At 68.9% G+C, this 209,992-nt stretch carries 201 protein-coding genes, 1 pseudogene and 1 riboswitch; of the genes and pseudogenes, 98 read left to right on the forward strand and 104 right to left on the reverse strand.

Annotated elements, in window-relative coordinates; all coding sequences use genetic code 11:
• Positions 1-239: 239 nt before the first annotated feature.
• From ACIRGA_RS08655 to ACIRGA_RS08665, 3 genes are read right to left on the reverse strand one after another with little or no spacing between them, the layout of a single operon-like run.
• Positions 240-1,679, reverse strand: a complete 1,440-nt coding sequence (locus ACIRGA_RS08655) for an alpha/beta hydrolase (protein WP_400938236.1) — start codon at positions 1,677-1,679, stop codon at positions 240-242.
• Positions 1,676-2,395, reverse strand: a complete 720-nt coding sequence (locus tag ACIRGA_RS08660; RefSeq protein WP_400938239.1) for an ABC transporter permease — start codon at positions 2,393-2,395, stop codon at positions 1,676-1,678. The genes ACIRGA_RS08655 and ACIRGA_RS08660 overlap by 4 nt, the downstream gene beginning before the upstream one ends.
• A gap of 13 nt (positions 2,396-2,408) precedes the next feature.
• Positions 2,409-3,290 carry an ABC transporter ATP-binding protein gene (locus ACIRGA_RS08665; RefSeq protein WP_400938242.1) on the reverse strand — a complete coding sequence of 294 codons (882 nt, stop codon included), beginning with the start codon at positions 3,288-3,290 and terminating at the stop codon, positions 2,409-2,411.
• A gap of 119 nt (positions 3,291-3,409) precedes the next feature.
• Between ACIRGA_RS08665 and ACIRGA_RS08670 the strand changes: the two genes are divergently transcribed.
• Positions 3,410-4,513, forward strand: a complete 1,104-nt coding sequence (locus ACIRGA_RS08670) for a sensor histidine kinase (RefSeq protein ID WP_400938686.1) — start codon at positions 3,410-3,412, stop codon at positions 4,511-4,513.
• Entirely contained in the window at positions 4,510-5,112 is a 603-nt protein-coding gene (locus tag ACIRGA_RS08675) for a response regulator (RefSeq protein WP_400938245.1), read from the forward strand. Before ACIRGA_RS08670 ends, ACIRGA_RS08675 begins: the two co-directional genes overlap by 4 nt.
• Here ACIRGA_RS08675 and ACIRGA_RS08680 read toward each other — a convergent pair.
• Entirely contained in the window at positions 5,109-5,678 is a 570-nt protein-coding gene (locus ACIRGA_RS08680; protein ID WP_400938247.1) for a helix-turn-helix domain-containing protein, read from the reverse strand. The genes ACIRGA_RS08675 and ACIRGA_RS08680 overlap by 4 nt on opposite strands.
• A 67-nt stretch (positions 5,679-5,745) precedes the next feature.
• On the opposite strand from ACIRGA_RS08680, the gene ACIRGA_RS08685 reads away from it, so the two are divergent.
• From ACIRGA_RS08685 to ACIRGA_RS08700, 4 genes are read left to right on the forward strand one after another with little or no spacing between them, the layout of a single operon-like run.
• Entirely contained in the window at positions 5,746-6,339 is a 594-nt protein-coding gene (locus tag ACIRGA_RS08685; protein ID WP_400938250.1) for a class I SAM-dependent methyltransferase, read from the forward strand.
• Positions 6,336-6,800: a DinB family protein gene (locus tag ACIRGA_RS08690; protein WP_400938252.1), complete on the forward strand. Its 465-nt coding sequence runs from the start codon at positions 6,336-6,338 to the stop codon at positions 6,798-6,800. Before ACIRGA_RS08685 ends, ACIRGA_RS08690 begins: the two co-directional genes overlap by 4 nt.
• Before the next feature lie 13 nt (positions 6,801-6,813).
• The gene (locus ACIRGA_RS08695) at positions 6,814-7,752 is read left to right on the forward strand and encodes an alpha/beta fold hydrolase (RefSeq protein WP_400938254.1); all 939 of its coding nucleotides are present in this window, start codon (positions 6,814-6,816) and stop codon (positions 7,750-7,752) included.
• A 46-nt stretch (positions 7,753-7,798) separates the two neighbouring features.
• Positions 7,799-8,278, forward strand: coding sequence for a DinB family protein (locus ACIRGA_RS08700; RefSeq protein ID WP_400938257.1), 480 nt, complete (start codon positions 7,799-7,801; stop codon positions 8,276-8,278).
• Positions 8,279-8,328: 50 nt separating this feature from the next.
• On the opposite strand, the gene ACIRGA_RS08705 is transcribed toward ACIRGA_RS08700, so the two are convergent.
• The 3 genes from ACIRGA_RS08705 to ACIRGA_RS08715 all read right to left on the reverse strand — a co-directional run bounded on the left by ACIRGA_RS08705 (position 8,329) and on the right by ACIRGA_RS08715 (position 10,880).
• Positions 8,329-9,486 carry a S1 family peptidase gene (locus tag ACIRGA_RS08705; RefSeq protein ID WP_400938259.1) on the reverse strand — a complete coding sequence of 386 codons (1,158 nt, stop codon included), beginning with the start codon at positions 9,484-9,486 and terminating at the stop codon, positions 8,329-8,331.
• A 224-nt stretch (positions 9,487-9,710) separates the two neighbouring features.
• Positions 9,711-10,403, reverse strand: coding sequence for a TioE family transcriptional regulator (locus ACIRGA_RS08710; RefSeq protein WP_400938262.1), 693 nt, complete (start codon positions 10,401-10,403; stop codon positions 9,711-9,713).
• Between the two features lie 18 nt (positions 10,404-10,421).
• On the reverse strand, positions 10,422-10,880 hold the full coding sequence (locus ACIRGA_RS08715; RefSeq protein WP_400938265.1) for a DUF6194 family protein: 459 nt from the start codon (positions 10,878-10,880) through the stop codon (positions 10,422-10,424).
• 62 nt (positions 10,881-10,942) lie between these two features.
• On the opposite strand from ACIRGA_RS08715, the gene ACIRGA_RS08720 reads away from it, so the two are divergent.
• Complete coding sequence (locus tag ACIRGA_RS08720; protein WP_400938267.1) at positions 10,943-11,683, forward strand: MerR family transcriptional regulator; 741 nt, start codon at positions 10,943-10,945, stop codon at positions 11,681-11,683.
• Here the strand turns inward: ACIRGA_RS08720 and ACIRGA_RS08725 are convergent.
• Positions 11,642-11,896: a hypothetical protein gene (locus tag ACIRGA_RS08725; RefSeq protein ID WP_400938270.1), complete on the reverse strand. Its 255-nt coding sequence runs from the start codon at positions 11,894-11,896 to the stop codon at positions 11,642-11,644. The two genes, ACIRGA_RS08720 and ACIRGA_RS08725, sit on opposite strands and share 42 nt — an antisense overlap.
• A gap of 114 nt (positions 11,897-12,010) precedes the next feature.
• Here ACIRGA_RS08725 and ACIRGA_RS08730 point away from each other — a divergent pair, with 114 nt between their 5' ends.
• From ACIRGA_RS08730 to ACIRGA_RS08750, 5 genes are all read left to right on the forward strand, one after another.
• Positions 12,011-12,814, forward strand: coding sequence for a class I SAM-dependent methyltransferase (locus ACIRGA_RS08730; protein ID WP_400938273.1), 804 nt, complete (start codon positions 12,011-12,013; stop codon positions 12,812-12,814).
• A gap of 79 nt (positions 12,815-12,893) precedes the next feature.
• A complete protein-coding gene (locus ACIRGA_RS08735; RefSeq protein WP_400938276.1) occupies positions 12,894-14,873 on the forward strand; it encodes an amino acid transporter in 1,980 nt (659 codons plus the stop codon).
• A 61-nt stretch (positions 14,874-14,934) separates the two neighbouring features.
• Positions 14,935-16,497 (forward strand): adenylate/guanylate cyclase domain-containing protein, encoded by a 1,563-nt coding sequence (locus tag ACIRGA_RS08740; RefSeq protein ID WP_400938278.1) that lies wholly within the window; start codon positions 14,935-14,937, stop codon positions 16,495-16,497.
• Between the two features lie 179 nt (positions 16,498-16,676).
• Positions 16,677-17,345, forward strand: a complete 669-nt coding sequence (locus ACIRGA_RS08745; protein WP_400938280.1) for a papain-like cysteine protease family protein — start codon at positions 16,677-16,679, stop codon at positions 17,343-17,345.
• A gap of 9 nt (positions 17,346-17,354) precedes the next feature.
• Positions 17,355-18,128, forward strand: a complete 774-nt coding sequence (locus ACIRGA_RS08750) for a hypothetical protein (RefSeq protein ID WP_400938282.1) — start codon at positions 17,355-17,357, stop codon at positions 18,126-18,128.
• On the opposite strand, the gene ACIRGA_RS08755 is transcribed toward ACIRGA_RS08750, so the two are convergent.
• Complete coding sequence (locus ACIRGA_RS08755) at positions 18,115-19,089, reverse strand: helix-turn-helix domain-containing protein (RefSeq protein WP_400938285.1); 975 nt, start codon at positions 19,087-19,089, stop codon at positions 18,115-18,117. The two genes, ACIRGA_RS08750 and ACIRGA_RS08755, sit on opposite strands and share 14 nt — an antisense overlap.
• Positions 19,090-19,114: 25 nt before the next feature.
• A complete protein-coding gene (locus ACIRGA_RS08760) occupies positions 19,115-20,302 on the reverse strand; it encodes a cytochrome P450 (protein WP_400938287.1) in 1,188 nt (395 codons plus the stop codon).
• A gap of 49 nt (positions 20,303-20,351) precedes the next feature.
• Between ACIRGA_RS08760 and ACIRGA_RS08765 the strand changes: the two genes are divergently transcribed.
• The 9 genes from ACIRGA_RS08765 (at position 20,352) to ACIRGA_RS08805 (ending at position 27,157) form a co-directional block, all read left to right on the forward strand.
• Positions 20,352-20,489 carry a hypothetical protein gene (locus ACIRGA_RS08765; RefSeq protein ID WP_400938290.1) on the forward strand — a complete coding sequence of 46 codons (138 nt, stop codon included), beginning with the start codon at positions 20,352-20,354 and terminating at the stop codon, positions 20,487-20,489.
• A complete protein-coding gene (locus ACIRGA_RS08770) occupies positions 20,483-20,788 on the forward strand; it encodes a M20/M25/M40 family metallo-hydrolase (protein ID WP_400938293.1) in 306 nt (101 codons plus the stop codon). Before ACIRGA_RS08765 ends, ACIRGA_RS08770 begins: the two co-directional genes overlap by 7 nt.
• A gap of 56 nt (positions 20,789-20,844) precedes the next feature.
• Positions 20,845-21,117, forward strand: a complete 273-nt coding sequence (locus ACIRGA_RS08775; RefSeq protein WP_400938296.1) for a hypothetical protein — start codon at positions 20,845-20,847, stop codon at positions 21,115-21,117.
• A 42-nt stretch (positions 21,118-21,159) separates the two neighbouring features.
• Complete coding sequence (gene glmS, locus ACIRGA_RS08780) at positions 21,160-22,980, forward strand: glutamine--fructose-6-phosphate transaminase (isomerizing) (RefSeq protein WP_400938299.1); 1,821 nt, start codon at positions 21,160-21,162, stop codon at positions 22,978-22,980.
• Positions 22,981-23,007: 27 nt separating this feature from the next.
• Positions 23,008-23,364, forward strand: coding sequence for a YciI family protein (locus ACIRGA_RS08785; protein WP_400938301.1), 357 nt, complete (start codon positions 23,008-23,010; stop codon positions 23,362-23,364).
• Positions 23,364-24,545 carry an RNA polymerase sigma factor gene (locus tag ACIRGA_RS08790; protein ID WP_400938304.1) on the forward strand — a complete coding sequence of 394 codons (1,182 nt, stop codon included), beginning with the start codon at positions 23,364-23,366 and terminating at the stop codon, positions 24,543-24,545. Before ACIRGA_RS08785 ends, ACIRGA_RS08790 begins: the two co-directional genes overlap by 1 nt.
• A 130-nt stretch (positions 24,546-24,675) precedes the next feature.
• Positions 24,676-25,437 (forward strand): DeoR/GlpR family DNA-binding transcription regulator, encoded by a 762-nt coding sequence (locus tag ACIRGA_RS08795; protein WP_400938307.1) that lies wholly within the window; start codon positions 24,676-24,678, stop codon positions 25,435-25,437.
• The gene (locus ACIRGA_RS08800; protein WP_400938310.1) at positions 25,434-26,327 is read left to right on the forward strand and encodes a carbohydrate ABC transporter permease; all 894 of its coding nucleotides are present in this window, start codon (positions 25,434-25,436) and stop codon (positions 26,325-26,327) included. Before ACIRGA_RS08795 ends, ACIRGA_RS08800 begins: the two co-directional genes overlap by 4 nt.
• Complete coding sequence (locus ACIRGA_RS08805) at positions 26,324-27,157, forward strand: carbohydrate ABC transporter permease (RefSeq protein ID WP_400938313.1); 834 nt, start codon at positions 26,324-26,326, stop codon at positions 27,155-27,157. Before ACIRGA_RS08800 ends, ACIRGA_RS08805 begins: the two co-directional genes overlap by 4 nt.
• 119 nt (positions 27,158-27,276) lie before the next feature.
• Here ACIRGA_RS08805 and ACIRGA_RS08810 read toward each other — a convergent pair whose 3' ends face one another.
• The 5 genes from ACIRGA_RS08810 to ACIRGA_RS08830 form a co-directional block, all read right to left on the reverse strand.
• A complete protein-coding gene (locus ACIRGA_RS08810; RefSeq protein ID WP_400938315.1) occupies positions 27,277-28,515 on the reverse strand; it encodes a DUF222 domain-containing protein in 1,239 nt (412 codons plus the stop codon).
• A 571-nt stretch (positions 28,516-29,086) separates the two neighbouring features.
• Positions 29,087-30,436 (reverse strand): GH1 family beta-glucosidase, encoded by a 1,350-nt coding sequence (locus ACIRGA_RS08815; protein ID WP_400938317.1) that lies wholly within the window; start codon positions 30,434-30,436, stop codon positions 29,087-29,089.
• Between the two features lie 11 nt (positions 30,437-30,447).
• The gene (locus ACIRGA_RS08820; protein ID WP_400938319.1) at positions 30,448-31,707 is read right to left on the reverse strand and encodes an ABC transporter substrate-binding protein; all 1,260 of its coding nucleotides are present in this window, start codon (positions 31,705-31,707) and stop codon (positions 30,448-30,450) included.
• Positions 31,708-31,733: 26 nt separating this feature from the next.
• Positions 31,734-35,375 carry a BTAD domain-containing putative transcriptional regulator gene (locus tag ACIRGA_RS08825; RefSeq protein ID WP_400938688.1) on the reverse strand — a complete coding sequence of 1,214 codons (3,642 nt, stop codon included), beginning with the start codon at positions 35,373-35,375 and terminating at the stop codon, positions 31,734-31,736.
• Between the two features lie 60 nt (positions 35,376-35,435).
• A complete protein-coding gene (locus ACIRGA_RS08830) occupies positions 35,436-37,499 on the reverse strand; it encodes a BTAD domain-containing putative transcriptional regulator (protein WP_400938321.1) in 2,064 nt (687 codons plus the stop codon).
• 275 nt (positions 37,500-37,774) lie between these two features.
• Here ACIRGA_RS08830 and ACIRGA_RS08835 point away from each other — a divergent pair, with 275 nt between their 5' ends.
• Positions 37,775-38,026, forward strand: coding sequence for a hypothetical protein (locus ACIRGA_RS08835; RefSeq protein WP_400938324.1), 252 nt, complete (start codon positions 37,775-37,777; stop codon positions 38,024-38,026).
• An 86-nt stretch (positions 38,027-38,112) separates the two neighbouring features.
• On the forward strand, positions 38,113-38,748 hold the full coding sequence (locus ACIRGA_RS08840) for a response regulator transcription factor (protein WP_400938326.1): 636 nt from the start codon (positions 38,113-38,115) through the stop codon (positions 38,746-38,748).
• Between the two features lie 14 nt (positions 38,749-38,762).
• Here ACIRGA_RS08840 and ACIRGA_RS08845 read toward each other — a convergent pair whose 3' ends face one another.
• The 7 genes from ACIRGA_RS08845 to ACIRGA_RS08875 all read right to left on the reverse strand — a co-directional run bounded on the left by ACIRGA_RS08845 (position 38,763) and on the right by ACIRGA_RS08875 (position 47,613).
• Positions 38,763-39,800 carry a hypothetical protein gene (locus ACIRGA_RS08845; RefSeq protein ID WP_400938328.1) on the reverse strand — a complete coding sequence of 346 codons (1,038 nt, stop codon included), beginning with the start codon at positions 39,798-39,800 and terminating at the stop codon, positions 38,763-38,765.
• A gap of 87 nt (positions 39,801-39,887) precedes the next feature.
• Positions 39,888-40,415, reverse strand: a complete 528-nt coding sequence (locus ACIRGA_RS08850) for an EF-hand domain-containing protein (RefSeq protein WP_400938330.1) — start codon at positions 40,413-40,415, stop codon at positions 39,888-39,890.
• Positions 40,416-40,459: 44 nt separating this feature from the next.
• Positions 40,460-41,032, reverse strand: coding sequence for an HPP family protein (locus tag ACIRGA_RS08855; protein ID WP_400938333.1), 573 nt, complete (start codon positions 41,030-41,032; stop codon positions 40,460-40,462).
• Complete coding sequence (gene narI / locus ACIRGA_RS08860) at positions 41,029-41,754, reverse strand: respiratory nitrate reductase subunit gamma (protein ID WP_400938335.1); 726 nt, start codon at positions 41,752-41,754, stop codon at positions 41,029-41,031. The genes ACIRGA_RS08855 and narI overlap by 4 nt, the downstream gene beginning before the upstream one ends.
• On the reverse strand, positions 41,751-42,362 hold the full coding sequence (gene narJ / locus ACIRGA_RS08865; RefSeq protein WP_400938337.1) for a nitrate reductase molybdenum cofactor assembly chaperone: 612 nt from the start codon (positions 42,360-42,362) through the stop codon (positions 41,751-41,753). Before narJ ends, narI begins: the two co-directional genes overlap by 4 nt.
• Positions 42,359-43,924, reverse strand: a complete 1,566-nt coding sequence (gene narH, locus ACIRGA_RS08870; RefSeq protein ID WP_400938339.1) for a nitrate reductase subunit beta — start codon at positions 43,922-43,924, stop codon at positions 42,359-42,361. The genes narJ and narH overlap by 4 nt, the downstream gene beginning before the upstream one ends.
• Positions 43,924-47,613 carry a nitrate reductase subunit alpha gene (locus tag ACIRGA_RS08875; RefSeq protein ID WP_400938340.1) on the reverse strand — a complete coding sequence of 1,230 codons (3,690 nt, stop codon included), beginning with the start codon at positions 47,611-47,613 and terminating at the stop codon, positions 43,924-43,926. Before ACIRGA_RS08875 ends, narH begins: the two co-directional genes overlap by 1 nt.
• A 422-nt stretch (positions 47,614-48,035) precedes the next feature.
• Here ACIRGA_RS08875 and ACIRGA_RS08880 point away from each other — a divergent pair, with 422 nt between their 5' ends.
• A complete protein-coding gene (locus tag ACIRGA_RS08880) occupies positions 48,036-48,701 on the forward strand; it encodes a pentapeptide repeat-containing protein (RefSeq protein ID WP_400938341.1) in 666 nt (221 codons plus the stop codon).
• Here ACIRGA_RS08880 and ACIRGA_RS08885 read toward each other — a convergent pair.
• On the reverse strand, positions 48,686-49,021 hold the full coding sequence (locus tag ACIRGA_RS08885) for a cupin domain-containing protein (RefSeq protein ID WP_400938342.1): 336 nt from the start codon (positions 49,019-49,021) through the stop codon (positions 48,686-48,688). The genes ACIRGA_RS08880 and ACIRGA_RS08885 overlap by 16 nt on opposite strands.
• A gap of 71 nt (positions 49,022-49,092) precedes the next feature.
• Here ACIRGA_RS08885 and ACIRGA_RS08890 point away from each other — a divergent pair, with 71 nt between their 5' ends.
• Entirely contained in the window at positions 49,093-50,037 is a 945-nt protein-coding gene (locus tag ACIRGA_RS08890; protein WP_400938345.1) for a helix-turn-helix domain-containing protein, read from the forward strand.
• Between the two features lie 45 nt (positions 50,038-50,082).
• Positions 50,083-50,415, forward strand: a complete 333-nt coding sequence (locus ACIRGA_RS08895; RefSeq protein ID WP_016335567.1) for a helix-turn-helix domain-containing protein — start codon at positions 50,083-50,085, stop codon at positions 50,413-50,415.
• On the opposite strand, the gene ACIRGA_RS08900 is transcribed toward ACIRGA_RS08895, so the two are convergent.
• Together ACIRGA_RS08900 and ACIRGA_RS08905 are read right to left on the reverse strand one after the other, a co-directional pair.
• The gene (locus tag ACIRGA_RS08900) at positions 50,412-51,002 is read right to left on the reverse strand and encodes a ClpP family protease (protein WP_400938347.1); all 591 of its coding nucleotides are present in this window, start codon (positions 51,000-51,002) and stop codon (positions 50,412-50,414) included. The two genes, ACIRGA_RS08895 and ACIRGA_RS08900, sit on opposite strands and share 4 nt — an antisense overlap.
• On the reverse strand, positions 50,999-51,625 hold the full coding sequence (locus ACIRGA_RS08905; RefSeq protein WP_400938349.1) for a ClpP family protease: 627 nt from the start codon (positions 51,623-51,625) through the stop codon (positions 50,999-51,001). Before ACIRGA_RS08905 ends, ACIRGA_RS08900 begins: the two co-directional genes overlap by 4 nt.
• A gap of 116 nt (positions 51,626-51,741) precedes the next feature.
• Between ACIRGA_RS08905 and ACIRGA_RS08910 the strand changes: the two genes are divergently transcribed.
• Positions 51,742-53,301 carry a helix-turn-helix domain-containing protein gene (locus ACIRGA_RS08910; RefSeq protein ID WP_400938351.1) on the forward strand — a complete coding sequence of 520 codons (1,560 nt, stop codon included), beginning with the start codon at positions 51,742-51,744 and terminating at the stop codon, positions 53,299-53,301.
• Here the strand turns inward: ACIRGA_RS08910 and ACIRGA_RS08915 are convergent.
• The 3 genes from ACIRGA_RS08915 to ACIRGA_RS08925 are packed head-to-tail and all read right to left on the reverse strand — an operon-like array spanning position 53,289 to position 55,881.
• Positions 53,289-54,158, reverse strand: coding sequence for a polysaccharide deacetylase (locus ACIRGA_RS08915; RefSeq protein WP_400938354.1), 870 nt, complete (start codon positions 54,156-54,158; stop codon positions 53,289-53,291). The genes ACIRGA_RS08910 and ACIRGA_RS08915 overlap by 13 nt on opposite strands.
• The gene (locus tag ACIRGA_RS08920) at positions 54,155-55,267 is read right to left on the reverse strand and encodes a tRNA-dihydrouridine synthase (protein WP_400938357.1); all 1,113 of its coding nucleotides are present in this window, start codon (positions 55,265-55,267) and stop codon (positions 54,155-54,157) included. Before ACIRGA_RS08920 ends, ACIRGA_RS08915 begins: the two co-directional genes overlap by 4 nt.
• A complete protein-coding gene (locus ACIRGA_RS08925) occupies positions 55,264-55,881 on the reverse strand; it encodes a DUF1989 domain-containing protein (RefSeq protein WP_400938360.1) in 618 nt (205 codons plus the stop codon). Before ACIRGA_RS08925 ends, ACIRGA_RS08920 begins: the two co-directional genes overlap by 4 nt.
• 151 nt (positions 55,882-56,032) lie before the next feature.
• On the opposite strand from ACIRGA_RS08925, the gene ACIRGA_RS08930 reads away from it, so the two are divergent.
• The 3 genes from ACIRGA_RS08930 to fahA all read left to right on the forward strand — a co-directional run bounded on the left by ACIRGA_RS08930 (position 56,033) and on the right by fahA (position 58,667).
• Complete coding sequence (locus tag ACIRGA_RS08930; protein WP_400938363.1) at positions 56,033-56,566, forward strand: MarR family winged helix-turn-helix transcriptional regulator; 534 nt, start codon at positions 56,033-56,035, stop codon at positions 56,564-56,566.
• 80 nt (positions 56,567-56,646) lie between these two features.
• Positions 56,647-57,489: a hypothetical protein gene (locus tag ACIRGA_RS08935; protein WP_400938366.1), complete on the forward strand. Its 843-nt coding sequence runs from the start codon at positions 56,647-56,649 to the stop codon at positions 57,487-57,489.
• Positions 57,486-58,667, forward strand: coding sequence for a fumarylacetoacetase (gene fahA / locus ACIRGA_RS08940; protein ID WP_400938368.1), 1,182 nt, complete (start codon positions 57,486-57,488; stop codon positions 58,665-58,667). The genes ACIRGA_RS08935 and fahA overlap by 4 nt, the downstream gene beginning before the upstream one ends.
• Here fahA and ACIRGA_RS08945 read toward each other — a convergent pair.
• From ACIRGA_RS08945 to ACIRGA_RS08970, 6 genes are all read right to left on the reverse strand, one after another.
• Positions 58,661-59,968 carry an ABC transporter substrate-binding protein gene (locus ACIRGA_RS08945; RefSeq protein ID WP_400938371.1) on the reverse strand — a complete coding sequence of 436 codons (1,308 nt, stop codon included), beginning with the start codon at positions 59,966-59,968 and terminating at the stop codon, positions 58,661-58,663. The two genes, fahA and ACIRGA_RS08945, sit on opposite strands and share 7 nt — an antisense overlap.
• On the reverse strand, positions 59,965-60,966 hold the full coding sequence (locus ACIRGA_RS08950; RefSeq protein WP_400938374.1) for a branched-chain amino acid ABC transporter permease: 1,002 nt from the start codon (positions 60,964-60,966) through the stop codon (positions 59,965-59,967). Before ACIRGA_RS08950 ends, ACIRGA_RS08945 begins: the two co-directional genes overlap by 4 nt.
• 1 nt (position 60,967) lies before the next feature.
• Positions 60,968-61,846, reverse strand: a complete 879-nt coding sequence (locus ACIRGA_RS08955; RefSeq protein WP_400938377.1) for a branched-chain amino acid ABC transporter permease — start codon at positions 61,844-61,846, stop codon at positions 60,968-60,970.
• Positions 61,847-61,857: 11 nt separating this feature from the next.
• A complete protein-coding gene (locus ACIRGA_RS08960) occupies positions 61,858-62,562 on the reverse strand; it encodes an ABC transporter ATP-binding protein (RefSeq protein WP_400938379.1) in 705 nt (234 codons plus the stop codon).
• The gene (locus tag ACIRGA_RS08965) at positions 62,549-63,298 is read right to left on the reverse strand and encodes an ABC transporter ATP-binding protein (protein ID WP_400938691.1); all 750 of its coding nucleotides are present in this window, start codon (positions 63,296-63,298) and stop codon (positions 62,549-62,551) included. Before ACIRGA_RS08965 ends, ACIRGA_RS08960 begins: the two co-directional genes overlap by 14 nt.
• An 80-nt stretch (positions 63,299-63,378) precedes the next feature.
• Positions 63,379-64,236, reverse strand: a complete 858-nt coding sequence (locus ACIRGA_RS08970) for a serine aminopeptidase domain-containing protein (protein ID WP_350593000.1) — start codon at positions 64,234-64,236, stop codon at positions 63,379-63,381.
• Between the two features lie 140 nt (positions 64,237-64,376).
• Between ACIRGA_RS08970 and ACIRGA_RS08975 the strand changes: the two genes are divergently transcribed.
• Together ACIRGA_RS08975 and ACIRGA_RS08980 are read left to right on the forward strand one after the other, a co-directional pair.
• On the forward strand, positions 64,377-64,973 hold the full coding sequence (locus tag ACIRGA_RS08975) for a QsdR family transcriptional regulator (protein WP_400938381.1): 597 nt from the start codon (positions 64,377-64,379) through the stop codon (positions 64,971-64,973).
• 48 nt (positions 64,974-65,021) lie between these two features.
• On the forward strand, positions 65,022-67,388 hold the full coding sequence (locus ACIRGA_RS08980) for a LuxR C-terminal-related transcriptional regulator (RefSeq protein ID WP_400938383.1): 2,367 nt from the start codon (positions 65,022-65,024) through the stop codon (positions 67,386-67,388).
• A gap of 96 nt (positions 67,389-67,484) precedes the next feature.
• On the opposite strand, the gene ACIRGA_RS08985 is transcribed toward ACIRGA_RS08980, so the two are convergent.
• Positions 67,485-68,492: a prenyltransferase/squalene oxidase repeat-containing protein gene (locus ACIRGA_RS08985; RefSeq protein ID WP_400938386.1), complete on the reverse strand. Its 1,008-nt coding sequence runs from the start codon at positions 68,490-68,492 to the stop codon at positions 67,485-67,487.
• 187 nt (positions 68,493-68,679) lie between these two features.
• Positions 68,680-68,746, forward strand: a riboswitch (cobalamin riboswitch).
• Positions 68,747-68,835: 89 nt separating this feature from the next.
• Between ACIRGA_RS08985 and ACIRGA_RS08990 the strand changes: the two genes are divergently transcribed.
• The 9 genes from ACIRGA_RS08990 (at position 68,836) to ACIRGA_RS09030 (ending at position 78,055) form a co-directional block, all read left to right on the forward strand.
• Complete coding sequence (locus ACIRGA_RS08990; RefSeq protein WP_400938388.1) at positions 68,836-71,271, forward strand: hypothetical protein; 2,436 nt, start codon at positions 68,836-68,838, stop codon at positions 71,269-71,271.
• A gap of 11 nt (positions 71,272-71,282) precedes the next feature.
• The gene (locus ACIRGA_RS08995; protein ID WP_400938391.1) at positions 71,283-71,843 is read left to right on the forward strand and encodes a flagellar hook-length control protein FliK; all 561 of its coding nucleotides are present in this window, start codon (positions 71,283-71,285) and stop codon (positions 71,841-71,843) included.
• A complete protein-coding gene (locus ACIRGA_RS09000) occupies positions 71,840-72,760 on the forward strand; it encodes an ABC transporter substrate-binding protein (protein WP_400938393.1) in 921 nt (306 codons plus the stop codon). The genes ACIRGA_RS08995 and ACIRGA_RS09000 overlap by 4 nt, the downstream gene beginning before the upstream one ends.
• Positions 72,760-73,869: an energy-coupling factor transporter transmembrane component T gene (locus tag ACIRGA_RS09005; RefSeq protein ID WP_400938395.1), complete on the forward strand. Its 1,110-nt coding sequence runs from the start codon at positions 72,760-72,762 to the stop codon at positions 73,867-73,869. Before ACIRGA_RS09000 ends, ACIRGA_RS09005 begins: the two co-directional genes overlap by 1 nt.
• Positions 73,866-75,461: an ABC transporter ATP-binding protein gene (locus tag ACIRGA_RS09010; protein ID WP_400938397.1), complete on the forward strand. Its 1,596-nt coding sequence runs from the start codon at positions 73,866-73,868 to the stop codon at positions 75,459-75,461. The genes ACIRGA_RS09005 and ACIRGA_RS09010 overlap by 4 nt, the downstream gene beginning before the upstream one ends.
• Positions 75,458-76,270 (forward strand): ECF transporter S component, encoded by an 813-nt coding sequence (locus ACIRGA_RS09015; protein ID WP_400938400.1) that lies wholly within the window; start codon positions 75,458-75,460, stop codon positions 76,268-76,270. Before ACIRGA_RS09010 ends, ACIRGA_RS09015 begins: the two co-directional genes overlap by 4 nt.
• 50 nt (positions 76,271-76,320) lie before the next feature.
• Positions 76,321-76,953 carry a TetR/AcrR family transcriptional regulator gene (locus tag ACIRGA_RS09020; protein ID WP_400938403.1) on the forward strand — a complete coding sequence of 211 codons (633 nt, stop codon included), beginning with the start codon at positions 76,321-76,323 and terminating at the stop codon, positions 76,951-76,953.
• A 101-nt stretch (positions 76,954-77,054) separates the two neighbouring features.
• Complete coding sequence (locus ACIRGA_RS09025; protein ID WP_400938694.1) at positions 77,055-77,633, forward strand: hypothetical protein; 579 nt, start codon at positions 77,055-77,057, stop codon at positions 77,631-77,633.
• A 104-nt stretch (positions 77,634-77,737) separates the two neighbouring features.
• Positions 77,738-78,055, forward strand: coding sequence for a hypothetical protein (locus ACIRGA_RS09030; RefSeq protein ID WP_400938405.1), 318 nt, complete (start codon positions 77,738-77,740; stop codon positions 78,053-78,055).
• A 60-nt stretch (positions 78,056-78,115) separates the two neighbouring features.
• Here ACIRGA_RS09030 and ACIRGA_RS09035 read toward each other — a convergent pair whose 3' ends face one another.
• Positions 78,116-78,541 carry a hypothetical protein gene (locus ACIRGA_RS09035; protein ID WP_400938407.1) on the reverse strand — a complete coding sequence of 142 codons (426 nt, stop codon included), beginning with the start codon at positions 78,539-78,541 and terminating at the stop codon, positions 78,116-78,118.
• A gap of 48 nt (positions 78,542-78,589) precedes the next feature.
• Here ACIRGA_RS09035 and ACIRGA_RS09040 point away from each other — a divergent pair, with 48 nt between their 5' ends.
• Positions 78,590-79,546, forward strand: coding sequence for an ArsR/SmtB family transcription factor (locus tag ACIRGA_RS09040; protein WP_400938410.1), 957 nt, complete (start codon positions 78,590-78,592; stop codon positions 79,544-79,546).
• Positions 79,547-79,738: 192 nt separating this feature from the next.
• Positions 79,739-79,972, forward strand: coding sequence for a hypothetical protein (locus ACIRGA_RS09045; RefSeq protein ID WP_400938412.1), 234 nt, complete (start codon positions 79,739-79,741; stop codon positions 79,970-79,972).
• Here ACIRGA_RS09045 and ACIRGA_RS09050 read toward each other — a convergent pair.
• The gene (locus ACIRGA_RS09050) at positions 79,969-80,190 is read right to left on the reverse strand and encodes a hypothetical protein (RefSeq protein WP_400938414.1); all 222 of its coding nucleotides are present in this window, start codon (positions 80,188-80,190) and stop codon (positions 79,969-79,971) included. The two genes, ACIRGA_RS09045 and ACIRGA_RS09050, sit on opposite strands and share 4 nt — an antisense overlap.
• A 231-nt stretch (positions 80,191-80,421) precedes the next feature.
• Between ACIRGA_RS09050 and ACIRGA_RS09055 the strand changes: the two genes are divergently transcribed.
• Together ACIRGA_RS09055 and ACIRGA_RS09060 are read left to right on the forward strand one after the other, a co-directional pair.
• Positions 80,422-81,255, forward strand: a complete 834-nt coding sequence (locus tag ACIRGA_RS09055) for a hypothetical protein (RefSeq protein WP_400938417.1) — start codon at positions 80,422-80,424, stop codon at positions 81,253-81,255.
• A 15-nt stretch (positions 81,256-81,270) separates the two neighbouring features.
• A complete protein-coding gene (locus ACIRGA_RS09060) occupies positions 81,271-81,972 on the forward strand; it encodes a hypothetical protein (protein ID WP_400938419.1) in 702 nt (233 codons plus the stop codon).
• A gap of 460 nt (positions 81,973-82,432) precedes the next feature.
• Here the strand turns inward: ACIRGA_RS09060 and ACIRGA_RS09065 are convergent, their stop codons facing one another.
• Positions 82,433-84,088, reverse strand: a complete 1,656-nt coding sequence (locus ACIRGA_RS09065; protein WP_400938421.1) for a glutamate--tRNA ligase — start codon at positions 84,086-84,088, stop codon at positions 82,433-82,435.
• 171 nt (positions 84,089-84,259) lie between these two features.
• Here ACIRGA_RS09065 and ACIRGA_RS09070 point away from each other — a divergent pair, with 171 nt between their 5' ends.
• The 4 genes from ACIRGA_RS09070 to ACIRGA_RS09085 all read left to right on the forward strand — a co-directional run bounded on the left by ACIRGA_RS09070 (position 84,260) and on the right by ACIRGA_RS09085 (position 88,105).
• Entirely contained in the window at positions 84,260-85,498 is a 1,239-nt protein-coding gene (locus ACIRGA_RS09070) for a hypothetical protein (RefSeq protein ID WP_400938423.1), read from the forward strand.
• Positions 85,495-87,021: a substrate-binding domain-containing protein gene (locus tag ACIRGA_RS09075; protein WP_400938425.1), complete on the forward strand. Its 1,527-nt coding sequence runs from the start codon at positions 85,495-85,497 to the stop codon at positions 87,019-87,021. The genes ACIRGA_RS09070 and ACIRGA_RS09075 overlap by 4 nt, the downstream gene beginning before the upstream one ends.
• Complete coding sequence (locus tag ACIRGA_RS09080) at positions 87,008-87,781, forward strand: hypothetical protein (protein ID WP_400938428.1); 774 nt, start codon at positions 87,008-87,010, stop codon at positions 87,779-87,781. Before ACIRGA_RS09075 ends, ACIRGA_RS09080 begins: the two co-directional genes overlap by 14 nt.
• Positions 87,782-87,928: 147 nt before the next feature.
• Positions 87,929-88,105 carry a hypothetical protein gene (locus ACIRGA_RS09085; RefSeq protein ID WP_400938430.1) on the forward strand — a complete coding sequence of 59 codons (177 nt, stop codon included), beginning with the start codon at positions 87,929-87,931 and terminating at the stop codon, positions 88,103-88,105.
• On the opposite strand, the gene ACIRGA_RS09090 is transcribed toward ACIRGA_RS09085, so the two are convergent.
• Entirely contained in the window at positions 88,052-88,993 is a 942-nt protein-coding gene (locus ACIRGA_RS09090; protein ID WP_400938432.1) for an MBL fold metallo-hydrolase, read from the reverse strand. The genes ACIRGA_RS09085 and ACIRGA_RS09090 overlap by 54 nt on opposite strands.
• A gap of 82 nt (positions 88,994-89,075) precedes the next feature.
• On the opposite strand from ACIRGA_RS09090, the gene ACIRGA_RS09095 reads away from it, so the two are divergent.
• Together ACIRGA_RS09095 and ACIRGA_RS09100 are read left to right on the forward strand one after the other, a co-directional pair.
• Positions 89,076-89,933, forward strand: coding sequence for a LysR substrate-binding domain-containing protein (locus ACIRGA_RS09095; protein ID WP_400938435.1), 858 nt, complete (start codon positions 89,076-89,078; stop codon positions 89,931-89,933).
• 28 nt (positions 89,934-89,961) lie between these two features.
• Positions 89,962-90,381 (forward strand): hypothetical protein, encoded by a 420-nt coding sequence (locus tag ACIRGA_RS09100; RefSeq protein ID WP_400938438.1) that lies wholly within the window; start codon positions 89,962-89,964, stop codon positions 90,379-90,381.
• A 12-nt stretch (positions 90,382-90,393) separates the two neighbouring features.
• Here ACIRGA_RS09100 and ACIRGA_RS09105 read toward each other — a convergent pair whose 3' ends face one another.
• Positions 90,394-91,299, reverse strand: a complete 906-nt coding sequence (locus ACIRGA_RS09105) for a glutaminase (RefSeq protein ID WP_400938440.1) — start codon at positions 91,297-91,299, stop codon at positions 90,394-90,396.
• A 172-nt stretch (positions 91,300-91,471) separates the two neighbouring features.
• Here ACIRGA_RS09105 and ACIRGA_RS09110 point away from each other — a divergent pair, with 172 nt between their 5' ends.
• Complete coding sequence (locus tag ACIRGA_RS09110) at positions 91,472-92,860, forward strand: amino acid permease (RefSeq protein WP_400938442.1); 1,389 nt, start codon at positions 91,472-91,474, stop codon at positions 92,858-92,860.
• Positions 92,861-92,920: 60 nt separating this feature from the next.
• Here ACIRGA_RS09110 and ACIRGA_RS09115 read toward each other — a convergent pair whose 3' ends face one another.
• Together ACIRGA_RS09115 and ACIRGA_RS09120 are read right to left on the reverse strand one after the other, a co-directional pair.
• Entirely contained in the window at positions 92,921-94,405 is a 1,485-nt protein-coding gene (locus tag ACIRGA_RS09115) for a CoA-acylating methylmalonate-semialdehyde dehydrogenase (RefSeq protein ID WP_400938445.1), read from the reverse strand.
• 20 nt (positions 94,406-94,425) lie between these two features.
• Positions 94,426-95,295 carry an aldolase gene (locus ACIRGA_RS09120; RefSeq protein WP_400938448.1) on the reverse strand — a complete coding sequence of 290 codons (870 nt, stop codon included), beginning with the start codon at positions 95,293-95,295 and terminating at the stop codon, positions 94,426-94,428.
• A 109-nt stretch (positions 95,296-95,404) separates the two neighbouring features.
• Between ACIRGA_RS09120 and ACIRGA_RS09125 the strand changes: the two genes are divergently transcribed.
• Complete coding sequence (locus tag ACIRGA_RS09125) at positions 95,405-96,154, forward strand: GntR family transcriptional regulator (RefSeq protein ID WP_400938450.1); 750 nt, start codon at positions 95,405-95,407, stop codon at positions 96,152-96,154.
• Here ACIRGA_RS09125 and ACIRGA_RS09130 read toward each other — a convergent pair.
• The 4 genes from ACIRGA_RS09130 to ACIRGA_RS09145 form a co-directional block, all read right to left on the reverse strand.
• Entirely contained in the window at positions 96,134-97,579 is a 1,446-nt protein-coding gene (locus ACIRGA_RS09130; protein ID WP_400938453.1) for an APC family permease, read from the reverse strand. The genes ACIRGA_RS09125 and ACIRGA_RS09130 overlap by 21 nt on opposite strands.
• A gap of 94 nt (positions 97,580-97,673) precedes the next feature.
• Positions 97,674-98,963 (reverse strand): APC family permease, encoded by a 1,290-nt coding sequence (locus ACIRGA_RS09135; RefSeq protein WP_400938455.1) that lies wholly within the window; start codon positions 98,961-98,963, stop codon positions 97,674-97,676.
• A 30-nt stretch (positions 98,964-98,993) separates the two neighbouring features.
• The gene (locus ACIRGA_RS09140) at positions 98,994-99,446 is read right to left on the reverse strand and encodes a MoaF C-terminal domain-containing protein (RefSeq protein ID WP_400938457.1); all 453 of its coding nucleotides are present in this window, start codon (positions 99,444-99,446) and stop codon (positions 98,994-98,996) included.
• Between the two features lie 99 nt (positions 99,447-99,545).
• Complete coding sequence (locus ACIRGA_RS09145) at positions 99,546-100,019, reverse strand: carboxymuconolactone decarboxylase family protein (RefSeq protein ID WP_400938460.1); 474 nt, start codon at positions 100,017-100,019, stop codon at positions 99,546-99,548.
• 263 nt (positions 100,020-100,282) lie between these two features.
• Between ACIRGA_RS09145 and ACIRGA_RS09150 the strand changes: the two genes are divergently transcribed.
• The 10 genes from ACIRGA_RS09150 to ACIRGA_RS09195 all read left to right on the forward strand — a co-directional run bounded on the left by ACIRGA_RS09150 (position 100,283) and on the right by ACIRGA_RS09195 (position 113,498).
• Entirely contained in the window at positions 100,283-101,164 is an 882-nt protein-coding gene (locus ACIRGA_RS09150) for an SIS domain-containing protein (RefSeq protein ID WP_400938463.1), read from the forward strand.
• A 9-nt stretch (positions 101,165-101,173) separates the two neighbouring features.
• The gene (locus ACIRGA_RS09155; RefSeq protein ID WP_400938465.1) at positions 101,174-102,064 is read left to right on the forward strand and encodes a 1-phosphofructokinase family hexose kinase; all 891 of its coding nucleotides are present in this window, start codon (positions 101,174-101,176) and stop codon (positions 102,062-102,064) included.
• A 10-nt stretch (positions 102,065-102,074) separates the two neighbouring features.
• Positions 102,075-102,956, forward strand: a complete 882-nt coding sequence (locus tag ACIRGA_RS09160; RefSeq protein ID WP_400938468.1) for a ketose-bisphosphate aldolase — start codon at positions 102,075-102,077, stop codon at positions 102,954-102,956.
• 81 nt (positions 102,957-103,037) lie between these two features.
• Entirely contained in the window at positions 103,038-104,429 is a 1,392-nt protein-coding gene (locus tag ACIRGA_RS09165) for an ABC transporter substrate-binding protein (RefSeq protein ID WP_400938470.1), read from the forward strand.
• Positions 104,429-105,388: a carbohydrate ABC transporter permease gene (locus ACIRGA_RS09170; RefSeq protein ID WP_400938473.1), complete on the forward strand. Its 960-nt coding sequence runs from the start codon at positions 104,429-104,431 to the stop codon at positions 105,386-105,388. Before ACIRGA_RS09165 ends, ACIRGA_RS09170 begins: the two co-directional genes overlap by 1 nt.
• Positions 105,389-105,398: 10 nt before the next feature.
• Positions 105,399-106,328: a carbohydrate ABC transporter permease gene (locus tag ACIRGA_RS09175; RefSeq protein ID WP_400938476.1), complete on the forward strand. Its 930-nt coding sequence runs from the start codon at positions 105,399-105,401 to the stop codon at positions 106,326-106,328.
• Between the two features lie 6 nt (positions 106,329-106,334).
• Positions 106,335-107,402: an ABC transporter ATP-binding protein gene (locus ACIRGA_RS09180; protein WP_400938479.1), complete on the forward strand. Its 1,068-nt coding sequence runs from the start codon at positions 106,335-106,337 to the stop codon at positions 107,400-107,402.
• Positions 107,399-109,255 (forward strand): DUF5107 domain-containing protein, encoded by a 1,857-nt coding sequence (locus tag ACIRGA_RS09185; protein ID WP_400938482.1) that lies wholly within the window; start codon positions 107,399-107,401, stop codon positions 109,253-109,255. Before ACIRGA_RS09180 ends, ACIRGA_RS09185 begins: the two co-directional genes overlap by 4 nt.
• A gap of 127 nt (positions 109,256-109,382) precedes the next feature.
• Positions 109,383-110,168, forward strand: a complete 786-nt coding sequence (locus ACIRGA_RS09190) for a DeoR/GlpR family DNA-binding transcription regulator (RefSeq protein WP_034316006.1) — start codon at positions 109,383-109,385, stop codon at positions 110,166-110,168.
• A gap of 195 nt (positions 110,169-110,363) precedes the next feature.
• Positions 110,364-113,498, forward strand: a complete 3,135-nt coding sequence (locus ACIRGA_RS09195) for a TIM-barrel domain-containing protein (RefSeq protein ID WP_400938485.1) — start codon at positions 110,364-110,366, stop codon at positions 113,496-113,498.
• Between the two features lie 54 nt (positions 113,499-113,552).
• On the opposite strand, the gene ACIRGA_RS09200 is transcribed toward ACIRGA_RS09195, so the two are convergent.
• Together ACIRGA_RS09200 and ACIRGA_RS09205 are read right to left on the reverse strand one after the other, a co-directional pair.
• Positions 113,553-114,107: a hypothetical protein gene (locus ACIRGA_RS09200; RefSeq protein ID WP_400938487.1), complete on the reverse strand. Its 555-nt coding sequence runs from the start codon at positions 114,105-114,107 to the stop codon at positions 113,553-113,555.
• Positions 114,108-114,127: 20 nt separating this feature from the next.
• Positions 114,128-114,769, reverse strand: a complete 642-nt coding sequence (locus tag ACIRGA_RS09205; protein WP_400938490.1) for an FMN-dependent NADH-azoreductase — start codon at positions 114,767-114,769, stop codon at positions 114,128-114,130.
• Positions 114,770-114,851: 82 nt separating this feature from the next.
• Between ACIRGA_RS09205 and ACIRGA_RS09210 the strand changes: the two genes are divergently transcribed.
• The 3 genes from ACIRGA_RS09210 to ACIRGA_RS09220 are packed head-to-tail and all read left to right on the forward strand — an operon-like array spanning position 114,852 to position 116,402.
• Positions 114,852-115,331: a MarR family winged helix-turn-helix transcriptional regulator gene (locus ACIRGA_RS09210; RefSeq protein ID WP_400938492.1), complete on the forward strand. Its 480-nt coding sequence runs from the start codon at positions 114,852-114,854 to the stop codon at positions 115,329-115,331.
• 43 nt (positions 115,332-115,374) lie between these two features.
• Positions 115,375-115,872, forward strand: a complete 498-nt coding sequence (locus ACIRGA_RS09215; protein WP_400938494.1) for an ATP-binding protein — start codon at positions 115,375-115,377, stop codon at positions 115,870-115,872.
• Positions 115,869-116,402 carry a hypothetical protein gene (locus ACIRGA_RS09220; protein WP_400938496.1) on the forward strand — a complete coding sequence of 178 codons (534 nt, stop codon included), beginning with the start codon at positions 115,869-115,871 and terminating at the stop codon, positions 116,400-116,402. The genes ACIRGA_RS09215 and ACIRGA_RS09220 overlap by 4 nt, the downstream gene beginning before the upstream one ends.
• Before the next feature lie 46 nt (positions 116,403-116,448).
• Here the strand turns inward: ACIRGA_RS09220 and ACIRGA_RS09225 are convergent, their stop codons facing one another.
• The 5 genes from ACIRGA_RS09225 to ACIRGA_RS09245 form a co-directional block, all read right to left on the reverse strand.
• Positions 116,449-117,162 (reverse strand): ABC transporter ATP-binding protein, encoded by a 714-nt coding sequence (locus ACIRGA_RS09225; protein WP_016335497.1) that lies wholly within the window; start codon positions 117,160-117,162, stop codon positions 116,449-116,451.
• On the reverse strand, positions 117,152-117,925 hold the full coding sequence (locus tag ACIRGA_RS09230; RefSeq protein ID WP_400938499.1) for an ABC transporter ATP-binding protein: 774 nt from the start codon (positions 117,923-117,925) through the stop codon (positions 117,152-117,154). Before ACIRGA_RS09230 ends, ACIRGA_RS09225 begins: the two co-directional genes overlap by 11 nt.
• Positions 117,922-119,052: a branched-chain amino acid ABC transporter permease gene (locus ACIRGA_RS09235; RefSeq protein WP_400938501.1), complete on the reverse strand. Its 1,131-nt coding sequence runs from the start codon at positions 119,050-119,052 to the stop codon at positions 117,922-117,924. The genes ACIRGA_RS09230 and ACIRGA_RS09235 overlap by 4 nt, the downstream gene beginning before the upstream one ends.
• A complete protein-coding gene (locus ACIRGA_RS09240) occupies positions 119,049-120,020 on the reverse strand; it encodes a branched-chain amino acid ABC transporter permease (RefSeq protein WP_400938503.1) in 972 nt (323 codons plus the stop codon). The genes ACIRGA_RS09235 and ACIRGA_RS09240 overlap by 4 nt, the downstream gene beginning before the upstream one ends.
• Before the next feature lie 111 nt (positions 120,021-120,131).
• Positions 120,132-121,286: a branched-chain amino acid ABC transporter substrate-binding protein gene (locus tag ACIRGA_RS09245; RefSeq protein ID WP_400938505.1), complete on the reverse strand. Its 1,155-nt coding sequence runs from the start codon at positions 121,284-121,286 to the stop codon at positions 120,132-120,134.
• Between the two features lie 437 nt (positions 121,287-121,723).
• On the opposite strand from ACIRGA_RS09245, the gene ACIRGA_RS09250 reads away from it, so the two are divergent.
• Positions 121,724-122,536, forward strand: a complete 813-nt coding sequence (locus ACIRGA_RS09250) for an alpha/beta hydrolase family protein (protein ID WP_400938507.1) — start codon at positions 121,724-121,726, stop codon at positions 122,534-122,536.
• On the opposite strand, the gene ACIRGA_RS09255 is transcribed toward ACIRGA_RS09250, so the two are convergent.
• Positions 122,502-123,470 (reverse strand): LysR family transcriptional regulator, encoded by a 969-nt coding sequence (locus ACIRGA_RS09255; protein ID WP_400938509.1) that lies wholly within the window; start codon positions 123,468-123,470, stop codon positions 122,502-122,504. The two genes, ACIRGA_RS09250 and ACIRGA_RS09255, sit on opposite strands and share 35 nt — an antisense overlap.
• Before the next feature lie 346 nt (positions 123,471-123,816).
• Positions 123,817-124,245 carry a PaaI family thioesterase gene (locus ACIRGA_RS09260; RefSeq protein ID WP_400938511.1) on the reverse strand — a complete coding sequence of 143 codons (429 nt, stop codon included), beginning with the start codon at positions 124,243-124,245 and terminating at the stop codon, positions 123,817-123,819.
• A 222-nt stretch (positions 124,246-124,467) separates the two neighbouring features.
• On the opposite strand from ACIRGA_RS09260, the gene polA reads away from it, so the two are divergent.
• Entirely contained in the window at positions 124,468-127,209 is a 2,742-nt protein-coding gene (polA, locus tag ACIRGA_RS09265; protein ID WP_400938513.1) for a DNA polymerase I, read from the forward strand.
• 98 nt (positions 127,210-127,307) lie between these two features.
• Here the strand turns inward: polA and ACIRGA_RS09270 are convergent, their stop codons facing one another.
• The 6 genes from ACIRGA_RS09270 to ACIRGA_RS09295 all read right to left on the reverse strand — a co-directional run bounded on the left by ACIRGA_RS09270 (position 127,308) and on the right by ACIRGA_RS09295 (position 133,321).
• Positions 127,308-127,886 carry a TetR/AcrR family transcriptional regulator gene (locus tag ACIRGA_RS09270; protein WP_400938515.1) on the reverse strand — a complete coding sequence of 193 codons (579 nt, stop codon included), beginning with the start codon at positions 127,884-127,886 and terminating at the stop codon, positions 127,308-127,310.
• Positions 127,883-129,778, reverse strand: a complete 1,896-nt coding sequence (locus ACIRGA_RS09275; protein ID WP_400938518.1) for a YhgE/Pip family protein — start codon at positions 129,776-129,778, stop codon at positions 127,883-127,885. Before ACIRGA_RS09275 ends, ACIRGA_RS09270 begins: the two co-directional genes overlap by 4 nt.
• A complete protein-coding gene (locus tag ACIRGA_RS09280) occupies positions 129,775-130,470 on the reverse strand; it encodes an ABC transporter ATP-binding protein (RefSeq protein WP_400938521.1) in 696 nt (231 codons plus the stop codon). Before ACIRGA_RS09280 ends, ACIRGA_RS09275 begins: the two co-directional genes overlap by 4 nt.
• Positions 130,471-130,608: 138 nt before the next feature.
• Positions 130,609-131,538, reverse strand: coding sequence for a GNAT family N-acetyltransferase (locus ACIRGA_RS09285; protein ID WP_400938696.1), 930 nt, complete (start codon positions 131,536-131,538; stop codon positions 130,609-130,611).
• Positions 131,539-131,570: 32 nt separating this feature from the next.
• Complete coding sequence (locus ACIRGA_RS09290; protein ID WP_400938523.1) at positions 131,571-132,473, reverse strand: GNAT family N-acetyltransferase; 903 nt, start codon at positions 132,471-132,473, stop codon at positions 131,571-131,573.
• Positions 132,470-133,321, reverse strand: coding sequence for a class I SAM-dependent methyltransferase (locus ACIRGA_RS09295; RefSeq protein ID WP_400938525.1), 852 nt, complete (start codon positions 133,319-133,321; stop codon positions 132,470-132,472). Before ACIRGA_RS09295 ends, ACIRGA_RS09290 begins: the two co-directional genes overlap by 4 nt.
• Positions 133,322-133,625: 304 nt before the next feature.
• On the opposite strand from ACIRGA_RS09295, the gene rpsA reads away from it, so the two are divergent.
• Positions 133,626-135,125, forward strand: coding sequence for a 30S ribosomal protein S1 (rpsA, locus tag ACIRGA_RS09300; RefSeq protein ID WP_400938528.1), 1,500 nt, complete (start codon positions 133,626-133,628; stop codon positions 135,123-135,125).
• A 152-nt stretch (positions 135,126-135,277) separates the two neighbouring features.
• Here the strand turns inward: rpsA and ACIRGA_RS09305 are convergent, their stop codons facing one another.
• Positions 135,278-135,502 (reverse strand): hypothetical protein, encoded by a 225-nt coding sequence (locus tag ACIRGA_RS09305; RefSeq protein ID WP_037345494.1) that lies wholly within the window; start codon positions 135,500-135,502, stop codon positions 135,278-135,280.
• A gap of 206 nt (positions 135,503-135,708) precedes the next feature.
• Here ACIRGA_RS09305 and ACIRGA_RS09310 point away from each other — a divergent pair, with 206 nt between their 5' ends.
• From ACIRGA_RS09310 to coaE, 3 genes are read left to right on the forward strand one after another with little or no spacing between them, the layout of a single operon-like run.
• Positions 135,709-137,211: an FAD-dependent monooxygenase gene (locus ACIRGA_RS09310; RefSeq protein WP_400938532.1), complete on the forward strand. Its 1,503-nt coding sequence runs from the start codon at positions 135,709-135,711 to the stop codon at positions 137,209-137,211.
• Positions 137,181-137,777: a TetR/AcrR family transcriptional regulator gene (locus tag ACIRGA_RS09315; protein WP_400938535.1), complete on the forward strand. Its 597-nt coding sequence runs from the start codon at positions 137,181-137,183 to the stop codon at positions 137,775-137,777. The genes ACIRGA_RS09310 and ACIRGA_RS09315 overlap by 31 nt, the downstream gene beginning before the upstream one ends.
• A 5-nt stretch (positions 137,778-137,782) precedes the next feature.
• A complete protein-coding gene (gene coaE, locus ACIRGA_RS09320; RefSeq protein WP_400938538.1) occupies positions 137,783-138,967 on the forward strand; it encodes a dephospho-CoA kinase in 1,185 nt (394 codons plus the stop codon).
• Positions 138,968-138,970: 3 nt separating this feature from the next.
• Here coaE and ACIRGA_RS09325 read toward each other — a convergent pair whose 3' ends face one another.
• The 5 genes from ACIRGA_RS09325 to ACIRGA_RS09345 form a co-directional block, all read right to left on the reverse strand.
• On the reverse strand, positions 138,971-139,597 hold the full coding sequence (locus ACIRGA_RS09325) for a response regulator (RefSeq protein ID WP_400938540.1): 627 nt from the start codon (positions 139,595-139,597) through the stop codon (positions 138,971-138,973).
• Positions 139,594-140,868 (reverse strand): sensor histidine kinase, encoded by a 1,275-nt coding sequence (locus ACIRGA_RS09330; protein ID WP_400938543.1) that lies wholly within the window; start codon positions 140,866-140,868, stop codon positions 139,594-139,596. Before ACIRGA_RS09330 ends, ACIRGA_RS09325 begins: the two co-directional genes overlap by 4 nt.
• Positions 140,865-142,385: an ArnT family glycosyltransferase gene (locus ACIRGA_RS09335; RefSeq protein ID WP_400938545.1), complete on the reverse strand. Its 1,521-nt coding sequence runs from the start codon at positions 142,383-142,385 to the stop codon at positions 140,865-140,867. Before ACIRGA_RS09335 ends, ACIRGA_RS09330 begins: the two co-directional genes overlap by 4 nt.
• An 89-nt stretch (positions 142,386-142,474) precedes the next feature.
• Positions 142,475-144,007 carry an ArnT family glycosyltransferase gene (locus ACIRGA_RS09340; RefSeq protein ID WP_400938548.1) on the reverse strand — a complete coding sequence of 511 codons (1,533 nt, stop codon included), beginning with the start codon at positions 144,005-144,007 and terminating at the stop codon, positions 142,475-142,477.
• A 137-nt stretch (positions 144,008-144,144) separates the two neighbouring features.
• Positions 144,145-144,660, reverse strand: a complete 516-nt coding sequence (locus ACIRGA_RS09345; protein ID WP_400938551.1) for a DUF402 domain-containing protein — start codon at positions 144,658-144,660, stop codon at positions 144,145-144,147.
• A 143-nt stretch (positions 144,661-144,803) separates the two neighbouring features.
• Here ACIRGA_RS09345 and ACIRGA_RS09350 point away from each other — a divergent pair, with 143 nt between their 5' ends.
• Together ACIRGA_RS09350 and uvrB are read left to right on the forward strand one after the other, a co-directional pair.
• Complete coding sequence (locus ACIRGA_RS09350; protein WP_400938553.1) at positions 144,804-146,093, forward strand: DUF5685 family protein; 1,290 nt, start codon at positions 144,804-144,806, stop codon at positions 146,091-146,093.
• 54 nt (positions 146,094-146,147) lie between these two features.
• Complete coding sequence (gene uvrB / locus ACIRGA_RS09355) at positions 146,148-148,304, forward strand: excinuclease ABC subunit UvrB (protein ID WP_400938555.1); 2,157 nt, start codon at positions 146,148-146,150, stop codon at positions 148,302-148,304.
• A gap of 75 nt (positions 148,305-148,379) precedes the next feature.
• Here the strand turns inward: uvrB and ACIRGA_RS09360 are convergent, their stop codons facing one another.
• The 5 genes from ACIRGA_RS09360 to ACIRGA_RS09380 form a co-directional block, all read right to left on the reverse strand.
• Entirely contained in the window at positions 148,380-149,789 is a 1,410-nt protein-coding gene (locus ACIRGA_RS09360) for a S28 family serine protease (protein WP_400938559.1), read from the reverse strand.
• Positions 149,790-149,879: 90 nt separating this feature from the next.
• On the reverse strand, positions 149,880-150,650 hold the full coding sequence (locus tag ACIRGA_RS09365) for an enoyl-CoA hydratase/isomerase family protein (protein WP_400938561.1): 771 nt from the start codon (positions 150,648-150,650) through the stop codon (positions 149,880-149,882).
• Between the two features lie 43 nt (positions 150,651-150,693).
• A complete protein-coding gene (locus tag ACIRGA_RS09370) occupies positions 150,694-151,116 on the reverse strand; it encodes a hypothetical protein (RefSeq protein ID WP_400938564.1) in 423 nt (140 codons plus the stop codon).
• 257 nt (positions 151,117-151,373) lie between these two features.
• Positions 151,374-152,333 (reverse strand): ABC transporter permease, encoded by a 960-nt coding sequence (locus tag ACIRGA_RS09375; protein WP_400938566.1) that lies wholly within the window; start codon positions 152,331-152,333, stop codon positions 151,374-151,376.
• Positions 152,326-155,223 carry an alpha/beta fold hydrolase gene (locus ACIRGA_RS09380; protein WP_400938568.1) on the reverse strand — a complete coding sequence of 966 codons (2,898 nt, stop codon included), beginning with the start codon at positions 155,221-155,223 and terminating at the stop codon, positions 152,326-152,328. Before ACIRGA_RS09380 ends, ACIRGA_RS09375 begins: the two co-directional genes overlap by 8 nt.
• A 320-nt stretch (positions 155,224-155,543) precedes the next feature.
• Between ACIRGA_RS09380 and ACIRGA_RS09385 the strand changes: the two genes are divergently transcribed.
• Both ACIRGA_RS09385 and ACIRGA_RS09390 read left to right on the forward strand, forming a co-directional pair.
• Positions 155,544-156,518, forward strand: a complete 975-nt coding sequence (locus tag ACIRGA_RS09385) for a TerC family protein (protein WP_400938570.1) — start codon at positions 155,544-155,546, stop codon at positions 156,516-156,518.
• Between the two features lie 30 nt (positions 156,519-156,548).
• Entirely contained in the window at positions 156,549-158,513 is a 1,965-nt protein-coding gene (locus ACIRGA_RS09390) for a S9 family peptidase (RefSeq protein ID WP_400938572.1), read from the forward strand.
• 49 nt (positions 158,514-158,562) lie between these two features.
• On the opposite strand, the gene ACIRGA_RS09395 is transcribed toward ACIRGA_RS09390, so the two are convergent.
• The 3 genes from ACIRGA_RS09395 to ACIRGA_RS09405 form a co-directional block, all read right to left on the reverse strand.
• Positions 158,563-159,219: an RES family NAD+ phosphorylase gene (locus tag ACIRGA_RS09395; RefSeq protein WP_007028108.1), complete on the reverse strand. Its 657-nt coding sequence runs from the start codon at positions 159,217-159,219 to the stop codon at positions 158,563-158,565.
• A gap of 96 nt (positions 159,220-159,315) precedes the next feature.
• The gene (locus tag ACIRGA_RS09400) at positions 159,316-159,897 is read right to left on the reverse strand and encodes a hypothetical protein (RefSeq protein ID WP_016335460.1); all 582 of its coding nucleotides are present in this window, start codon (positions 159,895-159,897) and stop codon (positions 159,316-159,318) included.
• A 344-nt stretch (positions 159,898-160,241) separates the two neighbouring features.
• Entirely contained in the window at positions 160,242-161,222 is a 981-nt protein-coding gene (locus ACIRGA_RS09405; protein ID WP_400938575.1) for a LacI family DNA-binding transcriptional regulator, read from the reverse strand.
• Between the two features lie 114 nt (positions 161,223-161,336).
• On the opposite strand from ACIRGA_RS09405, the gene ACIRGA_RS09410 reads away from it, so the two are divergent.
• Entirely contained in the window at positions 161,337-162,860 is a 1,524-nt protein-coding gene (locus ACIRGA_RS09410; RefSeq protein ID WP_400938578.1) for an FGGY-family carbohydrate kinase, read from the forward strand.
• Here the strand turns inward: ACIRGA_RS09410 and ACIRGA_RS09415 are convergent.
• Positions 162,791-163,477: a helix-turn-helix domain-containing protein gene (locus tag ACIRGA_RS09415; RefSeq protein ID WP_400938581.1), complete on the reverse strand. Its 687-nt coding sequence runs from the start codon at positions 163,475-163,477 to the stop codon at positions 162,791-162,793. The genes ACIRGA_RS09410 and ACIRGA_RS09415 overlap by 70 nt on opposite strands.
• A 30-nt stretch (positions 163,478-163,507) precedes the next feature.
• Here ACIRGA_RS09415 and ACIRGA_RS09420 point away from each other — a divergent pair, with 30 nt between their 5' ends.
• The 3 genes from ACIRGA_RS09420 to ACIRGA_RS09430 all read left to right on the forward strand — a co-directional run bounded on the left by ACIRGA_RS09420 (position 163,508) and on the right by ACIRGA_RS09430 (position 165,739).
• Positions 163,508-163,912 carry an NUDIX domain-containing protein gene (locus ACIRGA_RS09420; RefSeq protein WP_400938583.1) on the forward strand — a complete coding sequence of 135 codons (405 nt, stop codon included), beginning with the start codon at positions 163,508-163,510 and terminating at the stop codon, positions 163,910-163,912.
• 491 nt (positions 163,913-164,403) lie between these two features.
• Positions 164,404-164,949: an MmpS family transport accessory protein gene (locus tag ACIRGA_RS09425; protein ID WP_400938586.1), complete on the forward strand. Its 546-nt coding sequence runs from the start codon at positions 164,404-164,406 to the stop codon at positions 164,947-164,949.
• 22 nt (positions 164,950-164,971) lie between these two features.
• A complete protein-coding gene (locus ACIRGA_RS09430) occupies positions 164,972-165,739 on the forward strand; it encodes an ABC transporter permease (RefSeq protein ID WP_400938589.1) in 768 nt (255 codons plus the stop codon).
• Here ACIRGA_RS09430 and ACIRGA_RS09435 read toward each other — a convergent pair.
• From ACIRGA_RS09435 to ACIRGA_RS09480, 10 genes are all read right to left on the reverse strand, one after another.
• Complete coding sequence (locus ACIRGA_RS09435; protein ID WP_400938592.1) at positions 165,702-166,388, reverse strand: histidine phosphatase family protein; 687 nt, start codon at positions 166,386-166,388, stop codon at positions 165,702-165,704. The genes ACIRGA_RS09430 and ACIRGA_RS09435 overlap by 38 nt on opposite strands.
• Positions 166,389-166,406: 18 nt before the next feature.
• On the reverse strand, positions 166,407-168,275 hold the full coding sequence (locus ACIRGA_RS09440; protein ID WP_400938699.1) for a Na+/H+ antiporter: 1,869 nt from the start codon (positions 168,273-168,275) through the stop codon (positions 166,407-166,409).
• 40 nt (positions 168,276-168,315) lie between these two features.
• Entirely contained in the window at positions 168,316-168,711 is a 396-nt protein-coding gene (locus tag ACIRGA_RS09445) for a VOC family protein (protein ID WP_400938594.1), read from the reverse strand.
• Positions 168,712-168,716: 5 nt separating this feature from the next.
• On the reverse strand, positions 168,717-169,121 hold the full coding sequence (locus ACIRGA_RS09450; protein ID WP_198935874.1) for a helix-turn-helix transcriptional regulator: 405 nt from the start codon (positions 169,119-169,121) through the stop codon (positions 168,717-168,719).
• A 117-nt stretch (positions 169,122-169,238) separates the two neighbouring features.
• Complete coding sequence (locus ACIRGA_RS09455) at positions 169,239-172,331, reverse strand: glycosyl hydrolase 2 galactose-binding domain-containing protein (protein ID WP_400938597.1); 3,093 nt, start codon at positions 172,329-172,331, stop codon at positions 169,239-169,241.
• Positions 172,332-173,013: 682 nt separating this feature from the next.
• Positions 173,014-173,400: a YchJ family protein gene (locus ACIRGA_RS09460; protein WP_400938702.1), complete on the reverse strand. Its 387-nt coding sequence runs from the start codon at positions 173,398-173,400 to the stop codon at positions 173,014-173,016.
• Between the two features lie 19 nt (positions 173,401-173,419).
• Positions 173,420-173,797, reverse strand: coding sequence for a DUF1801 domain-containing protein (locus ACIRGA_RS09465; RefSeq protein ID WP_400938599.1), 378 nt, complete (start codon positions 173,795-173,797; stop codon positions 173,420-173,422).
• 73 nt (positions 173,798-173,870) lie between these two features.
• The gene (locus ACIRGA_RS09470; RefSeq protein ID WP_400938602.1) at positions 173,871-174,074 is read right to left on the reverse strand and encodes a DNA-binding protein; all 204 of its coding nucleotides are present in this window, start codon (positions 174,072-174,074) and stop codon (positions 173,871-173,873) included.
• Positions 174,075-174,131: 57 nt separating this feature from the next.
• The gene (locus ACIRGA_RS09475; RefSeq protein ID WP_400938605.1) at positions 174,132-174,761 is read right to left on the reverse strand and encodes a hypothetical protein; all 630 of its coding nucleotides are present in this window, start codon (positions 174,759-174,761) and stop codon (positions 174,132-174,134) included.
• A 335-nt stretch (positions 174,762-175,096) separates the two neighbouring features.
• On the reverse strand, positions 175,097-176,350 hold the full coding sequence (locus ACIRGA_RS09480) for a DUF222 domain-containing protein (RefSeq protein WP_400938608.1): 1,254 nt from the start codon (positions 176,348-176,350) through the stop codon (positions 175,097-175,099).
• Between the two features lie 189 nt (positions 176,351-176,539).
• Between ACIRGA_RS09480 and ACIRGA_RS09485 the strand changes: the two genes are divergently transcribed.
• Both ACIRGA_RS09485 and ACIRGA_RS09490 read left to right on the forward strand, forming a co-directional pair.
• A complete protein-coding gene (locus tag ACIRGA_RS09485) occupies positions 176,540-176,836 on the forward strand; it encodes an antibiotic biosynthesis monooxygenase family protein (RefSeq protein ID WP_400938611.1) in 297 nt (98 codons plus the stop codon).
• A gap of 86 nt (positions 176,837-176,922) precedes the next feature.
• Entirely contained in the window at positions 176,923-177,720 is a 798-nt protein-coding gene (locus ACIRGA_RS09490; RefSeq protein ID WP_400938614.1) for a DUF1684 domain-containing protein, read from the forward strand.
• Here ACIRGA_RS09490 and ACIRGA_RS09495 read toward each other — a convergent pair.
• From ACIRGA_RS09495 to ACIRGA_RS09535, 9 genes and pseudogenes are all read right to left on the reverse strand, one after another.
• Positions 177,702-178,697 (reverse strand): BtrH N-terminal domain-containing protein, encoded by a 996-nt coding sequence (locus ACIRGA_RS09495; RefSeq protein ID WP_400938616.1) that lies wholly within the window; start codon positions 178,695-178,697, stop codon positions 177,702-177,704. The two genes, ACIRGA_RS09490 and ACIRGA_RS09495, sit on opposite strands and share 19 nt — an antisense overlap.
• The gene (locus tag ACIRGA_RS09500) at positions 178,694-179,497 is read right to left on the reverse strand and encodes a MerR family transcriptional regulator (protein ID WP_400938619.1); all 804 of its coding nucleotides are present in this window, start codon (positions 179,495-179,497) and stop codon (positions 178,694-178,696) included. Before ACIRGA_RS09500 ends, ACIRGA_RS09495 begins: the two co-directional genes overlap by 4 nt.
• Before the next feature lie 46 nt (positions 179,498-179,543).
• The gene (locus ACIRGA_RS09505) at positions 179,544-182,450 is read right to left on the reverse strand and encodes an alpha-L-fucosidase (protein WP_400938622.1); all 2,907 of its coding nucleotides are present in this window, start codon (positions 182,448-182,450) and stop codon (positions 179,544-179,546) included.
• 159 nt (positions 182,451-182,609) lie between these two features.
• Entirely contained in the window at positions 182,610-183,296 is a 687-nt protein-coding gene (locus ACIRGA_RS09510; protein WP_360123521.1) for a hypothetical protein, read from the reverse strand.
• A 37-nt stretch (positions 183,297-183,333) separates the two neighbouring features.
• The gene (locus ACIRGA_RS09515; protein ID WP_400938625.1) at positions 183,334-184,059 is read right to left on the reverse strand and encodes a HEAT repeat domain-containing protein; all 726 of its coding nucleotides are present in this window, start codon (positions 184,057-184,059) and stop codon (positions 183,334-183,336) included.
• A gap of 190 nt (positions 184,060-184,249) precedes the next feature.
• A complete protein-coding gene (locus tag ACIRGA_RS09520; protein ID WP_400938628.1) occupies positions 184,250-184,744 on the reverse strand; it encodes a hypothetical protein in 495 nt (164 codons plus the stop codon).
• A gap of 78 nt (positions 184,745-184,822) precedes the next feature.
• Positions 184,823-185,188, reverse strand: a complete 366-nt coding sequence (locus ACIRGA_RS09525) for a DUF6734 family protein (RefSeq protein ID WP_400938631.1) — start codon at positions 185,186-185,188, stop codon at positions 184,823-184,825.
• 206 nt (positions 185,189-185,394) lie between these two features.
• Positions 185,395-185,529: pseudogene (locus ACIRGA_RS09530) on the reverse strand (hypothetical protein); the annotation flags it as partial.
• A gap of 3 nt (positions 185,530-185,532) precedes the next feature.
• Positions 185,533-185,721, reverse strand: a complete 189-nt coding sequence (locus ACIRGA_RS09535) for a hypothetical protein (protein ID WP_400938634.1) — start codon at positions 185,719-185,721, stop codon at positions 185,533-185,535.
• A gap of 143 nt (positions 185,722-185,864) precedes the next feature.
• On the opposite strand from ACIRGA_RS09535, the gene ACIRGA_RS09540 reads away from it, so the two are divergent.
• The 3 genes from ACIRGA_RS09540 (at position 185,865) to ACIRGA_RS09550 (ending at position 188,199) form a co-directional block, all read left to right on the forward strand.
• Positions 185,865-186,455, forward strand: a complete 591-nt coding sequence (locus ACIRGA_RS09540; protein WP_400938636.1) for a hypothetical protein — start codon at positions 185,865-185,867, stop codon at positions 186,453-186,455.
• Between the two features lie 18 nt (positions 186,456-186,473).
• On the forward strand, positions 186,474-186,803 hold the full coding sequence (locus ACIRGA_RS09545) for a hypothetical protein (protein WP_400938639.1): 330 nt from the start codon (positions 186,474-186,476) through the stop codon (positions 186,801-186,803).
• A gap of 130 nt (positions 186,804-186,933) precedes the next feature.
• Positions 186,934-188,199 carry an ATP-binding protein gene (locus ACIRGA_RS09550; protein WP_400938641.1) on the forward strand — a complete coding sequence of 422 codons (1,266 nt, stop codon included), beginning with the start codon at positions 186,934-186,936 and terminating at the stop codon, positions 188,197-188,199.
• A gap of 56 nt (positions 188,200-188,255) precedes the next feature.
• Here the strand turns inward: ACIRGA_RS09550 and ACIRGA_RS09555 are convergent, their stop codons facing one another.
• Both ACIRGA_RS09555 and ACIRGA_RS09560 read right to left on the reverse strand, forming a co-directional pair.
• On the reverse strand, positions 188,256-188,750 hold the full coding sequence (locus ACIRGA_RS09555; protein WP_400938643.1) for a hypothetical protein: 495 nt from the start codon (positions 188,748-188,750) through the stop codon (positions 188,256-188,258).
• A gap of 173 nt (positions 188,751-188,923) precedes the next feature.
• The gene (locus ACIRGA_RS09560; protein WP_400938646.1) at positions 188,924-189,601 is read right to left on the reverse strand and encodes an MBL fold metallo-hydrolase; all 678 of its coding nucleotides are present in this window, start codon (positions 189,599-189,601) and stop codon (positions 188,924-188,926) included.
• Between the two features lie 107 nt (positions 189,602-189,708).
• On the opposite strand from ACIRGA_RS09560, the gene ACIRGA_RS09565 reads away from it, so the two are divergent.
• Positions 189,709-190,932 (forward strand): acyltransferase family protein, encoded by a 1,224-nt coding sequence (locus ACIRGA_RS09565; protein WP_400938649.1) that lies wholly within the window; start codon positions 189,709-189,711, stop codon positions 190,930-190,932.
• 77 nt (positions 190,933-191,009) lie between these two features.
• Positions 191,010-193,865 (forward strand): excinuclease ABC subunit UvrA, encoded by a 2,856-nt coding sequence (uvrA, locus tag ACIRGA_RS09570; protein WP_063273341.1) that lies wholly within the window; start codon positions 191,010-191,012, stop codon positions 193,863-193,865.
• A gap of 534 nt (positions 193,866-194,399) precedes the next feature.
• On the opposite strand, the gene ACIRGA_RS09575 is transcribed toward uvrA, so the two are convergent.
• A complete protein-coding gene (locus ACIRGA_RS09575) occupies positions 194,400-195,026 on the reverse strand; it encodes a fibronectin type III domain-containing protein (protein ID WP_400938653.1) in 627 nt (208 codons plus the stop codon).
• A gap of 274 nt (positions 195,027-195,300) precedes the next feature.
• Here ACIRGA_RS09575 and ACIRGA_RS09580 point away from each other — a divergent pair, with 274 nt between their 5' ends.
• From ACIRGA_RS09580 to ACIRGA_RS09595, 4 genes are read left to right on the forward strand one after another with little or no spacing between them, the layout of a single operon-like run.
• Positions 195,301-195,852, forward strand: coding sequence for a sigma-70 family RNA polymerase sigma factor (locus tag ACIRGA_RS09580; protein ID WP_199746609.1), 552 nt, complete (start codon positions 195,301-195,303; stop codon positions 195,850-195,852).
• On the forward strand, positions 195,849-196,559 hold the full coding sequence (locus tag ACIRGA_RS09585; RefSeq protein WP_400938655.1) for an anti-sigma factor family protein: 711 nt from the start codon (positions 195,849-195,851) through the stop codon (positions 196,557-196,559). The genes ACIRGA_RS09580 and ACIRGA_RS09585 overlap by 4 nt, the downstream gene beginning before the upstream one ends.
• The gene (locus ACIRGA_RS09590) at positions 196,556-197,029 is read left to right on the forward strand and encodes an SRPBCC family protein (RefSeq protein ID WP_400938657.1); all 474 of its coding nucleotides are present in this window, start codon (positions 196,556-196,558) and stop codon (positions 197,027-197,029) included. The genes ACIRGA_RS09585 and ACIRGA_RS09590 overlap by 4 nt, the downstream gene beginning before the upstream one ends.
• A 9-nt stretch (positions 197,030-197,038) precedes the next feature.
• Entirely contained in the window at positions 197,039-197,743 is a 705-nt protein-coding gene (locus ACIRGA_RS09595) for a carbon-nitrogen hydrolase family protein (protein ID WP_400938659.1), read from the forward strand.
• Here ACIRGA_RS09595 and ACIRGA_RS09600 read toward each other — a convergent pair.
• Complete coding sequence (locus ACIRGA_RS09600; protein WP_400938662.1) at positions 197,722-199,131, reverse strand: MFS transporter; 1,410 nt, start codon at positions 199,129-199,131, stop codon at positions 197,722-197,724. The two genes, ACIRGA_RS09595 and ACIRGA_RS09600, sit on opposite strands and share 22 nt — an antisense overlap.
• Positions 199,132-199,229: 98 nt before the next feature.
• Here ACIRGA_RS09600 and ACIRGA_RS09605 point away from each other — a divergent pair, with 98 nt between their 5' ends.
• Positions 199,230-199,631 carry a helix-turn-helix domain-containing protein gene (locus ACIRGA_RS09605; RefSeq protein WP_007028064.1) on the forward strand — a complete coding sequence of 134 codons (402 nt, stop codon included), beginning with the start codon at positions 199,230-199,232 and terminating at the stop codon, positions 199,629-199,631.
• Here the strand turns inward: ACIRGA_RS09605 and ACIRGA_RS09610 are convergent.
• Together ACIRGA_RS09610 and ACIRGA_RS09615 are read right to left on the reverse strand one after the other, a co-directional pair.
• On the reverse strand, positions 199,621-200,202 hold the full coding sequence (locus ACIRGA_RS09610; RefSeq protein ID WP_400938664.1) for a DUF6000 family protein: 582 nt from the start codon (positions 200,200-200,202) through the stop codon (positions 199,621-199,623). The two genes, ACIRGA_RS09605 and ACIRGA_RS09610, sit on opposite strands and share 11 nt — an antisense overlap.
• Positions 200,203-200,281: 79 nt before the next feature.
• Positions 200,282-201,604: a cation:dicarboxylate symporter family transporter gene (locus ACIRGA_RS09615; protein WP_400938705.1), complete on the reverse strand. Its 1,323-nt coding sequence runs from the start codon at positions 201,602-201,604 to the stop codon at positions 200,282-200,284.
• 205 nt (positions 201,605-201,809) lie between these two features.
• Here ACIRGA_RS09615 and ACIRGA_RS09620 point away from each other — a divergent pair, with 205 nt between their 5' ends.
• The 5 genes from ACIRGA_RS09620 to ACIRGA_RS09640 all read left to right on the forward strand — a co-directional run bounded on the left by ACIRGA_RS09620 (position 201,810) and on the right by ACIRGA_RS09640 (position 206,152).
• Positions 201,810-203,414, forward strand: coding sequence for an ATP-binding protein (locus ACIRGA_RS09620; RefSeq protein WP_400938667.1), 1,605 nt, complete (start codon positions 201,810-201,812; stop codon positions 203,412-203,414).
• Complete coding sequence (locus tag ACIRGA_RS09625; protein WP_400938669.1) at positions 203,411-204,079, forward strand: response regulator; 669 nt, start codon at positions 203,411-203,413, stop codon at positions 204,077-204,079. The genes ACIRGA_RS09620 and ACIRGA_RS09625 overlap by 4 nt, the downstream gene beginning before the upstream one ends.
• A gap of 36 nt (positions 204,080-204,115) precedes the next feature.
• Positions 204,116-204,481, forward strand: a complete 366-nt coding sequence (locus tag ACIRGA_RS09630) for a MerR family transcriptional regulator (protein ID WP_400938672.1) — start codon at positions 204,116-204,118, stop codon at positions 204,479-204,481.
• 18 nt (positions 204,482-204,499) lie between these two features.
• Positions 204,500-205,450, forward strand: coding sequence for an alcohol dehydrogenase catalytic domain-containing protein (locus ACIRGA_RS09635; RefSeq protein WP_400938674.1), 951 nt, complete (start codon positions 204,500-204,502; stop codon positions 205,448-205,450).
• Between the two features lie 153 nt (positions 205,451-205,603).
• Positions 205,604-206,152 carry a snapalysin family zinc-dependent metalloprotease gene (locus ACIRGA_RS09640; RefSeq protein ID WP_400938676.1) on the forward strand — a complete coding sequence of 183 codons (549 nt, stop codon included), beginning with the start codon at positions 205,604-205,606 and terminating at the stop codon, positions 206,150-206,152.
• Positions 206,153-206,218: 66 nt separating this feature from the next.
• Here the strand turns inward: ACIRGA_RS09640 and ACIRGA_RS09645 are convergent, their stop codons facing one another.
• Entirely contained in the window at positions 206,219-207,472 is a 1,254-nt protein-coding gene (locus ACIRGA_RS09645; RefSeq protein ID WP_400938678.1) for a choice-of-anchor Q domain-containing protein, read from the reverse strand.
• A gap of 67 nt (positions 207,473-207,539) precedes the next feature.
• Here ACIRGA_RS09645 and ACIRGA_RS09650 point away from each other — a divergent pair, with 67 nt between their 5' ends.
• The gene (locus ACIRGA_RS09650; protein WP_400938679.1) at positions 207,540-208,628 is read left to right on the forward strand and encodes a DUF5005 domain-containing protein; all 1,089 of its coding nucleotides are present in this window, start codon (positions 207,540-207,542) and stop codon (positions 208,626-208,628) included.
• A 7-nt stretch (positions 208,629-208,635) separates the two neighbouring features.
• On the opposite strand, the gene ACIRGA_RS09655 is transcribed toward ACIRGA_RS09650, so the two are convergent.
• Both ACIRGA_RS09655 and ACIRGA_RS09660 read right to left on the reverse strand, forming a co-directional pair.
• Positions 208,636-209,241 carry an SMI1/KNR4 family protein gene (locus ACIRGA_RS09655; RefSeq protein WP_400938681.1) on the reverse strand — a complete coding sequence of 202 codons (606 nt, stop codon included), beginning with the start codon at positions 209,239-209,241 and terminating at the stop codon, positions 208,636-208,638.
• On the reverse strand, positions 209,238-209,840 hold the full coding sequence (locus ACIRGA_RS09660; RefSeq protein WP_400938684.1) for a hypothetical protein: 603 nt from the start codon (positions 209,838-209,840) through the stop codon (positions 209,238-209,240). The genes ACIRGA_RS09655 and ACIRGA_RS09660 overlap by 4 nt, the downstream gene beginning before the upstream one ends.
• Between the last annotated feature and the right edge of the window lie 152 nt (positions 209,841-209,992).

Raw genomic sequence — 209,992 nt, forward strand, 5'->3', positions numbered from 1 at the left:
AACTGCTCCGGATACTTCGACGAACGTGACACGGGGACATCCTTCCCCAGACCACTGTCTGGGATCAGGGTGTCCGGTCCACAGGGGCAACCTCATACCAGGGAGTTCGCGTTGCCAAGAAAAGCAGCCGTCGTGGTGGCATTGCTCGTCGCCGGTGCGTTGATGCCGGCCAGTCCCGCAGCCGCGGTCTCGCCGATCTCCTGGCACGGTGCCCTGACATCGCCGCTCGTCACTCCGGATCAGCAGGCGAAATCGTGCCGCGGTCGCGTCCCGCCGACCAGGAAGTCCGTCGCGAGGTCGTTCGCGCATTTGTTGTCCTTGAACAGGTACGCCAGATGACCGCCTTGGTCGACGGTGACCATCCTGGCGCGGTCGCCGAAGGCCTCCCGCAGCTTCCGCGCCCCCGCCAGCGGCGTCGCCGGGTCGCGGAGGTTCTGCACGATCAGCACGTTCGACGGGCCACGATCGGTGATCTTCACCGGCGGCTCGATCGGCTCGGACGGCCAGAACGCGCACGGCGTGATGTTCGCGGCCGCCGCGCCGAACAGCGGGTGCCGGAACCGGTCGATCGCGACGTTGCGCCGGTACGTGCCGACGTCCTCCGGCCAGTCGGAGTCGTTGCAGATCACGTGCAGCTGGCTCGCGATGTAGTTGTCCGACGGATACCCGGCGCCGAACAGCGTCGGCACGGGTTTCCCGGTGTCCAGCGCGTGCCAAGTCTCGGCCAGATGCGGCAGGCTCTTGTCGTAGTAGAGATCGGCGAACGTGACGTGACGGAACACCTGGCCGTTGTAGCCGTCCGGGCTCGGTGTCTTGTCCAGCCGCGCGGCCAGTTCGAAGTACTTCGCGGTCACCTGCGCCGGCGTCCGGCCCAGGCCGTACTCAGGCTTCGAAGCGGCGAATTTCGTGAAGTCCGGGAAGCGGTCTTCGACGCCTTGGCCGAACAGTCGCGCGAAGGAGGCGTCCCAGCCGCCGGGGCCGGTCGCGCTGTCGATCAGGAACCGGTCGCTGCGCTCGGGGAACAGCGAGGTGTACACCGAGCCGAGGTAGGTGCCGTACGAGATGCCGAAGTAGTTCACCTTCCGTTCGCCGAGCGCCTCGCGCACCCGGTCCAGGTCGCGGGCGGTGTTGGCGGTGGTCATGTACGGCAGGAGCGGCGCGGTGGCCGAGGAACCGCATTTCGCGGCGACACCAGCCACTCGCTGGGCCTCGGTCGTGACGTCGGCCGAGTCCCGGGCGTACCTCGGGATGTTGGTCGGCTGGTCCTCGAGGGACAGTCCGCAGGTCACCGGGGTGCTGTTGTGGACCCCGCGCGGGTCCATGCCGATCACGTCGTAGGCGTCCAGCACCTCCTGCGGGATGTTCAGCTTCTTGAGCGTGGCCGGGTAGGCCAGCCCTTCGCCGCCGGGGCCGCCGGTATTGGTCAGCAGCACGCCGCGGCGCTTCTCCGGTTTGGTACTCGCCAGACGGGAGATCGCGATCTCGATGGTCTTCCCGCCGGGGTTCCGGTAGTCCAGCGGGACCTTGACGGTGCCGCATTCCAGGCCGAGGCCCGCCGCCTCTTCGGGACACGGCCCCCATTCCGGCGAAGGTGCCGCCGAGGCGACCGCCGGGGTCGCCGCGGTCACCAGGACGGCGACGAGAACCGGAATAAACTTCCCTCCACTTGGGACGGTCATCGGCGCGGCTCCCAACGGAAGAGCCGGGAAGCCAGGACGACGGCGACGACGACCCACGCCAGGGTCGGCGCGAGCAGGAGCAGCGAATCGGTGATGGCCACGCCGCCGTTCCAGGCGTTGACGGCGAGTTCGGTCGCCGAGCCTCCCGGCAGCAGCCGCTTGAGCAGGGGCAGCTCGTCGGTACCGGAGATCCCGACCCAGCTGGCCACGGCGATCACCCCGAGACTGACCGGCAGGGTGGTGACCTGGGCGTGTTCCGGGGAGTTGGTCAGGCCCGCGGTGGCCAGGCCGAGGCCGATCATCATGGCGACGCTGGCGAGCACCGCCACCACCAGCAGGCCGACGTCGGCGGGCGAGCCGGCGACCACGCCCAGCACGGTCATGATCACGGCCACCTGGACGAGCGAGATGACGGTGACCGGCAGCACCAGCCCGGTCAGGATGGACGCGTCACCGGCCGCTGTGGAGCGCAGCCGTTTGAGGAACAGGTTCTGCCGCCGCGAAGCCAGCGTGGTCACCGAGCTGGTGTAGAGACCGAACGCGCACACGGTGAACATCACGATGGCCGCGATGTAACCGAGGCTGCCGATCTTGGTGAAGACCTCGTGCTGGTAGACGAAGAACGCGGAGATGGCGAGGGGCATCACGAAGCTGGTGATCAGGACCGACCGGTTGCGGAAGATCTGGATCAGTTCGCTTTGGGCTATCGAGAGCATGGCACTGAGTCCTTCAGTCGTTTTCGATGGCACGGAAGACGTCGTCGAGCCGGGTCGGTCCGGCTTCGAGATCCGGTAGCTCGATGGCGTGGTCCTGTGCCCACCGGAGCAGGATGTGCAGGTCCTTCTGCAGCCCGAAGGTCTCGATGACGAACTTCCCGTCGTGTTCGCGCTTGCCCTGCACGGGCAGCGCCGGAGCCGAGGGCGGCAGGGAGAACCGGATCACCGACGGCAGCGTCCGCGTCAGTTCGGCGACCGTGCCCTCCCGGTGGAACGTCCCCCGGTGCATCAGCCCGATGCGGTCGGCGCGCTGCTGCGCCTCTTCCAGGTAATGCGTGGTGAGCACGATGGTCGAGCCGTCCTCGCGCAGGTTGTCGACCGCGTCCCACAGCGCGTCGCGCGACTGGATGTCCAGACCGGTGGTCGGCTCGTCCAGGAACACCAGCCGTGGCGAGCCGTACACCGCGGTCGCGAAATCGAGCCGCCGCTTCTCGCCGCCGGAAAGCTGGGACACCTTCGTGTTCGCTTTGCGGGTCAGGTCCACGATGCCGAGCACTCGTTCGAGCCGGTCCGTGCGCCGGGTCAGGGCCCCGATCAGGCGGATCGATTCCTTCACCGTCAGATCCGGTGAGAAACCGCTCTCCTGCAACATGATGCCCATCTCGGGGCGGATGGCGGCGCGGTCCCGCGGGCTCTTGCCGAGCACCCGGACGGTGCCCGACGTCGGATCGCGGTGCCCTTCCAGGGTTTCCAAGGTCGAGGTCTTCCCGGCCCCGTTCGTGCCCAGCAGGGCGTAGAACTCGCCGCGCCGGACCTGAAAGGACAGATCCTTCACGGCGTGGAAGTCGCCGTATTTCAGATTCAGCCGGTCCACGTCGATCGCTGTCGAAGTCATACCTCGATTTCAACCGCTCGGACCCGGTCCGGGCAGTGTGGCCACGTCACGAGCAAACCATGACGTGGTGTCACTGTTGTCCACGGCGGCGGAGGGCCGATACTGGACTCATGTCTGATGTGGACACCGAGCCGGCGAAGGGAAAACTGCGCCGGCTCAACCTCACGATGTTCTTTCCGCTGCTGGTGGTCGGCGGAATCGTCGTGGTGGTCTCCGACGCGCGGACCTGGTGGCACGCGGTCGTCCTGGGCGTAGGCGTGGTGGCGGCCATGGTCGCCTTCGTACGGTGGGCGGCGGGTGAGGTCCTGCGGGTCGCGGTCCCGTGCCTGGTCGTCACGGCGGCCGTGTGGCCGTTCTCGGTGCTGGTGGTCGGCGGGAGCTCGGCGTTCTTCGGCGTTTTCCTCGTGGGATCGCTGGTCGTGCCGCACTTGCCGCGCCACCGGGTCGCGGCGGCCGTCGCGCTCACCGGGTACATCGCGGGGGTGGGCGCGTTGAGACTCCTGGTCTCCCAGGAGGACGTCTCCGGTGATCTGGTGAGCTTCGTGTTCGTTCCCGCCGCGATCACCGCCGTCGTGCTCGGCCTGATGTTCCCCAACAAGCGGTTCTACGACGTCGTCAAGGAACTCGAGGAGTCGCGCGAGCGGGAAGCGGAACTGGCCGTGATCAGGGAACGCGTCCGGTTCGCGAGCGATCTGCACGACATCCAGGGCCATACGCTGCACGTGGTGAAGCTCAAGACCGCGCTCGCCAGGAAGCTGGTGGACCTCGACGCCGATCGGGCCAAACAGGAGCTGGGGGAGATCCACGCGCTCGTGGCCGACACGATCACCCAGACGAAGGAACTCGCCTACGCCCAGCGCCGGCTCAATCTTTCCGCCGAGCTGGAGAACGCGAGGAACCTTTTCGAGGCCGCGGGGATCCGCGTGCGCGTCGACCGGGAGGCGGACGTCGATCCGGCGGCGGGCAGGCTGCTCGGCCAGGTCCTGCGCGAGACCACGACCAACATCCTGCGCCACGCGCAGGCGACCCGCGTGCGGATCACCTTGTCGGAATGGAGCATCAGTATCGTCAACGACGGCGCCCAGCGAACGCCGCTGCCCGAACTCCGCGGGCTGGCCGCGCTCGGACAACGTGTCGCCGCGGACGGCGGTGAACTGACGGTGGAGCAGGAAGACGGGCAGTTCGTGACGGCCGCTTCCTTCCCGGCCCAGGAGGAACGATGACCACGGTGGTGCTCGCCGACGACGAAGCCCTGCTGCGCAAGGCGATGGCCGCGTTGCTCCCGCTCGAAGGCGAGATCACCGTGCTGGCCGAGGCGGAGAACGGTGAGGAAGCCGTCGAGGCCACCTTGCGGCACGAGCCCGACGTGCTCGTCATCGACCTCGAGATGCCCGGCGTGGACGGGCTCGGCGCGGTCGCGGAGATCCGGCGCACCAGGCCGGACCAGATCGTCCTCATGCTGACCCGGCACGCGAAACCCGGCGTGCTCCGCAAGGCCCTGAAACTCGGTGTCCAGGGCTTCGTGAGCAAGTCCGCCGAACCGTCGCACATCACGTTCGTCATCGCCGCCCTGCACGAGGGCAAACGCTGGATCGACCCGGACGTCTCCGCGCTCGCCGTCGTCGACGACTGTCCCCTCACCGAGCGGGAGCTGGAGGTGCTGCGGGTGACCGGCGAGGGCTATTCCGTCGCCGAGATCGCCGGCCGGCTCCACCTCGCGCAGGGCACCGTGCGCAACTATCTCTCGAACGCCATGCAGAAGACCCAGACGCAGACCCGGCACCAGGCCGCCAGGTACGCGCGCGAACACGATTGGCTTTAACGCGCCCGGATATGGGCGCGCTCACCCTGCGGTCCGAACAGGACAAGGGTTTCGACGGCGTGCCCGTCGGCCGAGCCGAGCCAATGCGGTAGCGCGGTGTCGAATTCGGCCGCCTCGCCCGGCGGCAGGACCAGGTCACGGTCGCCGACCACCAGCCGCAACCGTCCATTAAGGACATACACCCATTCGTAGCCGCCATGGGTCTGCGGCGTGGGCTCGGCCGGTGCGTCCCGGCTGGGGATCAGCATCTTGAACGCCTGCACCCCGCCTGCTCGCTTGGTGAGCGGCAGGAACGTCATGCCGTGGCGGTGGATCGGCTGGAGGTGGATCCGCGGATCGCCGGTCCGGGGTGCGCCGACGAGATCGTCGAGCGGCACGCCGTGCACGCGGGCCAGGGGGAGCAGCAGTTCGAGCGTCGGGCGCCGCCCGCCGCTTTCCAGTCGCGACAACGTGCTTTCCGAGATCCCGGTCGCCGCCGACAGCTCCGCCAGGGTCAGGCCGCGGTGTTTGCGCAGCGCGCGCAAGCGGGGGCCGACCGCGTCGAGCACCCCGTCCGTCTCGTCCATGCCCTCGATCTTGCCAGGTCGGCAAGTTTTCGTGCCAATCCGGCGGGCCGAGGCGAAGGTGGTGACCATGAGCGCCACGAAATTCTGGGATGACCTCTACGAACGCCGGCCGGCCGGAACGCCGAAGGTGAACGCGAGACTGGCCGAGATCGCGGGCCCGCTGACCCCGGGCACCGCGCTCGACCTCGGCTGCGGAGGCGGTGGAGACGCGCTCTGGCTGGCCGCACGAGGCTGGCGGGTGACCGCTGTCGACCTCTCCGGAGCGGCCGTGCGCTCGCTCCAGCGGCGCGGCGACCCGGTCACGGCACTCCGCGTCGACCTCGCCGAAGACTTCCCCGAGGGCACCTTCGACCTGGTGTCCGCGCAGTACTTCCACACGCCGTTCGCACTGGACCGGGCCCGGGTGCTGCGGACCGCCGCGGGCTCGGTGAATCCCGGCGGACGGCTGGTCGTCGTCGACCACGGTTCCGCCGCGCCGTGGTCGTGGGATCAGGACGCCGAGTTCGCCACTCCCGGAGAGGTGGCGGCCGAACTGGACCTCGACCCGGCGGACTGGTCGATCGACCGCGCGGAGGCGGCCGAACGCCTGGCCACCGGCCCGGGCGGCCGGACGGCGACGGTCGTCGACCACATCCTGATTCTCCGGCGGGCCGGGCGATGAGCCGGAAACGCGACGCCGGACCGCCGTCGACCGGGGCCGGGGAAAAGGACGTGCTCCTCGGGTTCCTCGACTATCTCCGCACCGCCGTGCTGGCCAAGGCCGAAGGCGTGCCGGAGGACCTGGCCCGTGCTCCCGGCGTTTCGTCCGGCACGAATCTGCTGGGCCTGGTCAAACACCTGACCCACGTCGAGCGTCATTGGCTGCTCGGCCACCGCGTCACCGACTGGAAAGCGACGTTCCATCCGGGCCCTGACGACACGACGGCGTCGATTCTGGCCGCCTACCGGGAAACCATCGCCGAGGCGAACGATGAGATCGCCTCCTGGGACGACCTCGCCGCGACGGGGCCTCGCCGGGGATCGCGGCGCTGGACGCTGACCCACCTGATCGAAGAGACCGCGCGACACGCGGGACACGCCGACATCCTGCGCGAACTGATCGATGGCGCCACCGGGCGCTGAAACGGAGATCTCCATGTTCCACCGAGCCGCCGCGTTCGTCGCGGCCCTCGTCCTGCTGACGGCCTGCGGTTCACCCCCGGCCGCCGCCCCGCCGCCCGACGGGTTCCGGCACGAGTTCGCCGACGTCGACGGGGTGAAGATGCATTACGTCACCGGTGGCAAGGGAGCGCCGCTCGTCCTGCTGCACGGCTGGCCGCAGACCTGGTACGGCTGGCACCGGGTCATGCCCGCGCTGGCCGAACACTTCACGGTGTACGCCCTCGATCTGCCCGGTCTCGGCGACAGCGCCGGCTCGCCGCCCAGCTACGACAAGGCGACCCTCGCCCGCTACGTGCACGGCCTCGTCGCCGGGCGGCTCGGCCTGCGTGACGCCCGGATCGCCGGCCATGACCTCGGCGCCGCCGTCGCCTTCCAGTACGCCGCGCAATTCCCCGGCGACCTCACCAAACTCGCGTACCTCGATCTGCCGCTGCCGGGCCCGGCGCTCGACGCGACCGCCTACCGGAACCTGAGCTGGCATATCGCGTTCCACTCGCAGAAGACGGTCCCCGAAGCCGTCGTCGGCGACGACGTCCGCGAGTACCTGTCCCTGTTCTATCCCCAGGTCGCCTACTCGGGAACGGCTTTCGGCGGTCCTGGCGCGCCGTCGCCCTTCGACGACGCGGAGATCGACGAGTACGCCCGCACCTACACCAGGCCCGAGGTCCTGCACGGAGGCTTCGAGCTCTACCGGACGCTCGGGCAGGACGTGACCGCGAACGCCGGCGCGAAGCCGATCACCACCCCGACCCTGCTGATGACCGCCCAAGGACTGCTGGAACCTCAGAAGGCGACGCTGGCGCCTCGCGTCGCCAACCTGGCCCGTGCCGTCGAGGTGCCGAGGGCGGGACATTGGCTCGCCGAGGAGAATCCGGAGTTCGTGAGCGCCGAACTGGTCGGCTTCCTGAAGTAGAACAACGTGGTTGCCCGGGATCGGCGATCTTTGCGATGCTTCGCCCATGTCCACGATGGAAGTCCTCAATCACCCGTTCCGTGAGCAGTTCGAGGTCTTCCTCGACGAGCACCGTCGTGTTCTCGACGAGTCCTTGGAAGGGCTGACCGAGGAACAGGCCCGCCGGTCGCTCGTCCCCTCCCGGACGACCCTGCTCGGCCTGGTGAAGCACGCGACCTTCGTGGAAAAGGTGTGGTTCGTCGAAGCCGTCACCTGCCGCCCGCGGACCGAGATCGGTCTCCCCGAGACGCCCGACGAATCGTTCGTCCTCACGGAAGAGGACACGATCGCCTCCGTGCGGCAGGGGTATCGCGAAGCCTGCGAGGCGTCACGCAAGGCGGCGGCCGCCCTCGATCTGGACGACCTGCTCCACGGGAACCGGCGCGGCCCGCTCCCGCTGCGCTGGGTGTACCTGCACCTGCTGCGGGAGCTCGCCCAGCACGGCGGCCACGCGGACATCCTGCGCGAGCAGATCCTGAGTTCCTAGCAACGCGCGATGACGGGGAGCGGCGGCTCCCCGTCATCGTCGTTCTCCGGTCAGGAACGGGTCAGCGTGACCCCGTACTTGTTCGCCGCGTCCACGACGGGCTGGTAGTAGGAGTACGAGCCGGTGGCGTTGGAGCCCTGGTTCCAGCCGCAGTCGTGGCCGTCGGAGGGGCCGCCGGAGGTCATGCCCTGCGCGGTGTTGCCCGCGATGTAGGCGCCGCCGCTGTCGCCGCCCTCGGTGCAGACGGTCGACTTCGCCAGCCCGGTGGTGGCGACGCTTTCGCCGCTGTAGCGGACGGTCTGGTTGTACGCGGTGATCTTGCCGCAGGTCCAGCCGGTGGTGTTGCCCGCCTTGCACAGCGTGGTGCCGACCGGCGCCTTCGAGCTGCCGGTGATCCGGACCGTGGTGCCCTTGCGGGTGTCCACGTAGCCGCGGCCGGTGTCCTCGGCGTCGATGTCCATCAGGCCCATGTCGACCGAGGGGAACTGGGTGGCGACGCCGCGGCCGATGTGGACGCCGTTGCGGTTGAGGATGTCCGGGTTGCCTTCGACGCAGTGCCCGGCGGTGAGCAGCACGTTGTTGCCGCTGCTGGTGGTGCCGGGGAAGCCCAGCGAGCAGTTGGTGCCGGGGTCGAGGTCCATGATCTGGCCGGGGATGACGTCGGCCTGCGTGGTGTTCCCGTTGGCGACACCGGTCTGGACCGCGACGCCCGGCAGCGCGGTGAGCCGGCGCACGAGGGCGCTGTCGGCACCCGGCTGCACGGTGACGACGACCTGGTCGGCCGCGAGTTCCGGACCCCAGGACTGCACCTGGGCGACGTCCTTGCCGATCACCGTGCCGACCTTGGCGGACAGGGCGTTCAGCGCGTTCTCGCCGCGGGCGCCGGTGCGCGGGGTCAGCCCGGCGGAGCGGAGTTCCTTGGCGGAGCCGGAATCGGCGTTCACGACGAGGGCTCCGGCGTTGTCGAAGTACGCGCCGTCGGTGTGGAGACCGCGTGTTCTGACGCTCTCCAGCGATGCGATCAGGTTCTTCTCATGGTCCAGCTTCTGGGCGGCCTGAAGCGGGCTGACCTTGAGCTGGGCGGCGAGCGTCTCGAGCATCGTCTGGTCGTAGGCGGTGACCGGCGCGGCGGTCGCCGGGACGGCGAGCGCGCCTATTCCGGCACAGACGCTGAACAGGGTGAGCATGACGGGTCCGCGAATTCGCATGCGAATTTCCTTCGATAAGGAGGGAACGACGAACCGCCGGAATATGTTCGGAAAGCGCAGGGGGGACCGGGCGGTTCATCTCGACGTCACGGACAGTACGAGCGCCCGTACGGCATGCCATAGCGCCGAAAGTAGGATCCGTGATCCCGGACCTACTTTCGTATGCGGAAAACGCGAATTGCCTGCCCAATCAATTGCGCGGAAGTGTCATTGTCCCGAAAGTGTCAGCGGTCGAGGTAGCTGTTCAACGCGGCGGCGCCGGAGAGCAGGGCGCGGCCCCTCGCCGAGAGCCGCGAGTGCCAGTCGCTCAGTGTCGACTCGAGCGGCACGACACCCCCGGCCTCGCGGACCTGTTCGAGCAGCGGCGCGATCCGCTCCAGGAGGTAGCCGCCCCGCCTGAGCTGATGGGTCAGTTTCGCGTCGCGCACGTCGGCCGCGTTGTAGACGCGGTAGCCCGTCCTCGGGTCGCGTCCGGGGCGGAGCAGGCCCGCCCGTTCCCATTCGCGCAGGGTGGCGGGCCGGACGCCGAGTTTCCGGGACAGCGGGCCGACGAACATCTCACCGCGCTCCTGCGGCACGGGTTCGAGATCGCGGAGCGCGGCCGTGACGGCCTGGAGGGTGCGGCGGTCGTCGAGCAGTTGCGCGTGGCTTTCGTCGATGAGCCGGAGAGCGTCCTCGAGCGCGCCCTGATTGACCGCCCGCATGATGGACGCCGCCGTCGCGTGGCCGTGCCCGGGCACGAGGGCCAGAAAGGCGCGCAGGGCTCGCGCGTGCAGTGGCGTATAGGTGCGATAGCCCTGCGGGCCGCGTTCGGCGGCGGGGAGGATGCCGTCCGCCTCGTAATTGCGGACCGCCTGTGCGGACAGGCCGTGCTCGCGCGCGAGGTCGACCGGCCTGAGTCGCTCACGGGTTGCCACCGGTCCACGATATTCGGTCTACCGATCGCGCGAGGAATCCGCCCGCCGTTCGTAACGGGCGCGAGCCAGGCGATAGGCCGTTTCGAGCAGCTCGCGTGTCGCCGTTCCGGTGTTCGCCGCCGGGTTCACCACCGCCAGCCAGCCCGCGGTCCCGTAGACGGGATGGGCGATCAGGGTGTCGGTGGCGGCGGGGTCATCGGGGGTCTGGCCGAGACGGCGGGCGAGCTCCTTCTTGCCGGCGTGGATGTTCACGCGGAACGTGTCCGGTCGGTCCAGCCGTGAGGTCTCGTCGCCGGGGTAGTTCTTGGTCACGATCGTCGCGAAGGGCTGGACGTTCGTGGGGACGACGCCGTCGGGGGAGTAGTAGAAGAACGCGTCGCCCCAGCTGAGTTCCGGCCATTCGTCGCCCGGCCCGGGGGTGAGGGTCAGGACGCCGTCGAGGCCCGAGACGAGGCCGATGATCTCTTCGATGGTCATGTGCTCAAGCGTGGCATTAAAGTGCTTATGGAGGGTTCAGGCACGTTTTCGACGGAGTGAAGGTGTCAAGTCTCAAATCGATGCGCACGGCGGAGGTCGCGCGCCGGGCGGGATGCTCCGTCCAGCAGGTGCGCAACCTCGAACGCGACGGCGTGCTCCCGACGGCGTCACGGACGGCTTCGGGCTACCGGAGCTACGACGAGATCCACCTCCGGTCCGCGCTGGCGTACCGCGCGCTCGCCGCCGCGGTGGGACCGGTCGAGGCCAAGAAGATCGTCCGTGCCCTGCATCGGGATCCGCTCCCCGAGGTCCTCGCGCTCCTCGACGCGGCCCACGCCGGGCTCGACGCCGAACGCGCGGATCTCCGGGACGCCAGGGAAGCCGTCCGGGTGATCTCCCGGGAACCGATGGAAGACGTGCGTGGCTCGGACTCGATGAGCGTCTCCGAACTCGCTTCGGCGCTCGGCGTGCGCCCGTCGACGCTGCGGCACTGGGACACGGAACGGCTCGTCGTCCCCGGCCGCGATCAGCGGGGATCGCGGCGGTACACGCCGTCGCAGGTGCGGGACGCGCGGATCGTGCATCAGCTGCGGCTGGCGGGCTACCGCGTCGAGCCCTTGCGCGCGCTGATGCCGGAACTGCGGCGATCCCGGCGGCTGGAGGACGTCGCTTCCGCGCTTTCCGCCAGGGACGCGGGGATCACGGCCCGTTCGCGGGCGCTTTTCGACGGCACCGCCGCGCTTTCCCGCCTCGTGAGTCTCTCAGCGTTTGCAGCGCCAGAAGACCGTAGCGTCGTAGGGTGAAATGACGAGCTTGAAGTATTCCTCGCAGTCGGTGAACCCGGCCCGTTCGGCCTGACTCTTGGCGTCTTGGCGGGCGTAGAAGAGGGCGAGGCCGAAGTCGCTCGATCCGTGGCCGACGAACTCCCTGGTCTCCAGCGTGGTCGCGGAAGCCGGAGTGGCGATCGAGCCCAGGACGGCGGCCGCGCCGAGCAGTGCGAGCAGAGTTTTCCGCATACCGACCACGCTAGGGCCGGAACCGCCGCGATTCGCCCGCTGGATGGGCGTTCCCGCGGCCTCCGTCCGTCGCAAGCGGGTTCGCGCGGGGTGCGAAACGGATATCGTCGCGGCATGTCTTCTCGCAAAGTGGGAACCCAGCGCGCCTTCGACGCGGCCGCCGCCGATTTCGCCGCGCTCGGGCGGCATCTGTGGGAGCCGATCGGCGCGGCCACGGTGGCGGCCGCCGGACTCCGCGAAGGTGACCGTGTGCTCGACGCCTGCTGCGGCACCGGGGCTTCGGCGATTCCGGCGGCGCGCGCGGTGGGTCCCGGGGGTGTGGTGGACGCGATCGACCTCTCGGGTCCGATGATCGGCGAGTTGCGGCGGCTTTCGGCCGATCTGCCGCAGTTGCGCGCGCACGAGGCCGACGCGACGGCGTGGGACACCGGCGGCTACGACGTCGTGCTGTCCGCGCTCGGCATCTTCTTCTTTCCCGACATGACGGACGGCACCGACCGGCTGATCGCCAGGGCGCGGTCCGGTGGCCGGGCCGTGTTCACGATCTGGCGAGGCGGGGCCATGGTGGCCGCGGGCCGCCATCTCGGCGGCGCGGTGGCCGCGGTGACCGATTCCGCGCCGCCGCCGGGGCGTGAACCCGGGCTGCTCGATCGCATCGACCAGGCGGACGCTTACGCCGCTTGGCTTTCCGAGCGGAATCTGTCCGATGTGGACGTCGTGGTCGACGAGCTGCGGCTGGCCATGACGCCGGAGATCGCCTGGCTGGTCGTCATCGGCTCCGGTTTCCGGGGACTGCTCGCCGACCTCGAGCCCGGCGTCGTCGAGCAGGTGCGCGAGCGCTATCTCGATTCCTTGCGTGCCGAGGGTGTGACCGAACTGGACGCCACCACGCTGATCGGCTCCGGCACCGTCCGCTGACGGCCCGGCGTGCCGGATCGGCTCCACCGAACGGGTCGGGCATGCTGTGCGCGCACACGAAACGTCGGGGAGGCACGGAATGACCGAGGTACCGGAATTCGCCGTTCCGGATCGGGTGGACAGCCCGGTCCGGCAGGCGGCTCCGACCGGCAAGGCCGGCCGGTGGCTGATGGAGCACCGGGTCCAGCCGGTGGGTCCGGAAAGCCATGAGGAGCACACGACACCGCAGTCGTGGTGGAAGGTCATGTGTCTCACCGGCGTCGACTATTTCTCCACGCTGTCGTATTTGCCCGGTATCGCCGCGCTGGCGGCGGGTGCGCTGTCACCGCTGGCGACGTTGCTGATCGTCGCGCTCACCCTGCTCGGCATGCTGCCGATGTACCGGCGGGTGGCGAAGGAGAGCCCGCACGGCCAGGGTTCGGTCGCGATGCTGGAGAACCTGCTGCCGTTCTGGCGCGGGAAGCTCTTCGTCTTGGTATTGCTGGGTTTCGTCGCGACGTCGTGGATCATCACGATCACGCTTTCCTCGGCCGACGCCACGGTGCACGCGCTGGAGAACCCGATCGCCCCGTCGTTCCTGCACGGGCACGAGGTGCTGATCACGGTGATCCTGCTGCTGATCCTCGGCGGGGTGTTCCTGCTCGGGTTCAGTGAGGCGGTCGGGGTCGCGATCCCGCTGGTCGCGATCTTCCTGGTGCTCAACGCGGTGGTCGTGGTCGCCGGGATCGGCGAGGTGGTCACCGAGCCCGGCGCGTTCGACCGCTGGCTGGACGCGCTCACCTCCGGGGGAGGCGGATTCGGCGGTGTCATCGGCCCGGCGATCCTGGCGTTTCCCTTGCTGGTGCTCGGTTTGTCGGGTTTCGAGACCGGCGTGAGCATGATGCCGCTCGTCGCGGCCAAGGGCGAGAACGCCGAACAGAAACTGGCGAGCCGGATCCGCAACACCCGCAAGCTGCTCACCGCCGCCGCGCTGATCATGTCGGTGTACCTGATCGCGACCAGTTTCGTCACCACGGTCCTGATCCCGGCCGACGCGTTCAAACCGGGTGGCGAGGCGAACGGCCGGGCGCTGGCGTACCTCGCGCATGAATTGCTCGGCGAATGGGTCGGCACCGCGTACGACATCAGCAGCATCCTGATCCTGTGGTTCGCCGGGGCGTCGGCGATGGCCGGGCTGATCAACATCGTGCCGCGCTACCTGCCCGCCTACGGGATGGCGCCGGACTGGGCCCGCGCGGTCCGTCCGGTGGTGCTGGTCTACACCGCGATCTGTGTCCTGGTCACGATCATCTTCAACGCCGACGTCAACGCGCAGGCCGGGGCGTACGCCACCGGGATCCTCGCGATGATGGTGTCCGCGTCGGTCGCCGTGGCCATCTCGGCGGCGAAGAAGCGTCAGCGCAAGGCCGCGATCGCGTTCGCCGTGCTGACGCTGATCCTGATCTACGCGTTGGTGGAGAACGTCATCGAGAAGCCCGACGGGCTCACGATCTCCGCGTTCTTCATCCTCGGGATCATCGTCGTATCCCTGATCTCGCGAGTCACCCGCACCACGGAACTGCGGGTCGAGCACATCGAATTCGACGAGCCCGCCCGCCGGTTCGTCACCGATTCGATCGCCCACGACGGCGCGCTGACCATCATCGCGAACCGCCGTCAGGCCGGGGACGCCGAGGAATACCAGGCGAAGGAAGCCGAACAGCGCGGCCTGAACCCGGTGCCGGGCGCCGCCGACGTCCTGTTCCTCGAAATCGACGTCATCGACCCGTCCGGGTTCAGCGACGTGCTGAAGGTCCGCGGCGTCGAGGTCGAGGGTTTCCGTGTCCTGCGCGTGGAAAGCCCCGCCGCGCCGAACGCCATCGCGGCCGTCCTGCTCGCGCTGCGCGACGCCACCGGTGTGCGGCCGCAGTGCCATTTCGAATGGAGCGAGGGCAATCCGCTCGGGCATCTGTTCCGCTACCTGATCCTCGGCCGCGGCGACACCGCCCCGGTGGTCCGCGAGATCATCCGGACGAGCGAACGTGATCCGGCGCTGCGGCCGGGAATCCACGTCGGCTGACGGCCCGCCGGCGTTTCGGTGTACATTCGTTCACTCAAACCGGGTGAACGGTGGGACACGGGTGCGATCAGACAACGACTCCTCTGTTCGGGGCCGCGGGCAAGGGCCGTTCGGCTCCTGGCTGCTCGGCCCGCTCGACCAGGACTCGGCCGTGCTGCGCCGTCGCGTCCAGGGGCTGCTCACCGGGACACTGATCGCGACCAACGTCATCGGCGCGCTGGTCGTGGTCGGGCTGGCGGCGCTGCTGATGCCCGCTCCCGGGATGTCCGGTGACCTCATCCGGGTGACCGCGATCGCGGTGCCGGTCTACGTGGTCTCCGCCGTGGTGGTGGGCGCGCTGTGGGGCACCCGCGGCGCGCTGCGGACCTTGCGGTGGGCGGCCGAGGGCCGGACGCCGACCGACGAGGAGCGCGCGGCGTGCCTCCGGGTCCCGTTGCGCCTGACGCTGGTGCAGGCGGTGTTGTGGGGTATCGCGACCGTGGTGTTCGGCGTGCTGGCCGCCTTGGTGCAGCCGAGGGTCGTGCTCACCGAGCTGCTCGTCGTCGCGTTCGCGGGGGTGGTCGTCTGCGCGATCGCCTATCTGGCGGGCGAGTTCATCCTGCGGCCGTACGCGGCGCTGGCGTTGTCCGGCACCTTGCCGGCGCGGCCGCTCAGCGGCGGCGTCAATCTGCGGATGCTGCTGTTCTGGTGCCTCGGCACCGGCGTGCCGGTGGCCGGGCTGGTGGTCACGGCGGTGCTGGCGTGGGTGCGCGGCGACGTGTCGGCGACGAAGCTCGCCATCTCGGTGATCGCCCTCGGGCTGGTGGTACTGGTCTTCGGCCTGCTGGTGACGGTGTTCACCGCCCGCGCCGTGGTGAACCCGATCCGGTCGGTGCAGCACGCGCTGGGCCGCGTCCGGGCCGGTGACTTCGCCGTCGAGATCCCGGTCTACGACGGCACCGAACTCGGTCTGCTGCAGGCGGGGTTCAACGGGATGGCCGCCGGTCTCGCCGAACGCGAACGTTTGCGGGACCTGTTCGGCAGGCATGTCGGCGAGGACGTCGCGAGCGAGGCGATGCGGACCTCCGCCGAACTCGGTGGCACGGTGCGGACGGTGTCGGTGTTGTTCGTCGATCTGATCGGCTCGACCGCGCTGGCCGCGAGCCGCCCGCCCGAGGAGGTCGTCGGCCTGCTCAACCGGTTCTTCGCGGTGGTGGTCGACGAGGTCGACCGCAACCACGGGCTGGTCAACAAGTTCGTCGGCGACGCCGCGCTCGCGATCTTCGGCGCGCCGGTGCGGCTGGAGGAGCACGCGACCCTCGCGCTGGACGCGGGCCGGGCGATCGCGCGACGGCTGGCGGCAGAGGTCCCGGAATGCCCGGCCGGGATCGGCGTGGCGACGGGTGAGGTGGTCGCGGGGAACGTCGGCGACCCGCGGCGGTTCGAGTACACGGTGATCGGCGATCCGGTCAACGAAGCCGCCAGGCTCACCGAACTGGCGAAGAACGTCGAAGCCCGGCTGCTCGCTTCGTGGACGGCGATCGAGTCGGCCGCCGAAGCCGAGGCCGCTCAGTGGAAGGCGACGGAGGACGTCACCTTGCGGGGCCGGACCAGGCCCACCACACTCGCGACACCGAAGTCCTGACCCGTGGCGGATTCACAGGCTCTGTGAAGGCGCCGTGAATCTTGCGCAGCGGCTCGTACTCCGCCGGTCCCGGCCCTGTGAACGATCACAGAAGCTCCTTCGCGCCCGGTGAGGGCGTTGTTCCCGAAGCCGGTGCGGCGCACGGTGATCTCCCCATCCCCGTGTCAAAGGAGACATCTGTGAAGAGCCTTTCGAGGGCCGCGCTGGCGACCGGAGCCGCCGTCTTCGCGCTGAGCATGCTGCCCGCCACCGCGCTGGCGCAGTCCGGCGACGGGGACCGGCCCAGCGGCCTGGTCAAGACCCAGACCCACACGCAAGTGCGGGAGATCGCGCCGGTGGCCGGGACCGCGATGACGGTCGCCGCCACGTCCGCGTCCAAGCAGCTGAACTACACCCAGCAGGTGCAGCAGTACAACCAATGGTGCTGGGCCGCGGACGGTTCGAGCATCGAGCGGTCGCAGGGCGGCACCGCCACCCAGGCCCAGTTCTGCGCCGCGGGCAAGGGAACCTCGGCCGGGTACTGCCCGAACCAGGCCGCCCAGATCTCCGAAATCGTCCGCGGTTTCCGCGGCACCGGCTTCTCCGCGCAGGACGCGGGCGGCCCCATCGGCTTCAACTCGGTCGTCAGCCAGGTCGACGCCGGGATCCTGAACCTGACGGGGATCTACTGGACCTCCGGCGGTGGCCACGCCGAGGTGATCTACGGCTACGACTCGACGAACCAGTCGATCATGGTCGGCGACCCGTGGCCGACCTACCAGCGCTACCAGACCTGGAACTACAACCAGTACCGCAGCAACGGCCAGTTCCGCTGGAACGACACCATCGTCAACATCCGGAAGGGCTGAGACGCGGTCATGAACACGATCTGCCGGAAGTTCTCCGGTTGTCTCGCGGTGGCCGTCGCGACGCTGCTGCCCGCCGCACTGCCCGCCTCGGCGAGCGTGGGCGTCGTCCCGCCCTCGGACGGCGATCTCGCGGCGGCCGTGCGGGTCGCCGGGCAGCCGGACGCGATCGGTCTCGCGAGATCGAACTTCCGGCAGGTCGACCACGTCGAACCACAACAGATCACCATGGGGGACAAGGGAATCCCGGTCTTCACCCTCAATCCCGACTTCGTCAGGGGCGTCGAGGGGGCACCGGCGGGCGTGCTCAGGTCCGTCGCCGTGACGGCCACCGCGGATTCCGGTCAGAAGGCCACGCTGCAGGCGATGCCGGAGGGCCCGGGGAAGTGGGTCGCGGCGAGCGTGTTCTCCGGCAACGACGAAGAGACCCTGAGCGCGAAGTTGAAGCCCGGTTCGGTCCTGCTCAACGAACCCCAGATCAACGGCTGGTACGAACTGGGGCCCGACGGCGTGGTGCTCCTGCAGGCGAGCCTGCCGCAGTCGCCGGTGGGGAAGTTCGTCCCGCTTTCCGACTATCAGCGGGAAGTACACGGCCGCTACGCCGACAAGCTGCCGGGATCGGCCTATCAGCGTGACCGCGGGATCGGGTTCGCCCAGGCGGCACCCCCGCCCGTCGACACCGGGATTCCCGTCGCGATCGTGGCAGGCCTGATCACCGCCGGGGTCGCCGGGCTGGGTGTCGTGCTGTTCGCGGTGTGGCGGAAACGCCGTCTCACTCCCAGATGAGGTCGATCCCCGCTATCCCGACGTCGAGATCCTCGAAGTAGGCACTGACCGTCGCACCCGGCCCGGGATGCAGCGGTTCGCTGACCAGGGGAGCGAGTTCTTCGCGCTCTCGCACGGTTTTGACGCAGCGCGCGGGGATCGCGCCGTCGTCGAAACGCATGCGGAGCAGGTACGCCGACATGCGCGACCGGACCGTCCGGTGGAAGCAGGTCGAACGGACCGACGCGGCCAGCCGCAAAGTGAACGCGAAGGTATGTGTCTCCCCTTCGGCCAGGCCGCGGTCGAAGAGGAGCTCGAACACCATCCCAGGCGACGAGGCGCTTCGGCGCACCCTGCCTCTTCGGCAGCCGTCGGTGGCGAAGACCGTCGTGGCCTCCATGTCCGTGCCTGGCTCGTCTTGATGTGTGACCACGAAACCGTCCGCGCCGGGCTCCCGCGCCCGCACCACCATGGTCGAGGTGATCTCCGAGATCCGTCCTTCACCGGTCATGGTCAGCACGTCGACGACGGTCACGACGTCGAGCTTCGCGTTGCCGACCGCGCCGGGTGTTTCGCTGAGTTCGTCCAGCAGCGAGCAGGTTTCGGCCCAGCTCTGCCGCAGTTCGGCCACCGAGGGCCTGCGATCGTCGCCCGGTGATCGCCGCTGCGGGCCGATCAGGACGATCAGGCTGTCCGGCGGCAGGCCCAGTACCGCTTCGAGCGCGCGGACGACGTCGAGCGAGCGCGGTGTCGACGGATGCCGGAGCCCGCGCTGCCAATAGCTCAAGGTCGACTCGGCCACGGATACGCCGCGTGCCGCCAGATGCGCGCGGATCCGGGACAGGGAAAGGCCGCGGTGCTCCACCGCCTCGGAAAGCGCGCGATGGAACGGGCCGGATCTGACCTCGCGTTCCTGGTACATGGGCACCCCCACCGACACCGGGTTGGCGCAAAGCATGCGCAGTCCGGCGCCGGTCGGCAACCGTCAAAGGTCGAAAACCGGACTTTCAGGCGAATTCGAGCCGCAGGCTTTCGAGGCCGCGCAGGGTCACCTGCTTCACCCAGACCGGATCGGCGGTCCGGTGGAAGGCCCGGCCGGCGCCGAGCAGCGCCTCGAACAGGGTCCGGCCCTCCAGTCGCGCCAGCGGGGCGCCGAGACAGAAATGGATGCCCTGACCCAGCGCGAGATGCCTCGGCGACGGGCGATCCACGTCGAAACGGTCCGGGTTCTCGTACGCGCGCGGGTCGCGGTTGGCCGCTCCCAGCAGCACGACCGCTTCCGCGCCTTCGCCGACGAACTCGTCGCCGACGGTCGCGTCCCGCAGGGCGAGCCGCGTGGTCAGCTGGACGGGGGAGTCGTACCGGAGCATCTCCTCGACCGCGTTCGGGATCTTCGACCGGTCCTCGGCCAGTTTCCGGTGCTGCTCCGGATGGTTCAGCAGCGCGAGGACCCCGTTGCCGATCAGGTTGGTCGTCGTCTCGTGCCCGGCGACCAGCAGGAGCATCGCGGTGATCACCAGTTCGCCCTCGCTGAGCCGGTCGCCCTCGTCGGACACCGACACCAGATCGGAGAACAGGTCGCCGGTCGGCCGCTTCCGCCGTTCCTTCGCCAGCTCGCGGAAGTAGACGACGAACTCGCGCCGGGCCGCGACGGCCGCGGCGACGGTCTCTTTCGTCATCAGGAAGAACGGGTCGAGCGCGCGCCCCATGGCGTGCGACCACCCTTCGAAGCGCCCGCGGTCGGCCAGGGGAACCCCGAGCAGCTCGCTGATGACGACGACCGGCAACGGCTTCGCGATCTCGGTCATCAGGTCGAATTCGCCCATGTCGAGCGCTTTCGACACGAGCTCCTTCGCCAGTTCCTCGATCCTCGGGGCGAGCTGCTCGACCATCCTCGGCGTGAACGCCTTGGAGACCAGCCGCCGCAGCCGCGTGTGATCGGGCGGGTCGAGCCCGAGGAACGACCGGATCACCCGGCCCTGCTCGTCCACCGGCTCGTTCTCGTGCGTATCCGGCGGCACTTCGGGCTCCCCGTGGCCGAACGCGGGGTTCTTGAGCAGGGAGGAAGCTTCCTCGAATCCGCTCACCACGAAGAACCCGTCGGCGGCGGCGAAGATCGGGCCCCGCTCGAAGACCTGGCGGTAGAACGGGTACGGATCGGTCCTGGTCTCCGGCGTGAGCAGGTTCTCGAGCATCACCCGATCCTATGCGCGGCGGCGTCTGCGCATAGGCGAAAGTGTTCACATGACAGCCGACGCGATGATCGAAGACCTCAGGACGCTCGTCGAGATCGAGTCGCCTTCGGGGGACCGGCGACCCTGGTCGAGAGCGCGGCGGGACCGCACGTCCGGTGGTCCGGCGGCGGTGAGCCCCGGGTGCTGATCCTGGGGCACCACGACACGGTGTTCCCGATCGGCACCCTGGCGCGCCGCCCGTTGCCTGAATCGGCCGCCGCGGACCTGTTCGCCGTCGCGGAACGGCTACTGCCGGGAGTCGCCGGGGTGGCCGTCGGCGGCGGGAGTGACGGGAACCTCACCGCCGCGATCGGCGTCCCGACCCTCGACGGGCTCGGCGCCGTCGGCGGTGGCGCGCACGCCGATCACGAGTACCTGCTGGTCGAGTCGATGGTGGAACGGGCTGAGCTGGCCGCCGGGCTGGTGAACGCGATCAGAGACCGCTGATCGCCAGTTCTTGCCCGATTTCGGGCAAGAACTGGCATTTCGGAAGCCGGATGTGCATGATGAGCTCCGTGGAGGACGCGGACATCGTCGAGCAGGTGGCCTTGTCGACAGGACTGTCGACGGCCATCGCCGCCCGTGTCGTCGAGGACGTCCTGGCGTTCTACCGGCAGCCCGCCGAGCAGTACGTCCGGTCGCGGCACGCCCAGTTGCAGGGCGAGGGCAGGAAGAACCCCGAGATCTTCCCCCGGATCGCCGACGAACTGAGCCGTCGTCTCGTCGCCCCTCCCGACCTGTCCGAGCGGCAGCTGCGCCGCATCGTCTACGGCTGACGGAACACGCCCGTCCGTTTTCTTTTGTGAGGTTGACTCGTCATGTGCGGAATCGTCGGCTACATCGGCGGCCAGAACGCCGCCCCGATCCTGATCGAGGGGCTGACGCGGCTGGAGTACCGCGGCTACGACTCGGCCGGGATCTCCGTCCTCGGTGGTAAGGGCGCCCAGGTGCACCGCATCGTGGGACGGGTGCGGAATCTGACGGCGGCCCTGCCCAAGCGGCTCGCGGGCAAGGTCGGCATCGGGCACACGAGGTGGGCCACGCACGGTCCCGCGACGGAGGCGAACGCCCATCCGCACGTTTCCGAAGACGGCCGGATCTCCGTGGTGCACAACGGGATCATCGACAACGCCGACGCGCTGCGCGAGCAGCTCACCCAGGCGGGCGTGACGCTGACGTCCGAGACCGACACCGAGGTGCTCGCCCATCTGATCGCGCGTTCGGGGGCGAAGACGCTGGAAGACGCGGTCGTCGAGGCCGTTTCCCGGGTCACCGGCACCTACGCGATCGCCGTGACCGACACCGAGCACCCCGACCGCGTCGTGGTCGCGCGGAACGGTTCGCCGCTGATCATCGGCGTCGGCGACCGGGAGATGTTCGTCGCCAGCGATCTGTCCGCGCTGGTCCGGCACACCTCGCAGGTGGTGCACCTCGACGACGGCGAGTTCGCCAGCGTCTCGGCCACCGGCTACCGCACCTTCACCGTCGACGAGAGCGACACCGGCAAGGCCGCGACCGCGATCGACATCCAGGCCGACGACCTCGATCTCGGCGGTCACCGGCACTACATGTACAAGGAGATCCAGGAGCAGCCGGAATGCCTGGAGCGGATGATCCGGGGCCGTCTCGACGACCGGTTCGGAGTGTCCCGTTTGGACGGTCTGAACCTGACTCCCCGTGATCTGCGCGGTTTCGCGCGGGTGAAGATCCTCGGCTGCGGCTCGGCGTACTACGCGGGCCAGATCGGCGCCACCATGATCGAGGACCTGGCTCGGGTCCCGGCCGACGCGGAGGCCGCGTCCGAGTTCCGCTACCGCAACCCGATCATCGAAGCGGACACCCTCTACATCGCGGTCAGCCAGTCCGGCGAGACCGCGGACACCGCGTTCGCCGTCGAAGAGGTCAAGCGCAAGGGTGGCCGGGTGGTCGGCCTCGTGAACGTCGTCGGCTCGACGATCGCGCGGGCCTGCGACGGCGGCCTGTACCTGCACGCCGGCCCGGAGATCGCGGTCGCTTCGACCAAGGCGCTCACCAACATGGCCGTCGGCTTCGCGATGATCGCGCTGGCCCTCGGCCGCGTCCGTGACCTGTCCAACGCGGACGGGCAGCGCATCGTCGCGGCGCTGCGGGCGTTGCCGAAGCAGGTCGCGGCCATCGTCGAGGCCGAGTCCCAGATCGCCGAGCATGCGAAGATCTGCGCGGACGCGCGCAGCCTGTTCTTCATCGGCCGGGTCCGGGGCTTCCCGGTGGCGCGGGAGGGCGCGCAGAAGTTCAAGGAGATCTCGTACCGGCACGCCGAGGCCTACCAGACCTCGGAGCTCAAGCACGGCCCGCTCGCGCTGATCGACGAGGAGCTGCCGACGGTCGCGATCGTGCCGTCAGACGACCTCGCCGACCGCAACCTGGCCGCGATGCAGCAGATCAAGGCGCGCAAGGGCCAGGTACTGGCGATCACCCACGACGACGTCGACTTCGGTGATCTCGACGTGCCGCGGTTCGTGGTCCCGCGGTCGGAGCCGGAACTCGACCCGATCCTGCTCACGATCCCGCTGCAGCTGCTGGCCTACCACGCCGCGCTGATCCTCGGCCACGACATCGACAAACCGCGTAACCTCGCGAAGTCCGTCACCGTGGAATGATCTCCTGAGCCGTCGAAGGGGTCCGTAATGAGGCAGTACCTGCTGGCCGTCCAGCTCGACGAAAGCGCGCGGGACGCGCCGGAGGACGAGGTCCGGGCGATGATGGCGAGGACGGGCAAGGTCACCGACGAGATGAAGGCCGCCGGTTCGTGGGTCTTCGTCGGCGGGCTCGAACACTCCGACGTCTCCACGGTCGTCCGGCCCGCCGGTGGGACGACCATGATCACCGACGGTCCCTTCGCCGAGACGAAGGAACAGCTCGGCGGGTTCTGGGTGATCCGGGTCGAGGACCTCGACCAGGCGCTGGCCTGGGCCGAGAAGTGCGCGCTGGCCTGCGGGCAGCCGATCGAGGTCCGGCCGTTCGGCGACCCGCCGGCCCGGTGATGGATTTCGACGGGATCTACCGGGCGGAGTACGGCCGGTGCGTGGCCACCCTGACGCGCCTCCTCGGCGACATCTCGCTCGCCGAGGAGGCCGTTCAGGACGCTTTCGCGACGGCGGTCGAGAAGTGGGAGAAAACACCGCCCAACCCGGGCGCGTGGATCGTGACGACCGCGCGCAACCGCGCGATCGACCGCCTGCGCCGGGAATCCACCCGGGAGGCACGGCACGCCCAGACGCTGCTCCTGCGCGGATCGGACGAGCCGCGGGAGGTGGGGCCGGTACGCGACGACCAGCTCCGCATGATCTTCACTTGCTGCCATCCGGCGCTTTCCCCGCCCGCGCGGACCGCGCTCACCCTGCGCCTGCTGGGCGGGCTGGAGGTGGGGGAGATCGCGCGGGCGTACCTCGTCCCGGAAACGACCGTCTCTCAGCGGATCGTCCGCGCGAAGAAGAAGATCCGCGACGCGGGCATCCCGTACCGGGTGCCGGGGGACGGTGAACTTCCCGAGCGGCTGGACTCCGTCCTCACCGTGCTCTACCTGGTGTTCAACGAGGGGTACACGTCCACGTCCGGTGAGCTGCTGCGGACGGACCTCTGTCTGGAGGCGATCCGCCTCGTGCGGGCGCTCGCCGAGCTGATGCCCGACGAGCCGGAGGTGACCGGGCTGCTGGCGTTGCTCCTGCTCACCGAAGCCCGGCGGCCGGCGCGAGTGGGGCCTTCCGGTGAGCTGGTGGTGCTCGCGGAGCAGGACCGGTCCTTGTGGAATCGGGGACTGATCGCCGAGGGCCATGAGCTGGTGCGGCGATGCCTGCGCCGCGACCGGCCGGGCCCGTACCAGGTACAGGCCGCGATCAACGCCGTGCACACGGACGGCGAGTCGACCGACTGGAAACAGGTGCTGGCGCTCTACGACCAGCTGTGGCGGCTCGCCCCGTCGCCGATCGTCGCGCTCAACCGCGCGGTCGCCGTCGCCGAGGTGCACGGCCCGGCGGCGGCGCTGGCCGGTATCGAGGAGCTGGATCTGCCGGGCTATCACCATCTGCCCGCCACGCGGGCGAATCTGCTGGCCCGCCTCGGCCGGACCGCGGAAGCCGTCGCCGCCTACGACGAGGCGATCACCTTGGCCACCAACGACACCGAACGGGCCTTCCTGCGGTCCAAACGGGCAGTCCTGTCGTAGTTTCGGGCAGTGGTCGCCGAAAGCGGCCCGCGCTGTGTCCTCAATGGACAGAGGGGCTCCGTTGTCGGCCCGGCGGGAAACCAACTATTGTCGCCATGACCGCTCATCCGCCAGGGCAGGAGGTGAGGCGTTGTACGCCGAAGAACGGCAGCGCGCCATCCTCAAGCAGGCCCGGCGGAACGGCCGTGTCGACGTGGCGACGCTCGCGGCGGCTTTCGAGATCACCAGCGAGACGGTCCGCCGCGACCTGACCGCGCTGGAACGCAGCGGAGTGGTGCGCCGGGTGCACGGCGGCGCGATCCCGGTCGAACGGCCGGGTATCGAGCCGGGGCTCGACGCCCGCGACGCGGTGATGACCGCGGAGAAGGACCGCATCGCCGCCGCGGCGCTGGAGCAGATCCCCGACCGGGGCGCGATCCTGCTGGACGCGGGCACCACGGTGGGCCGGCTGGCGAACCTCATACCCTCAGATCGTGAACTGACCGTGGTCACTCCTTCGCTGCCGAACGCGTGCGCGCTCGCCAACCGGCCCGGTGTCACGCTGATGCTGGTCGGCGGGAGGCTGCGCGGCCACGCGATGGCGTCGGTCGACGGCTGGGCGCTCGACGCCCTCAAGGACACCTACGTCGACGTCGCTTTCCTCGGTACCAACGGCCTTTCCGTCGAGCGCGGGCTCACCACCCCGGACACCGCCGACGCGATGGTGAAGCGCGCGGCCATCGCGTCCGCGCGGCGGACGGTGTTGCTGGCCGATCACACCAAGATCGGCGACGATCACTTCGCCCGGTTCGGGGACCTCTGCGACGTGGACACCCTGATCACCGACTGTGGTGTCGAAGCTCGGGAGGTCGACGAGATCAGCCGGGCGGGCGTCAAGGTGATCATCGCTTGAAGCGTACGGGCGAGCGGCTCGCCGGATATCTGATGACAGCGCCGTTCTACGTCCTCTTCGGCGTGTTCGGGCTTTTCCCGCTGCTCTACACCGCCTGGGTGGCGCTGCACCACTGGCATCTGGTCAACGGTGACACCGGGTTCGCCGGGCTGGGCAATTTCGCCGCCCTGCTCCAGGATCCGCATTTCTACAACGCGCTCTTCAACACCGTCAGCATCTTCGTCCTTTCCACGGTCCCGCAACTGCTGGCCGCGCTCGGGCTCGCCGCCCTCCTCGACCGTCCCTTGCGGGCGCGGACCCTGTGGCGGGCCAGTGTGCTGTTGCCCAACGTCGTGTCGGTGGTCGCGGTGGCGCTGGTGTTCAGCCAGCTGTTCGCGGAGGACTACGGCGTCGTCAACTGGGTGCTGGGCCTGGTGGGGCTCGATCCGGTGGACTGGCGGTCGGACCGGTTCGCGTCGCATGTCGCGGTGAGCGCGATGGTGATGTGGCGCTGGACCGGCTACAACGCGCTGCTCTACCTCGCGGCCATGCAGTCCGTGCCGCAGGAGCGTTACGACGCCGCGATGCTCGACGGCGCCTCGCGCTGGCGGACCTTCTGGTCGATCACGGTGCCCGCGATCCGCCCGACCATCGCCTTCACCGTCGTCGTCTCGACCATCGGCGGATTGCAGCTGTTCGCCGAGCCACAGCTGTTCGACGACACCGGCGTCAACGGGACGGGCGGCGCCGACCGGCAGTTCCAGACGCTGGCCATGTACTTGTACGAAAAGGGGTTCGGCGAGTTCGACGCCGGATACGCGGCGGCCATCGCGTGGTTGCTGTTCCTGTTCTCGGCCGTGTTCGCGCTGGTCAACTTCTCGCTGGTGCGCCGGATGCGGGGCGGTGAATGACCGTGGCGGCGAGAGAACGGACCGGTTTCGTCGTCTACGGGCTGCTGCTCGCGGTCGTCGTCGCGTCGATCTTCCCGCTGTACTGGTCTTTCGTGGTGTCCTCGAAGGACAATTCCGCCCTCGGGGAGACCACTCCGCCGCTGCTGCCCGGCGGCAACCTGATCGAGAACGTGGAACGGGTCTTCGGGACCGTCGACTTCTGGCTGGCGATGCAGAACTCGCTGATCGTCGCCGGCACGGTGACCGTGTCGAACGTGCTGCTCTCCAGCATGGCCGGCTTCGCCTTCGCGCGGCTGCGGTTCCCCGGTCGCGACTCGCTCTTCCTGGTCGTCATCGGCACCGCCATGGTGCCCGCACAGCTCGGCGTCATCCCGCTGTACCTGGTGGTCGGCGAACTCGGCTGGTACGGACGGCTGGAGGCGGTGATCGTGCCCGGGCTGGTCGGCGCGTTCAGCGTGTTCTGGATGCGGCAGGCGTGCGAGGAGGCGATCCCGGGCGAACTGCTCGACGCCGGCCGCGTCGACGGCTGCTCGACGGCGCGGCTGTTCTGGAACGTCGCCCTGCCCGCCGTCCGCCCCCAGGCCGCCGTGCTCGCGATGCTGACGTTCATGACCGCGTGGAACGACTTCTTCTGGCCCCTGATCGTGCTCGACCCCAACGCGCACCCGACCGTCCAGGTGGCTTTGTCGCGGCTGGCCAGTGGGTACTTCACCGATTACTCGCTGATGCTCACTGCCGCGACGATCGGTGTGCTGCCCGTGATCGTGCTGTTCATCCTGCTGGCTCGGAAGGTGGTCGACGGCGTGATGCGGGGTGCGCCTCGGGCCTGAGTGGGTTGCGGCGCGAAGGACGATGAGCGGACTCCAACCTCGATCAGGGCATGGCCGTTTTTCGGCAACGGCCGGCGCCGATCAGGGATACGGCGCCGTTGCCGTTTTTCGGCGACGGCTCAGAACGGTGGTGGTTCCTCGGTGCGGGGTTCGTGCAGTGGCGGTGGTGTGCTGTCGTAGGCCTGCCCCGTGGGCGTGGTGATCGTGAGGGTGCCATCGGCAGTGAGCCGGTAGTGCCAGCCGGGTTCGTCTTTCAGCCGGTGGTCGCGGCGGCACAGATCGACCAGTTCGGTATCGGCGGTGTGGCCGCCGTGTTGCCAGGGCAGCGCATGATCGAGATCGCAGGCTTGGGCGACACGGTGGCAGCCAGGTCTTCGGCATTCGCGGTCACGGACCCGGACGAATTCGTCGAGACCGGCGGTGGGGCGATACCGGTCCCGGCCCAGGTCGAGGACCTGCCCGGACAGCGGGTCGGTGATGATGCGCCGCAGGACTGTGTTCGGCCCGGATGCGATGTGCCGGGCCAGCGGAGCCGGGATGTGGCCGTGCCCGGCTAGTTCGGCGGGGTCGTCGTTCAGCCCGAGATACGTGTGCAGGTCCATGTACAAGAACACTTCGGACCGTTCACTTTTCCCACCCTGACCGCCCAGCAGGAGATCCAACGCGACGTCGGCACGCAACTGATCCAGGGTCCGGGTCTCCCCACCGGCCCGCAGCGCCCGTGCGTCACGATCGATCCGGGTGTAGGCGGCGGCGACCTTCTCCACCGGGCCGTCTTCGACCTCGATCGACGCCACCCCGGTCTCGCCCTGTCGCAGTGACAATCGGCGCCCGGCGCGGTGTCGTTCCGCGCGTCGGGCGGCGCCGTCGCGGTCGGCGATCATCGCCGCGTGGTTCGCCGCTTTCCGGATCTGGTCGGCGTTCCTGCCCGATAGCCGGTCTTCCAGTACCGCGTCCACCGCGCGGGCGTCGTCGTCGGAGAGCCAGGCGGTGGCGGTGGCGACTTTCATCGCCCCGTAACCACCCACCTGTCCGCGGTCCAACAGCCCGAGAGTGCGGGGCAGCCGGGTGGTCAACGCCTGGGCGGCGGAGACCAGCCCGGCCGCGTGACCGTCCACAACGGACAGAGCGAGCGCCACCTCCTGCACCACACTGCCAGCACCGTCACGGTGACGGCTCAGCTGCGACAGAGCACGGAACCGCACCGCCTCCAACCGCGCGATCCCCTCCGACGCCGCAACCGCCGCGGCGACGGCATCGTTGTCCCCCAACGAATCCAGCGAAGCATTGACCTCCTGAAACACATCGGACTCGGTGATTTCCTTGAGTAGCGCCACAGTGGCGTTGAGAGTGTCCACAACACAGAACGTACAACCGACCACCGACAGTTTTGGTTCGCCGGGGATCGTCGTCGATATTCGGCAACGGGCGTAGCGGTGCACTCTATCTGGTCCGCTGTCCAGGGCTGGCCTTCTGTAAGGGAAAACGATCCCGCGGGCAAAGTGCCGTGCGACTGTTGGCGATCGCGCGGCCGGAAGAGGGCTTGGGTGGGCAACAACTTTCCCTGAGTCGATCTGTCGGAGCCGCTGGTTTGGTTCACTGGGGATCGTCGTCGATATTCGGCAACGGGCGCAGCGGCGCACTCTATCTGGTCCGCTGTCCAGGGCTGGCCTTCTGTAAGGGAAACGTCCCGCCTGGGCAAGGGTGTCGTGCGATGGCTGGTGATTGTGCGGCCGGAAGCGGCCGACAGTTTGGTTGGCCGGGATCGTCGTCGATATTCGGCAACGAGCGCAGCGGCACCGTCAATCCGGTCCGCTGTCCAGGGCTGGCCTTCGGTAAGGGGAAACGATCCCGCGGGCAAAGTGCCGTGCGACTGTTGGCGATCGTGCGGCCGGAAACGGCCTTGGGTGGGCAACTCACCCAAGGGAGCTAAAGACCGTTACGTGCCACCACGTCCGCGTAGAACCGGGCACTGTCCTTGACTACCCGCTCCTGAGTCTCGAAGTCGACGTGCACAAGGCCGAACCGTTGCGTGTACCCCATGGCCCACTCGAAATTGTCGAGCAGTGACCAGGCCATGTAGCCGCGGACGTCGGCGCCGCGTTCGATCGCGTCGTGCACGGCGGCGAGGTGCTCGGCGAAGTACCGCACGCGTTTCTCGTCGTGTACGCGCCCATCGACGACCTCGTCTTCGAACGCGGCACCGTTCTCGGCGATCACGAGCGGCAGGCCGGGGCAGTGTTCGTGCAGCCACAGCAACAGATCGGTGAACGACGAGGGCCGCTGCTCCCAGCCGAGGGAGGTCAGTTCGCCGCGGGGCGGCTGGACGTCCATCCCGCGCAGGCCCGGCAGAGGGCAGTTGCTGTCGGCCTCGGGGTCTTCCAGCGGGACCGCGCGGGCGGGCGCGTAGTAGTTGACGCCCAGGACGTCCAGTGGCTGCGCGATGATCTCCAGATCGCCGTCGGCGATCGCCGGTTCCAGGGTGCCGAGATGCGCCAGATCCGTCAGCAGCTCTGCCGGATAGCCGCGGCCGAGCAGCGGATCGAGGAAGAACCTGTTGTGCAGGAAGTCGAATTTGCGCGCGGCCTCGCGGTGTGCGGCGTCGTCCACATCGGTCAGGACCGGGGCGAAGTTGAGCACGATGGACACTTCCTGCTCGCCGCCGTTCGCCCGCAACGCCTGTGCGGCCTTGCCGTGCGCGAGCAGGAGATTGTGCCCGGCGACCAGCGCGGCGCCCTCATCACGGATGCCCGGCGCGTGATCGCCGTTGCCGTAGCCGATGAAGGCGGCGCAGAACGGCTCGTTGATCGTGGTCCACTGCCGCACCCGGTCGCCGAGTTCTTTGTGGACGGTCAACGCGTAGCCGGCGAAAAGGTCCGCTAGAGCACGGTTCGGCCAGCCGCCTTCCGCTTGCAGTGCCTCGGGGAGATCCCAGTGGTAGAGCGTCACCATCGGGGTGATCCCGTGCTCCAGCAACGTGTCGACGAGGCGATCGTAGAAGGCGAGGCCGCGTGGCTCGACGGTGCGGCCGTCCGGCATGACCCGCGACCATGCGACGGAGAACCGGTAGTACGGTATGCCGAGTTCGCTCAGCAGGCCGATGTCCTCGCGGTAACGCCGGTAGTGGTCGCAAGCCGGGTCACCGGTGGCCAGGCCGGGCCGTGCGGTGAAGGTGTCCCAAATGGACGGTCCGCGGCCGTCCGCCGTCGTCGAGCCCTCGATCTGATACGCCGCCGTGGCCGTTCCCCACCGGAACCCGGCCGGAAACCCGCGTGTCACGCCGTCCCCGCTCAATTGGCGGCCGCGGCGCGGCCTTCGGTCGCGGCCTGGTTCCAGGCCTCGTCGAGAGCCTGCTTGCCCTCTTCGACGCGGCCGAGGGCGTGCCCGTACACCGGCCGCACCTCGCCGTCGCGCAGTCCGCGGTAGTTCGGCCGCAAGGCCTCGGCGGAGGCGGCGAAGATCTTGCCGATCGGCGCGCCGCTGAAGTACTGGCTGGTGTGGGAAAGCACGGCGTCGTCCTGGTAGGCGCCCAGCGCGCTCGGCAGCAGCCCGCTCTCCAGGAAGATCCGTTTCTGCTGTTCGGGCGCGGTGAGCCAGACGGCGAGGTCGTAGGCCTCCTTGCGATGCGCGCCCTGCTTCGGGACGGTCAGGAACGAGCCGCCCCAGTTGCCCGCCTTACCCGGAACCGAGGTCACGTCCCATTTGCCCGCGAGCTCCGGCCCGCCCGCCTCCTCGATCTGGGTGAGCATCCAAGCGGGACAGGTGATGGCGGCGAACCGGCTCTGCTTGATCGCCACCGTCCACGGCTGGGTGAAGGTGGTGACCGCCGCCGTCTCCTTCTTCAGCCCCATCCCGCCCGCGAGCTCGAAGGCTTTGCGCACGTTGGGGTTCGTGTCGGCGATGAACTTGTCGTCCTTGGAGAAATAGTTCTCCTGCGCCTGGTTGAGCATCGCGGTGTAGACGGTGCCCGCCGAGTCGGCGAACTTGACGTCGTCCGGCGCCTTGGCGCTGAACCGCTCACCGGTTTCGGCGAACTTCTCCCACGTCGGCCACAACGCGGCCACCTGGTCGCGGTCGGCCGGCAGGCCGGCGTTCGCGAACAGGTCACGGCGGTAGCAGAGGGCGAGGCTGCCCATGTCGGTGCCGAGGCCCATCACGAACTTCCCGCCCTCGGCGGTGCCCTGGTCCCATTTCCACGCGGGCCAGTGTTCGCGGAGCCCCTGCGCGCCGAACTCGGACAGATCGGTGAACTTGTCCGTCGACTGGCGGAACTTGGGGAGGTACTGCTCTTCGATCGCCACCACGTCCGCGCTGCCGCGCCCGGCGCCGAGCCCGGTGGCGAGCTGCCGGTGATGCGTCTCGAAGTCGGCCACCCGGCCTTCGACGGTGATGCCCGGATGGGCCTTTTCGTAGTCGTCGAAGAGTTTTTCGTACCCGAACTCGCCGAAGGTGGCGACGGTGAGTTTGATCGGGCCGCCGGCTTCCGGCGTGCCGGAACAGCCGGTGAGCAGCAGCACGAGGGCCGTCAAGCCGGCCAGCATGCGGGTCATGGTTCTCCTAAGTCGTCCGAACGCGGTCAGGCGAGTCTTCTCGGCAGCCGGTCGCCCACGGTCAGCCGGGAATCGGCGTGCAGTTTGGTCAGCACCCTGGACACCAGCGACTGCACCGTCCTCCTGGGCAGGCTCAGTTCCGCGGCGATCTCCGGGTTGGACAGTTTCGCCGCCACCAGCCGCGCGACCCGCAGTTCCAGCGGCGACAGCGCGCCGCTGTGCCGGGGCCCCCGCTCGGCGCGGCTCAGCACGCCGTGGCGGCGCAGCCTGCTTTCCGCCCGGCGGATGCTCCAGGTGGCGCCGACCTGCCCGAGTACCTCGCACGCCTCGGTGAGCGAGCGGGTGGCCGCTTCGAGGTAACCGGCGCGGCCGAGCAGTTCGGCGGCGTCCTCCAGGGCGGCCGCGAGTTCGATGGGGCGCTGGACCTCGCGATAGTGATCGGCCGCGGCACGCATGCCTTCGGGGTCGCCGTCGATCAGCGCCCGGCACCGCAGGGCGGCGACGGTGGCCCTGGCGGGCACGGTCTCCTGGCTCGCCTCTTCGGCGCAGACGGCGAGAGCTTCCTGTGCGACGGCATCGTTTCCGGCGGCGATCGCCACGCGGACGACGTCGGGAAGCCATTGGTGGCGCAGCATCATCCGGGCGTAGTCGGGGCGCAGCACCGGCGCGAACAACCGCAGCGCGTCGTCGAGTTCGCCGCGTTGCTCGGCGGCCATCGCCAACGCCGCCAGGTAGAAGTCGCAGCTCTCGCGTTCGGACGAGTTCGACGGGGAGTGCGCCTCGGCCGCTTCCAGATGAGCGCGGACGGAGACGCGTTCGTCGCGATGGCCCGCGATGAGGGCGGCGACCCCGTGCAGCAGCAGGGCGGCGGCGCCCGGCTCGCGGACGCCGTAGAAGGTGATCGCCGGGCCGTCCTCGGTGACCGAGTCCAGTTCGGCCAGCGCCTCGTCCCAGCGGCCGGTCCAGTAGTAGTGCACGGCCGCCGACACCTGCGGACCGGTCGGCAGGCCGTGCCGTGCCGCGGTCTCGTATCCGGCGTGCAGCGTGGCGTCGGCCTCGCCTAGCCGGTCGAGGTTCTGCAGGGTGAAGAGGCGGTTGTCGAGCAGGTCGAACCGCAGCGTCGCCAGGTCGGCCTCGTCGCCGGTGGTCTCGAGCGCGGCGTCGATCGCGGTGAGCGCCCGGTCGTGCTCGCGGCGGATCGAGTGCACGAGCCACAACGTCTGCTGCGCGTGCGCGGCGGGATAACGCTCACCCGCTTCGACGGCTTCGGCGTGCAGGCCCCGCGCGATCCGTTCGGTCTCGCCGAGATCGTCGAGGGTGCCGCGCCGGAAGTTGGCGAGCAGCGTCCGGGTGCTGGTGCGCCACAGTTCCGGCATCGACGGGTCGTCCGCGGTGTCTTCGAGCGCCTCGATCGCGCCGGGCGTGTCGCCCCGGCGGTAGCGCAGCGCGGCGAGGAAGTGCCGCATCTGCGCCAGATCCGCCTTGTCGGTGACGGTTTTCACCGCCTGCTCGGCTTCGGCCTCGGGAGCCTGTTCGAGCCGGAACAGCACGCGCACCAGCGCGGCGATCAGCGTCTTCCGTTGCTCGGGGGTGGGCACCGTGCTGTCGAGCGCGTCGCGGAGCAGATCGGCCGCGATATGCGGGGCGCGGTTGGACACCGCGACGTGGTTGGCGGTGAGCCAGCCCGCCAGCCACGGGTCGAACGGCACCGGCCCGGCCGCCAGCTGCTCGGCGACCCGTTTGACCGGCGCGCCCGCCCGCGCGAGCGCTTCGGCGGCGCGCCGGTGCAGCGCGGCGCGGGCCGGTTCGGCGATGCCGCCGTAGAGCGCCTGCCGCTGGAACGGATGGTGGAAGGCGAGTTTGTCGCCGGCGTACTCGATGACGCCCGCGGTGGTGGCGGGCTCCAGCTCCTGCAGCACCTCGAGCGGGCTCTTGCCGGCCAGCGTCGCCAGATCCTCGACGGCGAACTCCGCGCCCAGCAGTGAGGCGGTGCGCAGGATCCCGGTGGTGGCCGGGTCGAGCGTCTCCAGCGTCCTGGCCACCGCCGCCAGCAGCGACCGCGGCGCGTTCTCGGTGCCGTCCAGCGTCACCTCGGCCACGCCCGCCTTGATCCGCAACGAGCCCGTCCGGACCAGGTCGTGCGCGACTTCCCTGGCGTAGAGCGGGTTTCCGGCCGCGCGCCGGACCAGCGGGCGCAGGCTCGGCCCGAGCTTCGCCTCGAGGATCGTCTCGAACACGGCGGCGATGTCGTCGTCGGTCAGCACCTCGACCGGCATGATCTCGCCGTCCCTCGCTTCGACCCCGCGACGCAGCTGGGCAAGGTCCCGGCGGCCGTGCCCGGTGCGTGTGGCGGCGACCAGCAGCAACGGAAGCTGGCGGGTGGCGGCGGCCAGCCGTTGCCACAGCAGCACACTGGCCTCGTCGGCCCAGTGGAGGTCGTCGATCACCAGCACCAGCGGGCCCGCCGCGCAGGTCTCGTCGACCAGTGTGAGCAGTTTGTCCACAGTGGACAAGATCGGGTCGGCGGGGCCCCAGTCCCCGTGCGCGGGTTCGGCGTGCAGCTCGCCTGCCAGCTTGGCCTTGGCCGGATCCGCCGCGCCGTGGTGCACGCCGAGGCATTCCATGATCACCTGCAGCGGAAACCGTTGGCGCAGCTCGTCGGCCGCGGTCCAGGCGAGCTGGCAGCCGCGCGCGGCGGCACCCGCCAGCCCGGCGATCAACAGCTCCGATTTGCCGATCCCCGGTTCGCCTTCGAGCCAGACCGGGCGGCCGCGGCCGGCGAGCACGTCGGTGACGAAGCCGTCCAGCCGCTCGACCTGCCGGGCACGGCCGGGCAGGTGGCATGGGCCGCCGCGTTCGATCGCCTTGGCCACCGGCGGCGGCACGACGCGGACCGGAACCGGTCCGGTGACGGGTTTTTCGCTGCCGTCGAGGATGCGCTGGTGCAGCTCCCGCAGCGGGGCACCGGGTTCGACGCCGAGTTCGTCGCGGAGGATTCGCCTGGCTTCGCGGTACGCGCCGAGCGCTTCGATCTGGCGGCCGCTGGCGTGCAGGGCGCGCATGAGCGTCTCGTGCAGTGACTCGCGCAACGGGTGCCGCTGCACCAGCGCGGTCAGCTCGGCCACCACTTCACGGTGGTCGCCGATGCCGAGCAGGGCCGTGGCGCGCAGTTCGGTGGCGGTCAGCTGGAGTTCGGCGAGCCGGACGCGTTCCGCTTCGGCGAACGGGCCGGGCACACCGGAGTAGGCCTCGCCGCGCCAGAGATCGAGCGCGGAGGTGAGCCGCGCGGCCGCGCCCCGCTGATCGGCGTGTACCGCTTTGGCGGCCGCGACGTCCTTTTCGAACCGGTGGACATCGAGGGCCTCCCCGTCCAAGCGCAGCGAGTAACTCGATCCGGACGAACTCAGGATCTCGTGCGCGTCACCGCCCGCCTTGCGGATCGCCCCGCGCAGACCGGAGACGTAGGTGTGGACACTGCCGGTGGCGCTGGCCGGCGCCGACCCGCCCCAGACGCCCGAGATCAGCTCGCCGAGGGAGATCGACTGGCCGCGGCGCGCCGCCAGGGTGGCGAAGACCGCGCGCTGGCGGGCGGGCCCGAGCTTCAGCTCGACGTCTTCGAGCCAGGCACGGGGCGGCCCGAGCAGCTCGACGCGCAGCCCGTTCGTCACACCGGCTCCATTTCTCGTCATGCACCGAAAGTGGCCGGATCACTACTGTGTCCCCGCAGTTTAGGACGTCCTTCGCGCGGTCGGGTTGCGTACCCGGGCGAGTGCGTGCAGCGGCGCGCACCAGGGCTGCGCGGACCAGGAGGGCGTGGCGTCCGTTTCGGGCAGCAGCAGCGCGGCGAGCTCGCCCGCGAGGCTCTGATGCTGCTCCTCGGTGAGATTCCGTTGGTGGGAAAGCAAATGGAGCAGTTCGATCGCCGGGCCGGTGGACAGCGCGCGGACATTGTCGAGCACCCATCGCGGGATCCAGTGCGCCGTCAGTTCGTCGCCTGCCTGCAGCAGCTGCTCGGCGACGCGGTCCGCGGGCGCGCCGGAGCCCGCCATGGTCGCGGCGATCTCCTGGTGCAGCACGGCGCGGATGGCGGGCGGGGTGTTCGCGACGAACACCGCGCGGACGAGCGGGACGCGGAACCGCAGACGGTCTCCCTCGGCTTGCAGCACGTGCGCGGCGAGCGCCTCCTCGACCGCTCCGACGAGCGATGCCCGTTCGCGCCCGGTGACATCCGTCAGGTCGGCGATGGTGAACGACGAGCCGAGCAACGCGGCGGAATTCAGGGTTCGCTTGCCCGGCACGGAAAGCGTGGCGAGGTGATCCTCCACCACGGTGGCGAGCGTGCTGTGCGGGGAGGTGTCCGGCTCGTGGCCGTCGGCGAATTCGGCGAACAGCTCGCACAGATAGCGGGCGTTTCCCGCCGTGTACTCGGCGGCGAACTCGAGGAAGTCCGCACCTGGATCCCTGGCCAGGGTCTCCGCGGCGAGGGCGGCGACGGCCGGGCCGTCGAACGGCGGCAGCGCGACGATGTCGCCGTCGAGCCGCGAGCGGAGGTCGTCGAGCGTGGGGCGCCGGGGGAGCGGGCGTGCCGAGCCGATCAGCAGAAGCGGCAGGCGCGCGGTGAATCCCTGAAGCCGCTGCCAGGCGAGCAGGCTTTCCTCGTCGGCCCAGTGCAGATCCTCGAAGACGAGCACCAAGGGCCCGTCTTCGCACAGCCCGGTGACCGTTTTGCCGAGATCGTCGAGCGCCTCACCGCCGAGGCAGTCGGCGATGAGGCTCAGCGGGATCGCGCCGCTCAGTTCGTCGGCTTCGACCCAGCGCGTACGGCTTCTCGCCGTGGCCAGGGCCTCGGCCAGGAACGCGCTCTTGCCGCTGCCCGCTTCGCCGTCCAGCCAGACGGTGGAGCCGCGGCCTTCGTCCAGCAGGGCGGTCAGGTTCCGTCGCAGCCGGCCGAACTCGAACTCCCGGCCGACGAAAGCGGACGGTCGTGCGGGCGCGGTTCGCGTCCGGCGGTGCCGGTCCGGCTGATCCCGGTGGTGCAGCGCCGGATCGTCGTCCAGGACCTGTTGCCGCAGGGCCAGCAGTTCCGGGCCGGGTTCGAGACCGGACCGCTCGATGATCGTCTCGCGGGCCCGGTCGAACGCGGCCAGGGCCTCGGCCTGCCTCCCGGACCGGAACAAGGCGGTGATCAGCATGCGGTGCAGGCCTTCGCGCAGCGGATGGCGCTCGACCAGCACGGCGAGCTCGTCCACGAGTTCGCGGTGGCCGCCGAGCCGCAGCGCGACCTCGGCCTGGCGTTCGAGCGCGCTCATCCGCAGTTCGTTCAGGCGGGCACGCTGGGTCTCGGCGAACGGGCCGGGGATCCCGTCGAGCGCGGAACCCCGCCACTGCCCGAGCGCGGACCGCAGCGACTCCAGCTCCCGCCGGTGCGCGCCGGCGAGCCGGTGCGCGCGGGCACGGTCCAGCTCGGCCTCGAAGACGTGGACGTCGACCTGCTGTTTCGGCAGGTCGAGGCGGTAGCCGGCGCGGCTGGCGACGAGCGGTTCGCCGACCGGCTCCAGCGCGCGGCGCAACGCGGAGACGTAGGTGTACACGATGCCGGTGGCGCTGTCCGGGGGCCGCTCGCCCCAGACGGCGTCGATGATTTCCCGGCGGGAGACGAACTGGCCGGCGTGCAGCGCGAGCGTGGCGAACACCGCCTGCCGCTGGGCAGGACCCAGCGCGATCTCGCCGTCGCCGTGGCGGGCGGGGGAACCGCCCAGCAGCCGGACCGTCAGCGAGGAAACCTCGTCCATGACCTGCCGCCTGTGCGTCCGACCGCCGAAAAGAGTGTCCCGCTCGGCGAAAATCCTAGTGGCGCCGATGTGGGTTTCGCAATCAATCGGACACCCACCGTGTGGGTTTCGGCCGTTCATCCCGGATCATCCCGATTCACGGCCGGCCGGATGTCCGTTCATGTGGGTTTCGGGGCCCGTTCAGCCGAGGGGCGACCGGGCAATGCCGGGCGTTCTCAGGGGCAGAGTGTCCTCCGGCGCTGGTCATGGCATGCGCGGCTGTGCATGCTGTGACAGTGAGCCAGGATCAGGAACACTTCGCCGGTGATGTCCTGCTCAGCCTCGCCCGGAACGGCAGGCTGGTACTCGACGCCGATGAGGCCGAAGCCCGCGTCGACGAGCTTCGGCGGACGCTGGCGTACGGCTACGCCCTCCTCGCCGACCCCGGCTACACCGGCCCCGAGGGCAGGCTCCGCGAGATCCTGGACGAGCTCCCCAAGTACGTCGAGGCGTTTCAGCAGGCCACGAAGTCCTTCACGCCTCGTTGAGGTCTCGTGGAGACTTCGTGAAGAGCTCCTTCGCAGACTGTGTCCCATCCATCCGACTGGGGCCGCGGACAAGCGGAGGGGACGAAGTGGACACGGAAACCCGACAGATCACCGTGGCGGTGCACGCGCCCGATCCGATCACCACGGCGGGCCTGGCCAGCCAGCTGAGCACGCAGCAGGGGATCGACATCCGGGACTGGGAGCGGCGCGCCGAGACCGACGTGCTGGTGTTCGCCGCCGAATGGCTGACGCCGGAGATCGTGCTCTGGCTGCGACGGCTCGCCGCCGAGGACGGCAAACCGGTGGTGCTCGTGGTGAGCCAGATCAGCGAGGCGGAGCTCGTGCCCGCCATCGAATGCCGGGTGGTGGCGGTCCTGCCGCGGTCGGCCACGACCGGCGAGCGGCTGGCGCACGCGGTCCGCGCGGCGGCCACCGGTGGCGGGGTGCTCCCGCCGAGCCTGCTGGGCGAACTGCTCAAGCACGTCGAACGGCTGCAACGCGAGGTGCTCGACCCGATGGGCGTCAACACCGCGGGCCTCACCACACGGGAGATCGACGTGCTGCGGCTGATGGCCGAGGGCAAGGACACCGTCGAGATCGCCGGTGAGCTCAGCTACTCGGAGCGCAGCGTGAAGCACATCATCCAGGGCATCACCGGACGGCTGAAGCTGAAGAACCGGCCGCACGCCGTCGCGTACGCCGTGCGGGCCGGGGTCATCTAGCCCGCCCGCTCAGCTCAGGCGCGGTGCCGCACCAGGCGTTCGGCCGCGACGGCCAGTTCGAGCGGCTGGTCGCGTTCGCGGGCCAGCCACAGGCATTCGCCGTCGGGCTCCCGGCCGAGACAGGCCCGGACCAGATGGCGATTCAGCAGCACCCGTCCGGTCGGCATCGCGGAAGCGAGTTCCTCCAGCGCGTCGAGTGCCCGCCTCGCCCCCGCTCGGTCATTCTTCCGCAACGAGAGTTCGGCGAGATCGGCCCAGGCGATCTCCGTGCCGACGGCGAGTCCGCCGGTGGCGGCGCGCAGGAGTCCGGCGGCGCGGTCGGTCTCGCCCGAGGCCAGCTCGACCCGGGCTTCGGCGATGTCGAGCAGATGCGCCAGCATCGGTGCCGTGGAGCGGGCAGCGGCCAGTAGTTCCTGTGCCGCGGTGAGCCTTCCCTGCGACACCAGGAGCGAAACGGTCGACAGGTGCATCGCGGCGAAGCCGATGTCGTAACCGCGCTGCGAACGGTCGGCCATGCTCCGGTGCGCGAGGTCGATCGCGCGAGCGGGTTGGCCGCGCATGGCCGCGAGCATCGAACGTTCGCTGTCCCGCAGCCCGGTCTCGGGGAAGTCTTCGTCGGCGAGCAGCTTCTCCGCGCGTGCCCGTTCTCCCAGCACGAGCAACGCCGCGACATACGACGTGATCTGGTCGTCCCGGTGCCGCCGGGCCGCCCTCAATGGCCACCGCTCGCGCTCGGTCAGGTTCGCGCCGAACCGTGCCGGGCGGCCGGCCCACAGCTCGGCCAGACCGCCGAAAAGCTCGCCCAGCATCGCGGAAACCGTCGATTCCGTGCGCCAGGAATCGTTCTCCGCCAGCAGATCCGCCGCTTCCGCCCACCGATCCAGCAGACAACGGGCGATCGCGCTCGAGGCCACCGACCAGTCCGGCGGGTTCGCGGCGATCCTCGTCAGCGCGGCCGTGTCGCCGGAGTCGTAGAGCGCGCGGACGGCGACCGACTGGGCTTCCTGCGCGGCGTCGGCGGGGAGCCTGCCGGGGAATTCCTCGTCGTCCACGCGTGCCATCCTGAGCGGTCAGGACGTTCGCGACGGGCTGGACGGCCGGGTCTGGCCCGTATGGCCGCGGGATCCGCCCGAAAGCCGTCAGACCGCCAGCGGGCCGAAGACGAGGGTGCCCGGCGCCTCCGCGTCGTCACCCGCCCAGAACTCCAGCCACAGCGCGGCGAACTCGTCGCGGGACAGCATCCCGTCGCCATCGGAGTCCAGCAGCGGGAAGGTGGCGTCGGTGTCGGTGGGGCATCCGTTCCACACCTCGATCAACTGGTGGTACTCCGCCGCGGAGATCAGGCCGTCGCGGTTCTCGTCGATCGCTTCGAACATCGCGTCGGCGGTGGCGGTCACGGCTTCGGGGGTCTCCGGGAGCTTGTCGACCACCAGCAGGACCTCGTCGAGGGAGACCTTGTCGTCGCGGTTCAGGTCCGAGGCCGCCAGCAACGTCGTCCACCAGCTCAGCATGATGCCGGTCAGCTGCCGCTCGTCACCCGGGCCGCGCCGCCGCGCCCAGCGTTCGGCCAGGGCCCGGAAGTCCCGCTCCACCAGGAAACCGTCGCCGTCGACGTCCATCGCGGCGAAAACGCCCGAGACCTTGCGCCGTTGCAAGTCGCTTGCCATGGTGCGGAACGATAGGACGGACGCCGCAGCGGCACATCTGCCATTCAGGGCCACGGCGATCCACGATCGGGGGACGGCTGTTCACTCTTCAGGGAGAGGTCGGCCACCTTGGCGGGTGCGGGCGAGCGCCACCAGGGATAGGCCACCCCGGACAGTTTGTTGACCAGTATCGCCAGCAGCGCGATGAGGACCACGCCCACCAGCACCGCGACGATCTGCGGAGCGGTGTGCAGGAGGCCGAGCGCGATGATCAAGGTGGTCGCCCCGGCCGGCGGATGGGGGATCTCCAGCGCGGCCATCGCGGCACAGGTGAGCCCCAGCGCGATCGCGGCCGCCCCGATCCTGGGCCAGGAGGGATGTGTCAGGTCCGGGGCGGCGGAGAGCAGCCCGGTGACCGCGAGGCCGGTGAGTCCCGCCAAGACACCGGCCAGATGGCCGAGCACCGTGTTTCGCGGGCTCGCGCCGGGCGCGTGCGGGGTCGCGAACACCAGGAACGCGGTCGGCCCGAGTGACGGGAACAGCAGGGGAGCGCCGGACAGGATCGCGCAGAGCCCGATGACCACGATGCAGCCGAACGAACTCAGTGCGACGTAGGCGGTGCGGCGGATCCTGGTCATTCCCAGCCACGGCGCGGTTCGCGGGTGCCGACACCGCCGGGGGCGCGGCGCCGGTAGACCACGTACGGGCGGAGCAGGTACCGCACCGGCGCGCTGAAAGCGTGCACCAGACGGGAAAACGGCCACAGCGCGAACAACACCATGCCCAGCGCGACATGCATCCGGTAGTCCAGCGGTGCCGACGCCATCAGCTCCGGCTGAGGATCGAGGAGCAGGATGCCGCGGAACCACGGCGCGACCGTCTCGCGGTAGTCGTAGCCGCCGCGGATGCCGTTGTCGACCACGGTGGTCGCCAGTCCGGCGAGCATCACCAGCACGAGCACCACGTACATGTACCGATCGCTGACCGAGGTGGCGCCGCGCACCGCCGGCACCCGGATCCGCCGCCACAGCAGCAGACCGAGCCCGCCGACGGCGACCAGTCCGGCGAGGGTGCCCATGCCGAGCGAAATCAGGTGATAGCCGTGTTCGTCGAGTCCGGCGAACTCGGTGACACCCTTCGGCACGAGCAGGCCGAGCACGTGGCCGCCGATCACCATCAGCAGTCCGATGTGGAACACCGGGCTGGCCACCCGCAGGAGCTTGGCCTCGTGGAGCTGGCTCGACCGGGTGGTCCAGCCGAATTTGTCGTGCCGGTAGCGCCAGATCGTGCCGAAGACCAGCAACGCGATCGACAGGTAGGGCGCGGCGCCCCACAACAGCAGGTCCAGTCCGGAACTCATCGGCCACCTCCGGCGCCGGTGGGGAACGGGTCGAGGCCGACCAGCTCGGCCGGGGGTTCGGCGGGCGGCGGCGCGGGGACGGCGGGCAGCGTGGCCAGCACCGCCGCAACGGCGTCGCGATACGGAGTGTCCATAATGGACATGTTGCGGTGCAGGAGTTCCAGCGCGGGATGGAAACGGGTGAGCACCTGACCGGCGGCGCCGGGCGCCGCCGCGGCGGCGAACTCCAGGATCACGGGCAGGAAATCCGGCAGCTCGTTCTCCGCGGGCGCGAACCCGTGCGTGCGGTAGAACCGGCGCAGGGCGGCCAGTGTCTCGCCGCGGCGGCGGGTGTCGCCGTCGAGAAACCAGCTCAAATGCAGGGTCCGCCGCGGTTTCCGGTCGAAGACCTCGATGTAATGCGACGCCAGCTCGCCGGGATCGCCCTGTTCGAGATAGGCCACCGTGCGGGAGAGTTCGGCGTGGCCGGGGCCGGTGGTCTCGTCGAGACAGGCGCGCAGCAGACCGAGTTTGCCCAGGACGGCTTCGTCGGGATACTGCAGGCACCAGCCGGCGATCTGGCGCACGGCCGCGTGATCCCGCGAGGCACGGGGACGGAGGAGCTTCACGGGTTCTGCCCTCGCAGGGTCGGGAACAGCGCGTCCGGCCGGGCGCCGTCGTCCCAGCTGACCAAGTCCACTGTGGACTCGCCGCCGCCCATGCCCGGACCGCCGTCGCCGTCGAGGCTGCACCGGGTGGCGATGCCCTCCAGATCGTGGGCCTGCCCGACGCCCGCGGTGGGGATGACATAGCGCTCGTCGTACTTGGCCAGCGCGAGCAGCCGGTGCATGGCGAAGATCTGCTCGCCGGTGAGGCCGACGGAGGCCGGGATGTCCTCGTCGGTCTCCTGGCCGAGGTTTACCGCACGCATGTACGACCGCATCGCCGCCAGCCGCCGCAGGGAACGCCGGACCGGCGCGGTGTCCCCGGCGGTGAACAGTTCGGCCAGGTACTCGACCGGGATGCGCAGGGCGTCGATGGCACCGAACAGGTTGTCGCGGTGCTCGCCGTCGTGGCCGCTGCCGCTGACCGCGTCGACCACCGGCGACAGCGGCGGGATGTACCAGACCATCGGCATCGTGCGGTACTCCGGATGCAGCGGCAGCGCCAGCCGGTAGTCGTGGATCAGCTGGTACACCGGGGAACGCCGGGCCGCGGTGAGCCAGTCGTGCGGGACGCCCGCCGCCTCGGCGGCCCGGATCACCGCGGGATCGTGCGGATCGAGCAGGAGATCGAGCTGCGCGGGGTACAGGTCGTGCTCGTCCGCGACGGACGCGGCCGCGGTGACCTTGTCGGCGTCGTAGAGCAGGACTCCGATGTAGCGCAGCCGTCCGACGCAGGTTTCCGCGCACACCGTCGGCTGCCCGGCCTCCACCCTGGGATAGCAGAAGGTGCACTTCTCGGCCTTGCCGGTCTTGTGGTTGAAGTACACCTTCTTGTACGGGCAGCCGGTGACGCACATCCGCCAGCCGCGGCACTGGTCCTGGTCGACCAGCACGATCCCGTCCTCCTCGCGTTTGTACATCGCGCCGGACGGGCAACTGGCCACACAGGACGGATTGAGACAGTGTTCGCAGATCCTCGGCAGGTAGAACATAAAGCTCTGCTCGAACTCGAATTTGATCCGGATCCCGAGTTCGTCACGCAGCTTTTCCGCGATCGGGTCCTTGACGCCGTGTTCGGTCGACCCGCCGAGGTCGTCGTCCCAGTTCGGCCCCCAGGACGGCTGCGTGGGCTCGCCGGTGATGGCCGACCGGGGCGCGGCGGTGGGCACGTCGTCACCCAGCGGCGCCTCGATCAGGGTGGCGTAGTCGTAGGTCCACGGCTCGTAATAGTCGGAGATCTCCGGCAGCTCCGGGTTGGCGAACAGTTTCGCGAGCTTGGTCAGCCGCCCGCCCGCTCGCAGCCGCAGCCTGCCTTTCGCCGTCCGCTCCCAGCCGCCCTTCCAGCGCTCCTGATCCTCGTAGCGGCGCGGATATCCTTGCCCCGGCCGGGTTTCCACGTTGTTGAACCAGGCGTATTCGGTGCCCGCCCGGTTCGTCCATGCCTGTTTGCAGGTCACCGAACAGGTGTGGCAGCCGATGCACTTGTCGAGGTTCATCACCATGGCCAGCTGTGCCATGACCCGCATCAGTAACGCACCTCCTGGGAACGGCGGCGGATCACGGTGACCTCGTCGCGCTGGTTGCCGGTGGGGCCCAGATAGTTGAAGCCGAAGGAGAGCTGGGCGTAGCCGCCGATGAGATGGGTGGGTTTGAGCAGCAGCCGGGTCAGCGAGTTGTGCGTGCCGCCGCGTTTCCCGGTGGCCTCGCTGCGCGGTACGTTCACGGCCCGATCCTGGGCGTGGTAAAGGAAAACGGTGCCCGCCGGCATCCGGTGGGAGACGATCGCGCGGGCCACCACGACGCCGTTGCGGTTGACCGCCTCGATCCAGTCGTTGTCCTTGGCCCCGATGGCCTCCGCGTCCGCCGGGCTCATCCAGATCCCCTGCCCGCCGCGGGACAGCGTGAGCATGTGCAGGTTGTCCTGGTACGTCGAATGGATCGACCATTTGCTGTGCGGGGTCAGATAGCGCACGGTGACTTCGGCGGCGTCACCCGATCCGCCGGAGAGATGCTGTGAGCCCAGCGGAGGCCGGTAGACCGGCAGTGCCTCGCCGAGTTCGTGCATCCAGTCGTGGTCCAGGAAGAAATGCTGACGGCCGGTCAGGGTATGCCACGGTTTCCCGTGTTCGACGTTGATCACGAACGCCGAATAGCGTCGTCCGCCGCTCTCGCTGCCGGACCATTCCGGGCTGGTGATCACCGCCGCCGGGCGCGACCGGGTGTCGGCGAACGTGATCTTCTTGCCTTCGTGTTCGGCGGAAAGATGCGCCAGTTCGGTGCCGACGCGCTTCTCGAGCTCGCGGAAGCCCTGGGTGGCCAGCCGTCCGTTGGTGGTGCCCGAAAGCGCGAGCACGGCGTCCGCGGCCTTGATGTCGGTGTCGATCAGCGCCTGCCCCTGCGCGGCGCCTGTCGTCGCGACGCCGTTCTTCGCGCGCAGCCAGTTCACTTCCTCGCCGACGTCGTAGGTGAGGCCCTTGCTGGTGGCGCCCAGCTTCTCCAGCAGCGGCCCGAGCGCGCCCAGTTTCGCCGCCACGGCGGGATAGTCACGTTCGACGACGGTCAGCCGCGGCATCGTGACACCCGGGATCGGTTCGACGTCGCCGTCACGCCAGTCTCGGACGACCCCGCCCGGCTGCGCCGTTTCGCCGGGGGTGTCGTGCGTCATCGGGGTGGCGACGAGGTCGTTGCGTACGCCGAGATGCTTCTCGGCGAGCCGGCTGAACCGTTTCGCGATGGTGTGGAACGCCTCGAAGTCGGTGCGGGTCTGCCACGGCGGATCGACGGCGGCGTTGAACGAATGCACGAAGGGATGCATGTCCGTCGACGAGAGGTCGTGCTTTTCGTACCAGGTCGCGGCGGGCAGCACGAGATCCGCGAACAGGGTCGTGCTGGTCATCCGGTAATCGATTGCCAGCATAAGATCCAATTTGCCGACTGGGGTGGTGTCGTGCCATTTCACGGATTTCGGCCGCGCGTCCGGCGGGGCCTCGTCGCCACGCAGGTTCGCGTCGGTGCCGAGCAGATGGCGCAGGAAGTATTCGTGCCCCTTGGCCGACGAGCCGAGCAGGTTGGACCGCCACACCGTGAGCACGCGGGGCCAGTTCTCCGGCGCGTCCGGATCCTCGGCGGCGAACCCCAGCTTCCCTTCGCGGAGCTGGGCGGTGACGTGGCGGACGGGGTCGAGCCCGGCTTCCTCGGCTTCGTCCACGAGGTCGAGCGGGTTGCGGTCGAAAGTGGGGAAGGACGGCATCCAGCCCAGCCGCGCCGACTGCGCGAGCGTGTCCGCGGCGCTGGTCCCGGCGAGTTTCCCCGGCGCCAGCGGGGAAACCAGTTCGTCGTTGCGCAACGCGTCGTAGCGCCATTGGCCGGTGTGCAGGTACCAATAGGCGGTCCCGATCATCTGGCGCGCGGGCCGCACCCAGTCCATCGCGCCAGCCAGGGTCTGGTGCCCGGTCAGCGGCCGCACCTTCTCCTGCCCGACGTAGTGCGCCCAGCCGCCGCCGTTGCGGCCCTGGCAGCCGGTCATCGTGAGCAGCGCCAGGAAGGACCGGTAGATGGTGTCGGAGTGGAACCAGTGGTTCGTGCCCGCGCCCATCAGGATCATGCACCGGCCCCGGGAGGCCTCCGCGGTTTCGGCGAACTCCCTGGCGATGCGGGTGACCCGCTCGGCCGGGACCGAGGTGATCTCCTGCTGCCACGCCGGGGTGCACGGCTCCGCCGGGTCGTCGTAGCCGGCGGGCCACCGGCCGGGCAGATCACCGCGCCGCACGCCGTACTGCGCCATCAGCAGGTCGAACACCGTGGTGACCAGCCGCCCGCCCTGTTCCACGGCGGGCACCCCGCGCCACAGGACGCCGTCGGTGTCGAATCGCGGGAGGAGCACCTCGACGCCCTGGTGACCGGGATCGGCGAGCAGGCTCAGCCGGGGCACGACGTCGCCGAGATCGAGGTTCCAGCGGCCCTGGTCGTGTTCGTTCCAGCGGAAGCCGACGGAACCGTTGGGCACGACCGGTTCCCCGGTGCGGTCGTCGACCAGCACGGTCTTCCAGTCCGGCTCGGCGCCGGTGTCGCCCAGGTCGGCGGCGGTGAGGAACTTCGACGGGACGTACGCGCCGTCCCGTTCGGTCAGCGTGACCAGGAAGGGCAGGTCGGTGAAGCGGCGGACGTAGTCGGTGAAGTACGGCACCTGCCGTTCGGCGAAGAACTCGGTGAGGACGACGTGTCCCATGGCCATCGCCAGCGCGGCGTCGGTGCCGGGATGCGGGGCCAGCCATTCGTCGGCGAACTTGGTGTTGTCGGCGTAGTCGGGGGAGACCACGACGACCTTTTGGCCGCGATACCGCGCTTCGGCCATCCAGTGCGCGTCCGGTGTCCTGGTCACGGGGACGTTGGAGCCCCACATCATCAGGTACGCGGCGTCCCACCAATCCGCGGATTCCGGCACGTCGGTCTGGTCGCCGAACACCTGCGGCGAGGCCACCGGCAGATCGGCGTACCAGTCGTAGAACGAAAGCATCGGAGCGCCGATCAGCGCCATGAACCGGGAGCCGATCGCGTGCGAGACCATGGACATCGCCGGGATCGGCGAAAAGCCGGCGACCCGGTCCGGGCCGTACCGGGAGATGGCGTGCACATGGGCGGCGGCGGCGATTTCCGCGGCTTCGTCCCAGCTCACCCGGACCAATCCGCCCTTTCCCCTGGCGCGTTGATAAGAAAGCCTCTTCATCGGGTCGTCCATCACCGAAGCCCAGGCGACGACGGGATCGCCGTGCTGTTTCAGCGCGTCCCGGTACATTTCCACCAGTACGCCTCGCGCGTACGGAAAACGCACTCTGGTCGGCGAATAGGAATACCAGGAAAAGGAGGCGCCGCGTGGGCAGCCGCGTGGTTCGTACTCCGGTTTGTCGGGGCCGACGGAGGGATAGTCGGGGTCCTGGCTCTCCCAGGTGATGATCCCGTCCGAGACGTAGACGTTCCAGCGGCAGGAACCCGTGCAGTTCACGCCGTGCGTCGACGGGACCACCTTGTCGTGGCTCCAGCGATCGCGATAGAACACGTCGCCTTCCCGGCCGCCGGTGAGGTGGACGGAACGCAGATCCGCGGAACTCTCCGCGCGGGTGAGATAACGGCCGAGGCGCAGCAGGGCGGTGGTCGCCGCGCCTTCGCTGTGGTGGTTTTCGGAACCGTTTCCGTTGGCTTTTCGTGGCGAGCGCACGCTCGCGACCTCCCGACTCAAGTCGTGAATGAGGCAGACAGCGCGAACAGGACGAGCCGAGTCTGTCCGGGGAACAAGGCGATGTTAGCGGCATCGCTCACCGGTTGTCCTTTGGCGAAGGTGATCATGACTGTTGATCACTCGAAAAGACCAGCAAGTCAAGGTGTTGGTAATGGCGGGGTAAGTGCCGGTAGAAATCCGATTATTCCGGTCGGTCGGGCGATCGAAATATGCGTTGCCGCGAATTGCCGGAATCGGACGCCGTGCCGGATGCGGATTCGACGCCGGGCGAACCGGAAAACGCCGGAACAAGTAACGACGTACCCTGAACAGGGCCGAAAGTATGTATAACGTCTTACCCGCCACGCGGGCGGCGAGAGATGAGTACGCCGCTGTCGGGGCCCTCAGGTACGGTCCCGCTCGTGGACTTCCGGGATTTCGACGGCATCAAGGTGCGGCGGCCTTCGGTCGAGCGCGACGACCTCGAAAGCGAACCCGCCGTGTTCAACGGCGATTTCGACTTCGACTCCGTCCAGCTCGACGGTGGTGAGCAGGACGGCGCCCGCGGTGGCGGCGAGATCGCGCGTTCCCTCGTCTCGGACGTGAGCCTGGCGAACGCCCGGCTCGACCGGTTGACGCTCTCCGACGTGGTCCTCGAAGGCGTCGACCTGTCCAACGCGGCGATCCGCGAACTGTCGGCCCGCCGGGTCGAAATCCTGCGCTGCCGGGCGATCGGGCTCGGGGTGGCGATCACCTCCGCCACCGATCTGTACGTCGAGAACTCGCGGTTCGACTACGCCTCGGTGACGGTCGAGCGGGTGAAGGGCTCGGTCGTGTTCTCCGGATGTTCGTTCCGGGAGACCGTGTTCTCCGGCGACCTGTCCCGGCTGACCTTCGTGGACTGCGAGTTCATCGAAACGGAATTCGCGGCGACCGCGGCGGTCGGCTGCGATCTCCGCGGCTCGCGCCTGTCCGGCGTCCGCGGTCTGCTGACCTTGCGCGGCGCGAAGATCACCGCCGAGCAGGCCGTCTCGATCGCGGGGATCCTCGCGACCGAGAGCGGCTTGTCGGTTCAGCCCTCGGGGTAGAAGACGAAGAGCGTGCACCCGGTCGCCGACGCGGGCACGTGCCATGAACCGGCCGGAGCGTGCAGGAAGGTTCCGGCCGGATAGTCGCGCGCGCCGTCGTTGAAGGTGCCGGAGACGACGAACACCTCTTCGGGGCCCGGTTCGTGGACGTCGCGGTGCGGCCACGAGGTGCCGGGATCCATTTCCAGCAGATTCGCGTGCGCGCCGCCCGCTCCTGTCCACAGTGGACGGAGGCGGATTCCGGGGAAGAGCTCGCGCGTGGGGGATTCCTTGACAGAGACGGAAGTGTAGCCCTCTTGGGCGAGGATCTCGGAGTGCATGAACCCATGCTGCCGTGGCCTCCGGGCCGCCGGACAGTGTCAGGGAAGACACCATGGGGTACTTTCCTGCCATGCATCGCGTGAGGGCACTGGTGCGGCCGGTGCAGTCGACGTTCGAACTCGGGATCGCCGCCGAGGTCTTCGGCACGGAGCGGGCCGGGGTGCCGCGGTACTACGAATTCGACGTCTGCACGGAGAAACCCGGCCCGGTGCCGACCACGGCCGGGTACGCGATGTCCGTGACGCGGGGCCTTTCCGCGCTGGCGGACGCCGACACCGTGCTCATCCCCGGCTGGTCCCCGGTCGAGGCACCGCTGACCGCCCCCGTGCGCCGGGCGCTCCTGCGCGCGCACGCCAGGGGAGCGCGGCTCGTCACCATCTGTTCCGGTGTCTTCGCGCTGGCCCGCACCGGGCTGCTGGACGGCAGGTCGGCGACCACGCACTGGGCGCGCGCGGCTCAGCTCCAGGAGGAGTTCCCGCTGATACGGGTGGAGCCGGACGTGCTCTACGTGGACCACGGCGACGTCGCAACGAGCGCAGGGGCGGGCGCGGGGATCGACCTCTGCCTGCACCTCGTCCGGCGTGACCACGGCGCCGCGCATGCCGCCCTCGTCGCCCGGCACATGGTCATGCCGCCGCATCGCGACGGCGGTCAGGCACAGTTCGTCCCGGCCCCGCCGCCCGGCGACGAGCTGGACGGTCTCCTCGAATGGGCGGGCACCCGCCTCGGGACGCCGTTGTCGGTGGGCGATCTCGCCGCGCACCTCAACGTCTCGCCGCGCACGCTGGCCCGGCGCTTCGCCGATCAGCTCGGCACCACGCCGGGGGCATGGCTGCTGACGCGCAGGGTGACCGAGGCGCGCACCCTGCTCGAGGAGACCGGCCTGGCGGTGGAGGTGATCGCGGCCCGCGTCGGACTGACGTCGGCCGTGAACCTCCGCCGCCGCTTCCGCGATCAGGTCGGCACGACGCCGGGTGCGTACCGGCGCGCGTTCCGGGGCACTGTTTCGCCTTGAGCGGAACGGCGCGCGCGGGCCCCGGCCCGGTGTCACGATGACCGTATGGCGGACATCCTCCCTTTCCAGCAGAAGCGTCCCGAACCGGAACCGCTGTGGCGTGACGTGCTGGGCCGGAGCCTGCGCGCCGCGAGGGAGGAGCAGGGCGGCCGCCTCGTCGACGTCGCGGAACGCGCCGGGATCTCGCCGCAGTACCTCTCCGAGATCGAGCGCGGCCGCAAGGAGCCGTCGAGCGAGATGATCGCCGCGGTCACCGGCGCGCTCGGGCTCGACCTCGCGGAGCTGCTCTTCGGTATCGCGGGCACGATCAGCCGGGGCGGCAGCACGGGCCTCGCGGTCGGCCGCCGCCCGCGAGGGCCGGTGCTGATGGCCGCTTAAACGCGTTCGTCGAGGACACGGTCCGCGAGCCCGTAGGCGACGGCGCCCGCCGCGTCGAACACGCGGTCCCGGTCCGTGTCGTGGCGCAGGTCCGAGACGGCGCGGCCGGTGTGGGCGGAAAGGATCTCCTCCAGCTGCGTCCGCACCCGCACGACCTCGTCGGCCTGCAGGATGAGGTCCGGGATGGTGCCGCGACCCTGCGCCGCGGGCTGGTGCAGCACCACCCGTGTGTGCGGCAGCACGAACCGGTGCCCGGCCTCGCCGGCGGCCAGCAGGATCGCGCCCGCCGCGACGGCCTGGCCGACGCAGGTCGTCGCCACCGGCGCCTTGATGAAGCGCATCGTGTCGTACAGCGCGAGCATCGCCGAGGGGTCGCCGCCCTCGGTGTTGATGTAGAGGTTGATCTCCTGCTCGGGATTGTCCGCCTCCAGGTACAGCAGCTGCGTGATCAGGGCGTTCGCCACGCCCGAGTCGATCGCGGTCCCGAGGTAGATGATCCGTTCCGACAGCAGATGCGAGTAGACGTCCATGATCCGCTCGCCGCCGGGGCTGCGGGAGATGACGTTGGGGATGGTGTAGGTGCTCATGCGCCCGCACCCCTTTCCGTGCCGAGGCCGAGTTTGTGGGTGCGGACGGGGACGAGCTGGTCGAGGCTTTCGACGATGTGGTCGATGAAGCCGTACTCGCGGGCCTGCTCGGTGGTGAACCAGCGATCGTGGAGGGAATCGGCGAAGATCCGGTCGATGGGCTGCCCGGTGTCGTCGGCGATGAGCCCGAGCACCGTGTCCCGCGTGTAGCGCAGATCGTCCGCCTGCACCTCCACCTCGACGGCCGAGCCGCCGATACCCGCCGAGCCCTGGTGCATCAGGATCCGCGCGTGCGGCAGGGCGAAGCGTTTGCCCGGGGTGCCCGCGGAGAGCAGGAATTGCCCGGCGCTGCACGCCAGCCCCAGCGCGAGGGTGGCGACGTCGCACGGCACGAGCCGCATCACGTCGCGGATCGCCAGCATCGAGGGGACCGAACCACCGGGCGAATGGATCCACAACGCGATGTCCTTGCGTGGATCCTCACTCGCCAGCGACAGCAGCTGGGTGGTGAGGACCGTCCCGTTGTCGTCGTCGAGCGCGCCGTCGAGGACCAGCACGCGCTGGCTGAAGAACCGTTCCCGTTGCCGTTGGTCGAAGAGTGGCTGCTTCTCGTAGTCGGTCATGCCCCGACCATGCCGCCGGAGCCCGGCCGCCCGCCGGTTTCTCTGCTGTGAGCGGATCAGCCCACAGCAGGGCGTTCATCCATAAAGGACGTACGTGGCCGGATATATTCACCGTCATGCTGACCCTGGCGGCCCTGGTCGACGACCCGGCACTCGAACTGCGGGTGGTCGTCCCCGGCCGCGACGGGGCGCTGACCGAGCAGGTGCTGTGGGTGCACAACACCGAGCTCCCCGATCCCGGGCCGTACGTGCGCGAGCACGAGGTCGTGCTGACCAACGGCCTGTGGCTGGACAGGGTGGATCCGGCGGACTTCGTCGCGCGAGTGGCCGGCGCCGGAGCGGCGGGGATCATCTTCGGCCTGCGCGTCGAGCGACAAGATACCCCGCCGGGGCTCGCCGACGCCTGCCGGGAAGCCGGGTTGCCGCTGCTGGAGATCTCGGTGGCGGTGCCGTTCACGGCGGTCACCCGCGCCGCGGCCGCGATCCAGGCCACGGACCGGCAGAACGCGCTGATGTCGTTGGTGCGCCGAGGGGACGAGCTGACCTCGGCGCTGTCGAGGGGCGCGGGCGCGTCCGGGGTGCTCGCGGTCCTCCGCCGGGAACACGAGCTCCCGCTGGCGGTCGTGGACAGGATGGGCCGCGAGCTGGCGTCCGACGGCGCCGAGCTGGACGCCGGGCAGACGCGTGCCGCAGCGGAGGCGCTGGCCGGTCATCCGCCGCCGCTGGAAGCGGATCTCGGCGCGGGGACGCGGGCGGCGTTGTTCCCGGTCGGCGCGATCGGCGACGCGGACGCGGCGTTGCTGTGCCTGCGTCCCGTGGCCGAGCTGACGCGCGAGGAGCGGGACGCGCTGGAGCAGACCGCCCGCTACCTCAGCCTCGAAGTGGCCCGGCACCAGGCGGTGCAGGCGATCGAGATGCGGTTCGCCGTCGAGCTGCTGGACATGGTGCTCTCCGGTGCACAGCGCGCCGCGGAAGTGCCCGGCAGGCTGCGGGCGTTCGGAGTCGATCCGGACGGGCCCCTGTCCGTGATCGCGCTGGCGTTCGCGGGGGAAGAAGCCGCGACGCGGGCGGGGATGGCGGAAGCCGTGACGGACTTCCTGCTGGCGGACGGGCTGCCCGCGGTCGTGGCGGCGGGCAGCCGGGACGTCGTCGCGGTCCTGCCGTTCCGTTCGGGAAGGCAGTCGCCCGCCGCCTTCGCGCCACGGCTGGCGGCGGCGGTGTCGCACCGGCTCTCCGGCGGGCGAGTGGTCGTCGGGCTCGCCGATCCCGTCTCCGGCGCGGCCGAACTGCGGGTGCCGCTGTCACGCAGCCGCGAAGCCTGCCGCGTGCTCCGGGGCAGGCGCGGCGGGCCGGTCGCGGCGAGTTTCGCCGAGCTGGGCAGCTATCGGCTGCTGCTGGAGTCGCACGACGAGCAGTGGCGGCACACCTTCGCCGACGCCCTGCTCGGCCCGCTGCGCGAGCACGACCGCGTCCGCGACGGCGACCTGGAGACGACCCTGCGGGCGTTCCTCGACCACGACGGCCAGTGGGCGGCCACCGCCGCGGCGCTGTACGTGCACGTCAACACCTTGCGCAACCGGCTGGCCAAGGTCACCGAGCTGACCGGCCGCGATGTCGGGCGGACCGCCGACCGGGTCGACCTGTTCCTGGCCTTGGAGGCGGCTCAGTCCGGATAGACCGCCGGGTCGATTTCGAGGCGCCGCAACGGTTCCGCGGGCAAGGCCGGATCGGCCAGCGCCGCGGCGGCCACGTCCCGGCACCGGGCGAACCGGACGTCGCCGAGGCCGAGCCCGAACTCGATGAGCGAACGCACGGCCTCCAGCCGACCCGGCCTGCCGGAAAGGAACGGGTGCAGGCACAGGTTGAACAGGCATCGATAGCGGCGCATCGCGTCCAGCTCGGCGCGCCACATCTCCAGCACCTGTACCGGCGAGGTGATCACCGAACCGATCTGCGGCGCGGGAAGGAACGCGTACTGCTCCCAGTCGTCGAGCGACCAGTGCACCGGCAGCTCGGCGATCCGGCCCGCCCCGGTCTCGATCAGGTACGGACGGTCGTCGGCCATCAAGGACGAGTCGTAGCTCAACCCGTGTTCGGCCACCAGCGCGGGAGTGTCCCAAGTGGACTCCCAGCCCGCCGCGCGATGCCCGCTGATCTCGATGCCCTGGCTCGCGAAGACCGCCATGCCCCGTTCGAAATCGGCCCGCTGTTCGGCGGCGGTCATCGTCGTCGGCGGCCGGTGGCTATAGGAGTGGTGGGCCACCTCGTGTCCCCGTTCCACGATGGCGGCGGCGAGGCCGGGCCGCTGTTGGGCGACCCAGCCCGGCACGAAGAACGTCGCGGGCACGGCCAGTTCGTCGAGCAGGTCGAGGATGCGCGGCACCCCGACCCGGGGCCCGTACGCCTGATGGGACATGGTCGACAGGTGTTCGGCGTAGCCCCGTCCTCGCGCGAGGATCGGGGACTCGGCGTCCACGTCGAAGGTCAGGGTCGCCACCGCGGCCGCGCCGCCGTGCCAGCTTGCTTCGGTCACGCCTGCCGACTCTCCCGCCAACGGCGCGCGTTCGCCACCGTGACGGTCGGGGAGACCATCGCCCGGTCGAACTCGGCCAGGGGTTCCGCCGCGGCGACGCGGGCGGGCAGGTCGGGGTTGGCCAGCGCGCCGTGCCCGAGCGACAGCAGGTCGGCGTGCCCGCCGGTGAGCACCTCGTGCGCCTGCGCGAGATCGTGCATCCCGCCGTTGGCGATCACCGGCAGGCCGGTGATCCGCCGGGCGAGCGCGGTGATCGTGCCGCCGTCGGCCAGCTTCGCCGTTTCGAGCCAGTTCCGGCCTTCGCTGGCGATGTGCAAATACTGCGCGCCCGCCTCGGCGACCGCGGCGAAGATCACCTCGGCGTCGTCGCGGCCGCCGGGCCAGCGATAGGTGAAGTCGTTGACCTTCGTCTGCGACAGCCGGACGCCGGTCATCAGCTCCGGCACGGCCTCGGCGACGGCGGTCACGACGCGGGCGGTCAGCCTGATCCGGTTCTTGACCGGTCCGCCGTAGGAGTCGGTGCGGTGGTTGGTGTAGTCGGTGAGGAACTGGTCGAGCAGGTAGCCGTTGGCCGCGTGCACCTCGACGCCGTCGAACCCGGCTTGACGGGCACGCACGGCCGCGGCGGCGAAACCGTCGATGACGTCGTCGATCTCGGCGATGGTCAGTTCGCGGGGGACCGGCCACGGCCCGGAACCGCCGTACGCGCGCATCATCTCCCCGCGCGGCTGGATGGCCGAAGGGCCGACGGTGTTCGGATGGCCCTGTGAGATCGCCCCGGCGTGCATGAGCTGGGCGATCATCCGGCCGCCCGCCGCGCGGACTCCGGCGGTGACCACCCGCCAGCCCGCGACGTGCTCGTCCCGCGCGAGGCCCGGCTGGTTGAGGTAGCCCTGGCTGGCCGCGGTGTCGGTGTAGGTGCCCTCGCTGAACACCAGGCCGAAGCCGCCGCGGGCGAATTCGGCGTAGTAGTCGGCCATCTCGCCGGTCGGGGTGCCGTCGGGCGCCGCGGAGACGCGGGACATGGGGGCGACGGCGTAGCGGTTGCGCAGCGCGAGGCCGCCGAGGGCGATCGGGGCGAGCGCGGGGTGTTCGACGGTGGTGGTCATGACCGGGTTCCTCCATTGTGGACGGTTTCGATGGCGAGTGGGGAGAGTCCGGCTTCGCTGATCCGGACGAGGTCCTGCGGGCACGCGGAGACCACGACGACGCAGTCCATCTCGGCCCGCAGGGTCACCGCGTCGCCGGGCCGCGAGATCGCGGTGAGCCAGTTCAGGCGTCCGCCTTCGCCGACCGGGACGCGCATGAAGACGTTGATCGGCTGTGGCGTCGGGCCGGTGAAGCCGAGGCCTTCGTCTGCCAGTGCCTCACGCAGGTTGGCGGCGCAGGAGCGGTGCCCCGGCGCCCCCAGCGCGGTGTACCGGGCCGGGTCGCACGCCGGGATGAGCATGTCGTGTTCGCCGGGCGAGGTGTCTCCGGCCAGCGTCAGGATCGGGCGGCGCAGGTCGGTCAGGAAGGACTCGCCGACGGCGGGGAACAGCCTGTCGACGCCGGCGCGGGTATGCGCCGCGCTGTGGTGCTCGGTCAGTTCGGTACCGCCGCCGTCCCGGAACGCGAACACGTCACCGACCTGGCCACCGTCGACGTCGATCACCCGGACCAGATCCCCTGCGGCCACGCGGACGGCCTTGGCGGTCCCTGGTGGCACTTCCGTTCTGCTCATGCCCCCAGCAAACCGGTGCGGACGGTCGGCTCGCCATGGAGAAACCTCCATTATCAAGCTTGCGGACTGGGCAAACCTCCAATCACGCAGGTCCCGGGTTGAGATAGTTTCGACTTTGACCATTTTCGCGAAGCCGGGTTAGTGTTCCGAGATGGAAGACGTGGATGCGGCCGGGCTGGACTTCTGGTCGTTCGTGGCGCTGGCGAACCGGCGGCTCGCGCACGAGTACGGCTTCCGTCACCAATTGGCGACCGAGGTCCTCCTGACCCTCAATCGTGCCTCCGACCTGGTGACTTACGACCTCGAAGCCGCCGTGCACCGGCCGCGCGGGCGGTCTTGGTCGGCGTTCCGCCTGCTGTTCGTGGTCTGGCTCGCCGGACCGCTCGAACCGACCAGTGCCGCCAGGCTGACCGGGATGAGCCGGGCCGCGGTGTCGAATCTGGTCAAGACGCTGGTCGCGGAGGGGCTGCTCGACCGAGTCCCGGACGAACGGGACGGCCGTTCGGTGCGGCTGTCGCTGACCGAGGCCGGGCAAGAGGAGATGGTCTCGGTCTTCCGCGAGCACAACGAGCGCGAATTCGGCTGGACGAACGCGTTGACCGAGACCGAACAGCGCATCCTCGTGATGCTGCTGGGCAAGCTGATCACCAGCCGCGCCGAGTTCGGCACCCGGAGCCGCAAGTAGGCCTTCCCGTCGCCAGGAGGACCGGACTACGCTGCCCGAGGGGTAGTAAAAGTGTGAACTAAATCGGCGAGGAGGAGACCATGGTGGACGGCGGACGGATTCCCGCGCTCTTCGCCGGGCTGTGCGACGACGCCGCGGTGTTCCCGCCGGGGCTGGCCCCGCTGCCGGACGCCGTCGCGGCGCACGACGAGCACGTCTCCGCCTGGTACGCCGGCCTGGTCGGGCCGCTCGTCATCGCCGCCACCGCGCTCGGCGACCTCGCCGAAGTGCTGGATGCCCGGGAGGTCCCGCTGCCGGTCTCGGTGACCCTGCCCGGCGGACCCGCGCAGCTCGACGGCGTGCTCGACGCCATCGCCAAGCTCCCGGTGAAACTCGACGCGCTCGAGATCACCGTCCCGGAGGGGATGGGCCCGGACGAACTGCTCGCCGCGCTTTCCCGCGCCACCGCGCCGGTCTTCGTCGAGATCCCGCGTGACGAGCGGCGTATCCCGCTGCTGACCGCCCTTTCCGGCACCGGTCATCACGCGAAGTTCCGCACTGGCGGCGTCCGGGCAGACCTGTATCCCGGTGAAGCGGAACTCGCCGCCGCGGTCCGTGCGGCCGTCGAAGCGGGTGTTCCGTTCAAGGCCACCGCGGGGTTGCACCACGCCCTTCGCAACACCGATCCGGAGACCGGCTTCGAACAGCACGGTTTCCTCAACCTGATGCTCGCGACCGACGCCGTCCTCACCGGCGGCGACGCCGAAGCCGTTCTCGCCGAACGAGACGGCGACGTCATCGCCGGGCGGCTTCGGGCGCTGGGCACGGATCGCGTCGCCGCCCTCCGCGCGGCTTTCACGTCGTTCGGCACCTGCAGCATCACCGACCCCCTGACCGAACTGGCCGGACTCGGCCTGCTCGAGGCGCCCCGAGGAGAGGCATGACCACGATCGACATCCCCGCAGGCTCGCTGTTCGGGGTCGACAACCTGCCGTACGGCGTGTTCTCCGTCGACGGTGATTCCCCGCGCGTCGGCGTGCGTGTCGGCGATTCCGTCGTCGACCTGGCCGCGGCGCTCGGCGACGACGTGTTCGCCGCGCCGACGCTGAACCCGTTCATGGCGCAGGGATACGACAGCTGGGTGGCGGTCCGCGAGCGGATCCGCGACCTGGTCGCCGGCGAGGTTCCCGACGGCGCGGTCCACGCGATCGAACGGGTGACCCTGCACCTGCCGATCGAGGTCGCGGACTACGTCGACTTCTACGCCTCGGAACACCACGCCTCGAACGTCGGCAGGCTGTTCCGCCCCGACGCGGAACCGTTGCTGCCCAACTGGAAGCACCTCCCGGTCGGCTACCACGGGCGGTCCGGCACGGTCCTGGTCTCCGGTACGGACATCGTGCGCCCGAGCGGTCAGCGCAAGGCCCCGGCCGACGCGTCGCCGGTGTTCGGGCCGAGCGCGCGGCTGGACATCGAGGCGGAGATGGGGTTCATCGTCGGCACCGGAACGCCGCTGAACACCCCGATCACGCCGGATGCCTTCCCCCGCCACGTTTTCGGCGCGGTCCTGCTCAACGACTGGTCGGCCCGCGACATCCAGGCGTGGGAATACGTCCCGCTGGGCCCGCACCTCGGCAAGAGCTTCGCGACCTCGATCTCCCCTTGGGTGGTGCCGATCCTGGCGCTGGAGGCCGCGCGGATCCCGCTGCCTGGCCAGACGGATCCGGAGCCGCTGCCGTACCTGCGGGAGAGCGACCCGTGGGGGCTCGACATCGATCTGGCCATCGAGTGGAACGGTGAGGAGGTCAGCCGCCCGCCGTTCCGCGAGATGTACTGGTCGCCCGCTCAGATGCTCGCGCACCTGACGGTCAACGGCGCGTCGTCGCGCACGGGTGATCTGTACGGCTCCGGCACGATCTCCGGACCGGAGAAGCGCCAACGCGGCGCGTTCCTCGAATTGTCCTGGGGCGGCAAGGAACCGCTCACGGTCAAGGGCGAGGAACGCACCTTCCTGCAGGACGGCGACGAGGTCGTGATCACCGGCACCGCGCCCGGCGCGAACGGCTCGCGGATCGGGTTCGGCGAGGTGCGGGGACGCGTTCTGCCGGCGAACACTCACTGACCCGGGATCCCGTTGGGCGGCGGCGCGTCGTTCGCCGCCGAGTCGTTCGCCTCGATGACGGCATCGCCCAGGCCGGTCACCAAAACCGGAGTCAGGTCCTTGCCGACACCTCCCTTGAGCTCGACCACGGACATCCCGGAGATGCCCAGGTGGTTGTCCCCCGAGTAGCGGAACGGCGCGAGACCCGGTCCCTCGAACGACTTCCCGGACTGCTGGAGCACCTCGACGATCCGTTCCCGCGTCAGGTCCTTTCCGGCCGCCTGCAACGCTTGGACGAACGTGTACGCCTGCGCCATGCCGTAGATCCGGTAGTTCGTCAGGTCGCCGCCCTTGCCGTGCGCCTTCCAGACGTTCTGCCACAGCTTCGTCCACGCGTTGTCCGGCGCGTCGACACCGGGCAGGTACTCGGTGGTGACCACGCCGTCGATGAGCGACGCGCCGTTGGTCACCTTGCCTTCGGAGAACCGCGCGAGCAGCGAACCGACGAGCGCGGGGTCGGAGCCGACGTTGCTGTAGAACCATTTCGGCTTGAAACCGATCTTCAGCGACGCCAGCTGCGAAAGCGCGGTGTACGACGGAACGGTGAAGCCCAGCACCAGATCCACGCCCGCGGCCTTGAGTTTCGCGATCTGTGGCGCGATGTCGGTGTTGCCCGGCGAGTACTTCGCGACCTCCACGATCTGCTGGCCGAGGTAGCGCCGCGTGCCTTTCTCGCCGTCGCGGCCGAAGTCGTCGTCCTGGAGGAACAGACCGACCTTGGCGTTCGGCAGGTTCTTGCGCACCCAGTCGCCGATGATCTTGCCTTCGATCTCGTAGTCCGGCTGCCAGCCGAAGGTGAACGGCGCCTTCTTCGGATCGTCGCCCCAGCGCAGCGAACCCGACGACACGAACAGGTCCGGCACCTTGGAGTTGTTCAGGAAGTCGACGACCGCGCTGTGCGTCGGCGTGCCGAGGCCGCCGACCATCGCGAAGATCTCTTCCTTGAGCACCAGTTCGTTGGTGACCGCGCTGGTGGTGGTCGGGTTGTAGCCGTCGTCCTTCACCACGAACTCGATCTTGCGGCCGTTGACTCCGCCGTTCGCGTTCACGTAGTCGTAGTAGGCCTGATGACCGCTCGGGATCTCGCTATAGCCCGGCGCGGCGACGCCGGTCAGCGGGAAATGCGCGCCGATCTTGATGGTCGTGTCGGTGACGCCGACCGTCGAGCCCTTCTGTTCGCCCTCGGGTCTGCCGCCCGCGCCGCAGGCGGCGGTGACCGTGACGGCCAGGAAGACGGCCACGGCCCTGGTCCAGCGTTTCATGAAGTTCTCCTCCGGTGGATGAGTTTCCGCAGCCCGCCGGCGAGACCGGCGGGAGCGAGCAGCACGATCAGGACGGTGACCAGGCCGTAGATCAACGGCGCCAGATGCGCGGCCTGCACGTCCGACAGGCCGAGATCCGTCCCCGCGCCGGTCACCAGCGGCGGCAGGAAGGTCAGCAGCGCGGCCCCGGCGAGCGCTCCGGTGAGGCTCCCGAGACCGCCGAGCACCACCGCGGACACCAGCAGCAGCGACAGCGTCAGCGCGAAACCGCTCGGCGCCGCCAGCCGCGCCGACAACGCCATGAACGCTCCGGCCAGCCCCGCGCAGCCCGCGCTGACCACGAACGCCCGCACCCGCGTGCGGCCGAGGTCGATCCCGGCCAGCTCCGCGGCCACGTCCTCGTCCCGTACCGCCCGCCAGTCGCGTCCGACGCGGCCGCGGGACAAATTCGCCAGCAGGACGAAGACGATGATCACCGCGAGCCACGAAAGGTAAGCGAGGTAACGGATCGACGTGAGGTCCTGGCCGGTGACGAAGTACGCGGCGTCCGCCAGCCAGGCGGGTATCTCCGGCATCCGTACGGGCAAGCCCTGCTCGCCGCCGAGCACTTCGCCGAAGAACAAAGGGATCCCGGGAACGGCGACGGCGAGCGCGAGCGTCGCCCCGGCGAGATATGGCCCGTGCAGCCTCGCCGCGGCGACTCCCACGAGCGCCCCGACGGCCAGCGTGATCAGCATCGCCAGGAGCAGGATCACCGGCAGCGGAAGGAAATCCGTCTTCAGCAGGAGCGCCGTCGAGTAGGCGCCGACGGCCATCAAGGCGCCATGCCCGAGGGAGAGCTGCCCGTTGAGTCCTGTCAGGACGGTCAGACCACCCGCCGCGATCGCGAAATACGCCATCGTGGTGAACTGTGCGGTGAGGAACGGCCCGGAATTCTCCAGGACGAGTACGACGACGACCAGCGCGGCGAGCGCGGCCGGCAGATGACGGCGCACCACGTCAGACCCTCCGTTCGCGGACGCTCGTGAACAGGCCGCCGGGTTTGAGCAGCAGTACCGCCATGAGCAGCGCCAGCGCGGCGAGGGGCACCAGTTCCGCGCCGATGTAGCCGCTGACCAAGCTCAGCGACAGGCCGAGGACGACGCCGCCGACGACCGCGCCGACCGGGCTGTCCAGCCCGCCGAGCACCGCGGCGACGAAGCCGTACACCACCACACCGTCCATATAGGACGGATGGACGAGCCCGCCGCCGGCGATCAGCAGACCCGACAGCGAACCGGCGAGCGCGGCCAGCGCCCAGCCGAGGGTGAGCATCCGCCCGACCCGCACACCGAGCAGGCGGGCGACGTCCCGGTCGAAGGCCGCGGCCCGCATCCGCAGGCCGAGATCGGTGCCGCGGAACAACACCACGAGCCCGATCAGCACCACGCCGACGGCGGCGACGGTGAACACGCCGAACCCGGTCAGCGCGATCGTCGTGCCGCCGACCTGGAAGCCGGTGAGCCCGAACGGCGCCGGGAACGACCGGTACCGCGAGCCGAACACCAGCGCCGCCAGCGCGTGCAGCACGATGAACAACCCGAGGGTCAGGATTACGGCGTTGATCTCGGGTTTCCCGGACACGAACCGGATCACGAACCGTTCCACCAGCGCGCCGAGCACCAGTCCCGAAAGCAGGGCGACGGCGAAACCCGCCCAGTACGACCAGCCCGCGTCGATCAGGACGAGCGCGACGTAGGTGGTGATCATCGCCATCGGCGCCTGCGCGAAGTTCACGATCCGCGTGGCCCGCCAGATGAGCACCAGGGCCAGCGCGAACGCGGCGTAGACCACGCCCAGCGTCAGGCCGGTGAGCGCGGTGGTCAGCAGTTGCTGCACAGGGCTCCCTTTCAGAATCCGAGGTAGGCGTGCCGGAGGGCGTCGTCCGCGACGAGCGCGGCCGCGTCCCGCCGGACGACGACCCGCCCGAGGTTGAGCACGACGCCGTGATCGGCGATGGACAGCGCGCTGCGCGCGTTCTGCTCGACCAGCACGACGGCCAGGCCTTCGTCGTGCACGAGACCGCGCAGCAGCCCGAAGATCCTCGCCACGATGCGGGGCGCGAGCCCCAGGGACGGTTCGTCGAGTAGGAGCACCTTCGGCCGGGAGAGCAGCGCGCGGCCGATGACCAGCATCTGCCGTTCCCCGCCGGAAAGGACGTGCGCGAGACCGTTCTTGCGGTCGGCGAGCACGGGGAAGAGGTCGTAGATCCGGCGGAGGTCGGCGGTCGTCGCCCGGCCGCGTGCCCCGAGCGCGCCGAGCCGCAGGTTCTCCTCGACGGTCAGTTCGGCCAGTACGCCGCGGCCTTCGGGAACATGTGCGAGACCCAGCGCCGGTAGGTCCTCTGTGGACACTCGGCGCAAATCCCTGCCCCCGAGCGAGACGTGGCCTCCTGTGGGCCGGACGAGCCCGGAGATGGTGCGCAACAACGTCGTCTTGCCCGCGCCGTTCGCGCCGAGCACCGCGGTGATCTCGCCTTCGGCGGCCGAAAGGCTCACGGAATCGAGTGCGCGCACCGGGCCGTAGCTCGCCGAAAGGTTCTCAACGGTCAGCACCGGCCACCTCCTCGCCGAGGTAGGCCGCCTGGACCGCCGGATCCGCGCGGATCTCGTCCGGGGTGCCGTGCGCGATGACCCTGCCGAAGTCCAGCACCACGATCTCGTCGCAGACCCCCATCACCAGATCCATATGGTGCTCGACGAGCAGCACCGACATGCGTTCGGTCAAGCCGCGGACCAGCTCGCCGACCTCGTCGATCTCGGCCGAGGACAGGCCGCCGGCCGGTTCGTCGAGCAACAGCAGGTCGGGCTCGCTCACCAGCGCTCGCGCCAAAGCGACCCTTTTCCTTATCGGGTAAGGAAGACTGGGAGGATACCGATGGGCGACGTCGGCGATGCCGAAGTCCTCCAGCTGCGTCATCGCTCGTTGCGTCAAGGCCTTCTCGTCCTTCGTCAGCCCCAGCAACGAGGACCAGAAGCCGGATTTCGCGTGCCTGCCCGCGCCCACGAGGACGTTCTCCAGCACGGTCATCCGGTCGAACAGGCCGAGCTCCTGCAGGCCGCGGGCGATGCCGAGGCCGGCGAGGTGATGCGGGCGCAGCCGCCGTAGTTCCGTGCCGCGCCAGGTCAGCCCGCCGGTGTCCGGGCGGACGAAACCGCACGCGACGTTGAAGAGCGTGGTCTTGCCCGCCCCGTTCGGGCCGATCACGCCGAGCACCCGGCCCGGGGCGACGGTCAGGGAGACGTCCGACAACGCGACGAGACCACCGAAGGTCACCGATACGCCGGACATCTCGAAGGTCGACAAGGTCACGCAAGAACTCCCAACGGCGGAAGGGGGCCCCGGCGCGGGTGCGCCGGGGCCGGTGACGCTCAGGCGTGCGGACACGTGTCCCGGTAGTCGCTGATCGTGCGGTCGTCCGGGGCGGGGCAGAGGAACTGCTCGTAGCGGGTGTCGTTGTCCACGAACCGTTTCAACCACGAGATCGTGTACTTGGCCATGGTCGTGTTCGCCGTGTTGGGGAAGAAGTGGCTCGCGTTGTCCAGTTCCATGTACGCCTTCTCCGCCGACGCGGGAATGCTGGTGTAGAACGGGATCGAGTGCGAGGCCACCGGCGCGACCGTGTCGGACTCACCGCCGATGATGAACGTCGGCACCTTCAGCGAGGACCACGACTTCTGCGTGTTCCACGGGGCGAGCGGCACCGCGGCCTGTAGCGACGGCCGGTCCTGCGCCGCTTCGAGCGAACCGCCGCCACCCATGGAGTGGCCGGCCACCGCGAGGCGGGTGGTGTCGATGCGGGACCGGACGGTGCTGCGCTGGGTCAGGTAATCGAGGGCGGCCAGCAGTTGGTCGCCGCGGCTGTCGGGCTGGTCGTAGATCGTGTTGGTGTCGATCGTGAACACGACGAATCCCTGCGACGCCAGCCGCGGGCCGATCCACGCGATGCTCGACTGGGTCGCGGTGAACCCGGGTGAGATGGCGACCGCGCCGAACGTGCCCTGCGCGGTGCTGGTGGGGTAGTAGATGGTTCCGCCGCCGAAGCCGGTGACGGCCAGGCTCGACACGGAGGTCTGCGACACCGCGAACGAACCGCGGGAGGCTTCGATGCTGCTTTCGGTCGGGTCGGGTCCTCGTTCGTAGGGGTTCTCGGCGGCGTAGGCCGTCGGAGCGACAGTGAGTGCCGCGACGGTGGCCAGTCCACAAAGGATCCGGGTCGTACTACGCATGGTGCCGTCTCCGTTCGCCGTTGAACACAGTCCGTGGTGATGGACTGTGACAAACGGGCGGAGGCGCCTGCATCGGTGAAATCGCCAGTCTTGCTCCGCGGTCGCCCTCGCCGGTCCGGGCGCCCGTACGATCGGCGATCGTGAATCCCTCAGCCGAGGACATAGTCCGCGTGGCGGCACGGTGGATCGATCGCGGCGTCCGCGTCGACACCTCCGCCTTCGCCCACGATCTGGGCATCTCGCGTAGCACCCTGTTCCGTCGCGTCGGAAACCGGGAAGACCTGCTCGGTGATGCCCTCTACTACCTGTCCGAGCGCACCCTGACGGCCGCCGCGCGCACCTGGGAGCGCGAAGAGGGCGACGTGGTGCGCAACGCGGCCGGCGAACTGCGCTGTCTTTCGATCATGCGCGAGTACCGGTCCGTGCTGGCGGCGAGCACGGGGTTCCGGCGTTTCCTCGACGACGAGCCGGTGCTGGCGATCAGGCTGCTCACCGACCCGGACGGACGTGTCCAGCCGAGGGTGATCGCCGCGCATGTCGAGCTCCTGCGCCGCGACGTCGAGGACGGTGGCTTCGTGCCCGCGGTCGGCCTGGACAGCCTCTGTTACGCCATCGTGCGGCTGGGGGAGGCCTTCCTGTACTCGGATGTCCTGGCCTCCCGGACCCCCGATCTCGAAGCGGCGTCGACGCTGCTCGGAGCGCTCGTGGAAGGACGGGTGCCGAGCAAAACCTTGTGAAACACTTGCGCCTGGTGTTTCATCGAGAAGGATCTCGAGGAGGCGCCGATGCCTGTGTACCCGCTGCGGGGGAGGGACGACCTCTTCGGCGGGCTGCGGTCGGTGGCCGGGCGCGCCGTGCTGGTCCGCGGCACGGAAGGCCTCGGCAAATCGGCCCTACTCACCGCGCTGCGCGCCACTCTCGGCGTCCGGGTCGTCGGTGTGCGGGGCCTGCGAGCCGAAAGCGCGTTGCCGTACGGCGCCCTGCATCGGATGTTCGGAGCGTCGGTCTCCAGCGGGGCGGAGGCACGAGACCGGCTCGGCGCCGCCTCGGCTCCGACGCTCTGCTGGGTCGACGACGCGCACTGGGTCGACCCGGAGTCCTTGGCGGCGTTGGGTTTCGCCGCCCGACGCTTGGCGGGCGCGCCGGTCGGGATGGTGCTCGCGTCGCGATCCGGATCGGACGAGTTCGACTCCGTCGAGCTGCCACCGTTGAGCGATTCCGCCGCCGATCAGGTCCTGCGCGACCGTGGGGTGCCCGCCGGGGTGCGCCCGCAGCTGGTCGAGCTGGGCGAAGGGAATCCCGCCGATCTGGTCGCGCTGGCGGCTTCGCTGACGCCCGCGCAGGCGGCCGGGCGCGAGCCGGTTTCGCCGATCCTGCGGGATCGCCTGCCTCGGTACGCGGCCGAGATCGAGGCGATGCGGCTCGACGAGCGTCTCCGGTTTCTCGCCGGCTGCATGGACTTTTCCGCGAGGAAGGCGACCTGGTACGCGGCGGCGTCCCCGGCCGACCGCCGGGCCGCGCACGCGCGCCTGGCCTCCGTCGAGGAGGGGCCGGACGCGCTCTGGCATCGCGCGATGGCGACGGCCACGCCGTCCGAGCCGCTCGCGGACGCGCTCGCCGCGGCACCCGCGGTGGATCACGCGGCCGCGGCGCGGCACCTGGAACGCGCCGCCGCCCTGACCGCCGATCCGGCCACGCGGGCGAACCGGCTACTGGCCGCGGCGGACGCGGCCTGGCAAGCGGGAAGACCGGGGTGGGCCCGGCTGCTGCTGTCCAAAGTGGACGCCGAACCGGGCGCGGTGGCGTTGCTGCACGGGGAGATCGAGCTGCGTGACGGCGATCCCGCCGTCGCCACCCACGAACTCGGCACGGCGGCGGAACTGCTGCCCGATCCGGCCGCCGCGCTCCTGCTGGCGGGCGAGGCGCGGCGGCTCGGCGGCGACCTGAGCGGCTACCGTGCCCTCGCCCGGACGGTCCCGGCGGACGACGGGCTGGTGTCCGCCCATTTCCACGGTCTGACCTCGGTTTACGCCGGACGTCACGAAGACGCCGTCGCTCCGCTGAAGGATGCCGTCGCCAAGGGGATGGCCGACACCGACGTCGCCGGAGCCGTTTGGGCCGCCGAAGCGGCCTTCGCTCGCGGGCATGCCGAACAGGCGCACGAGTACGCGGCGGCGGCGGTGAGCCGCGCGCGGCTCGGCAAACGGCACGCGGAACTGCCGTGGGCGCTGATCTACCTCGCGCTTTCGGCTATCGCGCTCGACCGGATCCCGTGTGCGCGGGCGGCGTCCCGCGACGGCCTGCGCGCGCCGCACAACCTGCGGATGGAACACCTCACGCTGCTGGGGCTGGCCGCCGCGCTCCTCGGTGACCGCGCACCGGAGCTGGACGAGGCGACCGAGGGCATCGCCGAACGCGGTCTCGGCAGGCCCGCCGCCGTCGCCGCGTGGGCGAACGCCTGTCTGGACCTCGCCGAAGACCGGCCCGACGACGCGCTGAGCAGGCTCGAAGATCTCGCCTCGGGCGTCTCCGGCGACCAGCCGGTGATCCGCGTGCTGGCCACTCCGCAACTCGTCGAGGCCGCTGTGAGTTCCGGCCGCCCCGAGCGGGCCCTGGCCGCGCTGGAGGTGTTCGACCGCTGGACCCTGGCCGGCGCGGAACCCTGCTGGCTCGCGTTGAGCCACCGCTGTCACGCGCTGACCGCGCCGGATCCCGACGTCGCGGAGCACCGTTTCCGGCTGGCCATCGAGGCGCACCGGCGGGCGGGCGGCGCGGTGGAACTCGCCAGGACCCGGTTCGCCTACGCCACCCTGCTCCGGCGGCATCGCCGGACCCGCGACGCCCGCGACCAGTTCCGCGATGCCCTGCGCGGCTTCGAAAACGTCGGCGCGACCCGGTTCGCCGAACGGGCCCGCGCCGGGCTGCGCGCGACCGGCGAGACCGTCGACGCGCCGCACCGATCGCTCGCCGGCCTCACCCCGCAACAGGACGCCATCACCCGCCTGGTGGCGGCGGGGGAGACGAACAAGGAGATCGCGCGGCGGCTGGTGATCAGCCACCGGACGGTGGATCACCACCTGCGGAACATCTTCACCGCGCTGGGCGTGCGGTCGCGCGTGGAGCTCGCGCGCCGCGTCGCCGCCGGCGAATGACGAACTCGCGTGATCGAAGGCGTAACTCGCGTGATCAGAGGCGTAACACACGAGTTACGCCTCCAATCACGCGAGTTTCGTCTCTGATCACGTGAGTTACGGGCAGGCGAGGACCGGCGCCTGCGGGCGGCCACCGCCGTGCAGGTCGCTCAGGGGAATCCTGGCCAGGCCGAGTATCGCCTGCGCGGTCGCGCGCGGAGCGGTCGACGGGTTCAGGCCGGTGGTGTCGTAGGCGATCGCGCCGCGGTCCGCCTCGGCGCCGGCACAGCCGGACTGCAGTGACCGCAGGAATTCCCGCGCCTTGATCGCGGCGGCGGGACGGTGCCCGGCCAGCGCTTCCGCGGCGAGGCCGGTGCTGTTGGCGTTCGGCGCGTTCGTACCGAAACCGAAGCCGCCGTTCGGGTGCTGCTTCGTGACCAGCCAGGAGGTGCCCTCGCCGGCGTTCACCGGGTCACCGGTGGCGCGCAAGGCCTGCACGACCGTCGCGGTCGCGTCGACGTCGCTCGTGCACGTCGCTTCGCCGAAGTTCAGCGGGAAACCGCCGTCCGGACACTGGGTGCCCGCGAGGAACGTCACGGCCGGCGCGGGGGCACCGCCGGGCGTGCGCTCCAGCGCCAGGAGCGCGAGCGACTGCGAAAGGGCGTTGGAGTAGTCGCCGTATTCGGACCGGTCCGAGAACCTGCCGGACGGCGTGAGCAGCGAGAGCAGACCCGCCTTCAGGTCGACGCCGCCGAACGACGCCGGGTTCTTCCCCCGGATCTGCGCGGCGAGCAGCAGCTTGGCGTGCGCGCCCGCGTAGGACTCGGTGCCGCCGCCGACGTAGCCGGTGGTGATCTCCGGCTTCGCCAGCCAGTCGATCGCCTTGCCCGCGTTCGTGTCCGACGCCCCCGCCGCGGCGAACGCGAAGATCGCGTCGATCGTCAGGCCCTGGTCCGGGAACTTCTGGCCGCCGAAGTCGGCCTCGAACCTTTCCCCGTCGGTCATCTGCCTGGCGAGCCAGCCCGCGGCCGCGTCCGCCTTGTCCCGGGTGGCCGCGTTCGCCGCCGGAGCGGCGATCAGCCCGATGCCGCACAGCATGGCGACGGCGAAAACCCAACGTCTCATGAGAACCCTTTCCCCCAACGACCGCGATGAACGAACCGAAGAGTCTCACCCCGGCCGAGCGCCGGGATACCGCCGGGCGCGAAGAGCCGGTGTGATCCTGACGACCGACCTGGTCAGCGGTGCCTGCCGGAGGTGATCGGGTGTTAACCTCGGCTGGTTCGACAACTGAACACCGCCGCCCGTGACGGGGAAGCCGGTCGAAATCCGGCGCTGTCGCGCAACCGTAGGCCCTTCGCGGGGCGAGCCGGGATACCGAACGGGCGGACGAACGAACCACTGTCGCGATAAACAGGGGTGACCGCGGCGTCTCGCGCTGTCCTCCGCCATGCCGCAAGGAGGAGTCATGCGCCGCGGGTACCTGGCCGCATCGGCGTTCGCCGTCAGCGTCGCCGTGATCGCCGCGCTGCTCAGCGGGACGGCGACGGCCGCGAACGATCCCGGCGCCGCGAAGGCGAGTTCCCGCTGGCTCGCGACGAAACTCAAGCCGGACGGCACACTCGAGAACCCCAATGGCGGCTCACTGCCCGACCACGGCCTGATGCTCGACGTGCTCTTCGCGATGTACGCCGCGGGCGAAGGCGCGCGGGCCGAGCCGATCGTGAAGTTCCTCGACGAGCAGGGCCACGCCACCGACTACTTCACCTGGGACGGGCTCGCTCCCGGCGCCGGATACGACAAGATCATCGTCGGCGGCGCCGCGGCGAAGACGCTGGTCGCCGCCCAGGTCTCCGGCCGGAACCCCCGGAACTTCGACGGCTACGACCTGGTCGCCGAGACGCAGGGCGCGATCATGCGCAAGGGGCCGGACAAGGGCCGGATCAGCGATTACGCCAAGGATCCCGCTCTCGCCGACGCGGTGAGCAACAACGCGAACATGTTCGGCCAGGCGCTCGGTGTGATCGGCCTCGCCGCGGCGGGCGTGAACGACCGGCTCGCCCTCGACAAGCTGCTGTCCCAGCAGTGTTCCGAGGGTTACTTCCGCGTCCTTTTCGCCTATATCCCGACGAAGGAGACCGGCGACCACGTCACCCCGGACGGCCGCAAGGTCTCGACGTGCGACGAGGGCAAGCCGCTCGATCTCTCCCCGACCGACGGCGACGCCACCGGCCTCGCCCTCTCGGCGATGCTGGCCGCGAAGAAGGCGGGCGCGGCCGGTCTCGACGCCCCGATCGCGAAGACCGTCTCCTGGCTCAAGGCGAACCAGAGCCCCGGCGGCGGTTGGGGCGGCGGCGTCGGCACCGAAGCGCCGAACACCAACAGCACCGGCCTGATCCTCCAAGCGCTCGCCGACGCGGGCGGCGCGGACGCGGCGGTGGACAAGGGGCTGCGGTACCTCGGATCCGCGCAGGCGAACGCCGCGGCCGACTCCGGGAACAAGCTCGCGGGCGAGCTCGGCGCGATCGCCTACGACCCGGCTTCCTACGCGGCCGCGCGTTCATCGGGCATCAATGGGCTCGACACCTGGATCCGCGCGAGCGCCCAGGCCTCGCTCGGGTTGTCCCAGATCGGCTTCTACTCGCTCGCGAAGGGCAAGGTTCCGCCGCCGGCCATCGACGTCCCGGAAAACCCGGCTCCCGTGACGACCACGACCACCATCGCGCCGCCCATGCCCAAGAAGCCCGGCACGCCCAGGGCGTCGGCTAGCGTCCGGATGCGGACACCGGCGATCACCACCCCGGACACGGCGACACCGGCTTCCCGGCTCGGCGCCTACTTGGCGAACCGGCTAGTCGGCGGCGACCATGTCGAGGTCACCGAGGACGGCAAGACCTACGTCGACTACGACGCCACCGCCGATCTCGTGCTGGCCTTGCGGGCGCTGGACCAGCAGCCGGACTCGGTCGCCCGCGCCTCGCAGTTCCTGCTGAAGCCCGAAGCTGTGAAGGCTTATGGCCACGGCGCACCGTACGAACAGGGCGAGGCGTCGTACGCCGGACCGCTCGCGAAGCTCGTGCTCGTCGCCGAATTCGCGAAGGCGGACGTCGCCGGGCAGCTGCGCGCCGATCTGGTGAAACTGCGCGGTGCCGACGGCGAGTTCACCGACACCGGATCGTTCGCCGACGCCGACGAGACGGTCGAGCGGCACGCTTGGGCGGTGCTCGCGACCGCCGCCGATCCCGGTCCCGCGGTCGAACTGCTCCTGTCCCGCCAGTGCGCGGACGGAACCTTCCCGAAGCACCTCGACACGGCGGAGTGCGGTTCCGGCGACCTCGCCGCGACAGCCGCCGCGGTCACCGCGCTGGCCGCCCGTCCGCACACCGATGCCGCGCCGACCGCCAGGCGGCCGGACGGCTGGACCGAGCGGCGCGTGTCGGCGTTCGTCTCCGCGGTGGGGGCGCTCGGCGTCCGGCCCGACGGCCACGGGATGGTGACCGGAGAGGGCGGTGAGGCGGACGCCGCGCTCAGCGCCGCCGTCGCCGCCGCGCGGCAGACCGCCGGCCTCGACGCGAGCGGAACCGCGCGATCGCTGGGCGGACTCGTCCAAGCCGATGGCGGATTCGCCAAGGGAGCCGACGGTCAGACCGATTTTTCGACCAGTTTGGCCGCCGCGCAAGGGGTCGCGGGCCGCTCTTGGCTCACCGCCGCGGATTCGCCGCTGTCACCCGCTGTCCGCCTTCCGCTGTCGGAGGCACGTTCCGCCGACACCCAGGCGCTCGCGGCGGCCCAGTCCGACGCCCAGCCGGCCTGGGTCATCTGGGGACTCGTCGGGCTGGCCGTGCTGCTCCTGCTCACCGTGCTCGCGCTCGTCTTCGTACTTCGCCGTTTCACCAAGAAATAGGGGGTAACACCATGAAAAGAGTGCTCGCCGTCACGTCCGTCCTCATCGGACTGATCGGGCTGTCCGCCGCACCCGCGAACGCGGTCGACACCACCAAGGGCTACGACGGGATCTGCACCGGCGCCGACGCGCGTACCGGGGTCACGGTGGTGGTCGACTTCCAGGAACTGGCCGCGCCGAGGATCACCCGCTGCTCGCCCAACGCCGCGCCGGGCACCGCCCGCACCGGTATCAAGGCGTTGCAGGACGCGGGGATCGCGGTCGCGGGAACCGCGCGTTGGGGGCTCGCCTTCGTCTGCCGTCTGGAAGGCCGCCCGTCCGCGACGGAGACCCTCCCGCTGTCGACCAACCCGAACTACAAGGAAGCGTGCGTCACCACCCCGCCCGCGGGCGCGTACTGGGGTTACTGGCACGCCGACGGCTCCGGTACCACCTGGACCTACAGCAGCACGGGCGCCCTCAACCGCAACGTCGTCCCGGGTGGTTTCGAGGGCTGGTCGTTCTCGCTGAACAAGTCGGCGACGACCAACCCGCCGCCCGGCGTCACGCCGAGGAACCCGGCCATCCCGTGAGGAAGGTCTTCGGGGTGGTGGCGGCGGTCTTCCTGATCGCCGCCACGGCGCCGTCCGCGTACGCCGTCGACCAGGGCAAGGGATATCCGGGGTTCTGCAAGGACGCCACCGGCGTCACCGTGGTGGTGGACTTCCAGCAGCTCGGCGGCACGGCCATCGTGCGTTGCAATCCCCAGGCCACGCGCGGCACCGGGCTGGACGCGATCAAGGGCGCCGGTTTCCAGATCGCCGGGGTCCAGCGCTGGGGTGAGTCGTTCGTCTGCCGGGTCGAGAACCGCCCGTCCGCGACCGAGAACGTCCCGATGAAAGGCCGCGAGAACTACCGGGAGCAGTGCGTCGACACGCCTCCGGCTCAGGCCTATTGGTCCTACTGGCACGCCTCGAACAACTGCGCTTGGGACTACAGCCAGTGGGGCGTCAAGAACCGTGACTTCATCCCGGGCGGGTTCGAGGGCTGGTCGTTCTCCCTGAACGCCACCGCCCAGAGCAACCCGGTCCCGCGGGTCTCCGCCGTGCGGCCCGGCACGGAGAGCCAACCGTGTGTGCCGCGCGAGGAGGCGAAGCCGGCCACCGGCGACCCCGGCGAGCGGCAGCAGCGACCGCCGGCGGGGGACGGTCCACAGCAGACGGTGGGCGCGGAACCCGGTGCCGGAGAGGTTCCGGCCGCGGGTCCGAGTTCCGGCACGCTACCGCCGCCCAAGCCGCGTCCGAGCGCATCGGCGCGGCCGAAGGCGCAGGACCCGTCGTCGAACGTCGCGTTCACCGGCGGTGAGAACGCCGAAGACGTCAACGCGGTGATCGAACGCGAGTCCGGAGCGGGCGGCTGGGCGCCCTGGGCGGCGGTTGCTGCGGTGCTCGCGCTGTGTGTGGCGGGATTCCTGATGGCACGCAGACGCAAACGCGCGCAAGGAGTTTGATGACGTCCTACTTCCTGCCGCGCGATCTGCACCCGGCCGCGTGGTGGGTGTGGGCGCTGGGGCTCGCCGTCGCGGCGACCCGCACGACGAACCCGTGGCTGCTGCTGACCATCGTGGCCGTCGCCGGGTACGTCGTCGTGGCCCGCCGCGGTGAGGCGCCGTGGGCGCTGGCGTTCCGGCTCTATCTGTACCTGGGCGCGTTCATCGTCGCGATCCGTGTGTTCTTCCGCGTCGTGTTCGGTGGTGCCGAAGGATCCACGATCATCCTGCGGCTGCCCGAGATCCCGTTGCCGGAATGGGCGGCGGGGATCCGGCTCTTCGGCGACGTCTCCGCGGAATCGTTGCTGGGCGGGCTCTACGACGGGATGCGGCTGGCGACGATGGTGATCTGCCTCGGCGCGGCCAACGCGCTCGCGAACCCGAAACGGCTGCTCAAGGCGATGCCGCCGGCGCTGTACGAGGTGGGCACGGCGGTGATCGTCGCGCTGTCGGTGTTCCCGCAGCTCGCCGAGAGCGTGCTGCGGGTGCGGCGGGCCCGCAGGCTGCGCGGCGGCTCGGGAAAGAAGAAAGTGAAGGCGCTGCACACCATCCTCATCCCGGTGCTGGAGGACGCGCTTTCCCGCTCGCTGCAGCTCGCCGCTTCGATGGACTCACGCGGCTACGGCCGCGCGGGTCTGGTCGAAGCGCGGACCAGGCTGATCACGGGAACGCTGATGATCGTCGGCCTGATCGGCGTCTGCGTCGGCGTTTACGCCACTTTGGACGGTTCGACGCCGCGATATCTGGCCGCGCCGGTGCTTTCCGTGGGGGTCGTGATCGGGCTGATCGGGTTCTGGTCGGCGGGCAAGCGCGTCCAGCGCACGCGCTACCGGCCGGATCGCTGGCATCCGCCGGAAATCGTCGTCGCCGTCAGCGGGATCGCCGTCGCGGCCATCCTGTTCACGACGTCGGAGGTGAACCCGGTGAACGTGAACCCGTCGCTGATCGGCCTGTCCTGGCCGTCGCTGTCGTGGGTGCCGTTGCTCGGCGTACTGATCGGCGTGCTGCCCGCTTTCCTGACCCCGGTCCCCGAGCCTCCTTACGCCACACTAGAAGAAGCGCACACATGATCGAACTGGACCACGTTTCCTTCACCTATCACGGCCGCGCCGAACCGGTGCTGTCCGACGTGACGCTGTCCATCGGTGAAGGCGAGCTCGTGTTGTTCGCGGGCCGGACGGGAGCGGGCAAGTCGACACTGCTCGGCACGATCAACGGTCTCGTCCCGCATTTCACCGGCGGTCACCTCGAAGGCACGGTCTCCGTCGACGGCGTGACGACACGGTCCCGGCCGCCGCGCGAGTTCGCGCATCTGGTCGGCGTCGTCGGCCAAGACCCGCTCGCGGGCTTCGTCACCGACACGGTCGAGGACGAACTCGCGTACGGCATGGAGCAGCTCGGCTTGAGCCCGCAAGTGATGCGCCGCCGGGTGGAGGAGACCCTCGATCTCCTGGGCATCGCGGAACTGCGCAGGCGGGCGCTGCGGACGTTGTCCGGCGGGCAGCAGCAGCGGGTGGCGATCGGTTCGGTGCTGACCACGCATCCGAAGGTCCTCGTGCTGGACGAACCGACGTCCGCGCTGGATCCGACCGCGGCCGAGGAGGTGCTCGCGACGCTGGCCAGGCTGGTGGAAGACCTCGGCACGACGGTGCTGATGGCCGAGCACCGGATGGAACGCGTGATCCCGTTCGCGGACCGGATGATCCACGTCCCGGGCACCGGGGGAGTGATCGACGGGACGCCGCCGGAAGTGCTGAAGGACATGCCCATCGCGCCGCCGATCGTCCACTTGGGACGGTTGGCCGCCTGGGATCCGCTGCCGATGTCGGTGCGTGACGCCCGGCGGCGTGCTTCGTCGCTGGTCCTGGGGACTCCGCCCGCGCGAAACACACCCGTGGGCGAGGAGCTGCTGGCCGCGTCCGGGGTCGTCGTGCGGTACGGGCCGAAGGTCGCGGTGCGCGAGGTCGACCTGACCCTGCGCGCCGGCGAGGTGCTGGCGATGATGGGGCGCAACGGTTCCGGCAAGTCGTCACTGCTGTGGGCGGTGCAGGGCTCCGGCCCTCGGCAGGGCGGCAAGGTCACCGTCGAGGGCAAGGATCCGAAGACGCTCACCAGTGCCGCGGCACGCGCGCTCGTCGGCATGGTGCCGCAGACCGCGAGCGACCTGCTGTACCTGCAGACCGTCGCCGCCGAATGCGAAGCCGCCGACGCGGAATCGGGTGCGGAGCCGGGACATTGCCGCGAACTGCTCGACAGGCTCGCTCCGGGTATCGATCCCGCGTCGCATCCCCGCGATCTTTCGGAGGGACAACGTCTCGCGCTCGTACTCGCGGTCCAACTGTCGGCCGCGCCGCGGATCATGCTGCTGGACGAACCGACCCGTGGCCTCGACTACACCGCGAAGGCGGCGCTGGCACGGATGATCGCTTCGCTGACGGCCGAGGGCAAGGCGATCGTCGTGGCCACCCACGACGTCGAGTTCGTCGCGACGATCGCGCATCGGGTGATCGTGATGGCGGAAGGTGAGGTCGTCTCGGACGGCCCGACCGGCGAGGTGCTCGGCGGCTCCCCGGCGTTCGCCACACAGATCGCGAAGATCCTCGGAGAACCCTGGCTCACCGTCGAAGAGGTCCGCTCGGCGCTGCCACAGGAAGTCCCATGACGGCCCCGGCGGTGCGACTCGGCCCCCGCTCGGCGACGGTGCTCGGCCTCGCGTCGCTGGCGGGGCTGATGATGTTCGTCTGGCCGCTCCTGGTCCGCGTCGAGCCGCAGTCGATGCAGCACGGCCCGGACGCGCCGTTCGTGTTCATCGGGATCCTGCCGATCCTGATCGTCATCGTGCTGGCCGAGATGTCCGAAGGGGGCATGGATTCGAAGGCCCTCGCGATGCTCGGCGTGCTTTCCGCGGTGAACGCCGCCCTGCGGCCCCTCGGGGCGGGGACCGCGGGCATCGAGACCGTGTTCTTCCTGCTGGTGCTGGCCGGGCGGGTGCTCGGTCCCGGCTTCGGTTTCGTGCTCGGCTGCACGTCGATGTTCGCTTCGGCGCTGCTGACCGCCGGAGTCGGGCCGTGGCTGCCGTTCCAGATGATGTGCTCGGCGTGGATCGGGATGGGCGCCGGGCTGCTGCCCCGCCGTGTCACCGGCAAGGCGGAGATCGCGATGCTGGTGGCGTACGGGATCTTCGTCGCGTACGTCTTCGGGTTCCTGATGAACCTGTGGTTCTGGCCGTTCATCACCGACGCCGAAGTGCCGTACCACGACGGGCACATCTCCTACGTGCCCGGCGCCCCGCTGCTGGAGAATCTGCACCGGTTCGCCGTGTTCACCCTGCTGACCTCGACGGCGGGCTGGGACACCGGCCGCGCGATCACCAACTCGGTGGCGATCCTGGTGCTGGGGCCCGCCGTGCTCGCCACATTGCGCCGGGCTTCGCGAAAGGCTTCCTTCGGGGCGCTTCCTTCGTTCACGTGAGGGTCAATAGGGAAAGTGATAGCCTCTAACTGAACGGAAGGGAGCGGCCGGTGGAGACCTCGCGTGAGCGTTACCGGGCCCAGGTGCGCGCGGAGATCAAGCGGCACGCGTGGGAGCAGCTGGCCACGACCGGGGTGTCCGCGCTGTCCCTCAACGCGATCGCCAAACAGGTGGGCATGAGCGGCCCTGCCCTGTACCGGTACTTCCCGAGTCGTGACGACCTGATCACGGACCTGATCCGGGACGCCTACCGAAGCCTCGCCGACGCCGTCCAGGCTGCTGCCGGCGTGGCCGAAGTCGCCTACGCGATCAGGGAATGGGCGCTGGCGGATCCGCAGCGCTACCTGCTCGTCTACGGAACGCCGATCCCCGGCTACCGTGCGCCCGGCGACACCACGGAGATCTCGAACGAGATCATGGCCGTGCTGATCGACGTGCACGCGGCGGAGCCGGACGACGGGCGGGTGACGGCGTTCGACGGTCATCTCGAGGAGCATCGCGAGTGGGCGGGCGGGAAGCCGGTGCCCGCCGCGGTCCTCCGTCGCGCCGTGATCTTCTGGACCCGTATTCACGGCGTCCTGTCGCTCGAACTCGCCGGGCACTTCGCCGGCATGGGGTTCGACCCCGCACTGCTTTTCGCCGCCGAGGTCGACTCCTTGTCCATAAAGGACAGTTCCCGCTGAGCGGGGCATCACCGCCGCTTTCACCGCTGTGGGGCGGTTTTCGGTGATCGCTGTGCTAGCTTCCGGGAATGCGCGGAGGATCCAGGATTCGTACGCTCGCGGTGCTCTCGTCGGTGCTCCTGGCTTCGCTGATCGGCCCCGGTGCCGTCGCGAACGCGTCCGGCGGGCACGGCTGCGAATGCGCCACCCCGTCGATCGACCGGTTGCAGCAGTGGCTCGCCTCCGGTGAGGGCACCACGCTGCCGCCATCCGGCAGCCTGCTCGTCCGCGAACGCGGCGGTTACGCGGCCAAGGTGTCCTTCCTCAACGCCGAATGGCACGTGGTCGTCGTCTGGCTGGGGAACCGGTTCGAAGCGCAGGCCGATCTCTCGAAATCCGCCGGTTTCTGGATGACCTACAGCGCGACCGACGATCTCTACGTCCAGCTGCGTCCCGCCTCGCATTGGAGCGGCGGGGACAAGTGGCTCACGAAGGTGCCGTCGACCGGCGGGAAGATCGTGAAGAAGTTCTTCAGCTTCAAGCCTGAAGCCTGGACGACCTTGCCCGAGCTGGGTACGCCCGGCTACTCGTTCGCCTCGGCGCTCACCGAGGCGCGCGGCCTGGTCTTCGTCGGCAAGACCCCGAACAAGCTCGACTTCCGCGGCCTCTCGATCGACCGCTACCGGCCGCCCTGTCTCTGAACGCTCACTCCTTCGGAGCGGCGGCTGTCGCGCACTGTGCCCGTTTTGTCCTGTACGGTGAACTTTCAGCCGCTTTCGCACGACCGATCCGAGGAGTACCCCTGATGAGCCTGTTCGACTCGCTGAAGGAAAAGGCCGCCGAACTTCTGGGCGGGGCGGGCGACAAGGTCAGCGAGCTGACCGGCGTCGACCTTTCCGGCGCCGCCGACCAGGTCACCCAGGCGACCGGTGGGCTGGCCGAGACCGGCCAGGGGCTGGCCGAAACCGGCCAGGGGCTCGCCGAGAGCGCCACCACCGCGGGCCAGGACGCCGTCGATTCGGCCACCGCCGCCGGTCAGGGCGTCGTCGACTCCACCGGTGCGCTCGGCGACGTGGCCACCGGGCTGGCGGGCGACGTGATCGACCCGAACGCCAGGGGCTGACCGCCCCCGGTGCCCGGTGCCCGCGAAACCTCGCGGACACCGGGCACCGTCATGTTCGCCTCAGGTGAGCGGGTTGTCCTTGTAGGTGCTCCGGAAGCAGCCTGCCCCATCGACGCAGCTCACCACGCGCACGGCTTTGACGTAGTACCCGGCGTCATAGGTGAGATCGCTCCACGAAGCCGTGCTTCCGCAACCGCCGCCGTTCTCGCGGTGCGTGGTCTGGTAGACCTGCCCGCTCGTCCGTTTCACCTCGAAGAAGATGAAGACCTTGTGCGCGTCGCATTTGGTGTCCCGCACCGCGACGTTGGCGGTCTTGAACCCGCTCTTGGTCCACACCCAGTTGGCGGAGCCGAAAACCCCGGTGCCCGACGCGTAGGCCTCACCGGAAGCCGCCGAAGCGACTCCCGTGAATCCCAGTAGCGCCACCGAAGCGGCGGCCGTCACGGCACCCATCCGCCGTAGATTCCTGCCGAAGAAACCCCTCATGAACCCCTCCTTGTGGTACATAAATGACGACTCCGTGGGGGAGGCGTCATGCTTCGTATTCACTTCACCGACCAGGACCTCGCACGCGTCCGCGTCGCCGGCGCACCGGACCCGTTGTGGGAAACGGTGCTGGCCATGCAGAAACTCGTCCTGGACGGAATCCCGGTGTTCGCGCACTGGCGTCGCCGCGTGCGGCGCGAGATGGGCGAACAGGGTTCCCGAGGGGCGCTGCGGTTCCTCCTGGCGCTCGCCCCGCCCACCCGGTACTTCCCGGATTTCCTCACTCCACCCGAATCGGCGGGCGGATTCGCCGCCGGACTGGACGCCCTGATGGGCACTCCGGTGCGGCGGCTCGGTCACGAAGTCGCTTTACTGGAACGGGATCGGCGGCTTCCGCGCTGGACGGGCGGAATCGTCGCCGGCGACCCCGCCGCGCTCCGCCAAGTCACGGACGCGCTCCGCCTCGCGCACGACACGCTGGTCGCGCCCCACTGGACGGCGGTGCGGAACCGGGTCGACACCGACCGCGCGCTGCGTTCCCGCCAGGCCGGTGAAGGCGGTGCGATCGGCCTCCTCGACTCGCTCCGCCCGATCTTCCACTGGGAGGCGCCGCTGCTGACCGCCCGGTACCCCGTCGACCGCGATCTGCACCTGCGTGGGCGCGGGCTCCGGCTCGTCCCGTCCTACTTCTGCTGGGGCACCCCGGTCGCACTCGCGGACGAGAACCTGGATCCGGTCGTCGTCTTCCCGGTGTCGCACGAACACGAAGCCGCGCCGGTCTCCCGGGATTTGGCCGGCCTGCTCGGTCGTACCCGGGCGGCGGTGCTGCACGCCGTCGCGGGCTGTTTCCACAGTGGTGAACTGGCCGACAGGCTGGGCATCTCCGCCACCGCTGTTTCGCGCCACACCACGGTCCTTCGCGAGGCCGGCCTGATCACCAGTTCGCGTGATGGCGCGATGGTGGTCCACAGCCTGACCCCGCTGGGTGCCGCTCTCCTCGGCTGAATTCGCATGCTCTCCCCCTCGTGTACCCGGCAAAGCCTGCCTGATGCGGGCGAGGGAGACGACACTTTTGCGGCCACGCGCAAAAGACCTGGTAGCGCCTCCGTCGGACGGGTGCCGGGAAAAATGAGGCCCATCCGGATGCCGTTCGCCGCTAATCTGAGCGAAACCGACTTATCTGCGGGGGAGCGGACCATGGTCGTGATCTGGATAGTCCTCGGAATTCTGGCGCTGGTGATCGGCGTCGCCGTCGTCACCGATCTGCGCGATCGAGGGCGGGGCGGGACACGCAAGATCATGTTGCCGGGCTGGGCCTCGCGGCGTGCCGATTACACGGAAAACGACCTCGTCCACGGGCGCTGGGTGGAAAAGCCGCCGCGTGAGCAGGACGAGGAACTCCAGCGCCGGTACAAGTCCGGCGACGACTAGACGGGCTTGGTCCAGCACCAGGCCGCGTGCAATGCGGCGATCAGCGCCTCGTCGTCGGCGAAGGTGGGTTCTTCCCCGACCGGTACCCAAGTGCGGCCGACGATTTCGCCTTCGTCGCGCCGGATCATGGAGATTCCCGGGTAGCACAAAGCCGCGCCGCCGTCGCCGGCCACGCGGCGGGGCTCCCAGCGCAGCTGGACAACGCGATCAGCGCTCATCGACCACAACTTTCCCTACTCGCGTGCCGGGTAAGTCGTCTGTCGAGGCTTGCGCGTTTCATGCCCGCCTTGTGACGTGCGCCCTCCCCGCTGCGGATTCCCGTGCCGGATTCGATTCTTTTCGTGAATTCCGTGAAAGGAATAGCGTCGCGCCGACGTGGTGGCCCCGATCACAATCGATTCTCCGATCGTGGGAACATGAGGACCTGGCTGCCGGATCCCGGAGGGTGAATGCTCCGCAGAATGCGTCGCTGGCTCGAATTGCTCAGTCTCGGCGGGTTGGCGGTGGCCGGCTTCGCGGTCGGGATCACGGAACAGCTCGGCTTGCTCGACAAGGTCGCGCCGAAGGGCGTCACCACCCTGACCCTGATCATGGTCAGCGGGGTGGTCGTGGTGCTGCTCATCGAGCTGACCCCGTTGCGCGCGCTGGAAGACATCCGCGATCGTCTCGCCGGCCTCGACATCGACACCATCGCGGCGAGCCTCCGCCGGTCGCACTACGGCGGCGTGGTCGAGGTGCACAAGCGCTTTCCGGACGACGAGTTCGCCGCGCACGTCGCGAAGGCCAAACAGGTGACGATCCTGAACACCTGGATCCCCAACCTGCAACGCCTGGAAAAGGATCTGGAAGCCGCGATCGTCGATCGGCGTGCCCAAGTGCGCATCATGCTGCTGCACCCGAACTCGATGCTGGTGGGGCTGCGGGAGGCGGCACTGGGCCGGAGTGACGACGCGGGCAGCCCCTTCGTGAGCACGAGGATCGCGGAGTGCCTGGAGATACTCTCCCGGCTGCACCGGCGGCTGGCGAGGCGTCAGGGCAACCTGAAGGTGCGGGTGTTGAACTCGCAGGCCTCGGTTTCGGTGTACCAGGCCGACGGGCGCTACCTGGTCAGCATGTTCCTGCACGGCCAGTTGGCGATCGATTCACCGCAGTTCGAGATCGAGGGCACGCACGACGCCGTGCTCGGCGAACAGATCCAGCGCGAGCTCGACACGTTGTGGGACATCGGCCGCGACGTCGACCTCGCCGGCTGGAAGCGAAGCATCGACATGATCCGTTTCTGAGCAAGAGGTGTACTGATGCGCGAACTCGACGAGTTCGAAGACGGTTTGATCGAGCGGTTCCGGAGCCACCCGGTGCTGCGTGGCGTCACCGATCTCTCGCGGGAGGACCTTCAGACGGTCCTAGTGCAGCGTCGGTTCCTGTCGCTGGCCTTCACCATGGCCTACGACCTGGCGATCGACCTGCTCACCGACGAGCAGTCGAAACGGATCGCCCGCGTCATCATCCGCGAGGAGTACCCGGACAACACCTCGCCCGGCAGCACACCTTCGCACCGCGAGGATCTGATGGCGGACATCCTCGCCCTGGGCGTCCCGCGCGAAGTGCTCGTGCGGTCACGGAAGTCACTCGCCACGTCGGCCTGCCTCGACACCACCATGGAGCTGATCGCCTCGGCGGGCGACTCGCAGCACGCCGACGTCGAACTCCTGACCATCCTGCGGTTCTGGGGCGAGGTGCTGGTCTCGGTCGAGTACGGCGAACTCTGGCGCCGGATCGGGCCGGTGCTCGGCGACAGGTCCGTCTTCTACCACCCGCACCACGTGCACGACGCGAAGTCCCGCCCCCTCGCCGCCGCGTCCCCTCTTTCGCTGACGCATTCCGACCAGCTCGGACTGCGGCTCGTGCAGCTGATCGACTCCGGCGAGGCGCGGGAGCGGTTCCGGGAGACCGAAGAGGCGGTCGTCGCCGTCAAGCTGGCGTTCTACGACCAGTTCTAGAGCCTCGTGAGCGGCGGGACGGTCAGGGCCATGGGTTGGCCAGGCCTTCGCGGACTCCACGATCGCCACCGCGGCCTCAGCAATACCACGGCCTTCACACCTTCCAGGGGCGAGCAAGCGCGGCGGTGGCCTGGAGGGTCACTGGTCGTGAGTGGCGTTTCGGGTTATTGAGGGGTAAGTCAAACGTGGCGTGGGCCCTCTTCGCTGACGCCTAATCGCCGCTGATTGTCCACAAGGGACACTCTTCGACTGCGCGGCGTCCGTTTTATATCCATTTGTACGATCCTGACCGAGGTCGTGAGTGGCAATGAGGGTTAGAACCCCACTTGCCACTCACGACCCTCGTGCGACATCGTGCATACTACCTAAATCGGACACTTGCGGCTCGAAAAGTGTCCTTTGTGGACATTCGTGGCGCGGTCGACCCTCGTCGGTCAGCGCGGACCCAGGGTGTAACGAGTCACTCGCCGATGAGACCGGAGAACCGGCCCAGCGTCTCCTCGCGCCCCAGCGCCTGGGTGATCGAGTGCAGGTCCGGGCTCCGGGTCGAGCCCGTGATCGCGATCCGGATGATCTGCGAAGCCTCCCGAATGGAACCCGGGAAGCCTTCGGGGTTCTTCTTGAACTCCTTGGCGTTCTTCGCGAAGCCGTGCTTCGCCGCCACCTCGCGGATCTGCTGGAACCACTCCTGGCCGTCGTCGAGCTGCTGGTAGTTCTCGACGAAGTCCTGGGCCACGGCCTGGACGACCTCGCGGGCGACGCCGAGGGCGGTGATCCGCTCGTCGTCGGGGCTCGCGACGGCCGCGTGCAGCTGCGGGAAGAAGAAGCCGTAGACGGCGCGGAACTCGCTCCACTTCTTCAGGTCCTTGCGCGGGTTCTCGGCGCCGTCACGCTCGACGGCGAGCGCGCGGAGCGCGAGGTCCGGCTCGGCGTCGAGGACGGTCTTCAGCTCGGGGTCGAACCGCTCCGCCCAGCCGCGGACCTCTTCGAGGATCTCGGCGCCGGACAGCGTGGCGATGTGGTCCGCCGAGATGTCGTCGAGTTTGACCAGGTCGACCAGCGGGCCGGCGACACCGCATTCGTCGAGGTTGATCGGCTCGGCCAGGGCCTCTTCGAGCGGCATCTCGGCGAGACGGCCGTTGGCGAGGCCGCGCAGGTAGTAGAGGACGGCCTTGGTCGGGTAGCCGGACTCGATGTAGAAGTCGACGCTCGCTTCCGGGTCCTTGCGCTTCGACAGCTTGCGCTTGCTGCCGCCTTCCTGCTTCATCAGCGGCGCGATGTGCGCGTACGTGATCGGCTCGAAGCCGAGCGCGTCGAACAGCTGCTGGTGCACCGGCACCGACGAGATCCACTCGTCGCCGCGGATGACCAGGTCGACCCGCATGAGGTGGTCGTCGACGGCGTGCGCGAAGTGGTAGGTCGGCAGCCGGGGGCTCTGGTCGGAGCTCTTGAGGATGACGACGTCGTTGCGGTTGGCCTCGGCCTCCAGCGGGCCGCGGATGGCGTCGGTGAACCGGGCGCGGGCACCGGTGTCGTCCGGCGCGCGGAACCGTACGACGTACGGGTCCCCGGCGTCGAGCTTGGCCTGGACGTCGGCGGGGTCGGCGTCGCGCCAGATGGCCCACGAGCCGTAGTAGCCGGTCGGCAGCTTCGTCGCCTGCTGCCGGGCGGTGATCGCCGCCAGCTCGTCCTTCGTGGCGAAGTCGAGGTACGCGCGGCCGGAGCGGAGCAGGTGGCGGACGTAGGTCAGGTAGATCTGCTCGCGCTCGGACTGCTGGTACGGGCCGTAGTCGCCGCCGCGGTGGATGTCCTCGTCGGCGGCGAGGCCGAAGTAGGCGAAGCCGCGCTCGAACTGGTCGATGGCGCCTTCGACCTCGCGGGAGCGGTCGGTGTCCTCGACCCGGACGAGGTAGCGGCCGCCGCTGCGGCGGGCGACGTCCTGGTCGATGGTGGCGACGTAGACGCCGCCGATGTGGACGAACCCGGTCGGCGAGGGGCCGAAGCGGGTGACCCTGGCGCCCTCGGGGAGCTCGCGGGCGGGGTAACGCTGTTCCCAGTGCTCGGGCTCGGGCAGGTCGGCGGGGAAGAGGGCGTCGATGACTGCTCGGTCCAGCATGGCGGTTCAGATCTCCCGGCGTCGTGGTGCATGGCGGTTTTCGCCACCGAAGAGCCTAACCGTCCGGCCTCCCGGCCTGGTGAGGGTGGGTCCCGAAGCCGGATCGAGACGTGCTTTTCCGTCGGTGCACCCCGGTAAAATGGCCTTGCCGGACATTCGGGGAGGAAATCGGTGACCACCGATAGCTCGCTTCGTGAAGAACCCCAGCTGACCATCCGACCAAAGCCCTCGGCGTTCTTTCTGCGCCGTCGATTTCTCCGCACTTTCGGGCCCGCGCTGGCCCTGGCCGTGACCGGCCTGGTCGCCCTGCTCGTGAGCGGGACGGTCGTGGTGCCGTTCCAGCAGACGCTGGTCCTGCGCGGCAAGATGGGGTCCAAATCGGATCTCTTCGAGGATGCGCGGATCCAGGAAATCCTGATGCGCCACCATATCCGCGTCCACGTGACCAGGGCGGGATCACGCGATGTCGCCACCCACGACCTCAGCCAGTACGACTTCGTGTTCATGTCGGGCGAGCCCGCCGCCAGTCTCGTCCGGCGGTCCAGGGCGAACGAGTGGACGGGCACCGCGCGGCAGCCGTTCACCAGCCCGATCGTCCTCGCCACCTATCGCCGCTACGCGGAAACGCTGGCGAGCAACAAGATCGCCACGAAACCGGCGGGTGAGCAGGATCCGCTGTACTACACGCTGGACACCGGGAAGTTCATCGAGACCCTGAAGAAGGGGCAGACCTGGGACTCGCTCGGCATCGCCCGTTTCGGCGCGGCGAACGGGAACAGGGTGCTCGCCCAGACCTCGAACATCTGCGACTCCAATTCGGGCGCGACGTACCTGATCCTGCTGGCGTTCCTGGAGAACGGCCGCCAGGTCCCGGTCGTCGACCCGCGGCCGCCGGGCGCGCCCGCGGGGCCGCCGAACCTCTCGGCCGCGAAAGAACTGGCCGGCCGGGTCAAACCGCTGGTCGCCGCGCAGGGTTTCCCGTCGGCGGATCTGTCGGAGTCCTACGCGAACCTCGCCGAGGGCGACAAGCCGATCGTCGTCATCTACGAGCACCAGTACCTCGCCATGCAGCTGCGCGCCAAGGCGCAGAGCGGACGGCCGGACCGCGACCGGGTCCTGCTGTACCCGAAGGACGACATCCTGACGAAACCGCAGTTCCTCGCGCTGAAACCGGAAGCGGAACGGCTCGGCGAGCTGATCACCTTCGATCCGGATCTGCAGCGCCGCGCGATGGAGCTCGGCTTCGGCGTCGCGACCCCGGCGGGCAGCACGAAAAGCGCGCGGCTGTACGACTTCCTGCGCGAACAGGGGCTGCCGGCCCCGGAGATCTCCGCCGACGACAGCACCACGCCGTTGCCGGACAGTCCGGTCCTGGAAGAGATGATCAAAACCGTCGGGGACTGCCCGTGAGGCGGCTCTTCGCGATCCTGTGCTGTCTGCTCCTGGTGGCCACCGCCTGTACGGGCGGCGGGCAGAAGGTGAAACTGCGCGTGCTGGCCAGTTCGGAGCTCGCTGATCTCGGACCGATTCTCGACGACCTTCGCGAGGAAACGGGAATCGAACTGGAAATGGATTTCCAGGGAACCGTCGACGCGAGCGCCTCCCTCACGCCGGGGCAAGCGACGCACGATCTCGCCTGGCTTTCCACCGACCGGTATTTCCAGCTCAAACACCGGCAGGCCGCGGAGAAGGGGGAACGGCCGCTCGCGACCAAGACCATGGTGTCGCCGGTCATCGTCGGGATCACCCCGGCGAAGGCGGCGGAGCTGCGCCGCGGCAAGCCGGACGGGAAGCTCTCGTGGGCGGATCTGGCCGACGCGGCGGCGGGCGGCGGCTTCCGGTTCGCGATGGCGGATCCGGCCAAGTCGACCAGCGGGCTCACATCACTCGTCGGGGTGGCGACAGCCGCTGCGGGCACTGGAGCGGCACTGCGCCTCCAGGACGTGAAATGCGACAAGCTCCAGGGTTTCCGCACCGGGCACACACTGACGGCGGACACTTCGGCCGCCGTGGCCGATCGGTTCGCCGAGCGCCAGGACGTGGACGCCATCATCGGATACGAGTCCACTTTGCTCTCCCTCAACGCGAGCGGCAGGCTCAAGACGCCGTTGGAACTGGTCTACCCGCGCGACGGCATCGTCCAGTCCGACTACCCGCTCCTGCTGCTCGACCCGGCAAAACGGGAGGTGTACGACAAGGTCGTCTCCTGGCTCAGAAGCCCGGCGGCACAGAAGAAACTGATGGAGCGGACCCTCCGCAGGCCGATCACCGGCGAAGTGGGGCTCGATCCGAGGCTGCCGGCCTCGATCGGGAACTCGCTGTACTTCCCGGACGAACAGGCCGTTGTGGACAAACTCCTCGCCGACTACGCCGATCGGACACCCGGGCGCGTGATCTTCGTGCTGGACTTCTCCGGTTCGATGAAGGGGCCGAGGATCGCCGCGCTCCGGGCGACCTTCGCGGGGCTGAGCGGCGGCCCGGGCGGAGGGTTCGATCGCTTCTACCGCGGCGAGCGGGTCACGGTCCTCCGGTTCGGCGGGAAAATACTGGGGGACAAGGAGTTCACGATCAACGGCCCGCAGGATCTCGACGGGCTGCGGGCGTTCGTCGCCGCCGACGAGTTCGACGGGAACACCGCGATCTGGGCGGCGCTCGGTGAGGCGTACGCGAAGGCCGGCGCCGATCGCCGTGCCGAACCCGGGCGGGCCGTCTCGATCGTGCTGATGACCGACGGGGAGAGCAACACCGGCCCCGGTATCGAGGAATTCCTGCGCGCGCCAAGGGATTCCGGCGTGCACACGTACACCATCCGGTTCGGCGAGGCGAATCCCGCCGAACTGGATCGCGCGGCCGTGGCCACCGGTGGCCGGATGGTCGACGCGAACGCGACATCCCTGCTCGACGCCTTCAAGGAGATCCGTGGCTGCCGATAATCTGTGGTGGGACGTCTGGGGACTGTGGCTCGCGGTCTGGGTGCTGACCGTGGTCGCCTTCCTCGTCGCGATCGTCGTTTTCGTGAAGCACTGGCGCCGCGCGCGATCCGACGGCGATCAGGGCATGATCCGGGGCATCGGCTTCTACCTGCACACGAAATCCGTGATGGGTCTCTACCAGCTGCATCGCTACAACGAGGCGCTGGAACAGGAGGTCGAGAAACGGAAGAGCCGGGGCTGGCGGTTCTGGGGTTCGGGCGGATTCGGCCCGCTGAAAGGGGAATCGGAGCGCACCGACACCGACGAGGAGTTCCGGCGGTACATCCGCAAGGCCGAGCCGATCACGGTGATCGGCATCGTGACGAAGGTACTGGAGAAGCACCACGACATCATCTACGTCGATCTGGCGAAGCAGGAATTGGTCCACAACCGGGCGCTGGTGAAGGAACTCGGCTGGGCCGACGGTCCTGAGAGCACCCGGCAGCTCAAGACCCGGCTGCGCGGCGTCGAGGCGTTCGTCTCCGTGAAGGGCCTGTTCCGTAAGCGTTCCCAGACTGACACCGAGACGGTTTTCGTCGCACCGTACGGAAACCCGGACGATCCGGAGCGGAGCAGGCGGATCAGGTTCACCTGTGTGACCAGCGATCTGCGAGACTCCGCGCCCGCCGGCGCGTTCCGGGCGCGATGTCTCGGCAAGGTCGAGGACTGGGACCCCGAAACCGGCGAACTCGTCGTCCATCCGATCGCCATCTTCAAATAGCCGGGCTGCTCCACTCGCGTCGTCCGGTTGACACGAGTGGAGCAGTCGAAAGCCACACGTCGTCCGTGGCGCTTCACACTGTCGGCACCCGGGGGCGAACCTGCACGATTTCGGTATCCAACACCGCAGGTTCGAGGGAGATCTTCCATGAAGACCACCGTTTCCGACGATATCCGCAGCTTCTTCGCCGCCTCGGGCATCGATGTCAGCGCGGCCGTGCAGGCCGACGTCGACGTCGTGATCGACCAGTTCGACAACTGGAAGAACTCGTCAAGCGGAAGCACTCCCGGCTGCTTCACCGGTGCCTGCTGCCTCATGGCCTGAATGGTCGGCACAGAAGCAGCCGACGCCCTTCGCGATCCAGTCCTGGCCTTCCCATTCGGGGTGACGTTCGATCATCAACGCTTCGACTTCGGCGGCGATGGTCTCTTCGGGAAGAGCCGAGTCGCGGCGCTTCCAGGTCTCGTCGCGCAGCAGTTCGAGGTACTCGCGGACGTCGGTCAGGATCCGGCGTCCGGAGACGTCGCCGTGGCCAGGGACGACGAGGTCCGGTCCGGCGGCGGCCAGCCGTCCCAGCACTTCGATCCACCGCCGTCCCGAGACATCGGTGTCGTACGGCGGGAACCACGGGAAGATCGAGAACTGCCCTGTCTCGACCAGATCCCCGGTGAACAGCACCCCCGCGTCGGGCACGGTCACCACCTGGTCGCCCTTGCTGTGGGCGCGTCCGGTGGCTTCCAGGCGCACGACCCGCCCGCCGAGGTCGAGGTCGTACACGTCGTCGTAGACCACGTCGGGGGTGATCAGTTCGACGCCGTCCAGTGCCCGTGCGACCGGGGCGCCGAGGCCGCGGAACATCTCGAGGTAGCCCGGTCCTTTGTGGACCAGGTCCGCGGCTTGGGCGCCGTTGACGAGGTAGGTCGCCTCCTCCGCGAAGACCTGCGCGCCGAACGCGTGCTCGGGGTGGAAATGCGTCGTGGTCAGGTACAGCCTGCGGCCACGGGCGTGTTCGGCCGCGAAGGCGAGCACCTTCTCGGCGTTGCGAGGACCGAGCCCCGTGTCGACGACGAGCACCGAATGCGAGCCGCCGATGACGCCGATGTTGGGGACGAGGTCGACGCCGAGGTTCGGGATCACCACGAGGTCGCGGGCGATCTCCCGGGCTTGGCCGGGGTCGACGGCGGGTTCGTGGGTGAGGGGTTCGAAGGGCATGGCCCCACTTTCGCGCCGGTCTCCGATCGCCGTCCAAGTCCGATCTCCACTTTCCGATACCTGATGGGTATTATCGCTGGTGATGGAGCTTCGTCTGTTGCGTTACTTCGTGGCCGTCGCCGAGGAGCGGCACTTCGGCCGGGCCGCCGCGCGGCTGCACATGACCCAGCCGCCGCTGAGCCGGGCCATCCGGCAGCTGGAGAACGACCTGGGGGTCGTCCTGTTGCTCCGGTCGGCCGCCGGCGTCGAGCCCACCGCCGCCGGGACCACCCTGTACGCCGAGGCCCGCACCCTGCTGGACCAGGCCGAACGCGCCCGTGCGCGGGTGGTGGAGGCGGCGGGCCCCGCGACACTCACCGTCGGCACCCTGGCCGACGGAGCGGGGGAGGTGGGCACCCGGCCGGCCGCGGCGTTCCGGCGACGGCATCCCGAGGTCTCGATCCGCTTCCGCGAGGCGGATTTCACCGATCCCACCACCGGCCTGCGCGCCGGGCTGGCCGACGTCGCGCTGACCCGGTCGCCGTTCGACGAAACCGGCATCACCGTGCGGGTCCTGCGTTCGGATCCGGTCGGGCTGGTGCTGCGCTCCGGCGACCCGCTCGCCGGCCGCGCGACGCTGAGACTGGCCGACGTCGCCGATCGGCCGTGGTTCCAGCTGCCGGAGGGCACGGATCCACTGTGGCGCGAGTACTGGAACGGGGCGACGCCCGTCGGCCAGCGGCCTCCCGGGCCGGTGGTGCGCACGGTGGGCGAATGCCTTCAGGCCGTCCTGTGGAACGGCTCGGCCGGCATCGCGCCGCTCGGGCACGCCCTGCCCGACGGGCTCACCTGGGTGTCGCTGGCCGACATGCCCCCGAGCCCGCTGGTCGTCGCGTGGATGACCGAGCGGGAGAACCCGCTGATCCGCTCGTTCGCGCGGATCGCGGCGGGCGGGGTGTAGAACCACCGGCTCCGGGGCATTCACCGGCATGCCGGACTCATCCTCGGAACCCGACGACGCGACGATCGACGCCGTCGGGAAACTGGTCTTCGCCGTCGAAACGGTCGAACAGGCGCGTGGCCACCTGTACGCCTTCCACCACCTCACGGGAACCGCGGATTTCGCGCTCGGCGAGGCCGTCGAAGCCCTCCGGAAGGCCGGGCACGCCGAGTGGGCGGAGCGGATCCAGACCGAACTGGTCGGGCTCAACGTGCTGCCGGAGCGGTGGACGTTCCAGGTGATCGAGGAGTACGACGAGGGCTACTACGCGGCCTACCGCGACATGGAGCGCGACGTCACCGCTGACCTGACCGGCGGTCGGCGGCACCTGCACGAAGAACGGATCAAGCGTCGACGGCGTACCGAGGGACGGCCGGGACACGAAATGGGGCGGCCGTCGAGCAGCTGAGCCGTCAGGCTCTCAGAAGATCGACCAGCCGGTCAGGGTGGTGAACCGGTCCAGCGCCGCGACGCCCGCGACCGAGTTGCCGCGCGGGTCCAGGCCGGGGCTCCAGACGCAGATCGCGCACCGGCCGGGGACGATCGCGACGATGCCGCCGCCGACCCCGCTCTTGCCGGGAAGTCCGACGCGGTAAGCGAATTCACCCGCCGCGTCGTAGGTGCCGCAGGTCAGCATCACCGCGTTGACCCGCTTGGCCGCGCTCTGCCCGAGCAGCCGGGTGCCGTCGTTGCGCACGCCGTGGCGGGCGAGGAACACCGCCGCCCGCGCGACGTCGCCACAGTTCATCGCGATCGAACACTGGCGCACGTACTGGTCGAGGACGGCGGGCACCGGATGACGCATGTTCCGGTACGACGCCATGAAATACGCGAGCGCGCGATTGCGGTCGGCGTGCCCGGCCTCCGACGCGGCGACTTCGGCGTCGATTCCGATGTCCGCGCGCCCGCTTTCCTCGCGAAGGAACCGAAGCAGTGTTTCCGCCGCGTCGCCGTGGTGCGCCAATTCGTCGGTCACCACCAGCGCCCCGGCGTTGATGAAGGGATTGCGGGGGATTCCGTCCTCGTTCTCCAGCTGGACCAGCGAGTTGAACGGGTTTCCGGACGGTTCGCGGCCCACCCGTTCCCACACCCCGTCGCCGTGGGAGAGCGCGAGCGCCAAGGTGAAGACCTTCGACATGCTCTGGATGGAGAACGGCACTTCCCAGTCGCCGACCCCGTGCAGCCCACCGTCCACATCGGCCACCGCCATGCCGAACCGCCCGGGCTCGACCCTGGCCAGGGCGGGGATGTAATCCGCGACGGAGCCGCGGCCGATCTCCGGCGCGACGTCGTCGGCGATCCGGTCCAGCAGCGCTGCGAGGTCCACGGCCGTAGCGTAGAAGTGCTCCTTCGCGCGCGAAAGATCGGGGTTCGCGGGTGAACTTGTCAAATCGAAAAGGGAAATTCCCGTAAAACCGCCAGAGTGATGTCCCGCACACCTTAAGTCTTCCTTAGCAAGGTTGGGTGACGTGCCGCACACGCTCTAGCGTCTGGCAACCATGGATTCCTCGCTGCTCACCGAAAAAGGTGAAAGCTACTCAAAAGCACTGGGCAACCGCCAAGTGCAGATGATCGCCATCGGCGGCGCGATCGGCGTCGGGCTGTTCCTCGGTGCCGGTGGCAAGCTCCACCAGGTCGGGCCGTCGCTGGTCCTGTCGTACGCGCTCTGCGGTATCGCCGCGTACTTCGTGATGCGCGCCCTCGGTGAGCTCGTGCTGCACGAGCCGTCCTCCGGCAGTTTCGTCACCTACGCGCGCAAGTTCATCGGGCCGTGGGCGGGTTTCGCCTCCGGCTGGATGTACTGGGTGAACTGGGCGATGACCGGCATCGCGGAGATCACCGCGGTGGCGATCTACGTGCACAAGTGGCTGCCCGACGTGCCACAGTGGATCACCGCGCTGGTCGCGCTCGGCGTACTGCTGGCGGTGAACCTGCTGTCGGTGAAACTGTTCGGCGAGCTGGAATTCTGGTTCTCGGTGGTCAAGGTGCTGGCCATCGTGGTCTTCCTGGTGACCGCGCTCGGGCTGGTGCTCACCGGCGCCGACATCGGCGGCACCACCGCGGGCGTGCACAACCTGACCGCCCACAATGGCTTCTTCCCGGCGGGCGTCGGCATCGCGCTGATGACGCTGCAGGCGGTCATCTTCGCGTACTCGGCGATCGAGGTCGTCGGCATCGCCGCCGGCGAGACCAAGGACGCGCGCAAGGTGCTGCCGAAGGCGATCAACGGCGTGGTCTGGCGGATCGGCGTGTTCTACGTGGGATCCGTGCTGCTGCTGGCGATGCTGCTGCCGTGGCCGTTCTACAACGGCGGCGAGAGCCCGTTCGTCACCGTGTTCACCCGCCTCGGCATCCCGGGGATCGGCGACGTGATGAACGCGGTCGTGCTCACCGCCGCGCTGTCGAGCTGCAACTCCGGCCTCTACTCGACCGGCCGCATCCTGCGCGCGCTCGCGGACAAGGGTGAGGCGCCGAAGTTCGTCGGCCGGATGAGCAGCCGTCACGTGCCCTACGGCGGCATCCTGTTCACCTCCGGCGCCTACGTGCTGGGCGTGGTGCTCAACTACCTGGTGCCGAAGGACGCCTTCGACATCGCGATCGCCATCGCCTCGCTCGGCGTGATCACCACCTGGGCGACGCTGATCTTCTGTCAGATGCGGATGCGCCAGGCGGCGCTGCGCGGGGAGCTGGAACGGCCGTCCTACCGGATGCCGTGGGCGCCCTACAGCGGCTGGGCGACGCTGGGCTTCCTCGCGCTGGTGGTGGTCCTGATGGGCTTCTCCGACGGCGCCGAGAAGATCGCGTTCTACTCGATCCCGGTGCTGGTCGTGGTGCTGGCGGTCGGCTGGCGGATCGTCGGGAAACGGCAACGGCAAGAAGTGCGCTGACCCCCCCCCGCGTTTCGTCCTCTGAATGCGGTACCGCATCCAGAGGACGAAATGCGGTCGTCAGCTGGAGGTCGGGAAGTGGAAACCGGCGGAGGAGTGCGGCCACCGCGTCGTGACGACCTTCGCCCGTGTGTAGAACCGGACGCCCGCCGGACCGTGGATCGGGCTGTCCCCGATGAGGGAGTCCTTCCACCCGCCGAAGGAGTAGTACGACATCGGCACCGGGATGGGCACGTTCACGCCGATCATCCCGACCTTCACCTCCCGCTGGAACCGCCGCGCGGCCTCGCCGCTGCCGGTGAAGACCGCGGTCCCGTTGCCGTACGGGTTCGCGTTGATCAGCGCGATCGCTTCGTCCAGTGTGGACACCCGCACGATCCCGAGTACCGGCCCGAAGATCTCGTCGCGGTACGCGGCCATTTCGGTGGTCACATGGTCCAAAAGGGACGGTCCGACGAAGAATCCCTCTTCGTGCCCGGCGACTCGCAGGTCCCGGCCGTCGACGACCACGGTCGCGCCCTGCTCCGCCCCGAGGGCGACGGAGTCGATCACCCGCCGCCGCGCGGCGTCCGTGACCACCGGGCCCATGTCGTTGCCCGCGTCCTGGCCGGGGCCGACCTTGATCTCGGCGGCCTTGCGCTTCAGGATCTCGATCAGCCCGTCGCCGGCCGAACCCACGGCGACACCGATGGAGATCGCCATGCAGCGCTGCCCGGCGGAGCCGAACGCGGCAGCCGTGAGATGGTTCGCGGCGTAATCCAGATCGGCGTCGGGTAGCACGACGGCGTGATTCTTGGCCCCGCCCAGCGCCTGCACGCGTTTGCCGGTGGCCGTCGCGCGTTCGTGGACGTACTTGGCGATCGGGGTCGACCCGACGAACGACACGGCGGCGATATCGGGATGCTCCAGAATGGCGTCGACCGCGACCTTGTCCCCGTTCACCACGTTGAACACGCCGTCGGGCAGCCCCGCCTCGGCGTACAGTTCGGCGACCAGCCGGGAGGCGGACGGGACCCGCTCGCTGGGCTTGAGGACGAACGTGTTGCCCGCCGCGATGGCGATCGGGTGCATCCACAACGGCACCATGATCGGGAAGTTGAACGGCGTGATCCCGGCGACGACCCCGAGCGGCTGCCGGAAGTCGTGCACGTCCACGTCCCGCGAGACCTGGTCGGAGAACCCGCCTTTGAGCGCGTCGGCGATCCCGCAGGCGTACTCGACGATCTCGCGGCCGCGGACGATCTCGCCGCGCGCGTCGTCGATCACCTTGCCGTGCTCGGAGGAGATGATCCGGGCGAGCTCGTCCTCGTGCTTCACCAACAGCTCGCGGAAGGCGAACATCACCTTCGTCCGCTGTGACAGCGACGAATCGCCCCACGCTTCGAACGCCTTGGCCGCGGCAGCCACCGCCGTGTCCACATCGGACGGTTCCGCGAGGAGCACCTCCGCCCGCGCGTGCCCCACGGCCGGGTCGTACACCGGGGCCGTGCGAGTGGAGCCCGCGGTGGTCGCGGCGCCGTTGATCCAGTGGTCGATGGTCTTCACGCGTTGTCCTCCACAGGTGTTCACAGCAGTCCGACGGCCGTGTCGACGGCCTTGGCGACGTCACCGTCGTGCGGGTAGAGCAGGGAGCGGCCGACCACGAGGCCTTGCACGGTCGGCAACGCGAGCGCCCGCTGCCAGGCGGCGAACGCGGCGTCGGGATCCTTGACCTCGCCGCCCAGCAGGACGGCGGGCAAGGTCGAGGCGGCCAGCACGCGCTCCATGTCCTTCACCACCGGGAGCTTCAGCCAGGTGTAGGCCGACGTGCGGCCGAGGGCGGAGGCGATGGTGATCGAGCGGATCACGGCGTCGGGGGAGAGGTCGTTGCGGAGGCGTCCGTCGACCCAGTCCGAGAGGAACGGCTCGACCATCGCGATCAGTTTGCGGTCGGCGAGGTCGTCGACCGCCTTCGCGGTGTTCTCGAGAACGCTCGGTGTCGCCGGATCGGTCAGGCAGATCCTGGTGAGCGTCTTGCCGCCGTCGAACCGCATCCGCTCGATCGTTTCGGCGTCGTAGCAGGCGAACCGGTCGTCGATCTCGAAACTCGATCCCGCCAGGCCGGTGCGGTTCATCGAGCCGATGACGGTCTTGCCGTCGAGGGCGCCGAGGAGCAGCAGATCGTCGATGATGTCCGGGGTCGCCAGCACGCCGGTGACCCCGGGGCGCTCCAGCGCCAGGCCGAGACGGTCGAGCAATTCGCCGCGATCGGCCATCGCGAGCGGATCGGAGCCGACGCCGTTGGCGCCGCGCGCCGGATGGTCCGCGGCGATGATCATCGTGCGGCCCTTGTCGTTGAAGGGCGACTTCGCCCGGACGCGGGTGGCGGCGGCGACCGCGACGGCCCCCGGATCCCGCACCCTCGCGGTGACGATCCGGCGCACTGTGTCCGACACCTTCATACCTCCCGGCTCGCGTGGTCTCTCGACCTTCGCAAGCGTCCGGAGACCTTGTCAAGACATATGGACATAAGGTCATAGTGGCTCGTCGCGGTAGGCTCCGCGCATGAAACCCTGGGCGCCCGGCGAGATCGTGGTGGATCCGAACGGCCCGGAACCGCTGTACTCGCAGGTGGCCCGCCAGATCGGCGCCGCCATCGAGGACGGCAGGCTGCCGAACGGCGCCAGGCTGGACAACGAGCTGGATCTGGCGGCGCGGCTGCACCTGTCGCGGCCGACCATCCGCCAGGCGATCCAGTCACTGGTCAACCAGGGCCTGCTCGTTCGCAAGCGCGGGGTCGGCACGCAGGTCGTCCGCACCAAGGTCGCCCGGCCGCTGCGGTTGAGCAGCCTCTTCGACGACCTCAGCGAACTCGGGGACAAGCCGGAATCCGTAGTCCTCGTGAACCAGGTCGAGCCCGCGGGCGACGAGGCGATCGAACATCTCGAGACGCCGGGCCTGACCTGCGTCCGGCGATTGAAGCGGGTGCGCTCGATCGGCGGCGAGCCGCTGGCGATCATGAACAACTACCTGCCCGACGGCCTCATCGATCCGGCCGACGACGAACTGCGCGACAAGGGGCTCTACCAGTTGCTGCGCTCGGCGGGCGTCCGGCTGCACGCGGCCCAGCAGAACGTCGGCGCCCGGCAAGCGACCGAAGAGGACGCCGAACTGCTGGACGAGAAGCCGGGCGCGGCACTGCTCACCATGCGCCGCACCACCTACGACGAGTCCGGCAAGGTCGTGGAATACGGGTGGCACGTCTACCGCGCCTCGCGTTATTCGTTCAACCTCTCACTGACCAACAACGTCTGACGGTTCGCGTTCCAGGTCGGTTTCCAAGGCCGCGTACACCGAGGGACGGAACCGCCGCAGCCAGCCGGCGAGCGCGAGCCCGGCCATCGCGACCACCAGGAGCAGCCACGGCAGGTGCGGGACGACGCCGTTGCTCGACCCGGCGAGCGTCGGGAAGTTGACGATCGCCAGCGTCACGATGAGCCCGAGCCCCACCGCGCCCAGCCCGGGGGCGATCAGCGTCTTCACCACACGGCGATCCCGGGTCCGGCGGAAATAGACGAGGATCGCCACCGCCGCGAACAGTTGCAAGGTGAGAATGCCGAGGGTGCCGAAGCCGGTCATGCTCGCGGTGAGGTCGGCGACCGGGTCGAGGCCGGCGAGCCGGAACGCCAGCGCCACCAGCGAACCGAAGACCAGTTGGACGATCGAGGCATAGCGCGGCGCGCCGTTGCGCGGGCTGGTCTTGCCGAGCACACGAGGCAGCACGCCGACCCGGCCCAGCGCGTACAGATAACGCGTGGCCGAATTGTGCAGCGCCAGCAGCGCCGCGAAGAGGCTGACCACCAGAAGCAGCAACATCACCTTGGTCAGCGGGCCACCGAGATACTCCTGGGCGACCGAAAGCACGAGATCCCCGCTCGAGAGATGCGCGGCGGCCACGTCCTGCGCCTGCTCGGCGCCGATCGCGCTCACCACGGCCCAGGTCGTGAACGCGGCGAACACCCCGATGAACCCGATCGCGATGTAGGTCGCCCGCGGGATCGTCCGCTTCGGATCCCTGGCCTCCTCGCCGAACAGCGCCGTCGCCTCGAAACCGATGAAAGCGTTGGCGGCGAACAACAACGCCAGACCGCCCGCTCCTTGGAACATGACGGACGGGCTGAACGCGGCGAACGAGAAGCCGTGCCGGAACAGCACGCTGAAGTCCATGATCAGCAGGATCGACACCTCGAGGATCAGCGACGCGCCCAGCACTTTCGCGCTGACCGCGATCCCTCGCCGGCTGAGCAGGAGGACCAGCGCCACCGAAAGCGCGCTCCAGAACAGCCAATCGAGTTTCAGGCCGAAGACGTCGTCGATCGCCGTGGAGGTGAAGAACCCGCTCGTGCCGATCGCTCCCGCGACGAAACAGTTGTAGCCGAGCATCGCGATGAAACCCGCGACGAGGCCCGGTGTCCTGCCCAACCCCTTGACCACGAAGGCGTAGAAGCCGCCCGCGCTCGTGAGCACCCGCGACATCTGCGCGTAGCCGACCGCGAACAGCAGCAGGACTACCGTCGCCAGCAGGAACGCCGCGACCATTCCGCCGCCGTTCCCGACCGCGATGCCGATGGCCGCGATCACGATCATCCCGGTCAGGGGTGCGACCGCGGCGAGCACGAGGAAGACGATGCCTGGCACGCCCAGGACGTTCTTGGCGAGCGACGTGTCGTCTCGGCTCATGCGGTGCTCCTCGTCTCGGCTGGACGGCCAGTATGGGAGCAGCGAGCGCCGCGGGCTTTGCCTTTGCGCGCGTACCTGTTGTCCGTGACCGTGACTAACGCTCTCGCGCATCGGATCGCCGGGAGAACTTCAAGTAGATCAGCGCCCCCGCCGCCAGTACCGCCGCGAACAGCAGGTACCAGCACGCCAGCAGGAGCACGCCGAACACGAGCACCGTCGCGATCACGGCGAACCTCCACTGCCGTCCGCCGGACGGCAGGAGCCGGACCCCGGCGGACATCGCCACCAGGTAGATCCCGATCAGGCAGGCGTTCTCGGCGCGAAGGGCCTGCTCCAGTTCGAAACCGGTGAGGATCGCGACGACGAAGCTGATCGCGGTCCCCACGGTCACCACCAGCAGACTGCGCCTCGGCACGTCTCCGCCCTGGCTTCCCTTGCCCAGCCATCGCGGCAGCGCGCCGTCGCGGCCGAGCGCGGCGCCGAGCTTCGCCATACTCGCCACGAACACGTTCAGCACGCCGAGCGTGACCACGACCGCGATCACCGCGGCGACCACACGAACGGACGTACCGAGCCCTTCCCCGAGCAACGCGGCCAGTGGCGCTTGGGTGTCCGCGGCGCGCGGTCCCAGTACGAGAATCGTCATTCCGCCGACGGCGAGATAGAGCACACCGATGACGAGAATGGAGATCCCCGTGGCCAGCGGTAGATCTCGCTTCGGCCGCCGGAAATCAGGGGCCAGGTGAGTCACGGTCTCCCAGCCGGTGAAAGACCACACCAGCAGACTGATCGCGGTCGCGATCCCGGCGAAACCGTGCGGCGCGAACGGCTGGAGATGGGCGGTGTCCGCTTTCGGCGCCGAAAGGACCACGGCGCCGGCCAGCAGAAGCGCCAGGAAGCAGGTCAGCACGAACTGCACACGCCCGGACAGGTGCACGCCGAACAGATTCACCCCGATGGCGACGAGGACGAGCACGGCGGCCAGCAGCATCGTCGTCGTCCGGCCGCCGCCGATCAGTTCGGTGACATACGTGGCGCCGAACGCGCTGGCCGCCGGCATGCCCGCCAGGGTGCCGAAATAGAACCACCAGCCGGTCACCGCCGACGTCTTCGGCCCGAACGCCCGCAGCGCGAACGTGGCAGGCCCGCCGGCGTCGGGGTGGCGTCCGGCCAGCGCGCCGAAGGTCGCCGCGACCGGCGCGGAAATCAGTACCAGTACCGAAAACGCGATCAGGGACGCCGGGCCCGCGGCTTTGGCGGCCAGTGACGGCAGGACCAGCAGACCGGTGCCGAGAACGGCGCCGACGTACAGCGCGACCCCCTGCGGGACCGAGAGCTGCCTGGTGGCCGACCGGGACGGGTGCCCGACGCTTGATCGACTCATTCGCGTCGGATACCCGGGGAGCGCGCGAGGTTAACCTTCCCGTGGCGCCGGGAAAGAAGGCCATCCATGCGGTTTGTCCAGGATCTCGATGGTCGCCTGGTCCACGAGAAAGTACTGCCCGCCGTCCTCGCGCGGGTTCGTGTAGGCCGCCGTTGCGATCAGGCGGCCGAAGTCGGCCATCACCGCGATGGGATAGCCACCGTCGAAGATCTCGCCGTGCGCGGCCGTCGCGACGGTCCCGGTCTCGTACCAGGTGACGAAATACTGCGCCGGGCCGGTTTCGAAGACGCGCAGGGTCGCTTCCTTCTGCCGCACACCGGCGAAATCGCCGGACACGCCGGTCCAGATCATCGTCGTCCGGTCCGCGTAGTGCTGCTCCAGCACGTTCCCCGAGCCGTAGTGGAAGTTCGCGCGGAGCCCGACGAGGTCGGTGCTGAGCGGATGGGTCCCGGTCACGGGGAAGAAACGGACGTCGAGTTGCACGGGCTGAACCTCCGGATCGCTGGTATCCGCAGGTTTAGCAGCCCGTCGCATCTCGATCGTTGTCCGGCGAAGCGATCCTGTTGTCGGTGAACGCGAGGATCAGTCGAACATGCCGGGCTGGTAGTCGCCTGCCGGGGTCCGGGCGATGACGTTGAGCCGGTTGTACGCGTTGATCGCGGCGACCAGCGCGATCAGGGCACCGATCTGCTCGTCGTCGTAGTGCTTGCGCACCTGCGCCCAGGTCTCGTCGCTGACACCGTGGTGCGCGTCGGCGATGCGGGTGCCCTCCTCGGCGAGCGCCAAAGCCGCGCGCTCGGCCTCGGTGAACACGTTCGCTTCCCGCCAGGCGGCGACCAGGTTGAGCCGCACCGAGGTCTCGCCGGCGTGCGCGGCGTCCTTGCTGTGCATGTCGGTGCAGAAACCGCAGCCGTTGATCTGGCTGGCGCGCAGCTTCACCAGCTCCTGGGTCGCGTGCGGCAGCGAGGACTCCTCGATCGGACGGTTCGCGGCGCCGAGACGCTTGACGTACTTGAGGACGACTTCGTTCTCGAACAGGCTGATGCGCGGTTCCATGATCTTTCCTTCCGTCGGTTCCTGCACACATGACGACTGAGCCGGAGAGTTTGTGACAGCTCGCGAAGTGATGCCGGTCACACAGGGTTCGCCGCGGCGGGGTGCAGCGAGACGATCCGCGTCCGCCCACGGTAGGCGACCGCCCCATCCTGCAAATCTGCGCGGGTCAAATGCGTGAAAGTGCGCTAACAGAGCATTGACGTTGCACAAAACTGCACCTAACGTGACAGCTATTGCGCACAACTGGCACGGATGGGGAGTTCATGAGCGGGACCTTCATGGCGGCGGAAATCGCGAGCCAGCCCGGCTGCTGGCGGGACGCGGCGGCGCTGGCCTCGGCGAACAGTGAGCTGTTGCCGCCGCCGGGCGCGCGGGTCGCGATCGTCGGCTGCGGCACGTCGTGGTTCATCGGCCAGGCGTACGCCGTCCTTCGCGAGTCCGCCGGGCTCGGCGAGACCGACGCCTTCGCCGCGTCCGAGTTCCCGGACGGCCGCGGTTACGACCACGTCGTGGCGCTGACCAGGTCGGGTACGACGACCGAGGTCCACGCCCTCCTGGCGAAGCTGCGGGGCAAGACGCCGACCATCGCGATCACCGGCGTGCCCCGCGAGATCGAGGCCGCCGCGGACACGATCGTCGACCTGTCCGTCGTCGACGAACGCTCGGTCGTGCAGACCCGCTTCGCGACGACGGCGCTGGCGATGCTGCGCGCGCACCTCGGCGAGGACCTGACCGCGGTCGCCGACCAGGCCGAACGCGTGCTCGCCGAATCGCTGCCCGATGAACTGCTCGCCGCCGAGCAGTTCAGCTTCCTCGGCACCGGCTGGTCCGTCGGCATCGCGAACGAGGCCGCGCTCAAGTTCCGCGAGGCGTGCCTGCTGTGGACGGAGTCGTACCCGGCGTGGGACTACCGGCACGGGCCGATCAGCATCAGCGAACCCGGCCGCGTGACCTGGATGTTCGGGCAGGCGCCGGAGGGGCTGGCCGACGACGTCGCCCGCGCGGGCGGCCTGTTCGTCGAGAGCGGTCTGGACCCGCTGGCGGACCTGGTCCGCGCGCAGCGGGTCGCCGGGGCCATCGCCGCCCGCAAGGGCCTCGACCCGGACAACCCCCGCAGCCTCACCCGTTCCGTCGTCCTGACCTGAGGCCGCGCCGTGATCGTCACCGTCACGCCGAACACCGCGCTGGACGTCACGTACACAGTGGACGGTCTGCGGCCCGGTGACGTCCACCGGCTGCGGGACGTGCGGCACCGGGCGGGCGGCAAGGGCGTCAACGTCGCCCGCGTGCTGCACACGATCGGTGCCGACGTCCGCGCGATCTTCACGGCGGGCGGCGCGACGGGCGCCGCCGTCGTGGGCGACCTCGCGGTCGCGGGTGTCCCGGCGACCGCCGTGCCGATCGGTGGTGAGACCAGGCGCACCACCACGGTTCTCGGGGACGACGGATCGGTGACGCTGCTGAACGAGCCCGGGCCGCGGCTCGCCGAAGACGAATGGCAAGCGTTTGCGGCGGCCGTCCGGGCCCGTAAGCCGGACGTGCTCGTCTGCTCGGGCAGCCTTCCGCCCGGAGCGGGGGGCTACGCCGGGCTGCTCGGCGCCGCACCGTCCATCTTGGACACTTCCGGCGACGCGCTGCTCGCCGGACTGGCCGGGAGGCCGTCCGTCGTCAAACCGAACGCCGACGAACTGCGCGAGGTCACCGGCCTGCGGGATCCGGAGGCCGCCGCGGCCGAACTGCGCAAGGCCGGCGCCGGCGCCGTCATCGTCTCACTGGGAGCCGACGGGCTGCTGGCGGTGACCGGCTCCGGCACCTGGCACGCGGCACCGTCCACTGTGCTCAGTGGCAACACCACCGGCGCGGGTGACGCCGTCGTCGCGGCACTCGCGCTCGGGCTGAGCCGCGCCGAATCCTGGCCGGACATCCTGCGCCGCGCCGTCGCGCTGTCCGGGGCGGCTGTGCTCGGCCCGCTCGCCGGGGACGTCGACCTCGCGCACTACCAAGCCGAACAGGGGCTGGTCGCCGTGCGCGCCCGCCCGGACTAGGAGAACCGTCATGCCTCTGGTGGGAACCGGGGAGATCGTCGGAGCCGCCGCGGCGGCCCGGCACGGCTGCGGCGCGTTCAACGCGATCCAGCTCGAACACATCACCGCGATCATCGACGGCGCCGCCGCGGCCGAAGCGCCGGTGATCGTGCAGCTGAGCCAGAACGCGGTGAAGTACCACGGATCGCTGGCGCCGGTCGGTACCGCGGCCCTCGCGGCGGCCAGGGGAGCCGCCACACCGGTCGCGGTCCATCTCGACCACGCGGAATCGGCCGATCTCGTCCGCGAGGCGGTCGCGCTCGGCTTCGGTTCCGTCATGTTCGACGCGTCCAAACTGGACTACACCGACAACGTGCGCGCCACGCGGGAAGTCGCCGCGTACTGCCACGACCACGGCGTGTGGGTCGAGGCCGAACTCGGCGAGGTCGGGGGCAAGGACGGCGTCCACGCGCCCGGCGCGCGCACCGATCCCGACGAGGCGGCGGAGTTCGTCGCGTCCACCGGGATCGACGCGCTCGCCGTGGCGGTGGGCAGTTCGCACGCCATGCTCACGCGTGACGCCGCGCTGGACTTCGAGCTGATCACGCGGCTTCGGGAACGGGTGCCGGTGCCGTTGGTGCTGCACGGCTCTTCGGGGGTGCCGGACGACGGGCTGACCGAAGCCGTGCGAGCGGGGATGACGAAGATCAATATCGCCACCCAGCTCAACAAGGTGTTCACCGCGGCCGCGGCGGGGGATTGGCGTGCGCATCCGGAGCGGGTCGACCCGCGGAAATACCTCGGTGCCGGACGTGCCGCGGTCGCCGTCGAGGTGCGGCGGCTGCTCGGAGTGCTCAAGCTTGATCATGTTGAACCGGTCAAGGTGACGATTGAGCAGACTTTGCGCGATTGAGTGTTGACATGTGCGCGAAACCTCACAAAACTGCGCAACAACAAGCAGAACTTGTGTGATCTTCGATCCAGGTGGTGGCGGATGCGGGTAGGCAGGCTCACAGCATTGACGGCAGGGGCGGCGCTCCTGCTCGCGGGATGCGGCGGCGGGGACACGGCCGGTGGCACCGGCGAGAACGCGCTTCCGGGCGTCGATCAGTTCCTCAACGCGCCCTGTCCGGAGGCGGGGGTGAAACCCGCGACGGACAAGGAATTCACGTACTGGTCCATGTGGACGGCCGACGAGCCGCAGGGCAAGGTCCTCCAGAAGGCCTTCAAATGCTTCCAGGAGAAGACCGGCGTCAAGGTCGACGTGCAGTGGCTGGGCCGCAAGGCCTACACCCAGAACCTGGTGCCCGCGCTGAACACCGACGCGGTGCCGGACCTGTTCGACCAGGACGTCAGCAAGGTCGGCGCGGCGGTCATGACGCCGGGCGGCACGCAGAGCGTCGACGACGTGTTCGCGATGAAGATCGGCGAAGGCGACAAGACCGTCAAGGACGTGCTTTCGCCCAGCTCGTACGACTTCCCGCAGAACAAGGACCGCGAGGGCCACAACTTCATGGTCCCGTACACGATCCAGTCGAGCGCCTGGTGGTTCAACAAGGACACCGCGGGCGACATCCAGCAGCCGAAGACGATGGACGAGCTGATCGGCCTGTTCGACAAGGCGAAGTCCGACGGCAAGGCCGCCATCAGCCTCGATGGCGACATCCCGTTCTACAACATGTACTACTACACCCAGCTCGCCGAGCGGTACGTCGGCGCGGGCGGGTTGTACAAGGCCGCGACCGACAAGACCGGCCAGGCGTGGAAGACCGAGCCCGGTTTCCTCAAGGCCGCCACCGAAACCGCCAAGCTGCCCAAGTATCTCATCGACGGCTGGGACGCGGCGAAGTTCCCGCAGGTGCAGCAGCGTTGGGCCGACGGCGACGCCCGGTTCCTCTACGTCGGCAGCTGGGCGCCGAGCGAGACCCGCGAGTACCTGGACAAGCAGGGCGCCGGGACGAAGATCAACTACGGCTCCTTCCAGTTCCCGATGCCCGAAGGCGCCACGCACGACACCGTCGAGCAGATGTCGATCGGGTTCTCGGTGACCAAGAAGGCCAAGCACGCCGAGGCGGCCAAGGCGTTCATCGCGTACTTCCTCAACAAGGACCTGCTCGCCGGGATCCCCGTGGTGGCCGACAACCTCGTGCCGCGCGCCGACCTGGCCGTGCCGGACGACCTCAAGCAGGTCAAGGCCGCGCTGGACGACCCGAAGAAGGAACACGTCCTGCAGTACGACGGGATCGACGGCATCGCCGGCGGTAAGTGGCAGACCGACGTCTTCGACCCCGCCGACATCGCGTTGCTGAAGGGGCAGATCACCCCGCAGCAGTTCGTGGACCAGCTCGCCACCAAGGGCGCCGAGTTCTGGAAGAACCAGGGCTGATGGCCACGGTCACGACGCCGCCCGCGCCGGCGGCATCGCCGGCGCGGGCCGTGAAGGCCGGGGCGCACCTGAGCCGCAAGAAACGGCTGTTCTGGCCGTTCGCCGCGCCGGCATTGGTGCTGTACCTGGCCTTCCTGGTCCTGCCGACGATCGCGACCGTGGTGCTGAGCTTCACCAGCTGGGCCGGGGCGGGCGACACGCCGGAACCCAACGGCGTCACCAACTACACGCAGATGTGGGCGAGCGATTCGTTCCAGTACGCCTTCCGCAACACGCTGATCTACGTGTTCCTCGGCGGGATCGGCACGTTCGCGCTGGCCTTCCTGTTCACCATGGTGCTGCGGGACATGAAGGGAGGCAAGATCGTCCGCGCCATCCTGTTCTTCCCGAACATCGTGGCACCGGTGGCGCTCGGCATGTTCCTCGGCTTCGTCTTCAAGTACCAGCCGGGGAAACAGGGACTGGCGAACTACGTGCTGGAAAGCCTCGGCACGGACGCGGCGAAATTCCTCGCACCGTCCAATGTGACCGGTGTGGTGACGGCTTCGCTGATCTGGGCCAGCTCGGGTTTCTACATCACCATCCTGATGGCCGCGGTCGACCGCATCCCGCCCTATCTCTACGAAGACGCGGAACTGGGCGGCGCTTCGCCGTGGCAGAAGTTCAAGAACATCACGCTGCCGATGACCTGGGATGTCGTCGGCGTCGCGGGGGTGCTGTGGACGATCAACGCCCTCAAGATCTTCGAGCTGGTGTTCGTGCTGGCCGGTCCGGGCACCTACGCCCCGCCCAACGAGGCGTGGACGCTGGGGATCTACGTGTTCGACCGGACCTTCGGCTCGAACGGCACCCCGGACTTCGGCGCCGCCTGTGCCTGCGCGGTGGCGATGATCGCACTGGTGTCCGTGCTCGTCGTCCTGCTCCGCCGTCTGATGCGCCGTGACGCGATCCAGTTCTGAGGGAGACCCCATGTCCGTCACCGACGTCGAGGCGCCCGCGCGGCGACCGGCGAAACCGGTGCGCAAGCCGCCACGCAAACCACGTCCGGCACCCGGCTCGAAACGGTTCAGCCCCTTGCGGGTACTGGGTTCCACGATCGTGTGGCTGTTCACCGCCGGCAACATCCTGGTGCTGTACTGGCTGCTCACGGCGTCGTTCAAGACACCGGTGGAGATCTTCACTAAGCCGTTCGCCCTGCCGTACCAGTGGTTCCACGTCGGCAAGCCGTTCCGGAACTTCATCTACGCCTGGAACAACGCCGGCTTCGGCGACGCCGTGCTGACCACCGTGGTCCTGGTCGGGCTGGCGACGGTCGTCACGGTCGCCGTCTCGGCGCCGTGCGCGTACGCCCTGACCAGGCTCGGCGTCCGCGGCGCCGGGCCGATGACGAACGTCGTCGCGATCGGCATGGGCGTGCCGTTCCAGACCGTGATCATCCCGCTGTTCGTGGTGCTCAGCAAAGTGCACCTGGACAACGAATACGGCCTGTTCGTGCTGTACGTCGCGCTGTCGATCCCGTTCACGGTGTTCCTGATGACCGGGTTCTTCCGGTCGCTGCCGGACGAACTGGAGGAGGCGGCCGCGCTCGACGGTGCTTCGCCGATGCGCACCTTCTTCTCGGTCATGCTGCCGCTGACCCGCGGCGGCATGATCACCGCGCTGACGCTGAACGCCATCGGGCTGTGGAACGAGACGCTGCTGGCGATCGTGTTCCTCAAGGACCAGGCGCATTTCACGCTCTCCCGCGCGCTCTTCACCTTCTACGGGGCCGCGAGCTACCAGTCGGAGTACGGCGGCCTGATCGCCGGCGTGGCGATCGTCGTGCTCCCGATGCTCGTGCTCTACCTCGTGCTCGCCCGCCGGATCATCACCGGCCTGACCCTCGGCGCCGGAAAGTAGGACCTGATGGCCACCGTGACCTTCTCCGACACCACCCGGTTCTACGCCGGTGTGGAACGTCCCGCGGTCGACGGCCTCGACCTCGAGGTCGCCGACGGCGAATTCCTGGTGCTGGTCGGCCCGTCCGGCTGCGGGAAGTCGACGACGCTGCGGATGCTCGCCGGGCTGGAAGGCGTCGACGACGGCTCCATCCACATCGGCGACCGCGACGTCACCGAACTCCCGCCGAAGGACCGGGACATCGCCATGGTGTTCCAGAACTACGCGCTCTACCCGCATATGACGGTGGGGGAGAACATCGGCTTCCACCTGAAGCTCGCGAAGATGGCCAAGGCCGAGCGTGAACGCAAGGTGGCCGAGGCCGCGGCGGTACTCGACCTGACCGATTACCTGGACCGCAAACCGGCGAAGCTGTCCGGCGGTCAGCGGCAGCGGGTCGCGATGGGGCGGGCGATCGTGCGCGAGCCCAGTGTGTTCCTGATGGACGAACCACTGTCCAATCTGGACGCCAAGCTCCGCGTGCAGACGCGGACCCAGATCGCGTCCCTGCAGCGGCGGCTGGGCATCACGACGCTCTACGTGACGCACGACCAGGTCGAGGCGATGACCATGGGCGACCGGGTCGCCGTGCTGAAGGACGGGATCCTGCAGCAGTGCGACACCCCGGTCGGGCTGTTCGCCAAGCCGGTCAACGTGTTCGTCGCCGGGTTCATCGGCTCGCCCGCGATGAACCTGCTGGAGACCACTGTGGACACCGACGGCGCCGTCGTCGGCGGTACGCGGCTGCCGCTGACCCCGGCGCAGCGGTCGGCGCTGACCGGCCCCGGCATCGTGGTCGGCGTCCGGCCCGAGGGCTGGACGATCGGTGACGGCGGTTTCGAAGCCGTCGTCGAGGTCGTCGAGGAATTGGGCAGCGACCAGTACCTTTACTGCCGTGACGGCGACCGCGTGCTGACCGTCCGCACGCCGGGGATGGCGCCGTGGCAGCGCGGCGAGCCGATCTCCCTGACGCCGCAACCGGGCGCGGTGCACCTGTTCGACGCCGCCACCGGCGATCGGCTCCCGGACGCATGACCGGCCTGTATCGCACCGGGCTGGTGCTCCCGGCCGCCGAGCTGGGTCCGGAGAATCCGTTGCCGCCGCTTCGGAAACCCGAGGCGGTGGCCAAGGCGTCCAATGTGGACGAGTTGCCGCCGGATCTGGCGGAGAACATCGGCTACGGTCGGCTGGACACCACGCTGCCGTGCCTGCTGCAGGACGGCTACACCCGTGAGCGCACGGAACGCGAGCTGCCGGCGTTGGTGCTGGAGAACGACAAACTCCGCGCCACGGTCCTCCCGTCGCTGGGCGGGCGGCTGTACTCGCTGATCCACAAGCCGTCCGGCCGCGAGCTGCTCTACCGCAACCCGGTGTTCCAGCCGGCGAACCTCGCCCTGCGGGACGCGTGGTTCGCCGGTGGTGTCGAGTGGAACCTCGGCAGCACCGGGCACACGACGCTGACCTGCGAACCGATGTTCGCCGCGGAGATCGAGGGCCCGGACGGCACGCCGGTGCTTCGCCTGTGGGAGTGGGAACGGACCCGCGATCTGCCGTACCAGATCGACTTCTGGCTGCCTGAAGGGTCGGAACACCTGCTCGTGGCCGTGCGGGTGCGGAACCCGCATCCCTACGACGTCCCGGTGTACTGGTGGTCGAATATCGCGGTGCCGCAGAACGAGGGCACGCGGGTGCTGGCTCCCGCCACACAGGCGTGGCACTACGGCTATTCGGGACGGCTCGACCTGGTCGACGTCCCCGGCGAGCTGACCTACCCGGCCCGCGCCGAGGCCGCGGCGGACTACTTCTTCGAAGTGACCGGAAGGCCGTGGGTGGCGGCCGTCGAGCAGGACGGGACAGGGTTGGCCCAGCTGTCCACCGGCCGGTTGCGCGGGCGGAAGCTGTTCCTGTGGGGCGAATCCGCCGGCGGGCGTCGCTGGCAGGAGTGGCTGGCTCCCGGCGCCGGTGGCTACCTGGAGATCCAGGCCGGGCTGGCCCGCACCCAGCTGGAGCACCTGCGCCTGCCGCCGGGGGAGAGCTGGGACTGGCTGGAGGCCTATGGGCCGGTCGCCGCCGATCCGGCCGCGGCACACGGTGACGACTGGACGGCGGCTCGCGAAGCGGTCGCCGCCGGTCTGCCGTCGGCGGAGTCCATGGACGAGTACCTCGACGCCTGGCGGAAGATCGCCGACGTCACTCCGGAATCCTTCCTGGCCACCGGTTCCGGCTGGGGTGCGCTGGAGAACCGGCGCGCGCCGATGTGCCTTCCGGGCACACCGTTCCCGGACGAATCACTCGGGCCGGACCAGGAACCGTGGCTCGCGCTGCTCGACGGGACACCGCCGGACGGCGATCCGCTCGCCGTTCCCCCGGCGACGCTGGTGAACCGGTACTGGGCGGATCTCATGGAGTACGCCCCGAAGAACTGGTTGACCTGGTACCACCGCGGTGTCGCGCACTGGGCGGCCGGACGGCCTTCGGACGCGGTCCGTGCCTGGCGCGAGTCGGTGTCCGCGGCCGAGAACCCTTGGGCGCTGCGGAATCTCGCTGTCGCCACCTCGGGGCACGAGGCCGCCTGGCTGTACCGCCGGGCGGTCGCTCTCGTGCCGTCTCTGCGTCCTCTGGTCGTCGAGGCCATCGCGGCGCAACTCGCCGCGGGGCTCCCGGACGAAGCGAGCGTGCTGTTGGACGGGCTGCCCGTGGAGGGGCGGATCGCCCTGCTGACCGCTCGCACCCGGCTCGCCCTCGGCGACGTCGCCGGGGCCAAGGCCGTGTACGACAGCGGTTTCGAGGTCGCGAACATCAGGGAAGGGGAAACGTCTTTGTCCGACACCTGGGCGGCGGTTTCCGACGAACCGCTGCCGGAACAGCACGACTTCCGGATGAAGTGACCGGCCGGGCCACTCGACCGGCGTGCCGCTCGCGGCGGACAACCGCGATGCAGCATACTGCTCGAAACAGTGGCCAACAGCGCAACGTCATGCGCGATAGGCCGGCAGCGAGCTAGGAGTGGCGCCGATGGCCCGGCACGAACGGCTGAGCACCCTGCTGGACCTGCTGGGGCAGCGGGAAAAGATCGATGTCGAGGACGTGGCCGAGGAGCTGAACGTCTCCGCGGCCACCATCCGGCGCGACCTCGATCACCTGGCGGAGCAGCAGTTGCTCACCCGCACCCGGGGTGGTGCGGTGGCCAACGATCTCGCGTACGACCTGCCGTTGCGCTACAAGACCGCGCGGCACGTGCCCGAGAAGCAGCGGATCAGCGTCGCCGCGGCGGCGCTCGTCGCGCAGGGCATGGTGGTCGGCCTCAACGGCGGGACGACGACGGCCGGTGTCGCACGATCGCTGGCGACGCGGTCCGATCTCGCCGGTCTGCGTGATTCGCCCGGGCTCACGGTGGTCACCAACGCGCTGAACATCGCGCACGAACTCGCGGTGCGGCCGCATGTGAAGATCGTGGTCACCGGCGGTGTCGCGCGTCCGCAGTCGTTCGAGCTCAGCGGGCCGCTGGCCACCCGGGTGCTCAGCGAGCTGACGATCGACCTGCTGTTCTTAGGGGTCGACGCGTTCGACGCCGACGCGGGCGCCTTCGCCCACCACGAGGGCGAGGCGAGTATCAACCGGCTGATGGTCGAGCGCGCGGAACGCGTCGTCGCGGTCGCCGACGGCTCGAAGCTGGGGCGGCGCGCGTTCGCGCGGATCTGCGCGACCCCGCAGGTGCACGCCCTGGTCACCGATTCCAACGCCGACCCGAAGGTGCTGCGGGCCTTCGAGGCCGCCGGGGTCGAGGTCCAAGCCGTCTGACCAAGTCCGTGAAGGCCCCCTTTCCTACCTTGAGGGTAGGGAAGGGGCCTTCACGTCTTTTGCGCACTCCTTGTGACATAAGGATCTTCGGGCGACCCGACGAAAGTCGGCAGCACCGCTTCGGCGGATGACTTTGCGCGAACCGTGCGCTATACAGAGACCCTATTGCGTATTCATGCGCGAAAGGTGTCTCGAATGAGCAGAGTTGCGCAATCCCTGGGTTGTTTGGCCGCAGTGGCCATACTCGGGCTTTCCCCGGTCGCCGCCCACGCCGATCCGGCCGCGGCGGCGTCCGGCAAGCTGGGCGATCTGACCGGGATCTCCGCCGAAGGCCCCACGGTCACGCTGAAATCGGGAAGCGCCGCGGTGCGCGTCAGCTTCCCGTCCGAAGGCGCCGTCCGCGTCTGGCTGGCGCCGGACGGCACGTTCACCGACCCGGCGGGCGGCAAGATCGTGCTGCCGCGCACCGGCGACCCGGTCACGCCGAAGAGGACCGACAAGGGGGACTACTGGGCGGTTTCCACGGCCAAGGCGACCCTGCGGGCGTACAAACACCCGTTGCGGCTCGCGTTGTACGACGGCGCGGACGGCAAGCGGCTCTGGGAGGAGTCCGCCCCGCTGTCCTGGACCGACAAGCAGACCACGCAGACCTTGGCGCGGACGGCGACCGAGCAGTTCGTCGGCGGCGGCGAGCAGAACGGCCGCTTCAGTCACCGTGACCAGAAGATCCGGATCTTCGCCGACTACAACTGGAACGACGGCGGAGCACCGAATTCGCAGCCGTTCTACGCCTCCACGGCGGGATACGGCGTGCTGCGCAACACCTTCGCGCAAGGCACCTACGCCTTCACCGAGCCGGTGCGCACCACGCACGACGAGCGCCGCTTCGACGCGACCTACGTCGTCGGCGCAGGGCTCAAGGACGTCATCACCGGCTACACCGATCTGGTCGGAAAGCCTTTCCTGCCACCGCTCTACGGCCTGGAACACGGCGACGCGGACTGCTATCTGCACAACGCCAACCGCGGCGAGCGGCACACGCTGGACGCGGTGAAGATCGCGGAGGGGTACACCGAGCACGGGATGCCCAACGGCTGGATGCTGGTCAACGACGGCTACGGCTGCGGATACGAAAACCTCCAGCAGACGGGCGAAGGCCTGCGCAAGAACAACATGCAGCTGGGCCTGTGGACCGAGAACGGCGTGCCGAACCAGGTCGAAGAGGTCAAGGCCGGGGTCCGGGTCCGCAAACTCGACGTCGCGTGGGTCGGCCCTGGCTACCAGTTCGCGCTGGACGCCTGCGACACCGCGCACAAGGGCATCGAGGACAACAGCGACGCGCGCGGCTTCGTCTGGACGCCGGTCAGCTGGGCGGGCGCGCAACGCTGCGGCGTGCTGTGGAGCGGCGACCAGGCCGGTTCCTACGACTACATCAAGTGGCAGATCCCGACCTACGCCGGCGCGACGACGTCAGGGATCGCGTACAACACCGGTGACATCGACGGCATCTTCGGCGGCAGCCCGCAGACCTACGTCCGCGACCTGCAGTGGAAGGCGTTCCTGCCGGTCTCGATGACGATGGACGGCTGGGCCGCGTCGGACAAGCAGCCGTGGCGGTACGGCGAGCCGTACACCTCGATCAACCGCAAGTACCTGCTGCTCAAGGAACGGCTGCTGCCCTACACCTACAGCCATTCGGTGGAGGCGCACAAGTCCGGCGTCGGCCAGGTCCGCCCGCTGGCGCTCGAATACCCGGACGACCCGAACGTCTGGGGCGAGAAGGCGAAGTACGAGTTCCTGTCCGGCAAGGACTTCCTGGTCGCGCCGGTGTACGAGAACTCCACCGTCCGCAACGGCATCTACCTGCCGAAGGGCACCTGGGTCGACTACTGGAGTGGCAAGACCTACACCGGTCCGACCACTGTGGACGGTTACGACGCGCCGCTCGACACGCTGCCGTTGTTCGTCCGTGCCGGTGCCGTGGTGCCGATGTGGGCCGAGGGCACGAAGTCGTGGCAGACCAGGGACAAGGGCGTGCTCGACCTCGACGTCTACCCGCAGGGCAAGGGCTCGTTCACGCTCACCGAAGACGACGGCGTGACCAGGGCGTACAAGAACGGTGACCAGGCGAAGCAGACGTTCACCGTGGACGCGCCGACGTCCGGCCTCGGCACGGTGACCGTCGGGATCGGTGCCGGTTCCGGTTCCTACGCCGGGAAACCCGCGTCGCGGAACTATCAGCTGACCGTCCACACGGGAAGCAAGCCCGCGACGGTACTGGCCGGGAACTCGGCCCTGCGGCAGTACGGCAGCAAGGCCGAACTGGACGCGGCGCCGTCGGGCTGGTGGTTCGATCCGGCGACCGGCGGGGTCGCGCGGGTCAAGACCGGGATGATCGGCGCCGGTGACCGTCAGGACGTCCGGCTGTTCGGCACGAGCGCGGTCGGCGGGATCTTCCCCGAGGATCGCAATGGCTCGGTCGCGCTGTCCCTCCCGGCCGTGGCCGGACCCGGGCAGACCGCGACGGGCACGCTGAGCTTCACCAACGGCACGCCGCTGCCCGTCCGGGACGTCAAGTTCTCCTTGCCCGCCAACGGCTTCCGCGCCGAGGTGCCCGCCGGTCCGGCACTGGTCATGCCGGGCAAGACCGTGCGGGTGCCGGTGAAGGTGACGCCGGACGCGGGTATCAAGCCGGACGATTACCAGCTCACCGCGTCGGCGTCGTACCAGGCGCGGCTCGGGGAGAACCGGGTGACCGACTCGGTGACGGTCACCGTCCCGCACGGATCGCTGGCCGCGGCGTACGGCAACGTCGGCGTCACCGACGCGGCCCACGTCGCGGTGGGGGACATCGACGGTGGCGGCAGCAGTTTCCGGGCGGAAGGCCTCGCCGAAGCCGGTCTCAAGCCCGGTGCGGGCTTCTCCGCGCTCGGTGCTCAGCTGACCTGGCCGCAGACCGGTACGGGACAGAAGGACAACGTCCTCGCGTCCGGTCAGACCATCGCGGTGCGGGGCACGGGCGCCAAACTGGTGCTGACCGGAACCGGCACGGGCACGGCGAAGGGCACTGTCGTCGTCCGCTACGCCGACGGCAGCACCAGCCAAGCGGAACTCGGGTTCCCCAACTGGTGCTGCGCCGATCCCGCCCAGTACGGCGCGACCACCGTGGCGACCGTGATGGGCAAGAACACCCGTGCCGGTGCGGCGTATCCGACCACGCCGTACCGAGTGTTCGCGAACTCCGTCCCGCTGACCGCGGGTAAGGAGGTCGTCGCGGTGACGCTTCCGTCGAATACCGCGATGCACGTCTTCGCCGCGGGCATCGGCTGAGTCAGCGGTCCGTGAAGGACTCCTTGAGGGACCCAGAGTCCCTCAAGGAGTCCTTCAGGGACTCGTGCGCACAGCCGAGGCGATGAGCGTCATCGGCCAGCGGGCATCGCCGGTCCGGCGGGCCAGGACGACGTCCAGCCGTTCACCGGTGAGCCTGCCGCCTGTCGCGATGCATTCCCGCACCAGGGATCGCGTCTCGTCGTCCGCGAAGTCCGTTCCGTGGTCCCGTTCCCACAGCTTGAGCGCGTGCGCGGCGGCGCGTTCGGACAGGTTCGGGACCGTCGCGTACCAGTGGCCGCCCATCCTGCCCGGCGGTGGACCGTCGCCCGACGGCACCCGCCTGCCGAGCCGCTTTTCCTTCAAGCGCGCGTTCTTGTGGTCGGTGAGTTCCGCCCGCCACACCGCGCGGCTGGCCTCCAACGCCTCCAAAGCTCGCAGCAGAGCCTTCTCATGCCGTTGGTACGGCCCCGCCAATTCCTCGAGAAAGCTCAACGTCGCCCGGTGGCCGATCGGGTGATACAGGCTCACGCACGAACACAACGCCGCGACCCGGCGGCCGTACGCCGTGTGCTCGTCCCGCACCCTGCGTGCCCGCTCGCTGAACCCCATCCGCCCAGATTAGCGCCCGTTCAGGCGGCTACCGGCGTCCACAAAGCGTCGATGGCGCGTTCGGCCTCGGCCTGGCTGGCCTCGGCCAGCGGGATGAGCTCCGCCATCGCCGGATTGGTCTTCGCCATGGTCAGCTCGGCGGTCACGAACCTCGGTGCGAGGCCCGTCAGCGAGACGCCGTGCGGGATCCACGACTGGGCGTGGTCCCAGCCTTCGCGCGGAGTGCCTTCGCCGTAACCGCCGCCGCGGGAGACCACGACGATGAAGTCGCGGTCGCCGAGCAGGCCTTCCCTGGTCTCGGCGTCGAGCGTCAGCCCGGGCACGATCAGGTGGTCGACCCAGGCCTTGACCGTGCTAGGCGCGCCGAAGTTGTACAGCGGCAGGCCCAGCAGGATCGTGTCGGCCGCCTTCACCTCGTCGACCAGTTCCGTGATGAGCCGCCATGCCCCGGCTTGTTCCGGGGTGTGCTGCTCCGGCGGCACGAACTTGGCGGTGTTAGCCGCCGCACTCAGATGCGGCAGCGGGTCGGTGCCCAGGTCGCGATAGGTGACGGTGCCCTCCGGATGCGCGGCGCGCCAGGCGGCGGCCGCCCGCGCGGTGAGGCGGCGGCTGGTCGAGTGCTCGCCCGTAATGCTCGAGTCGATGTGCAGCAGGTTCGTCATGCTTATTATCTTGCACAGATAGTTTGTGTAACGCAAACCATTGATGCTGTGGCGGTCATCATGGGGAACGTACACTTGACGAGTGCCCGAACTCCCGGTCGTGAACCAGCCCCCGCACCGCTGCGGCGCGCTGCTCGACCACGTCACTCGCCGGATCCGGCTGCGCAGCGAGTCCGTCCTGGCCCCGCTCGGCCTGAGGCCCCGGCATCTCGTCGCGCTGACCGTGCTGCGGGACTTGCGCGGCTGCTCGCAGCAGGACCTCGCGAAGACGCTGGAGATGGACAGCACGAACGTCGTCGGCCTGCTGAACGACCTCGAGTCCGCGAACCTGATCGAACGCAGGCGGTCACCGGAGGACCGGCGGCGGCATATCGTCGAACTCACCGACGTCGGCGCCAAACAACTCGCCAAAGCCGAGTTCGCCCTCGCCGCGGTCGAGGACGAGGTGCTCGGCGCGCTCGACAAGGATCAGCGCGAGACGCTGTACACCCTGCTTTACCAGGCGACCAGCCGGGTCGAGCCCGCCGCCTGCGTCGACGCCGCACACCTCGAAAACTGCTGATTCGTTGCCGCACAGGCGCCGCCGAACGGGCAGAATCGGTGGGGTGAGTGAAGGGCGCGACACCACGCACGACTGGGCCGATTCCGTCGACGCCGAGCATCTGGCACGGATTCGCCGAAACCCCGGGGAGTTCGCCCCCGGCGGGGTCGCGCACCTCGTCCTCGAAGTGCTCGCCTATGCGGCGGAGGAAGCCGAAACCACCGGCGGGCACGGCGGCTTCGTGAAGAAACCGGTCATGTCGACCAAGGATCTGCGTTTCTTCGATTTCCCTGGAAAACAATGGCTTCCGGATGGTCATGCGCGTCGCGGGGTGTCGGTCGTGGCGGCCCTGAGCGACTGGCTCGTGCACACCAACCGACGTCACAACGGCTCTTGGACCCAGCGTTACGAACGCGGTGTCCCGGTCACCGATCTGTCGCCGATCCCCGACGACGGTACGACCGGCACGACGGTGCGTTTCCTGCCAGGGGAGGAGATCGGCCCGGTACGACTGCCGGAGGTGGACGGTTGGCCTTACCTGAGCGTGGAGTGCGCACCATGAGAAAGTGCCTGACAGCGACGGCTTCGGTCCTGTTCTTGCTCGCCGGCTGCTCCGCCGGGCAAGAACAGCCGCCCGCCAAACCGGTCTACGACCTCCCCGCCCGGGAGGTTCGTCCGGACGAGACCGCGCTGCACCTGCCGCCCGCGCTCAACGGGGAGACCGAGTTCTCCCTCATCGGGCTGGCCGCCGGGCTGCCCAGCCTCACCGGCAGCCACGCCGAATTCGAGGCGAAAGGCCAATTCGTCCGGCTCCGGCTGGTGGTCACCGGGAAAGGCCTGTCCGGGATCCTCTTCGACACCCGGCGCCAGCAGCTGCTCACCGATTCCGGCGCGGTGATCGCGGTGGACAACCAGGCCATGACGATCAAACGGCAGCCGGACAAATTCGAGCTGGGTCGCGGTGTACGGGTCGAGTTCGACCTCTACTTCGACCTTCCCAAGGAAGCGAAACCCGTGGTGCTGCGGGCTTTCGGCGGACCGACGCTGACCGACATGAAGAACCTCACCGGCACCGACATCAAGCTGGCATGAGAAAGGGCCCCGCCGCGAAACGCGACGGGGCCCTTCTCGAAAGGCGTCAGACGCCCAGGTCGCCACCGAGGTAGGCGGCCCGCACCTGCGGGTCGTCCAGCAGCTCGGCACCGCGGGCGCTCTTGACCACTTCACCGGTCTCCAGCACGTACGCGCGGTCGGAGAGCTTCAGCGCCTGCTGCGCGTTCTGCTCCACCAGCAGGACCGTGGTCCCGCGCTTGTTGATCTCGCGGATGATGTCGAAGATCTGCGCGATCAGCATCGGCGCCAGGCCCATGGACGGCTCGTCGAGCAGCAGCACCTTGGGTTTGGTCATCAGCGCGCGGCCGATGGCGATCATCTGCTGCTCGCCACCGGACATCGTGCCGCCGAACTGGGTCTTGCGTTCGTTCAGCCGCGGGAACAGCTCGTAGACCTCGTCGAGGTCGGCCTTCAGGTCGTCCTTGCGGGTGTAGGCACCCATCAGGAGGTTCTCCTGCACCGTCATCCCGGGGAACACGCCCCGGCCTTCCGGTGACTGGCCGATCCCGAGCTCGACCCGTTTGTGGCCGGGCGTCTTCGAGATGTCCTTGCCGTCGAAGAGGATCCGGCCGCTGGTCAGCGGACGCAGGCCCGAGATCGTCTTCAGCGTCGTGGTCTTGCCGGCGCCGTTGGCCCCGATGAGCGAAACGATCTCGCCCTCGCCGACCTCGATGCTCATTCCCTTGAGCGCGGCGATCTTCCCGTAGTGGACGTTGATGTCCTGGACCTCAAGAAGCATCTTCCGCCACCCCCAGGTAAGCCTCGATCACCTTCTGGTTGTTCTGCACCTCGTGGGGGAGCCCTTCTGCGATCTTCTGGCCGAAGTCGAGCACGGCCAGCCGGTCGGCGATCTGCATGACCAGGCCCATGTCGTGCTCGATGAGCAGTACGGTCCGGCCGTCGTCACGGATCTTGTGGATCAGCTGCTGCAGCGAGTTCTTCTCCGCCGGGTTCATGCCGGCGGCGGGCTCGTCGAGCAGCAGCAGTTTCGGGTCGGTCGCGAGCGCACGCGCGATCTCCAGACGGCGCTGGTCGCCGTAGGAGAGGTTCTTCGCGGTGTTGTGCTCGACCCGTCCGATGCCGACGAAGTCCAGCAGGTCCCTCGCCAGCTCGCGGCCCCGCTTTTCCTCTTTGCGATGTGTCGGCAGGCCGAGAGTCGCGGTGATCGCGCCGGTCTTGTGGTGCGAGTCGGCGCCGACCATCACGTTCTCGAGCGCCGACATGTTGTGGAACAGCCGGATGTTCTGGAACGTGCGGGCGATACCGGTCTGGTTGATCTTGAACCGCTTCATCCCGTCGACCCGGGTGCCGTTGAAACGCACCTGGCCTTCGGTCGGCTGGTAGACACCGGTGACCACGTTGAACACGGTGGTCTTGCCCGCGCCGTTCGGACCGATCAGGGCGAAGATCTCACCCTGGTTGATGCTGAGGTTGACTTCCTTCAAGGCCGTGACACCGCCGAAGCGCATGGTCACGTTGTCGAATTCGAGCAGCGCGCTCATTTCGTCACCTCCGCCGAAGCCTCGGAATCCGGACCCGCGACTTCGGCGCCCATGGCACCCATCCCGCCCGTTCCTTCTCGTAGTTCCGCTTGGCGCTGCCGCGACGGCAGCAGACCCTCCGGCCGCAGGGCCATCATCAGCACCAGCACGGCACCGAAGATCAGGATCCGGTATTCCAGAAGGAACCGGAACCGCTCCGGGAGCCAGGCGACGAGGAACGCGCCGAGGATCACGCCGGGCAGGTTCCCCGCGCCACCGAGCACGACGGCCGCGAGAATGGTCGCCGAGAGGATGAACGGAAAGTTCTCCGGCGCGATGAAGACGGCCTTGCTGGCGTGGATGCCGCCCGCGAACCCGCCGATCATGGCACCGATGGCGAAGGCCAGCAGCTTGAACTTGAACGTCGGGACACCCATCAGTTCGGCGGCGTCCTCGTCCTCGCGGATCGCGGCCCACGCACGCCCGACGCGGCTCTTCTGCAGGCGTACCGAGAAGATGATCGCGATCACGATCGCGGCCAGGATCAGGTAGTAGTACGGTGCCGCGTCCAGCAGGAACTCGGTGCCGAACACCGGCTCCGGGTGCGGGATGTTGGTGATACCGCGTGCGCCACCGATGGCGTCGGTGTTGTTCGCGGTGATCCGGACGATCTCACCGAAGCCGAGCGTGACGATCGCCAGGTAGTCACCGCGAAGCCGGAGCGTCGGGGCACCGAGGATGACACCGGAGATCGCGGCGAGGAAGATGCCGACCAGCAAGGTCGGCCAGACGAACCAGCCGTAGTTCACCCCCATCGTCGCGAGCGTGTAGGCGCCGATCGCGAAGAACGCGACGAAACCGAGGTCGAGCATGCCCGCGTGACCGACCACGATGTTGAGGCCGATCGCCAGCAGGATGTAGATCCCGATCGGGAAGATCAGGACACTCGTCCAGTCCGAGTCCGGGGACATGAACGACCCGATGGCGGGCGCCGGCAGGATCAGCGCACCGATGATCAGGGCGAGGTAAACGCCATAACGCTGCCAATGCGGAGCCCTGGCCCACCAGTCCCGCATTCCGTCGACCGGGTGAAACCCGGCGCGCGCGGGCTTTCCGTTTTCTGTAGCCACTTCTTCGTTGCCCTTCATGCGCGTGCCCGCTGCAGCGATTCACCGAGGATGCCGGTGGGACGGAACATCAGGACCAGCACCAGTACCACGAAGGCGGTGACGTCCTTCCATTGTGAACCGAAGAAGATGGAACTCCAGTTCTCCACCAGACCGAGCACGATGCCACCGAGCAGAGCGCCGCGCAGGTTGCCGATACCTCCCAGCACGGCCGCGGTGAACGCCTTGATGCCGAGGAGGAACCCGATGCGGTAATCGGTGTTCTCGTACTCCATGACGTACAGCGCCGCGGCGACACCGGCCATCGCGCCACCGAGCAGGAACGTGAGGCGCACGATCTTGTCGATGCTGACACCCATCAGCACGGCGGCTTCGGGATCCTGTGCGGTGGCACGGATACCGCGGCCGATGCGGGTGCGGCTGACCAGCTGGTCGAGGACGACCATCATGATCACGGCGCCGACGATGACGAACACGTGGTCCGTGCGCACGACACCGTTGCCGATGCGGAACAGCTCGTCGTGCGGGATGAACCGCGGCGCGTTCTGTTGCACGCGGCCGGATTTACCCGTGATCCATTCGATGATCTCGAGACCGAACAGCTCCTGCAGGAACAGCGAGGCGCCGATGGCGGAGATCAGGGCGGCCAGGCGGGTCGCGCCCTTCTTGCGAAGCGGGCGGTACGCCACTTGCTCCAGCAACACCGCCGCCCCGCCGGACACGGCGGCCGAAGCGATGATGATCAGCAGCAGCACGGCGATCATCCCGAACACGCCGAGCGTGATCGGGGCGGTGCCGCCCGCGATGCTGATCAGGACGAACAGGGACGTGACCGTCCCGATCATGAAGATTTCGGAATGCGCGAAGTTGATGAGCCGGAGCACGCCGTAGACCATTGTGTAGCCGAGGGCGATGAGGGCGTAGATGCTTCCGGCGACCAGTCCGCCGATGGTGCTACCGAGGAACTGGGCTTGCAGATCTTGAAGCATGACGTGGATGCCTTACCGGACGGGGCGGATTCTTTCGCCACATTTGCGGGAAGCGGGGGTGCTGTGCTCGCACAGCGCCCCCGCTTCCGTTAGGTGTTCCTACCTGCTCCGTCAGCCGTTGAGCTTGGCTTCGGTCGAGGCGCCGAGGTTCTTGATGACGCCACCGGTGACCTGGTAGACGTAAATCGCGTTCGTCTGCGGCTCGCCGTTCTCCTTGAACTTGATCTGCTTCGAGGCACCCTTGAAGTCGATGGTCTTGAGGAACTCGTTGATCTTCTCGGAGGTGGTGTTACCCGCCTTGACCGCGTTGATGATGGCGGTCGCGGCGTCGTAACCCTCGGTCGCGTAGATCGCCGGGTCGACGTTGAACGCGGCCTTGTACTTGGTCACGAACTCGTCGCCGGAACCGGCGTCCTTGATGTTGCACGGGCAGCCGATGACGGCCTTCTCGGCGGCCGCGGCGCCGGCACCGCTGACCAGCTGGGCGTCGAGCGAACCGTCGCCGGTGGCGAAGGTGGCGGTCACCTGGCTGTCACGCAGCTGCTTGAGCAGTCGGCCACCCTGAGCGTAGTAACCACCGAAGACGATGACGTCCGGGTTGGCGGCCTTGACCTTCTGCACGGTCGAGGAGTAGTCCGACGCGTCCTTGGCGAACTTGTCGCGCTCGGTCGGGACGTTCTTCTCCTTGAAGGTCTTCTCGAAGGCGTCCGCGAGGCCGACGCTGTATTCCTGGTCGTCCGAGAGGACGTACGCCTTCTTCGGCGACTTCGCCGTGACCAAGAAGTTGGCGATGGCCGGGCCCTGGTCGTTGTCGTTCGCGACGACACGGTGCCAGTACTTCCAGCCGTTGGAGGCCAGACCCGGGTTCGTCGCCGACGGCGAGACGCTCGGGATCTTGTTCTGCTCCAGCTGACCGCCGATGGCCTTCGACTCACCGGAGAAGGCCGGGCCGATCAGCGCGGTGATCTTGTCCTGGCCGACGGCGGTCGCGATCAGCGACGTCGCCTGTTCGGGCTTGCCCTGGCTGTCGTACTCCTTGAGTTCCAGCTTCGTCGCCGGGTTCGTCTTGTTGTACTCGTCGATAGCGAGCTTGGCGCCGTTGCGGGGCGGGATCACGATCCCGGAGTTCTCACCGGTGAGGTCACCCATGAACCCGATCTTCAGCGTGCTGCTGTCACCGCTGCCGGACGAGCTGCTGCCGCCTGCACAGCCCGCCAGCGCCAGCGACGCAGCCGCCGCGACGGCGAAAACCCGTCCAAAACGCACTCCTGACACCGACTACCTCCCATGACCAACCAGCCGCCGGTAGGCGTTGCCCCCGACACAGGGGCTAGGTTAGGGCAGGAAGATATCCCCCTACGCCATGATCTGCCCAGACGCCCATCACTCTGTGTCCACATCGTGACGGTCGAAACCAGAACGAATTGCACGAAAAGGCGAATGTTGCCGGTTGGCGAGTCTTCGCTGGTCACGCTGGGGATTCACCGCTACCACGTCGATCATGCTCGTGGGTAATGATCATGTTTCGGCCGCGTATCTTGCGCTTTTTCAGCTCCTTCGTGGGCGGCCGTTCGTCGTAGCAATGCTGCCCCAAAGGGCGTCAACGGTGCCCCCTCTTCCCCGGCGCCATGACAACCGATGGTTGTCGCCGCGGTCCGAACGGCTGTTGGATCCAGGCCCTGACCTCGCGATTAGCTCTTCCCATGACGACGAATACCGAAGCGATCGAAGGCGTGGCCGCGGGAGTCCCGTTCGTGGCGCTGCCGCCGCCGGACGGCAAGCGTCCGGCGCCGCTGGTGCTGACCTGGCATCTGCTGGGCGCGCCGTTCAGCGAGGCGGCCATGGCGGCGGCGCTGCCGATGCGGGACCTGCACGCGTGGCGGGTGCACCTCGGGTTGCCGCTGACCGGGAAACGGTTCCCCGAAGGCGGTTTCGAGGGCTTCTTCCGGCTCGCGAGCGAGGACAACGTGCTCAACGTCGTCGAACCGCTCACCAAGCAGGTCGAGGCGGAGTTCCCGGCAGCTGTGGCGGAACTGCGCTCCCGGCTGTCCATTGAGGACGGTCCGGTCGGGCTGGTCGGCGGGTCGCAGGGCGGCGCGGTCGCGTTGCAGATGCTGACCCATGCCGAGATCCCGGTGGCGGCGGCCGCGCTGGTGAACCCGGTGACTCAGCTGGCGCCGGTGATCGCGGCGAACGAGCGCGTCTACGACGTCACCTACCATTGGTCGGACCGGTCCCGCGCGGTCGCGGACGAGTACGACTACGTGCGGCGGGCGGACGAACTGACCGCGCCGGTCCTGCTCGTCATCGGCGAGGAGGACGACGTCTCGATCACCGAACCGGCCGAAGCCCTGCACAAGGCGCTGGGGGAGCGGCGATCCGAGCTCGTCACGATCCCGGGGATGGCGCACGGATTCGCCGAGGCGCCCGGCCTCGAACCCGCTCCGCAGACGGAACACGCGAAGCTGATCGACGCCGAGCTCACGCGCTGGTTCGCCCGGCACCTAGCGGTCTGAGGTCGTCGTCCGGCAGCCAGGACCGCTCGGGATCGTAGGCGCACCAACCTTCTTCGTGGCTGGTCCGGCCCGCGAGCGCCAGCAGGCGCCGCAGGGCCGGGCCTTCGCCGCGCCGCCACACCACCGACCACGGGAACAGCGGCGACGGTGCGAACGGCAGGACTCGCAGATTGAGATCGGACGCGAGGTCCATATCGGCGCCGGCGAGCGTGACCCGCAGCTTTCCGTAACGCGTCTGTTCCAGTGTGTGCCGGAGGTCGTAGCTGACGCCGGAGTCGTCGATCGGGACGGCGAATTCTTTGCATAGGCGTTGCAAATAAGAAAGCCATTCGACCGGGCCGCCCAATTGCGGAATCCAGATGCCCTCGCTCCGGAGATCGGACAATTTCAGGACATCGTTGCTCGCCAGCGGATGTTCCGGCGCGAGAAGGGCGACCAACGGTTCGAGCCGGACGAGCCGATGGTCGAGTTCCGCGGGCACGTCGCGGCCGAGGTCCGCGACGCGGCCGAACGCGAGGTCGATCTCGCCGCGGACCAGCGGGTCGAGGGCGTTGGCCAGTCCGCGCCCGGCGACGCGCTCGACCGCGAGCTCCGGGTTCCGCTGAGCGATGCGCCGCAGCATGTACATGGGGGAGAGGCGCGGATCGATGAGGTCGAGGCGGGGCGGGCGGTCCCGCAGGCCCATCGCGGCGACGGCGGCGTCGGCCGCGCGGATCAGCTCGCGCGCGTGCGGGAGGAACCGGTCGCCGTCGGCGGTCAGCTCGACGGACCGGTTGGTGCGCCGGAAGAGCTGGACCGACAGCGCGTCCTCGAGCTTCCGGACGCGCTTCGACAACGCCTGCTGGGTGAGGAACAGGGATTCCGCTGCGCGACCGAAATGCCCGTGGTCGGCGGTCGCGACGAACGCACGCACCTGGGCCGTGTCGAGATCCACGCCGTTACGGTACGTGAAGGCCTTCTTCCTGGTGGCTCGGTGGAGTCGTTGGTGGTGAGCGGGGAGGATCCGAGCGTGGCCTTGATCAAGCGCCGAGACCGGCATACTTCCTCGACGATGCAGGAATCGGGACACTCAACGTCCCGATTCCTGCATCGTCGACACCCGGAACGCCCTGAGCGGCCGACCCCGCCACTGGTCAGGTGGTCGAGTGAGCCGAGCGTGGCGCGGCGATCACCACTCCCAGAAGCCCGAACCAACCGAACCGCCCGGACGACGTGAAGGCCTCCTTCCCTACCCTCAAGGTAGTGAAGGAGGCCTTCACGGACTTCCGTTGTGACGAGAGTCAGGCGCCCGGCGGCCGCTCCCGCACCACGCAGGTCAGCCGCGCCGTGCACGACCGGCGCCCCTGGTCGTCGGTCAGCACGATCTCGGCGGAGATCGTGCCGCGTCCGACGTGCACCGGGGTCGCGACACCGGTCACCCGCCCCGACCGGACCGCCCGGTGGTGGGTGCACGAGAGTTCGAGCCCCATCGTCGCCTTGTCGGTGCCGGCGTTGAGCGCGCAGACCATCGAACCGAGCGCCTCCGCGACCACGGCGTTCGCCCCGCCGTGGAGGAGGCCGTAGGGCTGGAGGTTGCCCTCTACCGGAATGCTGCCCACGACGCGTTCGGGACCGAATTCGCTGATCTCGAGCCCGAGCTTGTCGTTGAGCTGCTGTCCGGCGAAGGCCGGGTCGATCCCGGCGAAGGATTCGAGGGCTTGTTCGGTCACGCAAAGCTCCTTAACATTCGTGAACCCGCGACCACGATCGCGTCGCCAGGGCGCACGTTATCGAGTTTTTCTCACGTCCTGCCCAAGGGTGCCCTGCCGCCCCGATCGCGGGGCCTCCGGCCAGGCGGGTTCCTGCGCCAAGGGGGTCTGAGCAGCTCCGCCGACAGGCCGCAACAGACACGACAGGTAGGACTGTCAGACCCTCACCCTAGACTCGCTCCCGTGAGCCCGAGTGAGAACACGACCGTTGCCAACGCCACACCTGCCACCGCACAGGCCGAGCGGCCCAAACTGCTGCTGATCGACGGCCATTCGATGGCGTATCGCGCGTTCTTCGCGCTGCCCGCGGAGAACTTCAAGACGAAGACCGGGCAGACGACGAACGCGGTGTTCGGGTTCACCTCGATGCTCATCAACCTGCTGCGCGACGAGGCGCCGACGCACCTCGCGGTGGCGTTCGACCTCTCCCGCAAGACGTTCCGGTCCGAGACGTTCAAGGAGTACAAGGCCAACCGCAGCGCCACGCCGGACGAGTTCAAGGGCCAGGTCGGGCTGGTCGAGGACGTGCTCAAGGTGCTCGGCATCCCGGCGCTGACCAAGGAGAACTACGAAGCCGACGACATCATCGCCACGCTCACGACACAGGCGACCGCCGAAGGTTTCGACGTCCTCATCTGTACGGGCGACCGTGACGCGCTCCAGCTGGTGACCGACCAGGTCACCGTGCTGTACCCGAAGCGCGGCGTGTCGGAGATGACCAGGTTCACCCCGGAGGCGGTCGAGGAGAAGTACGGCCTGACCCCGTCGCAGTACCCGGACTTCGCCGCGCTGCGTGGCGACCCCTCGGACAACCTGCCCAGCATCCCCGGCGTCGGCGAGAAGACGGCCGCGAAGTGGATCAGGCAGTTCGGGTCCTTCAACGAGCTGATCGACCGGGTCGACGAGGTCAAGGGCAAGGTCGGCGACGCGCTGCGCGAGCACCTGGGCGCGGTCATGCTGAACCGGCAGCTCACCGAGCTGATCCGCGACGTCGAGCTGGAGCTCGGGCCGACCATGCTCGAGCTGCGCCCGTGGGACCGCGAGGCCGTGCACGCGCTGTTCGACGAGCTCGAGTTCCGTGTCCTGCGAGACCGTCTCTTCGCCACCCTGCAGAGCGCCGAGCCCGAGGCCGAGGAGGGTTTCGAGGTCAGCGGTTCGAAGCTCGCCCCGGGCGCGCTCACGGAATGGCTGTCCGCGCACACCGGTCAGGACCAGCCGGTCGGCCTGGCGTTCCGCACCACCGGGGCCTCGGTCCGCTCCGATCTGAAGGCCATCACGTTCGCGGCCGCGGACGGCGAAGGCGCGTATGTCGACGTCACCGCGATGGACGCCGAGGACGACAAGGCGCTCACGGTCTGGCTCGCCGACGAGAAGATCAAGAAGATCGGCCACGAGCTCAAGGTCCCGCTGCACGCCGTCCGGGCACGCGGCTGGACGTTCGCCGGGCTCGTCATGGACACCGCGCTCGCGGCGTACCTGGTCCGTCCCGGCCAGCGCACCTTCGAGCTCGACGACCTGGCCCTGCGGTATCTGCACCGTGAGCTGCGGTCCGAGGCCGACACCGGGGACGGGCAGCTTTCGCTGCTCGACGGCGGCGCCGAGGACATGGAACAGAAGGAGATCCAGGCTGAGCTGGTCAAGGCCCGCGCGGTCGCCGAGCTCGCGGGCGCGCTCACCAAGGAGCTCGAGGAGCTGGGTGGCGCTCAGCTGCTCGCCGAGCTCGAACTGCCGCTCCTCCAGGTGATCACCGGGCTCGAAGCGGCGGGGATCGCGGTCGACATCGAGCACCTGACCGACCTGGAAGCGCATTACCTCAGCCGGGTGACGCAGGCCGCGGAGGAGGCGTACGCCGTCATCGGCAAGCAGGTCAACCTCGGTTCGCCGAAGCAGCTGCAGGTCATCCTGTTCGACGAGCTCGGCATGCCGAAGACCAAGCGCACCAAGACCGGCTACACCACCGACGCCGAGGCGCTGCAGAGCCTGTTCGAGAAGACCGAGCACCCGTTCCTGCAGCATCTGCTGGAGCACCGGGACGCGACCCGCCTGCGCACCACCGTCGAGGGCCTGATCAAGTCGGTCGCCGACGACGGCCGCATCCACACCACGCTGCTGCAGACGATCGCCGCCACCGGGCGGCTCTCCTCGGTCGACCCGAACCTCCAGAACATCCCGATCCGCACCGAGGAAGGCCGCCGCATCCGCGACGCGTTCGTCGTCGGCGACGGGTACGCCGAGCTGATGACCGCGGACTACAGCCAGATCGAAATGCGGATCATGGCGCACCTCTCGCAGGACGAGGGCCTGATCCAGGCCTTCAACAGCGGCGAGGATCTGCACACTTTCGTGGCGTCGCGCGCGTTCTCGCTGCCGCCGGAGGAGATCACGCCGGAGCTGCGGTTCCGGGTCAAGGCGATGTCGTACGGCCTGGCGTACGGGCTTTCGGCGTATGGGCTTTCGCAGCAGCTGCGGATCTCGACCGAAGAAGCCAAGGAACAGATGGAGGCGTACTTCTCCCGTTTCGGCGGCGTGCGCGATTACCTCCACTCGGTCGTGGGCGACGCGGCGAAGGTCGGGTACACCGAGACGATCTTCGGCCGCCGCCGTTATCTGCCGGACCTCAACAGCGACAACCGGCAGCGCCGCGAAATGGCCGAGCGGATGGCGCTCAACGCCCCCATCCAGGGCAGCGCGGCCGACATCATCAAGGTCGCCATGCTCAACGTGCACAAGGCGCTGACCGAAGCGAAGCTGAAGAGCCGCGTGCTGCTGCAGGTCCACGACGAACTCGTCCTCGAGGTCGCCGATGGCGAGCGCGAGCAGCTGGAAGCGTTGGTGCGCCAGGGAATGGGCTCCGCCTACGAGCTGGCCGTCCCGCTGGAGGTCTCGGTCGGATACGGGCGGTCCTGGAACGACGCCGCCCATTAGGCCTCGTGAGTGGTGATGACGCAGAGAGCCGTCATCACCACTCGCTCTTCCGCAGGAAGATCGGCCGATGTCCGAAGGCGGGTCCGGGAGACCGGGGACTAGCGCCCGAGACCCCGGATCAGCACCATCACCGATTCCCGCACGTCGGCCCGCGTCCGCTTCGGCTGGAACACCTGCCAGTCGAGCGCCACCACCAGCATCGTGCCGAACAACCCCGCCGCGGCCGTCTGGATCTGGACGCCGTCGGGCAGCCGCCCGGCGGCGGCCAGCCGGTGGAGTTGTTCGCGCACGATCGAGATGATCTCCTCGCGCAGCAACGTCAGCGTCTCGTGCCAGGTCCCTGGCGTGCGCCACATCTCGCTCACCAGGATCTGCGAGAACCCGGGGTATTCGGCGATGAACTCCAGCGCACCGTCCACTTGCGACTCGATCACGTCCATCGGGTCGCCGTCGGTGGTGGCCGCGCGCAGCCGGTCCGCGAGCACGCCGACGCCGTAGCGCAGCAGTGCGTCGACGAGACCGTCCTTGCTGCCGAAGTTGTAGTAGACGGTGCCCTTCGCGACCTTCGCCTCGGCCGCGATGTCGTCCACCGTCAGCCCCACGAGGCCGCGGCTGGCGGACAACCGCAGCGTCGCTTCGAACAGCTTCTGCTTCGTCGCCTCGCCCCGGGGACTCACAACGCCAGCTCGGGTTTCAGCGCCGAAACCGTCCAGGTGCGCCGTTTCCGCGCCGCCAGTGTCGAGACCAGGATCCCGCCGACGAGGTACGCGAGCAGGACACCGATGTCACCGAGGATCTCCATCGAGGCGCCACTGTAGAGCAGGTGCCGGAACCCGTCGATCGCGTAACCCATCGGCAGAACGATGTGCAACGGGTACAACGCGTCCGGGATGGTCTGCCACGGGAAAGTTCCGCCCGCGCTCACCAGCTGGAGCACCAGCAGTACCAGGCCGAGGAACTTCCCGACGGCGCCGAAGAACGCGTTGAGCGCGTGCACCACGGCGGTGAAGGTCAGCGACACCAGCACGGCGAACCCGATCGCGCCGAGCGGATGCGCGACGTCGATGCCGACCAGCCAGGTCACGGCGCCGAACAGCACGATCACCTGCGCGATCCCGAGCAGCGCCGAGGACAGCCAGCCGCCGAGCGCGACCTTGAACGGCGACGCGCCGGCGGTCAGCGCGCGGGTCGAGAGCGGACGCAGCAACAGGAACAGCACGAACGCGCCGATCCACGTCGCGAGCGAGATGAAGAACGGGGCGAGACCCGCGCCGTAGGTCCCGGCCGAGGCGACGCCGGAGGAGTTGACCGCCACCGGGTCGGCGATCGTGTTCGCGGTCGCTGCGCGGGTGGGGTCGTCCGGGTTCGGGATCTCCTTGAGCCCGGCGGCGAGCCCGTCGCGCAGCTGCACCGCGCCGTCGGCGAGCTGGTTCGTGCCGGTGACCGCGGTCTTCTCGCCGTCGCTCAGCTTCGCGGCGCCGTCGCGGATCTGGTTCGACGCGTCGGAGGCCTGCGCGATTCCGCTGGTGAGCTGCGGGGTGGCCGAGGCCAGCTGGTGCGCGCCGTCGGACACCTGCCGGGCGCCGGACGCGAGCTGGATCAGCTGGCTGTTCGCGCCCTGGATCTTCGTGTTCGCCTGGTCGACCGGGGACCGGAGGGTGTCGAGGCGGCTCAGGATCTCCTGGACCTTCGCCTCGGGGACGCCGGCGTCGCGCAGGTCCTGCGCGAGCTGGCTGCGGTAGCCGTCGAGCTTGGCCTGGATGTCCCCGGAGGCCGTCGCCGCGAGCGAGGCGGCGTCGGAGACCTTCTGGTTCCCGTCGGCCACCTTGCCCGCGCCGTCGGCGAGCTTCTGGGTCTGCGCGGGAAGCTGGGCGGTACTGGATTTCAGGGTGCCGAGCCCGGTCGCCAGCTGGGAGCTGCCGGAGGCGAGCTGATTGGCGCCATCGGCCAGCTGCTGCTGCCCGGTCTTGAGCTTGCCGGCACCGTCGGCGAGCTGCGAAGCGCCCGTAGAGGCCTCCTGGATCTTGGCGTAGATCGTGGAGAAGCCGACCAGGAACTTGTCCGCCGCCTCGCTGCCGACCTTCTCCGCGATCGTCTTGCGGACCTGCTCGGCCACCTGTTTCGCGATGGTCCCGGACAGATAGTTGTTCGCGTCGTTGGTGGTCAGCGTGATCGTCGCCTGCTGGGGCTGGAAGTTGCCCGAGGACAGCAGTGCCGTGGAGAAGTCGCGCGGGATGCCGATCGCGAAGGAGTACTTGGCGTCGCGGACGCCCTTCGCCGCCTCCTCCGGGGACACGTCGTGCCACTGGAAGGTGCCGGACTTGACCAGCTCGTCGGTGACCTCACGGCCGACGTTGCGTTCCACACCGGCCGAGTCCTTCGCGCCGGTGTCGGCGGTGAAGACGGCGGCGGGCAGCTTGTCCAGGCGCGAGTACGGGTCGTAGTTCGCGTAGAGGTAGAAGGACGCGTAGAGCAGCGGCACCAGGACGAGCGCGACCATGGCGAGCTTCGGCAGGGTGCCGCTGCTCAGCCGGCGCAGCTCGTTGGCGGCGATCCGGACGGGGTTCATTCCTGGTCTCCTGAAGTCTTTTCGATCTCAGCGGTTTCGTCCGGCTCGGTCTCGAGTTCGAGAGGCGCGCAGCGCACGGGGTCGGGCTGCTCGAGGGCACCGCAGAGGGCGGGCTTCTCCGGCAGGGCCGAAACCGGGGTGGTGGCGGTCAGCACGATCACGGCGAGGCCACGCTCGGCGTGCTCGCGGGCGAGCCGCGCCCAGCTGTCGACGTCGCTGGTGTGCCTGTCCGGGGTGTCGAGCACGAGGACGCCGACGCCCTTGCGGCCCGCGGCGAGCGCGGTGAGCAGCCGGGTGCGCGTCACCGGTTCGATATTTTCGAAGCGGGTGGTGGCGAAGGCGGCGGCGTCGTGCTCGGCCAGCCAGCTCGCGACGGCGGCCTTGTTCGCCGGGCGCTTCGCCAGTTCGAGTTCCTCCCCGACGACGACCTGCAGCGACAACGCGCCGTCCGGCTCGCTCACGCCGGGGGAGTCGACGATCGCCACGACCTTGTGCGGATCGCCGCCCTCGACGGTCACCGTCCCGGTGGCGGGCTTCAGCCTGCCCGCCAGCGCCAGCCCGAAGGCGGTGACGCCGACCCCTGGCTCGCCGTGCACGATCGCCAGCTCACCACCCGAAACGGTGAGCGAAGTAGGCGACAGCAACGTGCCGTGGGGTCCGGTCACGGACACCCTGTCGGCTTGAACCCGCACGAAGAACTCCCAGGTCGGTGACTCGCGGAACTTTAAACTGACTGGTCAGTTCAAAAGTTAGCCCTGACCTGGGAGGTGCACAACCTTGGGGGGCTCACGTCACACGCAAGAGTGACGAAACCTCCGCAAACCGGACGGCTAGCGCAGGGCCGACGCCGGATGGACCTCCCAGGACGTCCACAGTGGACGATAACCCTGCCGGTGCCAGAACACCGAGGAGAGCGGGTTGGTCGGGTTGTAATAGAGGTAGGTGCCGTCCGCGCCGTCGGCGGCGAACTCCTTGTGCACCACCGACATCAGTGTGCGGCCGAGTCCGCTCCCGCGCAGGCCGGGCAGGGTGACGACGTTGTTGACGTAGCCCCAGCGGCCGTGGGGGAGCAGTTCGGCCTCGGCCGACCCTGGTGACGAGGTGATCCAGGCGGCGTGCGCGAACGCCGCTGTCCCGCCGTCCCGTTCGGCCAGCCACAGCAGCGGGACGTCCTTGTCGAGCGCGCGTTCCAGGGCCGGCGCGAGCAGCTCGGCGGCGTTCGAGCGGTGCCGGGTGGCGACCTGCCCGATGTAGTCGTGGGTCGACACGGCCAGCGCGAGCACGGTGTCGAAGTCGTCGCGCCGGGCCCGGCGGACGGCCACGCCCTCGACGGCCCGGTCGTCCCGCCGGCGTCCGGTGCGCACGGCGAGCGCGGACATCGGCACCAGCCCGTGGTCGAGGAAGGCGCGGATCGCCTCGGCGTCCCGGCTCGGCCAGTTGACCACGCAGGACGAGTCCTCGCCGGGGGATTCGGCGCCCATCCACGTCCGCCACGCGCGCAGCAGCACGTCCATGCCCTCGGTGCCGGTGTTCCCGATGAACGGGAACAGCTGGCGCACGTCGGCGGCCGACCACAGCAGGGGGACGTCGTCCGGTCCGTGCAGCTGACGTTGCACCACGCCGGTGACCTGGACGCCCGCCGCCGTGGCCGCGTCCACGCGTTCGCCGACGACCGGGGGCGGCGCCGCCTCGGGCAGGAGCCCGTCGATCGACGTGAACCGGGCGCGGTGCGCGTCGAGCAAGGTCTTGTCGATTTCCATCCCGTCCCCAGGGTCGGCCGCGCCGGGCACCGCTACCGGAGGGCCGCGGCCGGGGCGGCCGCCCACGTCGTCCACAGTGGACGATAACCCTGCCGGTGCCAGAACACCGGGGACAGCGGATTCGCCGGATTGTACGAGACGAAGGTACCGCGCAGCGACGGCGAGAACAGCTCGTCGTGCGCGACGGCGGTGAGCGCGCGCCCGATCCCGCGTCCCCGCGCGGCCGCGGTGACCGCGAGCGTTCCGACGTAGCCCCATTCGCCCGGCGGCAAGCGTCCGGCGAGCGCGTCGCCGGGGATCGGGGAGCGCTTTCCGCCGGTCACCATGCCCACGGTGAGACCTTCCTCTTCGGCGATCCAGACACGGCCGCCGAACTGCAGGCCGCGACGGACCTCTTCCGCGAGGAGGGCCTTGGCACCGGGCCGGACGACACCGTGGCCGACGAGCGAGGTGTAGCGGAGTTCTTCGAACCGAAGCTCGACGATCTCCTCCAGGTCGCCGGGTGTCGACGCGCGGATGGTCACGCCGGGCACGGACTGCGTTTCCCCCGGCGCGGGCGCGCGGACGGCCAGCGCCAGTTGCGGCGCGAGCCCGTGGTCGAGCAGGGCTCGTGAGACCGCGATGTCACGGCTGGGCCAGGTGATCGTGCACGACGAATCGGGTTCGGCGTCGGCGAGCGCGATCCGCTCGCGCCAGGCGGAGAGCAGCGCGCTCATGCCCGCGGCGGCGTCGAGCGGGAGAATCGCGGAGAGGATCTGCAGATGTGCGGGGCTCCAGAGCCGTTGCCAGGAACCCGCCGCGAACCGTACGTGCGCGATCGTCCCGATGGCGCCGCCCGCTGCGAGTGGTTCGCCCGGTGGGAGCGGGGGCGACGGCGGAAGCAACGGGTCGAGCGCGGCGAAGCGCGCCCGCTGCCGTTCCGCCGCCGAGGTCATCCCCGCCGCGTGCAGAAGATCGCGGTTCCGGGGAAGAGCTTGCCGCGCAACGGGCTCCACTGGCCCCAGGTGCGGTCGTGCCCCTCCGGCCAAGCGGGCTCGATGAGATCCGTGAGCGCGAAACCGGCGTCGGCGAGCGCGCGGACGTAGTCGCCGAGGGTGCGGTGGTACTCGACGTACGTCGCAACGCCCTCCTCGTCGACCTCGACGTAGGGCGTGCGGTCGAAGTACGGCTGGGTGACCGTGAGCCCCAGCGGCCCGGGATCGTCGGGGAAGATCCAGCGCATCGGATGGGTCACCGAGAACACCCAGCGGGCACCCGGCCGGAGCACCCGGCGCACTTCGGCGAACACGGCGTCCACCGACGCCACGAACGGGACCGCGCCGAAGGCCGAGCAGGCCGCGTCGAAGCTCTCGTCGGCGAACGGCAGCGACTCCGCCGTCGCCTGTACGAGCGGGACGGGCGTACCGGTCCGCTCGTTGCCCTCCTTCGCGTGCCGCAGCATGCCGGCCGACAGATCGGTCGCCACCGCCTCGGCGCCTTGCGCGGCGAGCCAGCGCGAGCAGGCCGCCTGCCCGGAGCCGACCTCGAGGATCCGCTTGCCGGTGACTTCACCCAGAAGCGCGACATCGGCCTCGCGGACGCCTTCCGGGCACCAGACGAAGTCCGCGTCGCCGAGGAAGCCGCCGTGGGTCGCCTGGTAGTCGTCGGCGTCGGCGTCCCACCACGCCAGGTTCGCGGCGGTCGCTTCCGGCGCCGAGACCGCCCGGTAGGCGACCCCCGCGGTGCCGAGCCGCTCCTCGGCCTCTGCGTGCCGATCGGGCTCGGTGACGGACTGCTGGCTCAAACCGATATCCTTTCCCCAGGTCAGGGCTTCGCGGCACAGCTTATCCGCCCGCCGTGATCGCGGGGGCGACCCTGATTGTGCCGTGTACAGGGGGCCGCGTAGGATATCTGTTAGCGCAGTGGGTTCGCGCTACTCTTTCCCCCGGTTCGCTCAGCGTCCGGGTCAGGGGGTCGCGTACCGGATGCGGTGATGCTCGCGGTCGTTCCCTGTGGACGTTTGCTTATGCGGTCGCCTCATGTCGGATGAGCCCATGGTGCCCTAACCGCAAACCCACTACTTCCCATCCACCGGAGCAACCCGCCTAATGACGACCGACACCGCCACCGCCCCGACCGCCCCCACCGGGCCCCAGCAAGTCGCTATCAACGACATCGGGTCGGAGGAAGACTTCCTCGCTGCGATCGACAAGACGATCAAGTACTTCAACGATGGCGACATCGTCGAAGGAACCATCGTCAAGGTCGACCGTGACGAGGTCCTGCTCGACATCGGCTACAAGACCGAGGGTGTCATCCCCTCGCGCGAGCTCTCCATCAAGCACGATGTCGACCCGGCTGAGGTTGTCACCGTCGGCGATGAGGTCGAAGCCCTGGTCCTCCAGAAGGAGGACAAGGAAGGCCGTCTGATCCTGTCCAAGAAGCGTGCGCAGTACGAGCGCGCCTGGGGCACGATCGAGGAGCTCAAGGAGAAGGACGAGCCCGTCAAGGGCACCGTCATCGAGGTCGTCAAGGGCGGCCTCATCCTGGACATCGGCCTGCGCGGCTTCCTGCCGGCGTCGCTGGTCGAGATGCGCCGTGTGCGCGACCTGCAGCCGTACGTCGGCCGCGAGCTCGAGGCGAAGATCATCGAGCTGGACAAGAACCGCAACAACGTGGTCCTGTCCCGCCGCGCCTACCTGGAGCAGACCCAGTCCGAGGTGCGCAGCGAGTTCCTCAACGCGCTCGCCAAGGGCCAGGTCCGCAAGGGCGTCGTGTCGTCCATCGTCAACTTCGGTGCCTTCGTGGACCTGGGTGGCGTCGACGGCCTGGTGCACGTCTCCGAGCTGTCCTGGAAGCACATCGACCACCCGTCCGAGGTCGTCGAGGTCGGCCAGGAGGTCACGGTCGAGGTTCTGGACGTCGACATGGACCGCGAGCGCGTCTCGCTGTCGCTGAAGGCGACCCAGGAAGACCCGTGGCGTCAGTTCGCCCGCACCCACGCGATCGGCCAGATCGTGCCGGGCAAGGTCACCAAGCTCGTCCCGTTCGGTGCGTTCGTGCGCGTCGAGGAGGGCATCGAGGGCCTGGTGCACATCTCCGAGCTGGCCGAGCGCCACGTGGAGATCCCGGAGCAGGTCGTCCAGGTCAACGGCGACGTGATGGTCAAGGTCATCGACATCGACCTCGAGCGTCGTCGCATCTCGCTGTCGCTGAAGCAGGCGAACGAGGGTGTCACGCCGGAGACCGAGTTCGACCCCACTCAGTACGGCATGGCCGCCGAGTACGACGCCGAGGGCAACTACATCTACCCCGAAGGCTTCGACCCGGACACCCAGGAGTGGCAGGAAGGCTTCGACAAGCAGCGTGAGGAGTGGGAGCGTCAGTACGCCGAGGCTCACACCCGCTACGAGGCTCACATGAAGCAGGTCGTCAAGGCCGCCGAGGCCGACGCGGAAGCCGCGGCCGACGCCGCGACCGGTGTCACCTCGAGCGACTCGGGCGAGCAGAGCTACACCTCCGCTCCGGCCGAGGCCAAGAGCGGTGGCACGCTCGCCAGCGACGAGCAGCTCGCGGCTCTCCGCGAGAAGCTGTCGGGCGGCGCGTGATCCAGGCGCTCAGCCAGTAGCTGACAGACAGCGGCCCCGGTCCACACGGACCGGGGCCGCTTTCTTTTGCCCGCGTTTAGTCCTCTGAATGCGGTACTTGCGCACGACAACTACCGCGTTCAGAGGACTGAATGCGGTAGGGGAGAAGAGCGTCAGGAAGTGGCGGGCCGGACGGCCGGCACCCAGATGCGTTCGAGCGCCGCGGCGCGGGCCTTGCGGCGGAGTCCGGCGAAGCTGTGCTTGGCCGGGACGAGGAGCGCGCTCAGCCAGGTGCGCCGGTATTCGGCGAGGGCCTCGGCCACGGGTCGATGGAGGACACAGTGCACCAGGCCCGGCGTACCGAGCCGGTGCCGTCCGACGTGCTTGCCGTCTGCCATCTTTCCTCCGTGTGGGCTACCTTCGCCGCGCACGGTACGCAATCAGGCTTCTGATCCGGCGTAACCGCCCGGCGTGTCACCCATAAAGGTCGTGTAACGCGTCACTAAGAACTTGCCTTTTGCACCCTTCTGTGCCGGATGTGCACATCTCGTCACGCTGTGTCCGGCTGGACAGGTTAGTAAACGAGACGGTATCGTTTATAAACATGAGCGAACCTCTTGTCATCGCAGGTGCGGGCCCGACCGGCCTCGCGCTCGCTGTTCATCTGGCCCTGCACGACGTCGACGTCCGGGTGCTGGACGTCGCCCCGGGACCGATCACCACTTCCCGCGCGCTCGGCCTGCAGCCCCGGGGCGTCGAGGTCCTGGAACGGATCGGCGCGCTGGGCGATCTGCGCGGCCGATCCCGGTCGCTGCTGAACATGTACTACAACGACGGTCCGCGCACGGTACTGAAACTGCAGGTGGGCAAGGCCGCCGCGATGTTGCCGAAACCGACGTTGCTGGTCTCCCAGGCCGAGGTCGAAGGCGCGCTGCGAGCGCGGTTCGGTGAGCTGGGCGGCAAGGTCGAGTGGGCCACCAAGGTGACCGGGGCCCGGCAGCGCGAGAACGGGGTGACCGTCGTCGTGGACACCGACGAGCGGGAGATCGAGGCATCCTGGCTGATCGGCTGCGACGGCGCGCACAGCGCGGTCCGCCGGATCGCCGGGATCGGCTTCTCCGGGCGGAAGCTGATCGAGCGGCTGCTGATGGCCGATGTGCGAGCGAACTGGCCCTTCGACCACGACGGCAGCGTCACCTGGATGGACACCGGACGGATGTTGTCGGTGACCGCGTTGCCGGACGACATGTGGCGGGTGTTCACCGAGCCGCCTCCCAGCCTGCCGGAAGACCTCTCGCCCGACCGGATCGGCGAGGAGGTGCTGAGCGAGTTCTGTCGCCGGAGCGGGTTGTCGCGCGACACCGTCACCGAGGTGCGGTGGAGTTCGGAGTTCCGCATCCATCGCAGGCTCGCCGACCGGTACCGGCAAGGCAGGATCCTGCTCGCGGGCGACGCGGCGCATATTCAGAGCCCGACCGGCGGACAGGGACAGAACACCGGGCTGGGCGACGCGGAGAACCTGGCCTGGAAGCTCACCCTGGTCGCGCGCGGCCTGGCGGGTGAGGGCCTGATCGACACCTACGAGGGCGAGCGGCGGCCTCTCGCCCGCAAGGTGCTGGCCGCGACCAGCGGGGCGGTGGGCATCATGCTGCCCGACCGGCGGTGGAAGCGACTGGTGCGCGACCTGCTGGTGATGCCGGCGATCCGGTCGACCGTGGTGCAGCGCCGGTTGTGGCTGGTCGCGTCCCAGCTGGGCATCGGCTACCGAGGCGGGCCGCTGGCGCCGGGCGTGAGCCGATGGGCCCGCAAGCCCCGGCCGGGGGACCGGGTGCCGGACCTGCGATGCCGAACGACGGACGGCATCGAGACGACGTTGCACGCGGCGATTGCGGGGCGCTGGACGGTGGTGGCCGGTGACGCCGGACAGGCGGCCCGGCACACCGAGGCGGTCGCCGGGCAGCTCGGTGCCGATCTGGTCGGCACCTTGGTGTGCAAGGGAATGCGCGACGTGCTGTTGATCAGGCCGGACGGGCACCTGGCTTGGCGCGGACTTCCGGCGCCGGACAAGATGGCCGCGTGGCTGACGAACATGCGGTGGACAGGGTAGGCGGGCGCCCCCGCGATCCGGGCAACGATGTGGCGATCCTCGACGCCGCGCTGGATCTGCTGATCGAGGACGGTTTCGGCGGCGCGAGCATCGAGGCGATCGCCAAACGGGCGGGCGTCGCGAAGATGACCGTGTACCGGCGGTGGAAGTCCAAGGAGGACTTGTTCCTCGCGGCACTGGAGCACGCGCGGCCGCCCGCCGACGCGAACGCGGGGTCGATCGGCGAACTCGTCGTCATGGTCTCGCGATCGTTGAGCGAGACCCGGTTCCGGAGGTTGATGGCCAGGGTCGTCGGTGCGTCGGTGGATCATCCGAAACTGGTCGGCGCCTACGTCGAGCGGTTTCTCCGGCCACGGTTGTCCGGTCTCGCGCGGCTGGCCAGGGACGCGGTCGAGCAGGGCGAGTTCCCCGAGGGGACCGATCCGGCCGTGATCGAGGACGCGTTCGCCGGGGCGATCGGATTCGTACTGTTGCGCGGGGAGGAGGTGCCCGAGGCCGAGATCGCCGGCCGGTTGCGGAACATGTTGCGGCATCTCGGGCACCGAGGGGACCTTCCTCTAGGCTGATCGACATGCTGCGTGTGGGCCTGACCGGCGGGATCGGCGCCGGAAAATCGACGGTGGCGAACCGGCTTTCCGAGCACGGTGCCGTCCTCATCGACTCCGACAAGATCGCCAGGGAGGTCGTCGAGCCGGGGACGCCGGGGCTCGCCGAGCTCGTCGAGGCGTTCGGGGAAGACATCCTGGCCTCGGACGGTTCGCTCGATCGGGCCGCGCTCGCCGCGAAGGCGTTCGCCGACGAGGACGCGCGCAAGCGGCTGAACTCGATCGTCCACCCGAAGGTCGGCGCCAGGACGGCCGAACTGATGGCGGCCGCCGCGCCGGACGCGATCATCGTCCACGACATCCCGCTGCTGGTCGAAGGCGGGCTGGCGCCGATGTACCACCTCGTCGTGATGGTCGACGCGCCGGAGGAGGTCCGGGTCCGGCGCCTGGTCGAGGCACGCGGTATGGCCGAATCGGACGCGCGCGCGAGGATCAAGGCGCAGGCCACGACCGATCAGCGCCGGGCGGTGGCCGACGTGTGGTTCGACAACAGCGGAGCGCCGGACATCGTGCTCGCCGAGGTCGACGCGCTGTGGGCGGACCGGCTGACCCCGTTCGAGGCGAACGTGCGGCTCCGCAAGCCACGTGCGCCGATGTCGCCGAAGATCACGCCGTACGACGAAACGTGGCCCGTGCAGGCCGAACGGGCGCTCGCGCGGATCCGCGTGGTGGCGGGCGACAACGCCGTGCGGGTCGATCACATCGGTTCGACGTCCGTGCCGGGGCTGCCCGCCAAGGACATCCTCGACCTCCAGCTGACGGTGTCCACTTTGGACAAGGCCGACGAGCTGGCCGAAGCGCTTTCCGACGCGGGGTTCCCGCGGGCGGAAGGGGAGTGGTTCGACGACGCGCACGGCGAAGAGGGCACCTGGCCCAAGCGGTTCCACTTCGGCGGCGACCCCCGGCGTCCGGTAAACCTGCACGTCCGCTCACAGGAGACACCCGCCTGGCGGCTCGCGCTGCTGTTCCCGGAATGGTTGCGGCGGAATCCCGGCGAACGCGACGCCTACGCGGCGGTCAAGAACGCCATGGCCGCGAAGCACGCCGGCGACGGGACGGTCGAGCAGTACACCGACGAGAAGCAGGTCTGGGTCGACGCCGCCTTCACGCGTGCGGACGCCTGGGCCGAATCGGTCGGCTGGACTCCGTAGGCCTCAGCCTCCGAGCAGTCCCCGTGCGAACGCGGTCGCGACGGCGGCCGCGCGATCCTTCACCCCGAGCTTGGCGTAGGCGTGCACGAGGTGCGTCTTCACCGTGGCCTCGCTGATGAACAGCAGTCTCGCGGCCTCCTTGTTCGTCGAACCGCGCGAGATCAGGGTGAGGACTTCGAGTTCCCGCCTGCTCAGCGGCTCCGGAGTGGGTGCGCGCATCCTGCCGAGGATCAGGTCGGCGACGGCGGGGGAGAGCACCGACTCCCCGCGTGCCGTGGCCCGGACCGCGCGGAAGAGCTCCTCACGAGGAGCGTCCTTGAGCAGGTAGCCGGTCGCGCCCGCTTCGATCGCCGGGACGACGTCGGTGTCCGTGTCGTAGGTCGTCAGCACGAGGATCCGCGCGGGATTCCGGAGTTCCGCCAGCTTCGCGATCGCGGCCACGCCACCGGAGCCCGGCATCCGCAGGTCCATCAGCACGACGTCGGGGCGGAGCTTCTCGGTCAGCGCGACGGCTTCGTCACCGGAAGACGCTTCCCCGAGCACGTCGAAACCCTGTTCCGCGGTGAAGATGCCGCGCAGCCCGTCGCGGACGATGGGATGGTCGTCGGTGATCAGCAACGTGATCGTCATGCTCGGGCCTCCAGCGCGATCGCGGGCAGATCGGCCGACACGGCCGTCCCGCCGCCCGGTTCCGATTCGACGTGCAGTGTTCCCGCCAGCCGCGCGACGCGGGCACGCATCCCGGGGATGCCGAAACCGCCTTCACCCGCCGGATGGACGCCGGCGGCGTTCGGTTCGAAACCCCGGCCGTCGTCCCGGACGTCGACGGTCACCTGGTCGGCCATGTAGGACAACGTGAGCCCCACGATCGTGGCGTCGGCGTGCTTCTCGACGTTGGCCAGCGCCTCCTGCGTGATCCGCAGCAGCGTCGCTTCGATCTCGGGATGCAGTGCCCGCGCGGTCCCGGTGGTGGTGAACCGGACCTCGACATCGGTCCGGCCGCTCCACCGCCGGGAGACCTCGCCGAGCGCGTCCGGCAGGGTCGAGGCGGCCAAGGGCTGCGGGCCGAGTGCCCGCACCGAACGCCGGGCGGCCGTCAGGTTCTCCCGCGCCAAGGCCATCGCGGAGCCGACGTGCCGCTGCCATTCCGGGGGATCGTCCTTCGCCTCGGCGGCGGCCTCCAGCTGGGTGATGATCCCGGTGAAGCCCTGGGCGAGCGTGTCGTGGATTTCCTGGCTCAGCCGCTGACGTTCGTCCAGGACGCCCGTCTCGTGCGCCTGGCTCAGCAATTGCCGTTGCAGCACCGCGTTCTCCTCCTGCGCGGCGGCCAGCTCGTCGAGCACGCGCTTGCGTTCCGCGTGCTGCCGCGCCATCGCCGCCGAGACGAGCCCGCCGCCGCCCACGGCGGCCGTCTGCACCAGTGTCACCACGAGCCACAGCGCGGGCTGGTCGGCGAACGCCTGGATCGGACCGCCGTTGGGAATCGTGTTGATCAGCGCGGAGACCACGAAGACCCCGGCCAGCGCCAGCGGGGCGGGCCGCAGCCGCATCGCTTCGAAGAAGCCGATGATCATGAAGATGAGGAAGGTCGTGTCGTGCCGTTCGAGTACGGCCGCGATCGCGACGAGCCCGGCGAACGACACGGCGATCACGGCCGGATGCCCGGCCCACCGCCTCGGCATCAGCGTGACGGTGAGCAGGAGCCAGACGGCCGCGATCCCCGCCAAACCGAGGGTGACCATCGCGTCGTGCCCCGAGATCACCAGACTGAGCGCCGTACTGAGCGCCAGCAGCGCGTACGGCAGGTACCGCTCGACCTGGCCGGACCACGGCCGCCACAGCGATTCGCCGTCGTCAGGCGACGGCCACAGCGAGTCCTGCCACCGGATCCAGCTGGTCATACCCGGAATTCTCTCAGCCCCGGCCACGCCGTGGCCCACGCTTCGGTGTGGCCGGTGACCAGCCAGATCGGCATCCCGCGGCTCACGTTGCGAACACCGGTCGCGTTGTCCACGCGGGAAACGATCCGGGCGTCGGTGAACGAACGCAGCAGCCGCCCCGGATCCGGCCCGACGAACAGGACGGTGTCCGCGGTCTCGGGTGGGTGCCCGAAGTACCAGAACCCGCGGCTGGGGCTGTACACGGCGGGCAGCCCGTAGTCGGCGCCGTACCGGTCCAGCGCCCCGGCCTGCCAGTATCCGGCCGTGACGAGGGTGGTGCGCTTCCGCTGTTCCGCCGGGAGCCGGTGATAGGCGTCGGCGACCGAACGGGCCAGGTCCGGCCAGCCGATCTCCTCCAGCGCGTAGGCCGGGCGCGGGACGTCCCTGCCCTCCGCGAGCCAGGCGGAGGGCCACACCGGCAGCGCGTACGGGAGCGTGTACAGCGCGGAAAGCAGGAACACCGGCCAGGTCGGGATCCAGCGGAACCACCAGGACGGCCTCAACTGTCCGAAGTGGACGGCGGCGCCCGCCCACAGGACGCCGAACATGCCCGCCGCGTAGTAGTACCGGCCGTTGGAAAGGATGAACAGCGCGATCACGCCGACGGCCGTCCAGCCGAGGAACCGATAGGTGCGCAGCCCGGCCGAGAACAGCAGGACCCAGAGTCCATAAAGGACACCGACCACGCCGATGCCGAGGCCGGCCCCGGTCAGCAGGGCGGGCAGGAACCCGGCGCGGCCGCTCCAGCCGCCGGTGGTCTCGTGGGCGATGACGTCGCCCATCTCCAGCTGTGGCCAGCCGTTCGCGGCCTGCCACCAGAGGGTGGGCACGAGGGAGAGCGCGGCGATCCCCGCGCCGAGCCAGAGTTTGGGCCTGCGCAAGAGATCCCGGGGCCCGAAGAGCAGGATCGCGATCCCGGCCGCGACCCAGAACGTCGCGATGAGGAGCTTGACGTTCAGCGCGACGGCGGTCGCGACGCCCAGCCACAGCAGCAGGTTGTCGTCACGCGTCCGTATCCACCGGACGAGCAGCCACGCGATGAGCGTCCACAGCGCCGGATCGATCGTCGAAGTGGCCAGGTAGTGCCCGCTGCCGAGGAACTGCCCGCAGATCGCGTACGCGGCGGCGGCGCGGGTCTGCGCGCGGCGGTCCCCGCCCATCTCGTAGGCGATGAGCCCGGTGAACACGACACCGGCGGCCGTCGCGAGGACGGCGGGCAGGCGGAACACGAAGACGTTGCCCGGCGCGAGCGAATCCATCGCCAGCGCCAGGAACGGGAGCACCGGTGGCTGGTCGGCGTAGCCCCAGGCCAGCCGCTTGCCTGCGGAGAGGAAGTACAGTTCGTCGCCGAAGTAGCCGTAGCGCCACGCCGTCGCCAGCAGGACCGCCGCGGCCGCGGCGGCGAGCAGCCCCACCGGGAGCCGGGCGAACGCCGCACTGGACACGGTCGGTGTTTCGGCCGCGTGGGCGGCTTCCATCCATTCCTCGCAGATCCCTCGGGTGCCGGTCCTCTCGCACCTTACGTGCCACCGGCGTGGCGCGTCGGGCGTGAGAGGACCGGTGAACCTCAGGAGCCCCAGTCCGTGAGCTTCGGCCATATCGTGTCCCAGGTCCCGTTCCGGCCGGTGGCGAGCCAGATCTTCATGCCTTGACTCATGTTCGCGACCCCGGCCCGGTTGTCGAGCGTGCCGACCTCGTGTATTCGCGTGAAGTACGGCACAAGCGCCGAAGGGTCGTTCCCGACGAACAGGACGTCCCGTGCCGATTCCGGCGGCCGCGGCAGCGTCGAGTAGCCGCGGTTGGGACTCGACGGCGACGGCAGCCCGAGCTTCGGTCCATAGTGGTCGATCGCGCTCGCCTGCCAGTACTTGGCCGCGACGATCCCGGTCCGGGACGGATCGGGAACGGTCCGGTACGCCCCCGCCACCGACTCCGTGATCTCCCGCCAGCCGATCTCCTCGGCGGAGAAGACCGGCCGGGCCCACTCCGGGGCGCTCGCGAGCTCCGCGCGCGGGAGGATCGGGAGCGACTGCGGGATCGCGATCGCCGCGGCCACGAAGTACACCGGCCAGGTGGCGATCCAGCGCCAGTACTTCGACGCCTGGCCCGTTTCGATCTCGACCGCCGCGGCCGCGAACAGCGGGGCGAACATCCCCGCCGCGTAGTAGTAGCGCCCGTTCGCCAGCAGGAAAAGGGCGAGCACACCGAGCGCGGCCCAGCCGAGGAAACGGTACGGCCGCAGGCGTTCGGACCGCAGCAGCCGCCACAGGCCGTAGCCGAACAGCATCATCCCCACCGGTACCCCGGCGCTGATCACCAGTGTCGGGACGAACGAGGCACGCCCGCCCCACCCCGCCGAGACCTCTTGGGAGATCGCCGCGCCCATGGCCAGCTGCGGCCAGCCGTTCAGCGCCTGCCAGACGAGCGTGGGCGCGATCATCACGGCGGCGATCAGCGCGCCGGACCACAGCGCCGGACGGCGGACGAGGTCGCGGGGCCCGAACACCATCGCGGCGATCAGCACGACGAGCCAGAAGCCACCGATGAGGAACTTCGTGTTCAGCGCGAATCCGGTGACCACGCCGCTCCAGAGGAGAAGCCTGTCCTCACGTGTCCGCACCCACCGGACCAGCAGCCAGATCAGCAGCGTCCACAGGAACGGGTCGATCGTGCTGGTCGCCAGGTAGTGCCCGCTGCCCAGCATCTGGAGGGACACCGCGAAGGCCGCCGCCGCGATCGCCTGCGCTTTGCGGCCACCGCCCAGCTCCCTGGCGATGAGTGCCGTCAGCACGACGCCGGCGACCATCGCCAGCATCGCCGGGATCCGCAGGACGAACGGCGAATCGGCGCCGAACGCGTCCATCAGGCGGGCCAGGAGTGGCAACAGCGGCGGCTGGTCGGCATACCCCCAGTCCAGATGCCGACCGGCCGCCAAGAAGTACAACTCGTCGCCGAAGTAGCCGTAGCGACCCGCCGTCGCCACGAGTACCGCCCCCATCGCGCCGGCGATCGCCAGCACCGGTGCCCTCGCGAACGGCGCGGCTTCCGCGCTTTCTCGCCCCCCGGACCGTTCTCGGAGTCCCTCGGCCTCGATGACCATGGGTATCCGCCCCCTCTCGATCGGTTACGCCGTGATCGAGAGTCCCGCAAGGACGGCCCTCCGGGAATCCATCGCCCGGTCGGGATCCGCTCGCCCAAGGGATGAGCCAGGATCAACCGATCGATGGATGCGGCGGCTCAGTGCCGTCGCCAGCCGAGCGTGATGTCCTTTGTGGACAGCCAGCCGCGCAGGTCGTGGCCGTGGGTCGCCAGCCCGTCGACGGTCGTGTGACTGACGCCGAGCGCGCGTTCGCCGTCGGCGGGGGAGAGCAGCCCTCCCGTGACCGCGGCGAGGAGTTCGTCGGTGTCGATCACCTCGACGGACTTCTTGTCCCGCAGGACGAGGTCGAGATAGAGATCGGTGGCCACCCAGACACCGCCCTCGCGGCGGATGTCGACGACGTCGAGGTAGAAGTCCTGATCGCGTTCGTGGCCGGGGTTGAACCAGAAGTCGGTGATCCGCAGGCCGAGCTCGGGCAGCAGCCAGGACTCGAGGTAGTGGAACTGCGTCCGCCCCGGCGTCGGCCGCGCCATGTAGAGGCCGAAGGGTTCTTCGCGGTATTCGTCGACGTCCCTCACGACGCCCTTGGGGTCGGTGTTGGTCTTCGCGGCCGGGTCGAAGTATTCGACCTTGGGCGGATGCAGCGCGGTCATGCGCTCATCTTGGAAGGCACCGACGCTCGCGAACACCGCCCAACCGGGTGGACGATCACGGTTTCACGGTTCCTGGGGAGTAGTGCCGCTCGGCCGGATAAGGTGCGCTGGTTCCGCCATAGGGGTGAGTGGGGAGTCGACGCATGTTCGGGATCATCAGGCCTTGCCGCCACCGGCTTTCCGCTGGTCTGCACGCGGATTGGCTCGCCCATCTCTGCGGTCTTTGCCTGGCCCTGCGCGACGAACACGGACATCTCGCCCGAATGGTGACGAACTATGACGGCCTGATCATCTCGGCGCTCGTCGAAGCCCAGTCTCCGCGCGCGGAGGGACGCCGCGACGCCGGCCCTTGCCCGCTTCGGGCGATGAAGGGAACGTCGGTCGCGATGGGCGGTGGTGCCCAGCTCGCGGCGGCGGTCTCCCTCGTGCTGGCCTCGGCCAAGATCAGTGACCACGTCGAAGACCGTGACGGCGCCTTCGCGCGGCGTTCGGTCGCTCTCGCCGCGCGGCGGGTCGCGACGCGGTGGGCGGACCAAGGAAGCCGTACGGGCAGCCGGATCGGATTCGACACGGCGGTCCTGACCGAGGCCGTCGATCGGCAGGGCGAGATCGAACGCGCCGTCGGCCTGGGTGATTCGGCCGTGCTCGCCACCGAACCGGCCGAACTGGCGACCGCGGCCGCGTTCGCGCACACCGCGGTCCTCGCGGGCCGTCCGGAGAACGCGGCGCCGCTGGCCGAGGCCGGGCGCCTGTTCGGCAGGGCCGCGCACCTGCTCGACGCCGTCGAGGACCTCGCCGAGGACGAAGCGGCCGGCGCGTGGAACCCGCTGACCGCCACCGGCACCGGCCTCGCCGAGGCGCGACGGCTGTGCGACGACGCCGTGCTCGGCGTGGAACTCGCCCTTCGCGAAGTGAAGTTCGACCAGCCGAAGCTGGTGCACGCGCTGTTGGTGCACGAACTGCGGCAGGCGGTGCGACGCGCTTTCGGGCACAACCTCACCGGCCACGGCCACAATCCGCAGCAGCCGCCGCCGGGCTGGATCGGGCCCGGGCCTCAGCCGCAACAGCATCCTCACCAGCCTTATCCGCCCCAGCAGTACCCGCAGGGTGGTTACCAGCCGCCGCCTCCGCCGCCGGGGGCTCCCGGAGGCGGAGGCCCGCCCCAGGAGCCGCCCAAGAAGAAGCGGAAGCACGGCGGCCCGCCGGTCGACGGTCAGGGCGGTTGCTGCTGGACGCCGAAGTTCCGGGTGCCCGCTCAGCCGAGAGGATTCTTCTTCGGTTGCGCGGCGGCGACCTACATGTGCTGTTCGTGCCAGTTCTGCTGCCGGGACCCGTTCCCCGGGGCGTGGAGCGGGAAGCCGCACGAGGCCTGGTGCAACAACTGTGACGGTTGTGATTGTTGTGACTGTTGCGACTGCTGTGACTGCTCCTGATGTTCCGACCAGGCGAAACGGAAACTGTCGGACCCAGCGCCTACTCTTGAGGACGTGGCTTTCGCAACCGAACACCCCGTGCTCGCCCAGTCGGACTTCCGCCCCGTCACGGACATCCCCCGGACCGGCGGCCGGTTCGAGGTGGTCAGCGAGTACAAACCCGCCGGTGACCAGCCGGCGGCCATCGACGAGCTCGAACGCCGGGTCAACGCGGGCGAGAAGGACATCGTGCTGCTCGGTGCCACGGGTACCGGCAAGTCGGCGACGACGGCTTGGCTGATCGAGCGCGTCCAGCGCCCGACGCTGGTGATGGCGCCGAACAAGACGCTCGCCGCGCAGCTGGCGAACGAGCTGAGGGAGCTGTTCCCGCACAACGCGGTCGAATACTTCGTCAGTTACTACGACTACTACCAGCCCGAGGCGTACATCGCGCAGACGGACACCTACATCGAGAAGGATTCGTCGATCAACGACGACGTCGAGCGGCTGCGGCACTCGGCGACGATGAACCTGCTGTCCCGGCGAGACGTCATCGTGGTCGCGAGTGTCTCGTGCATCTACGGTCTCGGCACGCCGCAGTCGTACCTCGACCGGTCGACGAAGCTGAAGGTCGGCGAGCAGCTCGACCGGGACGCCTTCCTCCGCGCGCTGGTGGACGTGCAGTACACCCGCAACGACATCGCCTTCGCGCGCGGCACCTTCCGCGCCCGCGGCGACACGGTCGACATCATCCCGGCGTACGAAGAGCTCGCGATCCGCGTCGAGTTCTTCGGCGACGAGATCGAGAAGCTGTACTACCTGCACCCGCTCACCGGCGACATCGTGAAAGAGGTCGACGAGGTCCGCATCTTCCCGGCCACGCACTACGTAGCGGGCCCGGAGCGGATGGAGAAGGCCATCCGCGGTATCGAGGCCGAGCTCGAGGAGCGGCTGGCCGAGCTGGAGAAGCAGGGCAAGCTGCTCGAGGCGCAGCGGCTGCGGATGCGCACCGCGTACGACATCGAGATGATGCGCCAGGTCGGGTTCTGCTCCGGCATCGAGAACTACTCGCGGCATATCGACGGCCGTTCCGCCGGTTCCGCGCCCGCCACCCTCATCGACTACTTCCCGGACGACTTCCTGCTGGTCATCGACGAGTCACACCAGACCGTCCCGCAGATCGGCGGCATGTTCGAAGGCGACATGTCGCGGAAGCGGAACCTGGTCGAGTTCGGTTTCCGGCTGCCCAGCGCGGTCGACAACCGGCCGCTGACCTGGGAGGAGTTCTCGGATCGCATCGGGCAGACGGTGTACCTGTCGGCGACGCCGGGGCCGTACGAGATGGGGCAGGCCGGCGGCGAGTTCGTCGAGCAGGTCATCCGGCCCACCGGCCTGATCGACCCGAAGGTGGTCGTGAAGCCCACCGAGGGCCAGATCGACGACCTGGTGCACGAGATCCGCGAGCGGGCCGAGAAGGACGAGCGCGTGCTGGTCACCACGCTCACCAAGAAGATGTCCGAGGACCTCACCGACTACCTGCTGGAGCTGGGCATCCGGGTGCGGTACCTGCACTCCGAGGTGGACACGCTGCGCCGGGTCGAGCTGCTGCGGCAGCTGCGCGCGGGCGATTTCGACGTGCTGGTCGGCATCAACCTGCTCCGTGAGGGTCTCGACCTGCCCGAGGTGTCGCTGGTCGCGATCCTCGACGCGGACAAGGAGGGCTTCCTCCGCAGTGGCACGTCGCTGATCCAGACGATCGGCCGCGCGGCGCGAAACGTGTCGGGCGAGGTGCACATGTACGCGGACAAGATCACGGACTCGATGCGGCACGCCATCGACGAGACCGATCGCCGCCGCGCCAAGCAGGTCGCCTACAACGAGGAGCGGGGGGTCGACCCGCAGCCGCTGCGGAAGAAGATCGCCGACATCCTGGACCGCGTCTACAGCGAGGCCGAGGACACGGAGTCCGTCGCCGTCGGCGGCTCGGGCCGGAACTCTTCGCGCGGCAAGAAGCCCGAGCAGGGAGACCGCGTGCGCAGCTCCGGGATGCTCGCGGACAAGAACGTCGCCGGGATGCCGCGCGCCGAACTGGCCGACCTCATCCAGCAGATGACCGACCAGATGATGCAGGCCGCGCGCGACCTGCAGTTCGAGCTGGCGGCCCGGCTGCGGGACGAGGTCTCGGACCTCAAGAAGGAGCTCCGGGGAATGGACGCGGCCGGCATCAAGTGACCCGCGTTTCGTCCTCTGAACGCGATCCTTGCGTGTGCAAGTACCGCATTCAGAGGACGAAACGCGTGCGGGCGGTCAGAGGCGACGGCGCTCCAGCATGGTCAGGTCGGTGTCGAAGTCCGGGAACCCGGCGGGCACCGAACGCGTGCTGACGCCCGGCGAAACCGGAGGCAGCCCGGCCCACCGCCGCACGGTGTTCGTCGCTTCGGCGGCCTGCGCCGCGGGAAGCTGCGAGATCCGGGCGCCGTGGTTCCCGCCCTGCACCGTGTAGCTGTAGGAGTCCTTCGTGCCGAAGCCGAGCTTGAACGGCTCGGCACCCCACGGGTCGTTCCCGCCGTAGACGAACATCAGCCGCTTCCCCCGCGACTTCACCCAGAAGTCGATGTCCGGCATCGCCAGATGGTCGAACCGCGGGATGTCGACCGACTTCGGCACGAACGTCCGGGACACGTTGGAGCCCGGGTAGCGCAGCAGATCCCGGAGATAGCCTTCGTAGGACTCGGGGGCGCCGAGCTGGTAAGAAGCCTGGAAGTAGTACGGGACATAGATCTCGAGGTTCTGGTCGGAGTAGGTGTTGAGGCTCTCGACGCGTTCGAACCAGGCGTAGACCTCGCCCGCCGGGGCGCCCGGCTTCGGGATCGTCGCGCAGTCCGACTGCTTCTGGTACTGCCAGAAGGCGAAGTACGAGTCGATCACCGAGATCTCCAGCGACACGTCGGCCGAGCCGACGGTCTTGAACGTGTAGCCGTTCTTGGCCGCGTCGGCGGCGGCGAGCGCCGCGAACTCGGAGCGCCGGGTCAGCACGTCACGCTGGATCGCCTTCAGGGCCGAACGGCAGGCCGGATCGTCGCCGACGTTCGCCAGGAACCGGTTGTAGCGGTCGTGCTCGTTGATGACGTCGTTGGGCGCGACGTAAGGGATCGTCGCGTCGACGTCGTCCGGGAAAAACCTACGGAAGTAGGTCGCCGTCATCCCGCCTTTGCTGCCGCCGGTCGCGAGCCACTTGCCCGGATAGAGCCGCTTGAACGCCTCGACGGCGCGGTGCTGATCGGCGGCGGCCTGCCAGATCGTCAGCTGCTTGCCCCAGTTCGGCTGATCCGGCCGCGAGGGAGTGAAGAAGCGGTATTCCATCGACAGCTGGTTGCCGTCGACGAGCTGCGTCGGCTCCGAGCGGTTGGGCGATTCCGACACGTTGTACCCGCTCGTGTACACCACGGTCGGTGAGCGGAATTCCTTGTGCAGCAACGTGAAACGCTGCTGGAAGGTACCGCTGTCCGGCCTGCGGTGGTCGACGGGCTGGGTGTAGGCGAGTTTGAAGAACCGGTATCCGGTCGGCGCCGGGTTCTCCGAGACGACGGTCAGGCCGGGGATCCGCCCGAGCGCGTCCCTGATGTCATCGGGCGCCGCCTGCGCGGCCGGGGTCAGCCCGGTCAGTGCGAGAACGGTGATCGCCAGAACCGACCACGCGGCCGTGAGCTTCCGCATCCATGCCCTCCCCATCGCCGACCTTTGAGCGGTCGGATACTCACAGAGTCGCCGCCGGTGGGCAATCGCCTATCCGGTCGAGCCCGAAGATCAGGCCCGGCCGCCGAGCACCCGCTCGACGTAGGCCTTGATGGCCGCGCGGGCTTCGGGGGAGCTCCACAGTTCGAGGACGTGGGCGTCGTCGCCGGTGCGGTGTTCGGCGATCCGTTCGTGGAACGGCCGGTGCAGCTGCGCCTTGGTGTGCGCGTACGCGGCCGCCGGGATCTCGGCGAGTTTTCCGGCCACCTCGACCGCCCGCTCGACGACGTTCTCCGGCGGGGTCACCTCGTTCACCAGGCCGAGCCTGAGCGCGTCCGCCGGAGGATGGGTCTCGCCGAGGAAAGCGAGTTCGGCCAGGATGTCGGCGCCGAACCCGGACCGCAGGATTTCCAGCGCCGCCAACGGGAACGGCACCCCGACGAGCAGTTCGGTGATCCCGATCCGGCCGGGGCCGTCGGCGAGGACGCGACGATCGCAGGCGGCGGCGAGCACCGCCCCGCCGGCGATCGCGTGCCCGTTGACGGCCGCGACCACCGGACCGGGGAAGCCGAACACCGAGAGGAACGCGTCCGACAGCGCGGGCAGGAAGTCCTCCAGGTAACCCGTGCCGCCGTCGTGCACCCGCCGCAGGTCGACGCCCGCGGAGAAGATGCCGCCGGTTCCGGTCAGCACCACACCGCGATAGCCGCCGAGCTGCACGTCCTCGAGCCGGACGATCAGTTCCTGGCAGAACTCCGTGTCGAGGGCGTTCGCCTTGCCGTGCTGCAGGGTGACGACGGCGATCCCGCCTTCGTCGTCCACGCGGATCGAGGAGGTGGCCATGAGCCGACCGTACCCGAGCCGGCGCGGATCTACAGTGGACCGCTCAGTCCCGGAGGCGCACGGTGACCGTCGGGCTGAAGGAGCGTTTGCGGTTCCAGCCGGTCTCCGCGCCGATGCTGAGCTGGATGGCGCGGTCGGCGGGCGCCCAGTAGCCGGTGCGGACGAAGTAGGCGTCCATCGAGCACAGCCTGCTGCAGGACTTGCGGTTGCAGATGGTCTCCCAGCCCCACTGCCTGCCGCTCTCCTCGACGCCGTTGCGCCGGACGAACAGATGCGGGTTGCCGATCTCCCGGCAGTAGGCGCTGCCCTCGGAGATGTAGAGGACCCCGTCGATCTTGTAGAACCGGTTGTTGTCGAGAAGCGTCACCTGGCCCGAGACGGCGAATCCGACCCGGCCGCCCTTGCCGGCGTTCATGGTCCAATCAAGAGAGAATTCTTGGACCGGGGTCTCGACTGACTGGGTCATGGTGACATCCCCGCTTTCTTCTCGCGTCGGCACCTTTGCACTGAAGATAAGGATTTCCCGGAGGTCTCCGAAGATGAATGCGAACTTTTCACCCAATGAGTCGATGATCCGAAAATGGATGTTCTCATGCGCATGAAACACCGGTTACCGGCGCTAATGGGTGAAGGTCGCCACAGCCAGTGAAAACCGGGGCCCACCAGGGAAGAGATTTCGTCTTCCCGGTGGACCCCGGTCGTTTCTTCAGCGCGAAAACGCTCTCAGCTGGTGATGTCCTTCGTCGCGAACCGGCGACCCGCCAGGAGGAAGAACACCGTGCCGTACAACGCCGCCGACAGCATGCCGTTGGCCATGTTCGTCCAGTCGATGTCGGTCGAGATTAGATCCATCCACGAGAACGCGAAATGCGTCGGCAGATAGTCCCGCAGCCCTTCGAGCGCGGTGATCTGGTCGAGGATCTGCGAGACGATCGCGACGATCACCGCGCCGCCGACGGCGCCCAGCGGCGCGTCGGTGGCGACCGAGAGCAGCATCGCCAGCCCTGCCACCCACGCCAGCTGCAGGATGATGTAGATCGTCGCCAGCCCCATCGCGATGAGACTGTCGCCGAACGTCACCGCGTCCCCGGTCGGGCTGATCGCGTCGCCCGCGCCGTACCAGATGACCCCGACCACCAGTGACACCAGCGGCAACAGGATCAGCGCGACCGCGGACAGGATGCCGGAGACGATCGCCTTCTGCCGCAGCACCCGATGCCGGGGGACCGGCATCGCGAGCAGGTACTTCAGGCTCGACCACGACGCTTCGCTCGCGATCGTGTCGCCGTAGAACAACGCCACGATCATCGGGAGCAGGAACGTCCCGGAGACGAACAGCGCGAGCACCACGAAGTTCGGCGCGCTCGCGGTGGCGAGGTCGACGAAGCCGCCGCTGCGGCGGTTCGGGTTGGCCTGCCCGATCTCGAACGCGATCACCAGGATGAACGGCAGCAGCGCGACGAACCCCAGCATCAGCTGGGTCCGCCGCCGTTTGAGCTGCCGCTTCAGCTCGACGCCGAGCCGCAGCGTCCGGTCGGCGCGGTAACCCGCCACCGCCCCGTCCGGGCCGACCTCGGCCGGTTCGTGCGAAGCGACCTCGGTCAGCTCCAGCAGTGCCGCCGGATCGGTGTGCACGCCGTGATCCGCCCGGGTCGCCGGGCCGGAACCATTGGTCTTACTCACCCTTCGAGTCCTCTCCGACCAGCTGCAGGAACGCGTCTTCCAGACGGCGCCGCGGCCCGGCCTGCTCGACCGCGACCCCGGCCCGCACCAGGACGGCGACCGCCTCGGCGCGCGCGAGACCGTCGAGATCCGCGTGGACCAGCTCCCCGTCGACGTCGACGCCGGAAACGCCGCCGACCTTTCGCAGCGCTTCGGCCGCCTCGGCGGGCTTGTCGACGCGGAACGTCGCCTCGCCGCTGGACGCGGCCAGTTCGCCGACCTCGCCCGAGGCGACCAGCATGCCGCGGTGCATCACGACCACGTGCGTACAGGTCTGCTCGACCTCGGCCAGCAGGTGGCTCGAGACCACCACGGTGCGCCCGGTCGCCGCGTAGCGCTGGAGCACCTCGCGCATCTGGTGGATCTGTGGCGGGTCGAGCCCGTTGGTCGGTTCGTCGAGCACCATGAGCTCCGGCAGGCCGAGCATCGCCTGCGCGATCGCGAGCCGTTGCCGCATGCCCTGGCTGTAGGTGCGGACCCGCCGGTTCACCGCGTCGCCGAGACCGGCGATCTCCAGTGCTTCGGCGAAATGCGCCTTGTCCTTCGGGCGGCCCGTGCTCGCCCAGTAGAGCTCCAGGTTCTCCTTGCCCGACAGGTGCGGCAGGAAGCCCGAACCCTCCACAAAGGACCCGATCCGGGACAGCACCGGCGCGCCGGGCGCGATCAGATGGCCGAACACGCGGATGGTGCCCGCGGTCGGGGTGATGAGCCCCATCAGCATGCGCAGGGTCGTCGTCTTGCCCGCGCCGTTCGGCCCGAGCAGGCCGAGCACCTGGCCGGGTTCGACCCGGAACGACAGATCCTTGACCGCGACGAACCCACCCGCGTAGGCCTTCCGCAGGCCTTCGATCACGAGCGGCGTCTTCGCCAGGCTCTCGTCGACGTCATGGGCGCGGCGGCGCCGGAACGCGGCGATCACCGTGATCGCGATACCCGCGAGCAGGGTCCCGGCGATCCCGAGCAGCTGCGCGATGGGCGCGCCCGCGCCGACCGAGGTGCCGTGGACGACCGGCACGCCGAGCCGTCCGCCGTCGGCCAGCCCGATACGGAACACCGCGGGTTCGACCGGCGTCGCGAACGACTGGTCCGTCGTGCCGACGACCAGCCGGAGCGTGTGCCCGGCCTCCAGCGGCCGCACGATGCCCGGCAGGGTCACCGTCACCTCGACCGGACTGCCGTCGGCGGGCAGACCGGTGACACGGAACGGCGCGACGGCGTTGGCCGGAAGCGTGCGGACGCCTTCCGAGTTGACGTCGTAGAGCTTCGCGAAGAGGACGGCTTCCTTCTGCGGAGCGGCGGCGGACGGATCAGCCGAGACCTGCAGCCGGACCGTCGAGGAACCGGCCGCGATCGTCTGCGCGTCCAGCGGCGGCGTCGCGAACTGCGCGGCCTGACCCGGTGGGTCCAGGCTGAACAGCCCGGAAAGCCGGGACGAACCCGCCACCGCGCCGTTCAATCCGGGGATCCCGCTCACCGCGGCGGGATTGCCGCCCGCGGGCCGGACGGCCGACTGCGCCGGGCCCGCCAGCGTGAACTGCCGTCGTTCGGTGACTTCCGGGTACGCCGGCGCGGTGACCGTCCGGACCGAAGGAGCACCGTTGGCCCGCAGCGTGCCCTGGATGTCGTAGCTGAACCCGGTACCGGGATCGGTGCCCTGGCCGGTGAGGGAGAACTTGAGGAAGTCGGCGATCTGCGCGCGCAGTTTTTGCCCGGGCTTCCCGCCGTCGTGTCCGCCGGTGTACCAGATCGTCCGGACCTTGCCGCCCGCGGCGGTGATCTGCCGGGCGGTCGCGTCGGACTGGTCCAACCCGAACAGGGTGTCGCTTTCGCCCTGCACCAGCAGGGTCGGCACGGTGATCTTGTCCGTCACGGACGCGGGGGAGACCCGGTGGAGCAGGTCGACGGTCTTCCGGCTCGCCTTCCCGGTGGTGGCGAGTTCGGTGTATGCCTGGCAGACGTCGGCGGTGAACCGTCCACAAGGGTCGGCGGGGCCGGACGGCGGGCGTTGTCCGTTCGGGCCACCGAGCGGCAGCGACTGCGCCGCGGCCCCCGCCGCGCCCGTGCCCTGTGCCGCCCCGGATTCGCTCGTCTCGTCACCGGCTTCGGGAGCGTCGTTGGCGGGAGAACCGCCCTGCGCCGCGCCGGAACCGGCGGAGAAGAAGATGCCCGCCCACGACTTCTTGAAGACACCGTCCGGGGTGAACGCGCCGGCGGCCGGGGTGGCGGCGCTCGGTGCGGCCTGGGCGGCGGCGTTCGGGAAGAGGCCCTGCGCGAGATCGTTGTAGGTGATCACCGGCGCGATCGCGTCGACCCGCTTGTCTGTCCCGGCGAGCAACAGGGAAAGCGCGCCGCCGTACGAAGCGCCGGACACGGCCACCTTCGGGTCGCCGTTCTCGCTGAGGACCTCGGGACGGCCTGCCAGGCCGTCGATCAGCTTCCGGGCGTCGGCGACCTCGCGATCGGGGTCGTTCAGCGCGATCTTCCCGGTGCTGCGGCCGAAACCGCGCGCGGACCAGGTCAGCACGACGAAGCCCTTTTCGGCGAGTTCGCGGGCTTCGGTGGCGACACTGTTCTTGTCGCCGCCGAAACCATGGGCGAGCAGGACGGCCGGAGCCGGGGTCTGTTCGGGCAGGTACGTGGTCGTGTCGATTTTCACGACCTCGGACGAGCCCGGGGTTTCGGGCAGGTCGAGGGTCGCGTCCTGGGTTCTGACCGCGGACGGGGCGGGTTCGCCGTTCGTCCACACGACGGCCGCGGCGGCCAGGACCACCACGACCGCGGCGAGCGCGGTGAGCTTCGCGCCTCGCGTGCGAGGGAGCGGGATTCGGGGCACGGAATGACCGTATTTCACCGAACCTGAGAGTCGCCCCTCCAGCACACAGGGACCACACAAGCGTGACGTTAGGCCGCCCGCCCGAACGGGTATCCGGTGAGGGAGAAACAGGTGGGTGTGACGGGAGTTACGCCATCATCTTGGTGACAAGGGCAACCTTAACTGGCGTCAGGCGTACAGACAGGTCAAACTGGACCAGCTGTGAGGGGAGTATTCCTTCGCGGCGGTGTCGTCAGCACGGTGGCCTTCGCGGGCCCCCGGCACCGTCGGCCGGTTTCACACCGGCGGAAGAGACCTCCGGTTAGTTGCTGCTGTGCACTATCCGGAGGGTTGGTTACATGTCTGTTCCCCTGTGGCTATGGATCGCCACGGTCGGCGGTCTGCTCGCGCTGATCGCGCTCGACCTGGTCATCGTCGATCGCAAGCCGCATGAGGTCACCACCGGCGAAGCCGCCCGGTGGGTTGTCTTCTACGTCGCCGTGGCCATCGCGTTCGGCATCGGTGTCTGGGTCTTCGCCGGACACGACCCAGGGGTCCAGTTCTTCACGGGGTACATCACCGAGTACTCGCTGAGCGTCGACAACCTGTTCATCTTCATGATCATCATGACGTCGTTCAAGGTGCCCGCGATCCACCAGCACCGCGTGCTGCTGATCGGCATCCTGCTCGCGCTCGCCATGCGCAGCGTGTTCATCGCCGTGGGCGCCGCGCTGATCGCGCAGTTCGTCTGGGTCTTCTTCCTCTTCGGAGCCGTCCTCATCTGGACCGCGATCAGCATGGTCCGCAACAAGGACGAAGAAGAGGAATACGAGGAGAACGCGCTCACCCGCTGGGTGCGCAAGCTCTTCCCGGTCACCGAAGAGTGGCACGGGCACAAGTCCTTCGTGAAGAAGGACGGCAAGCGCTGGATCACCCCGATGTTCCTGGTGATCGTCGCGATCGGCAGCGCGGACCTGCTGTTCGCCGTCGACTCGATCCCGGCGATCTTCGGTATCACGCAGGAGGCATTCCTGGTCTTCACCGCCAACGCGTTCGCGCTGATGGGCCTGCGCCAGCTGTACTTCCTGCTCGGTGGCCTGGTCACCAAGCTGGTGTACCTGTCCTACGGCCTCGCGGTGATCCTCGCCTTCATCGGCGCCAAGCTGTTCCTGCACGCGCTGCACGAGTACCACGTCGTGCCGGACTGGCTGGACATCAACAACTGGGTGTCCCTGGGCGTCATCGTCGTGGTCCTGACCGTGACGACGCTGGCCAGCCTCGCGAAGGCGAAGAAGCTGGAAGCCGCTGAGCAGGAGTCTTCAATCAGTAGTTAGAGCTGCTAAGGATCGGGTACCGTCGGGGCCGTGCGTCCCGTTGACATCGAAGCCCTGACGGTCCCCGGCATCCTCGCGCTGCACGGCGACCTGCTGCTCACCGCGGTGAGCAGGCCTGATCTGAAGACGAACGGCTACCGAGGCGGCCTGCGCAAGGTCGACCTCGGCGGTGACGGAGAAGGGCCATGGACCCACGGGACCAAGGACTCCGCCCCCGCCATCTCGCCGGACGGCCGGTGGATCGCGTTCCTCCGGGCCGGAGAGGGTTCCGGGCGCGTGGCGAAGCCGCAGGTGCACGTGATCCCCTCGGCCGGCGGTGACGCGAAGCGGATCACCGATCTTCCTCTCGGCGCGGGCGCGCCGGTCTGGGCGCCGGATTCCCGCCGCGTCGCCTTCGTCGCCCGCGTGCCGGAGCCGGGCCGCTACGGCACGGAGAACGCGGACGGTGAGACGCCGGAGCCGGGTGAAGAAGCGCCGCGGCACATCAAGAACCTCTTCTACCGCGTCGACGACGCGGGTTTCCTCAACGACCGTCCACAGCGTCTGTTCGTCGTGGACACCGCGGCCGCGCTGGACGAGGACGCGCCCGCCGAGCTCACGCCCCTGACCGACGACCGGGCCGACGTCGATCATCCTTCGTGGACGGAAGACGGCGAGCACGTCCTGTGCACCGCCCCGCGTGACTGGGCCGCCGAAGACACCGTCCGCTCGGACGTCTACGCCGTGCCCGCCGACGGCGGCGGCGAGCCCCGGCTGCTCGTCCGGTCCTTGGGCACCGCGGACCGGCCGGTCGCCGCGCCGGATGGTTCGATCCTGTTCTACGGCACCGAGTTCTCCGGCCAGGAGGAGATCGCCCGCAACACCGGGCTCTGGCAAGCGCCGTGGCCCTCCGGTGACGAGCCCTCGTCCCCGCGACGGCTGACCGACGTCGAAACGGTGGACTGCGACAACGCGGCGAGCCGTCCGGTCGTCCTCGGCGACGAGGTTCTCGTCGTGGTCCGCACCCGTGGCGCCGCCGAGCTGCGCGCCGTCCCCCTCGACGCCGACCTGGCCGAGCTGAAGACGTTGCGGCACCTGGCCGGCGAGCGCACCGTGGTGAAGTCGTTCGCCGTCGACGGCGAACGGATCGTCGCGGTGATCGGGACGCCCGAGAGTTCCGGTGACGTCGTGCTGCTGTCGGACGGGGGACCGCGCGTCCTCACCGACTACTCGAAGGCGTTGCGGGACACCGGGATCCTGCCGCTGGAGGAGCTGAACACGACCGCGCCCGACGGCTATCCGGTGCACGGCTGGATCGTCCGGCCCGAGGGCGAGGGGCCGCATCCCGTGGTCCTGATGGTCCACGGTGGACCGTTCGCGCCGTATGAGTGGAAGGTCTTCGACGAGGCGCAGGTGCTCGCCGCAGCGGGGTACGCCGTCGTCCTGGGGAACCCGCGCGGTTCCGCCGGCTACGGCGAAAGCCACGGCCGGAGCATCGTCCACGGCTTCGGCACCGTGGACGCGGACGATCTGCTGGCCCTGCTGGACGAAGCGCTCAAATTGTCCAATCTGGACAGCGATCGCGTCGGCGTGATGGGCGGCTCGTACGGCGGCTTCATGACCAGCTGGCTCGCCGCGCATCACGGCGGCCGGTTCCGCGCCGCGTGGAGCGAGCGCGCGGTCAACGCCTGGGACTCGTTCGTCGGCAGTTCCGACATCGGCTGGTTCTTCGCCGGGGGTTACGTCGGGGACGACCCCGAAGAACAGCGCAAGCGCAGTCCGCTGACGTACGCGGGGAAGATCGACATCCCGTTCATGGTCGTGCACTCCGAGCAGGACTGGCGATGCCCGTTGGAGCAGGCGCAGCGGATGTACGTGGCCTTGCGGCAGAACGGCGTCGCGGCCGAGTTCCTGCTGTTCCCGGGCGAGGGGCACGAACTCACGCGATCGGGCCTGCCCCGGCACCGGGTGCAGCGGTTCGACGCCGTGCTGGAGTGGTGGGGGCGCCACCTCTGATCGCCGGGCTCACCGGATGCCATGAACGGACCGTTCATGGCATCCGGTGTCAGCTGAGGAGCGTGTAGTTCAGCTCTTCGCACACCCGGCCCAGCGGGACGTCGAGCCCCGGGTGGTCCAGGGGGAGCAGCACGTCGGGCGCGACCGGCAGCGAATTCCCGGCCGGCGGGTCCCACAGCGCGAGCGCGGGGCCGCCGGAATCCATGGACGACCGGTACCAGACACCGTCGAGGTCGCCGAAGGCGGCGCGGATGGCGCGCGCCCAAGCCTGGGTGATCTTCTTCGGGCCGCTGGAGATCTCCTGCGAGGCACCGACGCGGGTCGGCCACAGGCCGGCGAGATCGAGCAGCCGCAGCGTGCGGGTCGGCCGGACGACGACCAGGCGCGGGCCGCGGGATTTGCGGTCGACCGTCGACGTGGTCTGGAAGACCTCCGCGATGCTCGTGCGCACGGTGAGGCCGAAGTACAGGACGCCGTTCCCGGGGTCGGTGACCGGGCGACCGCCGCGACCGGGGGTCTGCGGGTCGAACCGGCCGTGCGGGAGCGGGCCGCTGTAGCGGAACGAATTCCACTGCTGGGGGTGGTTGCCGTGCGCGGTGAAGATCCTGACCAGCCTGGTGCCGGGATGCACCGTCACCACGTCGTTGGTGCGGTGCAGCTCCTTGACCAGGACAGAGCGTGCGGGCGGCAGGGGGAGCCGGGCCATACCTCGGGAGTCGTCCGTCCTTGTCGGGTGATCTTGCTCGGTGGGGTCAGCCTACGGCCTACCCCCGACTGAAATTCTCGTCGCCGGGCAAGGATCTCAGAACGGCGACCCCAGCGTGGCCACCAGTCTCGCGACATGTTCGGGATCGCCACCGGAGAGAAGCCATTGGCGCGGGGTGGCGGGATGGTCGTTGATCACCAGATCGGCCTGCGGGGTGCTCATGAACGCGGCGACGACGAGCGCGGGCTGGTCCTCGGGGACGGCACGCAGCACGACCTCCAGGCCGGGCAGCACCCCGGAGCCGGCGAACTGCCAGGCGGGCAACCGCCAGCCCTGGTCCTTCCAGCCGGTGAGCCTGCCCTCCTTCAGGCGGTGGCGGATACGGCTGTCGTCGACGCCCAGCGTCTTCGCCGCTTCCAGCACGCTGAGCGCGGAATCGGCGAGCACGGCGTGCGCGGCGACCGTCCGCGCACGGAAGTCCGGTTCGTCCTCGCCGCGGGGCGAGAGATCGAGGCCGACGTCGGTGAGCGCGGCCCGCTGGTCCGCCGAGAAGTAGTGCGACGGATCGGGGTTCGGTGGGGTCAGCCTCCGCGCCGCGTCCTCGACGAGGTTCAGGAACTCGTTGGCGTCGACCTTCAGGCCCGCCTTGGCGAGAACGTTCTCGAGCGCTATCGACATAGCGCCTAGGGTAACGCGTCTGTGCGGGTTCGTGCGGTCTCATCTCGGTTTCGTGGGGGAATTCACCAGAGACGAACACAGAGCGCACGGAATCAAACACGTGCAGTAGGCAATATCGCCACAGTGTGCCCGTATCGGGCGAGGTTGTCCAGGATTCCGGCTTGACAGGTGGTAAACAGGAACTTACCTTCCGAAAGGTAAACGATTTCTTCCCACCGCTTCGGAGAACCCGGCTGGTGTGGGGCCGGCTTGGGGGAACAAGGGGGTGGGGCGTTCCTGGGCGGCCGGTGCGAACCGGTCGCCCAGGCACGTCGTGCACCTGGGATCTCCGATGTCGGCCGCTGTCAGTCGCGCCGTGAGCTCCGGCGCACGATCAGTTTCGCCTGCAGCGTGGTCGTCGTGGCCTTGCGCGTGCTGTCGCCGATACGGGCGAGCAGCAGCTCGGCGGCGACCCTGCCCACCTCGTTCGCGGGCTGAGCGACCACCGTCAGCGGCGGATCGATCAGCGTCGTCCACGGCGCGTCGTCGAACGACACGATCCCCACGTCCTGTCCCGAGTGCAGACCGCGTGAAGCCAGCGCCTCCAGGACGCCGATCGCCATCGTGCTGTTGCCGACCAGCAGCGCGTCCGGCGGCTCGGGCTCGTCGAGCAGGCTGAGCGCGGCGAGCCTGCCGCCCTCGGCGCGGAACTCGGCCCGCCGGGTGAGCGCGTTCCCCTCGCCGACGGCGTCGGTGTAGCCGGCCAGGCGGTCTTCGGCCGTGCGCACCCCGGGCGGTCCGCTGACGCAGGCGACCCGCCGGTAACCGCCGTCGAGCAGGTGCCGCGTCGCGTCGCGGGCGGCGAGCCGGGTGTCGACCAGCACCTGGTCGCCGGTGTTCTTCAGCAGCGGCCGGTCGACGGCGACCACGGGGGTGCCGCGTTCGGTCAGCCGGTCGACGTTGGTGGCCCGGCCGGTGGGGGAGAGCACCACGCCGGCGACCCGCTCCTGGAGGGCGACGTCGATGTAGCGCCGCTCCTTCTCCTCGTTGTCGTCGGCGTTGCACAGCACCACCGAATAGCCCGCGGTCTGCGCGATGTCCTCCACGCCGCGGGCGATCGCGGTGAAGAAGGGGTTCTCCACGTCGGAGATGATGAGCGCGAGCACCGCGGTCTCCTGGCGGCGCAGATTCCTCGCGAGGCCGTTCGGGTGATAGCCCAATTCCGCGGCGGCGGCCTGCACCCGCGCCGCGAGTATCGGGTCCACTGTGGACTTACCGTTGAGCGTCCTCGACACGGTCGCCGTCGAAACCCCGGCCTTCGCCGCCACGTCGTTGATGGTGGCCACCGCGACCTCCCCTTCTGCAGGTGTATTGACACCTTCGCACGGGAAGAATAGCTTGGCCGACAATCGTTACCATCCGCTGATCGCGCTACTCGCGCCGAGGAGTTCGGAGGGGTCGTGGGGGAACCGGGCCTGGTGCTCGGCATCGACATCGGCACCTCGAGTTCCAAAGGTGTCCTCGTCGATTCGCGGGGCGTGGTGGTGGCACGGGCGTCCCGGCCGCACGACACTTCCCGGCCTCGTCCCGGATGGTTCGAACATGACGCGGAAACCGTGTGGTGGCAAGACTTCCTGGCGCTGGCCAGAGAGCTTTCGGCGGGCGCCGGGGATCATCCCATCATCGGAGTGTCGGTCAGCGGGATCGGGCCGGTGCTGTTACCCGCCGACGCTTCCGGGAAGCCTTTGCGCCCGGCGATCCTTTACGGTGTCGACACTCGCGCATACGACGAAATCCGGGAATTGAACCGGGAATTCGGCGAAGAATCCATTGTGGAACGCGGTGGCAGCGCGCTCGGCTCGCAGGCCGTCGGGCCGAAATGGCGGTGGCTGGCCAAGAACGAGCCGGAGGTGTTCGAGCGGGCGAAGCTCTTCTTGATGGCGAGCTCGTTCCTCGTGCTGCGGCTGACCGGTGAATACGTCCTCGACCATCATTCGGCGAGCCAATGCGATCCGATGTACGACCTGCGCGAGGCCCGCTGGGCGGCGGACCGGGTCGCCGCGATCGCTCCCGGCATCGAGCTGCCCAGGCTCGCTTGGCCGACCGAGGTGGCCGGCTCGGTCACCGCCGAAGCGGCCGCGGAAACCGGCCTCCCGCAAGGGATCCCGGTGACGGCGGGCACGGTGGACGCCTGGGCGGAGGCGACCAGCGTCGGGGTCACCGCGCCCGGGGACACGATGCTCATGTACGGCACCACGATGTTCCTGGTCCAGATGCTCTCCGATCCCCGTCCAGGGCAGGGATTGTGGACGACCCGCGGCGCCTTTCCCGGTACCTATTCGCTCGCGGCGGGGATGGCGACGTCCGGCGCGATCACCGACTGGCTGCGGGAGCTCGTCGGCGGCGAGTTCGGGGACCTGGCCGCGGCGGCGGGCGAGGTTCCGGCGGGCAGCCGCGGATTGCTGATGCTGCCGTACTTCGCGGGAGAACGGACACCCGTGCCGGATCCGGACGCGAGGGGCATTATCGCCGGTCTCACCACTTCCCACGACCGAGCCGATCTGTATCGCGCGGCGCTGGAAGGAACGGCGTACGGGGTGCGGCACAACCTGGAAGCCATGCGGGACGCCGGAGGCGGCACGGGCCGGTTCGTCGCGGTCGGCGGCGGGACACAGGGCGGGGTGTGGACGCGGATCGTCAGTGACGTCGCGCGGATCGAGCAGGAGATCCCCGCGGAAACCATCGGTGCCGCCTTCGGTGACGCCGTTCTCGCGTCCGTGGCACTGGGGCGGGAGCCGGATATCGAAGCCTGGAACCCCGTCGCCGAAATCGTCCGCCCCGGCGCGGACGCCGATGTCTACGACGAGTTCTACCCGCACTACCGTGAGCTGTACCGGTCCACAGTGGACATCGCTCACTTCCTGGCGCGGAAGAATTCGCTCGCCTTCACGCCGGACAGTTCGCGGCAATCCCGGCTCAGGTGAGCTTGATCGGCGTAGCCCGCCGAGAACGCCAGCGAAGCGAGATCCGGCGCTGTTCCCGAGAGGCCGATGGCGCGCTGGAACCGGCTGACGCGCAGGTAGGTCGCCGGGCCGTAGCCCACCGCGAGGGTGAACCGCCGGCGCAACTGCCGTTCCCCGGTGGTGAACCGCTCCAGCGCGGCCGAAACCCTGGACGCCCCGCCGTCCAGCCTGGCGATCAGCTCCGAGACCTCCCGGTCGGCTCCTCCGGCTCGGCGCCGCGCGACGACGCCGGTCAGCGATGCGGCGCCGGAGAGCACCCGCTCGGCCAGCAGTTCGCCTTCCTTGCCCCAGAGGTCGTCGAGGGAGACGCGCTGATCGCGCAGCTCGTCGGCACCCAGACCCAGGACGTCGCCCGCCCTACCGGGAGCGAACCGCACGCCCCTTGCCCGTTCGCCGGTCTCCCAGGTCCAAGCCGCCGTGTCCGGCCCGGCGACGAAGACCTCGCCGCCGCATTCCACGAGGTCCACGCAGCCGTCGGGCACGATCCGCTTCGGCGCCGTGCCCGTGTCCTCCCACAGGCAGCGCACCACGCCGGCCAGCTCGCCCGGCGCCTTCGTCTCCCGATACACGCTTGCCATGATGCCCCCGGGCTACGACAGAATCAGGCCGTGTCCGAAGCAGAGATCGATTCACTGGCCTGGATCCACGTCCGCGACCGCCGACTCCTGTCGGTGCGGACCGAGGGCAAGGCCAAGTTCTACCTGCCGGGAGGCAAGCGGGAGCCGGGGGAGGGCGACGTCGCCGGGCTGTGCCGGGAGATCAGGGAGGAACTCGGCGTCGAGCTCGACCCGCTGAGCTTTCGCTTCTTCGCGGTGCTGAACGAGCAGGCCGACGGTTACGCGGACGGCCGCCGTGTCCGCATGACCTGTTACACCGCCGAGCACCGCGGGGAGCCCGCGCCCGGCCGTGAGATCGCGGAATCCGCCTGGCTGTCCTCGGCCGACGCGCACCGCTGCCCGCCGGCGGGCAGGCGAGTGCTCGGGCTGCTCGCCGACACGGGGCTCGTCGATTGACGCTGTCCTGAAGGTCTGCACCTTCCCCGAGTGTCCACAAGGGACACTTTCCGGGCTACAAGTGCCCGGTTTGGGTACTCTGCACGGATTCGCAGCGGGGTCGTGAGTGGCAAAGAGGGTTCTAACCCTCATTATCACTCACGACCCCCGGCCAGGATCGTACATATAGACATGAACCGGACATTGCACAGTCGAAAACTGTCCCTTGTGGACACTTAGCGGCGCTTGGGCGCCAGCGGAGAGGGCCCGCGCCACATTTGACTTACCCCTCGATAATCCTCATCGCCGCTCACGACCTCGGCCAGGACTGTGCATATAGATATTGGAAGGGCGGGGCGATGGCTTCCTGCAAGTGGTCACTCAAAGTGAGCTATTCGGCTCACTGCGTTTACGCCGATCGCCTCATGACCAGGTGCTCTCCGGTCAGTGGGACACCCAAAAGGGTGAATATCGGGTTTCTTCCCGATAACGGCTAACGCGGAGTCACCTTCGTGCGAGAAGTAGTCGACGCGCTCGACGGGAGTGCGCTCGGACGAGAGAAGACCTCTTCCATGGGTGTTCCCACCGCGACCCCTCCGGCATCGGCGCCGGGGCAGGGTGCCCCCGGCAGGCTGAAGCCGCTGGGGACCGTCGTGGTCGTGCTGGGTGTGGTGGCCGTCGCCGTCACCCTGACCGGTTACATGCTGCCGAAGGCCTCCCGTCCGGTGCAGAGCCCGCCCGCGCCGCGGGTCGAACAGGCCGCGGCCGCCGTGCGCACCGTGATCCACTCGGTCGTCTACGAACTTTCCGGCGCGGAGGGCGCCCAGAACGTCACCTACGTCGCGCAGGGTTCCGAGCTCCTGCAGAAGACCGACGTGACGGCGCCGTGGAGCACCACCTTCGAGCGCGTGAGCCAGGAAGGCCGCGACGAGTTCTACAGCCTTTCCGCGCAGGGGTCGGGCAGCGGCGCGCTGCGGTGCCGGATCCTCGTCGACGGCGAGGTCGTCAGCGACCGCACCGCCCCCGCCGCGGGCGCGCCGGTGACCTGCACGTCCTGATCTCTGCGGCAGGATCATCCGCGTGACGGATGGTGCGATCGCGTTCGGCCCGGTGCTCGCCGCGGTCTTGGCCGTGCTGGCGATCTTCGGCGCGGCGGTGGTGCGGTTCGGGCGGCTGGGCCAGGGCAAGGCGGTGCTGTTCGCGGCCGCGCGCGCAGTCGTGCAGCTCGCCGCCGTGTCGCTGGTGATCGTCGGGATCCTGAAATCGGGCTGGCTGACCGGCGGTTTCGTCCTGCTGATGTTCACGATCGCGGCGGTCACCTCCGCGCGCCGGATCGGGGTGGCGAAGGATCTGGCGTGGGTCGCGCTCGCCATCGCCTCCGGCGTGATCCCGGTGCTGACGCTCGTGCTCGCGACCGGCGTCGTCCCGTGGCGGCCCATCGCGATCGTGCCGATCGCCGGGATCGTCATCGGCGGCGCGATGTCCGCGACCTCGCAGGCGGCGAGACGGGCATTGGACGAACTCGTGTCCCGGCACGGCGAGTACGAAGCCGCGCTGGCGCTGGGATTCCTGCCCCGGCCGGCCGCGCTGGAGATCTGCCGTCCCTCGGCGGGGCAGGCGCTGATCCCCGCCCTCGACCAGACCCGGACCGTCGGCCTGGTGACCTTGCCCGGCGCCTACGTCGGTGTCCTCCTCGGTGGCGCCGGGCCGGTGCAGGCCGGGGTGACCCAGGTGCTCGTGCTCCTCGGGCTGCTGGCCGCCGAGGCGGTCGCGGTCCTGGTCGTCGTGCACCTGGTCGCGGCCGGGCGGATCAGCCGAAAGGCGACTGAAGATGCGACGTGTCGTTGAACCGCCGCACCATCCAGTTCTCGCCCGACACCACCAGATGTGAGATCGAGCCGTTGTCCGCCCCGAGGAAGGCGAACCGGTTCTTCGCGCCGCTCGCCTGCGCGAAGACCTCGCCGATGACGCCGCCGTGCGTGAACACGGCGATCCGCCGGTCCGGGTTGGCCGTCGCGAGCCTGCCGATGGCCGCCTTGATCCGGCCACCGAACGACTCCATCGTCTCGGCACCGGGGATGACGTCCCAGCGCTGTTCGCGCCACAGCTGCTCGACGATCGGATGACCTTCGTGGGTGTAGCGCCGGAAGAGCCCGTTCTCCCAGTCGCCGAGGTGGATCTCCCGCAGGTCCGGCTCGACCTCCGGTGTGAGCCCGAGCTTCGCCGCCAGCGGTGCCGCGGTCTGCGGCGTCCGGCGCAGTGTCGTCACGTACAGCGCGGAGATCCGCTCGTCGGCCAGGCGGCGCCCCACCCGCTCGGCGTGGTCCCTGCCTTCCGCCGCGAGATCCGGATCGGCCTGTCCGTCGACGAGGTCGAACGGCGCGCTGCCCTTCGCCGGGGCCGATTCGCCGTGGCGGACAAGGAAGATCTCGGTCGCGCCCGGCGGAGGTGAGAACCGGTGCTGGCGGTATTCGACTTCCTGCTCAGGGGTGCTCATGCCCCGGACGATACCGATTCAGCCCAGCTGTTTGTCCACGAAACACCAACGCCAGGTCTCGCCGGGTTCGTGGCTGCGCATCACCGGGTGCAGGGTGTCGTGGAAGTGCTCGGTCGCGTGCTTGCCCGGCGACGAGTCGCAGCAGGCGACGTTCCCGCATTTGACGCATTCGCGCAGGTGCACCCAGGTCATCCCGTTCTCGACGCACACGGCGCATTCGTCGGGTGAGCTGGGTTCGACCGCGGGCCAGTCCTTGGTCAGATGTTTGCAGGATCCCGCCGTCGCGGCGGGGGTGCGCAGTTCCCGATCGGAGTCCGGCACGGTCTCCTCCTCCCTGTCCAGCATGGATTCCTCGATGTCGAGGCGTTCGAGGATCCGGCGCAGGACATCATCATCGGCCATTCCGGAGTCACGCGCCTCCAGGAACTTCTCGCGTTCGACTTCGAGCAGCCGCAACCGCAGCCGCCGGTACGCGTCGCTCGGGGTTTCGGTCAGCGTGCTCTGCCTGCCGAGCTCCTCCCACGCCGAGTCCGAGCGGTGCTGGAGCCGGCTGCGCAGGCGCTCGACGATGTCTTCCGGGTCATCAGGGGTCCGGATCTTCTCCAGCTCTTCGAGCGCGGCCCTCGTCATGTCGTGCAGCACGGCCGCCTCCTGAAGCGCGTCCTCGGCCGGATCGGGCGAGGGCAGCTTCAGGCGGCGGACCAGTACCGGCAGCGTCGTCCCGTGCAGCACCAGCGTTCCCGCCACCACGACGAACGCGACCAGCACCAGCACGGCCCGTTGCGGGGTGTCCGCGGGCAGCACGAACGCGGCCGCGAGCGTGACGACCCCGCGCATCCCCGCCCAGGCGATCACGGCCGAGTACCGCCATGGCCAGGCGTGACGGCGGAACACGCGTCGCGCCAGGCCGATGCCCACCATCCAGACGATCCGGGTGACGATCGTCGCGGCCAGGGTGGCGGCGCAGATCAGGATCAGTTCCAGCGCGGTCAGCCCGCTGTCGCCGACCTCGGTCATGATCCGGCGGACCTGCAGCCCGATCAGCAGGAAGACGATGTTCTCCAGCAGGAACTGGATGGTCTGCCAGTTCAGCCTGCTGGCCAGCCGGGAGCGGCCCGAAAGCATGCTCGGCGCCTTGTGCCCGAGGATCAGCCCCGCGACGACCACGGAGATCACGCCGGAACCGTGGATGGCCTCGGCGGCAAGGTAGGCGACGAACGGGAGCACCAGCGAGAGCGCGGTGTCGGTGACCGGATCCTCGAGCCGGGTGCGGATCAGCGCGGCGAGCGCGCCGACGGCGAACCCGATCACCAGGCCCCCGCCCGCGGCCAGCAGGAAATCTCCGCCGACCTGCAGCAGGCTCACCGAACCCGCGATGGCCGCGATGGCGGTCCGCAACGCGACCAGCGCGGCCGCGTCGTTGAACAGGCTTTCGCCCTCCAGCAGCCTCGTCAGCTTGCGCGGCATCCCGACCTTGCGGGCGACGGCGGTGGCCGCGACCGCGTCCGGCGGCGCGACCACCGCGCCGATCGCGAGCCCGGCGGCCAGCGGCAGACCGGGGATCACCAGCCACGCCACGACCCCGACCGCGGCCGTGGTGAAGATGACGAGCCCTACCGACAACAGCAGGATCGGCCCGCGGTTGCGGCGGAAGTCGATCAGCGACGTGCGGATCGCGGTGGCGTACAGCAGCGGGGGCAGCAACCCCAGCAGCACGACCTCCGGGTCCAGTTCGTACTCCGGGACCCCCGGCACGTACGAGGCGACGACCCCGACCGCGATCAGGCACAGGGGCGCCGACCAGTCGAGTTTCCGCGCCGCAGCGGTGACCAGGAGGACGGCCACCACCAGTGCCACTAGTTCTACCGCGATCTCCACGCCGCTCATCATCACCCGGGAGCCTCGGTGCGCGCGCACCGAGGCCGGGCTACCGCTCCTCGAACCGCACCAGGTTGCCCGCCGGGTCACGGAAAGAACAGTCGAAGGCGCCGTAGGACTGCCTCATCGGTTCTTGGACGACGTCCACGCCTGCCGCCTGGATCCGGTCGAAGGTCCCGATCAGGTCCGGGGTGGACAGCACGATGATCCCGTGGACGCCCTTGGCCATCAGTTCGGCGATCGTGGCGCGTTCCTCGCCGGTGATCTCCGGGCCGTCGGCCGGGGGATGGAGCACGAGCGACGTCTCCGGCTGTCCTGGAGGCCCGACCGTGGCCTGGAGCGGACCTTCGGCACGCACTTCGAAGCCCAGGATGTCGCGATAGAAGGAAAGTGAAGCTTCGAGATCGTCCGCGGGGAGGTAGGACGCCCGAATCGAGAGGGTCATACGATTCAAGGTAGGTCGGCGCGCGGCGGGGCCGCTTCTCGATTCCTGATCGGTCGCATGACCTGTTTGACGACGCAGCCGGGCATGCCGCGGCCGTCCTCCGCCGCTTGTTTGCGGTACGCGCTCGGCGAGATGCCGACGAGTTCGGAGAACCGCGTGCTGAACGTGCCCAGCGACGAGAACCCGACGTCGAAGCAGACCTCGGTGACCGACATGTCCCCGCGCCGCAGCAGCATCATGGCCCGCTCGATCCGGCGGGTCATCAGGTAGCTGTAGGGCGATTCGCCGTACGCCGCGCGGAATTCGCGGCTCAGGTGCCCGGCGGAGACGTGGACACCGCGGGCCAGCGCCTCGACGTCCAGGGGCTGCGCGTAGTCGCGATCGATCCGGTCGCGGACGCGGCGCAGCATCGCGAGGTCCCGCAGGCGCGGGTCGGGTTTGCCGGTCACCCGGAAAGCGTAACCCACGCCAGACGCCGAAAGGCCCCCTTCGCCGGGCGGCGAAGGGGGCCTCGCGGCGGACACGGCCTAGAGGGTGATCTTGTCGACGTTGGGACCGCCGTTCGCCGTGGTGGCGACGGCCCTGATCTTGTTCACTCCCGCCGCCAAGGTCAGCTTGACGGTTCTCGTCGTCCAGTTCGGCCAGGCCCCGGTGCCGCCGAAGCCGACGCCGGACGCGCTGATCGAGCCGTTGACGGAGAAGTCGAGCGGCCGGTCCGCCGTCGTGCCGTTGGCGTACCGGACGACCACGTCGTAGGTGCCCGCGGCCGGCACGTTCACCGTCCATTCGACCGAGCTGCCCGCCACGTTGTCGTAGTTGACGAACCCGGTGCCGGTGAACCCGGCGTGGTTGGACTCGACCGCGCCCTGGACGATCGTGGCGTCCTCGGCCTGGTAGTCGACCGGGTTGCTGGGCCCGGAGCCGTCGGCCGGCACGGTCTGCGTGCCGGTGTTCCAGCCCGAGACGCGCACCGAAGGCTTGGAGCCCTTGAGGTCGGCGGTGCGGTACTTCGCGGTCAGCGTGGTCGTCTCACCCGGCCACAGGCTCACCGCGTTGTCGTTCCACTCCACCGGGAGCACCGGCTTGCCCGCGGCGTCCACGACCTTCGAGTCGACGTAGAACGCCGGGAGCTTGCCGCCCGAGGTGTTCTTCAGCGTCACGGTGGTCGTGGTGGTGCCGTCGGCACCGGCGGCCGACTTCGCCGTCGCGCTGACGGCGGACTGGCCGAGGTTCTTCAACCCGGACAGATCGGCGTAGCCCGACTGGGGGGTGTAGTACCAGTCGCTGCCGCCCCAGTTCAGCGTGTCGGCCTTGGTGGAGAGCCAGTACACGTTCCGGCTGACCTCTTTACCGGACGAGTCGGTGAGCACCAGCTTCGCCAGGTAGGTGCTCGACAGCCCGCTCACCGCCGGGACGGTGACCGCGGTGGCCTTGGCGCCCAGCGCGCCGACCGACAGGCCGGTTTTGGTGTTGCTGTACTTCTCGGTGCCGTCGAGGTTGTACAGCTTCGTGGTCGCCGTCAGCCCGCTCACCGCGTTCGACGTCTGGTTGATCACCACGACCGAGCGATTGTCGTGCGAGTACTGGATGTGCAGCGGCTCGTTGGCCTTCTTCGCCCCGTAGTAGGCGCCGTTCTGGTCCATGTAGGCGTCGAACAGCTGCCAGTGCAGGGAAGTCCACGGGCTGTTGAGCATCCAGTAGATCAACCCGGTCGACGGGTTGGTCGAGTCGGTGTAGTTGCGCGAGTGCGACTCGAACTCGGCGCGGACGTTCTCGTACTGGGCGAGCTGCGACTTCCGCACGAAATCGGTCAGGTCGGCGGGCGCGCCGTAGCGCTTGGTGAGCGCGTTGCCGAAGAGCTTCAAGTTCCCGAAGGTCTCGGAGGACGAGCGGTGGTACTGCGCCGCCGACGGGTTCTTCCACATCGTTTCCAGCTCACTGGCCGACATCATCCGCTTCAGGGTGTCCATCGTCGGGATGTCGACGCCCGCGCTGGTCTCGGAGTTGAAGCTCCATGCCCCGCCACGGTCCTTTTGCGACTTGTCGTACCAGTACACCGGCGGCACGTAGTCGTACGGACCGTTCATCTTCATCCCGGACGCGCCGGTGATCGGGGACGGCCTCGCCGAAGCCGCCGGGATCACCGGGAGCAGGAAGTCGGCCGCCTTCATCGCGTCGAGGTAGCCCTGCTCGATCCGCTTGTCCGGCGCGAAGTCGGAGCCGATGTGGAAGGAGATGACGCTCGGGTGGTCACGCAGGCGTTCGGCCTCGGAGAACATCGAGGCCTTGGCGATCGGGTAGTCCGACTCGACCCACGGCTCGCCCTTCTCCTCGCCGTTGACCTGGCCTTCCCATTTGTCGCAGCATTCCCAGCCGGGCATGGTGAGCACGCCGAGGTCGTCGGCGATGTCGAAGAACTCGTCCGGTTCGATGTGGCCTTCCAAGCGGACCGTGTTGAGCCCGAGGTTCAGCACGTACTTGAGCTTGTCGGCCGCCGCGGTCTCGTTCCAGCGCAGGAACAGGTCCGGCGTGTAACCGCCGCCGCGGATCAGAAGCGGTTTGCCGTTCACGCTGTACTGCCGTCCGCCGCTGGAGTTCAGCGTCGCCTTGACGTCACGGACACCGAACTTCGACTTCGAGGCGTCGGACGGCGTGCCGCCGACACTCGCGGTGAGGTCGAGTTCGTACCGGTGCTGCCCGCCCATCCCGGCGGGCCACCAGACGTTCGGCTTGTCGAGGCCGACGACGGGGAAGGTGACGGTCTTGCGTTCCTTCGCGGCCAGCGAGACGGTCTGGCTGACCGGCTTGCCCGCGACCGTGCCGGCGACGGTGGTCTGCACCGCGTCCGCCGAGTCGTTGCGGACGTCGGCCTTCACCGTGAGGTCGGCGTGGTCGAGCGCGGAGTTCAGCTTCTGGATCACGTGGGCACTGCGCAGCGCGACCGGGCCGCCGCGCCGGACGAGGACGTCCCGCACGATGCCCATGTTCTGGTCCGGCGGGGTCTGCGCCCAGTCGATCCAGCCCATCGAGAGGTCGTTGTTGGGGTCGTTGGGGTAGACCTTGAACGCGACGCTGTTGACGCCCTGGCGCACGTGCGCGGTGATGTCCAGGTCGTGGCGGGTGTAGGCGCCGTTGACCTGGTCCTTCGTCGCGATCCTGGTGCCGTTGACCCAGACGTCGGCCTTGGAGAGCACGCCGCTGAAGTCGAGGTACGTCCGCCGCGAGGTGTCCTGGACGTTCAGGTCAGTGCGGTACCACCACGGCACGGTGAACTGCGCGGTCGGGACGTTCTTCATGTTCGTCGAATAGAACGGGTCGGCGTACTTGCCGTTCTGCAGCAATCCCGCGTAGACCGTCGAACGCGACGACACCGGGTACCAGCCGGTGGTGGGGAAGCCCGGCTTCGACACCGCCGAGTCGTCGCTGACCTGCGCCGAGGACTGGATCACGTAACCGGGGATCGGGGTGGCGTCGCCCGCGGCGGCGCCGACGGACAGCGGCGCGGCCACTTCCGCGCCGGTGGCGGCGGGGGCGGCGGTCACCCCGCAGACCGCGGCGGCCAGCGCGGTGACGGTCATGGCCAGCAACGGGATCCGGGTTCTCTTCTGCCGAAAACTCACGAGCGCGCCTCCTTGGGCACACGGCGGCGGACCTGGGCGGAAATCGTTAAGAAAGTTCCCTAACAATGTTGGGGGAGATAGTAGCCGTCACTTCGCGCGGGGAACAGACCCTTGCACCGGGTTCGTCAGCGGTGGTGCGCCGGACGGAGCGCGGCCCCGCGTGTACGACGCGTCAGCAGGGTGGCGCTGTCCACGGACAGTTCGGTGATCCCAGGAACTCCGGTCCATCCCGGCGATCACCGCGGTGTGCAGCAGACGGCGGTGTCCACCGTCGGGGATGTCGAGATCCTGGGGTTCGAGGGAGCCGCTGCCCGACGGGTCGGCCAGTTCCTCGCGGCGCAGCGGCGGGGAGCGGTTCGCCGTGCATGCCGACGATGGCGCCGTTGAAGAGCAATCGCCCCTTCCGCGTGTAGCGGGAGGACGTGCGGCGCCGCCGCCTTGAGCTTGGGCGGCAATTCGGCGGTGGGGAAGGGAGCGGCGATCGCGCTGAACTCGTATCCGGCCCAGCGCGCCCGGAGCAGCCGGAGGTCCCTGACGAACGTCGTTGTGCCCAAAGCCAGTGCCAGTACCGAAAGCGCGATGCCGAAGGCGCTGGGCAGGATCGTCGCCACACCGAGGACGACGCCGACCCCGGACGCGGCGACCGGCCACTCACGAGCGGCCGAGTAGGCGAAGTGGGGCTTCAGCCGACGGGCGCCACGTAGATCCACTGCCCGTCGACGCGGACGAAGTGGCTGTTCTCGTGCATGCTGTCGGCCCGGCGATCCTGGCGGTAGTGGGCCCGGAACTCCACGGTGCCCTCGTTCTCCAGCAGTCCGCCGCCGGTCTTGCCGAGGATCTCCAGGAACGTCCAGCGCTGCCCGGGATCGAGGTCGAGGTCGGCGGGCCGCGTCTTCGGATGCCAGGTCTTCGTGAGGTACGCGGTGTCGCCGACGGCGAACGCGCTGAACCGCGACCGCATCAGGAGTTCGGCGGTCGGCGCGGTCGCGGCGCCCCGGTGGAAGCGGCCGCAGCAGACGCCGTAGGGCTCGCCAAGACCGCAGGGGCAACGGGATTCGTCGGTGATCACAGGCACGCCGCCGATTGTGTCATCGCGCCGCGGCAGTGGTTTCGAGGTCTCGCGCCTGCTCGATCCAGCCGGTGAACAGCTCGGCGTCGATGTCGTCGACCGAACGCAGCTTGACGTGCGCCATCTCCCGCGCGCTCGCCTCCAGCCTGCCGGACCCGTCGTCGACGAGTTGCCCCTTCCAGAGGGCGAACGTGACGTACGACGAGTACGCCTTCATCAGGCAGACGAGGTTCTTCCCGACGGCTTCGCCCGCGCTCCAGGTCGGGGAGGCGTGGTACATCGCCTCGATTGAGCCGGGCAGGGCGGCGTTGACGATCGGGCGCAGCGCGACGGCGACTTCACGCAGGTTCTCGGGCAGAGCGGCGATGTAGTCGTCGACGTTCGCGAACTTGGCCATGACTGGATCTCCTTCGGTCGGTGTGCTGCGCTCAGCTAACCGCCCGAAGGGTGAAGTTGTCAAGACAAAAAAATTAGTCGGTGAGTTTGAACGTCTGACCTCGCGTTTCCAGGGCTTCGCGGATGATGCGGAGCGCTTTGGGGCCGACGCCGTGCAGGCTCGCGAGTTCGGCTTCGGTGACGCGGGTGAAGTGCTCCAGCCGCGTGTAACCGGCGCCGGTGAAGGCGCGCGTCGCCGGTTTGCCGATGCCGGACGGCAGGTCGGTCTGTTCGTCCATGGGGTCCTCTTAGGTCAGTGGCCGGTCTCTGTCACCTCCATTGTGGATCGCCGCGGATCAAGACGCGGGGAACTCGACGGCGACCTCGACAGCCGTCTCCAGAGTCGTTTCGCTCGGCCGTCCGGTGACGGGAGCGGACTCGGCGATCACGACCAGCTTCTTGGTCAAGCGAGAGTCGTAGTTCTTGCCGGTGAAGCGGCTGCCGGGCGGGGCCTCGCCGAAGAGGAGGACGTTGCCGGTGCCGTCCTTGTCGATGAGCCGTTTCAGGTCGCTCGCTTCGCTCGCCTTCGGCATCTTCACCCATGCGACGGACACGGCGATGGTGTTCCCGGCGCCGTCGTCGACGACGACCAGCATGCGATCGAGATCGACGCAAGGGTGGCGTAGGAAGAAGCGCTGGACTTCACCGAAGGAATGCGGCCCGCAGTTGAGTTCCCGCTTGGCCGTCTTCTTGAGCCGGCGCCAGCCCAGGCGTTGCCACGCCTCGGAATGGCGGCCCTTTTGCGCGGACTTCTTGCTGGAGCTTTTGCCTTTGAGGGCTTGGCTCGCGGCGGAATCCAGGGAGGCGGCGGTGCCTCCGCCGATGCCGTTGGTGGCGGCCACGACCACTCCCGCTGTGACCAGTGCGCCCGCGCCGTATTTGTATTTGATCCAACGGCCGTCCGGGCCACGTGGTTGATCCACCATGATGCGTTCCGTCCCCTCCCAAGTCCGGAACGGAAGATCTTGCACTGGGCGATACGGGCGAAACGAGACCTTCCGTGCGAATACGCCCGAATGGCGCAGTCGACCTTCGGGATTCCGCCGGTACCGAACAGTTTTCAGGCATGTCGGGGGATGGACGCTTCTGTGCTCGCTTCAGTTGTGATCGGCTGGAAGAGTTTGGCCGCACGCTTCCGCGAGGCTGCTGGGAGACGACTGTGTGGATTTCGGGACGTCAGATGTCCTGAAATCCACACGGTCGCCGGTGCTGGGCATGCCGAGGGGCCCGTCGCCTGGTTGGCTGGCGGGCTCCTCGATATTCAGACGTGATGCAGGGTGTTGCGCCGGGGTTTTCGCAGCGGATCCCGATACTGGGGCGGGATGAACTCCGGTAACCCATCGGCCGCCATCCGTACTTCCCAATCGCCGTGATGAATCAACCTATGGTGGAAAGCGCACAGCAGCACCAGATTCCGCAGATCCGTCGGCCCGCCATCTACCCAGTGGTGAATGTGGTGAGCGTGGCAATTCTTCGGCTTCCGATGACACCCGGGGAAGGCGCAGCCGCCGTCGCGGATGTTCAACGCTCGTCGCTGGCCTGGAGTGACGAACCGTCTCAGGCGACCCATGTCTAGCGGTTCACCCGCGGCACTCATCACGACGGGCAGCATGAGGCAGTCGCAGGCGGCGAGCCGGGCTTCCCGCGCGGTCATCGTCCCTACAAAGTCGAGGCACGCGGTGCCGAGACCGGACTTCAGTTCCTCAAGCCCGATGGTGACATGCAGGAGGGTGCGGTAGCCGCTGGTGCCCGGCTGATCCGGGCACGCGATTGCCAGATCGAGGATGTCAACCCAGGCGTCGCCCATGCGCTCGCATTTCATTCGCAGATCGGCTTGGCCGAATTCGTCGACCGGCCGTGGTTGGGCGTAGGCCTCGAGGGCGGCGGCGGTGCGGGCACCGGTCTCGTCGTCGAGGAGGCCGGTGAGTTTCCAGAAGCCGTCTTTGCGGCGTTCCAGGGTGATTTCCCGGCGCGGCTCTTTGGGCTCGGGGTCTTTCGGCTCGTTGCCGTCGGGGTCCAGCCAGCCCAGCAGGCTCGCTTCAGCGTCGGCGAGCTGACGGGGACCGGCATTCGGAGCCAGGTTCGCGAGGATCTTCTCCGCACTCTCCCGATCCTCAGCAGAGGTGTCGGCGGGAAGTCTCTTCAAGATCTCCAGGATCTGATCGATCCGCTCATCCCCGACCAACCCCTTGGCGGCGACTGCGGCGGTGGCAGGAGCGACGGGCGGAAGCTCGGTGCCGTCCAAGGCGCGGGTGGGGTTCAGGGCAAGGGCCCGCTTCACCACCGCATTCGCCTCGGCGGCCGACAACCCGGCTATATCGGCGAACCAGGCAGCCGTCCGGCCATAGCCGTACAAGTCTTTCGCGCCCCGAGCCTCGATCTCCGCCAGGAACTGCCCCAGTCCGGCGGTGGCCATCCGAATCACCTGCAGGGATTGCTGCACGCCCTGGGCAAGCTCCAGCTTGCCAGCGCGCCACAGCTCCTGCGGCAACTCGGGGAGGAAGGTCTCGGACACACTCCAATAATACCGCAACCAAGTCGAACATGTGTTCGTAATTTTAAGCGACAAGCGAAACGGCCAAACAACACTGAAGAGTGATGGCCCTTCAAAAGGTGACAACGCAAAGAAAGCATGACGCAATTAGTCGACTAAGTGCGGCCCCGCGTCGACTGAGCGCGGACGCCGTCACATAGCATCGGCACCATGACGACAGTGGAACTGACCCGCTTCAAGGTCCCGGCCGACCGCGCGGACGAACTCCTCAAGGCCCGCCCCGAGATGGTCGCCGACTTCCGGGCCGACAGGGAGGGGTTCCTCGACGCCCAGCTGATCCGGGTCGACGACGAGACCTGGCTCGACGTCGTGTGGTGGCGCTCCTCCGAGGACTTCGCGGCGTCGAGGGAGAAGGGCGCGAATCTGCCCGGGATCAAGGCCTTCTTCGCACCGATCACCGAGCTGGTCTCCGCCGAGGAAGGCACCACCGACGACTACCGGGCCTGACCCCGCCCACATGCCGGGACGGGAAATATCGCCGGCGCCAGGCCGTTGACCACGGAGAACGAGCAAGGTCACGGAAGGGATCGGCGATGAGCACAAGCCTGGACACGTTCACGCGGGACTGGCAGGGCTGGAAGACCCAGCGCGAGCGCGATCTCGCCGATCCGCTCGGCTGGCTCGCGCTGGTCTCGCTCGACTGGCTCGAGGACAAGCCACGCGCGTACGAGGGGCTGCCCGGCCTGTGGTGGCAGGACGCTGACGCGGCGTACGTCGACCCGCAGGGTGCGGACCTCTCGCATGATGGCGAACGGCTCACCGGTGTCCGTCGCTTCGAGCTGGTCAACAGCGGCGCGACCACCCGGGTCGTCGCCGGCGACATCGAGATCGAGGTGGCGCGACGGGGCGGGTATCTGATCCGGACGCACGACCCGAAGGCGCCGGTGCTGAACGCTTTCCGCGGTGTCCCGGCGTACGAGCCCGACGAGGCTTGGGTGTTGTCCGGGACCTTCGAGCCTTTCGACGAGCCGCGGCCGACGACGGTCGGAGCGGTCGTCGAAGGGCTCAGTCACGTCTACGTCTCCCCGGGCATCGTGCGTTTCGAGCACGACGGCGTGGAGCACACGCTCACCGCGTTCAACGGCAAGAAGGACGGCCTGCTCATCCTCTTCACCGACGCCACGAGCGGTGTCACCACCTATGCGGCGAACCGGTCGCTCGCGGTGCCGGAGCCCGCCGAGGACGGGTCGGTCGTCCTCGATTTCACCCGCGCGACGAATCTGCCGTGCGCGTTCACCGATTTCGCCACGTGCCCGTTGCCGCCCGCGGGCAACGATCTTCCGTTCGCGGTGGAAGCGGGGGAGAAGCTGCCTTACGAGCGGCAGGGCTGAACCGTCGCGAGCGCCGTCATCGCCTCCTGTTCGCGCTGAGCCAGCTCGGACAGGATGGCGGACGCGTCGGCCAGATGCCGGGCGTCACCGGTTTCTCCCGCTCGCGTGAACAAGCGCGCGACCTCTGTCCACAGTGGAGTGATATCGCGGTATTTCTCATACGCGGTGCGGAGACCGGCGTCGTCGACAAGAGTCGCGCATTCCCCGAGGAAGTCGCGGTAGATCCGGCGGAAGAGCGCGCCGCCGGTTCCCGCCCGTTCCATCAGGACCGCGGCCTGCGGCAGGTCGCGAGCCGGATCGTCGCTGCGGTCCAGCCATTTCCGCACCTGGACGGCGGCCTTGCCGATCCCGCGATACCCGAGGTTCGCGATGGGCGGGTTGAGGAACTCCGCCGCGTTGGCCCGCACCGCGGTCCGGATGGCGTCCGACAGCGGCTTAAGTGGCGCATCCGCGGCGATGGTGAACGAGCGGTTCCGCGCGGTCATCGGGCCTTTCTCCCCGCGGGCGCGTTCCAGGCTCTTCAGTGAAGTCGATACGGAACCACCTTGCTGCACCGTGTCGACGAGGAAGGCGCGCTCTTCGTCGTAGCCGTACAAGGCGACGAAATGCCCTCCGAAGTGGACTTTCGATGTGAAGTACTCCAGGTGGTACGAATCGAGCTGCAGGGCGACCGGCACCCCGACGTCGATCTCCTCGGCCACATTCCGCCACGCCGTGCGTGCCGACGACGTTTCCTTGACCCGCAAGGTCAATCCGAGCCGGTCGGTCAGCTTCCGCGTGATCTCAAGGGGTTTGCTTCGCCCGCCGAGGAAGGGGAACGGCAGGTTCTTCCCGTCCCAGTAGATGAAGCCCAGGCCTTCGCCGAGCCCGAACGACATCGGTTCGGACAGCTCGATCCCGGCGTGTCGCAGGAGGACGTCGAGTGTGCTGGTCTCGCAGTGCTCCCCGCCCGCGGTCTTGATTCCGTCGAGGATCACGAGGCCACCGGCCAGGCGATCTCGGTGCGGTACGCCTCGGGAGCGACCGATGGTTCGGGTGCCACCAGGTACAACTCCTCGGCGGGGCCCGCGGGGACGCGGTCGCGTTCGGCGAGCCAGCGGCCGAGTGATCGGTACGCGGTCTCGACGTCTTCGTAGCCACCCTCGTGAATCGTCGCCACGAGCGGGCCACCGGGAAGCTCGGCGGAGCCGATCTCGCCGTCGTCCCGCACCGGTCCGTCCACGGGGACGAACAGTTCGACGGTCAGCTCGTCGGGATCGACGGTGAGGTAACGGGTTCCGGGCGGCCCGGACGGCCTGATCCCCTGCGCGTCGAGCGCCGCGAACAGCCGCGCGTACGCGGGACCGATCAGCTCGGCCAAGGCGTTCAGCGGTGTCCGGATCGACAGGCAGGCGATCGGCTGAGGTGCGCGCACGCGTTCGTAGACGTGCAGCCATCGTGTCGGCTCGGCGAGCACTGAGTCGAGCTTGTCGCTGATCGCCGCGAGTTCCGCGGCCCGCGCGGCCACCCGGTCGTGATGCCGTTTGATCGCGGCCTTCACCTCGTGCGGGTCGCCCGCGTCCAGGATCTCGGCGATCTCCGCCAGCGGCACCTCCAGCTCCCGAAGCCGCCGGATCAGGCCCGCGCGGGCGAACTGTTCGAGCGAATACCGGCGGTATCCGGTGCCGGGGTCGACGCCGGCGGGCACCAGCAACCCGATCCGGTCGTAGTTCCGCAGCGCGCGGACCGACAGCCTGGTGGCGTGCGCGAACACGCCGATCGGCATCAAGGTCGTCATGGGACCAGCCTGAACCCTCTCCCGGGGAGAGGGTCAAGCCGGTACCTCACCCCAGTGACAGCCGATCGAGATCCGGGGCGGACGCGTGGTCGTTGCCCAGTTCGATCGTGTTCGCCCCCGCCTTCAGCTCGACCGGCAAAGACGTCGTGAGCTGTGTGTTGTTCCCGGCGCCGTCGACCTTCACCTCGATCGGCGCGCCGCCGTTGACCGTGACGAAGTACGAGCGCGGCCCGTTGACGGTGAAGTCGATGTACAGGGTGTAGCGCCTGGTCTCGGGCACGGTGACGCCGTCGAAGCGCACGGACGAGGTCGGGTCGCCGCCGATGTTGCGCACCTTCTGCCCGCCGGAACACACCCCGCAGTTCGTGACGCCCGCATCGCCGACGTCGTTCGCCGAATCTTCGGCCTCCCGCATGAAGACCCGGTCCGCCGGGCGTGGGCTCACCCGCACCGGTTTGCTCACCGTTTTCGCCCGCCCGAGCAGGTCGAACGACGCGGTGACCGGGATGTCGGCCGCGGTCACGCCTTCGGGGGAGACGAGCGTCCAGGAGGCTTCGAGCTCGTTCCCGACGCGCATGGATTCCGCGATCGCCGGAGCGCCCCGCAAGGTCCAGCCCGCCGGGACGATCGGTGCCAGCGAGACCTTCCCGATCGTGTCATCGGCGTCGAGCCGCAGCTTCGCGGTCACCTGCAAGGACTGCTGTCCCGGCGAGAGCCATTGGATGCCACCGGGTTCGACGGTGAGAGTCGTCTTCGGCGTGTAGGACGACGGCGGCAGGGGAGCGATCGCGATGCGGTCGAGGCCGGGGCCCGCGGTGGCGTTGCTGAACACCTTGACGGTGTTGGCGCCGGCGTTCAGCGCGACGGGGATCGCCGTCGACGTCACGACTCCCGGTGTTCCGGCGTCGATGGCGGTCTCGACGGGGGTACCGCCGTTGACGCTCACCGCCACCGACGCCGCGGGCCCGCCCGTGGTGTCGAACTGAAGCCGGTGGCTTCCGGCTTCGGTGGCCGTCACGTTCGGATAGGTGACCGAATTACGCGGGCCGCCGCCGAGCCCGGTGACCTGGAAGGAACCGGAGCACGACGAGCAGTGGCCGAGGTGGGCGCGGCCGTCGTGGTCGTTCCGGAAGGACTCGGCCTCCAGGGGAACCTGCGCGCCGAGGACCGAATTCGGGTAGCCGTACGCCACCTTGATCTCGTCGATGGCCAACTGCCGGTAGAAGGGTTTCGCCTGGGGGCCCGACCAGGTGTTCAGCACCTCGAGTTTGACGAACCGAGTCTGCCGTTCGCCGAAATCGATGAACTGCACGCCGCGGGCACTCGGCATCGCGCCGGTGCGGACCGGCTCGCCCCAGTTCCGCCCGTCGTCGCTGACGTAGACGCGATAGTCCTTGATCCGGGCCGAATCCTCCGGCCTGCCGAACGATTCGCGCGCGTGCGTCGGCGACATCTCACGCTGGTTCACCGCGAGGTAGGCCGCGGTCCGCCGCCTGTCGAGGTCCAAGGTCAGCGAGACCGGTTGCTTGCCGTCGGCGTCCCAATAGTTCTCGAAGTTCCCGTCGACGAGGTTCGACGCCGGATGCCCGTCACGTGAGGAGGAAGCGGTCGCCTTGATCGTGCGGGAGTCGTGGAAGTACCGCTGCCCGGCCGTTTCCACCTTGAACACCGTGTCGTAGGTGTCCCAGTCCTTGATGTCCACAATGGTCAGATAGCCGCCGGATTGGCTGAACCGCGGCTGCTTGCCCGTGCGCACGTCGGACACTCTGGTCACCTGGTATCCGTTGTCGCGCAAGCGGAGCAGATCGGTGCGCGGCCGGGTGACGACGTGGAGGTACTGAGTTCCGGCGCCGGGCTCGACGGTGATGACGCCGTGCGCGCCGTCGTTCCAGAAACCCGGTTGCATCCCTCCGTACATGTACCCGCCGCCCTCTTTGCCCTGCAGGGAGGATCTGATCGGCGGTACCCAGCTCGCCATGAAGTTGTTGTACGCCTCCTGCTGCGGCGGGAACTTCCCGTTCACCATCGGGGTTTCGGCCATCAGCGACTTCATCGACGAACCCGCGTTGGTGACGTAGCGCCCGGTGGACAGCCTGAAGTCGACGGCCTGATCGGTGCCGTCGTACCACCAGCCGCCGTTGGTCGGCAGCTTGTAGTCGGCTTCGGTGAGCCTCGGCATCGGGGTGAAGGCGGCCTGCGGATAGTCGTACGGCGGGGTGATGCCGGTCTTCTGTTCGTTGCTGACGGTGTCCATGATCGGGGTGTCCTCGTTGTTGTTGCTCAGCAACCAGGACGGCCGTTTCTCACGGATCTGTTCGTAGAGCTTGTTCTTTTCCCAGTACTCGTTGTCGTTGTCGATCCAGAATCCGGCGAGGTTCGCATAGCGGTCCATGACCTCGTGGAAGAGGTCGTAGCTGTACTCGCCGAAGCCGGGGCGGGTGGTCAGGTCGACCTGCTTGCCCTTGTAGGCGGAGTACGCGGCGGAATCGAGCGACTCGACACCGGTCTCCTTGTGCCACTGGGGATCGTCGGTCATGTAGAGGATCGTCCGGACGCCCTTGGCGTTGCCCGCCTTGACGAGCTCGCCGAGGAGGTCGCGGCGCGTGGAGCAGCTGCCCGGGATCGCCGACGGCCATGGCCGCGCGTAGCCCAGCCTGCTGTGGAAGGTGGCCAGCACGATGTAGGAGGCGCCGAGTTTGCGGGCCTCGTCCACCCAGTAGTCCGCGCTCCAGCCGCCGTCGGTGACGGCGCGTTCCCAAGTGGCGCAGTCGGTCTGGCGTGGCGCGGTGAACATGCCCCAGTGGAGGAAGAGTCCCGCGGTGGCCTCTCGCAACCACTTCTGGCGAGGGTGGTGCACTTCCGCGCTCGCCGTCGTCGTGGTGAGCAGGCCCGCCAGCAGGGCGAGGACAACGGCGAGCCAGGCGGTGCGATGCGCTCGAACTCTCATGACCATCCGCTCTCATCCAAGGCAGGGGTAACCGAGAGGTCCGATGATTGCGGCAGAAATCGCGGTGGTCAAGCCCCGATGAGCGGGACATGGAGTAAGTCATCCGAGGTCTTTCCCGATAATGCCCTCTCGTCTGCAGTACGAGAGGGCATTGCCGGCCGTGCCTCAGATGTTGAAGCCCGGATGGGTCGCGAAGGCGTTGTCGATCACGAGGTTCCCGCGCTGGCGGGCCCGTTCACGCAGCGCCGACGTCGTGCGGGCGCCCTGGGCGTAGAACCACCACAGGTAGAGAGCGCCGTACATCCAGGCGCCCTCGTAACCCCACGTCGAGTCGGCGCCGCTCTTGCCCGCGCCGAACACCGAGCCCGCCGGGAAGTTCGCGTTGTGCGGCTTCCCGCCCTGATGCCGTGATTCGTGGATCAACGTCTCCGCGCGGCCGGGAACGTCCTTGGAGTACCAGAAACCCAGGTACACCTCGATCCGGTCGTCGACGAACGCCCCCTTGAACGATCGCGCGATGGCGCTGCCGTCACCGCAAAGCGAACGGAGGTCGTCGCAGTTGTCGCGGACGTAGCGGCGCGCCCAGTTCAGCATCGCCCCGGAATAGGCGTCGTTCTGGTAGTCCTGGGCCGAATAGGTCAGGAGGTAGCACGCGTTGAATGTCCGGGCCAGCGGCTTGTCGGTGTTGCACGCGTCTTCCCAGCCGAAGCCGTCGTCCCAGTAGTCCTTGTTGCCCGCGAAACCGTAGGTGTTCCAGAAATAGTCGATGTAGGTCTGATTGCAGATCGAGGCGCCGTAGAAATTGTCCCCGGTCACGTTCTTGTCCGGCACGGTGTAGCTGCAAGTGGCCATCGGAGATCACCTGTCTGTAGAAGGAATTCGTTCTGGTTCAGGAGCGCGGAGGCTCGGGCGGCGGCACGTCGTCGGTCCGCGAGTCCTTCACGTACCGGCCGCCGACGGCCTGCGGGACACCGCGGACGTCGACCCGCCGGATGTTCAGCAGACGCTCGTCCTCGGTGCCGCCGAGTTCCTCGCGCACCCGGGCGGTGAGCTCGGTGTCCCCGGTCTCGGCGATGGCCTGGACCGCCGCGCGCCGCACCGTGAACACCTCGTGCCGGACCTGCCGCAGCAGCAGTTCCTTGGCCGCGCTGTCCCCGGCGGATGCCAAGCGCGCCAACGCTTCCACGGCGGTGGTGCGGATGATCACCTCTTCGCCGACGGTGCTGATCCCGTGGGCGGGGTCGTCGGAACGCTCCGGCGGGATCGGCTGGCGCAGCACGTTTTCCAGCGCCGGGACAGTGGCGGTGTGCCGGAGGTCGGTGAGCAGCTGGACCAGGCCCCAACGCTCGAGGTACTGCTCCTCGGACAAGGCGTCGTACTGTGCGCCGAGCGCCGGGACGACGTCGTCCGCCCGCTCGCGAAGCCGGTCGAGGCTGCGCTGGTAATTGCGCTCGGCGTCCTCGCCGGACGCGGCCATGGTTTCGGCGGCCTGGGTGACGAGTTCGCCGATTTCGCTGTTCGAGAAGCTTCCCAGGCCCGAACTGCCAGGGCCCGCTTCGAGGTTGTCGCCACCCGGGCCCAAGGACGGGGTGTCGGGATTGCGTGGGGTCGGCATGAGGTTCTCCTTCGCAGCGGCGGTTATGCTGACGGAAGGAAGGAACGCGATCCGGGCCGGCAGATACCTGATTTTCCGAAAAATCGCCCCTTGGGGCAGATCGGGTTTTTCACTGCGGGAATCCGAAAAGGATTTTGCTCACCAGAAGTGCGGTGGCAGGCGAAAAGGGTTCACGGATTCCCGCGTTCGATCAATGGCGGACGTCGATGACGACGCGGTTCGGAGAGGTCAGGGTGAACACGGTGACCGGCGTCCTCGACCGGACGCCGAGACCGATGGACAAGGTGCCTTCGTAGTCGCCGGTGACCGCGACCGCCATGACATTGCGCAGATTCCGGGTCCGGAACTTCTGCGGACCGGGATAGGTGGGATTCCCGGCGGCGTCGTGCGCGGCGGCCGGGGTCGAGGTGACCGCGATGAAGAACTCGCCGGTCAGCCAGACGATTTCGCCCGAAGCATCGGCGATCAACTCGTCGACGAGGTCGTAACGGACGGCGGGAGCCGAGCCGGCGGTCAGGTCGAGCACGATCCGGTCGAATCCGGTGTTCTGGCCGGTGCGGATCCCCGTCATCGCGGGGATCGCCTGTGCCGCGGCCGAAGCGGGCGCGACCGCGGCGACGGCGCCGGTCAGCATCAGTGAAGTGGCGGCGAGCGCGCCGAGCGCGCGCCGGAGAGTGATGGCCATGGCGGGAACCTCCTGCTGGAGAGTTGGTTCCGGAAAGACGTCCGGTGTGGCGAAAAGGTTGTATTCTTCGCGCTATCGTTACTGATCGGCGAATTCACGTCGAACGATCTCGAAGTCGGCGGGGAAATGGTTTCTCACTCGATCGGCGAGCCAGTGCATGTAGCGGAGATCGCTTTTCGCGGACGCGATGAGATGCGTGAATCTCCGGTCGTCCTCCCGGTAGCCGTCGTCCTGGGAGGCGAAGACGCACTGCACGTCGGCGGGGTCGCCGCCCCAGCAAACCGCACCGAGAAGATATTGCTCGACAACGAGGTTGTAGTCCTCGAGCGGTGCGAGCCGTTGCCAGGCCGTCTGATTCCCGGCCGACTCCACCATGCGGATGGCGAGATCGGCGTAGTGGCGAAGGAGGGAGACCGCCGTGCCGCCGACGACTCCGGTGCACAACGCGGCTTCTCCGGTGTAACCGCAGAATTCCTCCGGAAGAAAGCCGCCGGTGCGCTCAGGAACGCCGCGGCGACGGCCGACGGCCGGTAGTAGCCGACGTCGGAAAGTGGTGCGTGTTCGGGATTCTGCGCGACGATCTCCCCGCCGAGCCCGTTCAACGACAGGGAAACGTCGTCGAAGGGCAGCCTCAGCCGAGTGACGAGCAGTTCGTGGCCCTGGTCGTCGGTCACCAACGCCGTAGTGGGGAAGAGGCGGGACGCGAGGCGGAACGACAGGACCCAGGACAGCGCGTGGAGGAAGTCGCTCGGCCAAGGTCTCCCGTGTTGGCGTCGATACGGGATGCTTCAGAACGACCAGACCGCCCGGCGGATCGGCTGTGCGGCCCGATCACCCGGACGGACCACGCGGACACGCGGCGGACGCCACGCCGGCTCGGTGACCTCGCCGTATCCGCCGTGCCGGGGGATCCCGGGCGCGAGCAGATGGCCGCCGATGGCGGCCGCGGTGCCGGGGTCGTATCCGTAGTACGGCATCGCGAAGTGGTTCGGGCCGGAGTGATCGAACGTTACGACGGCATTTGTCGAACCGCTCGGCTGTGGTGTACTAGTACACCTTGGGTGCGACGACCGGCGGAAGCCTTCGCCGGTTCTGATCTTTCACGGTCAGGAGGAGTTTCTTGTCGTCGAGAGTGGGAGCGCAGCCCGTGTTCCTGGAGCGCCTGCTGGTGGACGTGGAAATGCGGCGCGGGCGGGCGTATCGGCGCCTGGCGGTGCGAACCGTCGTCGCCTGTGAGAACGGCGTCGAGGGTTACGCGGCGCGGGCTCCGGCCGGGTGGACCGGCGATCCGCGGTCGATTCCCGTCAAGGCGATCTTCGGTTGCCGCGTCGAGACTTCGGCGGACGCCGTGGACCTGCGTTTCCCGAAACCCCTGCGCAAAGGGGAACGGCACGAGTTCGTTTCCCTCGTGTGCCACGACGATCCCGGCGAGGAGACGCGGTGGGTCAACGTCGACGTCGACCATCAAGGGATCGCGCCCGGTGTCGTCGACGATGAGGGCAAGGTGACCGGAGGGCTGAACGTCAGCATCACGTTCGACGACCGCGTCCCCGAGGCCTGCTGGTGGTACGCCGAACAGACCGAGTACGAGCGCATGGTCCGGCCGCCCGCCGGCGACCGGCGTCTGCTCGAAATCCGGCGAGGCGTCGTGGAGCACACGTTTCGGGGGCCATGCCGTCCACGAGAGCAGTACGGGATCGCTTTCCGCTGATAGGCCAGGGGAGTGCACATGTCCGATGAAGAGGGCCTGGAGCCACTGCTCGGCTACGCGCGCGAAGACCGGGTCGGGCTCTCGGTCGTACTCGCCGTGGCAGGAGCGAAGGTCGGCGAAGGCGCGGCCTTCACGGAGAAGACCGCGGCGCTGCTCTCGGTGGTCGACGCCCTGATCGACCGCGGCGCGGTCCCCGGCGACCTGGTGGGCGAGGATCGCGACTTCGTGGCGTGGCCGGGATCCAAGGACGAGGTTCTCTCGCGATTGGCCTGCGAGGTCAAGGCGCTGGGAGAGGTTCCGGCGACGGGGGAGCTTTGCTGGATCCACACTCCGGCCGCCACTGGGTGACGCGGCGGCTACCTCGCTCATGGCACCGCAATAGAGGATGCCGACACTGGAGCGGCGGCGCGATCTGCAAGTCAGTGATCCCGCGTTCTGCAGGTTAGCGGTAGCGCGTTTTGTCGGTTAGACTGCGACAGTGACGAGCCTGGTACAACGCAACGCAGCGCCTAGAGTAGAGGAACTACTTGCCTCGTTCCGTGTCGTTTTGCTGGGCGGAGCGCGGCAGACGGGTAAGACCACTCTGGTGCGGGACCTTCTTGACCTGCCCGGGCATGCGTGGTTCAGCTTTGACGACGAGGGCGTGCTCGCTCGGGCATCGGATGACCCTGTCGGGTTCGTCGAGGCGTTGCCACGGCCGGCCGCGATCGATGAGTTCCAGCGAGCGGGACGAGGGTTCCTTCTCGCCGTGAAGCAGGCGGCTGATCGAGATCGTACGCGAGGGCAGTTGCTGTTGACTGGCTCAACCAACTACCTGGCCGACCGTGGTTTGTCGGAAACTCTCGCCGGCCGTGCCGGTCGGCTGTTGCTCTGGCCGCTTTCCGTGGGTGAGCGGCTCGGAGTGCGAGAGACGTTCCTGGACCTGCTGTTCGAGCCGGCAAGCTGGCCTGGAAAGACCGAGGCCTTGCCTCGTGCGGACTTGGTGCGGATGCTTCTGGAAGGTGGCTATCCCGAGATCGTCACCGAGGGCTTGGTCGGACGGCAGCGTCGGAATTGGTTCGAGGCGTACGTGCACGACGTCGTATCGAGGGAAGCTCTTCGTCCCATTGCGGAGATCCGCCTGGAGGCGGAGCTCCGTCGGCTGTTGAGGCTCCTCGCTGCTCGCACGGGACAGGAACTCGTCGTCGCAGGCATCGCGGGTGACGCCGAAGTCGGTCGTGAGACGGCATCGAACTATGTCACCCTGCTGGAAGCCCTCCATTTGGTGACATTGCTACCCGCGTGGTCTACCAACATCACCAACAGGGCGAAGCGTCGCCCCAAGGTCGTGGTCGTGGACACCGGACTGGCCGCTGACCTTTGCGGGCTCGGCGAGCAGACGTTCGCCCCTGCGGCGGACGGTACCGCCGCAGGCGCGTTGTTCGAGACCTTTGTCATCACGGAAGTTCTCAAACAGGCGACCTGGAGCGAGCGAAGCGTGGACCTGTCCTACTTCCGTGACCGTGATGGAGCAGAGGTGGATCTGATCGTGGAAGACCGGCGGACTGGCGAGTTGGCAGGGCTGGAGATCAAGTTGAGCAGCACGCCGACGGCTCGCCACGCCAAGCACCTGATGATGCTGCGGGACAAGCTGGGGAGCCGATTCACGACCGGTCTGGTCGTTCATGCCGGTTCTCAAACCTTGCCGCTGGGCGACCGAATCTGGGCGGTTCCCGTTTCCGCACTATGGCGATCAGACAGCTGACTCTCTTGGTTCAAGGGCGTTCGCAGGATGTCCAAACAACACTCGGACGGCAGTCGCTAGCCCCCGATGGTGAGATGGAAGCCGTCGCGTTCGATCTCGTCTGCGTTCTTCCAGAGCGTGCCACGGTTGTTGTTGCCGACATGCACGCCGTAGCGGTCCGCGTTTGGCACCTCGGCGAACGTGAAGGTAAACGTGCGCACCCATATGCCGTCGACAAGGTTCGTGTTCTCGCCGGCAGTACGGCGTAGTTCAGTGATCGCAATGACTTGCCCGCCCTCGTTCACGAGCGTGACCTGTGAACCGTCATGAATGTCGCTGTAGCCGTCGTATCCGTTCGCGGTGGCTTTTGTGCACTTCATGTCGCATGACAGGGAGAGACTGCCGTTCACGGACGCGGTGCCCGAGGTAGTGAAGACAATGATGAGGGCGGCTGCGAGTGCGGCAGTGACAACTGCACCGATGACGATGAAGAGCGGCTTGCGGCTGCGGCGCGCAGGCTGTGGGATAGGTTCAGGTTGTGGAGACTGGTACGTGTCCGCGTCCGCAGTCATCGGTCCGCTCGCTCTCTGTAAACAGATCTTTGAGCAGCTAGACGTCCTGATCAAGGCAGGTGTTACAGGCGGCGGATCACGAGCAGGCGCCGAGGAGAACGGACCGCTTCCTTAACAGGCGGAACGGGGCACCTACTGTGTAGGCAGCCCCGTTCCGTAACGGGTTCATCGGTTCACCAGCCGCGTTCGCGCCACTCCGCCAGGTGCGGACGCTGCTCACCGAGAGTCGAGTCGTCCCCATGCCCGGGGTAGAACCACGTCTCGTCCGGCAGCTCGTCGAAGATCCGCGACGAGACATCGTCCAGCAGTGACTGGAAATCCGAAGGCGACCCGGTCTTGCCGACGCCGCCGGGGAACAGTGAGTCGCCGGTGAACAGGTGCGGGTGCCCGTTCGGGTCGCGGTACAGCAGCGCGATCGAGCCGGGGGTATGACCGCGCAGGTGGATCACCTCGAGGGTGATCTGCCCGACCTTGAGCGTGTCGCCGTGTTCGACGAGGAAGTCCGGCGGGATCGGCAGCGGTTCGGCGTCCAGCGGGTGGGCGGCGGTGTTCGAGCCGTTCGCGCCGGCGACGGCGCCGAGGGCCTGCCAGTGGTCCTGGTGCTGGTGGGTCGTCACGACGGTCCTCAGCGCGGGCCTGTCGGGGCCGTGGCCGATGAGGTCGGAGATCCGTTCCGGGTCGTTCGCGGCGTCGATCAGCAGCGCCTCGTTCTCGGCGCGGCAGACGAGCAAATACGCGTTGTTGTCCATCGGACCGACCGACAGCTTCGTGATGGTGAGCGCGTCCAGGGTGCGACGGGCGGCGTCGCCGCCCGGGTCGACATGCCCGGTGTAGGTCTCGGCGATGTTCACACCGCATACGGTAGTCGTTCGCCTGCAATCGGTTCCACCCGCACAGGCGACGCACAGGTGCACGACGTAGGCTCGCTTCGCCCCGCCAGCCGAACCACAGGACGCTCGTGCCCGACGCCTCGCCACGCGCCCCGCGCAAGATCAGCTGGGACGTCCTTCGCGTTGTAGCCGTGTTCGCGGTCATGCTCGGGCACATCACCCATCAGGGAGCACTTCTGCATCCCGAACTGGTGGGGTACCCCTTTCGGGTAACCGCTCAGTTCGGTGCGGCCGTCCTTCTGGTGATTTCCGCCTTCTTCGTGTGCGCGAGCCTGCGCAAGGGCCGGCCGGGGAAGTGGCTGTGGAACCGGGTCGCGCGGCTGGTGCCCGCGTACCTGGTGGCGGTGACCGTCACCTATGTCGTCGCCCGGTACGCGACGATCCGCTTCAGCGGTCTGCCGTTCCCACCCGGCCTCTCCGGGTTCCTGTTCGGGGTTCCGCAGGGCCCGCCGTCCGATCCGTCGCCCTGGTACATCCCCACCGGCGCCGATCTGCTCGGCAACCTGGGCATGGTCCAGGAATGGGGCTGGCGGTACGAACTCTTCTACTACCTCGACGGCGCCTACTGGACGCTGCCGGTCCAGCTCATCGCGTTCACCGCCGCGGCCCTGCTGTGGCCACGCAGGTGGCGTACCCACCGGCTCACGGTCGGGCTGCTCTGGGCGCTGATCCTGGTCCCGTTGTTCCTCCGGTTCGTCGTGTTCGACCCGGTATCCACGCCGAAGCTGGTGGAGACCTTCTACTACGGCCTCGGCCTGCACCGCGTGCACGTCTTCGCCATCGGGATCGCGATCTGGCTGTGGGCGAAACGGCGGCTGGCGCACTGGCATGTCGCGCTGTTCGTGCTCGCCGCCTGCGCCGCGCAGGACCTGCAGGTCTTCCCGTTCCATCAGGCCCTGCCGAACGATCCGGAGCGCTGGCCGTCGGCGATCGGGTTCGCGATCATGGTGCTGCTGGTGTGCCTGGCCGCGCGCGGGCCGGACTGGCGGTTCCCCGGTCTCTCCAGGATCGCCCCGGCTGTCACCTGGCTCGCGGGCATCTCGTATGGTCTTTATCTGGTGCACCAGGAACTCGGTTACATCCTGGCCCGTGCCCTGCTGAACGTCGGCGTCCCCGGCTGGCTGCGGCTCCCCATCGTGCTGGCCGCCGCCGTCCTCGGGGGCTGGGCGATCACCGCAGGCGTGGAACGGCCGGTCCACCGGTGGCTCACCGCTCGCCGGGATCGACGCGATAAGCCTGGAAAACCGCAGGTCAAGGACTCGGAACCAGTTTCTGTCGGTGGTGCCTCGTAGCATGGAGGCGGCCGCCCGTGCAGCTTTCGACCGGGCCGGCGACCGCAGCTGAGAATGAAACCTGAAGGGACCCTGGCGTGGCTGATCGCCTCGTTGTTCGCGGCGCCCGCGAGCACAACCTCCGCGGTGTGGATCTCGACCTGCCCCGCGACAGCCTGATCGTGTTCACCGGTCTGTCCGGGTCCGGGAAGTCGAGTCTCGCCTTCGACACCATCTTCGCCGAAGGGCAGCGCCGCTACGTCGAGTCGCTGTCGGCGTACGCGCGCCAGTTCCTCGGCCAGATGGACAAGCCGGACGTCGACTTCATCGAGGGCCTTTCGCCCGCGGTGTCGATCGACCAGAAGTCCACCTCGCGCAACCCGCGTTCGACCGTCGGCACCATCACCGAGGTCTACGACTACCTGCGTCTGCTCTACGCCCGCGCCGGAAAGGCGCACTGCCCGCAGTGCGGCGAGGCGATCAGCAAGCAGACCCCGCAGCAGATCGTCGACCAGGTGCTCGCGATGGAGGAGGGCACTCGCTTCCAGGTGCTCGCGCCGGTCGTGCGCGGGCGCAAGGGTGAGTACCTCGACCTCTTCGAGAACCTGCAGCAGCAGGGCTACGCGCGGGTCGTGGTCGACGGGACGATCCACCCGCTCACCGACCCGCCGAAGCTGAAGAAGCAGGAAAAGCACCAGATCGCCGTCATCATCGACAGGCTTTCGGTGAAGACGAGCTCGCGGCAGCGCCTCACCGACTCGGTCGAGACGGCGCTCCGGCTGGCCGACGGCCTGATCGAGCTGGAGTTCGTCGACCTGCCGGAGAACGATCCGCACCGCGTGCGCGGTTTCTCCGAGAACCTGGCCTGCCCCAACGGCCACCCGCTGGCGATCGAAGACCTCGAGCCGCGGTCGTTCTCGTTCAACGCCCCCTACGGCGCCTGCCCCGACTGCACCGGTATCGGCGTCCGCAAGGAGGTCGACCCGGAGCTCGTGGTCCCGGACGACGAGATGTCCCTCGGCGAGGGCGCCATCGCGCCGTGGGCAGGCGGCCAGAGCGCGGACTACTTCATCCGCCTGCTCGAATCGCTGTCGGAGACCATCGGCTTCCGGATGGACACGCCGTGGCGCAAGCTGCCGGCCAAGGTGCAGAAGGCAGTTCTGCACGGTGTCGACGAGCAGGTCCACGTCCGCTACAAGAACCGCTACGGCCGTCAGCGTTCGTACTACGCGAGCTTCGAGGGGGTCATCCCGTTCCTCGAGCGGCGTCAGGAGCAGACGGAATCCGAGTACATGCGCGAGCGGTACGAGGGCTACATGCGCGAGGTGCCGTGCCCGGCCTGTCAGGGCACGCGGCTCAAGCCGGAGATCCTCGCCGTCACCCTGGAGCACAAGACCCAGGGCGACCGGTCGATCGCCGAGGTCTGCGCCCTCTCGATCGCCGAGGCGTCGCAGTTCCTCGACGAGCTGGAGCTCGGCAAACGCGAGCAGGTGATCGCCGGCGCGGTGCTCAAGGAGATCCAAGCGCGGCTGCGCTTCCTCCTCGACGTCGGCCTCAACTACCTCTCGCTCGACCGCGCCTCCGGGACACTGTCCGGCGGCGAGGCGCAGCGCATCCGGCTCGCCACGCAGATCGGCTCCGGTCTGGTCGGCGTGCTGTACGTGCTGGACGAGCCGTCGATCGGGCTGCACCAGCGCGACAACCACCGCTTGATCGAGACCTTGGTCCGCCTGCGGGATCTCGGCAACACGCTGATCGTCGTCGAGCACGACGAGGACACCATCCGCTCCAGCGACTGGGTGGTCGACATCGGCCCCGGCGCCGGTGAGCACGGTGGCCACATCGTCCACAGTGGACCGTACAAGAAGATCCTGCGGAACAAGGAGTCGATCACCGGCGCGTACCTGTCGGGCCGCACCAAGATCGAGGTCCCGGCGATCCGGCGCCCGATCGACAAGAAGCGTCAGCTGACCGTCGTCGGCGCGCGCGAGCACAACCTGCGCGGTCTCGACGTGTCGTTCCCGCTCGGCTGCCTCGTGTCGGTCACCGGTGTCTCGGGTTCCGGGAAGTCCACGCTGGTCAACGACATCCTCGCGACCGTGCTGGCGAACAAGCTCAACGGCGCGCGCCAGGTCCCCGGCCGTCACACGCGCGTGAACGGGCTGGCCAACGTGGACAAGCTGGTCCGCGTCGACCAGTCGCCGATCGGCCGCACCCCGCGGTCCAACCCGGCGACGTACACCGGCGTCTGGGACCACGTGCGCAAGCTGTTCGCCGCGACCACCGAGGCGAAGGTGCGTGGTTACCAGCAGGGCCGGTTCTCGTTCAACGTCAAGGGCGGCCGGTGCGAGGCCTGCGCCGGTGACGGCACGATCAAGATCGAGATGAACTTCCTGCCGGACGTCTACGTCCCGTGTGAGGTCTGCAAGGGCGACCGGTACAACCGCGAGACCCTCGAGGTGCACTACAAGGGCAAGACCGTCTCCGACGTGCTGAACATGCCGATCGAGGAGGCGGCCGAGTTCTTCGAGCCGATCAAGGCGATCCACCGGCACCTGGCCACCCTCGTCGACGTCGGCCTCGGCTACGTCCGGCTCGGGCAGCCCGCGCCGACCCTGTCGGGCGGTGAGGCGCAGCGCGTCAAGCTCGCCAGCGAGTTGCAGAAGCGGTCCACCGGCAAGACGGTCTACATCCTCGACGAGCCGACCACGGGTCTGCACTTCGAGGACATCAGCAAGCTGATCGGCGTGATCAACGGGCTGGTGGACAAGGGCAACACGGTGATCGTCATCGAGCACAACCTCGACGTCATCAAGACCTCGGACTGGATCATCGACATGGGCCCCGAGGGCGGTTCCGGCGGTGGCACCGTGATCGCGGAGGGCACGCCGGAGCACGTCGCTTCGGTGGAGGAGAGTTACACCGGTCAGTTCCTCAAGACCGTTCTCGCGTGAGGGCTCGTGAGTGGTAAGGGCGGTTCTAACCGTCCTTACCACTCACGAGAGGTGACCCACCAGGCCGCCGCCACGCTTGGTCGCCCCTGCCCAGCCGCTGTGGCTGGTGGTGTTGTTGGGGCTGCGGGTGGCGATCGTGGAGTCCGTGAAGGGCTCCTTCCCTACCTTCAGGGTAGGCAAGGAGGCCTTCACGGACCCTGTGACGACCTGGCCGCCACGTTCAGTAGCGATGGCCTGGGTGGCAAGAGTGAGCTTGCGGACGAGGGGCAGCGTGGTCCTGAGTGTCCACAAAGGACGCCTTATCAGTCCAGAGTGACCGATTTAGGAACTTTGTGTATCTCCGCGTGAGGTCGTGAGTGGCAAGTGGGGTTCTAACGACACTTGCCACTCACGACCCCCTTGGAAAACCGGTCATACGAGCATCAAACAGGCATCCGATCGTCAGGAACTGTCCTGTGTGGACACTCAAGGTGCAGGAGGGCGCCGTCGGCGCCCGTGGCTCGCGGTCTCACCACGACACGGTTGACTTTCGGCTCAATAACCGTCCTTACCACTCACGAGGTCCAGCACCGGCGAAGCGGGCCCGTAGTAGAAGGCGCGCAGCCGGTAGGAGGCGCCTTCTTCGCCCGGCATGGTGGCGAGCCCGGCCGACGTCGTCCCCGGATCGGAGACCTCGATCGGCACGAACTCGGCCGCGCCGGGTTTCTTGATCTCCACCAGGAAGCCGTCCTCGTCGCTGGAGTGATCGGTCCAGGTGAATCGCACCATCCGTTCCGGCGCGGGCTCGGCCCGGAACGACGCCGGGGCGGCCGATCGGTCGCCCGCCCGCAGCGGTACGACGGGGCCGGAAGGGGCGGGAGTCGCGGGGCCGGAAACCGTGACGGCGTCCGAAACGGCGCCGTAGAAGGGCCGGATCCGGTAGTAGAACCGCGTTTCCGGCATCAGGTCCGGATGCCGGTAGCTCGTCTGCCGGGGCGGCACGAACTGCAGGATCGTGTATTCGCCATGCGGATCGGTGGTGTACTCGACGATCCGCCCCGCGACGTCCGGATCGTCGTCGGGCCAGCTCAGGTCGACGTTCACCGGATCCGTCAGCGTCGCGGTGAAGCGGGGCTCCTCCGCGCAGCCCGAAACGAAAGCGACAGCCAGCAGAACGGCCACGAGTTTCCTTGGCACGCCCAGACCCTCCCGGGAATCAGGCGGCGGCGGAATCCGGAGGCGTCAGCATACGAGCGCGTCCGGTGATCGACAAGACCCGGTTGAACCGCATCCCCGTGCCGCCCGTGTGGGAGGCAAGAGGAGGCGGCCATGGAGAACCGAGGAGAGGCCGGTGCCGATGCACAGTTCGATCGCGGCGGGCGCCGAACGATCCACTCTGCCCCTGCGGGTTGCAGTACTGTCCTCGCCGACCCAGAAGACCGTCGGGAGGACGCGAGTGGCGATCGGAGGCTGGCGGCCCAAAAAGGCCAAAGGCGAGGACTTGGTCCGGCACTTGTACGCCGAACACGGGCGAAGCCTGCTGGCGTACGCGACGAGGCTGACCGGGGACCGCGCGGCCGCGGAGGACGTCGTGCAGGAGACCCTGGTCCGGGCCTGGAAACACGCCGAAGACCTGCAGAACGACGCGAAGGGATCGGTGCGGGGCTGGCTGCTCACGGTCGCCCGGAACATCATCACCGACCGCGCGCGGGCCAGGGCGGCGCGGCCGCCGGAAGTGGCGGAGCCCGAGGAAGGCGTGCCCACCCCGGCGGTGGAGCGGGATCACGCGCAGAGCGTCGTGGACTCCATGGCCGTGCTCGGCGCCATGGACGGCCTGTCCACGGAACATCGTGAGGTGCTGGTGGAGATCTACTACCGGGGCCGGACGGTGGCCGAAGCGGCGCGATCCCTGGGGGTGGCCCCGGGTACCGTTAAATCGAGATCTTATTACGCGTTACGGGCGCTCAGAGCCGTGATGTCCGGACCCGGGAAGGAGGTAGCGCGATGAGTGCGGTGGGACACGACCAGGGCCAGCTCGCCGCCTACGTCCTCGGCGGGCTCACTCCGGCGGAAGCGGCCACGTTCGAGACACATCTGGCGAACTGCCCCACGTGCCGTCGTGAGGTGCGTGAGCTGGCGGAGCTGCGTCATCACCTCGACGAGGTGCCGCCGGAGGCGTTCCTCGAAGGACCGCCCGACGGGGGAGATCTGCTCTTGCAGCGCACGCTGCGTCAGGTTCGCGAAGAAGAGGGCACCCAGGAGCGCAGGCCTCGGCGGCTTCTCGCCGTCGCCGGCGCGGCCGTGCTGGTCGTGGTGGCGCTCGGCACGGGCGTGCTGGTCGGACGGCAGACGTCGCCCGAACCTCCGACGGTGGCGTTGCCGGTGCCGACGGCGACCGCTCCGGTGCCCGGCACCCGCGACCTCGCGGCGACCAACCGGGACACGGGCGTGCAACTGGCCGTCCGGGTGGTCCCGGCCGCGGGCTGGGTGCGGCTGCACGCCAAAGCGGCGGGTGTCCGCGAAGGCGAGAAGTGCGCGCTCATCGTGGTGACCAAGAGCGGAGAGCGGGTCAACGCCGGTAGCTGGCTCGTTTCGGAGAAGGGACAGCGCGAGGGCACCGGTGTGGACGGTTCCGCGTTGGTCGCCCCTGGTGACGTGGCTTCGGTCGACGTCGTGACCATGGACGGCCGGAACCTGGTGTCGGCGCGGGTATGACGGGTTCGCTCGCGGGTCGCGGAGGCGGTTGGTACCGCTTCCGCGACACGTGGGTGCTGCCCGCGTCGCCCAAGGCGGTGTTCGACGCCGTCGTCGACTTGGCCGCGTATCCGTCGTGGTGGCGCGACGTACGTTCGGTCAGCCGGGTCGACGAGGACACCGCCGAACTCGTCTGCCGTTCCAGGTTGCCGTACGCGCTGACCGTACGGATGCACCGGGATCGGCAGGACGAGCGTGAGGGCCGGCTGCGAGTGCTGCTCAGCGGTGACCTCGAAGGGACGTTGGCCGGTGCGCTGATCGCGGTGGGCGACGGCACCAGACTGGAGATCACGCAGGAGGTCGAGGCGCGGAAACCGTTGCTGCGCAAGCTCGATCGTGTCGCCAGGCCGGTCTTCCGGATCAACCACGCGCTCATGATGCGCCGGGGACACCACGGATTGCGCGGGTATCTGGGGGCTTCGGCGGGTTAGAGTTCCGCCATGCGTGTCGCCACCGTGCAGCCGTTCACCGTCCCCGCCGACCTCACCGCGAACATCACCGAACACGCCAGGCTCCTCCGGATCGCGGACGCCGATCTCTGCGTCTTTCCCGAACTTTCCTTGACCGGTTTGGAGTTCGAGGCGCTCGCCGCCGATCCGGGACTCTGGCTGACACCGGACGACCCGCGCCTCGAACCGCTCCGGGAGGCTTGCCGGGCGAGCGCCGTCCACGCCGTCATCGGACTGCCGCTGCTGGAGGACGGCCACCGGTACATCGGCTCGCTCGTCCTGGGTCCGGACGGGGAAACCGTTGCCACCTATGCGAAACGGAACCTGCACAACAGCGAGGAAGAGCTCTTCGAACCGGGTGCGAGGCCGGTGATCGTCGAGGTCGGCGGAAGGCGCCTCGGTCTCGCGATCTGTCTCGACGCCGCTAACCCGGACCACGCGCGGGAACTCGCCGAGGCGGGCGCCGAGGTCTACGTCCTGAGCGCGCTCTTCAGCGAGGGCCAGGAAGACCGTTTGCTCGATCAGGTCGGCGTCGCTGCCGGGTACGGGATGTGGGTGGTGCTTTCCCAGTACTCCGGCAAGACCGGCGGCATGGCCGCGTTCGGCGGCAGCGGGGTCTGGAAACCCGGAGGCGCCACCGAGGTACGTCTCGGCGGCGAGGTCTCCGAGTGGGCTTACGCGACGATCACTTCCTGAACCTGCCGGGCGCGGAGGAGCACCGTCGCGGCGAAGACGGCGAGAGCGAGCAGCCCGGCGCTCAACGCGTACGCGGTTCGATACCCGCTAGCGAGCGCTTCGGACATCGCGGCTCCTTCGGCCAGCAGTGATCCGGTGCGCGAAGCGGCTGTGGTCGCGAGCACGGCGGTCCCGATCGCCGCACCGATCTGCTGCGTGGTGTTGATCAGCCCCGAGGCGACCCCGGCGTCGGCGGGCGCGACGTCGGACATCGCCTGCCCCATCAGCGCCGGCATCGCAGTGCCGAACCCGACGCCCATCAGGACTAGCGCGGGCAGGACGTCCGTCGCGTAGTCGCCGTCCGCCTGGACCGTGGCGAGGAAGCCGAGCGCCAGCGCGACCAGCGAGAGCCCGCCGACGAGTACCGTTCGCGCCCCGAAGCGGTGATTCAGCCGCTCGGCGAAGACCAGCGACATCACCGCGATCGAGAGCGGGGCGGGCAGGAAGGCGAATCCGGTGCTCAGCGCGTCGAGCCGGAGCACTCGCTGCAGGTACAGCGCGGTGATGAACTGGAAGCCGAACAACCCGGCCACCATCAGGACCATCACCGTGTTCGCCCCGGACACCGCCCGGAGGCGGAAGATCCGCAGTGGCAGCAGCGGCCGACGTGCTTTCGCCTGCCGGAGCACGAACCCGGCGAGCAGGAGCAGCGACACCGCGAGCAGACCGAGCGTGCGGGCGTCGGCCCAGGTGTACTCCTCGGCCTTGACGATCGTGTAGACCAGCAGCATCAGACCGCCGGTGACCAGCCCGGCGCCGGTGACGTCGGTACCGCCGCGCAGGCCGGGACCTCGATCGTCCGCGAGCAGCCGGACGGCGAGCGCCAGCGCGATAGCGCCGATCGGCAGGTTGACGAAGAACGTCCAGTGCCAGTCGAGCAGCTGGGTGAGCGTTCCGCCCGCGATGAGGCCGATCGACGATCCGGCGGCCTGGGTGAAGCTGTAGACGCCGATGGCCTTCGCCCGTGCCCGCGGTTCCGGGTAGAGCGTGGTGATCATGCCGAGCACGACGGCCGACGCCAGCGCGCCACCGGCGCCCTGCAGGAAGCGGAACCCGATGAGCTGCGCCTGGTCCTGCGCGATTCCGCAGAGCAGCGAGGCGAGCGTGAACAAGCCGAGCCCGGCCAGGAAGACCCGCTTCCGGCCGATCAGGTCGCCCAGCCTGCCGGACAACAGGAGCAGCCCGGCGAAGGCGATCAGGTAGGCGTTGACCACCCAGGCGAGGGTCGACGGAGTGAAGCCGAGGTCGTTCTGGATCGCGGGCAGCGCGACGGCGACGATCGAGCCGTCGAGGACGACCATCAGTGAGACGGCACAGAGGACGGCGAGGGCTAAGGCGCGCTGAGACATGAAAAATCCTTGAGATTTCCCAGGTGATGCCTTGGTGCATCACTTGTAACAGCGCCCATCTTGTGTGACTCTGTTCCCCGCCGGAAGGAGGCACTTTCATGTCCCAGGGGAACACCGATGTGACCGCGCAGGCCAGGGTCGTCGACCCGGAAAAACTCGAGGTGTGCACCGTCCTCGAGGTGATCAACCGGATCAGCGGCAAGTGGGCGATCGGCATCCTGCTGGAGGCCACGCGCGGCCCCGTGCGGTTCACCGAACTGGAACGTTCGGTGGAGGGGATCAGCAGGCGGATGCTCACGCTGACGTTGCGGAACCTCGAACGCGACGGTCTGCTCGTGCGCACCGTGTACCCGACGGTGCCACCGAAGGTGGAGTACGAGGCCACGGCGATGGCGAAGGAGTTGTACGCGTCGCTGAGCGGTTTGCTGAGCTGGGCCGAGCGTCACCGTGACTCGATCGCCGCGTCCCGCGTCGTCTACGACGAGAAGGTCAGCGCCTGACGCCTGTCGCGTGCACGGCACGCTGGACGTGCGAGCACAGCAGGTCGAAGTACCACTTGTGGAACGGCAGGTCCGTACTGTTCGCCGCGGACCAGCTTTCCCAGAGGCCGCCTGGCCGCAGATAGCGTGACGTGTACGCGGTCGTGAGGTCGGCGTCCACATGGTGCAGGGCGGCGAGCGCCCACTCCTGGTCGTAGCGCAGGTCCGGCCGCGCGAGGTAATGGTCCAGATAGGACACGAGGATCTCGGCGTCGGCGATGGTGCCGAACCGGGCGAGCGCGAAACAGTAGCCCTGCCCGGCGAAGACCATGTCGCTTTCCAGGAGCAGTTCCCGGATCCGCCCGCGCCACGCGGTGCGGCGGTCGGCGCCGATGAGCCATGCCGCGGTGATCCGCTCCCGCCAGCCGCCGTCGAGCAGGAACTCCAGTTCCTCGTCGGTGATCCGCGCGGAGTCCTCGACGAGGTCACGCAGGAAGACCTCGCCGTCGGGGCCGCTCATCATCCCGGCGAAATTGCCGTGCAGCAGCTTCGAATACCGCGCGATCACGTAACGGTCGATGGCGTCCGGCATGCGTTCAGTTTGCCGGAACGAAGAAACCGCGGTGCGAGGACGGGGGACCCTCGCACCGCGGCTTTCTTGTCGCCGTGCGCTAGACGCGCGCCACGGCTTTCTCCCTGTCTCCGTCACTGTCCTCGTGGGGATCCGAGGCGTGATCGTCGATCAGGGTCGCTTCGTCGAACGGAGCCCGGCCGCTGAAGACCCGGTTGGCCTGTTCGCGGTCGAACTCCTTGGTCCAGGTGCCGACCAGGACGGTCGCGACGGCGTTGCCCGCGAAGTTGGTCAGCGCGCGGGCCTCGGACATGAACCGGTCGATGCCGAGGATGAACCCGACGCCGTCGACCAGTTCCGGCCGGTGCGACTGGAGGCCGCCGGCGAGGGTGGCGATCCCGGCGCCGCTCACGCCCGCCGCGCCCTTCGACGCGATGATCATGAACAGCAGCAAGGAGATCTGCTCGCCGACGCCCAGCGGCTGATCCTGCGCGCTGGCGATGAACAGGGTCGCCATCGTCAGATAGATGGCCGTGCCGTCGAGGTTGAACGAGTACCCGGTGGGCACGGTGATGCCGACGACCGGCTTGGACACCCCGAGGTGTTCCATCTTCGCGATCAGCCGCGGCAGGGCCGACTCGGACGACGACGTCGACAGGATCAGCAGGAATTCTCGGCCGAGATAACGCAGCAGGGTGAAGATGTTGACCCGCGCGCCGAGCCACAGGACCGTGCCGAGCACGCCGAACACGAACACCAGGCAGGTCAGGTAGAAGCCGATCATGATGACGGCGAGGCTGCGCAGCGCGCCCCAGCCGGTTTCCCCGACCACCGCGGCGATCGCGCCGAACGCGCCGACCGGAGCGGCCCACATGATCATGGCGAGGATCCGGAACACGAGCCGCTGGATGTGCTCGATGCCGCGGCGGATCGGCTCGCCCTTGGTGCCCAGCTTCTGCACGGCGAAACCGGCGAGGAGCGCGACCAGGAGTGTCTGCAGCACCTGGCCTTCGGTGAAGGCGGAACCGAAGCTGGTCGGGATGATGCCGAGCAGGAAGTCGACGGTGCCTTCGCCGCCTTCGGCCTGCGTGTGCGCCTTCGCGGCGGCCGCGGGGTCGAGGTGCAGGCCCTCGCCCGGGTGCAGGAGGTTGCCCACGACGAGGCCGATGGCGAGCGCGAACGTCGACATCATCAGGAAGTAGCCGAGCGACAGCAACCCGACCTTGCCGACCTTCGCGGCCTTCGCCACCGATCCGATGCCGAGCACGATGGTGCAGAAGATGATGGGGGAGATCATCATCTTGATCAGATTGACGAAGCCCGTGCCGAGCGGCTTGAGCTCCTTGGCCAGACCCGGCGCGGCGAACCCGACGATGACGCCGAGGACGACCGCCGCGATCACGGCCAGGTACAGGTAGTGCATCTTGTCGCGGCGTCGTGGCGCCGCTTCCGGCGTTGTAGGCACCTTTGCCTCCAGCTCAGGGGGTGTCTGTGGGATTGCCGGTCACTATCACCCGGGCAGGTGAGCTGGGTCACGGTTGTGTTCATTGAGTTCGCACGCGGGGTTTCCGGGGAATTCCGGCCGGGCGCGCTGCGCGGCCACGGCACCGGTGTGCTGGTATGAGCGGGTGCCCTCGACGACGCGGATCCGGACCAGGCGCGGCAGTCTCGCCCGCCAGCTGCTGATTCTGCAGCTCGTGGTGCTTTTCGTGCTCGTCGCGGCCGGAGTGACCTTCGCGTACCTCGATTCGGTCCGGGCCACCGAAGATCGGGCGCGGGACAAGGTGACCGCGGTCGCCGAAGCGGTGGCGGACGCCCCCGGAGTGCTGGCCGCACTGTCCACATCGGAGCCGACCCGGACACTGCAGCCGTTCGCGCAGAGTGTCCGTGCGGACACGGACGTGGATTTCGTGACCATCATGGACAAGAACGGCATCCGCTACACGCACCCGAATCCGGAGCTGATCGGGCAGCCGTTCATCGGGAACATCGGCGAGGCGCAACGCGGCGGCAGGGTCCTCGAGACCTACGCCGGTTCGCTCGGCCCGTCCGAACGTGTCGTGGTCCCGGTGCGCGGCGCCGCCGGGCAGGTCGTCGCGCTGGTGTCGGTCGGCATCACCGTCGAAGCGATCGACGCGGAACTGAGGGAACGCCTGTGGCCCTTGATCGGGGTCGCGGTGGCGGTGCTGGTGGTCGGCGGGATCGGCAGTTATCTGGTCAGCGCCCGGCTCCGGCGGCAGACCAGGGGGATCGCGCCCGAGGAATTGAGCAACCTGTTCGAGTACCACGAAGCCGTCCTGCATTCCGTGCGCGAGGGCCTGCTGCTCGTCGGCGGGGACGGGCGAGTGGTGCTGTGCAACGACGGAGCACGGGCATTGCTAGGTGTCCTTGACGATCCCGTCGGCCGCGAACTGTCCGCATTGGACATTCCCGAAGATCTCGTCGAAGCGTTCACGTCGGGGGAGGAGCGCACCGACGAGTTGCATCTCACCGAGGCGAGGGTGCTCGTCGTCAGCACGTCGCCGGTGCGCTCGCGCGGGAAGGCGATGGGCACCGTGGTGATCCTGCGCGACCACACGGAACTCCAGGCGCTGACCGGGGAATTGACCACGGTGCGCGGACTCGCCGAAGCGCTGCGGTCGCAGGCGCACGAAGCGGCGAACCGGCTCCACACCGTCGTTTCCCTGGTCGAGATCGGCCGCCCCGAACAGGCCGTCGAGTTCGCGACCGAAGAACTCGCGCTGGCGCAGGAACTCACCGACCGTGTGGTCGGCGCGGTCGCCGAACCCGTACTCGCGGCGCTGCTGCTGGGCAAGGCGGCGGAGGCGAGTGAACGCGGCGTCGAGTTCACGATCACGCCCGATACCGTCATGGAGGATTCGGACACCGGTGTCCCGCCGCGGGACCTGGTGACCATCCTCGGCAACCTGATCGACAACGGCATCGACGCGGCCGCGGGGAACGCCGGCGACGGTGGACGGCCCGGCGTCGAGGTCACCGTGCGGTCCGGCGCCGACGGGCTGCTGCTTCGGGTCGCCGACACCGGCCCCGGTGTGGACGACGTCGAGGACGTCTTCCGGCGCGGGTGGTCCACCAAACCCGAGGACGGACACGGGCTCGGGTTGGCACTGGTGGGTCAGGCGGTGCGGCGGCACAGTGGGACGATCGACGTCGGCCGCGAAGAGGGCGCGGTGTTCACCGTGCGTTTGCCGCCGAAGGAGCCGACACGATGATCAAGGTGCTGGTCGTCGAGGACGAACCGGTGGCCGCCGACGCGCATCGGGTGTACGTCGAGAGAATGCCCGGCTTCACCGTGTCCGGCGTCGTGCACTCCGGCGGCGACGCCCTGCGGTTCTGCGAACGCGAACCGGTCGACCTGGTACTGCTGGACTTCTATCTCCCGGACACGCACGGCCTCGCCGTCTGCCGGTCGCTGCGCGCGGCCGGTCTCCCGATCGACGTCATCGCCGTGACCTCGGCGCGCGATCTGGCGCTGGTGAAGGCCGCCGTGTCGGTCGGCGTGGTGCAGTACCTGCTGAAACCGTTCACCTTCGCCTCGCTGCGGGAGAAACTGGAGCGCTACGCGGAGTTCCACGGCGCTTCGGGCGAGGTCACCGGACAGGCCGAGATCGACCGCGCGCTCGGCACCCTGCGTACCACCGAGCGGCAGGCGCTGCCGAAGGGGATGAGCGGGCAGACCCTGGAAGCGATCACCGAAGTCCTCGCCTCGGCCGCCGACGGCCTCTCCGCCGGGGCGGCCGCGACCGCGATCGGCGCCTCCCGTGTCACCGCGCGCCGCTACCTCGAGTACCTCGCCGACAACGGCCTCGCCCAGCGCGAGCCCCGCTACGGCCAGGTCGGCCGCCCCGAGGTCTGGTACAAACCGAAGACCGTATAACGACCTATACTCCGGCCCGGAGGCTATTTTGGGATCGTGAAGATCGGCGAACTCGCGCGGAAGACCGGGGTCAGCGTCCGTGCGCTGCGCTATTACGAGGAAGAGGGCTTGATCAGCCCGGGGCGCGAAGGCAACGACTACCGCGACTTCTGCGAAGGCTCGGTCGAGGCGGTCCTGCAGATCCGCGGGATGCTCGACGCCGGACTCCCGGTGCGGCTGATCCGCGAGGTCCTGCCGTACCTCGACGGACCGGAGGAGGTCCGGCCGAAGGTGCCGTGCGAGTACATGATCGGCGAGATCGCGCGGCAGCGGGAAGTGCTCGATCGCCGGATCGCGCTCATGACCCGCAATCGCGACGCCCTCGACGCCTACCTGCGCGACTTGACCCTCACGCAAGTGTGAGGGTTTTAGCGTGCGGACATGACTTCGATGCGCGCGCTGCGACAGGACTCCACGAACGGTCCTGAAGATCTCCACCTGCTCACCGACGCACCTGTACCGACTCCGGGACCAGGCGAAATTCTCCTGAAAGTCACTGCGGCGGGGGTCAACTTCGCCGACGTCATGCAGACGCGGGGGACCTACGAAGGCGGCCCGGAAGCCCCGTACATCGCCGGCTTCGAGGCCGCCGGGGTGGTCGTGGCCACGGGGGAAGGGGTGACCGCGCCCGCGGTCGGCGACCATGTCGTCGGGACCGGCGGCGGGGCTTTCGCCGAGTACATGGTCATGCCCGCGTCCGGCGCGGTCGCGGTGCCGGAGGGCTGGTCGGACGAGCAGGCGATCGGCCTGATCCTGAACTGGGTCACGGCGCTCGCCGCGCTCAAGCCGCTGGGCCGCGTGGCCGCCGGTGAGACGGTGCTGGTGCAGGCCGCGGCGGGTGGGGTCGGCCAGGCCGCGGTCCGGCTGGCCAAGCACTACGGGGCCACCGTCATCGGCGCCGCGTCACCGGGGAAGCATGACGTCGTGCGGGCCTTGGGCGCTGATCGCGTCCTCGAACCCGGGGCCGATCCGGGGACGGTCGACCTGGTTCTCGAATCGGTCGGCGGGGCGGCTTTCGCCGCCAGTCTGGCCGCCGCCAAGCGGGTCACCGGACGGGTCGTGGTCTACGGGGTCGCCGGGGGAGAGGTCGCGATCACCAACCGGGACTTGAACTTCCGGCACCAGATCCACGTGATCGGGCTGCATCTCGGCGTCCTGATCGAGCACACGCCCGCGATCTTCGCGGAGCTGATGGACGAACTGCGTGCCCTGATCGCGGCCGGCGTCTGCGTGCCGGGGACGCCGACGGTGTACGACCTCGCGGACGGGCCGAAGGCGCTCGCGGAACTGGAGGCGCGGGCGACCTCGGGAAAGCTGGTCCTGCGGCCTTGAACTCGGCATGATCGTATGCGGACATGCGCATGTCAATAGGTCGAAAGTGTTGGTAATTCACCAGCTGTCTGACGCGACGAAAGTCGGTGCCGGGCCGCGGCCGAGACTTCTAAATTCACGAACCATTCCGTTGTCCTCACAAGGAGTGGGTCCATGGCAAGGAAGTTCTTCGTCTCCGCGGCAGTGAGCTTGGCGCTGGTGGCCGTCCCGGTCACCGCGGGTCAGGCCACGGCGGCGGTCCAGCCTGCTCAGAAGGCCGCGGCGGCGACCACGGTCTACTACGACGCCTCGGGAGCGCCCAGCTTCCGGGCCGCCATCCAGGCGGGCGTGGCGAACTGGAACAATTCGGTGTCGAACGTGAAGCTGCAGGAGAGCTCTTCGGGCGCGACCCTGCGCTACACCGAGGGCAACGACCCCTCGGGTTCGTACGCCGAGACCGACGGCCACGGCCGCGGCACCATCTTCATCGACTACACGCAGGCGCAGCAGTACAACCAGACGCGGATCGCCGCGCACGAGACCGGCCACGCGCTCGGCCTGCCGGACAACTACCAGGGCCCGTGCTCCGAACTGATGTCCGGTGGCGGCCCCGGCCCGTCCTGCACCAACGCGACGCCGAACGCCCAGGAGGTCTCGCGGGTGAACTCGCTGTGGGCCAACGGGCTCCTCGCGGCGGGCGCCATCCAGCGCATCTACAACTGACGCCCGGACGTCCGTGAAGGCCTCCTTCCCTACTCTCAAGGTGGGGAAGGAGGCCTTCACGGCGTTTTAGCCCTGGAACTCATAGGCGCCCGCATCGACGCGCGCGCCGGCGTACACGGGATTGCCGTCGACGTCGCGGTCGTCGTACTTCGTGGTGCCGAGGTCGATCGCCGGGCTGCCCGCCAGCAGGATCAGGTTCGTGGCCGAGGTGAACTTCGGATCGGCGACCTTGTCCGTCGCGCCGGGGGTGAACTGCCGGAGCCCGCCGAAGTACACGTTGTGGTCGGTCGCGGTGAAGGTCGCGTCCGCGTAGCCGACCTTGTAGGCCGCCTGGACGACGTTCTGCGTCATCGTCAGCATCTGGTTCGTGCAGCCGCCGTAGCAGACGAAACCCTCAGCCTCGGCGTTCGGGAGCCGGAGCGAGTTGTTGCGGAACACCGTGCCGAGCACCGGTCCGTTGCCGTCCTCCGCGCCGCGCGTGATGATCCCGCCGCGTGTCTTGGCGCCGTAGATCGCGTTGTACTCGAAGACGTTGCCGGTCGAGACGCCGTCCGGATCCTTAGCGTCCGTTCCGAGCTCGGTGAAGGTCTCGTTGTCCTCGGAGATGTTGTGGTGGATGACGTTGCGGGAGCCGTAGAAGATCTCGACCGCGGCGCCGTCGAGACCGCCGAAGTCGTCGGCCTTCGCGATCGAGCCGCTGATCCGGTTCCAGCCGATGTCGGAGTCGTTGCCCTGCACCAGCACGGCGAACGCGCCGGAGTCGTCATTGCCGCCCGGCGTCACCACGGTCATGTGGTTGTTGTCGACGAGGTCGTTCTGGGTGACCTCGGTGCCATCGGCGGACGGCGCGATGTACACGCCCGCGCCCGCGCCGGTGATCAGGTTCGACAGCACCTTGTTGCGATCGCCGGACACCTTCACCCCGGCCCACGAACAGCGTCCCGCGTCGGCCGCGACGCCGATCTGCAGGTCCTTCACCACGGTGTCGTTGCCCGGAAGGTCGACACAGGCTTCGGCGTTCCCCTTGACGACGGGCCGTGCGCCGGTGCCGTACGCGCCGATCGTGACGCCCGAGCCCTTGACCGTGAGGCCACCGGACCAGGCACCGCCGCGACGCAGCAGGACGGTGTCGCCCGCCGCGAACGTGGTCGCGGAGACCTTCGCCAGGGATTTCCACGGGGTCTGCTGAGAAGTGCCACTCGCGGTGTCGCTGCCGGAGACCTGATCGACGTAGTAGGTCTTCGAAGCGGCTTCGGCCGTCGTGAACCCGGTGCACGCGACAGCGGCGAGCACGGCCACGGAAAGCAGTTTCCAGGACATTCCGCGGACCGTAACCACCTGCCGCACAAGGGTCGTACAAAGAGCTCGGCGGCTTTAGCATGATCGGATGCGTCGGGCGTCGCGGATTCTCGTACCGGCCGCGCTGCTGTTCAGCGCCGTGGTGGCGAGCAGCGGGATCGCCCCCGCACCGCCGCCGGCGGTCGCTTTCGTCGGCGGGCTGAACGAACTCTGGAACGACTACGGCGATCAAGGCGGGCACTGGACCGGCGGCGATCGCACGGTGTCGGTCCCGCTGCCGGACGGCCGCACCGCTTGGCTGTTCTCGGACACGTTCCTCGGCACGGTGAACCCCGACCACAGTCGCCCGCCCGACAGCCCGATCGCGCGCAACACCCTGGTCGTCCAGCGGCCCGACGGCTCGCTGGGGGAGACGCTGCACGGCGGCACCGCCGAAGATCCGGAGGCGTTGATCGGGCAGCTGGGCTCGGGCGAGCACTACTGGGTCGGTGACGGCGTCGTCCAAGGCGACGTCCTGCGGGTGCTCTACAACCGTTACCGGACAACAGGATCCGGTGGACTCGACTTCCGGACCACCGGGACTTCGCTGGCCACCTTCCGGCTGCCCTCGCTGACGCCATCCGAGCTGCTGGTGATCCCGGTGAGCGACAAGGTCGCGTGGGGATCGGAGCTGCTCGAAGACGGCGGGTACACCTACATCTACGGCGCCGAGCAGGGCCATCTCCGGCTCGCCAGAGTGCCTGCCGGGGGCCTTCGCGGACCTTGGCGGTTCTGGACCGGCAGCGGTTGGTCGCCCCATGAGGAGGACTCCGCCCGGATGCTGCCCGGGGTCGGGACGGCGTTCTCGGTGACCCGCGTCGGCGGCGAATACGTGCTGATCACCATGGACACCAGCCCCGGCTTCAGCCCGGTGATGCTCGCCTACACCGCGAGTTCGCCGACCGGCCCGTTCGGTGCTCCCGTCGTTCTCTACCGGGCACCCGAAGCGAGCGACCGGCGGATCGTCTACGACGCGACGGCGCATCCGCAGTTGAGCCGTCCCGGGAAGCTCATGGTGTCGTACAACGTGAACTCGCTCGACCACGCCGACAACATCGCGGACGCGCGGATCTACCGCCCGCGATTCGTCGAGGTCGCCTGGCCGCCTGCACTACGCATCGGACATCGCGGTTCCTGATGTCCGTTCAAGCGAACATGTCGGCGTAGGGATCGGTTTCACCGGTCATGGGATCCAGGCCCGCTTGGAACCGCCGTTGCTGCTCCTGGTCGTGGACGAAGGGGCTCACGCGTCCCCACAACGACAGATCGCTGAGAGGGCACTTCTCGAAATCGGCGGTCATGAGCCTGCGGATGAACTCGGCCATACCGCACTCGAACAGCGCCCAACGCGGTGATTCGTGACGGCGCCAGACCACTACCGGCCACCGATCCGGGTCCGGGCCGGTCATCAGCCACCCCAGTTCGTTGCCGTTGCATCCGGTTCCCCAGGGCAGCACCCGGTCCGCGTCCGATGGGACACCGGGGACGCCGCCGTCGATGTCCCACAGATCGCGCAACTGCTGGGTGTGCTCGGAGATCGACCCCGACCAGCCGTTGCCTGTGGGCAGAGGCGGAAGAACGACTAGATTGTCTACGGCTCCACCGCCGTAGACAGCCATGAAGGCCTGGTAGTCACTGGGCAGGGAGGTGCCCAGGTGCGCCTCGGCCGCTGCCCAGTCGACGCGCTCGTCGGCACCGTGATCGTCAGGCATGATGCGCAGCAGCGCGTCGATGTCGGTGCGGCCTGTCATGTTTCCTCCTGGTTCCGCAGGAGCCGCGCGCGGTCTCCCGGCGCTTCGATGGTCAAGGGAACCGACGTGCCACCGGTGAGTTGGTTCAGCTGCGTCATGGTCCGGTCCAGCTGCTCCGCCAGCCGCGGGATCGTGCTCGACGGGAGATACGCCTCGGCGCCGGCGTCGAGGAGCCGCCGGACCGGGCCCTCGTATCGGACACCGAGTTCGGCGTCTTCGATCTCCGTGATCACGATCCGCGCTTTCGGATACAGCGCGCGGAAGTTGCCGATCAATTGCGGGCTGGCGGGCGGTACCAGCAGGACGTCGACGGTCGGCGGCGCCGAATGCAGGTCCAGGACCAGGTAGCCGGGGCCGAGCCGCTCGGACAACGAGTCCCGCGCCGACGCCGACAGCTTCATGGCGGTGGCCACGACCGTGACGTCCTCGGAGTCCGTCGAAGGGACCGGTTCTCCGTGGGCAGCGCCGGAAATCGTCCCGATCGTCTCGCCGTCCCGGGTGATGAGCACGTCCTCACCGGGGCGGAGGGTGTCGATCAGCGCTACGAGTTCTTCAGGGAGCTGGGTGGCGTCGACCCACCGCGCGGACTGATCACTCATCACCCCATGATGGCCCGCTTCCCAACACGTGCCGCAAGGAAGGGGTACCGAGTGGGTCGCCGTGGTCGGTGGGTGGGGGGGTGGGGGTGCAAACCCAAAAGCAACAAAACCCCCGAAGTAAACCGGCCGCGCCCCCCCCCGCACACCCCCCC

This window comes from Amycolatopsis sp. NPDC102389 (genome assembly GCF_044765885.1).
Classification (GTDB): Bacteria; Actinomycetota; Actinomycetes; order Mycobacteriales; family Pseudonocardiaceae; genus Amycolatopsis.

Bases quoted from the DNA above. Each gene is read 5' to 3' on its own strand.
- ACIRGA_RS08655 (WP_400938236.1), bottom strand. From the start codon at position 1,679: ATGACCGTCCCAAGTGGAGGGAAGTTTATTCCGGTTCTCGTCGCCGTC.
- ACIRGA_RS08660 (WP_400938239.1), bottom strand. From the start codon at position 2,395: ATGCTCTCGATAGCCCAAAGCGAACTGATCCAGATCTTCCGCAACCGG.
- ACIRGA_RS08665 (WP_400938242.1), bottom strand. From the start codon at position 3,290: ATGACTTCGACAGCGATCGACGTGGACCGGCTGAATCTGAAATACGGC.
- ACIRGA_RS08675 (WP_400938245.1), top strand. From the start codon at position 4,510: ATGACCACGGTGGTGCTCGCCGACGACGAAGCCCTGCTGCGCAAGGCG.
- ACIRGA_RS08680 (WP_400938247.1), bottom strand. From the start codon at position 5,678: ATGGACGAGACGGACGGGGTGCTCGACGCGGTCGGCCCCCGCTTGCGC.
- ACIRGA_RS08685 (WP_400938250.1), top strand. From the start codon at position 5,746: ATGAGCGCCACGAAATTCTGGGATGACCTCTACGAACGCCGGCCGGCC.
- ACIRGA_RS08690 (WP_400938252.1), top strand. From the start codon at position 6,336: ATGAGCCGGAAACGCGACGCCGGACCGCCGTCGACCGGGGCCGGGGAA.
- ACIRGA_RS08695 (WP_400938254.1), top strand. From the start codon at position 6,814: ATGTTCCACCGAGCCGCCGCGTTCGTCGCGGCCCTCGTCCTGCTGACG.
- ACIRGA_RS08700 (WP_400938257.1), top strand. From the start codon at position 7,799: ATGTCCACGATGGAAGTCCTCAATCACCCGTTCCGTGAGCAGTTCGAG.
- ACIRGA_RS08705 (WP_400938259.1), bottom strand. From the start codon at position 9,486: ATGCGAATTCGCGGACCCGTCATGCTCACCCTGTTCAGCGTCTGTGCC.
- ACIRGA_RS08715 (WP_400938265.1), bottom strand. From the start codon at position 10,880: ATGACCATCGAAGAGATCATCGGCCTCGTCTCGGGCCTCGACGGCGTC.
- ACIRGA_RS08725 (WP_400938270.1), bottom strand. From the start codon at position 11,896: ATGCGGAAAACTCTGCTCGCACTGCTCGGCGCGGCCGCCGTCCTGGGC.
- ACIRGA_RS08730 (WP_400938273.1), top strand. From the start codon at position 12,011: ATGTCTTCTCGCAAAGTGGGAACCCAGCGCGCCTTCGACGCGGCCGCC.
- ACIRGA_RS08735 (WP_400938276.1), top strand. From the start codon at position 12,894: ATGACCGAGGTACCGGAATTCGCCGTTCCGGATCGGGTGGACAGCCCG.
- ACIRGA_RS08750 (WP_400938282.1), top strand. From the start codon at position 17,355: ATGAACACGATCTGCCGGAAGTTCTCCGGTTGTCTCGCGGTGGCCGTC.
- ACIRGA_RS08760 (WP_400938287.1), bottom strand. From the start codon at position 20,302: ATGCTCGAGAACCTGCTCACGCCGGAGACCAGGACCGATCCGTACCCG.
- ACIRGA_RS08765 (WP_400938290.1), top strand. From the start codon at position 20,352: ATGACAGCCGACGCGATGATCGAAGACCTCAGGACGCTCGTCGAGATC.
- ACIRGA_RS08775 (WP_400938296.1), top strand. From the start codon at position 20,845: ATGATGAGCTCCGTGGAGGACGCGGACATCGTCGAGCAGGTGGCCTTG.
- glmS (WP_400938299.1), top strand. From the start codon at position 21,160: ATGTGCGGAATCGTCGGCTACATCGGCGGCCAGAACGCCGCCCCGATC.
- ACIRGA_RS08785 (WP_400938301.1), top strand. From the start codon at position 23,008: ATGAGGCAGTACCTGCTGGCCGTCCAGCTCGACGAAAGCGCGCGGGAC.
- ACIRGA_RS08790 (WP_400938304.1), top strand. From the start codon at position 23,364: ATGGATTTCGACGGGATCTACCGGGCGGAGTACGGCCGGTGCGTGGCC.
- ACIRGA_RS08805 (WP_400938313.1), top strand. From the start codon at position 26,324: ATGACCGTGGCGGCGAGAGAACGGACCGGTTTCGTCGTCTACGGGCTG.
- ACIRGA_RS08820 (WP_400938319.1), bottom strand. From the start codon at position 31,707: ATGACCCGCATGCTGGCCGGCTTGACGGCCCTCGTGCTGCTGCTCACC.
- ACIRGA_RS08830 (WP_400938321.1), bottom strand. From the start codon at position 37,499: ATGGACGAGGTTTCCTCGCTGACGGTCCGGCTGCTGGGCGGTTCCCCC.
- ACIRGA_RS08850 (WP_400938330.1), bottom strand. From the start codon at position 40,415: ATGGCAAGCGACTTGCAACGGCGCAAGGTCTCGGGCGTTTTCGCCGCG.
- ACIRGA_RS08855 (WP_400938333.1), bottom strand. From the start codon at position 41,032: ATGACCAGGATCCGCCGCACCGCCTACGTCGCACTGAGTTCGTTCGGC.
- narI (WP_400938335.1), bottom strand. From the start codon at position 41,754: ATGAGTTCCGGACTGGACCTGCTGTTGTGGGGCGCCGCGCCCTACCTG.
- narH (WP_400938339.1), bottom strand. From the start codon at position 43,924: ATGCGGGTCATGGCACAGCTGGCCATGGTGATGAACCTCGACAAGTGC.
- ACIRGA_RS08885 (WP_400938342.1), bottom strand. From the start codon at position 49,021: ATGCACTCCGAGATCCTCGCCCAAGAGGGCTACACTTCCGTCTCTGTC.
- ACIRGA_RS08890 (WP_400938345.1), top strand. From the start codon at position 49,093: ATGCATCGCGTGAGGGCACTGGTGCGGCCGGTGCAGTCGACGTTCGAA.
- ACIRGA_RS08895 (WP_016335567.1), top strand. From the start codon at position 50,083: ATGGCGGACATCCTCCCTTTCCAGCAGAAGCGTCCCGAACCGGAACCG.
- ACIRGA_RS08900 (WP_400938347.1), bottom strand. From the start codon at position 51,002: ATGAGCACCTACACCATCCCCAACGTCATCTCCCGCAGCCCCGGCGGC.
- ACIRGA_RS08905 (WP_400938349.1), bottom strand. From the start codon at position 51,625: ATGACCGACTACGAGAAGCAGCCACTCTTCGACCAACGGCAACGGGAA.
- ACIRGA_RS08910 (WP_400938351.1), top strand. From the start codon at position 51,742: ATGCTGACCCTGGCGGCCCTGGTCGACGACCCGGCACTCGAACTGCGG.
- ACIRGA_RS08920 (WP_400938357.1), bottom strand. From the start codon at position 55,267: ATGACCACCACCGTCGAACACCCCGCGCTCGCCCCGATCGCCCTCGGC.
- ACIRGA_RS08925 (WP_400938360.1), bottom strand. From the start codon at position 55,881: ATGAGCAGAACGGAAGTGCCACCAGGGACCGCCAAGGCCGTCCGCGTG.
- ACIRGA_RS08930 (WP_400938363.1), top strand. From the start codon at position 56,033: ATGGAAGACGTGGATGCGGCCGGGCTGGACTTCTGGTCGTTCGTGGCG.
- ACIRGA_RS08935 (WP_400938366.1), top strand. From the start codon at position 56,647: ATGGTGGACGGCGGACGGATTCCCGCGCTCTTCGCCGGGCTGTGCGAC.
- fahA (WP_400938368.1), top strand. From the start codon at position 57,486: ATGACCACGATCGACATCCCCGCAGGCTCGCTGTTCGGGGTCGACAAC.
- ACIRGA_RS08945 (WP_400938371.1), bottom strand. From the start codon at position 59,968: ATGAAACGCTGGACCAGGGCCGTGGCCGTCTTCCTGGCCGTCACGGTC.
- ACIRGA_RS08965 (WP_400938691.1), bottom strand. From the start codon at position 63,298: ATGTCCGGCGTATCGGTGACCTTCGGTGGTCTCGTCGCGTTGTCGGAC.
- ACIRGA_RS08970 (WP_350593000.1), bottom strand. From the start codon at position 64,236: ATGCGTAGTACGACCCGGATCCTTTGTGGACTGGCCACCGTCGCGGCA.
- ACIRGA_RS08980 (WP_400938383.1), top strand. From the start codon at position 65,022: ATGCCTGTGTACCCGCTGCGGGGGAGGGACGACCTCTTCGGCGGGCTG.
- ACIRGA_RS08985 (WP_400938386.1), bottom strand. From the start codon at position 68,492: ATGAGACGTTGGGTTTTCGCCGTCGCCATGCTGTGCGGCATCGGGCTG.
- ACIRGA_RS08990 (WP_400938388.1), top strand. From the start codon at position 68,836: ATGCGCCGCGGGTACCTGGCCGCATCGGCGTTCGCCGTCAGCGTCGCC.
- ACIRGA_RS08995 (WP_400938391.1), top strand. From the start codon at position 71,283: ATGAAAAGAGTGCTCGCCGTCACGTCCGTCCTCATCGGACTGATCGGG.
- ACIRGA_RS09005 (WP_400938395.1), top strand. From the start codon at position 72,760: ATGACGTCCTACTTCCTGCCGCGCGATCTGCACCCGGCCGCGTGGTGG.
- ACIRGA_RS09010 (WP_400938397.1), top strand. From the start codon at position 73,866: ATGATCGAACTGGACCACGTTTCCTTCACCTATCACGGCCGCGCCGAA.
- ACIRGA_RS09015 (WP_400938400.1), top strand. From the start codon at position 75,458: ATGACGGCCCCGGCGGTGCGACTCGGCCCCCGCTCGGCGACGGTGCTC.
- ACIRGA_RS09030 (WP_400938405.1), top strand. From the start codon at position 77,738: ATGAGCCTGTTCGACTCGCTGAAGGAAAAGGCCGCCGAACTTCTGGGC.
- ACIRGA_RS09035 (WP_400938407.1), bottom strand. From the start codon at position 78,541: ATGAGGGGTTTCTTCGGCAGGAATCTACGGCGGATGGGTGCCGTGACG.
- ACIRGA_RS09040 (WP_400938410.1), top strand. From the start codon at position 78,590: ATGCTTCGTATTCACTTCACCGACCAGGACCTCGCACGCGTCCGCGTC.
- ACIRGA_RS09045 (WP_400938412.1), top strand. From the start codon at position 79,739: ATGGTCGTGATCTGGATAGTCCTCGGAATTCTGGCGCTGGTGATCGGC.
- ACIRGA_RS09050 (WP_400938414.1), bottom strand. From the start codon at position 80,190: ATGAGCGCTGATCGCGTTGTCCAGCTGCGCTGGGAGCCCCGCCGCGTG.
- ACIRGA_RS09055 (WP_400938417.1), top strand. From the start codon at position 80,422: ATGCTCCGCAGAATGCGTCGCTGGCTCGAATTGCTCAGTCTCGGCGGG.
- ACIRGA_RS09060 (WP_400938419.1), top strand. From the start codon at position 81,271: ATGCGCGAACTCGACGAGTTCGAAGACGGTTTGATCGAGCGGTTCCGG.
- ACIRGA_RS09065 (WP_400938421.1), bottom strand. From the start codon at position 84,088: ATGCTGGACCGAGCAGTCATCGACGCCCTCTTCCCCGCCGACCTGCCC.
- ACIRGA_RS09085 (WP_400938430.1), top strand. From the start codon at position 87,929: ATGAAGACCACCGTTTCCGACGATATCCGCAGCTTCTTCGCCGCCTCG.
- ACIRGA_RS09090 (WP_400938432.1), bottom strand. From the start codon at position 88,993: ATGCCCTTCGAACCCCTCACCCACGAACCCGCCGTCGACCCCGGCCAA.
- ACIRGA_RS09095 (WP_400938435.1), top strand. From the start codon at position 89,076: ATGGAGCTTCGTCTGTTGCGTTACTTCGTGGCCGTCGCCGAGGAGCGG.
- ACIRGA_RS09100 (WP_400938438.1), top strand. From the start codon at position 89,962: ATGCCGGACTCATCCTCGGAACCCGACGACGCGACGATCGACGCCGTC.
- ACIRGA_RS09110 (WP_400938442.1), top strand. From the start codon at position 91,472: ATGGATTCCTCGCTGCTCACCGAAAAAGGTGAAAGCTACTCAAAAGCA.
- ACIRGA_RS09125 (WP_400938450.1), top strand. From the start codon at position 95,405: ATGAAACCCTGGGCGCCCGGCGAGATCGTGGTGGATCCGAACGGCCCG.
- ACIRGA_RS09130 (WP_400938453.1), bottom strand. From the start codon at position 97,579: ATGAGCCGAGACGACACGTCGCTCGCCAAGAACGTCCTGGGCGTGCCA.
- ACIRGA_RS09135 (WP_400938455.1), bottom strand. From the start codon at position 98,963: ATGAGTCGATCAAGCGTCGGGCACCCGTCCCGGTCGGCCACCAGGCAG.
- ACIRGA_RS09145 (WP_400938460.1), bottom strand. From the start codon at position 100,019: ATGGAACCGCGCATCAGCCTGTTCGAGAACGAAGTCGTCCTCAAGTAC.
- ACIRGA_RS09150 (WP_400938463.1), top strand. From the start codon at position 100,283: ATGAGCGGGACCTTCATGGCGGCGGAAATCGCGAGCCAGCCCGGCTGC.
- ACIRGA_RS09160 (WP_400938468.1), top strand. From the start codon at position 102,075: ATGCCTCTGGTGGGAACCGGGGAGATCGTCGGAGCCGCCGCGGCGGCC.
- ACIRGA_RS09165 (WP_400938470.1), top strand. From the start codon at position 103,038: ATGCGGGTAGGCAGGCTCACAGCATTGACGGCAGGGGCGGCGCTCCTG.
- ACIRGA_RS09170 (WP_400938473.1), top strand. From the start codon at position 104,429: ATGGCCACGGTCACGACGCCGCCCGCGCCGGCGGCATCGCCGGCGCGG.
- ACIRGA_RS09175 (WP_400938476.1), top strand. From the start codon at position 105,399: ATGTCCGTCACCGACGTCGAGGCGCCCGCGCGGCGACCGGCGAAACCG.
- ACIRGA_RS09180 (WP_400938479.1), top strand. From the start codon at position 106,335: ATGGCCACCGTGACCTTCTCCGACACCACCCGGTTCTACGCCGGTGTG.
- ACIRGA_RS09185 (WP_400938482.1), top strand. From the start codon at position 107,399: ATGACCGGCCTGTATCGCACCGGGCTGGTGCTCCCGGCCGCCGAGCTG.
- ACIRGA_RS09190 (WP_034316006.1), top strand. From the start codon at position 109,383: ATGGCCCGGCACGAACGGCTGAGCACCCTGCTGGACCTGCTGGGGCAG.
- ACIRGA_RS09195 (WP_400938485.1), top strand. From the start codon at position 110,364: ATGAGCAGAGTTGCGCAATCCCTGGGTTGTTTGGCCGCAGTGGCCATA.
- ACIRGA_RS09200 (WP_400938487.1), bottom strand. From the start codon at position 114,107: ATGGGGTTCAGCGAGCGGGCACGCAGGGTGCGGGACGAGCACACGGCG.
- ACIRGA_RS09205 (WP_400938490.1), bottom strand. From the start codon at position 114,769: ATGACGAACCTGCTGCACATCGACTCGAGCATTACGGGCGAGCACTCG.
- ACIRGA_RS09220 (WP_400938496.1), top strand. From the start codon at position 115,869: ATGAGAAAGTGCCTGACAGCGACGGCTTCGGTCCTGTTCTTGCTCGCC.
- ACIRGA_RS09225 (WP_016335497.1), bottom strand. From the start codon at position 117,162: ATGCTTCTTGAGGTCCAGGACATCAACGTCCACTACGGGAAGATCGCC.
- ACIRGA_RS09230 (WP_400938499.1), bottom strand. From the start codon at position 117,925: ATGAGCGCGCTGCTCGAATTCGACAACGTGACCATGCGCTTCGGCGGT.
- ACIRGA_RS09235 (WP_400938501.1), bottom strand. From the start codon at position 119,052: ATGAAGGGCAACGAAGAAGTGGCTACAGAAAACGGAAAGCCCGCGCGC.
- ACIRGA_RS09240 (WP_400938503.1), bottom strand. From the start codon at position 120,020: ATGCTTCAAGATCTGCAAGCCCAGTTCCTCGGTAGCACCATCGGCGGA.
- ACIRGA_RS09250 (WP_400938507.1), top strand. From the start codon at position 121,724: ATGACGACGAATACCGAAGCGATCGAAGGCGTGGCCGCGGGAGTCCCG.
- ACIRGA_RS09275 (WP_400938518.1), bottom strand. From the start codon at position 129,778: ATGAACCCCGTCCGGATCGCCGCCAACGAGCTGCGCCGGCTGAGCAGC.
- ACIRGA_RS09285 (WP_400938696.1), bottom strand. From the start codon at position 131,538: ATGGAAATCGACAAGACCTTGCTCGACGCGCACCGCGCCCGGTTCACG.
- ACIRGA_RS09290 (WP_400938523.1), bottom strand. From the start codon at position 132,473: ATGACCTCGGCGGCGGAACGGCAGCGGGCGCGCTTCGCCGCGCTCGAC.
- rpsA (WP_400938528.1), top strand. From the start codon at position 133,626: ATGACGACCGACACCGCCACCGCCCCGACCGCCCCCACCGGGCCCCAG.
- ACIRGA_RS09305 (WP_037345494.1), bottom strand. From the start codon at position 135,502: ATGGCAGACGGCAAGCACGTCGGACGGCACCGGCTCGGTACGCCGGGC.
- ACIRGA_RS09310 (WP_400938532.1), top strand. From the start codon at position 135,709: ATGAGCGAACCTCTTGTCATCGCAGGTGCGGGCCCGACCGGCCTCGCG.
- coaE (WP_400938538.1), top strand. From the start codon at position 137,783: ATGCTGCGTGTGGGCCTGACCGGCGGGATCGGCGCCGGAAAATCGACG.
- ACIRGA_RS09325 (WP_400938540.1), bottom strand. From the start codon at position 139,597: ATGACGATCACGTTGCTGATCACCGACGACCATCCCATCGTCCGCGAC.
- ACIRGA_RS09330 (WP_400938543.1), bottom strand. From the start codon at position 140,868: ATGACCAGCTGGATCCGGTGGCAGGACTCGCTGTGGCCGTCGCCTGAC.
- ACIRGA_RS09335 (WP_400938545.1), bottom strand. From the start codon at position 142,385: ATGGAAGCCGCCCACGCGGCCGAAACACCGACCGTGTCCAGTGCGGCG.
- ACIRGA_RS09340 (WP_400938548.1), bottom strand. From the start codon at position 144,007: ATGGTCATCGAGGCCGAGGGACTCCGAGAACGGTCCGGGGGGCGAGAA.
- ACIRGA_RS09345 (WP_400938551.1), bottom strand. From the start codon at position 144,660: ATGACCGCGCTGCATCCGCCCAAGGTCGAATACTTCGACCCGGCCGCG.
- ACIRGA_RS09350 (WP_400938553.1), top strand. From the start codon at position 144,804: ATGTTCGGGATCATCAGGCCTTGCCGCCACCGGCTTTCCGCTGGTCTG.
- ACIRGA_RS09360 (WP_400938559.1), bottom strand. From the start codon at position 149,789: ATGCGGAAGCTCACGGCCGCGTGGTCGGTTCTGGCGATCACCGTTCTC.
- ACIRGA_RS09365 (WP_400938561.1), bottom strand. From the start codon at position 150,650: ATGGCCACCTCCTCGATCCGCGTGGACGACGAAGGCGGGATCGCCGTC.
- ACIRGA_RS09370 (WP_400938564.1), bottom strand. From the start codon at position 151,116: ATGACCCAGTCAGTCGAGACCCCGGTCCAAGAATTCTCTCTTGATTGG.
- ACIRGA_RS09385 (WP_400938570.1), top strand. From the start codon at position 155,544: ATGTCTGTTCCCCTGTGGCTATGGATCGCCACGGTCGGCGGTCTGCTC.
- ACIRGA_RS09395 (WP_007028108.1), bottom strand. From the start codon at position 159,219: ATGGCCCGGCTCCCCCTGCCGCCCGCACGCTCTGTCCTGGTCAAGGAG.
- ACIRGA_RS09400 (WP_016335460.1), bottom strand. From the start codon at position 159,897: ATGTCGATAGCGCTCGAGAACGTTCTCGCCAAGGCGGGCCTGAAGGTC.
- ACIRGA_RS09415 (WP_400938581.1), bottom strand. From the start codon at position 163,477: ATGGCAAGCGTGTATCGGGAGACGAAGGCGCCGGGCGAGCTGGCCGGC.
- ACIRGA_RS09435 (WP_400938592.1), bottom strand. From the start codon at position 166,388: ATGAGCACCCCTGAGCAGGAAGTCGAATACCGCCAGCACCGGTTCTCA.
- ACIRGA_RS09440 (WP_400938699.1), bottom strand. From the start codon at position 168,275: ATGAGCGGCGTGGAGATCGCGGTAGAACTAGTGGCACTGGTGGTGGCC.
- ACIRGA_RS09445 (WP_400938594.1), bottom strand. From the start codon at position 168,711: ATGACCCTCTCGATTCGGGCGTCCTACCTCCCCGCGGACGATCTCGAA.
- ACIRGA_RS09450 (WP_198935874.1), bottom strand. From the start codon at position 169,121: ATGCTGCGCCGCGTCCGCGACCGGATCGATCGCGACTACGCGCAGCCC.
- ACIRGA_RS09465 (WP_400938599.1), bottom strand. From the start codon at position 173,797: ATGGCCAAGTTCGCGAACGTCGACGACTACATCGCCGCTCTGCCCGAG.
- ACIRGA_RS09470 (WP_400938602.1), bottom strand. From the start codon at position 174,074: ATGGACGAACAGACCGACCTGCCGTCCGGCATCGGCAAACCGGCGACG.
- ACIRGA_RS09475 (WP_400938605.1), bottom strand. From the start codon at position 174,761: ATGGTGGATCAACCACGTGGCCCGGACGGCCGTTGGATCAAATACAAA.
- ACIRGA_RS09485 (WP_400938611.1), top strand. From the start codon at position 176,540: ATGACGACAGTGGAACTGACCCGCTTCAAGGTCCCGGCCGACCGCGCG.
- ACIRGA_RS09490 (WP_400938614.1), top strand. From the start codon at position 176,923: ATGAGCACAAGCCTGGACACGTTCACGCGGGACTGGCAGGGCTGGAAG.
- ACIRGA_RS09500 (WP_400938619.1), bottom strand. From the start codon at position 179,497: ATGACGACCTTGATGCCGATCGGCGTGTTCGCGCACGCCACCAGGCTG.
- ACIRGA_RS09505 (WP_400938622.1), bottom strand. From the start codon at position 182,450: ATGGTCATGAGAGTTCGAGCGCATCGCACCGCCTGGCTCGCCGTTGTC.
- ACIRGA_RS09510 (WP_360123521.1), bottom strand. From the start codon at position 183,296: ATGGCCACTTGCAGCTACACCGTGCCGGACAAGAACGTGACCGGGGAC.
- ACIRGA_RS09515 (WP_400938625.1), bottom strand. From the start codon at position 184,059: ATGCCGACCCCACGCAATCCCGACACCCCGTCCTTGGGCCCGGGTGGC.
- ACIRGA_RS09520 (WP_400938628.1), bottom strand. From the start codon at position 184,744: ATGGCCATCACTCTCCGGCGCGCGCTCGGCGCGCTCGCCGCCACTTCA.
- ACIRGA_RS09535 (WP_400938634.1), bottom strand. From the start codon at position 185,721: ATGCCGTACTACGGATACGACCCCGGCACCGCGGCCGCCATCGGCGGC.
- ACIRGA_RS09545 (WP_400938639.1), top strand. From the start codon at position 186,474: ATGTCCGATGAAGAGGGCCTGGAGCCACTGCTCGGCTACGCGCGCGAA.
- ACIRGA_RS09555 (WP_400938643.1), bottom strand. From the start codon at position 188,750: ATGACTGCGGACGCGGACACGTACCAGTCTCCACAACCTGAACCTATC.
- ACIRGA_RS09585 (WP_400938655.1), top strand. From the start codon at position 195,849: ATGAGTGCGGTGGGACACGACCAGGGCCAGCTCGCCGCCTACGTCCTC.
- ACIRGA_RS09590 (WP_400938657.1), top strand. From the start codon at position 196,556: ATGACGGGTTCGCTCGCGGGTCGCGGAGGCGGTTGGTACCGCTTCCGC.
- ACIRGA_RS09595 (WP_400938659.1), top strand. From the start codon at position 197,039: ATGCGTGTCGCCACCGTGCAGCCGTTCACCGTCCCCGCCGACCTCACC.
- ACIRGA_RS09600 (WP_400938662.1), bottom strand. From the start codon at position 199,131: ATGTCTCAGCGCGCCTTAGCCCTCGCCGTCCTCTGTGCCGTCTCACTG.
- ACIRGA_RS09605 (WP_007028064.1), top strand. From the start codon at position 199,230: ATGTCCCAGGGGAACACCGATGTGACCGCGCAGGCCAGGGTCGTCGAC.
- ACIRGA_RS09610 (WP_400938664.1), bottom strand. From the start codon at position 200,202: ATGCCGGACGCCATCGACCGTTACGTGATCGCGCGGTATTCGAAGCTG.
- ACIRGA_RS09615 (WP_400938705.1), bottom strand. From the start codon at position 201,604: ATGCACTACCTGTACCTGGCCGTGATCGCGGCGGTCGTCCTCGGCGTC.
- ACIRGA_RS09625 (WP_400938669.1), top strand. From the start codon at position 203,411: ATGATCAAGGTGCTGGTCGTCGAGGACGAACCGGTGGCCGCCGACGCG.
- ACIRGA_RS09635 (WP_400938674.1), top strand. From the start codon at position 204,500: ATGACTTCGATGCGCGCGCTGCGACAGGACTCCACGAACGGTCCTGAA.
- ACIRGA_RS09640 (WP_400938676.1), top strand. From the start codon at position 205,604: ATGGCAAGGAAGTTCTTCGTCTCCGCGGCAGTGAGCTTGGCGCTGGTG.
- ACIRGA_RS09645 (WP_400938678.1), bottom strand. From the start codon at position 207,472: ATGTCCTGGAAACTGCTTTCCGTGGCCGTGCTCGCCGCTGTCGCGTGC.
- ACIRGA_RS09650 (WP_400938679.1), top strand. From the start codon at position 207,540: ATGCGTCGGGCGTCGCGGATTCTCGTACCGGCCGCGCTGCTGTTCAGC.
- ACIRGA_RS09655 (WP_400938681.1), bottom strand. From the start codon at position 209,241: ATGACAGGCCGCACCGACATCGACGCGCTGCTGCGCATCATGCCTGAC.
- ACIRGA_RS09660 (WP_400938684.1), bottom strand. From the start codon at position 209,840: ATGAGTGATCAGTCCGCGCGGTGGGTCGACGCCACCCAGCTCCCTGAA.